At 68.8% G+C, this 230,686-nt stretch carries 194 protein-coding genes, 2 pseudogenes and 1 riboswitch (2 of these 197 cut by a window edge); of the genes and pseudogenes, 124 read left to right on the top strand and 72 right to left on the bottom strand.

Translation table 11 applies throughout. From position 1 onward, the window contains the following. Together OHS16_RS08980 and OHS16_RS08975 are read right to left on the bottom strand one after the other, a co-directional pair. Positions 1-276, bottom strand: partial view of an AIM24 family protein gene (locus OHS16_RS08980; RefSeq protein ID WP_328536642.1) — the 5' portion only. Its footprint begins 375 nt before the window's first position; only the first 276 of its 651 coding nucleotides appear in the window; the start codon lies at positions 274-276; its stop codon lies beyond the left edge, outside the window. Further along, complete coding sequence (locus OHS16_RS08975) at positions 276-914, bottom strand: AIM24 family protein (protein WP_328536641.1); 639 nt, start codon at positions 912-914, stop codon at positions 276-278. Before OHS16_RS08975 ends, OHS16_RS08980 begins: the two co-directional genes overlap by 1 nt. A 174-nt stretch (positions 915-1,088) precedes the next feature. Here OHS16_RS08975 and OHS16_RS08970 point away from each other — a divergent pair, with 174 nt between their 5' ends. From OHS16_RS08970 to OHS16_RS08940, 6 genes are all read left to right on the top strand, one after another. Next, positions 1,089-1,433: a DUF3817 domain-containing protein gene (locus OHS16_RS08970; protein WP_328536640.1), complete on the top strand. Its 345-nt coding sequence runs from the start codon at positions 1,089-1,091 to the stop codon at positions 1,431-1,433. Next, positions 1,430-1,723 (top strand): MTH1187 family thiamine-binding protein, encoded by a 294-nt coding sequence (locus OHS16_RS08965; RefSeq protein ID WP_328536639.1) that lies wholly within the window; start codon positions 1,430-1,432, stop codon positions 1,721-1,723. Before OHS16_RS08970 ends, OHS16_RS08965 begins: the two co-directional genes overlap by 4 nt. Positions 1,724-1,820: 97 nt before the next feature. Beyond that, the gene (locus OHS16_RS08960) at positions 1,821-2,330 is read left to right on the top strand and encodes a MarR family winged helix-turn-helix transcriptional regulator (protein WP_328536638.1); all 510 of its coding nucleotides are present in this window, start codon (positions 1,821-1,823) and stop codon (positions 2,328-2,330) included. Positions 2,331-2,462: 132 nt separating this feature from the next. Further along, entirely contained in the window at positions 2,463-2,822 is a 360-nt protein-coding gene (locus OHS16_RS08955) for a DUF3817 domain-containing protein (protein ID WP_328536637.1), read from the top strand. Positions 2,823-2,895: 73 nt separating this feature from the next. Beyond that, a complete protein-coding gene (locus OHS16_RS08950) occupies positions 2,896-4,596 on the top strand; it encodes an acyl-CoA mutase large subunit family protein (RefSeq protein ID WP_328536636.1) in 1,701 nt (566 codons plus the stop codon). 465 nt (positions 4,597-5,061) lie between these two features. Continuing rightward, entirely contained in the window at positions 5,062-5,811 is a 750-nt protein-coding gene (locus OHS16_RS08940; RefSeq protein WP_328536635.1) for a ferritin-like domain-containing protein, read from the top strand. Here the strand turns inward: OHS16_RS08940 and OHS16_RS08935 are convergent. Further along, entirely contained in the window at positions 5,753-6,385 is a 633-nt protein-coding gene (locus tag OHS16_RS08935) for a TetR/AcrR family transcriptional regulator (protein ID WP_328536634.1), read from the bottom strand. The two genes, OHS16_RS08940 and OHS16_RS08935, sit on opposite strands and share 59 nt — an antisense overlap. 329 nt (positions 6,386-6,714) lie before the next feature. On the opposite strand from OHS16_RS08935, the gene OHS16_RS08930 reads away from it, so the two are divergent. The 4 genes from OHS16_RS08930 (at position 6,715) to OHS16_RS08915 (ending at position 10,908) form a co-directional block, all read left to right on the top strand. Then, positions 6,715-7,695 carry a tetratricopeptide repeat protein gene (locus tag OHS16_RS08930; protein WP_328536633.1) on the top strand — a complete coding sequence of 327 codons (981 nt, stop codon included), beginning with the start codon at positions 6,715-6,717 and terminating at the stop codon, positions 7,693-7,695. A 595-nt stretch (positions 7,696-8,290) separates the two neighbouring features. Next, a complete protein-coding gene (locus OHS16_RS08925) occupies positions 8,291-8,923 on the top strand; it encodes a DUF6230 family protein (protein ID WP_328536632.1) in 633 nt (210 codons plus the stop codon). A gap of 94 nt (positions 8,924-9,017) precedes the next feature. Then, on the top strand, positions 9,018-9,602 hold the full coding sequence (locus OHS16_RS08920; RefSeq protein WP_328536631.1) for a DUF6114 domain-containing protein: 585 nt from the start codon (positions 9,018-9,020) through the stop codon (positions 9,600-9,602). After that, the gene (locus OHS16_RS08915) at positions 9,592-10,908 is read left to right on the top strand and encodes a hypothetical protein (protein ID WP_328540774.1); all 1,317 of its coding nucleotides are present in this window, start codon (positions 9,592-9,594) and stop codon (positions 10,906-10,908) included. Before OHS16_RS08920 ends, OHS16_RS08915 begins: the two co-directional genes overlap by 11 nt. A gap of 251 nt (positions 10,909-11,159) precedes the next feature. On the opposite strand, the gene pyk is transcribed toward OHS16_RS08915, so the two are convergent. The 3 genes from pyk to pta all read right to left on the bottom strand — a co-directional run bounded on the left by pyk (position 11,160) and on the right by pta (position 15,955). After that, a complete protein-coding gene (pyk, locus tag OHS16_RS08910; protein ID WP_328536630.1) occupies positions 11,160-12,587 on the bottom strand; it encodes a pyruvate kinase in 1,428 nt (475 codons plus the stop codon). A gap of 81 nt (positions 12,588-12,668) precedes the next feature. Further along, positions 12,669-13,877 (bottom strand): acetate kinase, encoded by a 1,209-nt coding sequence (locus tag OHS16_RS08905; RefSeq protein ID WP_328536629.1) that lies wholly within the window; start codon positions 13,875-13,877, stop codon positions 12,669-12,671. After that, the gene (gene pta / locus OHS16_RS08900; RefSeq protein WP_328536628.1) at positions 13,874-15,955 is read right to left on the bottom strand and encodes a phosphate acetyltransferase; all 2,082 of its coding nucleotides are present in this window, start codon (positions 15,953-15,955) and stop codon (positions 13,874-13,876) included. The genes OHS16_RS08905 and pta overlap by 4 nt, the downstream gene beginning before the upstream one ends. Before the next feature lie 217 nt (positions 15,956-16,172). On the opposite strand from pta, the gene OHS16_RS08895 reads away from it, so the two are divergent. Further along, positions 16,173-17,198 (top strand): ATP-dependent 6-phosphofructokinase, encoded by a 1,026-nt coding sequence (locus tag OHS16_RS08895; protein ID WP_328536627.1) that lies wholly within the window; start codon positions 16,173-16,175, stop codon positions 17,196-17,198. Positions 17,199-17,264: 66 nt separating this feature from the next. On the opposite strand, the gene OHS16_RS08890 is transcribed toward OHS16_RS08895, so the two are convergent. The 6 genes from OHS16_RS08890 to OHS16_RS08865 all read right to left on the bottom strand — a co-directional run bounded on the left by OHS16_RS08890 (position 17,265) and on the right by OHS16_RS08865 (position 23,443). Next, positions 17,265-17,933, bottom strand: coding sequence for a helix-turn-helix domain-containing protein (locus OHS16_RS08890; RefSeq protein ID WP_328536626.1), 669 nt, complete (start codon positions 17,931-17,933; stop codon positions 17,265-17,267). Between the two features lie 78 nt (positions 17,934-18,011). After that, positions 18,012-18,839: a carbohydrate ABC transporter permease gene (locus OHS16_RS08885; protein WP_328536625.1), complete on the bottom strand. Its 828-nt coding sequence runs from the start codon at positions 18,837-18,839 to the stop codon at positions 18,012-18,014. Positions 18,840-18,846: 7 nt separating this feature from the next. Then, positions 18,847-19,719 (bottom strand): carbohydrate ABC transporter permease, encoded by an 873-nt coding sequence (locus OHS16_RS08880; RefSeq protein ID WP_328536624.1) that lies wholly within the window; start codon positions 19,717-19,719, stop codon positions 18,847-18,849. Next, the gene (locus OHS16_RS08875) at positions 19,716-21,080 is read right to left on the bottom strand and encodes an extracellular solute-binding protein (protein WP_328536623.1); all 1,365 of its coding nucleotides are present in this window, start codon (positions 21,078-21,080) and stop codon (positions 19,716-19,718) included. The genes OHS16_RS08880 and OHS16_RS08875 overlap by 4 nt, the downstream gene beginning before the upstream one ends. Before the next feature lie 123 nt (positions 21,081-21,203). Beyond that, entirely contained in the window at positions 21,204-21,878 is a 675-nt protein-coding gene (locus OHS16_RS08870) for a response regulator (RefSeq protein ID WP_328536622.1), read from the bottom strand. Next, the gene (locus OHS16_RS08865) at positions 21,875-23,443 is read right to left on the bottom strand and encodes an ATP-binding protein (RefSeq protein ID WP_328536621.1); all 1,569 of its coding nucleotides are present in this window, start codon (positions 23,441-23,443) and stop codon (positions 21,875-21,877) included. Before OHS16_RS08865 ends, OHS16_RS08870 begins: the two co-directional genes overlap by 4 nt. A gap of 150 nt (positions 23,444-23,593) precedes the next feature. Between OHS16_RS08865 and OHS16_RS08860 the strand changes: the two genes are divergently transcribed. Beyond that, the gene (locus OHS16_RS08860; protein ID WP_328540773.1) at positions 23,594-24,949 is read left to right on the top strand and encodes a cation:dicarboxylate symporter family transporter; all 1,356 of its coding nucleotides are present in this window, start codon (positions 23,594-23,596) and stop codon (positions 24,947-24,949) included. 38 nt (positions 24,950-24,987) lie between these two features. Here the strand turns inward: OHS16_RS08860 and OHS16_RS08855 are convergent, their stop codons facing one another. Beyond that, positions 24,988-25,560, bottom strand: coding sequence for a DNA-3-methyladenine glycosylase I (locus OHS16_RS08855; protein WP_328536620.1), 573 nt, complete (start codon positions 25,558-25,560; stop codon positions 24,988-24,990). Positions 25,561-25,795: 235 nt separating this feature from the next. Between OHS16_RS08855 and OHS16_RS08850 the strand changes: the two genes are divergently transcribed. Beyond that, positions 25,796-26,833, top strand: coding sequence for an alcohol dehydrogenase catalytic domain-containing protein (locus OHS16_RS08850; RefSeq protein WP_328536619.1), 1,038 nt, complete (start codon positions 25,796-25,798; stop codon positions 26,831-26,833). Positions 26,834-26,871: 38 nt separating this feature from the next. Continuing rightward, a complete protein-coding gene (locus OHS16_RS08845) occupies positions 26,872-27,000 on the top strand; it encodes a hypothetical protein (protein ID WP_328541061.1) in 129 nt (42 codons plus the stop codon). 324 nt (positions 27,001-27,324) lie between these two features. Here the strand turns inward: OHS16_RS08845 and OHS16_RS08840 are convergent. Then, positions 27,325-27,552 (bottom strand): annotated as a pseudogene (locus tag OHS16_RS08840) (NUDIX domain-containing protein); the annotation flags it as partial. A gap of 59 nt (positions 27,553-27,611) precedes the next feature. Beyond that, on the bottom strand, positions 27,612-28,232 hold the full coding sequence (locus OHS16_RS08835) for a TetR/AcrR family transcriptional regulator (RefSeq protein ID WP_328536618.1): 621 nt from the start codon (positions 28,230-28,232) through the stop codon (positions 27,612-27,614). Between the two features lie 85 nt (positions 28,233-28,317). On the opposite strand from OHS16_RS08835, the gene OHS16_RS08830 reads away from it, so the two are divergent. Genes OHS16_RS08830 through trxA form a run of 3 tightly spaced genes read left to right on the top strand, consistent with a single transcriptional unit; the run spans position 28,318 to position 30,705 of the window. Beyond that, the gene (locus tag OHS16_RS08830; RefSeq protein ID WP_328536617.1) at positions 28,318-29,910 is read left to right on the top strand and encodes an MFS transporter; all 1,593 of its coding nucleotides are present in this window, start codon (positions 28,318-28,320) and stop codon (positions 29,908-29,910) included. 55 nt (positions 29,911-29,965) lie between these two features. Next, complete coding sequence (locus OHS16_RS08825; protein ID WP_328536616.1) at positions 29,966-30,376, top strand: MerR family transcriptional regulator; 411 nt, start codon at positions 29,966-29,968, stop codon at positions 30,374-30,376. Beyond that, the gene (trxA, locus tag OHS16_RS08820) at positions 30,373-30,705 is read left to right on the top strand and encodes a thioredoxin (RefSeq protein ID WP_328536615.1); all 333 of its coding nucleotides are present in this window, start codon (positions 30,373-30,375) and stop codon (positions 30,703-30,705) included. Before OHS16_RS08825 ends, trxA begins: the two co-directional genes overlap by 4 nt. Positions 30,706-30,870: 165 nt before the next feature. Here trxA and OHS16_RS08815 read toward each other — a convergent pair whose 3' ends face one another. The 6 genes from OHS16_RS08815 to OHS16_RS08790 all read right to left on the bottom strand — a co-directional run bounded on the left by OHS16_RS08815 (position 30,871) and on the right by OHS16_RS08790 (position 40,274). Continuing rightward, the gene (locus OHS16_RS08815) at positions 30,871-32,157 is read right to left on the bottom strand and encodes an MFS transporter (RefSeq protein WP_328536614.1); all 1,287 of its coding nucleotides are present in this window, start codon (positions 32,155-32,157) and stop codon (positions 30,871-30,873) included. Positions 32,158-32,163: 6 nt separating this feature from the next. After that, entirely contained in the window at positions 32,164-33,348 is a 1,185-nt protein-coding gene (locus OHS16_RS08810; RefSeq protein ID WP_328536613.1) for a cupin domain-containing protein, read from the bottom strand. 62 nt (positions 33,349-33,410) lie between these two features. Then, positions 33,411-34,619 carry a cupin domain-containing protein gene (locus OHS16_RS08805; RefSeq protein WP_328536612.1) on the bottom strand — a complete coding sequence of 403 codons (1,209 nt, stop codon included), beginning with the start codon at positions 34,617-34,619 and terminating at the stop codon, positions 33,411-33,413. 863 nt (positions 34,620-35,482) lie between these two features. Continuing rightward, on the bottom strand, positions 35,483-35,989 hold the full coding sequence (locus OHS16_RS08800; RefSeq protein WP_328536611.1) for a DinB family protein: 507 nt from the start codon (positions 35,987-35,989) through the stop codon (positions 35,483-35,485). A gap of 217 nt (positions 35,990-36,206) precedes the next feature. After that, positions 36,207-38,168, bottom strand: a complete 1,962-nt coding sequence (locus tag OHS16_RS08795) for a carbamoyltransferase C-terminal domain-containing protein (protein WP_328536610.1) — start codon at positions 38,166-38,168, stop codon at positions 36,207-36,209. Between the two features lie 165 nt (positions 38,169-38,333). Then, the gene (locus OHS16_RS08790) at positions 38,334-40,274 is read right to left on the bottom strand and encodes a S9 family peptidase (RefSeq protein ID WP_328536609.1); all 1,941 of its coding nucleotides are present in this window, start codon (positions 40,272-40,274) and stop codon (positions 38,334-38,336) included. A gap of 354 nt (positions 40,275-40,628) precedes the next feature. On the opposite strand from OHS16_RS08790, the gene OHS16_RS08785 reads away from it, so the two are divergent. Next, positions 40,629-41,912, top strand: a complete 1,284-nt coding sequence (locus tag OHS16_RS08785) for a Zn-dependent hydrolase (protein ID WP_328536608.1) — start codon at positions 40,629-40,631, stop codon at positions 41,910-41,912. A gap of 64 nt (positions 41,913-41,976) precedes the next feature. Then, on the top strand, positions 41,977-42,555 hold the full coding sequence (locus tag OHS16_RS08780; RefSeq protein WP_328536607.1) for a TIGR00730 family Rossman fold protein: 579 nt from the start codon (positions 41,977-41,979) through the stop codon (positions 42,553-42,555). A 57-nt stretch (positions 42,556-42,612) separates the two neighbouring features. On the opposite strand, the gene OHS16_RS08775 is transcribed toward OHS16_RS08780, so the two are convergent. Beyond that, complete coding sequence (locus OHS16_RS08775; protein ID WP_328536606.1) at positions 42,613-43,605, bottom strand: helix-turn-helix transcriptional regulator; 993 nt, start codon at positions 43,603-43,605, stop codon at positions 42,613-42,615. 207 nt (positions 43,606-43,812) lie between these two features. Between OHS16_RS08775 and OHS16_RS08770 the strand changes: the two genes are divergently transcribed. The 7 genes from OHS16_RS08770 to OHS16_RS08740 all read left to right on the top strand — a co-directional run bounded on the left by OHS16_RS08770 (position 43,813) and on the right by OHS16_RS08740 (position 51,663). After that, positions 43,813-44,109 carry a hypothetical protein gene (locus tag OHS16_RS08770; protein ID WP_328536605.1) on the top strand — a complete coding sequence of 99 codons (297 nt, stop codon included), beginning with the start codon at positions 43,813-43,815 and terminating at the stop codon, positions 44,107-44,109. Positions 44,110-44,596: 487 nt separating this feature from the next. Beyond that, positions 44,597-45,574 carry a ParB/RepB/Spo0J family partition protein gene (locus OHS16_RS08765; RefSeq protein WP_328536604.1) on the top strand — a complete coding sequence of 326 codons (978 nt, stop codon included), beginning with the start codon at positions 44,597-44,599 and terminating at the stop codon, positions 45,572-45,574. Positions 45,575-45,610: 36 nt separating this feature from the next. After that, a complete protein-coding gene (gene yczR, locus OHS16_RS08760; RefSeq protein WP_328536603.1) occupies positions 45,611-47,056 on the top strand; it encodes a MocR-like transcription factor YczR in 1,446 nt (481 codons plus the stop codon). 60 nt (positions 47,057-47,116) lie between these two features. Further along, entirely contained in the window at positions 47,117-47,413 is a 297-nt protein-coding gene (gene gatC / locus OHS16_RS08755) for an Asp-tRNA(Asn)/Glu-tRNA(Gln) amidotransferase subunit GatC (protein ID WP_266852761.1), read from the top strand. A gap of 6 nt (positions 47,414-47,419) precedes the next feature. Continuing rightward, on the top strand, positions 47,420-48,925 hold the full coding sequence (gatA, locus tag OHS16_RS08750) for an Asp-tRNA(Asn)/Glu-tRNA(Gln) amidotransferase subunit GatA (RefSeq protein WP_328536602.1): 1,506 nt from the start codon (positions 47,420-47,422) through the stop codon (positions 48,923-48,925). Positions 48,926-48,990: 65 nt separating this feature from the next. Then, positions 48,991-49,278, top strand: a complete 288-nt coding sequence (locus OHS16_RS08745) for a hypothetical protein (protein WP_328536601.1) — start codon at positions 48,991-48,993, stop codon at positions 49,276-49,278. 147 nt (positions 49,279-49,425) lie between these two features. Continuing rightward, positions 49,426-51,663 (top strand): HelD family protein, encoded by a 2,238-nt coding sequence (locus OHS16_RS08740; protein ID WP_328536600.1) that lies wholly within the window; start codon positions 49,426-49,428, stop codon positions 51,661-51,663. Positions 51,664-51,725: 62 nt separating this feature from the next. On the opposite strand, the gene glgB is transcribed toward OHS16_RS08740, so the two are convergent. The 5 genes from glgB to OHS16_RS08715 all read right to left on the bottom strand — a co-directional run bounded on the left by glgB (position 51,726) and on the right by OHS16_RS08715 (position 60,871). Continuing rightward, positions 51,726-53,945: a 1,4-alpha-glucan branching enzyme gene (glgB, locus tag OHS16_RS08735; RefSeq protein ID WP_328540772.1), complete on the bottom strand. Its 2,220-nt coding sequence runs from the start codon at positions 53,943-53,945 to the stop codon at positions 51,726-51,728. Positions 53,946-54,007: 62 nt separating this feature from the next. Then, positions 54,008-55,462 (bottom strand): maltokinase N-terminal cap-like domain-containing protein, encoded by a 1,455-nt coding sequence (locus OHS16_RS08730; RefSeq protein WP_328536599.1) that lies wholly within the window; start codon positions 55,460-55,462, stop codon positions 54,008-54,010. A 228-nt stretch (positions 55,463-55,690) separates the two neighbouring features. Next, complete coding sequence (treS, locus tag OHS16_RS08725) at positions 55,691-57,400, bottom strand: maltose alpha-D-glucosyltransferase (RefSeq protein WP_328536598.1); 1,710 nt, start codon at positions 57,398-57,400, stop codon at positions 55,691-55,693. Beyond that, on the bottom strand, positions 57,397-59,397 hold the full coding sequence (locus OHS16_RS08720) for an alpha-1,4-glucan--maltose-1-phosphate maltosyltransferase (protein WP_328540771.1): 2,001 nt from the start codon (positions 59,395-59,397) through the stop codon (positions 57,397-57,399). The genes treS and OHS16_RS08720 overlap by 4 nt, the downstream gene beginning before the upstream one ends. A 553-nt stretch (positions 59,398-59,950) precedes the next feature. Beyond that, positions 59,951-60,871, bottom strand: a complete 921-nt coding sequence (locus OHS16_RS08715; RefSeq protein WP_328536597.1) for an SDR family oxidoreductase — start codon at positions 60,869-60,871, stop codon at positions 59,951-59,953. A gap of 116 nt (positions 60,872-60,987) precedes the next feature. Here OHS16_RS08715 and OHS16_RS08710 point away from each other — a divergent pair, with 116 nt between their 5' ends. From OHS16_RS08710 to OHS16_RS08680, 7 genes are all read left to right on the top strand, one after another. Then, complete coding sequence (locus OHS16_RS08710; protein WP_328536596.1) at positions 60,988-61,944, top strand: AraC family transcriptional regulator; 957 nt, start codon at positions 60,988-60,990, stop codon at positions 61,942-61,944. An 87-nt stretch (positions 61,945-62,031) separates the two neighbouring features. Further along, a complete protein-coding gene (locus OHS16_RS08705; protein ID WP_328536595.1) occupies positions 62,032-63,489 on the top strand; it encodes a 4-hydroxyphenylacetate 3-hydroxylase family protein in 1,458 nt (485 codons plus the stop codon). Beyond that, complete coding sequence (locus OHS16_RS08700; RefSeq protein WP_328536594.1) at positions 63,486-64,901, top strand: MFS transporter; 1,416 nt, start codon at positions 63,486-63,488, stop codon at positions 64,899-64,901. The genes OHS16_RS08705 and OHS16_RS08700 overlap by 4 nt, the downstream gene beginning before the upstream one ends. Positions 64,902-64,960: 59 nt before the next feature. After that, entirely contained in the window at positions 64,961-66,073 is a 1,113-nt protein-coding gene (locus tag OHS16_RS08695; RefSeq protein ID WP_328536593.1) for a monodechloroaminopyrrolnitrin synthase PrnB family protein, read from the top strand. Positions 66,074-66,091: 18 nt separating this feature from the next. Beyond that, on the top strand, positions 66,092-67,381 hold the full coding sequence (locus OHS16_RS08690; protein ID WP_328540770.1) for an FAD-dependent monooxygenase: 1,290 nt from the start codon (positions 66,092-66,094) through the stop codon (positions 67,379-67,381). Positions 67,382-67,528: 147 nt separating this feature from the next. After that, positions 67,529-70,156 (top strand): alpha-glucan family phosphorylase, encoded by a 2,628-nt coding sequence (gene glgP / locus OHS16_RS08685; protein WP_328536592.1) that lies wholly within the window; start codon positions 67,529-67,531, stop codon positions 70,154-70,156. 248 nt (positions 70,157-70,404) lie between these two features. Next, positions 70,405-71,652, top strand: coding sequence for an alginate lyase family protein (locus OHS16_RS08680; protein WP_443042580.1), 1,248 nt, complete (start codon positions 70,405-70,407; stop codon positions 71,650-71,652). Here OHS16_RS08680 and OHS16_RS08675 read toward each other — a convergent pair. Beyond that, the gene (locus OHS16_RS08675; protein WP_328540768.1) at positions 71,570-72,373 is read right to left on the bottom strand and encodes an ATP-binding protein; all 804 of its coding nucleotides are present in this window, start codon (positions 72,371-72,373) and stop codon (positions 71,570-71,572) included. The genes OHS16_RS08680 and OHS16_RS08675 overlap by 83 nt on opposite strands. Positions 72,374-72,400: 27 nt before the next feature. Between OHS16_RS08675 and murJ the strand changes: the two genes are divergently transcribed. Beyond that, positions 72,401-73,936 (top strand): murein biosynthesis integral membrane protein MurJ, encoded by a 1,536-nt coding sequence (murJ, locus tag OHS16_RS08670; protein ID WP_328536591.1) that lies wholly within the window; start codon positions 72,401-72,403, stop codon positions 73,934-73,936. Between the two features lie 21 nt (positions 73,937-73,957). Here murJ and OHS16_RS08665 read toward each other — a convergent pair whose 3' ends face one another. From OHS16_RS08665 to OHS16_RS08650, 4 genes are all read right to left on the bottom strand, one after another. After that, a complete protein-coding gene (locus tag OHS16_RS08665; RefSeq protein WP_328536590.1) occupies positions 73,958-74,629 on the bottom strand; it encodes a response regulator transcription factor in 672 nt (223 codons plus the stop codon). 73 nt (positions 74,630-74,702) lie between these two features. Continuing rightward, positions 74,703-76,337 carry a M4 family metallopeptidase gene (locus tag OHS16_RS08660; protein ID WP_328536589.1) on the bottom strand — a complete coding sequence of 545 codons (1,635 nt, stop codon included), beginning with the start codon at positions 76,335-76,337 and terminating at the stop codon, positions 74,703-74,705. Between the two features lie 189 nt (positions 76,338-76,526). After that, a complete protein-coding gene (locus OHS16_RS08655; RefSeq protein ID WP_328536588.1) occupies positions 76,527-78,554 on the bottom strand; it encodes a M4 family metallopeptidase in 2,028 nt (675 codons plus the stop codon). A 154-nt stretch (positions 78,555-78,708) separates the two neighbouring features. Next, positions 78,709-79,623, bottom strand: a complete 915-nt coding sequence (locus OHS16_RS08650; RefSeq protein ID WP_328536587.1) for a TetR/AcrR family transcriptional regulator C-terminal domain-containing protein — start codon at positions 79,621-79,623, stop codon at positions 78,709-78,711. Between the two features lie 125 nt (positions 79,624-79,748). On the opposite strand from OHS16_RS08650, the gene OHS16_RS08645 reads away from it, so the two are divergent. Next, positions 79,749-81,269 (top strand): MFS transporter, encoded by a 1,521-nt coding sequence (locus OHS16_RS08645; RefSeq protein ID WP_328536586.1) that lies wholly within the window; start codon positions 79,749-79,751, stop codon positions 81,267-81,269. Positions 81,270-81,296: 27 nt separating this feature from the next. Here OHS16_RS08645 and OHS16_RS08640 read toward each other — a convergent pair whose 3' ends face one another. Together OHS16_RS08640 and OHS16_RS08635 are read right to left on the bottom strand one after the other, a co-directional pair. Then, on the bottom strand, positions 81,297-83,216 hold the full coding sequence (locus OHS16_RS08640; protein WP_328536585.1) for an ABC transporter ATP-binding protein: 1,920 nt from the start codon (positions 83,214-83,216) through the stop codon (positions 81,297-81,299). Beyond that, on the bottom strand, positions 83,213-84,991 hold the full coding sequence (locus tag OHS16_RS08635) for an ABC transporter ATP-binding protein (RefSeq protein WP_328536584.1): 1,779 nt from the start codon (positions 84,989-84,991) through the stop codon (positions 83,213-83,215). Before OHS16_RS08635 ends, OHS16_RS08640 begins: the two co-directional genes overlap by 4 nt. 171 nt (positions 84,992-85,162) lie before the next feature. Here OHS16_RS08635 and OHS16_RS08630 point away from each other — a divergent pair, with 171 nt between their 5' ends. Genes OHS16_RS08630 through OHS16_RS08615 form a run of 4 tightly spaced genes read left to right on the top strand, consistent with a single transcriptional unit; the run spans position 85,163 to position 88,821 of the window. Further along, the gene (locus OHS16_RS08630; protein WP_328536583.1) at positions 85,163-86,065 is read left to right on the top strand and encodes an ABC transporter ATP-binding protein; all 903 of its coding nucleotides are present in this window, start codon (positions 85,163-85,165) and stop codon (positions 86,063-86,065) included. Continuing rightward, positions 86,062-86,841 carry an ABC transporter permease gene (locus tag OHS16_RS08625; protein WP_328536582.1) on the top strand — a complete coding sequence of 260 codons (780 nt, stop codon included), beginning with the start codon at positions 86,062-86,064 and terminating at the stop codon, positions 86,839-86,841. Before OHS16_RS08630 ends, OHS16_RS08625 begins: the two co-directional genes overlap by 4 nt. 35 nt (positions 86,842-86,876) lie before the next feature. Next, positions 86,877-88,190 (top strand): sensor histidine kinase, encoded by a 1,314-nt coding sequence (locus OHS16_RS08620; RefSeq protein WP_328536581.1) that lies wholly within the window; start codon positions 86,877-86,879, stop codon positions 88,188-88,190. Further along, positions 88,180-88,821: a response regulator transcription factor gene (locus OHS16_RS08615; protein ID WP_328536580.1), complete on the top strand. Its 642-nt coding sequence runs from the start codon at positions 88,180-88,182 to the stop codon at positions 88,819-88,821. The genes OHS16_RS08620 and OHS16_RS08615 overlap by 11 nt, the downstream gene beginning before the upstream one ends. A 48-nt stretch (positions 88,822-88,869) precedes the next feature. On the opposite strand, the gene glgX is transcribed toward OHS16_RS08615, so the two are convergent. Next, positions 88,870-91,005: a glycogen debranching protein GlgX gene (gene glgX, locus OHS16_RS08610; protein WP_328540767.1), complete on the bottom strand. Its 2,136-nt coding sequence runs from the start codon at positions 91,003-91,005 to the stop codon at positions 88,870-88,872. Positions 91,006-91,323: 318 nt separating this feature from the next. Here glgX and OHS16_RS08605 point away from each other — a divergent pair, with 318 nt between their 5' ends. The 6 genes from OHS16_RS08605 (at position 91,324) to OHS16_RS08580 (ending at position 97,978) form a co-directional block, all read left to right on the top strand. After that, on the top strand, positions 91,324-92,541 hold the full coding sequence (locus OHS16_RS08605; protein WP_328536579.1) for a L,D-transpeptidase: 1,218 nt from the start codon (positions 91,324-91,326) through the stop codon (positions 92,539-92,541). 183 nt (positions 92,542-92,724) lie between these two features. Continuing rightward, a complete protein-coding gene (locus tag OHS16_RS08600) occupies positions 92,725-93,993 on the top strand; it encodes a L,D-transpeptidase (RefSeq protein WP_328536578.1) in 1,269 nt (422 codons plus the stop codon). 83 nt (positions 93,994-94,076) lie between these two features. Beyond that, positions 94,077-94,844 carry an enoyl-CoA hydratase/isomerase family protein gene (locus tag OHS16_RS08595; protein ID WP_328536577.1) on the top strand — a complete coding sequence of 256 codons (768 nt, stop codon included), beginning with the start codon at positions 94,077-94,079 and terminating at the stop codon, positions 94,842-94,844. Positions 94,845-95,077: 233 nt separating this feature from the next. Next, positions 95,078-95,590 (top strand): ATP-binding protein, encoded by a 513-nt coding sequence (locus OHS16_RS08590; protein WP_328536576.1) that lies wholly within the window; start codon positions 95,078-95,080, stop codon positions 95,588-95,590. A gap of 358 nt (positions 95,591-95,948) precedes the next feature. After that, positions 95,949-96,785, top strand: coding sequence for a polysaccharide deacetylase family protein (locus OHS16_RS08585; RefSeq protein ID WP_443042579.1), 837 nt, complete (start codon positions 95,949-95,951; stop codon positions 96,783-96,785). Next, positions 96,782-97,978: a YVTN family beta-propeller repeat protein gene (locus OHS16_RS08580; RefSeq protein ID WP_328536574.1), complete on the top strand. Its 1,197-nt coding sequence runs from the start codon at positions 96,782-96,784 to the stop codon at positions 97,976-97,978. Before OHS16_RS08585 ends, OHS16_RS08580 begins: the two co-directional genes overlap by 4 nt. Positions 97,979-98,061: 83 nt before the next feature. On the opposite strand, the gene OHS16_RS08575 is transcribed toward OHS16_RS08580, so the two are convergent. Continuing rightward, positions 98,062-98,700, bottom strand: coding sequence for a GNAT family N-acetyltransferase (locus OHS16_RS08575; RefSeq protein WP_328536573.1), 639 nt, complete (start codon positions 98,698-98,700; stop codon positions 98,062-98,064). 306 nt (positions 98,701-99,006) lie between these two features. On the opposite strand from OHS16_RS08575, the gene OHS16_RS08570 reads away from it, so the two are divergent. Both OHS16_RS08570 and OHS16_RS08565 read left to right on the top strand, forming a co-directional pair. Beyond that, complete coding sequence (locus OHS16_RS08570) at positions 99,007-99,219, top strand: EF-hand domain-containing protein (RefSeq protein WP_328536572.1); 213 nt, start codon at positions 99,007-99,009, stop codon at positions 99,217-99,219. Between the two features lie 114 nt (positions 99,220-99,333). After that, positions 99,334-99,996: an ANTAR domain-containing protein gene (locus OHS16_RS08565; protein WP_328536571.1), complete on the top strand. Its 663-nt coding sequence runs from the start codon at positions 99,334-99,336 to the stop codon at positions 99,994-99,996. A 75-nt stretch (positions 99,997-100,071) separates the two neighbouring features. Here the strand turns inward: OHS16_RS08565 and OHS16_RS08560 are convergent, their stop codons facing one another. Further along, positions 100,072-101,298, bottom strand: a complete 1,227-nt coding sequence (locus OHS16_RS08560) for a glycoside hydrolase family 64 protein (RefSeq protein WP_328536570.1) — start codon at positions 101,296-101,298, stop codon at positions 100,072-100,074. Between the two features lie 344 nt (positions 101,299-101,642). On the opposite strand from OHS16_RS08560, the gene OHS16_RS08555 reads away from it, so the two are divergent. Beyond that, entirely contained in the window at positions 101,643-102,302 is a 660-nt protein-coding gene (locus tag OHS16_RS08555; RefSeq protein ID WP_328536569.1) for an NADPH-dependent F420 reductase, read from the top strand. Between the two features lie 113 nt (positions 102,303-102,415). Here the strand turns inward: OHS16_RS08555 and OHS16_RS08550 are convergent, their stop codons facing one another. Continuing rightward, positions 102,416-102,970: a glycoside hydrolase family 25 protein gene (locus tag OHS16_RS08550; RefSeq protein WP_328536568.1), complete on the bottom strand. Its 555-nt coding sequence runs from the start codon at positions 102,968-102,970 to the stop codon at positions 102,416-102,418. A 94-nt stretch (positions 102,971-103,064) separates the two neighbouring features. Beyond that, entirely contained in the window at positions 103,065-104,300 is a 1,236-nt protein-coding gene (locus OHS16_RS08545) for a beta-ketoacyl-[acyl-carrier-protein] synthase family protein (RefSeq protein ID WP_328536567.1), read from the bottom strand. 53 nt (positions 104,301-104,353) lie between these two features. Here OHS16_RS08545 and OHS16_RS08540 point away from each other — a divergent pair, with 53 nt between their 5' ends. Then, entirely contained in the window at positions 104,354-104,950 is a 597-nt protein-coding gene (locus OHS16_RS08540) for a TetR/AcrR family transcriptional regulator (protein ID WP_328536566.1), read from the top strand. Between the two features lie 80 nt (positions 104,951-105,030). Here the strand turns inward: OHS16_RS08540 and OHS16_RS08535 are convergent, their stop codons facing one another. Then, the gene (locus tag OHS16_RS08535; RefSeq protein WP_328536565.1) at positions 105,031-106,185 is read right to left on the bottom strand and encodes a ricin-type beta-trefoil lectin domain protein; all 1,155 of its coding nucleotides are present in this window, start codon (positions 106,183-106,185) and stop codon (positions 105,031-105,033) included. A gap of 465 nt (positions 106,186-106,650) precedes the next feature. Then, positions 106,651-107,370 carry a 4'-phosphopantetheinyl transferase family protein gene (locus OHS16_RS08530; RefSeq protein WP_328536564.1) on the bottom strand — a complete coding sequence of 240 codons (720 nt, stop codon included), beginning with the start codon at positions 107,368-107,370 and terminating at the stop codon, positions 106,651-106,653. Between the two features lie 106 nt (positions 107,371-107,476). On the opposite strand from OHS16_RS08530, the pseudogene OHS16_RS32105 reads away from it, so the two are divergent. Beyond that, a pseudogene (locus OHS16_RS32105) lies at positions 107,477-108,570 on the top strand (winged helix DNA-binding domain-containing protein). A gap of 86 nt (positions 108,571-108,656) precedes the next feature. Here OHS16_RS32105 and OHS16_RS08520 read toward each other — a convergent pair. The 4 genes from OHS16_RS08520 to gcvT form a co-directional block, all read right to left on the bottom strand. Further along, positions 108,657-110,024, bottom strand: a complete 1,368-nt coding sequence (locus tag OHS16_RS08520; RefSeq protein ID WP_328536563.1) for an L-serine ammonia-lyase — start codon at positions 110,022-110,024, stop codon at positions 108,657-108,659. A gap of 153 nt (positions 110,025-110,177) precedes the next feature. After that, positions 110,178-111,437, bottom strand: a complete 1,260-nt coding sequence (gene glyA, locus OHS16_RS08515) for a serine hydroxymethyltransferase (protein WP_328536562.1) — start codon at positions 111,435-111,437, stop codon at positions 110,178-110,180. 10 nt (positions 111,438-111,447) lie between these two features. Beyond that, positions 111,448-111,828, bottom strand: coding sequence for a glycine cleavage system protein GcvH (gene gcvH, locus OHS16_RS08510; protein ID WP_328536561.1), 381 nt, complete (start codon positions 111,826-111,828; stop codon positions 111,448-111,450). Between the two features lie 88 nt (positions 111,829-111,916). Then, on the bottom strand, positions 111,917-113,032 hold the full coding sequence (gene gcvT / locus OHS16_RS08505; RefSeq protein WP_328536560.1) for a glycine cleavage system aminomethyltransferase GcvT: 1,116 nt from the start codon (positions 113,030-113,032) through the stop codon (positions 111,917-111,919). Between the two features lie 145 nt (positions 113,033-113,177). Then, positions 113,178-113,273, bottom strand: a riboswitch (glycine riboswitch). A gap of 152 nt (positions 113,274-113,425) precedes the next feature. Between gcvT and OHS16_RS08500 the strand changes: the two genes are divergently transcribed. The 11 genes from OHS16_RS08500 (at position 113,426) to OHS16_RS08450 (ending at position 125,601) form a co-directional block, all read left to right on the top strand. Next, the gene (locus OHS16_RS08500; protein WP_328536559.1) at positions 113,426-114,148 is read left to right on the top strand and encodes an AAA family ATPase; all 723 of its coding nucleotides are present in this window, start codon (positions 113,426-113,428) and stop codon (positions 114,146-114,148) included. A gap of 46 nt (positions 114,149-114,194) precedes the next feature. Further along, positions 114,195-114,938: an enhanced serine sensitivity protein SseB gene (locus OHS16_RS08495; protein WP_328540765.1), complete on the top strand. Its 744-nt coding sequence runs from the start codon at positions 114,195-114,197 to the stop codon at positions 114,936-114,938. Positions 114,939-115,226: 288 nt separating this feature from the next. Next, entirely contained in the window at positions 115,227-116,000 is a 774-nt protein-coding gene (locus OHS16_RS08490; protein WP_328536558.1) for an enhanced serine sensitivity protein SseB C-terminal domain-containing protein, read from the top strand. A gap of 339 nt (positions 116,001-116,339) precedes the next feature. Next, positions 116,340-117,338 (top strand): ABC transporter permease, encoded by a 999-nt coding sequence (locus OHS16_RS08485; protein WP_328536557.1) that lies wholly within the window; start codon positions 116,340-116,342, stop codon positions 117,336-117,338. Positions 117,339-117,363: 25 nt separating this feature from the next. Next, a complete protein-coding gene (locus tag OHS16_RS08480) occupies positions 117,364-119,121 on the top strand; it encodes an ABC transporter substrate-binding protein (RefSeq protein ID WP_443042578.1) in 1,758 nt (585 codons plus the stop codon). A 109-nt stretch (positions 119,122-119,230) separates the two neighbouring features. After that, positions 119,231-120,241, top strand: coding sequence for an ABC transporter permease (locus OHS16_RS08475; protein ID WP_328536556.1), 1,011 nt, complete (start codon positions 119,231-119,233; stop codon positions 120,239-120,241). Next, positions 120,238-121,329 (top strand): ABC transporter ATP-binding protein, encoded by a 1,092-nt coding sequence (locus tag OHS16_RS08470; RefSeq protein ID WP_443042577.1) that lies wholly within the window; start codon positions 120,238-120,240, stop codon positions 121,327-121,329. The genes OHS16_RS08475 and OHS16_RS08470 overlap by 4 nt, the downstream gene beginning before the upstream one ends. Before the next feature lie 68 nt (positions 121,330-121,397). Further along, positions 121,398-122,567 (top strand): ABC transporter ATP-binding protein, encoded by a 1,170-nt coding sequence (locus OHS16_RS08465; protein ID WP_328540762.1) that lies wholly within the window; start codon positions 121,398-121,400, stop codon positions 122,565-122,567. A gap of 95 nt (positions 122,568-122,662) precedes the next feature. Next, a complete protein-coding gene (locus tag OHS16_RS08460; RefSeq protein ID WP_328536555.1) occupies positions 122,663-124,054 on the top strand; it encodes a M1 family metallopeptidase in 1,392 nt (463 codons plus the stop codon). A gap of 25 nt (positions 124,055-124,079) precedes the next feature. Next, positions 124,080-124,742 carry a trimeric intracellular cation channel family protein gene (locus OHS16_RS08455; protein ID WP_328536554.1) on the top strand — a complete coding sequence of 221 codons (663 nt, stop codon included), beginning with the start codon at positions 124,080-124,082 and terminating at the stop codon, positions 124,740-124,742. 22 nt (positions 124,743-124,764) lie between these two features. Then, entirely contained in the window at positions 124,765-125,601 is an 837-nt protein-coding gene (locus OHS16_RS08450; RefSeq protein ID WP_328536553.1) for a thioesterase family protein, read from the top strand. Between the two features lie 107 nt (positions 125,602-125,708). Here OHS16_RS08450 and OHS16_RS08445 read toward each other — a convergent pair whose 3' ends face one another. Next, the gene (locus OHS16_RS08445) at positions 125,709-125,891 is read right to left on the bottom strand and encodes a hypothetical protein (protein ID WP_328536552.1); all 183 of its coding nucleotides are present in this window, start codon (positions 125,889-125,891) and stop codon (positions 125,709-125,711) included. Positions 125,892-125,945: 54 nt separating this feature from the next. Then, a complete protein-coding gene (locus tag OHS16_RS08440) occupies positions 125,946-126,527 on the bottom strand; it encodes a TIGR03086 family metal-binding protein (protein ID WP_328536551.1) in 582 nt (193 codons plus the stop codon). 61 nt (positions 126,528-126,588) lie between these two features. On the opposite strand from OHS16_RS08440, the gene OHS16_RS08435 reads away from it, so the two are divergent. Then, positions 126,589-127,584, top strand: a complete 996-nt coding sequence (locus tag OHS16_RS08435) for a helix-turn-helix transcriptional regulator (protein WP_328536550.1) — start codon at positions 126,589-126,591, stop codon at positions 127,582-127,584. Here the strand turns inward: OHS16_RS08435 and OHS16_RS08430 are convergent. After that, positions 127,553-128,179, bottom strand: coding sequence for a TetR family transcriptional regulator (locus OHS16_RS08430; RefSeq protein ID WP_328536549.1), 627 nt, complete (start codon positions 128,177-128,179; stop codon positions 127,553-127,555). The genes OHS16_RS08435 and OHS16_RS08430 overlap by 32 nt on opposite strands. A gap of 86 nt (positions 128,180-128,265) precedes the next feature. Between OHS16_RS08430 and OHS16_RS08425 the strand changes: the two genes are divergently transcribed. The 3 genes from OHS16_RS08425 to OHS16_RS08415 all read left to right on the top strand — a co-directional run bounded on the left by OHS16_RS08425 (position 128,266) and on the right by OHS16_RS08415 (position 130,249). After that, positions 128,266-128,463 (top strand): hypothetical protein, encoded by a 198-nt coding sequence (locus OHS16_RS08425; protein ID WP_328541060.1) that lies wholly within the window; start codon positions 128,266-128,268, stop codon positions 128,461-128,463. A 16-nt stretch (positions 128,464-128,479) separates the two neighbouring features. Beyond that, the gene (locus OHS16_RS08420; RefSeq protein WP_328536548.1) at positions 128,480-128,752 is read left to right on the top strand and encodes a DUF4190 domain-containing protein; all 273 of its coding nucleotides are present in this window, start codon (positions 128,480-128,482) and stop codon (positions 128,750-128,752) included. A gap of 333 nt (positions 128,753-129,085) precedes the next feature. Then, on the top strand, positions 129,086-130,249 hold the full coding sequence (locus tag OHS16_RS08415; protein WP_328536547.1) for a cysteine desulfurase family protein: 1,164 nt from the start codon (positions 129,086-129,088) through the stop codon (positions 130,247-130,249). A gap of 36 nt (positions 130,250-130,285) precedes the next feature. Here OHS16_RS08415 and OHS16_RS08410 read toward each other — a convergent pair whose 3' ends face one another. Next, positions 130,286-130,963: an N-acetylmuramoyl-L-alanine amidase gene (locus OHS16_RS08410; RefSeq protein ID WP_328536546.1), complete on the bottom strand. Its 678-nt coding sequence runs from the start codon at positions 130,961-130,963 to the stop codon at positions 130,286-130,288. A 61-nt stretch (positions 130,964-131,024) separates the two neighbouring features. Between OHS16_RS08410 and mnmA the strand changes: the two genes are divergently transcribed. Continuing rightward, positions 131,025-132,164, top strand: coding sequence for a tRNA 2-thiouridine(34) synthase MnmA (gene mnmA / locus OHS16_RS08405; RefSeq protein ID WP_328536545.1), 1,140 nt, complete (start codon positions 131,025-131,027; stop codon positions 132,162-132,164). Here mnmA and OHS16_RS08400 read toward each other — a convergent pair. Next, positions 132,143-132,466 (bottom strand): DUF427 domain-containing protein, encoded by a 324-nt coding sequence (locus OHS16_RS08400; RefSeq protein WP_328536544.1) that lies wholly within the window; start codon positions 132,464-132,466, stop codon positions 132,143-132,145. The genes mnmA and OHS16_RS08400 overlap by 22 nt on opposite strands. Before the next feature lie 62 nt (positions 132,467-132,528). On the opposite strand from OHS16_RS08400, the gene OHS16_RS08395 reads away from it, so the two are divergent. Together OHS16_RS08395 and OHS16_RS08390 are read left to right on the top strand one after the other, a co-directional pair. Then, positions 132,529-133,068 carry a TIGR00730 family Rossman fold protein gene (locus OHS16_RS08395; protein ID WP_328536543.1) on the top strand — a complete coding sequence of 180 codons (540 nt, stop codon included), beginning with the start codon at positions 132,529-132,531 and terminating at the stop codon, positions 133,066-133,068. Positions 133,069-133,084: 16 nt separating this feature from the next. Further along, positions 133,085-133,774 (top strand): SDR family oxidoreductase, encoded by a 690-nt coding sequence (locus OHS16_RS08390; RefSeq protein ID WP_328536542.1) that lies wholly within the window; start codon positions 133,085-133,087, stop codon positions 133,772-133,774. 8 nt (positions 133,775-133,782) lie between these two features. On the opposite strand, the gene OHS16_RS08385 is transcribed toward OHS16_RS08390, so the two are convergent. Continuing rightward, positions 133,783-135,162 carry an outer membrane protein assembly factor BamB family protein gene (locus tag OHS16_RS08385; RefSeq protein WP_328536541.1) on the bottom strand — a complete coding sequence of 460 codons (1,380 nt, stop codon included), beginning with the start codon at positions 135,160-135,162 and terminating at the stop codon, positions 133,783-133,785. Positions 135,163-135,268: 106 nt separating this feature from the next. On the opposite strand from OHS16_RS08385, the gene OHS16_RS08380 reads away from it, so the two are divergent. From OHS16_RS08380 to OHS16_RS08345, 8 genes are all read left to right on the top strand, one after another. Next, positions 135,269-136,273 carry a methionine synthase gene (locus OHS16_RS08380; protein WP_328536540.1) on the top strand — a complete coding sequence of 335 codons (1,005 nt, stop codon included), beginning with the start codon at positions 135,269-135,271 and terminating at the stop codon, positions 136,271-136,273. Positions 136,274-136,306: 33 nt separating this feature from the next. Continuing rightward, entirely contained in the window at positions 136,307-138,484 is a 2,178-nt protein-coding gene (gene ligA / locus OHS16_RS08375) for an NAD-dependent DNA ligase LigA (RefSeq protein ID WP_328536539.1), read from the top strand. A gap of 230 nt (positions 138,485-138,714) precedes the next feature. Continuing rightward, positions 138,715-140,871 (top strand): putative bifunctional diguanylate cyclase/phosphodiesterase, encoded by a 2,157-nt coding sequence (locus tag OHS16_RS08370; protein ID WP_328536538.1) that lies wholly within the window; start codon positions 138,715-138,717, stop codon positions 140,869-140,871. Between the two features lie 175 nt (positions 140,872-141,046). Continuing rightward, complete coding sequence (gatC, locus tag OHS16_RS08365) at positions 141,047-141,343, top strand: Asp-tRNA(Asn)/Glu-tRNA(Gln) amidotransferase subunit GatC (RefSeq protein ID WP_266852761.1); 297 nt, start codon at positions 141,047-141,049, stop codon at positions 141,341-141,343. Positions 141,344-141,349: 6 nt separating this feature from the next. Beyond that, complete coding sequence (gene gatA / locus OHS16_RS08360; protein WP_328536537.1) at positions 141,350-142,864, top strand: Asp-tRNA(Asn)/Glu-tRNA(Gln) amidotransferase subunit GatA; 1,515 nt, start codon at positions 141,350-141,352, stop codon at positions 142,862-142,864. Positions 142,865-142,869: 5 nt separating this feature from the next. Next, the gene (locus OHS16_RS08355; protein ID WP_328540761.1) at positions 142,870-143,103 is read left to right on the top strand and encodes a hypothetical protein; all 234 of its coding nucleotides are present in this window, start codon (positions 142,870-142,872) and stop codon (positions 143,101-143,103) included. 16 nt (positions 143,104-143,119) lie between these two features. Continuing rightward, positions 143,120-144,628: an Asp-tRNA(Asn)/Glu-tRNA(Gln) amidotransferase subunit GatB gene (gene gatB, locus OHS16_RS08350; protein WP_328536536.1), complete on the top strand. Its 1,509-nt coding sequence runs from the start codon at positions 143,120-143,122 to the stop codon at positions 144,626-144,628. Positions 144,629-144,758: 130 nt separating this feature from the next. Next, the gene (locus tag OHS16_RS08345) at positions 144,759-146,015 is read left to right on the top strand and encodes an SLC13 family permease (protein WP_328540760.1); all 1,257 of its coding nucleotides are present in this window, start codon (positions 144,759-144,761) and stop codon (positions 146,013-146,015) included. Positions 146,016-146,078: 63 nt separating this feature from the next. Here OHS16_RS08345 and OHS16_RS08340 read toward each other — a convergent pair whose 3' ends face one another. Continuing rightward, a complete protein-coding gene (locus OHS16_RS08340) occupies positions 146,079-146,465 on the bottom strand; it encodes an RNA-binding S4 domain-containing protein (protein WP_328536535.1) in 387 nt (128 codons plus the stop codon). Positions 146,466-146,616: 151 nt separating this feature from the next. Here OHS16_RS08340 and OHS16_RS08335 point away from each other — a divergent pair, with 151 nt between their 5' ends. The 5 genes from OHS16_RS08335 (at position 146,617) to OHS16_RS08315 (ending at position 153,504) form a co-directional block, all read left to right on the top strand. Then, a complete protein-coding gene (locus tag OHS16_RS08335) occupies positions 146,617-148,815 on the top strand; it encodes an MMPL family transporter (protein WP_328536534.1) in 2,199 nt (732 codons plus the stop codon). Continuing rightward, positions 148,793-149,347 carry a GNAT family N-acetyltransferase gene (locus OHS16_RS08330; protein ID WP_328536533.1) on the top strand — a complete coding sequence of 185 codons (555 nt, stop codon included), beginning with the start codon at positions 148,793-148,795 and terminating at the stop codon, positions 149,345-149,347. The genes OHS16_RS08335 and OHS16_RS08330 overlap by 23 nt, the downstream gene beginning before the upstream one ends. A gap of 35 nt (positions 149,348-149,382) precedes the next feature. Then, complete coding sequence (locus OHS16_RS08325) at positions 149,383-149,982, top strand: hypothetical protein (RefSeq protein ID WP_328536532.1); 600 nt, start codon at positions 149,383-149,385, stop codon at positions 149,980-149,982. A gap of 187 nt (positions 149,983-150,169) precedes the next feature. Continuing rightward, positions 150,170-150,343, top strand: coding sequence for a hypothetical protein (locus OHS16_RS08320; protein WP_328536531.1), 174 nt, complete (start codon positions 150,170-150,172; stop codon positions 150,341-150,343). A gap of 92 nt (positions 150,344-150,435) precedes the next feature. Further along, positions 150,436-153,504 carry a helix-turn-helix transcriptional regulator gene (locus OHS16_RS08315; protein ID WP_328540759.1) on the top strand — a complete coding sequence of 1,023 codons (3,069 nt, stop codon included), beginning with the start codon at positions 150,436-150,438 and terminating at the stop codon, positions 153,502-153,504. Here OHS16_RS08315 and OHS16_RS08310 read toward each other — a convergent pair. From OHS16_RS08310 to OHS16_RS08300, 3 genes are all read right to left on the bottom strand, one after another. After that, positions 153,470-153,646, bottom strand: a complete 177-nt coding sequence (locus OHS16_RS08310; protein ID WP_328536530.1) for a DUF6191 domain-containing protein — start codon at positions 153,644-153,646, stop codon at positions 153,470-153,472. The genes OHS16_RS08315 and OHS16_RS08310 overlap by 35 nt on opposite strands. 55 nt (positions 153,647-153,701) lie before the next feature. Continuing rightward, a complete protein-coding gene (locus tag OHS16_RS08305) occupies positions 153,702-154,838 on the bottom strand; it encodes a PQQ-dependent sugar dehydrogenase (RefSeq protein ID WP_328536529.1) in 1,137 nt (378 codons plus the stop codon). A gap of 202 nt (positions 154,839-155,040) precedes the next feature. After that, a complete protein-coding gene (locus OHS16_RS08300; protein ID WP_328536528.1) occupies positions 155,041-156,033 on the bottom strand; it encodes an aldo/keto reductase in 993 nt (330 codons plus the stop codon). A 47-nt stretch (positions 156,034-156,080) separates the two neighbouring features. On the opposite strand from OHS16_RS08300, the gene OHS16_RS08295 reads away from it, so the two are divergent. From OHS16_RS08295 to OHS16_RS08265, 7 genes are all read left to right on the top strand, one after another. Next, positions 156,081-157,019 (top strand): 2-hydroxyacid dehydrogenase, encoded by a 939-nt coding sequence (locus OHS16_RS08295; RefSeq protein WP_328536527.1) that lies wholly within the window; start codon positions 156,081-156,083, stop codon positions 157,017-157,019. A 307-nt stretch (positions 157,020-157,326) separates the two neighbouring features. After that, positions 157,327-160,170, top strand: coding sequence for a putative bifunctional diguanylate cyclase/phosphodiesterase (locus OHS16_RS08290; RefSeq protein WP_328540758.1), 2,844 nt, complete (start codon positions 157,327-157,329; stop codon positions 160,168-160,170). Positions 160,171-160,386: 216 nt separating this feature from the next. Then, positions 160,387-162,273: an acetolactate synthase large subunit gene (locus OHS16_RS08285; RefSeq protein WP_328536526.1), complete on the top strand. Its 1,887-nt coding sequence runs from the start codon at positions 160,387-160,389 to the stop codon at positions 162,271-162,273. A 23-nt stretch (positions 162,274-162,296) separates the two neighbouring features. After that, the gene (ilvN, locus tag OHS16_RS08280; protein ID WP_328536525.1) at positions 162,297-162,824 is read left to right on the top strand and encodes an acetolactate synthase small subunit; all 528 of its coding nucleotides are present in this window, start codon (positions 162,297-162,299) and stop codon (positions 162,822-162,824) included. Positions 162,825-162,961: 137 nt separating this feature from the next. Beyond that, positions 162,962-163,963: a ketol-acid reductoisomerase gene (gene ilvC, locus OHS16_RS08275; RefSeq protein ID WP_328536524.1), complete on the top strand. Its 1,002-nt coding sequence runs from the start codon at positions 162,962-162,964 to the stop codon at positions 163,961-163,963. 245 nt (positions 163,964-164,208) lie between these two features. Then, positions 164,209-165,801, top strand: a complete 1,593-nt coding sequence (gene serA, locus OHS16_RS08270) for a phosphoglycerate dehydrogenase (RefSeq protein ID WP_328536523.1) — start codon at positions 164,209-164,211, stop codon at positions 165,799-165,801. A gap of 87 nt (positions 165,802-165,888) precedes the next feature. Further along, entirely contained in the window at positions 165,889-166,467 is a 579-nt protein-coding gene (locus OHS16_RS08265; RefSeq protein ID WP_328536522.1) for a TetR/AcrR family transcriptional regulator, read from the top strand. A 39-nt stretch (positions 166,468-166,506) separates the two neighbouring features. On the opposite strand, the gene OHS16_RS08260 is transcribed toward OHS16_RS08265, so the two are convergent. The 3 genes from OHS16_RS08260 to OHS16_RS08250 form a co-directional block, all read right to left on the bottom strand. Next, positions 166,507-166,779 carry a hypothetical protein gene (locus tag OHS16_RS08260; protein WP_328536521.1) on the bottom strand — a complete coding sequence of 91 codons (273 nt, stop codon included), beginning with the start codon at positions 166,777-166,779 and terminating at the stop codon, positions 166,507-166,509. A gap of 106 nt (positions 166,780-166,885) precedes the next feature. After that, the gene (locus tag OHS16_RS08255; RefSeq protein WP_328536520.1) at positions 166,886-169,639 is read right to left on the bottom strand and encodes a glycoside hydrolase family 97 catalytic domain-containing protein; all 2,754 of its coding nucleotides are present in this window, start codon (positions 169,637-169,639) and stop codon (positions 166,886-166,888) included. Positions 169,640-169,774: 135 nt separating this feature from the next. After that, positions 169,775-170,968: a PucR family transcriptional regulator gene (locus OHS16_RS08250; protein WP_328536519.1), complete on the bottom strand. Its 1,194-nt coding sequence runs from the start codon at positions 170,966-170,968 to the stop codon at positions 169,775-169,777. Between the two features lie 156 nt (positions 170,969-171,124). Here OHS16_RS08250 and OHS16_RS08245 point away from each other — a divergent pair, with 156 nt between their 5' ends. Together OHS16_RS08245 and pruA are read left to right on the top strand one after the other, a co-directional pair. Next, positions 171,125-172,051 (top strand): proline dehydrogenase family protein, encoded by a 927-nt coding sequence (locus OHS16_RS08245; RefSeq protein ID WP_328536518.1) that lies wholly within the window; start codon positions 171,125-171,127, stop codon positions 172,049-172,051. Positions 172,052-172,083: 32 nt separating this feature from the next. Then, the gene (gene pruA / locus OHS16_RS08240; RefSeq protein ID WP_328536517.1) at positions 172,084-173,715 is read left to right on the top strand and encodes an L-glutamate gamma-semialdehyde dehydrogenase; all 1,632 of its coding nucleotides are present in this window, start codon (positions 172,084-172,086) and stop codon (positions 173,713-173,715) included. A 222-nt stretch (positions 173,716-173,937) separates the two neighbouring features. On the opposite strand, the gene OHS16_RS08235 is transcribed toward pruA, so the two are convergent. Further along, positions 173,938-174,879 (bottom strand): helix-turn-helix domain-containing protein, encoded by a 942-nt coding sequence (locus OHS16_RS08235; protein ID WP_328536516.1) that lies wholly within the window; start codon positions 174,877-174,879, stop codon positions 173,938-173,940. A 71-nt stretch (positions 174,880-174,950) separates the two neighbouring features. On the opposite strand from OHS16_RS08235, the gene OHS16_RS08230 reads away from it, so the two are divergent. The 12 genes from OHS16_RS08230 (at position 174,951) to OHS16_RS08175 (ending at position 185,982) form a co-directional block, all read left to right on the top strand. Then, a complete protein-coding gene (locus OHS16_RS08230) occupies positions 174,951-175,319 on the top strand; it encodes a cupin domain-containing protein (protein ID WP_328536515.1) in 369 nt (122 codons plus the stop codon). A gap of 153 nt (positions 175,320-175,472) precedes the next feature. After that, positions 175,473-176,705, top strand: coding sequence for a hypothetical protein (locus OHS16_RS08225; protein WP_328536514.1), 1,233 nt, complete (start codon positions 175,473-175,475; stop codon positions 176,703-176,705). Between the two features lie 249 nt (positions 176,706-176,954). After that, positions 176,955-178,772 carry a hypothetical protein gene (locus OHS16_RS08220; protein ID WP_328536513.1) on the top strand — a complete coding sequence of 606 codons (1,818 nt, stop codon included), beginning with the start codon at positions 176,955-176,957 and terminating at the stop codon, positions 178,770-178,772. A 26-nt stretch (positions 178,773-178,798) separates the two neighbouring features. Continuing rightward, the gene (locus tag OHS16_RS08215; protein ID WP_328536512.1) at positions 178,799-179,350 is read left to right on the top strand and encodes a hypothetical protein; all 552 of its coding nucleotides are present in this window, start codon (positions 178,799-178,801) and stop codon (positions 179,348-179,350) included. 80 nt (positions 179,351-179,430) lie between these two features. After that, positions 179,431-179,757: a hypothetical protein gene (locus OHS16_RS08210; protein WP_328536511.1), complete on the top strand. Its 327-nt coding sequence runs from the start codon at positions 179,431-179,433 to the stop codon at positions 179,755-179,757. A 121-nt stretch (positions 179,758-179,878) separates the two neighbouring features. Next, positions 179,879-180,562, top strand: coding sequence for a hypothetical protein (locus tag OHS16_RS08205; RefSeq protein WP_328536510.1), 684 nt, complete (start codon positions 179,879-179,881; stop codon positions 180,560-180,562). Positions 180,563-180,699: 137 nt separating this feature from the next. Beyond that, positions 180,700-181,575 (top strand): hypothetical protein, encoded by an 876-nt coding sequence (locus OHS16_RS08200; protein ID WP_328536509.1) that lies wholly within the window; start codon positions 180,700-180,702, stop codon positions 181,573-181,575. 218 nt (positions 181,576-181,793) lie between these two features. Next, on the top strand, positions 181,794-182,528 hold the full coding sequence (locus OHS16_RS08195; RefSeq protein ID WP_328536508.1) for a S1 family peptidase: 735 nt from the start codon (positions 181,794-181,796) through the stop codon (positions 182,526-182,528). A 122-nt stretch (positions 182,529-182,650) separates the two neighbouring features. After that, on the top strand, positions 182,651-182,908 hold the full coding sequence (locus OHS16_RS32100; RefSeq protein WP_443042576.1) for a hypothetical protein: 258 nt from the start codon (positions 182,651-182,653) through the stop codon (positions 182,906-182,908). Between the two features lie 205 nt (positions 182,909-183,113). Then, entirely contained in the window at positions 183,114-183,251 is a 138-nt protein-coding gene (locus OHS16_RS08185; RefSeq protein ID WP_328536507.1) for a hypothetical protein, read from the top strand. A gap of 373 nt (positions 183,252-183,624) precedes the next feature. Beyond that, the gene (locus tag OHS16_RS08180; RefSeq protein ID WP_328536506.1) at positions 183,625-184,665 is read left to right on the top strand and encodes a 3-isopropylmalate dehydrogenase; all 1,041 of its coding nucleotides are present in this window, start codon (positions 183,625-183,627) and stop codon (positions 184,663-184,665) included. A gap of 228 nt (positions 184,666-184,893) precedes the next feature. Further along, on the top strand, positions 184,894-185,982 hold the full coding sequence (locus OHS16_RS08175; protein WP_328536505.1) for a branched-chain amino acid aminotransferase: 1,089 nt from the start codon (positions 184,894-184,896) through the stop codon (positions 185,980-185,982). A gap of 105 nt (positions 185,983-186,087) precedes the next feature. Here OHS16_RS08175 and OHS16_RS08170 read toward each other — a convergent pair whose 3' ends face one another. Next, positions 186,088-187,299, bottom strand: a complete 1,212-nt coding sequence (locus OHS16_RS08170) for an amidase (protein ID WP_328536504.1) — start codon at positions 187,297-187,299, stop codon at positions 186,088-186,090. An 11-nt stretch (positions 187,300-187,310) separates the two neighbouring features. Further along, positions 187,311-188,738 (bottom strand): cytosine permease, encoded by a 1,428-nt coding sequence (locus OHS16_RS08165; RefSeq protein WP_328536503.1) that lies wholly within the window; start codon positions 188,736-188,738, stop codon positions 187,311-187,313. 129 nt (positions 188,739-188,867) lie between these two features. On the opposite strand from OHS16_RS08165, the gene ureA reads away from it, so the two are divergent. The 6 genes from ureA (at position 188,868) to cimA (ending at position 196,324) form a co-directional block, all read left to right on the top strand. Then, a complete protein-coding gene (ureA, locus tag OHS16_RS08160; protein ID WP_328536502.1) occupies positions 188,868-189,551 on the top strand; it encodes an urease subunit gamma in 684 nt (227 codons plus the stop codon). Continuing rightward, on the top strand, positions 189,548-191,224 hold the full coding sequence (locus tag OHS16_RS08155; protein ID WP_328536501.1) for an urease subunit alpha: 1,677 nt from the start codon (positions 189,548-189,550) through the stop codon (positions 191,222-191,224). The genes ureA and OHS16_RS08155 overlap by 4 nt, the downstream gene beginning before the upstream one ends. 24 nt (positions 191,225-191,248) lie before the next feature. Further along, positions 191,249-192,259, top strand: a complete 1,011-nt coding sequence (locus OHS16_RS08150; protein WP_328536500.1) for an agmatine deiminase family protein — start codon at positions 191,249-191,251, stop codon at positions 192,257-192,259. A 37-nt stretch (positions 192,260-192,296) separates the two neighbouring features. After that, positions 192,297-192,899 (top strand): TetR/AcrR family transcriptional regulator, encoded by a 603-nt coding sequence (locus tag OHS16_RS08145; RefSeq protein WP_328536499.1) that lies wholly within the window; start codon positions 192,297-192,299, stop codon positions 192,897-192,899. A gap of 96 nt (positions 192,900-192,995) precedes the next feature. Continuing rightward, the gene (locus OHS16_RS08140) at positions 192,996-194,321 is read left to right on the top strand and encodes an MFS transporter (protein WP_328536498.1); all 1,326 of its coding nucleotides are present in this window, start codon (positions 192,996-192,998) and stop codon (positions 194,319-194,321) included. Positions 194,322-194,716: 395 nt separating this feature from the next. Next, the gene (gene cimA, locus OHS16_RS08135; RefSeq protein WP_328536497.1) at positions 194,717-196,324 is read left to right on the top strand and encodes a citramalate synthase; all 1,608 of its coding nucleotides are present in this window, start codon (positions 194,717-194,719) and stop codon (positions 196,322-196,324) included. Positions 196,325-196,430: 106 nt separating this feature from the next. On the opposite strand, the gene OHS16_RS08130 is transcribed toward cimA, so the two are convergent. Further along, entirely contained in the window at positions 196,431-198,314 is a 1,884-nt protein-coding gene (locus tag OHS16_RS08130) for a ricin-type beta-trefoil lectin domain protein (protein ID WP_328536496.1), read from the bottom strand. A gap of 276 nt (positions 198,315-198,590) precedes the next feature. Here OHS16_RS08130 and OHS16_RS08125 point away from each other — a divergent pair, with 276 nt between their 5' ends. The 8 genes from OHS16_RS08125 to OHS16_RS08090 all read left to right on the top strand — a co-directional run bounded on the left by OHS16_RS08125 (position 198,591) and on the right by OHS16_RS08090 (position 210,094). Beyond that, positions 198,591-199,565, top strand: coding sequence for a LacI family DNA-binding transcriptional regulator (locus tag OHS16_RS08125; protein ID WP_328536495.1), 975 nt, complete (start codon positions 198,591-198,593; stop codon positions 199,563-199,565). A gap of 124 nt (positions 199,566-199,689) precedes the next feature. Further along, positions 199,690-201,375 carry an ABC transporter substrate-binding protein gene (locus OHS16_RS08120; RefSeq protein ID WP_328536494.1) on the top strand — a complete coding sequence of 562 codons (1,686 nt, stop codon included), beginning with the start codon at positions 199,690-199,692 and terminating at the stop codon, positions 201,373-201,375. A gap of 14 nt (positions 201,376-201,389) precedes the next feature. Then, positions 201,390-202,448, top strand: coding sequence for an ABC transporter ATP-binding protein (locus tag OHS16_RS08115; RefSeq protein ID WP_328536493.1), 1,059 nt, complete (start codon positions 201,390-201,392; stop codon positions 202,446-202,448). After that, complete coding sequence (locus tag OHS16_RS08110) at positions 202,445-203,425, top strand: ABC transporter permease (RefSeq protein ID WP_328536492.1); 981 nt, start codon at positions 202,445-202,447, stop codon at positions 203,423-203,425. The genes OHS16_RS08115 and OHS16_RS08110 overlap by 4 nt, the downstream gene beginning before the upstream one ends. Before the next feature lie 4 nt (positions 203,426-203,429). Then, on the top strand, positions 203,430-204,506 hold the full coding sequence (locus OHS16_RS08105; RefSeq protein ID WP_328536491.1) for an ABC transporter permease: 1,077 nt from the start codon (positions 203,430-203,432) through the stop codon (positions 204,504-204,506). After that, positions 204,503-205,504, top strand: coding sequence for an ABC transporter ATP-binding protein (locus OHS16_RS08100; RefSeq protein WP_328536490.1), 1,002 nt, complete (start codon positions 204,503-204,505; stop codon positions 205,502-205,504). The genes OHS16_RS08105 and OHS16_RS08100 overlap by 4 nt, the downstream gene beginning before the upstream one ends. A gap of 79 nt (positions 205,505-205,583) precedes the next feature. After that, positions 205,584-206,996, top strand: a complete 1,413-nt coding sequence (locus OHS16_RS08095; protein WP_328536489.1) for a GH1 family beta-glucosidase — start codon at positions 205,584-205,586, stop codon at positions 206,994-206,996. A 32-nt stretch (positions 206,997-207,028) separates the two neighbouring features. Next, complete coding sequence (locus OHS16_RS08090; RefSeq protein WP_328536488.1) at positions 207,029-210,094, top strand: glycoside hydrolase family 3 protein; 3,066 nt, start codon at positions 207,029-207,031, stop codon at positions 210,092-210,094. A gap of 422 nt (positions 210,095-210,516) precedes the next feature. Here OHS16_RS08090 and OHS16_RS08085 read toward each other — a convergent pair whose 3' ends face one another. Continuing rightward, positions 210,517-211,125, bottom strand: coding sequence for a YceI family protein (locus OHS16_RS08085; RefSeq protein WP_328536487.1), 609 nt, complete (start codon positions 211,123-211,125; stop codon positions 210,517-210,519). Positions 211,126-211,356: 231 nt separating this feature from the next. Here OHS16_RS08085 and OHS16_RS08080 point away from each other — a divergent pair, with 231 nt between their 5' ends. From OHS16_RS08080 to OHS16_RS08060, 5 genes are all read left to right on the top strand, one after another. Continuing rightward, on the top strand, positions 211,357-211,866 hold the full coding sequence (locus OHS16_RS08080; RefSeq protein WP_328536486.1) for a hypothetical protein: 510 nt from the start codon (positions 211,357-211,359) through the stop codon (positions 211,864-211,866). 222 nt (positions 211,867-212,088) lie between these two features. Next, positions 212,089-212,871: an SAM-dependent methyltransferase gene (locus tag OHS16_RS08075; RefSeq protein ID WP_328536485.1), complete on the top strand. Its 783-nt coding sequence runs from the start codon at positions 212,089-212,091 to the stop codon at positions 212,869-212,871. A gap of 179 nt (positions 212,872-213,050) precedes the next feature. Beyond that, positions 213,051-215,420, top strand: a complete 2,370-nt coding sequence (locus tag OHS16_RS08070) for a polysaccharide lyase 8 family protein (protein WP_443042753.1) — start codon at positions 213,051-213,053, stop codon at positions 215,418-215,420. Between the two features lie 153 nt (positions 215,421-215,573). After that, positions 215,574-217,157 carry an acyl-CoA carboxylase subunit beta gene (locus OHS16_RS08065; RefSeq protein WP_328536483.1) on the top strand — a complete coding sequence of 528 codons (1,584 nt, stop codon included), beginning with the start codon at positions 215,574-215,576 and terminating at the stop codon, positions 217,155-217,157. A 93-nt stretch (positions 217,158-217,250) separates the two neighbouring features. Further along, a complete protein-coding gene (locus tag OHS16_RS08060) occupies positions 217,251-217,436 on the top strand; it encodes an acyl-CoA carboxylase subunit epsilon (protein ID WP_328540757.1) in 186 nt (61 codons plus the stop codon). Positions 217,437-217,449: 13 nt separating this feature from the next. Here OHS16_RS08060 and OHS16_RS08055 read toward each other — a convergent pair whose 3' ends face one another. The 9 genes from OHS16_RS08055 to OHS16_RS08015 all read right to left on the bottom strand — a co-directional run bounded on the left by OHS16_RS08055 (position 217,450) and on the right by OHS16_RS08015 (position 228,297). Next, positions 217,450-217,899, bottom strand: coding sequence for a VOC family protein (locus tag OHS16_RS08055; protein WP_328536482.1), 450 nt, complete (start codon positions 217,897-217,899; stop codon positions 217,450-217,452). Positions 217,900-218,012: 113 nt separating this feature from the next. Beyond that, complete coding sequence (locus OHS16_RS08050) at positions 218,013-218,594, bottom strand: GTP-binding protein (RefSeq protein ID WP_014048542.1); 582 nt, start codon at positions 218,592-218,594, stop codon at positions 218,013-218,015. Beyond that, positions 218,575-219,126, bottom strand: coding sequence for a DUF742 domain-containing protein (locus OHS16_RS08045; protein ID WP_328536481.1), 552 nt, complete (start codon positions 219,124-219,126; stop codon positions 218,575-218,577). Before OHS16_RS08045 ends, OHS16_RS08050 begins: the two co-directional genes overlap by 20 nt. A gap of 89 nt (positions 219,127-219,215) precedes the next feature. After that, entirely contained in the window at positions 219,216-219,629 is a 414-nt protein-coding gene (locus tag OHS16_RS08040; RefSeq protein ID WP_164260062.1) for a roadblock/LC7 domain-containing protein, read from the bottom strand. Between the two features lie 10 nt (positions 219,630-219,639). After that, positions 219,640-222,846 carry a sensor histidine kinase gene (locus OHS16_RS08035; protein WP_328536480.1) on the bottom strand — a complete coding sequence of 1,069 codons (3,207 nt, stop codon included), beginning with the start codon at positions 222,844-222,846 and terminating at the stop codon, positions 219,640-219,642. A gap of 375 nt (positions 222,847-223,221) precedes the next feature. Continuing rightward, positions 223,222-223,806, bottom strand: coding sequence for a GTP-binding protein (locus tag OHS16_RS08030; protein ID WP_328319834.1), 585 nt, complete (start codon positions 223,804-223,806; stop codon positions 223,222-223,224). Next, positions 223,787-224,194 (bottom strand): DUF742 domain-containing protein, encoded by a 408-nt coding sequence (locus tag OHS16_RS08025; protein ID WP_328536479.1) that lies wholly within the window; start codon positions 224,192-224,194, stop codon positions 223,787-223,789. Before OHS16_RS08025 ends, OHS16_RS08030 begins: the two co-directional genes overlap by 20 nt. 119 nt (positions 224,195-224,313) lie before the next feature. Then, a complete protein-coding gene (locus OHS16_RS08020) occupies positions 224,314-224,727 on the bottom strand; it encodes a roadblock/LC7 domain-containing protein (RefSeq protein ID WP_250297614.1) in 414 nt (137 codons plus the stop codon). 9 nt (positions 224,728-224,736) lie between these two features. Then, positions 224,737-228,297 carry a sensor histidine kinase gene (locus OHS16_RS08015; RefSeq protein WP_328536478.1) on the bottom strand — a complete coding sequence of 1,187 codons (3,561 nt, stop codon included), beginning with the start codon at positions 228,295-228,297 and terminating at the stop codon, positions 224,737-224,739. Positions 228,298-228,884: 587 nt separating this feature from the next. Here OHS16_RS08015 and OHS16_RS08010 point away from each other — a divergent pair. The 3 genes from OHS16_RS08010 to gltX all read left to right on the top strand — a co-directional run. After that, positions 228,885-229,079, top strand: coding sequence for a hypothetical protein (locus OHS16_RS08010; protein WP_328536477.1), 195 nt, complete (start codon positions 228,885-228,887; stop codon positions 229,077-229,079). Positions 229,080-229,169: 90 nt separating this feature from the next. Continuing rightward, the gene (locus OHS16_RS08005; protein ID WP_328536476.1) at positions 229,170-229,949 is read left to right on the top strand and encodes a fumarylacetoacetate hydrolase family protein; all 780 of its coding nucleotides are present in this window, start codon (positions 229,170-229,172) and stop codon (positions 229,947-229,949) included. Then, a protein-coding gene (gltX, locus tag OHS16_RS08000; RefSeq protein WP_328536475.1) for a glutamate--tRNA ligase crosses the window boundary here: on the top strand, positions 229,942-230,686 show its 5' portion. The gene runs 776 nt beyond the window's last position; 745 of the gene's 1,521 nt are visible here — the first part of the coding sequence; it begins with the start codon at positions 229,942-229,944; the stop codon falls past the right edge of the window. Before OHS16_RS08005 ends, gltX begins: the two co-directional genes overlap by 8 nt.

Here is a 230,686-nt window from a genome sequence, read left to right as displayed (position 1 = left end):
GAAAAGGGTGTCCCCGGCCAGCGAGATCACCTGGATGTGGTGGCCGCCGTGCCCGAACATCACGGTGCCGCTGCCCTCGACCGTCATCAGCGGGGTGGCCTCATTGGCCACCCGCCGTCCGATCATGGACATCACGCCGCCCTGACCGCCCTGGATGTTCGGTGTGAAGGTGACCTCGCCCCGGTAGGCGAGCATGGCCCCGCGCTGGCTGAACATCTTCTGCCCCGGCGACACCACCGCCTCGACCATCTTCGAGTTGATCTCGTTGAACGGCATCAGATGTCGCCCCCCATGGTCGTGCGCTCGCTGGGCTGGACGTAGACGAGTCCTTCACCCTCGAAGCGGATCTGGAAGGACTCCCCGGAGCCCTCACCCATGAACGTCCGGAAGCTGACGCCGCTCTGGAAGTGCTGCTGAAGACTGCCGGTGTGCGCGATGTACGCGCCGGGGTCGACCTGCAGCGGGTACTGGGCGCTGACCCGCAGTACCACCGCGGGGCCGTCCGACATGATCGCCGCCTGCCCGGTGCCCTCGACGGTGGTGGTGAACAGGCCGTTGCCCTGGGCGGCGCCGCGCAGACCGGTGAAGGTCGTGCCGGTGCGGAGCCCCGCGTCGGTGCAGAGCAGATTGCTCGCCTCGACGTGGAGCTTCTCGCCGTTCAGGGTGACGAGATTGATCTCGGTCGCCCGGTCGGCGAAGTAGCAGGTGCCCTGGCCCCGCACCTCCATCATCGTCATCTGCTCGCCGGTGAGGCGCCGGGTCACCATGCCGCGGAGCCCCTCGCCTCCGCCGGACATCTTCTTGAACGCCATCTGGCCGTCGTAGGCGACCATCGAGCCGTTCTTCGCTTTGACTGCGTCGCCTGTCATGTCGACGGCGAGGACCTTGCTGCCTTGGAGTCGGAACTGAGCCACGGGATTGAAGGTAACGGGCCGGAAGGGGTACGAACAGTGTCCTTGGGTGCCGTATCCACCCTGAAGGAGCCCTGAGGGGGGCGGCTGACACAATGGCCGGAGCTTGTGCGTTCTTTCACAAGATCACGCACGGGCAGAAACCCACCCCGTCGCCCGCTGCCGAAGGTTTCCTCCGTGGACATCAAGACCGCATCCGCAATCCGCCGCCTCCGTCTGATCTCCGCCCCCGAGGCGGTCTCCTTCCTGCTGCTGCTCGTCTGCTCGGTACTCAAGCGGACGACGGAATTCAACGCGGTGCCGGTCATGGGCATGGTGCACGGAGTGCTCTTCGTGCTCTACGTGCTCTTCTGGGCCGACGCCTGGAACCGCACCAAGTGGCCGCTGAAGAAGGGCGTCCTCTACTTCGTGCTCTCGGTGCTGCCCACCGGTGGCTTCTTCGCCGAGCGCAAGCTGCGCCGTGAGGCCGAGGACGCGATCATCGCCTCCAGGGCCCGGCGCGAAGGTGTGGTCGCTTCGTGATCGTCGCCTTCTCGATCACTCCGCTGGGTGTCGGCGAGGAAGTGGGGGAGTACGTCGCCGACGCGGTCCGCGTCGTACGTGAGTCGGGTCTCGCGAACCGTACGGACGCCATGTTCACCTCGGTCGAAGGTGAATGGGACGAGGTCATGGACGTGGTCAGGCGCGCCGTCGCCGTCGTCGAGGAGCGCGCTCCCCGGGTCTCGCTGGTGCTGAAGGCGGACATCAGGCCGGGAGTGACGGACGGGCTGACCTCCAAGGTCGAGACCGTCGAGGGCTACCTCTCCGGGTGATTCCCGCTCCGTCCGTGCCCTCGTGCGCCGTGATGTCGCGGTACCGAGGGGCGAGACAGGGCTGACCGTCATATGACCGGCCGGTAGGGTCGATGCCGTGCCGAAGCCGCTCAGCCTTGCCTTCGATCCCATCGCCCGCGCCGACGAACTCTGGCAGCAGCGCTGGGGGCCCGTGCCATCGATGGCCGCGATCACCTCCATCATGCGAGCCCACCAGATCCTGCTCGCCGATGTGGACGCGGTCGTCAAGCCGTACGGGCTGACGTTCGCCCGGTACGAGGCGCTGGTGCTGCTCACCTTCTCCAAGGCGGGTGAGCTGCCGATGTCCAAGATCGGCGAGCGGCTGATGGTGCATCCCACGTCGGTGACGAACACCGTTGACCGGCTGGTGAGATCCGGTCTGGTCGACAAGCGCCCCAATCCGAACGACGGCCGAGGCACCCTGGCGTCCATCACCGACAAGGGCCGAGAGGTCGTCGAGTCCGCCACCGAGGACCTGATGGAGATGGACTTCGGGTTGCGCGCCTACGACGCGGAGGAGTGCGGCGAGATCTTCGCGATGCTCAGGCCCCTGCGAGTGGCCGCGGAGGACTTCGAGGAGCGGTAGCGGCCGCGCGGGGCCGCGGGCCCGCGCCTCGGGACGATGCCGGCCCGCACCTGTGTGCGGAGTCGGCCGACGGCTCCGCACGGCACCGACCCGCCCGAAGATCGACCGATGCGTCCGGTTACGCTCGACCGCATGAAACGAAGCGTGCTGACCCGCTATCGCGTGATGGCCTATGTCACCGGTGTGCTGCTGGTCCTGCTGACCCTCGGCGTCATCGCCAAGTACCTCCTCGACATCGACGGGGCGAGCGGTTTCGTCAGCGTCGTCGGCATCGCGCACGGCTGGTTGTACGTCGTATACCTGATCTTCGCCTTCGATCTCGGCTCCAAGGCCAAATGGCCGGTCGCCAAGCAGCTCTGGGTGCTGCTGGCCGGGACCATTCCGACGGCTGCCTTCTTCGTCGAGCGCAAGGTCTCCCGGGAACTCGAGCCCCTGGTCGCCGACGCGGCCCTCAGGCCGCGGCCTGAGGGCCGGCCCGTACAAAAGGCCTGATCACCACCGCCCGTGCCCCGCGCGGGCGGTCCCCCTTCGACATTTACTAGGACGTCCTAGTATCTTCGGTGTCATGGACGCTCACGCCATCGAAGAGGGCCGCCGCCGCTGGCAGGCCAGGTACGACAAGGCCCGTAAGCGGGACGCCGACTTCTCCACGCTCTCCGGCGACCCGGTGGACCCGGTGTACGGGCCCCGTCCGGGCGACACCTACGAGGGGTTCGAGCGGATCGGCTGGCCGGGTGAGTACCCGTACACCCGGGGTCTGCATCCCACCGGCTACCGGGGCCGCACCTGGACGATCCGGCAGTTCGCCGGTTTCGGCAACGCCCAGCAGACCAATGAGCGGTACAAGATGATCCTGGCCAACGGAGGCGGCGGTCTCTCGGTCGCGTTCGACATGCCGACACTGATGGGCCGTGACTCCGACGAGCCGAAGTCGCTCGGCGAGGTCGGACACTGCGGGGTCGCCATCGACTCGGCCGCCGACATGGAGGTCCTCTTCCAGGACATCCCGCTCGGCGACGTCACCACATCGATGACGATCAGCGGTCCGGCCGTCCCGGTGTTCTGCATGTACCTGGTGGCCGCCGAGCGCCAGGGTGTCGATCCCGCCGTCCTGAACGGCACCCTCCAGACGGACATCTTCAAGGAGTACATCGCCCAGAAGGAGTGGCTCTTCCAGCCGGAGCCGCATCTGCGTCTCATCGGTGACCTGATGGAGCACTGCGCGACGTCCATCCCCGCCTACAAGCCGCTCTCGGTCTCCGGCTACCACATCCGCGAGGCGGGCTCGACGGCGGCGCAGGAGCTGGCGTACACCCTCGCCGACGGCTTCGGCTACGTGGAGCTCGGCCTCTCGCGCGGCATGGACGTGGACGTCTTCGCGCCGGGACTGAGCTTCTTCTTCGACGCCCATGTCGACTTCTTCGAGGAGATCGCCAAGTTCCGTGCCGCACGCCGGATCTGGGCCCGCTGGATGAAGGACGTCTACGGCGCACGGAGCGACAAGGCTCAGTGGCTCCGCTTCCACACCCAGACGGCCGGCGTTTCGCTGACCGCCCAGCAGCCCTACAACAACGTGGTCCGCACTGCGGTCGAGGCCCTGGCCGCGGTTCTCGGCGGCACCAACTCCCTGCACACGAACGCCCTGGACGAGACCCTCGCGCTGCCCAGCGAGCAGGCGGCCGAGATCGCCCTGCGGACGCAGCAGGTGCTGATGGAGGAGACCGGCGTCGCCAACGTGGCGGACCCGCTGGGCGGCTCCTGGTACATCGAGCAGCTCACCGACCGTATCGAGGCCGACGCCGAGAAGATCTTCGACCAGATCAAGGAGAGGGGCCTGCGGGCACATCCCGACGGTGTGCACCCGATCGGTCCCATCACCTCGGGCATCCTGCGCGGCATCGAGGACGGCTGGTTCACCGGTGAGATCGCCGAGTCGGCCTTCCAGTACCAGCGTTCGGTGGAGAAGGGCGACAAGCGCGTCGTAGGAGTCAACTGCCATCACGGCTCGGTCACCGGCGATCTGGAGATCCTCCGGGTCAGCCACGAGGTGGAGCGCGAGCAGGTCAAGGAGCTCACGGGCCGCAAGTCGGCGCGGGACGACGCCCGCGTACGGTCCGCGCTCGACGCGATGCTGGCGGCGGCCAGGGACGGATCCAACATGATCGAGCCGATGCTCACCGCGGTGCGGGCCGAGGCGACGCTCGGAGAGATCTGCGGGGTACTGCGGGACGAGTGGGGCGTGTACACGGAGCCGCCCGGGTTCTGACGGGCCGACCGCGCCACCGGGTGGTGAGCCGGGGTTGCTCCCCGCTCACCACCCCGTGATCGCCACCAGTTCCCGTGCGATGTCCGCCACCGTCCCCCCGTCCGTCCCCACCCGTACGGCCCCCGGCGGGGCCTTCGCATCCAGCCGTGCCCGCGGTTGCCGCGCTCCGCGCGACATGCGTTGAGCGACGAGCCCGTCTCGCGCCGCTCCAGTCGCTCCCGGGCGGTCGCGTCGTCCGCGGTGAGCAGCACCCGCACGAGGCGCAGCTGCCCGCCATCTCCCACCGCCCGCCGGAACATCCCGATCTCCTCCCCGCGGAGCAGTCCGGAGACCTCCCAGCCGGCGGCAGTGGACTTGCCGGCGCCCGAGCGTCCGCCGGTCAGCAGTACCTCACGTCCGGTCATGTGACAGAACTGTGGCGGTTCCAGGACCGCCCGGCATCCGGTGTACGACCAGAATCGCCGGATGGATATGAACACGTTCAACGACTGGATACGGGACTTCGAGGCTGAACGGGAGCGCAGAGGTGCGGACGGTGATCCGGACTGGGCGCCGGGCGCGCGGCTGCCGGCCGCCGTATGGCGCAGTGTGCAGCGTTTCCAGGTCGGTGAGGACGGCGACGGTGCCAACCTCATCGGCAAGGCGGACGAGGCGGCCGACACCGCATACGCGGCCGCGGCGCGGCTGTTCGTCGCCGAGGAGCAGAACCACGCACGTCTGCTGGGGCTGTTGCTGGACGCCGGAGGAGTGCCCCTGCTCGGATCGCACTGGAGTGACGTCGTCTTCGTCCGGCTGCGGAGGCTGTTCGGGCTCCGCATCGAACTGCTCGTCCTGCTGATCGCGGAGGTCATCGCCCTCCGCTACTACCGGGCGCTGCGCGACGGCACCACCGATCCGCTGGTGACCGAGGTCGCCGCCCGGATACTCGCCGACGAGGAGCGCCATGTCCCGTTCCACTGCGCCCGGTTGCGGCAGGAGTCGCTCGGGGTGCTGCCGCTGGCCGGGTGGCGGATGCTGCTCTGCGCGGTGACGGTCTTCGTCGCCCTGGACCACGGCCCGGCGCTGCGCCGTCTCGGTGTGCGCAGGACGGCGTTCGTCGCCGATGTGCTGCGCACGCCGGCCGGTGCGGCGTGGTCGACGGCCGGCCGCGGCGGATTCACCCGGCGCCCGGCGGCGAGGCGCCGGCGTTCAGCCCCATACACAGAAGCAAAGTGAAGTCGCGTGCCCAGTCGCCGTCGACCGGTTCGCCACTGATCAGCGCACGGTGGACGACCGCTCCCGCGACCACGTCGAAGATCAGGTCGGTCTGCCGGTCGGAGGCCTCGGGGTCGTTCTCGTAGGGGAGTTCGCCGCGGGCCTGTGCCCGTTCGCGGCCGATCGTCACCAGTCGCTTCTGCCGCTCCACGATCGCCGAGCGGATCCGGCCGCGCAGCCCCTCGTCGGTGGTGGACTCCGCCACCACCGCCATCAGTGCGGTCTTGGTCTCCGGCTGCGCGAGGAGGGCCGCGAACTGCAGCACCACACCCTCGATATCGGCCGTCAGGCTGCCCCGGTCGGGCAGTTCGAGCTCGTCGAAGAGGACCGCGACGGCGTCCACCACGAGCTCGTTCTTGTTCGCCCAGCGCCGGTAGAGGGTGGTCTTCGCCACCCCGGCGCGGGTGGCCACATCCCCCATGGTCAGCCTGGACCAGCCCAGCTCCACCAGCGCGGCCCGCGTCGCCTCGAGGATCGCCGTGTCGGCTTCCGCGCTGCGCGGGCGACCCGTCCGGGTGTGTTTGCTGAAGGACATGACCGCGACCATACCGGTGAGTAAGTCCGGCGCAGTGAGTCAGATCACGGAAATCAGTAACGGGAATCCCGCCCACCGTTCCCGGTCCACCAGTTACGCTACGACTCGTAGCGTAAAGAGCGACGACCACGCATTGACCACGCGACAAAGCCACTGGCGCCAGGGTGGGGACCCAGCGCCGATCCGCGGCCCTTCACCGGGGCCGACGGACCGTGTCTGTCCGTACGCCCCGCAATCCGGCGGGGGGTGTGCGGGCGGGCCGGTCCGCAACACGGCGTATTACGCCGACAGCTTTTCTGAACGAGCGGCGGAGGGGGGAGGATGTACGTATGCAGCCTAGGAACATGTCCATGAGCGGCGTCGTCGACCTCGCCGCAGTGAAGGCCGCCGGCGATGCCCGGCAGAAGGCGGAGCAGGCGCGCGCCGAGGCCGTCAGGCAGGGTGACAGCGGCGCCGTATCGCCCGCCTCCCTGGTGATCGATGCCGACGAGGCCGGCTTCGAGCGCGATGTCATCCAGCGCTCCGCCGAGGTACCTGTCGTCATCGACTTCTGGGCGGAGTGGTGCGAGCCGTGCAAGCAGCTCAGCCCGCTGCTCGAACGCCTCGCCGTCGAGTACAACGGCCGCTTTGTTCTCGCCAAGGTCGATGTCGACGCCAACCAGATGCTGATGCAGCAGTTCGGGATCCAGGGGATCCCCGCGGTCTTCGCCGTTGTCGCGGGGCAGGCGCTGCCGCTCTTCCAGGGCGCGGCGCCCGAGGACCAGATCAGGCAGACGCTTGACCAGCTGATCCAGGTCGGCGAGGAGCGCTTCGGCCTCACCGGGATCGCGGTCGACGCGGAGGCCGCACCCGGCGCCGGCGACGAGGAAGCCGCCGCCGAGGTGCCGGCCGGCCCCTACGACGCACTTCTCGAAGCGGCCGTGGAGGCGCTGGACGCCAATGATTTCGGTGGCGCGATCCAGGCCTACAAGAACGTCCTTTCGGACGATCCGGGCAATGAGGAGGCCAAGCTGGGGCTCGCCCAGGCCGAGTTGCTCGCCAGGGTCCAGAAGCTGGACCCGCAGCAGGTGCGCAAGGACGCGGCCGACAGCCCCGCCGATGTCCCGGCGCAGCTCGCCGCCGCCGATCTCGATCTGGTCGGCGGTCATGTCGAGGACGCCTTCGGGCGGCTCGTGACGACGGTGCAGCGCACAGCGGGTGACGACCGTGAGGCCGCGCGGGTGCATCTGCTGGGTCTCTTCGAGGTGATCGGATCCGACGATCCGAGGGTCACCTCCGCACGCTCCGCACTTGCGCGAGTCCTGTTCTGAACAGTCACTAAACGCGCGCTGCTGACGAGTTGTCGCTGACGATTTGGCGACACAGAGACAACAGACGGCCCTACTTTGCCAAAACTTGGCAATTCGGCCGTCTGTTACTCGCAGTAAACGGAGCGAGGGATTCTGCCCGATTGTGGGCGCCTATCACCCGATGTAGCGACGACGTCGGCCCCACCCTGTGTGCCCGGCCGATATCCGCCGGTCGCGGTTCGGTTATACGGCCGTTACTAGCCGGTAATGAACCCCTTGTGTCACGGCTCCGAATGGACCACGATCAGCCAGGCTCGGTCCAACAACGCACCGGCGCGACATCCGGTCGTGTCCGTGGCCGCTTGGGTCCCCACCGAGCCGGTCGGAGGCAGTAATGCCGACTGGGGACAGGGGGGTTCCTGCTACCCGGCGGGGCCTGTCCAGCGGTTACGCGAAGGCGTGGCCAGTGGTTGTCGCTCGGGGGTGATCGCCGGTGCATCGGACGCGCTTCGCGTTTCCGGTACAGGCGCTCTCCTTCCCGAGGACGTAGCACTTCTCCCATCCCAGGACGGGCTCGACCCGATCCGGAGATGTACGTCCGAGAAGGAGGAAATTAGTGAGTTCCCAGATACGTGGCGGGACCAGATGGAAGCGGTTCGCGCTGGTCATGGTGCCGACCGTGGTCGCCACCGCGGCGGTGGGCGTTGGCCTGGCGCAGGGTGCGCTCGCGGCATCGTTCAGCGTTTCCGGCCAGAGCTTCAAGGTGAGTGCCGACAAGCTGGTCGGTGAGGACTTCGTCCAGTACGGCAGCGTTGCCACTGGCAAGGACCTCAACGGCAAGGACGCCGCTCACGCGGTGGCCGTGTCCGGCTTCAGCAGCGCGACCATCAACAACATGTGCCAGTCGGTGGTCACTCCTGACCTGCCGTTCGGCCTTGGCAACGTCACGCTGCAGCTGCACGCCGGTACGGACGCGAAGAAGCCGGTCGAGGCGACCAACCTCTACCTCGATGTCGAGAGCCTCGACGCCGACGCGTCGTTCAAGAACATCGACATCGGTGTGGCGGCCGGCGACGCCGGTATCCAGAAGGGTACCGAGAAGAAGGTCAACCCCAACGGCTTCGCGCAGCGAGCCGAAGAGGCGACCCTCACCCACGTCAAGCAGACGGCGTGGGCAACCACAGCGGGCACCTTCAAGCTCAGCAACCTGAGCCTGAGGCTGAAGTCCGGCACGCAGGAGTGCTACTAAGCACGCCGGGGCAGCCGGGGGGCGCGTCACGGGCTCCCCGGCTGCCCGAACCTCTACTTCTCATAGCAACACCGGTACCAGGGAGCTGTTTTCCATGAGCGCCGAGTCCACGGGTTCCCGCACCTTCACCTACTGGCGGCTTCGCTTTCACGACTGGCGGGGCGGCCGACCCTTCTGGGCGGGCCTGTTCACCCTGGCGGGAGGCGGGCCGATCGCCTACTTCCCGTACGCCAACATGCACCTCGGCAACATGACGCTTGCCATGTCCACCACGGCCGGCGCCGGGTCGCTGATCATCGGTGTGCTGCTGGTCACGCTCGGCGTGACGATGTGGTTCCACAGCGTAGTCCGGGTGTTCGCGGGCATCGCGGCTATCCTGCTCGCGCTGATTTCCCTCCCGGTGGCCAACATCGGTGGCTTCATCATCGGCTTCCTGCTGTCCATGCTCGGTGGTGCTCTCGCCCTCTCCTGGGCGCCTGCGAAGCCGAACCGGGATCCGGCTGTGCCTGCCGAGGGCGAGCCCGAGGGTGTGGCTCCCCGGGACGGAACATCCGAAGGTGCGGAGGCGGGCGCGTTCGACGCGTTCAGCCACCACGCGGCCGTCCCCGGGCAGAAGCCGGCCGTGCACAACCAGGACACGACAGTGGATGCCAACGGTGGGAGGCACCGTGCGGGGTGACGAAGCGCAGCTGAGTACCACCGAAAGCGACGACCTCTCCGAGCGAAGAGGGGGCCGTCACGCGGCTCCCAGGAAGTCGTTGCTGACGAAGCTGCACATTCCCACGAGCAAGGCGATCGCCCTTGCCGCGATGCCCACCGCGGTGGTCGTCGGGATGGGGCTCACCCCCAAGCTGGCGATGGCCGACGACGGAGGCAGTCCGTTCGCGGCCGGCCCCTGTGTCACGCGTTCGGACGCGCCGAGCGATTCGGCGAAGCCGTCCGACTCGCCGAGCCCTTCCGCGAGTGCGTCGGGTTCGTCCTCCGCCGACAAGGCGAAGAAGACGGACACGGCGAAGGACGAGTCCGCGGACACGAAGGACACGCCGGCTCCGTCGGCCACGCCTTCGGCCGGGAGCACGTCCAAGTCGGCCGCGCCGTCGTCGGACCAGCCGTCCGCTTCGTCCAGCTCGTCGCCGACCGCGACGAAGACGAAGAGTTCGCTGGACCCGCTGGGTGTCGGAGAAGCGCTGGGGAATCTGCTCGGCGGCGGTTCCGACAAGGACACCGCGAGCCCGTCCCCCACCCCCTCGGCCTCCGATTCGGCCAAGGCGTCCCCCGACGCGTCCAAGACCCCTGACGCGTCCAAGACCGCCGACAAGCCCGTCTCGAAGGTCACCGACAAGGTCACGGCCGCGGCGAAGAAGACGGCGGACGACACCGCCGACAAGATTCGCGCAGCGGCGGCCGAGGCAGGCAAGTCGGTCAAGGACCTGCCTGCCGGCGCCAAGAGCCTCGACCCGACGAAGGACACCGCGATACCGGACGGTGCCAAGCCGTCCTATCCGTGCCCCACCGCGGACCCCAAGGCCCTCGCGGCGGCCGACCAGGAGACGGGCATGCCGTCCCTGCCGGACGACCCGTGGACCCTGAAGAGCTCGATGCTCACCCTCAGTGGTCTCGACTACAAGGGAATCGTCGAGGTCAAGACGGGCAGCGGGAAGATCAAGAAGGTACTGAAGTTCACCTCGTCATCGGTGGACATCAAGGACCTGCACCAGCTGACCGTCGGCCCGAACGGAAAGACCGGCAACGTCAAGGCGGCCTCCGGCTCGACGTCCACGATCCGCAACGGCACGGTCACGATGTACACGGAAGAGCTGAAGGGCAACCTCTTCGGTCTCATCCCGATCACGTTCAGCCCGGAGACCCCGCCTCCCATCAACGTGCCGTTCGCGTTCTTCACGAACGTCACGGTGAAGCAGGCGGGCCAGTTCGGTGGCACTCTCACCGTGCCCGGTCTCCAGAACTACTTCACCGGCGCCTGACCCGCCGGCAAAGCACGTCCGGGAGCCGCGGAAACGACGGTGGCCCGCACCCCAGAGCAATGCTCAACAGGGGTGCGGGCCACCGTCGTTTCCGTTTTCCGGCAGCCGGGCTCGGTCCTCCGGGGGCGTGCCGGCCTGCTCCGGCGCCCCGCCAGGGGCCCACCCTCGCGTTCCTGCCCCGTTCAGGCCTGTGGCCCGCACCCCGGGGTTCGGGGACACGGGCCACAGTGGCGCGGCGGGACGGGCGGGAACTACTCGCTCTCGCCGCCCAGGTGGTGCACCCGGACCATGTTCGTGGTCCCGGGGACACCGGGGGGAGAACCGGCCGTGATGACCATCTTGTCGCCGTCGCCGTAACGGTTGAGCTTCAGCAGCTCGGCGTCCACGAGGTCGACCATCGCGTCGGTGTTGTCCACGTGGGGCACGACGTACGACTCGACGCCCCAGCTCAGCGCGAGCTGGCTGCGGGTCGCCTCGTCCGTGGTGAAGGCCAGGATCGGCTGGCAGGTGCGGTAGCGGGACAGGCGCCGGGCCGTGTCTCCGGACTGGGTGAAGGCGACCAGGGCCTTGGCGTTCAGGAAGTCCGCGATCTCGCAGGCCGCGCGGGCGACCGAGCCGCCCTGGGTACGCGGCTTCTTGCCGGGGACCAGGGGCTGGAGGCCCTTGGACAGCAGCTCCTCCTCGGCAGCGACGACGATCTTCGACATCGTCTTCACGGTCTCGACCGGATAGGCACCGACCGATGACTCGGCGGAGAGCATGACCGCGTCGGCCCCGTCGAGAATCGCGTTGGCGACATCGGACGCCTCGGCGCGGGTGGGGCGCGAGTTGGTGATCATCGACTCCATCATCTGAGTCGCGACGATGACCGGCTTGGCGTTGCGCCGGCAGAGCTCGATGAGGCGCTTCTGCACCATCGGGACCTTCTCGAGCGGGTACTCGACGGCCAGGTCACCACGGGCGACCATGACACCGTCGAAGGCCGCGACGACGCCCTCCATGTTGGCGACGGCCTGCGGCTTCTCGACCTTGGCGATGACCGGGACCCGGCGGCCCTCCTCGTCCATGATCTTGTGGACGTCCTTGACGTCGCTCGCGTCGCGCACGAAGGAGAGCGCCACCAGGTCGCAGCCCATCCGCAGCGCGAACCGGAGGTCGTCGATGTCCTTCTCGGACAGGGCGGGCACGTTCACCGCCGCACCGGGCAGGTTGATGCCCTTGTGGTCGGAGATGACACCGCCCTCGATGACGATGGTCCTGACCTGCGGGCCCTCGACCGAGGTGACCTTGAGCTCGACGTTCCCGTCGTTGATCAGGATCGGGTCACCCTTGGCGACATCGCTGGGCAGGCCCTTGTAGGTCGTACCGCAGATGGACTTGTCACCCGGTACGTCCTCGGCGGTGATGGTGAACTCGTCACCGCGCACCAGCTCGACGGGTCCGTCGGCGAAGGTCTCCAGCCGGATCTTGGGGCCCTGGAGGTCGGCGAGCACGCCCACGGCGTGGCCGGTGGCCTCCGAGGCCTTGCGGACGCGGTGGTACCGCTCCTCGTGCTCAGCGTGGGACCCGTGGCTCATATTCAGACGGGCCACATTCATGCCGGCCTCGATGAGCGTTTTCAGCTGCTCATAGGAGTCGACGGCTGGGCCCAGGGTGCAGACGATTTTGGAACGGCGCATGAGGCGGATCCTATCGGTTTGTTTCGCTGCGGAATATTCCGTCTGGTGGAAAGTACAAATGGGCGGGATGGCGCTCAGGTGTCAGCCGTTGACCAGGGCGTAGACCTGTTGTGCAATTTCAAGTTCTTCGTCCGTCGGGACCACGGCCACGGCCACCCGGGAGTGCGCCGGGGAGATCAGCCGGGCCTCGTCGGAACGTACGGCATTGAGCCCGGGATCCACCGCAAGCCCCAGCAGTTCGAGGCCCGCGACGGCCGCTTCGCGCACGGGCGCCGAGTTCTCGCCGACGCCCGCGGTGAACGCCACGGCGTCGACCCGGCCGAGCACCGCCGCGTAGGCGCCGATGTACTTCTTCAGCCGCTGCACATAGATGGCGAAGGCCAGCCCGGCCGATTCGTCACCCTCGTCGATGCGCCGCACGATCTCTCGCATGTCGTTGTCGCCGCACAGCCCCACCAGGCCGCTCTTCTTGTTCAGCAGCACATCGATCTCGTCGACCGACATGCCGGCCACCCGGGACAGATGAAAGATCACGGCCGGGTCGGTGTCCCCGGACCGTGTACCCATCACCAGTCCCTCCAAGGGGGTGAGCCCCATGGAGGTGTCCACACAGACCCCGCCGGCCACCGCCGATGCCGAAGCCCCGTTGCCGAGGTGCAGCACGATGACATTGACGTCCGCGGGTGCCTTCCCGAGCAGGGCCGCGGTCCTGCGGGAGACATAGGCGTGCGAGGTGCCGTGGAAGCCGTAGCGGCGGATGCGGTGCGCGTCCGCGGTCTCCACGTCGATGGCGTAGCGGGCTGCGTATTCCGGCATGGTCGTGTGGAACGCGGTGTCGAATACGGCGACCTGCGGCAGATCGGGGCGCAGTTGCTGCGCGGTCCGGATGCCGGTGATGTTGGCCGGGTTGTGCAGCGGGGCGACCGGCACCAGCCGTTCGATCTCCTTGAGCACCGCGTCGTCCACCACCGTCGGTGCGGTGAACATCAGCCCGCCGTGCACCACCCGGTGGCCGATCGCGGCCAGCTCGGGGGAGTCGAGCCCCAGCCCGTCGGCGGCCAGCTCATCGGCGACCGCCTCCAGGGCCGCCGCGTGGTCGGCCACAGCTCCGGCCCTCACCCGGGTCTCTCCGCCGGTGAAGAGCGGTGTGTGCGTGAACCGGGAAGCCGGCTCACCGATCCGCTCCACCAGGCCGACCGCGAGCCGGGAGGCGTCCGTCATGTCGAGCAGCTGGTACTTCACCGACGAGGAGCCGGAGTTGAGGACGAGGATGCGGGTGGCGGCGGTCATGCGGAGCCCTCCTGGCCCTGGGCCTGGATCGCGGTGATCGCGACCGTGTTGACGATGTCCTCGACGAGGGCGCCGCGTGAGAGGTCGTTGACGGGCTTGCGCAGCCCCTGGAGTACCGGGCCCACGGCGACGGCGCCGGCCGAACGCTGCACTGCCTTGTAGGTGTTGTTGCCCGTGTTGAGGTCGGGGAAGATCAGTACGGTGGCCTGTCCTGCGACATCGGAGCCCGGCAGCTTGGTGGCGGCGACGGACGGCTCGACCGCCGCGTCGTACTGGATCGGTCCCTCGATCTTCAGGTCCGGCCGCGCGGACCTGACCATTTCGGTGGCCTGGCGCACCTTGTCGACGTCCGCCCCCGAGCCCGATGTGCCGGTCGAGTACGAGAGCATCGCGATCCGTGGTTCCACCCCGAACCGGGCCGCGGTGGCGGCCGCCTGGATCGCGATGTCCGCGAGCTGTTCGGCGTCGGGGTCCGGGTTGACGGCGCAGTCCCCGTACACCAGGACCTTGTCGGCCAGGCACATGAAGAACACCGAGGAGACGATCGAGGCGGTGGGCTTGGTCTTGATGATCTCGAAGGCGGGCCTGATGGTCGCCGCCGTGGAGTGCACGGCGCCCGACACCATGCCGTCGGCGAGCCCCTCCTGGACCATGAGCGTGCCGAAGTACGACACATCGGCGACCACGTCGTGGGCGAGTTCGAAGGTGACGCCCTTGTGCTCCCGCAGTTTCGCGTACACCTCGGCGAAGCGTTGCCGCAGTTCGGAGGTCTCAGGATCCACGACGTCGGCCCGGGAGAGATCGATGCCCAGATCGGCGGCCTTCTTGCGGACGGCGTCCACATTGCCCAGCAGCGTCAGATCGCAGACCCGGCGGCGCAGCAGCACATCAGCGGCCCGCAGCACCCGCTCCTCGGTGCCTTCGGGCAGCACCACCCGGCGGCGGACGGCGCGCGCGGTCTCCAGGAGCTCGTGCTCGAACATCATCGGGGTGACCCGGCCGCTGCGGGCCACCGAGAGCCTGTTCAGCAGCTCCCCGGTGTCCACATGGCGCTCGAAGAGACCCAGCGCGGTCTCCGCCTTCCGGGGGGTCTGCGCCGTCATCCGGCCTTCCAGGGCGAAGAGTTCACCGGCGGTGGGGAATGAGCCCCCGGTGACCGCGACCACCGGGGTGCCGGGCGCGAGCCGGTCGGCGAGTGTGAGGATGCCCTGGCCGGGGCGCTCGTTCAGGGTCAGCAGCACCCCGGCTATCGGAGGGGTCCCCGCGCTGTGCGCGGCGAGCGAGCCCACCACCAGGTCGGCACGGTCGCCGGGGGTCACCACCAGGCAGCCCGGCGTCAGCGCGTTGAGGAAGTTGGGCAGCATCGCTCCGCCGAAGACGAAGTCCAGCGCGTCCCGGGCGAGCCCCGCGTCGTCCCCGAGCAGAACCGTTCCGCCCAGCGCGCCGGTGATCTGGGCGACGGTCGGCGCCGCCAGGGCCGGCTCGTCGGGCAGGACCGAGCAGGACACGGACAGCTGCGAGGCCAGCTGCTCGGCGACGGTCCCGCGGTCCCCGGGGGCGACCCGGTTGGCGACCATGGTGATGACATCACAGCCGAGCGCCTGATAGGCGCGGTGGGCGTTGCGGACCTCGGCGCTCACGGAATCGGCCGTCTGACCCTTGCCGCCGACGACCGGGATCACCGATGCGCCGAATTCGTTGGCGAGCCTGGCATTGAGCGCCAGCTCGTCGGGCAGCTGGGTGCCGGAGAAGTCGGTACCCAGCACGAGCACCACCTCGTACCCCCTGGCCGCCTCGTGGAAGCGGCCGACGAGCCGGGAGACGAGTTCGTCGGTGCCCTGCTCCGCCTGGAGGGCGGAGGCCTCGTGATAGTCCATTCCGTAGACCGACGCCGGGTCCTGGCTCAGCCGGTAACGCGACCTCAGCAGCTCGAACATACGGTCGGGTCCGTCGTGCACCAGTGGCCGGAAGACTCCCACCCGGTCCACCTGGCGGGTCAGGAGTTCCATGATCCCCAGCTCGACGACCTGGCGGCCGTCGCCGCGATCGATCCCGGTCACGTACACGCTGCGCGTCACGCGTGTTCTCCGTCCTTCTCTTCTCGGGGTGTGGTCCGACGGGCGCCTTCCCGGCCGGTCCCCGTCAGCCCCTGAGGCCGGGCGCGCCCTCTTGACAGTACCCTCGGGCCCTGTCGGGTCGCCTGTCCGCGGAGTGGCGGTAAAGGCGCCGGCCGGGCGGGCCGTGGAAGAATCGGGCCGGCTCACATGTACCGCTAGGAGCAGGAGACACAGCACGATGCGCATCGGAGTCCTCACCGCAGGCGGCGACTGCCCCGGCCTGAACGCGGTCATCCGCTCGGTTGTGCACCGCGCAGTGACCGGCCACAACGACGAGATCATCGGATTCGAGGACGGCTTCAAGGGCCTGCTCGACGGCCACTACCGGCCGCTCCACCTCAACGAGGTCAGCGGCATCCTCGCCCGTGGTGGCACGATCCTCGGCTCGGCCCGCCTCGAGCGCGACCGGCTGCGCGAGGCGGCGGAGAACTGCGCCGAGCTGACCAGGCGCTACGGCATCGACGCCCTGATCCCCATCGGGGGCGAGGGCACTCTCACCGCCGCCCGGATGCTCTCCGACGCCGGTATGCCGGTGGTGGGTGTCCCGAAGACCATCGACAACGACATCTCGGGTACCGACCGCACCTTCGGTTTCGACACCGCGGTCGGGGTAGCGACCGAGGCCATCGACCGTCTGAAGACCACCGCCGAGTCGCACCAGCGGGTGATGGTCGTCGAGGTGATGGGCCGGCACGCCGGCTGGATCGCCCTGGAGTCCGGAATGGCGGGCGGCGCCCACGGAATCTGTCTCCCCGAGCGGCACTTCGAGGTCGACGACCTGGTCAAGATGGTCGAGGAGCGCTTCGCCCGCGGCAAGCGGTTCGCGGTGATCTGTGTGGCCGAGGGGGCGCACCCGGCCGAGGGCTCCATGCCCTACGAGAAGGGCGTCATCGACCAGTACGGCCATGAACGCTTCGCCGGTATCGGTACCCGCCTGGCCATCGAACTGGAGAGCCGTCTCGGCAAGGAGGCCCGCCCGGTCATCCTCGGCCATGTGCAGCGAGGCGGTACCCCCACCGCGTACGACCGGGTGCTGGCGACCCGCTTCGGCTGGCACGCCGTGGAGGCGGTGCACCGCGGGGACTTCGGCAACATGACGGCGTTGCGCGGCACGGACATCTCGATGGTGCCGCTGGCGGATGCGGTCACCCACCTGAAGACGGTCGACCCGAGTCGTATGTACGAGGCGGAATCGGTCTTCTGACGAGGCCCATCCCGGCCGACCGTCGCGTCGTGCGGCGGCGGCCTGCCGGGGAACAACGGACAGCCCTCAGCTCTGGGTGATCTCCCAGAAGCGCGGAACGATCCCGTCGAGGAAGGTGCGTCCCTCGTCGCCCGAACCGGCGGCGGCGCCCCAGCTGAGTGTGGTCACCATCTGCGCCTGGTAGTCGGAGTGCAGCTGCTCGAGCGCGCCCTCGATCCGCGGTCTGGGCAGCGGCACCAGCTTGGCCGTGGGCCGTACATGGGCCTGCCAGCGCGTGGTCACCGCTCGGCGCAGCACATCGGCCAGCTCGCCGTCACGGCCGGTGGCCGTCAGGAATTCCGCCGGAGTGAGGGAGAGCGCCTCCTTGAGCGCCATCGACTGGCGTTCGTTGCCGCGCCAGCGTCCCGACTCCTCGCTCTTCAGATACCCGGGAACATCCATCCCGACCTGCCGTGCCAGGTCCTCCGGCGCCAGGCCGTGGGCCAGCCGGTGCTCACGCAGGGTGATGGCAGCGACCAGGAGTTCCCCCGGGGAGCACCACAGCACACCTGCCAGTGCTGTCAGTTCACGGGACGTCGGGGACTGCAGGCCGCGTTCCCAGGCGGCCACCAGGTCCGGAGTGGCGGAAAGGCCGTACTGGGCACGCAGCCCGTAGGCGACATGGCCGGGAGCCATGCCGAGGGCTTCACGCAGGCGGCGTGCGGCAGAGGCATCGAAGGGCGGGGTCTGGTGCACGGGCACAAGATAAGGGCATATGCCCTCCGGTGAATACGGTTTGTTCACACCGTCTCACCATGTGTCCACACTGTCAGGTCACCCCTTGACCGCACCGCCCAGGGCGAACCCGCCGCCCAGCCTGCGGGAGATCAGGATGTAGAGCAGCACCACGGGGGTGGAGTAGATGATCGAGAACGCGGCGAGCTCCCCGAACGCCACCTGCCCCGTCCGGTTGCCGAAGAAGTTGTAGATCGAGACCGAAGCGGGCAGCTGTTCCGGCGTGAGCAGCAGCATGAACGGGACGAAGAAGTTCCCCCACATCATGATGAAGCTGAAGATCGTCACCACCATGACGCCCGGACCCATCAGCGGCAGCACCACCCGTCGCAGGGTCTGCATCGCACCGGCGCCGTCGGTCCAGGCCGCCTCCTCGAGAACCATCGGAACGCCGTCCATGAAGTTCTTCATCAGCCAGATGGCAAAGGGGAGTTGAGAGGTGCACATGAAGAGCGCGGTGCCGTACATGGTGTCGATGAGATCGGTCTGCACGAACAGCGCATAGACCGGAACCATGATCGCGGTGATCGGCAGACAGGTGGTGAACAGGATCGTCAGCAGGAACGGACGGTTGAAGCGCGACCTGTAACGCGAGAGGGGATACGCGGCCAGCGCGGCCGCGGCGACGGTCAGCGCGGTCGCGCTGCCGCACAGCAGCAGACTGTTGAGCATCGGCCGGAAGGTGATCTCCTCGTTGAGCACTCCGGTGAAGTTGGACAGTCCGGGGCTGTGCGGGATGCGGACGCGCAGCCCGGCGAGCGGGTCGACCGAGGCCAGGACCAGCCATACGAGTGGTACCGCGAAGGCCGCGGCGAGCACCAGCAGAGCGGCGTCGATGGCCAGACGTTCGGTGGTACGGCGGCGCATGGACACCTCACACCTCCGTCTTGATCAGGCGCAGATAGACGGCCGAGAAGAGCGAGCTGATCAACAGCAGCAGAAGGGCTACGGCGGTGCCGTAGCCGATGAAGCTCTTGAGGAACGCCTGGTCGTACATGAAAACGGGCAGGGTCTCGCTGCGGTTGCCTGGCCCGCCGCGGGTCATCGCCCAGATCAGTCCGAAGACCGACAGGGTCTGCAGGGTGTTGAGCATCAGATTGGTGGCGATGGAGCGGCGGATCATGGGCAGGGTGATGTGCCAGAAGCGCCGCAGCCCCGTCGCGCCGTCCATCTCGGCGGCCTCCGTGACGTCCTGCGGTATCTCGTTGAGAGCAGCCGAGTAGATGAGCATCGAGAACGCGGTGCCGCGCCAGACGTTGGCGAACGAGACGGCCAGGATGGGCAGCGTGTAGAGCCAGTTCTGGGTCGGGAGATGGAGCCATCCGAGGATCGCGTTGAGCGTGCCCTCGCGGCGGAAGAAGGCGTACAGCAGGAACGCGGCGACGATCTCCGGGAGCACCCAGGCGGCGATCACGAAGATCCCGGTGACGGTGCGGACGGGTTTGGATGCCCGGCGCATCAGAGCGGCCAGCGCCATGCCCAGGCTGTTCTGCCCGAGGATCGACGAAATGACGGTGAACACCAGCGTCAGCCAGACCGCGTTGCGGAAGTTCACGTCGCTGAAGGCACGGCGGAAGTTCGCCAGCCCGACGAAGTCGGTCGACGAGGTCCCGGTCAGCTGCATGTTGGTGAACGCGATGTAGACGCAGTAGCCGATGGGCCCCGCGAGGAAGACCAGCAGCAGAAGGACGGCGGGGGTGAGGGGCAGCCAGCCGAGCGGGCCGCCCCTGCGCAGTGTGCTGCTCATCCCTTGCTGACGATGGCGTCGCCGACGGCCGTCTTCAGCTGGTCGTCGTATGTCTTCGCCGCCGCTTCGGGTGAGGCGTCGCCCGTCGTCACTGACTCCATCGCGTCGCCGATGGCCGACGACACCTGCGGGTAGACGGGGAGGGCGGGCCGGTAGTGCGTGTTCTTCACCAGACTCGTGAAGAAGGTCACCCCGGGACTGGACTTCAGATACTCCGGATCCTTGGCGACGTCGTCGCGGACCGCGATCTGGGCACCCTGGACCGTCCACTTCACGGCGTTCTTCTGCGTCTGCAACTGCTGGATCATCTTCCAGGCCAGGTCCGTGTTCCTGGACTTGCTGGGGATCGACCAGGTCCAGCCGCCCGACATGGACACCGTGCCGGGTGCCTGGCCGTTCTGGGTGGGCATCGCCGCCTGGCCCATCACCTTCGACCACGCCGGCCATGGCTTGCCGCCGGTCGGCAGCCACTGGTTGCCGAGCCAGGAACCGTCCAGATCGATGGCCAGCTTGGAGTCGGGCAGCCATTCGGTCTGCACCTGCGTTCCGACGTTCGGGTCCAGCGCGTCGGACTGCTCGGGGCCGAGCCTCTCCTTGAAGACGGTGTGCACGAAGTCCAGCGAGTCCTTGAATCCCTTGCCGCCGGCGACCCACTTGCGCTGCTTCGCGTCGTACAGGGGGTCGGCGCCCGTGCCGTACAGCAGCATCTCGAAGCCCTGCATCACCGCGGCTTCACCGGGGCCCTTGCCGGTGTAGACGTTCAGCGGGATGCTGCCCGGCACCTTCTTCTTGATGGTGCGTGCCGCGTCGAGGATCTCCGCCCAGCTCTTGGGCTGCCAGTTCTCCGGCAGCCCGGCCTTCTTGAAGATCTCCTTGTTGAACCAGAGGCCCCGGGTGTCGGTCCCGTCGGGGACTCCGTACGTCTTGCCGTCCTGGGCCTTGGCCGCGGTCTTGGCCGTCGGTACGAAGTGGTCCCAACCCGGCCACGCGTCGAGGTACTTGTCGATCGGCGCCAGATAGCCGCTCTTGATGTCCGAGTTGATCAGGAAGGTGTCCTCGTAGACCAGGTCGGGGGCGGTCTTCGGGGAGCGCATCATCTGCTGGATCTTGGTGTAGTAGGCGTTCTCGTCGGCCTGGATCGGCAGAAGCTTGACCTTCTTGCCCGGATTGGCCTTCTCGAAGTCCTTCTTCACCGTGGCGAGATAGTTGTCCATGATGCGTACTTTGTTGCTGGTGGATCGCTGATACGCGATCCGCACGGTGTCCGGATCGCTGCCGGAACCACTGCCACAGGCGGTGAGCGAACCCGCCGCGATGACGGTGGCTGCGGCAGCGAGGATCAGCGGGGCGGTGGGGCGCACGGGCACGACCTCCTCAGGCGCGAACCGCGATCAGCGGCTGCCCGGCGAACGTAAGGCGGGGCCGATTCGAAGGTCAATGCCCGTGCATGACAACGTTGTTATCGGCCCCGTTCCCCGGTGGGTTCACGGGCGGCTGAGCCAGCGGTACTGCAGTTCCGGGCGTCCGATCTGCCCGTACTGCGGACTGCGCGCGGCCCGTCCGGTGGTGACCAGATGCTCCAGATACCGGCGGGCGGTGATCCGCGAGATGCCGACCTCGGTACCGGTGCCGGTCGCGGTGGCGCCGCCGGACGCGGCCCGCAGCGTACGGATCACCGCTTCGAGCGTCGGGGCGCTCAGACCCTTGGGGAGCGCGGAGGGCTGCGGTGTCCGGAGGGTGGCCAGCGCCCGGTCCACCTCTTCCTGCCCGCTCGCCTCGCCGGCGGCGGCCGTGCGGAATTCGGCGTAACGCACCAGCCGGTCGCGGAGGGTGGCGAAGGTGAACGGCTTCAGTACGTACTGCACCACGCCGAGCGACACCCCTTCGCGCACCACGGCCAGATCACGCGCCGATGTGACGGCGATGACATCGGCGGTGTGCCCCGCTGTCCGCAGCGAGCGGACCAGTTGGAGGCCGTGTCCGTCCGGGAGGTGCAGATCGAGCAGGAGCAGGTCGACCGGCGTACGGTCCAAGGCGCGTACCGCCTCAGCTCCGGAGTGGACCTTTCCTGCCACGGCGAAGCCCGGGACCCGGCCGACGTAGAGCTCATGGGCGTCCGCCGCCACCCGGTCGTCCTCGACGACCAGCACTCTGATCATGCGGTTGCCTCCTGCCGGACCGGAAGCCTGACGACGAACTCCGCGCCGGACACCGTGACCGTACCGCCACCGCCCAGGACGGTCTGCCTGACCAGGGCGAGACCCAGGCCGCGGCCGGTGCTCTTCGTCGACCAGCCGAGCCGGAAGACGTCGTCGGTGTCGTCGGCGCCGACCCCGGGCCCGGTGTCGTGCACCCGGATCAGCAGTTCGCCGCCGGCCGCCCGTACGGTGACGGTGACCCGCGCGTCCTCGCTGCCCTGGGCCGCGTCGACCGCGTTGTCGATGAGATTGCCGAGGATCGTGACCAGGTCGCGGGCCGGCAGCAGCCCTTCGTCGATGACGCTGTCCTCGGCCAGTACCAGCTCCACGCCCCGCTCGTTCGCCTGAGCGGCCTTCCCCAGGAGCAGCGCGGCCAGCACCGGTTCGTCCACGGCTCCCACCACATGGTCGGTGAGGGTCTGGGCGAGCTCGAGCTCGGCGGTGGCGAACTCCACGGCCTCGGTCACCCGCCCGAGCTCGATCAGGGAGACCACGGTGTGCAGCCGGTTCGCCGCCTCATGGGCCTGGGCCCGCAGCGCGCGGCTGAATCCGCGCTCCGAGTCCAGCTCGCCGGAGAGCGCCTGGAGCTCCGTGTGGTCCCGCAGGGTGACCACGGTGCCGCGGTGCTCGCCGCTGGAGACCCGGCGGCTGTTGAGGACCACGACCCGGTCGGAGGTGAGATGGACCTCGTCCACCCGCGGTCCGTCGGAGAGCAGGGCGCCGGCGAGTGGGGCGGGCAGCCCGAGATCGGCAGCGCTGCGGCCGACCGCGTTCTCGTCCAGCCCCAGCAGCTCCCGGCCGCCGTCGTTGATCAGGGCGATCCGGCGCCCGCTGTCCAGCATCAGCAGCCCCTCCCGCACCGCGTGCAGGGTGGCCTGGTGATAGTCGTGCATCCGGCTCAGCTCGGCCGGGTTCATCCCGTGGGTGTGCCGGCGCAGCCGGGCGTTGATGACGTACGTGCCGATACCACCGAGCGCGAGGGCCGCGGCGGCGAACGACAGCAGCACACTCACCTGCCGCCGGAGCTGTGCGTCGATCCGTTCCACGGTGATTCCCGCGCTGACCAGGCCGGTGATCCGGTGGCCGGCCCGGACGGGCGTGACGACCCGTGCGGACGGGCCGAGGGTGCCCGTGTAGGTCTCGTCGTGCGTCGCACCGTGCAGCGCCGCCCCGATGTGCCCGAGATAGTGCTCCCCGATGCGGGCCGGATCGGGGTGGGTCCAGCGGACGCCGTGGGTGTCCATGATCGTCACGAAGGCCACCCCGGTGGACTGCCGTACCCCTTCGGCGTAGGGCTGCAGAACAGCCGTCGGATCGGCGCTCAGCGTCGCCTGCTGCACCGAGGGCGAGAGCGCCACGGCCTGCGCGGCAGCCGTCGCCTGACGCAGCGCGGCGGCCTGCGCCTGGCGCTGCTCGGACAGATAGCTGAAGACCGCACATCCGGCCACGATGACCGCCACCAGCACGACCTGCATCGCGAAGAGCTGGCCGGCGAGGCTGCGGGGCCGGGGGCGGGGTATCTGCATGGCTGAAAGTGTGCCCTGCGGTTCTCGGGAGAACGAAATGAACTCAAGGGTGACCGGGGTCACAGGGGTGGTGGATAGTCGCGGGGATCCGCCGGGATGGTCAGGGACGCGGATCGGAACATCGTGTGACGAGGAGGCAGCGTGTCCGCAATGAAGCGGGACCGTACGCACTATCTGTATTTCGCCGTGGTCGGTGCGGTGGTACTCGGTATCGTGGTGGGCTTCGCGGCTCCTGGGGTGGCGGTCGAACTCAAGCCACTGGGAACCGGGTTCGTCAATCTGATCAAGATGATGATCTCGCCGATCATCTTCTGTTCGATCGTGCTCGGCGTCGGCTCGGTCCGTAAGGCCGCCAAGGTGGGCGCGGTCGGCGGTCTGGCGCTCGGCTACTTCCTGGTCATGTCGACCGTGGCGCTCGCCATCGGCCTGGTGGTGGGAAATCTGCTGGAACCGGGCGCCGGTCTGCATCTGACCGAGGCGGTACGGCACACGGGGGCGGCGCAGGCCCAGGGCGCCGGCGAGTCGACCGTGGACTTCCTGGTCGGGATCATCCCGACGACGATGATCTCCGCGTTCACCTCGGGCGAGGTGCTGCAGACGCTGCTCATCGCACTGCTCACCGGTTTCGCGCTGCAGGCGATCGGCCCGGCGGGTGCGCCGGTGCTGCGCGGTATCGAGCACATCCAGCGGCTGGTCTTCCGGATCCTCGCGATGATCATGTGGGTGGCACCGGTCGGTGCCTTCGGTGCCATGGCGGCGGTGGTCGGCGAGACGGGTGTGGACGCGCTGAAGTCCCTCGCCGTCATCATGATCGGCTTCTATGTGACCTGTGCGCTCTTCGTCTTCGTGGTCCTCGGTACGCTGCTGCGGCTGATCGGCGGCATGAACATCTTCATGCTGTTCAAGTACCTGGGCCGGGAATTCCTGCTGATCCTCTCCACATCCTCGTCCGAGTCGGCCCTGGCCAGGCTGATCGCGAAGATGGAGCACCTGGGTGTCAGCCGCCCGGTCGCCGGTATCACGGTCCCGACGGGCTACTCCTTCAACCTCGACGGCACCGCGATCTATCTGACGATGGCCTCGCTCTTCGTCGCCAACGCGATGGACAAGCCGCTCAGCGGTGGCGAGCAGATCTCCCTGCTGCTGTTCATGATCGTCGCGTCGAAGGGCGCGGCGGGGGTGACGGGCGCGGGCCTCGCCACCCTGGCCGGCGGACTCCAGTCGCACCGTCCGGAGCTGGTCGACGGTGTGGGTCTGATCGTCGGCATCGACCGCTTCATGAGCGAGGCTCGGGCTCTGACGAACTTCGCGGGCAACGCGGTGGCGACCGTGCTGGTCGGCACCTGGACGAAGGAGATCGACAGGGAACGGGCTGCGGCCGTGCTGGCCGGACGGATCCCGTTCGACGAGGCGACGCTCATCGACGACGGTCAGACCGCCGGGCAGCCGCAGGAAGACGTACCGCTGCCGCGCGAAGGCGAAAAGGAGCCCGCCCCGCAGGCCTGAACCCGGCCGGTGGGCGGCCCCGGCAGCAGCTCGGCGGCTCAGCTCCGCCGAGCTGCCGCCGCACAGCCGGCGCTGTGATCGTCGACGACTCCGACGGCCTGGAGATAGGCGTAGACGATCGTGGTGCCGACAAAGGTCATACCGCGCCGTTTGAGGTCCTTGCTGAGCCGGTCGGACAGTTCGGTGCTCACCGGCAGCGGGTCGCCGGGGCCCGGTCTGCTGACGACCGGCGCTCCGCCGGCCCACTGCCAGAGATAGGCGTCGAAGGAGCCGAACTCCTCCTGGACGGCGAGAAAGGCGCGAGCGTTCTTCACCAGCGAGCGGACCTTGAGCCGGTTGCGCACGATGCCCGCGTCGCCGAGCAGTTCGTCCAGCTTGGCCTCGTCGTACGCGGCGATTCTCACCGGGTCGAAGCCGTCGAGCAACCGCCGGTAGTTCTCCCGTTTGCCGAGCACGGTCGACCAGGAGAGCCCGGCCTGGGCGCCCTCGAGTACCAGGAATTCGAAGAGATACCGGTCGTCGTGCGAGGGGCGGCCCCACTCCTCGTCGTGATAGGCGGCCATCAGGTCGGAACCGTTCGCCCAGGCGCAGCGCTGCTCTGCGTTCTTCATTCGGTTTCCTCGCAGTGGTGAGGGCGGGCCGACCACTATGACAGCAGCGGCGCTTTGCACCGGACCGCCGCCACCGGGCGCGCGGCGCGGCACACCGGGCCGCTGCCACCGGGCACGGAGTACCGGAACGCCGGGTGCGCATGGCACGGGGAGCGGGTGGCCCTCACACTTGACGGAGCGGGCACCTCGCTGTGTCGCGTTCTTCCGCCCCCACCCGAAGGCGAGGACAATCCACATGACTGCCACTTCCGCCTCTCAGCCCACTCGCGCCATGCAGGTCGCCGAGCCCGGCGGCACTTTCTCCCTGATCCGCACGGAAATGCCCACTCCTGGGCCCGGCCAGGTCCGGATCACCGTGGAGGCGTGCGGCGTCTGTCACTCGGACGCCATGATCCTCTCGGGACAGCTGCCCGGCACGTCCTTCCCGGTGACCGCCGGGCACGAGATCGCCGGACGCATCGACACCCTCGGCGACGGTGTGACCGGCTGGGCTGCCGGGGACCGTGTCGCCGTCGGCTGGTACGGCGGCAGCTGCGGCCACTGCGAGGCATGCCGTGTGGGCGACGGCGTCAACTGCCCGGAGCTGCAGATCCCGGGCGTCGCCTACCCCGGCGGTTACGCCGACGCGGTGGTCGTTCCCGCGGTCGCACTGGCCCGGATCCCCGACGGGCTGAGTGCTGTGGAAGCCGCCCCGCTGGCCTGTGCCGGTGTCACCGTCTTCAACCCGCTGCGCCGCAGTGCGGCACGGGCCGGTGATCTGGTGGCGATCCTGGGCGTGGGCGGACTCGGGCACCTCGGCGTGCAGTTCGCCGCCGCGATGGGCCTCGAGACGGTGGCCATCGCAAGGGGCGCCGAGAAGGGGAAGCTCGCTTCTGAGCTGGGCGCCCGCCACTACATCGACAGCACCGCCCAGAACGTCGCCGAAGAGCTGCAGAAGCTGGGCGGCGCGAAGGTTGTCCTGGCGACGGTCACGAACGGCGAGGCGATGGCCGCGACCCTCGACGGTCTCGGCAGGCGCGGTGAGCTGATCGTGGTCGGCGCGACCCCCGACGAGCTGAAGGTCAGCGGCCTTCAGCTCATCGCCGGTACGAAGAAGATCTACGGCCATGCGTCGGGCATCGCCGTCGACACCGAGCACACCCTGCGCTTCGCCGCGCAGAGCGGTGTCCGCTCCTGGACCGAGGAGGCGCCGCTGGAGGAAGCGGGGGAGGCGTTCGACAGGATGATGTCCGGCGCGGCCCGCTTCCGGATGGTGCTGACCACCGGCAACTGAGCCGTACACCCCCGGAATTCTCCCGCCAACTTCCGCTTGTGGCACGACAGTTGGCCGAGCCGCTGCGTGGCTTCGCCTTTGCGTCCGCACTGGATCCGCAGACCGGGTACGACGACACGGCAGCGCTCCTGCGCTACCTCGGGCGGCGCCCCGACTGGACGGCCTGACCGGCGCCGCCGCGGGCTGACCGCGGGCAAGCGGGTACGCCGGCCGTGGACCGTCCGCCGGGCGATCCGGTCGGCGTGCCGCCGCATCCGGGGACGGTCCTCGGGGAGGCAGCTCTCCCAGGGCCGGTCCAGCGCCGCCCAGCCGGCGGGCCGGCCGCTCTCCGGGCCGAGGGGACTTCCGGCGTCGACCACCGCGGCGTACGACAGGCTGAGTGTCGCGGTCCAGTCGGCGCGGAACGAACGCACCGCCACGGCGGCGGGCTCGTCGAGCAGAACCGCACGCACGCCGGTCTCCTCGAAAAGCTCCCGGGCAGCGCCCTGCCGGGGCGTCTCACCGGGCTCGGCCTTCCCGCCGGGCGGCACCCAACCCCGCCACCGGTGCTCCACCAGCAGCACCCGCTCCGGGGACTCGTCGAACACCCAGACCTCGGCAGCGAGCGGTCCCGGCAGGCAATCACCGGCCTCCGTGAGCCAGTTGCATGCGTCGTCGAACTCGGCAACCGCTCGTCGCGCGTCGGCCGGCGCGGCATCGAACGGCCGCGGGCCTGCCATGTCCCGGGTCACCCGTACGCGGTACGGGCAGGGTGCGACAGCGGCGCCGGGCGTGCGGATCAAGGAGTGCGGTCCGCCTGCGCTGACGCCACCACGGCACGCGCTCTGACGGCCGGGACCCCGGCCGTCATGAGCAGCGTGTTGGCCGCTGCCGCGCCGCCGTCGGCCGCCGGCAGCGCGCCCTCGTTCACCGCCTCCATCAGCCCGAACAGGGTCTGCTCATGCACGAAGGCGAGTGCGGACGACGGCAGCGGCGAGAGGAAGACACCTTCGTCCAGGCCCTGTTGGAGCAGATCGGCGCAGGCTCGCCGGACGGGGGCCAGGCGCTCCCTGATGCCCTCCAGGGTGACGCTGCGCTGGGCCAGTGCCACCAGGAGCCGGTGCCGGTCGGCGATCTCCCAGACCGCGAGGGTGGCGCGCGCCAGCGCTTCGGCCGGGTCGGTGACGCCCTCGCGACCGGAGGCGTGGGCGTCGGTGACGGCGGCAGCCGCGTTGTCGACGAGCGCCGCGACAAGGGCCTCTCGGCTGGGGAAATGGCCGTACACCGTGCGGCGCACCACGCCCGCCGCGCGCGCGATCTGGTCCATCGACGCATCCGGGTCGCGCAGCAGCTCGGTGAGTGCCACATCGAGGATGCGGCGGCGGTTGGCGTCTGCTCGTCCGGAGGTCACGGGTCCCATTTTGCACAGCGCCCGGAAGCGAGCTAAATTGCACAGCAGTGTGTAATTGCACAGCGATGTGCAAGTCGGGGAGAGGTGGAGCAGCATGAGTCCGATCGTGAAACAGCCGGTCGCCGAAATGGACGGGCCCTACCGGCGCCGCTGGTGGGCGCTGCTGGTTCTGTGCCTGAGTCTGCTGATCATCGTGATGGCGAACACCGCGCTGACGGTCGCCGCACCGGACATGACCCAGGACCTGGGACTCGGCGACGCGGACCTGCAGTGGGTCATCGACGGCTACACCGTCCCGTACGCCGCGCTGATGCTGCTGCTCGGCGCCATCGGCGACAAGTACAGCAGGCGCGGGGCACTCGTCATCGGGCTGACGGTCTTCGGCGGCGGGGCCGTCGCCGGATCCATGGCGGGCAGCGGGGCCGGAGTCATCGCGGCCCGGGCCGTCATGGGCGTCGGTGCGGCGATGATCATGCCTGCCACCCTCTCGCTGCTCGCCGCGACCTTCCCGCGCGCCGAACGGGCCAGGGCGATCGTCCTGTGGACGGCCACCGCCGGGCTCGCCATCGCCGCCGGGCCGCTGGTGGCGGGGGCGCTGCTGCGGGACCACGGCTGGTCCGCGACGTTCCTGATCAATGTCCCGATCACGGCGCTGGCCATCGTCGGAGCCCTGGTTCTGGTGCCGCCGTCCAGGGCCGGGCAGCACGGCAGGATCGATGTCGTGGGCGGCGCTCTGTCGGTCGTCTCCGTCGGCTCACTCGTCTACATGATCATCGAAGGCCCGCACTTCGGGTGGGGTGTCAAGGCCGTGACCGCCGCCGTGATCGCGGGCGCCGGCCTGATCCTCTTCGTGGTGTGGGAGCTGCGTCATCCGCGCCCGGTGCTGGACGTGCGGCGCTATCTCGACCGCGGTTTCGCCGGGTCCAACATCGCCGTCGCACTCTTCTTCCTGGCTGTCTTCGGCGCCTTCTACTACCTGACCCAGCACCTCCAGTTCGTCCTCGGCTACGACGCCTTCGAGACCGGTGTACGGATGCTCCCGCTGGCCGGAGCGGTCTTCGTCGGCTCGGCCCTGACCGGACTGCTCACGCCCCGCCTCGGGATGAAGGTGACGGTCACCGCGGGGATGGCCGGCGGTACCGCGGCGCTCGCCCTGCTCACCCGTATCGATGCGGGCTCGGGGTACGGGGACTTCGTCGCGCCGCTCGTCCTGCTCGGCCTGGCCATCGGTCTGGCCCTGTCACCCTGCACGGAGGCGATCATGGGCGCGTTCCCCGAGTCGGAACTCGGAGTCGGAGGAGCGGTCAACGACACCTCGATCGAGCTCGGCGGTTCCCTGGGCATCGCGATTCTCGGCTCGGTGCTGTCCGGTGCCTACTCATCGCACCTCGCCCACGCGGCCGGCGGCAGGCTTCCCGCGGGCGCGCTGAGTGCCGCGCAGGACTCGGTGGGGGCCGGGCTCGCAGTGGCGCGGAAGGCCGGCGCCCAGGCAGGGCCGCAGCAGGCACAGGCACTGGTGAACGCGGTGCACAGCGCCTTCGCCGACGCGGTCGCGCACACCAGCCTGGTCGGCGCGGTGGTCCTCGGGGTGGGCACCGTGATCGTGGGGGTACTCGTACCGGGCCGCGGGCGGCGAGAGGAGTCCGGAGCGCGGACGTCCGACGAGCGGATCACGGCTCCGGTCTGATGTGCCGGCCCCCGGTGCTTGCCTTGACGTCGGCGTCAAGGATTACCTTCGGGGCATGCGAATCGGCGAGCTGGCGGAGCGAGCGGGGACGACCACCCGCACCCTGCGCTACTACGAGTCCCGCGAGCTGCTGCCCGCCCGGCGGGCGGTGAACGGCTACCGCACCTACGACGAGGACGATCTGCGGCTGCTCCAGCAGATCAGAACCCTCCAGGACTTCGGGTTCGAGCTGGAGGACACCCGGCCCTTCGTGGAGTGCCTGCGTGCCGGGCACCCGGCGGGCGATCTGTGTCCTGCCTCGCTGGCCGTCTACCGGCGCAAACTCTCCGAGCTCGATTCGCTGATCGGACAGCTGCAGGGGGTCCGTGACCAGGTCGGGGCGCAACTGGCCCGCGCCGAGTCGGAGTTGCCTCAGGGTCCACAACCGCGCTGTGAACTGGTCCACCGGGAGGACGAGCAGAGATGATCCACGCAGATGGCATAGACGCCGTGACGGATGCCGACTTCGCAGTCGAGGTGCTGGAGGCGGACCGGCCGGTCCTGGTCGAGTTCACCGCCGACTGGTGCGGGCCCTGCCGTCAGCTCGCCCCGGTGCTGAGCGCGGTCGCCGCCGAAACGGCCGATCGCCTCAAGGTCGTTCAGCTCGATGTGGACAGCAACCCCGAGGTGATGATCCGGTACGGCGTGCTGTCGATGCCGACACTGATGGTGTTCCGTGACGGGGAACCGGTGAAGTCGATGGTCGGCGCGAGGCCGAAGCGACGCCTGCTCGAAGAGCTCGAGGACGTGATCTGAGCGCGGGTCCCGCGGGAAGCCGGCTGCGGGGCGGAGAACACCGCCTCCCCGTGGAGGCACCGCAGTCGGAGCGCGCAAATACCCCGGACGTGGAGACGTCCGGGGTATTTCCGGTGGGGATCCGGCCGGCCGGGCGGCCGGGCTCCTCGGCGGTGCCGGCCGCGACTAGGAAGCCGCGGCCGCGGCCGCATCCGCCGGCGTCGTGCTCAGCGGTGCCTCCACGGCCGGCTCGGACGCCGACTTGAGGACGTTCTTGGCGAACCCGAGCAGAGCGAGCAGGACGAACACACCGGCGGCGAAGAAGGCGTACCTCGGTTGTGTGAAGCTCAGCACGACTCCGCCCAGGAGGTATCCGGTGACCGGGCCGGTGTTGGAGACGGCACCCAGTGCGGCGAACGCCCTGCCCCGGTAGGCCTGCGGAACCCGCAGGTTGAGCAGGATGTGCGTCACCGTGGCCTGGGCCCCGTTGCCGAATCCGCCGAGCATGTAGAACGGGGCGATCCACCAGACGCTGGGGGCCAGCCCCGCACCCAGAATCCCCACGCCGATGCAGAGGAAGGAGCCGATGAGGATGAACTCGTGGCTCAGCCTCTTGATCCGTCGGACCAGCAGTGCTCCCGGTACGAGCCCCACCATCCAGGAGGACATGATCAGCCCGTAGACCTGGTCGGACGCGCCGAAGGTGTCGCGGACGTAGAAGACGATCAGGACGTTGATGATGCACGCGCATGCCATCACGGCGCCGCTCAGTACCAGCACGGCCCGCAGGAAGCGGTCGGAGGAGATCCGGTAGACGGCCTCCGCCGGCTGTGTGCCGTCGCCGGGCTGCGCAGCGCCACCGCGGTTGGGGTGCAGCCGGGTGGTGATGAGCAGGCCGCCGAGTGCCACGACCAGGAAGCTCACGGAGTCCAGGGCCAGCGGGATGGTCACCCCGAAATGCCCGGTCATGAAGCCGGCGACGGCCGGGGCGGCCACCATGCCGCCCATGGCGGTGGTCTGTGAGATCGAGGAGGCCCTCGGTACGTTCTCCTTGCCGACCATGGCCCCGGGCAGTCCGCCGAACACCGGGTGGGTGAAGGCCAGTCCGGTGGACAGCAGCACCGACAGAGCGATGAGCAGGGCAGGCGAGGACAACATGGTCATCGCCGCACAGACCAGGGCCTGCAGAGTGCCCACCGTCACGATCAGACGGCGGCTGTCGAACCGGTCGGCGAAGCGGCCCGTGAGGGGCGACAGCAGCACCGGCGGAACCGTCGCGGCCAGCAGCAGGGCCATGACCGCGTAGGCGCCCGCCCCGTTCTTCTGCAGCATCAGGGTGAGTGCCGTCGCTGCCATGATGTCGCCCGCGACCGACAGCCCGCGGATGCTCGCGAGAATGTACACGTCGCGCCACGCCGGGACCTGTGAGGGGCCGGGGTGGTGCTCCGTCGGCCGGGTTGCACTGTCAGCCATGGGGGTTCAGCTCCTCGTCTCTTCGGCGGCCTCGAGCACGCCGAGCCGGGCAAGTCCCTGTGCGGCGCGCAGGGAGCGGTCTTCGGGAACACCTGGGAAGAACCCGGCCGCGGTCACCGAGCCGCCGGCCTCCAGATCCCGCAGCACGGCTGCCACGGCGTCGGGCACTGCCAGCCGGTGGCCGCCGGTCCTGAGCACCGTCCTGCCTCCGTCGCTCTCCCCGATGTCCAGCGGCACCGTGCTGCGGCGGATACGGGTTCCGGTGCCGAACACGTCCACCGCGGAAAGCCGTTCGAACTCCCGCGGCCTGCTGGTGCTGCCGCGGCCACTCACCGTCAGACGCTTGATCTCGGACACGGGATCGATGTGGTGCAGCCTGTCCTGCAGCGTGCGCAGTTTGGCTGCCAGATCGAGAGCCACCGCGGACTCGTCGCCCAGGTACGGGAAGTCGTGGAAGTCGTCGTCGGCCAGGGCCTCCACCACCGTCTCGCGCACCAGGTCACGCCATCTGCGCGGCTCGACGATGACGGAGAGGTGGAGGGAGATCTCCTCCTGGGCGGCAGCGGCGTGCGGTGTGTTGTGCGGGATGTAGAGCACATCGCCGGGATGAAGCGTGATCTCGATACTCGGGTCGCCGAGCTCTTCCATGCTGTACGTCGCTTCATCGCCCCGGCGGACCGCCGGAGCGTCCCAGAGCTTCCAGCTCTTCGTGCCCTCGACCTGGAAGATGAACACATCCACCGGGTCGTGGTGCGGTGCGTACCCGTTCTTCAGAGCGGGAGTCAGGAACGCGACCGCCTCACTGCGTGCCGAAAAGGTGTCGGTGAGGACATCGAGCAGTCCCCGGACCGAAGGCAGAAAATGCTGCAGTGAATTCCAGGTGATGGTGCCGCCGGAGCGGAAGAGCTCGTACACCTTCTCGGGTATCACGGTCTCTGCCAGGGCGGCGCCCTGCGGGGTCACGGTGCGCGTATACGCCTTGGGCGATACCCCTTTGCCGTCCTTCGCTATCCGAAGGTACGAGGGGAGAACGGTCTCCATGGTGACGATGTCGTCCAGCTGGCGGACGGACAGGATGTCCTGGAGACGGCCCACAAGAGCGCCCTGCCGCAGGAGCGGCTTTTTGTTGAAGTACTCCGAGAAGAAGGCCGGTACATCACCGACCACATCCTCGAAAGTGTGGATACCCATCGTGTGTCGCCTCCTAGGGACCGTAACGGTTCCGGTTGATCCCGGCCGTCCATCCGGCTCACTCAGGCGTGAGCCGCGACCACTTCGAGGACTCCCAGCCTGGCGAGCCCCTGTGCGGTCTTCGCGGAGCGTTCCGCCGGCATGTCGGGGAAGACATCCGCCGCCCTCACCAGACCGCCTTCGACCAGACCGGCAAGAACCTCGGCGACCGGCGAAGGCACCGCGATCTTGTGTCCCTTGAACGACATCTGGGTGCGCCCGTTGTCGTTCGCGCCGAATTCGACGGGCACCTTGGTGCGCCGCAGCTGCGCATCCGGATTCACGACGTCGAGCTCCGCCGACGCTTTGAACGTGTCTCCCACCGGAATGCGCGCAGGCCGCCCGGGGTCGGTGTAGCGTCCGGTGTCCAGCAGCCGGTCGAGCTCCGATTCGGAATCGACGGTCTGCATCCTCTCCGCAAGAGAGGCGATCTTCCTGGCGAACTCGGACTCGACATCGGCGTCACGGGATTCCCCGATGTAGGGGAAGGTGTTGAACTCCGGCTCCTGCATCAGCGTTTCGACCGTCTGCTGCAACAGCTCTTTCCACATCCGCGGCCTGACCATGATGGACAGGTGGACCGAGACCTTCTCCTCGGCAGCGGCCGCGTGCGGGGTGTCGTAGGGGAGGTAGAGAACGTCACCCGGCTCCATCAGCACCTCGATCGACGGCTCACCGAGCTCCTCCTGGGTGTACGAGGCGGTCTCGGCAAGGCGCTCCGACGGGGAGTTCCAGATCCTCCACCGCTTGGTTCCCTCGGTCTGCACGATGAAGAGGTCGACCGGGTCGTGGTGGGCCGAGAACCCCTGCTTACCGGCCGGCGTCAGGAAGGCGACACAGTCGGTGCGGGCCCCGAACTTGTCGCTGATGACCCGGCAGAAGGAACGGAGCGACGGCTCGATGTGGTTGAGCGAACTCCAGACCAGAGTCGCGCCCGCGCGGTACAGCTCGTACACGCGCTCGGGCACGATGGAATCCGTGATGTCGGTTCCCTGGACGGTGACGGTCCTGGTGTAGCCCTTCTCGGGAACGCCGGTGCCCTTCAGGTTGATCCTGAGGTAGGGCGGCCGGATGATCTCCGAGTTGACCAGCTCGTCAAGCCTGCCGATGGAGAGAATGTCGCTCGGGTTGCCCTTCAGTGCGCCCTTGCGCAGCAGCGGCTTCTTGTTGAAGTATTCGGAGAAAAAGAGCTTCTCGTCCCCGACGAGGTCGCCGAACGTATAACTCTCCATGGTCACTCCATTCTGGTCCGTCAGCTTTTTGCAGATCACCAACGATTTTTGTCGATGTGGGCCCGGTCGTGGCCGGGCAGTGCCCGCGGTAGAGGGGGGCCAAGGTCGGCCCCCCTCCACCGCGGCGGCAATTACTGAATGTTGACGTAGTACGACGCGGCGAGGGTCTCGGCGGCGGTCTCGATGAACTCGATGTCGCTCATGATGTTCTCCATTCAGGTTTGGTTAGTTCGTGGAATGACACGTCATGCAGTTCGCTGCCCGCAGTGGCCGGCTGCCCGTTGGGTGGCCCGCACTGCGGTAGCAATTACTGAATGTTGACGTAGTACGACGCGGCGAGGGTCTCGGCGGCGGTCTCGATGAACTCGATGTCGCTCATGATGTTCTCCATTCAGGTTTGGTTAGTTCGTGGAATGACACGTCATGCAGTTCGCTGCCCGCAGTGGCCGGCTGCCCGTTGGGTGCCCCGCACTGCGGTAGCAATTACTGAATGTTGACGTAGTACGACGCGGCGAGGGTCTCAGCGGCGGTCTCGATGAACTCGATGTCGCTCATGATGTTCTCCTTTGTCTTCTGCATTCCCCCGAGCTGTTGTGCTCGGTTCGATATTCATATTGGGGTGCCCGTGACCGGGTGTCAATCAATGCGATTACGGAGCGGCTTCGGGGCCGTTCATTCACCGGCTCCGAACTGCCGGCGGGCGTGCAGGGGCGGGAATTACGCGGCAAACCCGGCGTTCAACTGAGGAAAATCGGCACTTGGACAATTCATCCGCCACGTACCCGGGCATGACTGATCCGCCGCCCGGGCGTGCTGGTTGCCCCGCCCGGACGGCGGATCGGATGACGATGCGGTGGTGCGGCTCAGGCGCCTACGGTGCCGTCGATCCCTTCGCGGATGAGGTCGGCGTGACCGTTGTGCCGGGCGTACTCGTGAATCAGATGGAACATCACCAGGCGCAGGGACACGTCCTCCCCGCCCTTCGGCTCATAGACGGTCACATCGAGGGACTCGGCCTTCTCCTCGATACGGCGGGCGTGCTCCACCTCCGTCTCCCAGGCGCTGAACGCCTCGGCCCTGGTGGACGTGCTCGCGTCGTAGGCCACCTGGAAGTCCCTGCTGTCCGACCAGACGAGAGGGATGTCCTCCCCGTCGAAGATCCGGCGGAACCACGCCCGTTCCACCTCGGCCATGTGCCGTACCAGACCGAGCAGGGAGAGTGTCGAGGGTGGCATCGACTGCCGGCGCAGCTGCTCGTCGGAGAGGCCGTCGCACTTCATGGCCAGCGTCGAGCGGTGGTAGTCGAGGAAAGCGCGGATCATCTCCCGCTCACCCGCGACCGCGGGCGGCGGGATGCGTTCGGTTGTCACTGCTTGTTCCTTTCGGCCGGCGAGGCCGGCGTTGAACGTCCGACGTGATGCGTCTACGTATACGGGGCCACCGGTCCCCGCGGGGCCCGGAGCAGGAAGAAAGCGGGCTGATGGCGATGCCCGATGGTGCCCCCGCGCGGCCGGACGCCCGTGCCGGCGTCGGAAGCGGGCACGGGCGTCCGCGAATCCCGCGGATCCGCGGATCGGGACGGGGAGCTCAGCCGCCGGACGGCTTCGGGCCGTTGTCCCGGCGGAACTCGTCGAGGTTCTTCTTGAACCCCGGGTCGGCGGCGGCTATCCGCTCCGCGAGCAGATTGACCCGGTTCGGGGTGTACGTCGCGGGATCGCTGAGCAGTTGGGGGGTACCTGTGAGGAGCATCAGGCTCTCCTCCGTGTAGCCGCGCTCCAGCCAGGAGGCCCAGATCGCCGTGTGCTCCTCCTCCTGGCCCGTGAACCAGTGATCCTGGCGCGGCCGTGGGCCGGCCGGAACCTCGGCGGGCGGCACGGACTCGTCCGTACGCAGGACCACCCGCCGGCCCCCCAGGTACGCGATCCTGATGCCCTTGCGGACACAGAAGGTGAGAGCCTCGGCGGCGGTGTCGACGATCGGCTCGCCCCGGTCGTTCAGGGACGTGTTGCACACGATCGGCACGCCGGTGGCGGTGCGGAACTCGTCAATGGCCCGGTACAGCAAGGGGTTCGCCTGCGCGGTGAGGGTCTGATGGCGGGCCGACCCGTCCAGATGCAGAATGGCCGGGACCTTGTCCTGGACCTCCTCGCGGACCTGCACGGCCTCCAGCATGAAGGGCGAGGGCCGGCTCTGGTCGAACCACTCACCGACATGTTCGAGCAGCACGATGGGGGCGACCGGCCGCCACCACTGACGGTGCTTGTACTCGTTGAGGAGATCCTTCACCTTCTCCGAGCGGGGGTCGCCCAGCAGGCTGCGGTGGCCGAGTGCGCGCGGCCCCATCTCGGCGGCGCCGTCCACCCACGCCACCACGTCGTCGGTCAGGTCCTCGACGAACTGCTCGGGTGAGAAGTCGTCCACCTCGGCGATCCAGGGCGCGAACTCGGCCAGCGCGGCGTCGGTGTCCCGCAGTTCACTGCCGTAGTAGGCCGTCTCGATGACCAGGTCCGCGTCGTCGAAGGCCCCGGTTCCGTAGAGCCCCAGCAGGCCGAGACCGAGGGCCTCCCCCGAGTCGTTGGCGCACGGCGGGGCCAGCAGACCGCGGAAGCCGAAGCGGTTCAGCGACAGCGTGTTGGTGGGGCAGTTCAGCGCGAACCCGCCGCTCATCGAGAGATGGCAGTCCTCGGTGCGCACGCCGCCCAGATGGCTCAGCTGCTCGATGTTGCGGGCGATGATGAGGTCGCAGCAGCTCTGCACCACCTTCATGACCGCGCTCTGCAGGTTCTCATCCGCCGTGAAGCGGTTGTCGGGGGACTGCCCTTCCAACTGCCGCTCCGCCTCGGCGATGACCGCGTTGAGCAGACCGAACGCCGCCGGCCAGGGCGGAACCCGGCCGCCGGTGAGCTTCAGGTCGGCGATCGCGGCGGCCGCGTCGAAGGTGATCTCGGCACGGGACGCGGACGCGAGTGCCATCAGGGTGCCCGGTTCCTTGCCGAACAGCCGGTCCGCCGCGTGGTACAGCGGCGCGGGGGAGTCCACCGGCGCGAAGGTCAGGCGGCCTCCGACGGAGATGCAGCCCGCGTAGTCGTGCGCGGGACGCTGGTCCTCGAGGACCAGGTCCGGCGCCGCGTCCACCGCCATGGCGATGATGTTCTGCTCCTTGAAGATCCTGGTGTCCAGCAGTAGTCCGCTGAACAGGTGCGCCAGGGTGTGCAGGGCGAAGTCCTCGGCGCCGGCCGGAATCGGGAGCGGGCTGTGGGCGGGGAGCCCCGGGGTGCCCCAGGTGGTGCGGATGTCGGCGAGGGTCAGTCCCTCGGTCTCGAGGAGTCCGTTCAGGAACGCTTCGGCACGGGCCGGTGTGTACAGCGGAGCGGAGTGGTGCTTGCGTCCGCTGATGCGCTCGAACTCCCAGTGCCGGACCAGCTGAACGGCATTCGCCGTCCGCCGCCACAGGGACACGTTGTGATCATGACGCGGGGACACCACCGAGCGTTCGCCGGGCGGAGTCATGTAAGCGGAGAGAAAATAGTCCTCGACGCGGGAATTCACGGTGGCTTGCCTCATTTCTGATCGACTCGACGTTCTGGGTTCATGGCTCGTCATGGCCGGGATCACGACATCAGGAATTGATGGCATGCCAGTCGTGCTGCGTCGGCGTGATCTCCACGGTCTGCCGGAGGCGGTTCGCCCCGGCTCCGGCAGACCGCTCTGCCGTCACAGGTGGCGCGCCCACCACTCCAGAATTGCCTCGTAGCGCGCGAGCCGGTGACTGGGAAGTCCGGTGCGTGACATGTCGTGGCCCTCGCCGGGAAACAGCAGCAGCTCGACGGGCACGCCCCGCATCTTGAGCGCCACGAACATGCGCTGGGACTGTTCCATCGGGGTGTGCCGGTCCTCCTCCGACTGGATCAGCAGCATGGGCGTACTGATCTGGTCGACATAGGTGAGCGGGCTCGCGTCCGCCCAGCGCTCGGTGTCGGGACCGTAGAGCGCGATCGAGTTGTTGACGCCGTCGTCCGCCGATGCGAAGTGGCTGTCGATCGCGTAGCAGCCGCGTTCACCGATCGTGGCCCGGAACCTGTCGCCGTGATGGGCCGCCATCCACGCGGACATGTAGCCGCCGAACGAACCGCCCTGGGTGCCGACGCGGTCGCTGTCCAGGTCCGGGGCCTCCAGCGCCGCGTCCAGCAGCGTCAGGAGATCCTTCGCTGTCCTGCGGGGGAGGTCGGCGAGTGCGTACATGCCGTGCGCCTGGCCGTAGCCGGACGTACCGCGCGGGTTGCCCAGGACGACCGCGTAACCGGCGCTCGCGTAGACCTGCGCCTCCTCGAAGGAGGCCGGCCCGTTGAGGGTGTATCCCCACTGGGTGAAGGGTCCGCCCTTGAGCTGCAGGATGACGGGGTGCGGGCCCTCGCCTGCCGGACGCACCACCCAGCCGTGCAGTTCGTAGCCGTCGTCCCCGGTCGCGGTGAACTCCTCCACCGGCAGGAGCGAGGCCCGGGAGCGGAGCTCGCTGCCGAACGAGGTCACTTCGCGCTCGACCCCGTTGCGTACCAGTACGAGGTCGCCCGCGCTTCCGGCGCTGGAGACCACGGCCGCCACCGTCACACCGTTCGGCCCTTCGGCGACGGCGTACCCGTTCACCTGCCGGTGCCCGGTGAGTACGGGCTTGGGCTCGGCGCCGTCGTAGGGCACCAGCACCAGGTTGACCTCGCCCTGGTGGTCGTTGGCGAAGTAGACGCCCTCGTTGCCGGGAACGATCATCTGGCTGGCGAAGCTCAGGTGGTACGGCTCGGGGTCGGTGAGCCGTAGCGGCGGGGCGGATCCGTCGACGAGTACGGTCCAGAGCCCGAAGCTGCTGGTCGCGAACGCGCGGTTCTCCGCGTTGAGCGGCTCGGCCGCGAAGACGACGTTCCGGCCGTCGGGGGTGAACCGTGGGCAGCCGAGGACCAGTCCGCCACTGGTCAGGGCGCGCAGGCCGGTGCCGTCGGGAGCGCTCAGCCAGATGTCGTTCCTGAGGTCGTCGGCGTGCGTCTCGTGCCGGCCGGCGACGAACGTCAGCAGTTCCCCGTCCGGGCTCCAGGCCACGTCCGAGTGGTCGTACTCGCCGCTGGTGACCTGAGTGGTGGTCAGTTCTTCGCTGAACGGGTCAGTGACGAAGACCTGACGCGGCCGGTCGAAGGTGTAGCCGAATCCGTCCGCCATGAAGCGCAGGGTGGTGATCCTCCGCGGTGCCTCGTTGGCCGCCGGCACGCCCTTCTGGTAGCGGCCCGGCTGGGGGACGCGCGAGGTGTAGGCGATACGGCGGGAGTCCGGGCTCCAGACCGGCTGGCCGGCGCCCATCGGCAGCGAGGTGACCGGGAAGGCGTCGCCGCCGCCCATCGGCATCAGATGCACCTGGCCCGAGCCGTCCGGCCCCGGCCGCTGGAACGCGAGCCAGCGCCCGTCGGGGGAGAAGGCGGGTGCACCGTCGTACGGACCCCGGGTGAGCCGGCGGGCCGGGGCGGTCCCGTCGGTCTCCGCCAGCCAGAGTTCGTTGACGTTCTCGTCGAGGTTCAGGTCGGGGCGGGTGACGCCGACGACCGCGTACCGTCCGTCGGCCGAGAGCGTCGGCCGGCCCAGCACGGGAAGCAGGCTGATATCCGTAGGTAGCATGCACCGAAGTTATTGGCGGCCCATTCGGGGCGTCAATCAAAGGGGTTGGACAATTCAATTCCGTTGATCTCGTACGAGCTTTTGCGGCGTGCCGCACGTACCTGCTCGAACTGCCTGTTCAACTGCGGAAAATGAGCAGTTGAACAACGATCAGGGGTGCGGATGTGTTGCCTTGACATAAATCTCGGTGCGCATGAAGTCTCTAACGACCCTCCGGAAAACCGGGGCGGCAATCAGAAGAGGCACGGGGGTAATCCCCGGGATACCGCTGGTCCCCGGCGGGCCACACGGGTCCGCTTCGGTCCGGAGCTGATCCTCGCGGATTTCGGACCGTGGACGGGATGGGGAACGGGTATGGCCAACACACTTGTCCAGCAGGCCCTGTTGTCGCTGGACATCGACGCGGCCCGGCTGCTGCGGCGGATCGAGGAACTGGGCAGGATCGGCAGGGACCCCGCCACCGGGGGAATCAGCCGGGAGGGCTTCTCCCCGGCCGACCGGGAGGCCAGGACCTACCTCATGAACGAGGCGAGAGCGGCCGGTCTGGTCCCCGCCGTGGATGCCGCGGGGAACGTCGTCATCCGCCCGCGACCCGTCGCGCACGGCGAGGAGCGACAGGCTCTGATGATGGGATCGCATCTCGACACCGTGGTCAACGGCGGTCGGCTGGACGGTGCCTACGGCGTGCTGGCCGCGCTGGAGGTACTGCAGACCTTCGAGGAGTCCGGCATCGAGCCGCGGTACGAGCCGGTCGCCGTGGCCTTCGCCAACGAGGAGGGCGCGCTGTTCCCCCAGCCGTTCTGGGGCTCCATGGCGATTGCCGGGCGTCTGGCCGGGCTGCCCCGTGAACCCGCGGACCACCACGGGCGGCCGCTGCGCGAAGCGCTGCGGCTGGCCGGCGGAGACCTGGACGCGCTCGGCAGCGCCGGCTGGCCCCGCGGCTCGGTGGCCGCGTACCTCGAACTCCATGTGGAGCAGGGCCCGGTGCTGGAGCGCAGCGGCAACCGGATCGGCGTGGTGGATGCCATCACCGGGCGGATCGTTCTCACCCTGGAGGTCACCGGCTCCGCCGGGCACTCCGGGACCACCCCCATGGAGGGGCGCCGGGACGCGCTCACCGCGGCGGCCCGGGTGGTGCTGGCCACGGAGAACCTCTCCCGGGACCGCGGCCTGTGCAGGGTCGCCACGGTGGGCCGGCTCGAAGCCCACCCGAACACACCCAACACCATCGCGGGCGCGGTCCGGATGACGGTGGACCTGCGGGACACGGATGTCTGGCGGGCGGCGGCCGCCGAGGAGGCTCTGCGGTACGCACTGCGGGTGATCGCCGAATCGACCGGCACCCGTATCGAGGTGGTGGCCGAAACGCGCTCCGACCCGGTGTCCACGAGCCGCACACTGCAGAGGGCCATCGAGAACAGCGCCGACGAGCTCGGGCTGCCGAGCGAGGTGCTCTCGAGCGGAGCGGGACACGACGCCCAGATGGTGGCCGACATCGCCCCCATCGGCATGATCTTCGTCCCCAGTATCGGCGGGATCAGCCATGTTCCGGAAGAGGACACCGCGGCCGTGGATCTCGTCGACGGCGCCCGCGTGCTGCTGCGCACCGTGCTCCGGACGGTCGACCATGCCGAGTGATCCGCAGGTCCGCCGACCAGCCACCCCACGAACCACGTCCACGAGGCACGGAGGAGTCAAGAAGATGTCTGAACGAGAAGGCAGGAGTATCGCGGTGTTCTGCGGTGCCCGGCCAGGTGTCCGTGACGAGGACCTGCTGTTCGCGCGGGACTTCGGTACGGCGCTCGCCCGGCACGGACTCGGTCTGGTCTACGGCGCGGGCGGGGCAGGCGTCATGGGCGCCGTCGCGGCCGGCGCGGTGGCCGCCGGCGGGGGAGTCACCGGAGTGATCCCGCTGCACCTCCGTGATCGGGAGCGCGCCGTCGAGGCTCCCGGCGCGACCTTCGTCGTCCGTTCCATGCATGAGCGCAAGGCCCTGATGTACCGGCTGGCCTCCGGGTTCGCCGTGCTGCCCGGTGGCATCGGCACGCTCGACGAGCTGATGGAGGTGGCGACCTGGAACCAGCTCGGTCTGATCGAGAAACCCGTCGTGGTCGTCAACCACCGCGGGTTCTTCGACCCCATGCTGGCCATGCTGGACCACCTGGTCTCCGAGGGATTCCTCTCTCTGAAGGAACGGTTGCTGCTCCAGGTCGCCGACACCTGTGAAGAGGCTCTGCAGCGGCTGGGCCTCACCGAGCCGGCTCTCGCCGGAACGGCGTGACGCAGCGGGTGTCCGGCAGCTGCCCCCGGCGTTCCGGGGGTGCGCGCCGGAGTCCTTCTAGTCGGGGCAGGACGGCAGATAGCCCTTCTGCACCGCGTAGACACCGGCCTGAAATCGGCTGCGTGCACCGAGATAGGTCATCAGCCCGGCCGCGATCCGACGTGATGTACGAGTGGAGACGCCGAGCCGCTTCGCGATAGCCTCGTCCGTGCACCCCTGGGCCAGCAACCGCAGAGCTTCGGCCTGCTGACGAGTGAGGGAGCCGGGATCCGGCTGCACCCGAACTTCCAGAGGGTCTGCGGACTGCCACACGCTCTCGAACAGTGCGTGCAGTGGGGCGATCATGCCCTGGGAGGTCAGCTCCACGGCGCCGGCCGCGGTGTTGTCCGTGTCGGACGCGATGATCACTGACTTCCGGTCGTAAATGATCATCCGGTTCGGCAGCGACGGCACCGTGCGCACCTGGCAGCCGCGCTGGGTGAGCCAGTGTGCGTGCTCAAGAGTGTCCGGGTCGCTGCGGATGCTTTCGAGGTAGACGGTCCGCATTTCCACTCCGCGCTCCAGCAACTGCTGGTTGAGCGGTTTGGAGGCTTCCATGTTGGCGACGGTCTGCGGTCCTCCCGGTGCGAACGTCAGGAGCTCCTGGGCGACATGGTTGTGCAGGGACGCCAGATGGTCGCGGATGGACTCCAGGCTCTCGAGATAGCGCACCCCCGAGCCGCCCGGCTGCTGCTGGCCGTCGTACTCGAGGATCAGTCTCGCCGCGGCCGCACGGCTCGCCTCGAGCCGCTGCTGCTGGGCGGCGACCTGCGCCTGCTGCTCGGAGAGAAGGAGTTCCATCCCCACGTGCGGGCTGACCGCATGAAGCTCATCGGGGTCGTTGACGGAGGCGCGTACCAGGGCCATCGCGCTCAGCCGGTCCAGCGCATCCCGTACGTCACGCTCGGAGAGGTCCAGCAGCGAACAGAGTTCGGCCACCCCCTGGGGGCGCCCGAGCATCCCCCGATAGACGGATTCTGCGACAGCGTCAAGTCCGAGGAGATCAAGCATCCGTCACGTAGCTCCGGTCCAGTGTCCAGAATCCAAGACAGCCAAAACAGTCGGCGAGATCAAGCGCCGCGAGGGTGAGTTGACGGTACGGGACAGGAATTTGCTAGGCAAGAGAGCAGGCTGGAATATGCCGGTTCAGACCTGATGCGGCATGTGCCGGTAAGGAACGACCGTCATGACAGTGCTGTGCGAACCTGAGGGCACATCATGTATCTCGTCCATGTTCATCTGCGCTCCCGCTCGAGCGGTGATCTTCTACCGGAGTGGACAGCGACGGCCATCGCCGACTGCGCGGCCGGCCTGGAAGGCTTCGAGCATGTCAGCGTGCACGCGGAAGCGTTCCCGCAGCCCGTCCTCGGGATCTATCTGCGGGCACCTACGCTGGAAGCGGCGGAAGCGGGCGCCGAGGCGCTGTGCAGGCGGGTCTGGTCGTGCCACCAGGCGCTGACCGCCTGGGAGGTCGTCCGGGCCGAGGTTCCCCTGCTGCCGGACGCCAATCTGTAAACCACGAGAGGCGCTTCACGTCCAGCGACTTTGCCCTTCCTTTGCTCGGATGGTGGTATTCCGCCGGAGAACCTGGACTGTGTATGCCAAGGCCGCTTTGACCAGGCCGACGCCTCTTTCCCTGCCCCAGGGCTGCCGCAAGACTCATGTCTGTCAGCGAAACCCGGCAGAATCGAGGGGCTGAAAATGTCTCACAAGACTTCGCGTAGATTCATTCAGGGAGCCGTCGCGGTGGGGGTTCTCACGATCTCGGGCGTACTTGGTGCGACTTCCGCGCATGCTGCGACACAGACGCGGAATTCCTCCCGAGTGGCCGTCGCCGCCACTCTGTCGAGCCACGTGACCAGGGCGGACGATCTCGGCTGGCAGTAAGGATTCCGCCTGTGCCCCGACCCGTCTGCTTAAAGGGGGAGACGTTGTGGACCGAGGTAATGCGGACTATCTGATAAGTTTGCGCGACAGGGGATACCTGAATCAACCTGTCGAGATGATTCCGCTCGAACAGATCGTCATTGACTTCTCGCCGCGTATCGACGGCGAGGACGAGAACTACACGCGGACGCTGGCCGAAACGGAAGCGGATCTGCCGCCCATTCTCGTACACCGCGACACCATGACTGTTGTGGACGGAGTCCACCGGCTGCGTGCGGCCGCTCTCCGGGGAGACGACCGCATCGCGGTGCGGTTCTTCGAAGGGGACCGTGCCGACGCGCTGATCCTTGCGGTGGCAACCAACGTCGCCCATGGGCGGCCGCTGTCCACTGCCGACCGGACGGCTGCGGCGAAACGTATCTTCGACTCTCGTCCGCAGTGGTCCGACCGTGCGGTTGCCGCCGTAGCGGGGCTCTCCGCGAAGACGGTTTCCCAACTGCGCAAGGGGACGGAAGCGGCACAGAGCGGCCGCAGGATCGGCCGCGACGGCCGGGCCCGCCCCGTCGACTCGTCCCACGGCCGAGAACTGGCCGGCGAACTCATCAGGAACAACCCGGGCGCCTCGCTGCGGCAGATCGCCGCACAGGCCGGACTCGCCCCGGCGACCGTGGCCGACGTCCGCGAGCGCATCCGCCGTGGCGAGAGTCCCGTACCGTCCAGGGCGGCCAGAGAGCCGGAGCCCGCCGAAGCGCCGATCCAGCTGCCCGCACGACGGGGTGCTCCGCGGAAACCCGCGCCGGCCGTCAATCCCGCCGAACTCCTCAAAATATTCGACTCGTTGAGGCGGGACCCGTCGCTGCGGTTCAGCGAGGCGGGGCGGGGCGTGCTGCGTATGCTGGACGCCTGCGTGCTCATCGCCCGGGACCGGCACAAGATCGCGGCCAGCGTCCCGCCGCACTGCAAGGAGACCATGGCCCAGCTCGCCCACGGCTATTCGGACATCTGGGATCTGCTCGCCGGTGAGCTGGAACAGGCGGGGGCCCAGTCGCCCTTTGCGGCAGAGGGCGGAGAGGTCGCTTCCCTGGGGGCGTGAGCCACAGGGGGCACCGGGGTAGCGAAGGGGAAGGACATGGCCGCCGTGGAGAAGGCGATCGGCGCGCACGGGCTGCGCGAGTTGCTCGGCAATTGGCGGCAGGGCGGTGGTAGCGCGTACCGCATGCTCGCCATGTCCGTGCGGGCTCTGGTGCTGGACGGCCGGGTCGCGGCGGAGAGCCGGCTGCCCGCCGAACGCGAACTGGCCACCGCACTGACGGTGAGCCGGACAACGGTCGCGGCCTCCTATGAACTGCTGCGTACGCAGGGGTTCCTGACGAGCCGTCGTGGTGCGGGCAGCTTCGTCGTCCGGCCGAAGGGCGGCCTGGAGCCGGGCGGGGGCAGGGTGATCGATCTGACCGCCGCCGCGATGTCGGCTCCCGAACCCTGGTTGTCCCGGGCGATGGACGCGGCTGTGGCGGAGCTCCCCCGCTATGCCCGCACGCACGGTGACTTCCCGGCGGGACTCCAGGTGCTCCGGGCGGCGATCGCCGCCCGGTACGAACAGCGCGGCCTGCCGACCACCGCGGAACAGATCATCGTCACCAGCGGCGCGACCGGCGCGTTCACCCTGCTTCTGCGGGAGCTCACCGTCCCGGCGGACCGGGTGGCCGTGGAGTCGCCGGGGCATCCCAACCTCCTCCGCGCGCTGAGCCTCACAGGCGCCGGCCCGGTGCCGGTGCGGATGCCGGACGATGGCTGGGACACCGGGGACTGGGCGGGTGTCTTCCGGACGGCAGCCCCCCGGCTCGCCTTTGTTTCGCCCGACTTCCACAGCCCGACCGGGCTGCTGATGTCCGGGGAGCAGCGCCGCGAACTCGTCTCGCTGTCCCGGTCGACCGGAGTGACGCTGCTCGTCGACGAGACCATGGCGGAGCTTTCACTCGATCCAGGGACGGCGATGCCGCTGCCGCTCGCCGCCCACGGCGCATCCGGCATGGGCGGCACAGTGATCACGGTCGGCTCTGCGGGCAAGACGTTCTGGGGCGGGCTGCGGATCGGCTGGATCAGGGCCACACCGGAACTCGTCCGTCGGCTGGCGGCCCGCCGGGCGGGCCTGGACATCGGTTCGCCGGTGGTCGAGCAGCTTGCCGTCGCCCAACTGCTTTCCGGTGAAGCTGTGTTGACTCAGGTGCTGTCGCATCAACGGGACCGGGTGCGCAGTCGGCGTGAGGCTCTTGTCGCGGCCTTGCGCCGGGAACTCCCCGACTGGACCTTCCGGGTTCCGGGCGGCGGACTCGCGCTGTGGGTGCGTACCGGAGGTGAGTCCGCGTCCGTCCTCGCCGCCGCGGCGGCGCGCATGGGTGTGCGGCTGGCCGCCGGCCCGTGTCACGGCACCGACGGTTTCCTGGAAGAATTCGTACGGCTTCCCTTCACCCAGCCTCCCGAGGTCATCACGGAGGCGGTACGACGTATCGGTGCGGCCCGGAAGACGGGCCGCTCGGACACGGTGGCGCATCACGCCGCTCCTGCCGTCCTGTGAGGACCGGTGCGGAAACCCGGGTGTGAAGGCCCTGATGGACCGCGAAATGAAAGGTGTCCGATGCCCGGCATTACGCGCGAGGAGGTTGCTCACCTCGCACGGCTGGCACGTCTGGAGCTGAAGGACGAAGAGCTTGATCACTTCGCCGGACAGCTCGATGACATTCTCGGCGCGGTAGCCCGCGTTTCCGAGGTTGCCGACCAAGATGTTCCGCCGACGTCTCATCCGCTGCCGTTGACGAATGTCATGCGGGCGGACGAGGTTCGCCCTTCGCTCACCCCGGAGCAGGCGCTCTCCGGTGCTCCGGCTCAGGAGCAGCGGCGTTTCAAGGTGCCGCAGATTCTGGGGGAGGACTAAGCCGTCATGAAGGACAGTACAGACAGCATTATCAGGCTCACTGCGGCTGGGACGGCTGCGAGGATTGCCTCGGGTGAGTTGTCGGCGGTCGAGGTGGCCGAGGCTCATCTGGCGCGGATCGAGGCGGTGGACGAGAAGGTTCACGCGTTTTTGCATGTGGACCGTGAGGGTGCGCTGGCGCAGGCGCGTGCGGTGGATGCGAAGCGGGAGCGGGGTGAGAAGCTCGGTCCGCTGGCCGGGGTTCCGCTCGCTCTCAAGGACGCCTTCACGACGAAGGGTGTGCCGACCACGGTCGGTTCGAAGATCCTCGAGGGGTGGCTTCCGCCGTACGACGCGACGCTGACGCAGCGGTTGAAGGCCGCTGATGTGGTGATCCTCGGCAAGACCAACATGGACGAGTTCGCGATGGGCTCGTCCACCGAGAACAGCGCCTACGGCCCGACCCGCAACCCCTGGGACATGTCCCGTGTGCCCGGCGGTTCGGGCGGTGGTTCGGCCGCCGCGCTCGCTTCGTACGAGGCGCCGCTGGCGATCGGTACGGACACCGGCGGCTCGATCCGCCAGCCGGGTGCGCTCACCGGCACCGTCGGCGTCAAGCCGACCTACGGCGCCGTCTCCCGCTACGGCCTCATCGCCTACTCCTCCTCCCTGGACCAGGGCGGGCCGTGCGCGCGTACGGTGCTGGACACAGCTCTGCTGCACGAGGTCATCGCCGGCCATGACCCGCTCGACTCGACGTCCATCGACGCACCGGTCCCGCCGGTCGTCGAGGCCGCACGCAATGCCTCGGTCGTGGGGATGCGCATCGGTGTGGTGCGGGAGTTCGCCGGCGAGGGGTACCAGTCGGGCGTGATGCTCCGGTTCCGTGAGTCCGTGGAACTGCTCCGGGAACTGGGCGCCGAGATCGTCGAGGTCTCCTGCCCGTCGTTCGATCTGGCGCTTTCGGCCTATTACCTGATCGCTCCGTCGGAGTGCAGTTCGAACCTGGCCCGTTTCGATGCCATGCGGTACGGGCTGCGGGTGGGTGACGACGGGACGAAGTCGGCCGAGGACGTCACCGCGCTGTCCCGTGAGGCGGGCTTCGGTGACGAGGTCAAGCGCCGCATCATCCTGGGTACCTACGCGCTCAGCTCCGGGTACTACGACGCGTACTACGGCAGCGCCCAGAAGGTCCGCACGCTCATCATCAGGGACTTCGAGCGGGCGTTCGCGGACGTGGACGTGCTGATCTCGCCGACCATGCCCACCACGGCCTTCCCGATCGGTGAGCGGGTCGACGACCCGATGGCGATGTATCTCGCGGACCTGTGCACCATCCCGACCAACCTGGCCGGCAACGCCGCCATGTCGTTGCCGTGCGGTCTGGCCCCCGAGGACGGACTCCCGGTCGGGCTGCAGATCATCGCCCCCGCCATGAAGGACGACCGGCTGTACAAGGTCGGAGCCGCCGTGGAGGCGGCGCTCACGCGGAAGTGGGGGCATGGGCTGCTGGAGGAGGCGCCCGCGCTCTGAGCAGGTGCACGCGAGGACACACGGCAGGCCCGGATGATTCAGCAGGCACAGGGAGGAACCCCGTCATGAGCGTTCAGTTCGAGGATCTGTTCACGCAGGAGATCTCCGGCGTCGTCGACGCTGTGGTGACCACCAACCGCAGCCCCGACGGGAGCCTGACGTTTCATCTCGTCATGGGTCCTGCCGACCGGCCTGAAGAGTGCGACCGCATAGAGTTCGCCCTCGATCCGGAGCACGCCGCCTCGCTGTTCGGCGCAACGGGCGGCCGCCAGGGGCCGTCCCTCAGCACGGCCTCCCCGGTGCCCTGCCGGGTCGGAGTCGAGTTGAACTGCGGCTCACCGGCACGCTGGTAAAGCCCATCGGGCGCTCGGCAAAAGAAATACCCCGGACGCATTGGCGTCCGGGGTATTTCTTCGCGTATATTGAACACTTCATGTCTTCGGGCACAACAAAGACACGAAGAAGCCTTATGGACACACCGTATCCCGTCAGGAGCTGAATTGTCAACCGAGGAATTGCAGAACGAACAGCAATTCGTCTCACGGCTCTACGAGCGTCTGGACGCGCTCCGTGAGCGTGCCGAGGCCGCCGTCCAGGGCTCATTCGCCCAGGTGGGCAAGGGACTCCAGGCGAGACTGGAGCGCGATGTCCTCGTGGCCGAGCGGACCGGGCTGCTGGAAGCGCTGAATTCCGTGGAGTCAGGGCTCTGCTTCGGGCGTATCGATTTCACCGACGGGACCCGGCACCACATCGGCCGCATCGGAATCCGCGCGGACGACGAGGAACGCACCCCACTGGTGATCGACTGGCGGGCCGATGTGGCGCGCCCGTTCTATCTGGCCACCGGCCATTCCCCGATGGGACTGCGCCGGCGCAGACACCTCACCACCCACGGCCGGACCGTCACGGCGCTGCACGACGAGATCCTCGACCTCTCCGACACCGAGCGCACCGGGCACGAGGGGGCCGATGCCGACGCCGTACTGCTCGCCGCGCTGGACTCCGCGCGCACCGGCCGGATGCACGACATCGTGCAGACCATCCAGGCCGAACAGGACGAGATCATCCGCGCGCCGTACCACGGTGTCCTGGTCGTCGAGGGCGGGCCCGGCACCGGGAAGACCGCGGTGGCGCTGCACCGCGCCGCGTATCTCCTCTACGCGCACCGGGAGCAGCTGGCCCGCCGTGCCGTGCTCGTCGTCGGACCCAACCCGGCCTTCCTCGGCTACATCGGTGAGGTACTGCCCTCGCTCGGGGAGACCGGCGTACTGCTCGCGACCCCCGGTGAGCTGTTCCCCGGTGTCACCGCCACCGGTACGGACACGGCCGAGGCCGCAGAGGTCAAGGGAAGCCCCGACATGGCCGGCGTGCTGGCCGGTTTCGTACGCGACCTCCAGCTGACGCCGGAACCAGGTGCCGCGCTGGTGATACCTCACGACGACGGAGACCTGCTGCTCGACTGGACCATCGCGGACGCGGCGCGCGCGGCGGCCCGCGCCACCGGGCTCCCGCACAATCTCGCCCGTCCGCACTTCGCGTTCCGGATCATCGACGATCTCACGGCGCAGCTGGCCGACCGGCTCGGCGCCGACCCCTACGGCGGCCCCAACTTCCTGGGTCCTGACGACATCGCCCAGCTCGGCAAGGCGATCGCCGCCAGCCCGGAAGTCCACTCCGCCATCGAGGAGCTGTGGCCACAGCTCACCCCGCAGCAGCTGCTGGCCGACTATCTCCGCGATCCGGTCCGGTTGCCGGATGCCGAAGCGGACGCGATCCGCCGCGAGGGCGGCGCCTGGACGCCCGCGGATGTGCCCCTGCTCGACGAGGCGGCAGAACTGCTCGGTGACGACGACTCCGCCGCGCGCGCGGCGGCGGAGGCCGCCCGGCAGGAGCAAGTCGCCTTCGCTCAGGGGGTACTCGACCTCTCGCAGGGCTCCGAGTCGTACGAATTCGAGGACGAGGAGTCCGAGCTGCTGGCCGCGCACGACATCATCGATGCCGAGCGGATGGCCGAACGCCATGAGGAGACCGACCGCCGCAGCGCCGCCGAGCGTGCCGCGGCGGACCGCACCTGGGCCTTCGGGCACATCATCGTGGACGAGGCGCAGGAGCTGTCCCCGATGGCATGGCGGCTGTTGATGCGCCGCTCCCCGACCCGCTCGATGACCCTGGTCGGCGACCCGGCCCAGACCGCCGAACCGGGCGGATGCGGGACGTGGGACGCGATCCTGGCACCGTATGTCGAAGACCGCTACGAACATGTGCGGCTCGGCATCAACTACCGGACGCCGGTGGAGATCATGGACAGGGCCGCGGCGTTCGTGAAAGCCGGTTCCCCTTCCTTCGAGCCTCCCCGCTCGATCAGGTCCACCGGAGTGGAACCCTGGACGCTCCGCACCGACGATCTGCCCGGCGCGGTCGCGTCAGCCGTCGAGGCCGGACAGCGCGAGCAGGGACGGCTCGCGGTCATCGCTCCGCAGGAACTCCACGCAGCCCTGCTGCCGCTTCTTCCGGACGCCGCGCACGGCCGCACCCCCGACCTGGCGAGGCCGGTCGTCCTGATCACGCCGCGTCAGGCGAAGGGGCTCGAGTTCGACTCGGTGATCGTGGCGGAGCCCCAGCTGATCGTCTCGGGTTCGGCGCGCGGCACCAGCGATCTCTATGTGGCGCTGACCCGGGCCACCCAGACGCTGGGGATGGTGCACACGGGGGACCTGCCCGCAGGATTGCGGCGATAGGACGACGGCGGGGCCGTCCCGGGCCTGCGGGGCGCGGGACGGCCCGGACGTCGCGGTGTGGTTCAGGCCGGCCTGAACCACACCGTCGCCAGCGGCGGCAGTGTCAGCTGCACGCTCGAAGGCCGTCCGTGGGCCTGCACCGACTCCGGCTTCAGCGGGTCCGTGTTCCGCACGTCCCCGCCGCCGTAGAGACCGGTGTCGGTGTTGAGTACCTCGTGCCAGGCGGGAACCGTCCCAGGGACCCCGAGACGGTACTCGTGCCGTACCACGGGGGAGAAGTTGGACACCGCGAGCAGGGGGGTGCCGTCGCCGTCGTAGCGCAGGAAGGCGAAGACGTTGTCCTCGGCCGCGCCGCCCTCCACCCAGGCGAACCCCTCCGGGGCGGTGTCGCGCTGCCACAGCGCCGGAGCGGCGCTGTATACGGTGTTGAGATCACGGACCAGGTCCCGCACCCCCCGGTGGTCGTGCGCCGCCTCATAGGTGGGGTCGAGCAGCCACCAGTCGGGGCCGTGCGCCTCCGACCACTCCGCACCCTGGGCGAACTCCTGCCCCATGAAGAGGAGTTTCTTTCCGGGATGGGCCCACATGAAGGCCAGATAGGCGCGGTGCGTGGCGCGCTGCTGCCACCAGTCGCCGGGGATCTTCGACACCAGCGCGCGCTTGCCGTGCACCACCTCGTCGTGGGAGATGGGCAGGACGTAGTTCTCGCTGTACGCGTACACCATCGAGAACGTCATCTCGTTGTGGTGGTACTTGCGGTGCACCGGCTCCTTGGTGACGTATTCCAGCGAGTCGTGCATCCACCCCATGTTCCACTTGAGACCGAAGCCGAGCCCTCCGAAGCCGCCGGCGCCGACCTGGTCGGTGGCCCGGGTGACGCCCTCCCAGGCGGTCGACTCCTCGGCGATGGTGACCACGCCCGGGCTGCGCCGGTAGACCGTGGCGTTCATCTCCTGGAGGAAGCGGACTGCGTCCAGGTTCTCCCGGCCGCCGTACTCGTTCGGCGACCATTCCCCTTCGTTGCGGGAGTAGTCGAGGTAGAGCATCGAGGCGACGGCGTCGACCCGCAACCCGTCGATGTGGAACTCCTCGCACCAGTACGTGGCGTTGGCGACCAAGAAGTTCCGGACCTCGGTGCGTCCGTAGTCGAATTCCAGGGTGCCCCAGTCCGGGTGTTCGGCGCGCTGGGGGTCCGCGTGCTCGTACTGCGGGCAGCCGTCGAACCGGGCCAGCGCCCAGTCGTCCTTGGGGAAGTGCGCGGGGACCCAGTCCATCAGGACACCGATGCCCGCACGGTGCAGCGCGTCCACCAGGAAGCGGAAGTCGTCGGGTGTGCCCATTCTGGCCGTCGGGGCGTAGAAACCGGTGACCTGGTAGCCCCAGGAACCGCCGAAGGGGTGTTCGGCCACCGGCATCAGTTCCACATGGGTGAAGCCGAGGTCCTGGACGTAGGCCGGCAGCTGGGTGGCAAGCTGACGATAGGTCAGACCTGGGCGCCAGGAGGGGAGATGAACCTCGTACACCGAGAAGGGGGCCTGATGGACGGGCCGGTCGGCGCGGTGCGCCATCCACTCGTCGTCCTGCCAGTGATGGTGTGCCTCGGTGACGATCGACGCGGTGGCCGGTGGTACTTCGGTACGGCGGGCCATCGGGTCGGCGCGGAGGGTGTGGCTGCCGTCCGGGCGCATCAGGTCGAACTTGTAGAGCGCGCCCTCCCCGACGCCGGGCACGAACAGTTCCCAGACGCCGGACGAGCCGAGGGAGCGCATCGGATGGGCGGTGCCGTCCCAGTAGTTGAAGTCCCCGCTGACGCGGACCCCGCGAGCGTTCGGCGCCCATACGGTGAAGCGGGTGCCGATCGCGCCCTGGACGACCATCGGCTGGGCGCCGAGCGCCTTCCACAGTTCCTCGTGGCGGCCCTCACCGATGAGATGCAGATCGAGCTCACCGAGCGCGGGCAGGAAGCGGTACGGGTCCTGGACCTCCATCTCGTTGTCGTCGTAGGTGACCAGCAGGGAGTACTCGGGAACGGTGCGCAGCGGAAGCAGAGCGGAGAAGAGTCCGTCACCGTCGTCATGGAGCTCGGCCCGCAGTCCCTGCGCCACCACGGTCACCGCCCGCGCATACGGACGGAGCACCCGGAGGGCGACACCGCCGGTCACCGGATGGGCGCCGAGCAGTGCGTGCGGGTCGTGATGGCCGCCGCTGAGCAGCCGCTCCCGGTCCCCGGCGGCCGGCTCGGGGGCGGGCCGCACACCCCCGCTCGGCTGGGTGGGCAGCACGGTGGCGGGGGACACCGGCTCGGGATCGGCGGGCGAGGGCGTACGGGACGGGCGGCGGGCGGTCACTGGGGCGGCCTCCTCGGCAGCTTCGGCGCGGGGGTGGTGAAGGTGGGGGCGGGGAAGGGCAGCGAGAGCCGCTGGATCGCGGCCATCGGGACGGGCAGCCAGTCCGGGCGGTTCCTGGCTTCATAGAGGACTTCGTACACGGCCTTGTCGGTCTCGTAGGCGCGCAGCAGTTCCGGTTCGCCGCGCGGATCGGCGCCGGACACCGACGCGTACCCCTCGCAGTACGCGTCGCGGCAGTGCGTCGCCCACTGGGGGGCCCAGGGGCGGTGCGAGCGGGCGGCGTAGTCGAAGGAGCGCAGCATGCCCGCCACATCGCGGACCACCGGCTGCGGCCGGGTGCGTTCGGCGAGCGGGCGGGCCGGCTCACCCTCGAAGTCGATGACCGACCACTCGCCGTCCTTGGCGCGCAGGCTCTGCCCGAGATGGAGATCCCCGTGGATGCGCTGGGCAGCCCAGGTGCGGCCCGCGTGCCCGAGTTCGGCGAGGGCGTCGAAGGCGGTGCGCAGGCCCGCCGCGTAGGGGGCGAGGGCGGGTACCGCCTGGGCCGTCGCCTCGAGGCGCTCGGTCATCCCGGCGGCCAGGTGCTGTATCTGCTGCTTGCGCAGCACGGCCGTGGGGAGCGCGGAGGCCAGTGTGCCGTGCACCTCGGCGGTCGCCCGGCCGAGCGCACGCGCCCCCGCGGTGAAGTCGTGGCCATCGGCAAGGGCGTGCAGGGCCAGCTGCCAGCCGTCCTCCGAGCCGTACAGAAACGGCTGCAGGACACCCAGCGTCGCGGGCTCGGGCTCGGTGGCCTCGTACCAGGCGACCGGTGCCGGCACCCGGGCGCAGCCTGCCTGGGCCAGTGCGAGTGGCAGCTCCAGGTCCGGGTTCGATCCCGGGTGGACGCGGCGGAAGACCTTCAGAATAAACGTATCGCCATAGACCAGGGAGGTGTTGGACTGTTCGGCGCCGAGTGGGCGCGCGGGGAGCCCGGTGGGGATCACCGTGGCGGGATTGCGGTCGAAGCGCAGCGCGCCGAGCTGCCCCGGGGTCCGCAGGCGTTCGAAGAGCACCCCGGCGAGGCGCGGGTCGAGCAGCGCGTCGTAGATGTCGAGCCCGGCCAGCGGTCCTTCGTGCGCCCGGCCGATCCGTGCGGCGGCGAGCCGTGGCGGCAGCGCCGTCCTTACGCCGAGCAGCAGTTGGTAGCAGTCACCGGTGGGCCTGGCAGCGGCGGGGGAGTCCTGTTGTGCCTGGACGAGCAGATGCAGCAGTCCGGGGGCCGCGCCCAGCGGCAGCAGTTCGGTCGCCGCCCTCAGGGTGAAGGCGGTGACCGGACGCCCTTTGCCGGCGAACCAGCGCTGGCGGGGCAGCCACTCGTGCAGCAGCGGGGCGAGGGAGTCGAGCAGGCCGGCGGGGCCGAGAGGCCCGGCGGCGGGGCGCGGAGTGTTCCGGGTGGATGCAGCCTTGGACATGGCATCGCGTCCTTTCCCGGGCACACCACATGATGCGCAGAGTGTCCCGGATTGCGTGGGGTCGGCTCCCATGCTGAACGTAATGGGGGCGGGAATCCGGCTGTGCGGGACGGTGCGGGTGAGGATGGTCCATTTGGACGATGGCCCATTTGGACCTGGATCTCACTGATATGAAAGGGAGAGTGCCCAGGGTGGGGCGGAGGAAACCGCCCCACACCCGATGCGCCGTCAGCCGGCGGCGGCGGTGTCCTTCCGCAAACGGAACCAGTAGAAGCCGTGTCCGGCGAGTGTGAGCAGGTAGGGCAGCTCACCGATCGCGGGGAAGCGCACTCCGCCGATCAGTTCCACCGGATGGCGTCCGCTGAAAGTGGTGAGCTCGAGTTCCGTCGGCTGTGCGAACCGGGAGAAGTTGTGCACGCACAGCACCAGGTCGTCCTTGTACTCGCGCAGGAAGGCGAGCACCGCGGGGTTGGACGAAGGCAACTCGGTGTACGAGCCGAGGCCGAAGGCCTGGTTCTGCTTACGGATCTCGATCATCCGACGGGTCCAGTGCAGCAGCGAGGCCGGAGAGGCCATCGACGCCTCGACGTTCGTCACCTGGTACCCGTAGACCGGGTCCATGATCGTCGGGAGGTAGAGCCGCCCGGGGTCGCAGGACGAGAATCCGGCGTTTCGGTCCGGTGTCCACTGCATCGGCGTGCGTACGGCGTCCCGGTCGCCGAGCCAGATGTTGTCACCCATGCCGATCTCGTCCCCGTAGTAGAGGATCGGGGAGCCGGGCAGTGACAGCAGCAGCGCGGTGAACAGTTCGATCTGGTTGCGGTCGTTGTCGAGGAGCGGCGCGAGACGCCTGCGGATGCCGATATTGGCGCGCATCCGCGGGTCCTTGGCGTACTCCGCGTACATGTAGTCGCGCTCTTCGTCGGTGACCATCTCGAGGGTCAGCTCGTCATGGTTGCGGAGGAAGATGCCCCACTGCGCGTTCTTCGGAATGGCCGGGGTCTTGGCCAGGATCTCCGACACGGGATAGCGGGATTCCCGTCTGACCGCCATGAAGATGCGCGGCATCACCGGGAAGTGGAACGCCATGTGGCATTCGTCGCCCCCCTTCTTGAAGTCGCCGAAGTAGTCGACGACATCCTCGGGCCACTGATTGGCCTCGGCGAGCAGCACCGTGTCCGGATAGCCTGCGTCGATCTCGGCCCGTACCCGCTTCATGAATGCATGGGTCTGCGGCAGGTTCTCGCAGTTGGTTCCCTCGACCTGGTACAGATACGGGACGGCATCCAGCCGGAAGCCGTCGATACCCAGGTCGAGCCAGAAGCGCAGCGCCGAGATGATCTCCTCCTGCACCGCCGGGTTCTCGTAGTTGAGGTCCGGCTGGTGGGAGAAGAAACGGTGCCAGTAGTACTGCTTGCGCACCGGGTCGAAGGTCCAGTTCGACGTCTCCGTGTCGACGAAGATGATCCGCGCGTCCGGGAACTGCTTGTCGTCGTCGGCCCATACGTAGTAGTCGCCGTACGGCCCTTCTGGATCCTTGCGCGACTCCTGGAACCACTCGTGCTGATCGCTCGTGTGGTTCATGACGAAGTCGATGATCACGCGCATTCCGCGCTGATGGGTGGCGTCCACGAATTCCACGAAGTCGGCGAGATCGCCGAATTCCGGCAGCACGGACGTGTAGTCCGCCACGTCGTAACCACCGTCGCGCAGCGGTGATTTGAAGAAGGGCGGCAGCCAGAGACAGTCGACACCCAGCCACTGGAGGTAGTCCAGTTTGGCGGTGATTCCCTTGAGGTCGCCTACTCCGTCTCCATTGCTGTCCTGGAATGAGCGGACCAGGACCTCGTAGAACACCGCGCGTTTGAACCAGTCGGGGTCACGGTCCTTCGCTGGGGTGTCTTCGAACTTGTCGTGGACGGGTTCATTGACGATCATGGTGTGGGTGACCCTCCGATCGGCGGGGACGGTCGCAGGACCAGAATGTGCGCAGGCGTACTGCCCGGCTCCAGACGCACATAGTTGGCCCTGCCCCAGTGGTAGGTCTCACCGGTGAGCTCGTCGCGCACCGGGAAGGACTCGTGCCATGGCAGGCCGAGATCCGGCATGTCCAACGAGACCGTTGCCTCCTGGGTGTGGTGCGGGTCGAGGTTGACGACCACCAGAACAGTGTTCGAACCAGCGTCGTCCTCGGCCGACTTGGAGTAGGCGAGCACCGCGTCGTTGTCGGTGTGATGGAAGTGGACCGAACGGAGTCTGCGCAGCGCGGGATGGCGGCGGCGCAGCTCGTTGAGTGTGGTGATCAGGGGGGCGATGGTCCGGCCCTCGCGTTCGGCGGACTCCCAGTCCCGGGGCCGCAGTTGATACTTTTCGGAGTCCAGATAGTCCTCGCTGCCCGTCCGTGCTGTGGTGTTTTCGCACAACTCGTATCCCGCGTACACCCCCCAGGCCGGCGCCATGGTCGCTGCGAGCACCGCGCGCACCTCGAAGGCCGGCCGGCCTCCGTGCTGAAGGTATCCGTGCAGGATGTCGGGGGTGTTCACGAAGAAGTTCGGCCGCATGAACGGCGCGGATTCCTGGCTGAGTTCGGTGACGTACTCGGTGAGTTCCTGCTTGGTGTTGCGCCAGGTGAAGTACGTGTAGGACTGCTGGAAACCGACGGCGCCGAGGGTGCGCATCATCGCGGGCCTGGTGAACGCCTCGGCCAGGAAGATCACATCGGGGTCGGTGCCGTTGACGGCGGCGATGACCCGCTCCCAGAAGACCACCGGCTTCGTGTGCGGGTTGTCCACCCGGAAGATACGTACACCGTGCTCCATCCAGAAGCGCAGGATGCGTACGGTCTCTGCGACCAGGCCGTCCATGTCCCGGTCGAAGGCGATCGGATAGATGTCCTGGTATTTCTTGGGCGGGTTCTCCGCGTAGGCGATGGAACCGTCGGGACGGTGGTGGAACCACTCGGGGTGCTGTTCCACCCAGGGATGGTCGGGCGAACACTGCAGTGCGAAGTCCAGGGCGATCTCCATGCCCAGCTCTCCGGCCCGGCCGACGAAGTCGTCGAAGTCCTCCAGGGTGCCCAGTTCGGGGTGGACTGCGTCGTGCCCACCGTGCCGGGATCCGATGGCCCAGGGCACACCCACGTCATCGGGGCCGGCGCTGAGCGTGTTGTTGGGCCCCTTGCGATGGGTGGTGCCGATGGGATGGATGGGCGGGAGATAGACCACGTCGAAGCCCATGGCCGCCACCGCGGACAGCCGCTTTGCCGCCGTCCGGAAGGTCCCGCTGACCGGGGGCTTCCCCGCTTCGACGATCGCTCCTTCGGAGCGCGGGAACAGCTCGTACCAGGAACCGTAGAGCGCCCGCTCGCGCTCCACCAGCAGCGGAAGCCGCTCCGATTCGCTCACCAGCTCGCGCAGCGGGTAGCGGCCCAGGGCCTCTGTCACCTCGGGCCCCCGCGCGGCCGAGAGGCGCGCACCGGGGGGCAGACCGGTGTCGCGCAGCGCTTCCACCACCGCGAGGACCGCGGCGCGTCCCCTGGTCCTGGGTACGCCCGCCGCCGCGCGCTCGTAGAGATCCGCTCCCTCGGCGAGCACTGGTTCGGTGTCGATGCCGGCGGGAATCTTGATGCCGGCGGTGTGCAGCCAGGTGGCGACGGGATCACTCCAGGCCTCCACCGTGTATGTCCACCGGCCCTCACCGTCCGGCGTGACATCGGCGCCCCACCGGTCGGTGCCGGGCGCGAGTTCACGCATCGGAGTCCAGGGGCCGGGGCGGCCGCGCGGACTGCGCAGCACCACATTGGCCGCGACCGCGTCATGACCCTCGCGGAAGACGGTGGCGGTGACCTGGAAGGTCTCACCTGTCACCGCTTTGGCGGGCCGGCGCCCGCCGTCGACGAGCGGCTGCACATCGAGGACCGGGATGCGCCCGATCAGCCGGTCGGCGCGCGGCCGCTGGGGCGGTTTCGGGGACGTGGTGTGTTTTTTTGTCTGCTTGTCCGATGAAGACTGGCGGGCTGCGGGCATGACCGCTCCTGTCCGCGTTCACTCAATTGGCGGGGGGTGCACTCAGACAAGTACCGGGGGAGCCTTCCCTCACACCTCGGGTGGGCAATCCGGCTCCTGGGTTAAGTACTCGTGCGTAATGTGCAAGGCAAGCACCGTCCGCGCCGTGCACCGGGTGCGACCCCCGGTCCGGCCCGGGCTGCGCCACGGGGTTCACACCTTTGGCGGGATGTCAGCTGTCCACATGGAGCAGCGGTTTCGGTGGCCCGGCGTCCTCGCCGGACCGGACCGTACGGCAGGGACGGGCGATGCCTCCGTGTTGTGCACCAGACTTCCCCCTCTCGGCTGTGCGTCGCTTGTGGGCGTCACTGGGCAGCTTTGTCCGCCGGGCGAAGTATCACAAGGGTGCGTGAGGGGATGGAATTCGGCCATATCGGTGCTGGGACGGGTGGGGAGGGGCCGTCCGGACGTCTCCCCGCCGGACTCACGCCGCATCCGGTCCTGTCCACACCTGCCACGGCTGGTGGGTGACCCACAGGTCGACGGCGGAGGGGTGCACGCCCAGTGCCTGCGCCGATGTGCCGCCGTCACCCGCCAGCAGCCCGGGGTCATCGCCGGCCGCCATGTAGTGGTAGATGCCGGCCACACCCGCCGCCGCCACGGCGCCGATCTGTGCAGCCAGCCCCTTCTCGAAGACATCGGCGGGCAGCGCCTCGTACCGCACGCCACGCCCCAGTCCCATGGCGAACTCCTGCGCGAGACGGTCGCCGGTCAGGGACTGCGAGCCGCCGATGTCGAAGGTCCGGCCGTCTATGCCGTCGGCGAACATCGCGGCTGCCGTCGCTTCGGCCAGGTCCGCATGGGAGATCCAAGCCGTCTCGGTGCCGGCCGGCAGCGGATAGGCGAGGATCCCGTCCCGTGCCAGGGACGGGCCGTTCCACGGGCTGAAGAGATTGTCGAGATAGACCGGCGGCCGCAGCACCACCACGTCCACACCGCTCCGCCTGAGCACCGACTCGGCGAGCCGCCGGGTCTCGAAGGCGGCCACCCCGGTGGTCCGCCCGGGAATCCGGGTGTTGGCGTTGTAGACGATCCGCTGCACCCCGTTCTCACGGGCGGCTTCCCCGAGATGGCGGGCCCAGGTCTCTATCCGGTCCGGGTCGTACATCAGCGGCATCACCACCGATACATGGGTGGCGCCCTCCAGGAACCGCAGCACCTCGTCACGGTCGTCCAGGTCACCTGGGTGGCAGAAGACACCGGGGAGCTCGGGGCGCTCCGAGGCTGCCTTGCGGGTCAGAGTGCGGACCCGGTGACCTCGCGAGGTCAGCAGACGGGCCACCGCGCCGCCCTGGAATCCGGTCGCTCCCACGACCGCGCAACGCTGCAGCATGTGCTCGGACATGTGTATGAAAGCCCTTCGATAGGGTGGGGAGGCTGTTGTTGTCCCGGCTTCCAGGCTGGCGGCGGCGGCTTCGGCCGATCAATTAACAAACCGGGGCGGGAGTTGAGGGATCGTCCATGGAAATCCCCGGCGGCGACGACCTCATCGGAGAACTGCTCAGGCCGCTGCGCCTGACCGGGGTGTTCGACAGCCGCTGGCATGTCAACGCCCCCTGGGCCATCGAGGGTGACGCCGAGAGCAGCTGCGCCGTGCTCCACTACATCGTCGAAGGCGGCTGCTGGATCACCGGTGAGGGACATCAGCCGCTTCAACTGCGCGCGGGCGACCTCGCGTTCTTTCCCACCGGTATCGCGCACCGGCTGTCCGACCGGCCGGACCGGCAGGGGCTGCCGCTGCGTGCGGTGCTTCCCCGGCGCACCCCGGGCACCTCAGGGGAGATCCGGATCGAGGGCACCGGAGCGCGCAGCCGGCTGCTCTGCGCCGGTCTCCACTACGACGCCAGCGCGGCCACCGGGCTCTACAGAGCGCTGCCCTGGGTGCTGGTTCTCGACGGCTCCCAGGTCAGCAGGGAGCCCCTCCTCGGCGACACCCTCGCACTGCTCGCCGCTACCGACCGCCCCACCGCGCCGGGCGACCGGCTCATCACGCTACGGGCCTTCGAGATGGCACTGGTGCTCGCGATGCGTCCGTTGCTGCGCGAGCTGTCGTCGTCTCCCGCGGCGCTGCCGGTGCTGGGCCACCCGGGGATCAGCAAGGCCATGGTGATCATCGCCACCCGGTTCGCCGAGCCGTGGACGGTGGAGAGCCTGGCCCGGGAGGCGGGGATGTCACGTTCGGCGTTCACCGCTGCCTTCCGGTCCCTGGTGGGAGAGGCCCCCGCCCGGCATCTGACCGGCCGGCGGATGCAGGAGGCGGTACGGCTGCTGGGTGAGACGTCGCTGCCGCAGTCGTCCGTGCCCGAACGGGTCGGCTACCGCAGTGCGGTGGGCTTCCATCTCGCCTTCCGTAAATGGTTCGGAAAGACCCCGGGGGAGTACCGCACCACCTGCACTGCGGGGCTGGCCGGTTCTTAAGGACCGCTGGACGGTCGTTCATTGCCCCGGGTCGCCGCCGGGGGACAGGCTCGGCGAAGCGGGGTGCCCGTCTCTTGAGGAGAAAAGTTGACCAGGTCCGGCCAGGAGTACATCGAGTCACTGCGGGACGGGCGGGAGGTGTGGATCGACGGGGAGCGCGTCAAGGACGTGACAGCGCACCCGGCCTTCCGTAACACCGCCGCGTCCATCGCAGGCCTGTACGACCTGGCCCACGACTCGGCTCACTCGGCGGAACTCACCCACGAAGGGGTCCACCGGGCCTATCTGATCCCCCGCAGCCACCAGGACCTGGTGGCCAGGCGCACCGCGTACAAGGTGTGGGCCGAGGCGAGTTACGGATTCCTGGGCCGCACCCCGGACTACATGGCGGGTGGCGCCGCCGGATTCGCCGCGGCACCGCAGCTCTTCACCACGGACACCTTCGACGGCGCAGCCAATGTCCTGGCCTACCACCGCAGGCTCGCCCAGGGCGATCTCTATCCGGCGTTCACCATCACCAATCCGCAGACCGACCGCACCAGATCCGCCTCGGAGCAGGAGGAGGACGATCTGGTGGTGCGGGTCGTGGCGGAGAAGGACGGCGGAATCGTCGTACGCGGTGCCAAGATGATCGGCACCGCCGCGGTGTTCGGCAACGAGGTGATCGTCGGGACCATCGAGCCGCTCGCTCCGCAGGACATCGACCACGCGCTCACCTTCTCGCTCCCCATCGACACCCCTGGCCTGAAGTTCATCTCACGCACCTCCTACGAGGCCGGTGCGCGCAGTGTCTTCGACAACCCGCTCTCCTCACGCTTCGACGAGAACGACGCACTGCTGATCTGCGAGGACGTCTTCGTGCCCTGGGAGAACGTGCTCACCTACCGGAACGTGGACGCCGGCTTCGGCATGTGGTGGAAGACCCCGGCCTACGTCAACTTCGTGCACCAGGCGGCCACCAGGTTCTGGACCAAGCTCGAATTCCTCACCGGCATCGCCATCCTGATCACCAGGGCGAACAACACGTTCGACCTGCCGCCCGTGACCCAGGCGATCGGCCGTCTGATGGGCAAGGTCGCCCAGGCGAAGGCATTCGTGCTCGCCGCCGAGGTCTGCTGCGAAGAGGTCGACGGGGGACGCGGCGGTGTGATGCCCGGCAAGGACATCTCCTATGCGCAGCGCATCATGGCGGGCGAGCTGTACCCGCAGGCACTCCAGGAGATCAGGACGCTGGCAGGCGGCGGACTCATCCAGCTGCCCGCGTCGGCGCAGGATCTGCTGCATCCCGAGATCGGACCGCTGGTCGCCAAGTACATCCGCTCCCCGGGGCACTCTGCCGAGGAGCGCATCAAACTACTCAAGCTCGCCTGGGACGCCCTCGGTTCGGAGTTCGCCGGCCGCCATGAGCAGTACGAGCGCTTCTACCACGGCGCGCCGCACGTCTATCTGACCCAGCAGGCATGGGAGGGCGACACGGACGCCTGCGTACGGCTGGCCAGGCACTGTCTCGACGGCTACAGCCTGGGGCGGGCCGCCCGCGCATGACCCGCAGACCAGGGGCCGCCCTCGCGCTGCTCGCCGCCACCCAACTGCTGCTCGTCCTGGACACCGCGATCATCAACGTCGCACTGCCCTCGATCGGCGGCGATCTGGGTTCCGGCTCGGCAGGTCTGTCCTGGGTGGCCAACGCTTATCTGATCACCTTCGGCGGACTGCTGCTGCTCGGCGGGCGCACCGCCGATCTGCTGGGCCACCGGCGGCTGTTCATCAGTGGTCTCGGCCTGCTTGCCTCCGCGTCGGCGGCGGGCGGCCTCGCGGGCAGCCCGGAACTCCTCATCGCCGCACGGGCCGTCCAGGGAGCGGGTGCGGCCCTGGCGGCGGCAGCAGCTTTCGCCCTGCTGCTCGTCCTTTTCCCCGAAGGACCCGCGAGGCACCGGGCGCTGGGGGCGTTCGCCGCCATGGGAGGGCTGGGCGGGGTGCTCGGTACGGTGCTCGGCGGAGTGCTCACATCGGCCTTCGGCTGGCGTTCCACCTTCTGGCTGAATGTGGTCGCGGCCCTGGTGCTCGCCGCGCTCGCACCGCGCATCGCCGGGGACGGCAAACCCGGCACCGACCGAGGTATCGACCTGGCGGGCGCGCTGAGCGCCACCGGCGGCCTGGGGCTGATCGCCTACGCGCTGGTGGGCGTCGGCACGTACGGCTGGACATCACCGCGTACCCTCCTCGCGGCCGTGGCCGGCGCCGGACTCCTCGCCGTCTTCGCGGCGGTCGAGCCCCGTGCGGCCAGGCCGCTGCTGCCGCCCGCCGTACTGCGCCGTCCCGCGCTCCGCCGCGCCAACGTCCTCAGCGCACTGGCCCAGATGGCACTCTTCCCGATGTTCTTCCTGGTGAGCCTCTTCCTGCAGTCGGTGATCGGCGAGTCGCCGCTCACCGGCGGTCTGGGGCTGCTGCCACTGTCGCTGGTGGTCGTGGCGGTGGCACCGCAGACCGGACGGATCGTCCAGCGGTTCGGACTTCGCACCACCATGACGGCCGGCTTCACCCTGCTGCTCGCCGGCATGCTCTGGCTCGGCCTGGCACTCTCCGCCGACGGGACCTTCGCGAGCACGGTGCTGGCACCCAGCCTGGTGCTCGGCGCCGCGCTGCCGCTCGTCATGGTCACGACCAATGTGGCGGCCACCGCGGAGGCGGCGCCCGAGGAGACCGGACTGGCCTCCGGACTCATCAACACCAGCCAGCAGTTCGGTGCGGTGCTCGGTCTCGCGGTGCTGGTCGCCGTCGCGTCCTCACACACCGACGCCACCGCGGGCTTCCGCGCGGCGCTGCTCACCGGCGCCGCGTTCGCGGCCGTTGCCGTACCGCTCACCCTGCGGCTGCGCCTTCCGGAGCCCGTCGGCACACAGCCCGCCCGGCGCCCGGACCCGGACACGGCATCCGAGCGCCGCGGCGTGCGCTGACCGGTCGACCGCACGTTCCGCTCCTCTCTCATCCCCGCCTCATCCCCGAAGGAACTCCCTTGTCCGTCTCGTCCGTTCATGACCTGGTCACCCGCCGCCGGGAACCGCTGTACCGGATAGCCGAGATCTGTGAGGCCGATCCGCTCGCAGCCGACGCGCTCTGCCGGATGCTGCCCGCGATGAACCGGGCGGCCGACGTACCGGCCCTCACCGCGGCGCTGCGTGAGCTGACGCCGGATGCCGAACGGATCGCCACCCTGAACACCGTCGGATCCCTGGCCGCGATGCGGGACCTCGGTATGTTCCTCGGATCCCTGAAGCGGCACGGCACCGAGCCCTGCGCGGCCGTACCCGGCGTGCTGCCCGTGCTCGGCGAACTCGGCCGGCGCACCGCAATGGTCCCGCGGGACACCGTGCACCACTACACGACCTGGAACCCGGCGGGCCGGCGGCAGCGGATGTACACCGGCGACCCCATGGAGGGCTGTCTGCAGGACGCCGTCCGGATGGTCTTCCCCGACCTGGTGGCCACTCTGGACACCTGCGAGGAGCTCACCGGACTCGAACCCTACGACCCGGCCTTCGCCCACGCGCTCGACCGCACGGACGAGCACGTCCGGGCCATGGTGGACTCCATCGACCACACCGTCGCCCATGTCTCGCCGGTCTACTTCGCGCAGGTGCTGCGCCCGTACTTCGAGGAGATCGACGTCGGCGGATGCGGCCTGCTCGGCCCCGCCGCCGCGCAGGTGCCCCTCTGGCTCGTCGATATGACGCTCTGGCAGTCGGACAGGCCGGGAGCGCGGTACGCCTCCTTCATCGACGAGTCGGTGCCCTACAGCCTGCCGTCCTGGCGGGCCTTCCACGCCAGGCACGCGGGCAGCCCGTCGGCTGTCAGCAAGCTGTCCGCCGCGGTCAGCTGGGAAGGCATGGAGCGGCTGCCCCCGCAGCTCACGGCGTCGGCGGTGTCGCTCGCCAGGGTGCTGCGGACCCTCAAGACCTTCCGGGCCCGTCACTTCACGATTGCCCGTAAGGCGTACAGCGACGAGGTGCGGCTCTACGAGAAGGGGAGCGGCGGGGCCCCGGTCGAGCTGCTGCGCTCGGTGCTCGATCTGACCAGGGACAACGAAACCCTGGTGCGCCGTTCCACCCGTCCACGCACCTCCGCCTGAGGCCAGAGGAGACTGATGATGACCCAGATCGTGATCGCCGGCGGCGGGATAGCCGGGCTCACCGCGGCCCTGAGTCTGCACGCGGCCGGGTTCACCGAGGTGACCGTGGTGGAGGCGGCCCTGGAGAGCAGGCCGGTCGGCGCCGGGCTGAACATCATGCCCAACGCGGTCCGGGAGCTGGACGCGCTCGGTCTGCTGGAGCGCCTCGAGGGGACCGCGGTACGCACCCGTGAGCTGCGCTACTACCACCGCAGCGGCGGCCTGATCTCCCGCGAGCCGCGTGGCCGGACCGCGGGCTACCGCTGGCCGCAGCTCTCGATGCCCCGCGGTGACCTCCGGGCGGTGCTCGCCGAAGCGGTACGGGAGCGGCTGGGCGCACGTGCCCTCATTCCCGGCGCCCGGGTGACAGCCGTGGAGCACTTGCCGGACGGCCGGGCCAGGATCGAACTGGAGTGCCGGTCGAAGGGGCCGGGGGGCCGTGCCTCTCTGGCCCCCGGTGTACTGGTCGGCGCGGACGGCATCCGTTCGGTGGTCAGGGCCGCGCTCAACCCGTTCGAGGGCGATCCGCCGTGGAACGGGATGCTGGTCTGGCGCGGTGTCTCCCGGATGCCCGCGGAACGGGCTGCCGCATTCATGCTGATCGCAGGCGACGACCGCCAGAAAGCCGTGGTCTACCCGATGTCGGAGCCCGACGGTGAGGGCCGGGTCCTGGTCAACTGGGCCCTGGCACGGCCCGGCGATGCCACGGCCGGCCGGTTCAGGGGTGACTGGAACCGGCCGGTCCCGGTCAGCCGGTTCGTCCATCACTACGAGGGCTGGACCTTCGACGGGGTCGATGTGGCCGAGGTCGTCCGTGCTGCCGATGAGGCATTCGAGTATCCGATGGTGGACCGGGAGCCGCTGGAGCGCTGGACCCGCGGCCGTATCACCCTGATCGGTGACGCCGCCCACGCCATGTACCCGATCGGCTCCAACGGGGCGACCCAGTCCGTCATCGACGCCCGCGCGCTGGCGCACGCCCTCGCCGCCCACCACTCCCCCGCCGACGCGCTGGCCGACTACGAGGCAGAACGCAGGCCGGTGATGACGGAACTGCAGCGCGCCAACCGGCAGCTGGGGCCGGAGGTCGTCATCAAGCTGGCTCATGAGCGGGCACCGGGCGGGTTCACCGACATCCGGGACGTCATTCCGGCCGCCGAGCTCGACGCCATCGCGAAGCGGTACGCAGCGGCCGGGGCGTTCGACCCGCGTACGGTCAACCAGGGCTCGCCCTACACAGTTGAGTCCCTCGGTGCGCCTGTGATCTGAGCGCGACCGGCGCGCGGGCGGGACCTGCCGGTGCGCGCTTGCGCCGTGGTTGCGGAGGACGGCTACCGCTACCGTCGGGGGTGAAGTGCGGGCGCACACCGTTGTGCGTCCCCTTGGATGTGCATATCCCCTGCGAAGGTGGAACACGTGAAGGCCATTCGTCGATTCACCGTCCGCCCCGTCCTCCCCGAGCCGCTGCTCCCACTGGGCGAGCTCGCCCGCAACCTCCGCTGGTCCTGGCACGCCGGGACCCGTGATCTCTTCAAGGCAGTCGACCCCGAAGGCTGGCAGGCCGCAGGCGGCGACCCCGTACGGCTGCTCGGCGCGGTGCGCGCCGAGCGGCTGGCCGCGCTGGCCGCCGACCGGGCGTTCCTGCGGCGGCTCGGCTCCGCGGCCGCCGACCTGGACGCCTACCTGCATGACGAGCGGTGGTATCAGCAGCAGTCCGCCGGGCTGCCCGCGGCCATCGGATACTTCTCGCCCGAATTCGGTGTCACCGCGGCGCTCCCGCAGTACTCCGGAGGCCTCGGCATCCTCGCCGGTGACCATCTGAAGGCAGCCAGCGATCTCGGGGTACCGCTCATCGGTGTCGGTCTGCTCTACCGGCACGGTTACTTCCGGCAGTCCCTCTCGAGGGACGGCTGGCAGCAGGAGCACTATCCGGTGCTCGACCCCGACGAGCTGCCGGTGAGCCTGCTGCGCGAGGAGGACGGCTCGCCGAGCCTGATCTCTCTCGCGCTGCCCGGCGGCCGCTCGCTGCGCGCCCATATCTGGCGGGCCCGGGTGGGCCGGGTGCCGCTGCTGATGCTGGACTCCGACGTCGAGGAGAACGAACCGCGTGAGCGTGATGTCACCGACCGGCTCTACGGCGGCGGCAGCGAACACCGGCTCCTCCAGGAGATGCTGCTCGGCATCGGCGGAGTACGGGCCCTGCGCTCCTACTGCCGCCTCACCGGGCATCCCGCCCCCGAGGTGTTCCACACGAACGAGGGCCACGCCGGATTCCTCGGTCTCGAGCGGATCCGTGAACTCACGGCAGAGGGACTGGATTTCGACTCCGGACTCGAAACGGTGCGGGCCGGTACGGTCTTCACGACCCACACCCCCGTACCGGCCGGCATCGACCGATTCGACCGCGAGCTGGTCGCCCACCACTTCGGGGACGACGGAGAGCTGCCGGGTGTCGATGTCGGGCGGGTGCTCCAGCTGGGCATGGAGTCCTATCAGGGCGGCGAGCCGAACCTCTTCAACATGGCGGTGATGGGGCTGCGGCTCGCGCAGCGCGCCAACGGCGTCTCCACGCTGCACGGCGCGGTGAGCCGGGAGATGTTCGCCGGACTGTGGCCGGGATTCGACCCCGAAGAGGTGCCCATCACCTCCATCACCAACGGCGTGCACGCCCCTACCTGGGTGGCGCCCGAGGTCTTCCGGCTGGGCGCAGGGCAGATCGGGGCCGAACGCGCCGAGCAGGCCCTGGCGGTCGGTGGCTCGGAACGCTGGGACGGCCTCGCGGAGATTCCCGACGCGGAGATCTGGCAGCTCCGGCGGACCCTCCGGGAACAGCTCGTCGCCGAGGTCCGCACCCGGCTGCACGCGTCCTGGCGGGGGCGCGGCGCGTCCGAAGCCGAACTCGGCTGGATCGAGGGAGTCCTGGATCCCGATGTCCTGACCATCGGCTTTGCCCGGCGGGTCCCCTCGTACAAGCGCCTCACTCTGATGCTGCGCGACCGCGACCGGCTGATGGAGCTGCTGCTCCATCCGACCAGGCCGATCCAGATCGTCGTCGCCGGCAAGGCCCATCCGGCCGACGACGGCGGCAAACGGCTGGTCCAGGAACTCGTGCGGTTCGCGGACGATCCCCGGGTGCGCCACCGCATCGTCTTCCTGCCGGACTACGGCATGGCGATGGCCGAAAGGCTCTATCCGGGCTGCGACGTCTGGCTGAACAACCCACTGCGCCCGCTGGAGGCCTGCGGTACCTCCGGCATGAAGGCCGCGCTCAACGGCTGTCTGAATCTCTCGGTTCTCGACGGCTGGTGGGACGAGTGGTTCGAGCCGGACTTCGGCTGGGCCATCCCGACGGCCGACGGCTCGGGAATGGACGAGGACCGGCGCGACGAGCTGGAATCCGCCGCGCTGTACGAACTGATCGAGGACCGGGTCGCACCGCGCTTCTACGAACGGACGGACGGCGGGCTTCCCGGACGGTGGGTCGAGATGGTCCGCAGCACCCTGGTCACCCTGGGTCCGAAGGTCCTGGCGGGGCGGATGGTGCGCGAATACGTGGAGCGGCTCTATGCACCCGCGGCTCTCGCGCACCGGGAACTGGGCCCCGCCACCGCACGGGATCTCGCCGGCTGGAAGGCCCGCGTGCGCGCCGCCTGGCCCTACGTCCATGTCGACCATGTGGAGGCCCTCGCACCGAACGCGGTCAACGGCACCGCGGAGCTCGGCTCCACGCTCTCCCTGCGGGTGCGGGTAGTCCTGGGTGACCTGCGGCCGGACGATGTGGAGGTGCAGGCGGTGTCCGGGCGGGTCGATGCGCAGGACCGGATCACGGAGTCCATCGGATTCCCGCTGAAGCCGTCCGGCGGTCCCGACCTGGAGGGGAACTGGCTCTACGAAGGCCCCCTCGCCCTCGACCGTACGGGCCCCTACGGCTACACGGTGCGCGTACTGCCCGCGCACCGCTTGCTCGCCACCGGAGCCGAGCTGGGTCTGGTCGCACTGCCGACCGAGGCCACCGGGGAGGGCGCGGGGGTACTGCTGCGCTGAGGCACCGTCAGGTCAACGAGGCCCGGCACCACTTCGGTGCCGGGCCTCCTGCTGTCCCGTCGTCGTCCCCGCCGTCGTGGTCCGGGTCTTCGTGTTCTGAACGTTTCTCTTGACGTGCCCATGGAATCCCTTTAGGTTCCACACGCACAACAGCGTTCACTATCACAACAGTTGTTCATGTGTGTGAACCGCATGAGGGCCCAGGTGATCTCACCGATGGTTCTCCCCGACCGGAAGGCACTCCCCACATGCGTACCGGAACCACCTCGCACCGATCGAAGCGCCACGTCAGAGCCTGGGCCGTCGGCCTCGCTGCCACGCTGGCCGGTGTACTCGGCCTGACCCTGATACCCCAGGCCATGGCGGCCAGAACGCCGACGGCCCCCTCCGGACCGGCAGCGGCCGCAGCCCCCGCCGCCTTCACCCATCCGGGCGTTCTCGTCAGCCGCCCGCAGCTCGACTTCGTACGCGGCAGGGTCCAGGCGAACGCCGAACCCTGGTCGAGCGCCAACGCCCAGATGATGGCCAGCAGTTACGCGTCGCTGTCCCGCACCCCCAAGCCCCGGGCCAATGTCGAGTGCGGTTCGTACTCCAACCCCAACAACGGTTGTACGGACGAGCGCGAGGACGCCATCGCCGCGTACACGGACGCCCTCGCCTGGTACATCACCCGGGACGACCGCTACGCCCAGAAGTCCATCGCGCTGATGGACGCCTGGTCCGCCGTGATCAAGGAGCACACCAACAGCAACGCACCGCTCCAGACCGGCTGGGCCGGCTCGGTCTGGCCGCGCGCCGCCGAGATCATCAAGTACACCTACGACAGCTGGCCCAACTCCGGCCGCTTCGCGACCATGCTCCGCACCGTCTATCTGCCCGAGGTCATCAACGGCTCGCACAGCAATGGCAACTGGGAGCTGTCCATGACGGAGGCCGCCATCGGGATCTCCGTCTTCCTCGAGGACCACACCTCCTACGACAAGGCGGTCGCCACGTTCCGGGGCCGTGTCCCCGCCTACATCTACCTCAGCTCGGACGGCGCCCTGCCCAAGGTCGCACCGGGCAGCGGCCTCAGCGGCAGGGACGCGATCGTCTCGTACTGGCAGGGCCAGTCCACCTTCATGACCGGGCTCACCCAGGAGACCTGCCGCGACCTGACCCACACCGGCTACGGCATCTCCGCGATCGCCCATATCGCCGAGACCAGCCGCATCCAGGGCCAGGACCTCTATCCGGAGATCCAGGAGCGGCTGCGCCAGGCACTGGGATTCCAGGCCAAGTACATGATGGGTGCCGCGGTGCCGTCCAACCTGTGCGGCGGCAGCCTCAAGGACAGCCTCGGGCCGGTCACCGAGGTGGGCTACAACGCGCTGCACAACCGTCTGGGGATCGCGATGACCCAGACCCAGGCACTCACCGAGAAGCAGCGCCCCGCGGGCACGAACAACCTGTTCGTGGCCTGGGAGACGCTGACCCACGGGGACAACCCGGCCTGACCCGTGTCTGTTCGGAGGCGGCCGGTGCGGCGTGCCACGGGCACGCCGCACCGGCCGCCGTCCGTTCCGGCCCCGCGGCGTCCACCACCGCCTTGGATGCCAGGACCTCACCGGTGAAACACAGCCGGTAGGCGGGCAGCGAGACGAAGGGCCCGGTCCGGTAGTACACGCAGTCCTGGCCCGTCGGCTGCGGCGGCGCACCGTCCGGGGCGCCGTCCATGGCGTACGACGGAAGCCGGGACCCCAGATCGGCCCTGCTGTCGCCCACCCGGACGAGGTCGTACCGCGAGCGGTCGAGCACCGACCCGTAGCGGTTGTTGAGCGCGGCGGCGCCGATCAGTACCCCGAGGGCCGCGGTCACCGCCAGCGGAACCCAGATCGCCTGCTTCAGACGCCGCCGCACCTGCCGGCGTTCACGGGCCAGCTCCCGTGCGGAGGTGCTGGTCTCCCGCGCGCGGGCAGCGAGGACCGGGCCGGGTACCAGCGGCAGGGATGCCGTCACCTCGAAACCGCCGTCCGGCAGCGGCCCATGGGTGAGTACGCCGCCGGCCAGGCGGATGCGTTCGTCGAGTCCGACCAGGCCGGTACCGCTGCCCGTCGCGTGCGGCGCCGGGCCCGCCGGACACGGCCCGCAGGTGACAGTGACGGTGACCGCGGCGCCGGACCGCACCACCCGCACCATCACCTGTGCCCCCGGCGCGTGCTTCGCCGCGTTGGTCAGCGACTCCTGAACGGTCCGGTGGACGGCGTGCTCATCCGGCAGGTCCTTCAGGCGGGTGCGCTCGGCACCGGGCTCCTGGCCACCACCTACAACCAGGCCAACGTGGTGCCCGCCGGGCTGTACTTCCTGCTCATCGGCGGCGCGCTGAACTCCGTACTGGTACCGCAGCTGGTCCGCGCACGGCTGGAGCATCCGGACGGCGGACTCGCCTTCGAGCAGCGTCTGGTCACCCTCACGGTGTGCTTGCTGACCGCGGGCACGATCGCGGCCGTGGCGGGCGCGCCGCAGATCATCGGCCTCTACCAGAGGGACACCGCGGGCAACCACGCGGCATTCGAGCTGACAGTGGCGTTCGCCCGGTTCCTGCTGCCGCAGATCCTCTTCTACGGGCTGTTCGGCATCCTGGGTCAAGTGCTCAACGCCCGGGGGAGGTTCGGCGCGATGATGTGGGCCCCGGTGCTCAACAACGCTGTCTTGATCACGGTGTTCGGCGGCTGTCTCGCTCTCACGACCGCTCCTGACCGGGTGCAGGACATCACCGGTACGCAGGTGGCCCTCCTCGGAACGGGGACCACACTGGCACTCGCCGTCCAGGCGCTGGCGCTGATCCCCTCTGTCCGGGCCACCGGATTCCGCTTCCGTCCCCGCTTCGACTGGCGCGGCGCCGGGCTGCGCAAGAGTGCCGGCGCGGCCCGCTGGACCCTCCTCTTCGTCCTGGCCAACCTGGCGGCCGCCACAGTGGTGACCCGCTATGCCTCGGCGGCCGACGCGAGCCTGCCCGACGACGGGGTGGGTTTCTCCTCCTACACCTACGCCCAGACGATCTGGATGCTGCCGCAGTCGGTCGTCACGGTCTCGCTGGTCACAGCGCTGCTGCCGCGGATGAGCCGGGCGATCGCCGAACACCGCACCGGCGACATGCGCGAGGACCTCTCCCGCGCCCTGCGCGTCAGCGGCGCCTTCATCGTGCCCGCTGCCGTCTTCTTCGTCTTCTTCGGCCCGGAGACAGCCCGGTTGCTCTTCGCCCACGGCGCGGCAGACGCCGCGTCCACCCGGCCCTTGGGACACATGCTGCAGGTGTTGGGCCCCGGTCTGATCCCCTTCTCGGCGCAGTACCTGCTGCTGCGCGGCTTCTATGCCATCGAGGACACCAGGACCCCGTTCCTGATGGCCGTGTGCATCGGCGGCACCGACGCCGGACTGGCCGCCCTCTGCCATCTGCTGCTTCCGCCCCGCTGGGCGGTCACCGGCATGGCGGCGGCCTACACCGCCTCGTACGCGGTGGGTCTGTGCGTCACCGCCGTACTGCTGCGGCGGCGACTGGGGGGCCGGCTGGACGGCAGTCGGCTGTGTCACACCTACGGCAGGCTGGGCGCAGCCGCGCTCGCGGCCGGAACCCTGGGCCGGACGGCGGCGGACTTCTGCCCGGCCCTTTCCGCAGTGCCCGGCCTGGCCGCCGCACCGGCGGTGGCCGCCGGCGGTGCGACCATGCTGCTGTTCTTCGTGGTGTTCGCCCGGGCGCTGAGGGTCGGTGCGTTCCGGAAACCGCCGGAACCGATGTGAACCCGGCTCTCCGGCGGAACCTCACACAGGGCCGTCCACCAGCCCGGCCTCATAGGCCAGAATCGCCAGCTGTACGCGGTTCCTGAGCTCCAGCCTGCTGAGTACGGCGCTGACATGGGCCTTCACCGTCCCTTCGACCACGTGGAGCCGGGCCGCGATCTCCGCGTTGGAAAGCCCGGCACCGAGCAGGGCCACCACCTCGCGTTCCCGACCGGTCAGCGGTTCGAGCCGGGTACGCGCCCCGGCGGCCCGGGAGAGCCGGCCGGTACCGAGATGGGCGATGACGCGCCGCGCCACCTGGGGAGAGAGGAAGGCCGCACCGCCGGCGACAGCCTGGATGCCCGCGACCAGTTCGCGGGGGTCCCCGGACTTCAGGAGGAAGCCGCTCGCACCGGAGCCGAGCGCCCGCACGATGTACTCGTCCTCCGAGAAGGTGGTGAGCATGACCAGTGAGGTGCCGGGTGACGTCCTGCGCAGTTCCTCCGCTGCCTGCAGACCGTCGAGGCGCGGCATACGGATGTCGAGCAGCGCCACGTCCGGGCGGTGTTTCAGGGTCAGTTCGACCGCCTCGCGCCCGTCTCCCGCTTCCGCGACGACCTCGAAGGACGGGTCGGCGCCGAGGATCGCCCGGATCCCGGCGCGGATCATCGTTTCGTCGTCGGCGAGGAGAACACGTACCCGTGCGTCGGTCATCCGGCAAGCCTAAGGGCCCCGTCCCGCGCCGGGGTGCGGCGCGGAACGGGGCCCATCGGGACCTCTGGTGCTGCTACTTCACGTTGAGACCGGTCCAGGCCGCACCGACGGCCTTGTACTCGGCGCTGTCCGCGCCGTACAGGTCACCGGCCGCCTTCAGGGTCGCCGTACGGGCGGCCGCGTAGTTGGTCGTGGACGTCATGTACGTCGTCAGGGCCTTGTACCAGATCTGGACGGCCTTGTCCCGGCCGATGCCGGTGACCGTCGAGCCGTCCGATGTGGGCGAGTCGTAGTTGACGCCGTTGATGGTCTTCTTGCCGCTGCCCTCGCTCAGCAGGTAGAAGAAGTGGTTGGCGACGCCCGACGAGTAGTGCACGTCGAGGTTGCCGACGCCCGCCGACCAGTAGTCGGCCGAGCCGCCGTCCTTGCTGGGCTTGTCCATGTAGCGCAGCGGCGATCCGTCGCCGTTGATGTCGATCTTCTCGCCGATGAGGTAGTCGCCGGGGTCGGTGGCGTTGTCGGCGTAGAACTCGACTGCGGTGCCGAAGATGTCCGATGTCGCCTCGTTGAGACCGCCTGACTCGCCGGTGTAGTCGAGCTTGGCGGTGGCTGCCGTCAGGCCGTGCGACATCTCGTGTCCGGCCACGTCGATGGCGGTCAGCGGGTCGGCGTTGCCCGCGCCGTCGCCGTACGTCATGCAGAAGCAGCTGTCGTCCCAGAAGGCGTTGACGTAGCTGTCGCCGTAGTGGACCCGGCTGTAGGAGGCGACGCCGTCACCCGCGATGCCGTTCCGCTTGAGGACGTTCTTGTAGAAGTCCCAGGTCTCGGCCGCGCCGTAGTGCGCGTCCACGGCCGCGGTCTGGTCGTTGGACGCCTTGCCGTCGCCCCACGTGTCGTCGGCGTCGGTGTAGAGGGTGCCCTTGCCGGACGTGCCGTGGTTGAGGTTGTACGTCTTGTGGCCGCCCCGGTCCCCGTCACTCAGCTGGAACTGGGATCCCGACTTCGTCGTGGTCAGAGTGACCTTGCCGCTGTACTCGCTGTTGCCGGTACCGGTCTTGATGGCCTGCCACTGCGAGAGCTTCTTGCCGGTGGCGGCGTCGGTGACGACATGCAGCTCGTTCGGGGTGCCGTCGTCCTGGAAACCGCCGATGACGGTCTCGTAGGCGAGTGTCGGCTTCCCGGCGGCCGCCCAGACGACCTTGCGGGGCGTCTTGCCGGCGGAGGCCTTGTCCGCGCCGGCCGACTTGGCCGCGGAGAGCGCCTTCTGCTGCGCGGCGGCCGGCTTCACGGCCGCGGTCGTGGTCGCCACCTTGATGGCGGCCTTGGTGGCCTTGGTGACACCGCTGACCGTGCCGGACTTGGCGGTGTGCACGACCAGGTCACCGCCGAGGACGGGCAGTCCTTCGTAGGTGCGCTCGTACCGGGTGTGCGTGGTGCCGTCGGCGTCCTTGATGACGTCCCGGACGACCAGCTTCTCCTTGCTGCCGAGACCGAGCGTGTTCGCGGTGGCCGCGACCGTGGTGCTCGCCGCACGGAGCAGACTCGCGTGCTGGCCGGAGGAGAGGGTGAGGGCCTGGGCTCCGATCGTGGCCTTCGTGGGGGTGGCACCTGCGGAGCCGGAGGTGAGGGTGGTGAGACCGGTGGCCAGCAGTGCTGCGACCGCTATGGAACCGGCGATGCGCTGGGAACGCGATATACGTGAAGTCACTCGTTTTTCCCTTTCAAAGGTGGGGGGTTGGGATATGCGGGTGACGTGCTGTCGTGCTGCCCGGGGGAGATTGGGGTCGCCCCGGGCAGCACGTTCATGTTGCGGTGGAAATGGAACAGATGGAACAGGTGTTGTGTGGCGAACTCGTGAAACGAGTGGGACACATGGTGCGGATCGGACCAGCTGGGGTCAGAAGGTCAGCTTCCAGCTGTTGATCTTCCCGGTGTCCTGAGCCGCCACGTCCTGAACCTTCAGCTTCCAGGTTCCGTTGGCCACCTCGGACGAGGCGTTGACGGTGTACGTCGCCACCACGTTGTCCGCGGAGTCCGAGGAACTGGAGTTCTTGAGGCGGTAGGTGCTGCCGTCCGGGGCGACCAGGTCGATGACCAGGTCACCGCGCCAGGTGTGCGTGATGTTCACGTCCACCTTCAGCGTGGAGGGAGCGTTGCCCGTCACACCGGTGACCGGGATGGGCGAGGTGACCGCCGCGCCGGCGTCCGGGATGGACACGGGCGTGGTGGACTGGAAGACGGTGCCGCCGGAGCCGCCGCCGCCGGACCGAGCGCCGACGTTGATGCCCGCCCAGGCATCCTGGACGGCCTTGTACTCGGCGCTGGTCGCGCCGTACAGGGCGCTGGCCGCGGCGAGCGTGCCGGTGCGTGCCGACGCGTAGTTGGTCGTCGACGTGAACTGCTCGGTGAGCGCCTTGTACCAGATCAGCTGCGCCTTGTCGCGGCCGATGCCGGTGACCGGAAGGCCGTCGGAGGTCGGCGAGTTGTAGCTGACGCCGTTGATGACCTTGGCGCCGCTGCCCTCGCTGAGCAGGTAGAACCAGTGGTTGGCGGGGCCCGACGAGTAGTGGACGTCGAGGTTGCCGACGCCGGAGTACCAGGAGTCGGCCGAGCCGCCGTCCTTGCTGGGCTTGTCCATGTAGCGCAGCGGAGTGCCGTCGCCGTTGATGTTGATCTTCTCACCGATGAGGTAGTCGCCCTTGTCGGTGGCGTTGTTGGCGTAGAACTCCACGGAGGTGCCGAAGATGTCCGACGTCGCCTCGTTGAGACCGCCCGACTCACCGCTGTAGTTGAGCCCCGCGGTCGCGGCGGTGACGCCGTGCGACATCTCGTGGCCCGCCACGTCGAGCGCGGTCAGCGGGTCCGCGTTGCCGGAACCGTCCCCGTAGGTCATGCAGAAGCAGCTGTCGTCCCAGAAGGCGTTGACGTAGCTGTTGCCGTAGTGGACGCGGGAGTACGCGGCGACACCGTCGCCGGCTATACCGGTCCTGCCGAAGACGTTCTTGTAGAAGTCCCAGGTCTCGGCCGCGCCGTAGTGGGCGTCGGCGGCGGCGGTCTCGGTGTTGGAGGCGAGGCCGTTGCCCCACACGTCGTCACTGCCCGAGTAGAGCGTGCCCGTGCCGGACGTACCGTGGTTCAGGTTGTACGTCTTGTGGCCGCCCCGGGCGGCGTCGTTCAGGGTGTAGGTCGACCCGGACTGGGTGGTGCCGAGGGTGACCTGGCCGCTGTACTCGGTGTTCCCGACGCCGGTCTCGATGGCCTGTCGCTCGTAGAGCTTCTTGCCGGTGGCCGCGTCCGTGATGACATGCAGCTCGCTCGGGGTGCCGTCGTCCTGGAAGCCGCCGATGACGGTCTCGTAGGCGAGTGTCGGCTTGCCCTGCGCCAGCCACACCACCTTGCGGGGGGCGCGGTCGGCCGAGGTCTTCTTCGACCCCTGGACCGCGGCGGCCTTCAGGGCCGTCTTCTCAGCGGCGGCCGGTGCCACCGACGCACTGGTGCTGATGTTCTTGAGCTCTGCGCGGGACGCCTTGGTGACGCCCTCGCTCTGCCCCGCCTTCGACTCGGTGACGACCAGGTCGCCGCCGAGCACGGGCAGTCCTTCGTAGGTGCGCTCGTACCGGGTGTGCGTGGTGCCGTTGCGGTCCTTGACGACGTCACGGACCTGGAGCTGCTCCTGGGCCCCGAGGCCGAGGTCCTTCGCGGTGGCCGCCTTGGTGGCATTGGCCTGGCGTATCAACTCAGCCCGTTGTGCGGGCGAGAGCTTGGCCGGGAGGGCGCCGGTACCGGCCTTGCCGGTCACCGCGGATGCGCTGCCGGTGTTCTCGGGTGTTGCGGAGGCAGTGCCGGCCTGGACGCCTACGGCGAGCAGGGCCGCTGCGGCGATGAGGGCGCCGGTGGCGGTGGCACGACGATGCGTGGGTCTCACGCGGACTCCTTCTGCAAGGGGGGACGGGGCGGCCCCGGTGAGCCGTCCCGGCAGAGCAAGCAGTGCGCAGAACGGGGAGAGCGTGACATCTACCACCCGGTACTGTCAGGACCGCGTCAACAAGTTGGCTGGAAATCGTCCGTTGTCCGTATGGTCATGTTCGGTATACGGAATCTTTGCCGGTGAGCACCGCGGTGCCGTCCAGAATGCGGGACAGCCCGAATTCGAAGACGGTGCCGAGATCGAGCCGGAAACCTTCCTGTTCCGCCAGCGAGTTCAGGTGCGGGTAGGCGCCGGTCGCCTCAAGAGCGTGGAACTGTGTCTCGTTCCGGGCCATCCACTCGTCCTCCGACATCCCGGTGTCCTGTCGCGCCTGTGCCTCCAGATCGCCCGCCAGGGCCAGCCCCTGGACGTAGCCGAACAAGGCGAGGTGAAGGTGCATCACCTGCACCTTGGTGAGACCGGTGTCCGCACCCGCGCGCAGCATCCACTCGGTGTAGGCCATCGCGTTCGGCGCCGGCGCGGGCCGGGTGATGGAGGCCATGGCGTGGGCCATCCACGGGTGGCGGTTGTATGCGTCCCACAGCCAGCGGGCGCCCAGCTCGAAGCGCTCGCGCCACGCCGCGGGCTGCACGGCGGGCAGCGGACGCTCGCCGCAGACCGCGTCCGACATCAGGCGTACGAGCTCAGCCCTGCCCTGGACGTGGCGGTACAACGCCATGGTGGAGAGCCCGAGTTCGGTGGCGGCCCGCCGCATGGACAGCGCGGACAGTCCCTCGGCATCGGCGATGGTGACCGCGGTGCGGACGATGCGGTCACGGTTCAGGGCCGGTCCCGGCCGGACCGCCGTCGGAGGCGCCGCGACCACCGTGCCGACGCCGGGAACCGCGCGCACCAGGCCCTCCTGGCGCAGGACGGCCAGCGCCTTGGTCGCAGTGGCCATGGCCACGCCCCACTCCCGGGTGATGGCGCGGGTCGAGGGGACGGGCTCACCCGGCAGGAGCGTGCCGTCCTCGATGGCACGGCGGATGCCGTCGGCGATGCGCAGATAGGGCGGCTGGTTGCTCATGGCCGCACTGTACTAGTGCACTCATACCCACATCTTCCCTTGGAACAGGGGGATTTGGCGGTCAGCACAGCAGCGCACTAGGAGGGTGTTTGTGGTGTACGCACCCGAGCTGCTTCTCTCCCGGCATGACCTCAACACCACCCACAGCGGGCCGCCGCGAATGGATCGCCCTGGCGGTTCTGATCCTGCCGCTGCTGCTTGTATCGATGGATGTCTCCATCCTCTACTTCGCGATTCCGTACATCAGCCGCGACCTCGGGCCCAGCGCCACGCAGCAGTTGTGGATCCTCGACATGTACGGCTTCGTGCTGGCCGGACTGCTGATCACCATGGGTGCTCTGGGCGACCGCATCGGCCGGCGGAGGCTGGTTCTCGCCGGTGCCGTGGTCTTCGGCGCCGCATCGGTGGCCGCCGCCTACGCGCACAGTGCCGAGGAGCTCATCGCGGTGCGGGCGCTGCTCGGTGTGGGTGGCGCCGCACTGATGCCGTCGACACTGGCTCTCATCCGCAACCTCTTCCGCGACGAGAAGGAGCGCGGGAAGGCGGTCGCCCTGTGGACCGCGGTGATGACCGCCGGTATCTCGCTGGGCCCGGTGGTCAGCGGGCTGCTCCTGCAGCACTTCTGGTGGGGCTCGGTCTTCCTGATCAATCTGCCGGCGATGGCCCTGCTGCTGATTCTCGGCCCGCTGCTGCTCCCGGAGTTCACCGTGGCCGCCGGTGGCCGGTTCGATGTGCTGAGCGCGGTGCTCTCGCTCGCCACCCTGCTGCCCGTCATCCACGGCATCAAAGAACTGGCTGCGAACGGCTACGCGCAGCTGCCCGCCCTCTTCATCACCGCGGGGCTCGCGATCGGCGTTGTCTTCGTCCGCCGGCAGCAGACCCTCGACCAGCCGATGATCGATCTCTCCCTGCTGCGGCAACGGGCCTTCGGCGGCTCGCTGCTTGCCAACCTGCTCGCGATGTTCGCGACGATCGGCTTCGCCGTCTTCATCAGCCAGTACCTCCAGTCCGTACGGGGCATGAGCGCGCTCGAAGCGGCGCTCTGGTCCCTGGTCCCGATCGGTGGCGTCGCGGTGCTCGCCCCGGCCGGCGCACTGCTCGCCCGGCGCTTCGACCGCGCGTATGTGATGGCCGGTGGCTTCGCCGTGTCGGCCTGCGGTTTTCTCCGGCTCAGCCAGGTGCACCCGGGCTCGCCGCTCCATGTCACCCTGATCGGCGCCGCGGTCTACGCGGGCGGACTGGTCGCTGCCACGACGCTCGCCAACGAGCTCGCCATCGGCGCGGCCCCGCCCGAGCGCGCCGGGTCGGCCGCCGCCGTCCTCGAGGCGGGGCAGGAACTGGGCGGGGCGCTGGGCATGGCCGTGCTGGGATCCGTCGGCGCCGCCGTCTACCGCTCGGACATGGCCGGAGCCCCGGACGCGGTGCGCCGGACGCTGGGCGGCGCCACAGCGGTCGCGCACGGCGACGTACTGACTGCCGCGCACGACGCGTTCGTCCACGCCCTGGACTTCGCCGCTGTCGGGGCGGCTGCTGCGATGACGGGCGCCGCGGTGCTCTCGGTGGTCCTGCTGCGGGGCGCCCGGACGGCTGGACAGTCGGCCGCGGACCCCGGCGCCGTCACCGCCGTATCCACCACGACGGGCTGAACCCGCGGCCCCGCCGGCGCCGTCCGGTCAGCTCACCACGCTCTCCTGCCAGGCCCGGTGCAGACCGGCGAAGTGCCCGGACCCGGAGATCAACGTGTCGGGCGTCCCGTCCTCGACGATCCTGCCGTGCTCCATCACCAGCACCCGGTCCGCGATCTCCACGGTGGAGAGCCGGTGCGCGATGACAACCGCGGTGCGGCCGCGCAGCACGGTGTCCATGGCACGCTGGACGGCCCGCTCGCCCGGGATGTCGAGCGAGCTGGTCGCCTCGTCGAGGATCAGTACGGCGGGGTCGGCGAGCAGCGCGCGGGCGAAGGCCACCAACTGACGCTGTCCCGCGGAGATCCGGCCGCCCCGCTTGCGTACGTCCGTGTCGTATCCCTCGGGCAGCGTGCTGATGAAGTCGTGCGCGCCGATCGCCTTCGCGGCCTCCTTGATATCCTCGCGGGTCGCTTCGGGGCGGCCGATGGCGATGTTCTCGGCGATCGTGCCGGAGAAGAGGAACGCCTCCTGCGTCACCATCACCACCCCGCGCCGCAGTTCGGACACCTCGAGACGGCGAAGCGGAACGCCGTCGAGGAGCACCAGGCCCTCCGTCGGATCGTAGAAACGGGCGAGCAGCTTCGCGAGCGTCGACTTGCCGGCGCCCGTGGAACCGACGACCGCGACCGTCTGTCCGGCGGGAATCCTGAGATCGAAGCGCGGCAGTACCTCTCCGCCGGTGCGGTAGGCGAAGCGCACCCCCTCGAAGACCACCTCGCGGCCCGGGTGCTCGGAGGCCAGGGCGGGCAGCGGCACGGGGGCGCCCGGCGGGGGCACGGTCGGCTTCTGGGCGAGCAGGCCCGCGATCTTGTCCAGCGAGGCAGCCGCCGACTGATACGAGTTGAGGAACATGCCGAGTCGGTCTATAGGGTCGTAGAGACGGCGCAGATAGAGCACCGATGCGGCCAGCACCCCGAGGGCGAGATGCCCTTGAGCCACCCGGTAGGAGCCCCACAGGACGATGGCGGCGACCGAGGTGTTGGCGACGAGACGGGAGCCGGTCACATAGCGGGCCATCTCCAGTATCCCGTCACCGTTCACCCGCTCGTGGCGCTTGTTGAGCCGGTCGAACTCCGCGTCGTTGGCGCGCTCGCGGCGGAAGGCCTGCACCGGCCTGATGCCGTTCATCGTCTCCGCGAACTTCACGATCACCGCGGCCACCGCGGTGGAACGCTGGGCGAAGACCACGGTGACGCGGCGCCGGTAGCGTCGGATGAGAACGTACAGCGGCGCGAACGAGAGCACCGCCACCGCGCCGAGACCCAGGTCGAGCCAGAGCAGCATCGCGCAGATGTAGACGACCGAGAGCACCACGTTGATGAGCTCCTGCAGACCGTCGGCGAGCAGTTCGCGCAGGGACTCCACATCGGTGGTGGAGCGGGCGATGAGGCGGCCCGAGGTGTAGCGCTCGTGGAAGTCCACACTCAGCGCCTGGGCATGGCGGAAGATCCGCCCCCGGAGGTCGAGCAGCGCGCCCTGGTTGACCCGTGCCGAGATCTGGACGAAGGAGAACTGCAGCGCTCCGGAGAGCAGCGCGGAGCCGAGATAACCGACGCCGATGGCGATCAGCGGACCGTTGTCGTGGTCCCGGAAGGCGGGGACGCCCCGGTCGATGGCGTAGGCGACGAGCAGCGGTCCGGCCTGTACCGCGGCCTGCTGGACCAGCATGAGTACGGCGGCGACGATCGCCAGGGTCCGGTGCGGGGCGATCAGTGAGCGCAGCAGCGCTCCGGTCGCGCCGGGCGGCGCGGGCAGTCGGTCCTGGTCGAAGAACGCGTCGGATTCTCCGGGCGGGATTTCGGCGCCGGGCTGCGCGGGTTCCTCGCCGGGCGGCCGCCCGGGGGCCGTCACATCGCCCGGCCCGGGCTCGGCGGCCGGCTGCCCGCCGTCGACGGTGGTGGTCATCGGTTCTCGTCCCCCTCGGCGCCGGACATCAGCCAGGCGTACTCGGCGTTGCTGCGCAGCAGTTCGTGGTGGGTACCGACGGCCGCGATGCGTCCCCCGGAAAGAAGCGCGACCCGGTCGGCGAGCATCACGGTGGACGGGCGGTGCGCGATGACCAGTGCCGTCGTGTCGGCGAGCACCTGGCGCAGGGCCGCTTCGACCAGCGCCTCGGTGTGCACGTCGAGCGCGGACAGCGGATCGTCGAGTACCAGGAAGCGGGGCTGCCCGACCACGGCACGGGCCAGCGCGAGCCTCTGCCGCTGGCCTCCCGACAGACTCAGCCCCTGCTCGCCGACCTGCGTGGCCGTGCCGAGCGGCAGATCGTGCACGAAGTCGGCCTGGGAGGTGGACAGGGCGCGCAGCAGCGCACCCTCGTCCGCCGCCGCGTGGCCCATCCGTACGTTCTCCCCCACGCTGGCCGAGAACAGGGTCGGCTCTTCGAAGGCCACCGACACCAGCTCACGCAGCCGTTCGCGCGGCATGGCGGTGATGTCCTCGCCGTCCAGGGTGATCCGGCCACCGGTGATCTCGTGCAGCCGCGGCACCAGAGCCGTGAGCGTGGTCTTGCCCGAGCCGGTCGAGCCGACCACGGCCAGCGTTTCGCCGGAGCGGATGTGCAGATCGATACCGCCGAGGACCGGCGGGGTGTGCGGTGCGGCATCGGGATACCGGAACTCGACTCCCTCGAAGCGCAGTCCGGTGCCGGCGGCGGACGGATCGGGTCCGTTCTGCCTCGGGTCCGACTCCTCGGGCACGTCCAGCACTTCGAAGTAGCGCTGGGTCGCGGTGGCGGCATCCTGGCTGATGGCCAGCAGGAAGCCGATCGACTCCACCGGCCAGCGCAGTGCAAGTGCCGTCGACAGGAAGGCGACCAGGGTGCCCGCGGACAGATCGCCGTCGGCGACCTGGACGGTGCCCAGTACCAGAGCCGCGCCGATCGCCAGCTCGGGGATCGTGGTGATCACGGCCCAGATTCCCGCCAGCAGGCGGGCCTTGAGCAGTTCCGTCGAGCGCAGTTCCGCCGACAGTTCACGGAACGCCAGGGCCTGGCTGCGGTGGCGGCCGAAGCCCTTGATGATGCGGATGCCGAGCACGCTCTCCTCGACGACCGTGGTCAGATCCCCGACCTGGTCCTGGGAATGCCGTGCGATCAGGGAGTACTTCGTCTCGAAGATCTTGCACAGGATCACCAGCGGGACGACCGGCCCCAGCAGTACCAGCCCGAGTGTCCACTGCTGGACCAGCAGAATGACGAACCCGACGATAATCGTCACCGCGTTGACCAGGAGGAACGTCAGCGGGAAGGCAAGGAACATCCGCAGCAGCATCAGATCGGTCGTGCCGCGCGAGAGCAGCTGCCCGGATGCCCACCGGTCGTGGAAGGCCACTGGGAGCCGTTGCAGGTGCCGGTAGAGGTCGGCCCGCATGGATGCCTCGACCCCGGCGAGCGGCCGGGCGACCAGCCAGCGGCGCAGTCCGAAGAGCAGGGCTTCCGCGACCCCGAGCCCGAACAGCATCAGGGCCCCGAACCAGACACCCGCGGTGTCCCTTTCGGTGACAGGACCGTCCACGATCCACTTCAGTACCAGCGGAATGACCAGGCCGAGACAGGAGGCGACGATCGCGACCAGAGCGGCACCGGCCAGCCGTCTTCGTACCGGGCGCACGTAGGGCCACAGCCGCAGCAGGGAACGTGTTCCGGTCAGGTGCTTGGTCGGTGCATGTGTTTCGGGCATCGATGGGGAGCCTACGGTTCGGCACTGACAGTGCCCACTGAGTTTTGCGGCAGTTCTGCCGTGCGACGTTATGCGACCCGAGGTCGTACGCCGCCATCAACCGATCGGTTGATGGCAGGTCGAGCGGGATGGCCGATGCCGCTGAACACCGGTCCGGCGAATCCTGTGAGCATGGCAATCATCGAAGTGAACGGGCTGCGCAAGGCCTACGGCGGCAAGCACGCGGTGGACGGGGTGTCCTTCGCCGTCGAGGTGGGGGAGATCTTCGGGATTCTCGGACCGAACGGCGCGGGGAAGACCACCACCGTCGAGTGCGTCGGCGGACTGCGGACCCCTGACGACGGCACGGTGCGGGTGGCCGGATTCGATCCGGTCGCCGACCACGAACGGGTGACGAAGATTCTCGGCATCCAGCTCCAGGAGAGCGAGCTGCAGCCGAAGATCACCGTTCGTGAGGCGCTCGAGCTGTACTCCTCCTTCTACCCGGCCCCCGCCGACTGGCGGCCGCTGGCCCGGCGGCTGGGCCTCGAGGACACACTCGGCTCCCGGTTCGCCAGGCTCTCCGGCGGTCAGAAGCAGCGGCTGTCCATCGCACTCGCTCTGCTCGGCAGCCCCGAGGTCGTCGTACTCGACGAGTTGACCACCGGTCTCGACCCGCGGGCCCGGCGCGACACCTGGCAGTTGATCGAGGACGTACGCGACAGCGGGGTGACCATCCTGCTGGTCACCCACTTCATGGAGGAGGCGCAGCGCCTCTGCGACCGGATCGCCGTGATCGACAAGGGCCGGGTCGCCGCTCTCGACACCCCGTCCGGCCTCATCCGCCGCTCTTCGGGCTCCACGGTGATCTCCTTCACCCCCTCCCAGCCGCTGGATGTGCGACGGCTCGAGGAGCTGCCCGGCGCCGCGGCCGTGGAGGAGCGGGACGGCGGGCTCGTCATCAACGGCACCGACGAGACCGTCAACGCCGTGCTCACCCTGCTGGCGAGGCACCACATCACCGCCCACCAGCTCCGCGTCACCGACGCCACGTTGGACGACGCGTTCCTCGACCTGACGGGAGCCGCATCATGACCACAGTGACCGCGCCGACCAGTGCGCAGCCGGCGGCGGGCGCATTCGCCGCCGTACTGAGGACCGAGATCCGGCTGTTCCGCCGGGAGCCCGCCACACTCTTCTGGGTCCTGGTGTTTCCCACACTGCTGCTGGTGATCCTCGGGTCCATCCCGTCCTTCCGTCACCCCGACCCCGATCTCGGTGGCGAACGGCTGGTCAACGCCTATGTCCCGGTCGCCGTGCTGCTTGCCATGATCATGGCCGGCCTGCAGGCGATGCCTCCGGTGATCACCGGCTACCGGGAACGGGGCATCCTGCGCCGGATGTCCACCACACCGGTCCGTCCGCATGCGCTGCTCGGCGCTCAGATGGGGCTGCACGGCGTGGCCGCGCTGCTCTCGGCGCTGCTCTCGCTGGCCGTCGGACGGATCGTCTTCGCGGTGCCGCTGCCGCGGCAGATCCTCGGGTATCTGGCGGCGCTGCTCCTGGCCGTCCTTGCCGCGCTGGCGCTCGGATCCCTGGTCTCCGCGGTGTCGCGGACCCCGAAGGTGGCCAATGCGGTCGGCTCGGCGGTCTTCTTCCCGATGATGTTCTCGGCCGGCGTCTGGCTGCCGGTCGGGGCCATGCCTGACTCCCTCGCCCGCATCGTGGAACTCACCCCGTTCGGTGCGGCGGCCCAGGCTCTCGATCAGGCTGCTCTGGGACACTGGCCCGCCTGGTCCCGGTTGGGTGTGCTCGCGCTGTGGGCCGTGGTGCTGTCGGCCGGCGCCAACCGCTGGTTCCGCTGGGAGTGAGGACGTGCATGAGTCGGTCAGGGCAGACTGAGGTGATGACACCGGAGCCGTCCGGGACCGGCGGTCCAGCGGACGTGACGGCCGCCGGCCGTGCGGCGGCCGCGGCACTGGGGGTCGAACAGCGGTGGGCCGTCTTCTTCCGCTGGGGGCCCTACGCGCTCCTCGCGATCGCCACCCTGGTCTCGGTCGCTACCGCCGGTCTGGTCGGTATGACCACCGGCGGGCGGGCGGCGGCAGGCGGCCTCGTCCTCGGCGCGGCCGCCCTCCAGCTCTGGTGGGGCCGGGCGACCGTCAGCCGTCCCGGCCCCTCCGTCGCGGGCACGCTCTACTACTTTCTCCGCTGGGCCTTCGCCTTCGCGCTGACCTGGCTCAACCCCTTCTTCGCTTTCTACGCGGCCGCCGGCTACTTCGGCGCCGAGCGGCTGCTGCCCAGGCGGCTGGTACGGGTCGGTCTGCTGGCCAGTGCTGTCACGATGGCCGGTTCGCAGTCCGGCGGGCTTCCGCCGCACGGACCCATCGGCTGGGTGGTGTTCGGGGCGGTGTTCGCCGTCAACGTCACGCTGCTCATCGTCTTCAGCCACCTGGCCGCCCAGGAGGACGAGCGGGCCCACGTCCAGGCCGACACCATCGCCGAACTGGCGCACACCAACGAACGGCTGCAGGCGGCACTCGACGAGAACGCGGCGCTGCATGCGCAGCTTCTCGTCCAGGCGAGAGAAGCGGGTGTCGCCGACGAACGCCGCAGGCTCGCCGCCGAGATCCACGACACCATCGCGCAGGGTCTGGCGGGCATCATCACCCAGCTTCAGGTGGTCTCACTGACCAAGGGACAGGACACCGCGGGGGAGCACCTCGCCCGGGCCCAGGAGCTCGCCCGGCACAGTCTGGGGGAGGCCCGCCGGTCGGTGCAGAACCTCAGCCCGGTGGCGCTGGCCGATGACGCGCTGCCCGAGGCGCTCAAGAAGCTCGTCGGGCAGTGGTCGGTCTCGGCGGGCGTGCGGGCCGAGTTCACCGTCACGGGTACGGTCGAACCGCTGCACGACGAGGTCGAGGCCACCCTGCTGCGCATCGCCCAGGAAGCCCTGGCCAACACCGCGCGGCACGCCGGTGCGGGCCGGGTCGGCGTGACCCTCTCCTACATGGAGGACGAGATGGCACTGGATGTCCGCGACGACGGCCGCGGCTTCGACCCGCTCGCGGTGGCTCCGAGAAACAGCAGCGGGGGCTTCGGTCTTGGCGGGATGTGTGCGCGTGCCGAACGGATCGCGGGCACGGTGGCCGTCGAGTCCGAGCCGGGCTACGGCACCGCGGTGTCCGCTCGCGTACCTTTGGTCCGCCATGAACTCTGACGTGATCACCCTGCTGATCGTCGACGACCATCCCGTCGTCCGGGACGGACTGCGCGGCATGTTCCTGGACGCTCCCGGCTTCGGGGTGCTCGGCGAGGCCGCCGACGGCGTCCAGGCGGTCGAGCTGGCCGAACGCCTCGACCCGGACGTGGTCCTGATGGATCTGCGCATGCCCGGCGGCGGCGGGGTGGCGGCCATCGCCGAACTGACCCGCAGGGGCGCCCGTGCCAAGGTGCTGGTGCTGACGACCTACGACACGGACTCCGACACCCTGCCGGCCATCGAGGCCGGCGCCACCGGATATCTCCTGAAGGACGCGCCTCGCGACGAGCTCTTCGCCGCGGTACGGGCCGCAGCCGCCGGCCGTACGGTGCTCTCGCCCGCGATCGCCTCCCGGCTGGTCTCCCGGGTGCGTGCCCCCGCGCCGTCCGGCCGGGATGCGCTGAGTGCCCGGGAGCGCGAGGTCCTGCTGCTGGTGTCCAAGGGCACGTCCAACCGGGACATCGCCCGCGAGCTGTTCATCAGTGAGGCGACGGTGAAGACCCATCTCACGCACATCTACGGGAAGCTGGGCGTCAAGGACCGCGCGGCGGCGGTGGCCGTGGCGTACGACCGCGGGATCCTCGGCTGAGACCCGTCCCTCCGGCGTCCCCCGGTAGCCGTCCTCCGGCCGGGCCCCTCACGGCCGGTTCCTGACCTTCAGCAGCAGCACCGACCGCGCCGGGACCGTGATCTCCGTGCCGCCGCGGTGCAGCGTGCCCGGTTCCGCGCTCTGTTCCTCCAGCGACGTGTCGACGAGCAGTTCGTATGCCTGTGCCCAGGGCGCGCCCGGCAGCAGGAAACTCACCGGTCGCCCGGCCGAGTGCAGAATCGTCAGAAAGCTGTCGTCGGTCACCTCGTCCCCGCGGGCGTCGCGCCCCGGGATGTCACGCCCGGACAGGTAGACCCCGAGGGTGGCCGCAGGCGCGTACCAGTCCCGCTCGGTCATCTCATCGCCGTACGGCGTGAACCAGGCCAGATCCCGCAGTCCGTCAGAGGCCTGCGCGCGCCCGGAGAAGAACGCGCGGCGGCGCAGCACCGGATGGGCGTGGCGCAGCGCGAGCAACCGGGTGGTGAGATCGAGCAGCATCCGCGGGCCCGGCTCGTCGATGAGTGACCAGTCGATCCAGCTGATCTCGTTGTCCTGGCAGTAGGCGTTGTTGTTGCCGCCCTGCGTCCGCCCCATCTCGTCACCGGCGACCAGCATCGGCACCCCGGTCGACACCAGCAGAGTGGTCAGCAGAGAGCGCAGCTGTCTGCGGCGCAGCGCCGCGATGTCCGGATCGTCCGTGTCGCCCTCCGCGCCGCAGTTCCAGGACCGGTTGTCGTCGGTGCCGTCCCTGTTGCCCTCCCCGTTGGCCCCGTTGTGCTTGTACCCGTAACTGACCAGGTCGCGCAGGGTGAAGCCGTCGTGCGCCGTGATGAAGTTGACCGACGCCTGCGGACGGCGCCCGCCCCAGGCGTAGAGGTCGCTCGACCCCGAGAGCCGGTACCCGAGATCGCGTACATCGGGCAGCGCGCCACGCCAGAAGTCCCGCACCGCGTCCCGGTAGCGGTCGTTCCACTCGGTCCACAGCGGAGGGAAGGAGCCGACCTGGTATCCGCCGTTTCCCACGTCCCACGGCTCCGCGATCAGCTTCACCCGACGCAGCACCGGGTCCTGCGCGATCACGGCCAGAAAGGGCGAGAGCATGTCGACGTCGTGGAAGGACCTGGCCAGCGCGGCAGCCAGGTCGAAGCGGAAGCCGTCGACACCCATCTCGGTGACCCAGTAGCGCAGTGAGTCGGTGATGAGCCGCAGTACGTGCGGCTGCACCACGTGCAGGGTGTTGCCGCAGCCGGTGTAGTCGGCGTAACGGCGTGCGTCGTCCTGCAGCCGGTAGTAGCCGCGGTTGTCGATGCCGCGCAGCGACAGCGTCGGTCCCCGCTCGCCTGCTTCCGCCGTGTGGTTGTAGACGACGTCCAGGATCACCTCGATACCGGCCGCGTGCAGTGCTTGCACCATCCGCTTGAACTCGTCGACCTGCTGCCCGGCGGTGCCGGAAGCGGCGTAGCCGGCGTGCGGGGCGAAATAGCCGACCGAGTTGTAGCCCCAGTAGTTCCGCAGCCCTCGTTGCAGCAGATGGTCCTCGTGGGCGAACTGGTGCACCGGCAGGAGTTCCACGGCGGTCACCCCCAGACGCACGAGGTGGCCGATCGCGGCGGGGTGCGCCAGTCCGGCGTAGGTGCCCCGCAGTTCCTCGGGGATTCCCGGGTGGAGTTTGGTGAAGCCCCGCACGTGAAGTTCGTAGATGACGGTGTCGGCCCAGGGCGTCTTGGGCCGGTGGTCGTCCTCCCAGGGGTCGCCGGGCGCTTCGTCGTGCACCACCACCCCCTTGGGCACCCAGGGAGCGGAGTCCCGTTCGTCGCGCACGGTGTCGGCGACCTCCTGCTGGGGCCAGTCGCGCACATGCGCGTACACCTCGGGCGGCAGGGAGAACTCTCCGTCCACGGCCCGGGCATACGGATCGAGCAGCAGTTTCGCCGCGTTCCAGCGGGCCCCGGTCCAGGGGTCCCACCGCCCGCCGACCCGGTAGCCGTACCGCTGTCCGGGCTGGACACCCGGCAGGAACCCGTGCCATATCTCATGGGTCAGTTCGGTCAGTTCGCAGCGTGTCTCCTGCCCCTCGTCGTCGAAAAGGCAGAGCTCCACGGATTCGGCCCCGCCCGCCCAGAGCGCGAAGTTGGTGCCCGCGACGCCGTCGGGCCCCACCCGGTAGCGCGCCCCGAGCGGCATGGGCGTACCGGGCCAGACGGTCCTGGGCGGCGGGGCGTCCTTCCGGTGACCGTTCAACCGGTGCCCGTTCAGCTGATCGCGCGGCACCTGACGGTGCAGCGTCCGATCGTTCCCTGCCATCGGTTGGGCAGGCCGTACGGACTCCTGCTCGGCTGCGCTCGACACCTGTCGGCCTCCTGCGGCTCATCGGGACCGGCGCCGCGAGGGCGCACGGCGTCCCGGCCGCGGCTCCCCTCGCAAGGTCCGTCCCCTCTGTTCTGCCCGCAACGGCAGCCGATCTCACGTTTCCCCCGGAGGGGGGTGGTCGTTGAGCGGTGCGTGAGACAACTGGCAAAAAGGACAGGTGCGGGCATTGCGGCCGCTGTGGCATGGGTGGCACTGGCGGCGGGCGCGGCCGGATGCGACGCCGTACCCCTGGGGGACGGCGCCAAGGCGCGGTCCCCCGAATCCGCCATCAAGGTCGTTCCCGAGGACGGTGCGAAGAACGTCGGGGCGGACCGGAAGGTGGCGGTCTCGGTGCGCGAAGGCAGGATCGAGCGGGTCAGGGTCGTCAGGATCGCGGACGGGCGGGCGCAGTCCGTGCCGGGCGGCATCTCGGGCGACGGCCGCAACTGGAGCTCGGGAGCCGGACGGCTGACGGGCGCCGCCACGTACACCGTGGACGCGGTGACCACGGACGGCAACGGTCATCGCCGGGCCCGCCACACCACCTTCACCACCGTTGTTCCGCAGCGCCGCTTCATCGGATACTTCACGCCGGAGAACCGATCGGTCGTCGGCACCGGCATGATCGTGTCCTTCCACTTCAACCGGCCCGTCGTGAACCACCGGAACCGCGCGGCCGTCGAACATGCCATCACCGTCACCGCGGACCCGCCCGTGCCGGTCGCCGGCCACTGGTTCGGCAGCGACCGGCTCGACTTCCGCCCGCGCGAGTACTGGCGGCCCGGCACTGCGGTCACCGTCGCCATGCGGCTGCGGCATGTCCTGGTGGCGCCGGGGGTCCGCGGAATCCAGCACAAGACCATCGGATTCCGGGTGGGGCGCTCCCAGGTGTCCCTGGTGGACGCGGCGACCCACACGATGACAGTGCAGCGCGACGGGGCGCTGCTGACCACGCTGCCGGTCACGGCGGGCGCCCCCGACCACACCACCTACAACGGGAAGATGGTGGTCTCGGACAAGTACGAGGTGACCCGGATGAACGGCGACACGGTCGGCTTCGGCGGTGAGTACGACATCCCCGATGTGCCGCACGCACTGCGCCTGACCAGGTCGGGGACGTTTCTGCACGGCAACTACTGGGCTGCACCGAGTGTCTTCGGTGCCACCAACACAAGCCATGGCTGTGTAGGTCTGCGCGATGTACGGGGCGGCAGCCCGCTGTCACCTGCGGGGTGGTTCTTCGACCGCACGCTGATCGGTGACGTGATCGAAGTGATCAACTCCCATGACACACAGGTCGCCCCCGACAACGGGCTCGGCGGCTGGAACCTCGGCTGGCAGCAGTGGACAGCGGGCTCCGCGACCGGCTGAGTCCTTCCCGCGCCCACCGCTATGACCTGCGCAGGCACCGGTGAGTTGGGACTGAACGGTGACATCTCGGGGGGAGTCGAGCGAGCCCGCGATGTGATTGTCTGGCCCAAGGCGCGCGGAACGAGCGCGCGGGGGGTACGTGCCTCGGCGGGGCCGGGCCGTGCGCGAGGGGAGACCACCATTGTGAACGGGCGACCGATATCGGGGACATCGGCCGGCGGGCGTCGGGAGGGGACCGGAAGGCTCCTGGGTTCCGGACTGCCGGCGCTGGCAGTGGGAGCGATGCTGCTGCTGGTCACCGCATGCGGCGGAAGCAGCAGCGCGGACAGCCGTAACGGCGGGGGCGAGGAGAAGCAGGGTTCCGGAAGCACGGCCGACGCCAACGCGGCCTCGCAGGCCGTGGTGACGGTCGCGCCGAAGGACGGAGCGGCATCCGCCGCCACCAGCGGCGCGCTGAAGGTCACCGCGGACAGGGGCAGACTGACCGCGGTCACCGTGCAGGACACCAAGGGCAACCGGGTCGACGGCCGGATCGCCCCGGGCGGTCTCAGCTGGAAGCCGCTCCAGCATCTGCCCGCGGCAACGAAGTTCAGGGTGCACGCGGTCGCCAAGGACACCAAGGGGCGGGAGTCCGCGAAGGACACCACCTTCACCACGCTGGTGCCCAAGAACACCTTCATCGGCCAGTACACACCGGAGGACGGCTCGACCGTCGGTGTCGGCATGCCGGTCTCGATCCGCTTCTCCCGTGGCATCACCCACCCGGACGACGTGGAGAAGGCCGTCAAGGTGACCGCGGACCCGGCGGTGCCGGTCGAGGGTCACTGGTTCGGCAACGACCGCCTGGACTTCCGCCCCGAGAAGTACTGGGCCGCGGGGACCAAGGTGACCGTGAAGCTGACCCTCGACGGGGTCGAGGGCCGGCCGGGCGTCTACGGCAAGCAGACCAGGACCGTGAAGTTCACCATCGGCCGCTCGATGGTCTCCACGGTGGACGCCCACGCGCACACCATGAAGGTCGTCAAGGACGGCAAGCAGATCAGGAAGGTCCTGATCAGCGCGGGCGCCTCCGCCACCACGACCTACAACGGCCAGATGGTCATCAGTGAGAAGCACCCGGTCACCCGGATGAACGGTGACACGGTCGGTTTCGGCGGCGAGTACGACATCAAGGACGTGCCGCACGCGATGCGCCTGTCCGACTCCGGGACCTTCGTGCACGGCAACTACTGGGCGGCGAACAGTATTTTCGGCGCCGCCAACACCAGCCACGGCTGTGTCGGCCTGCACGACGTACGCGGCGGCTGGAGCAAGAAGACCCCGGCCGCCTGGTTCTACAACCAGTCGATCATCGGCGACGTGCTGATCGTGAAGAACTCGCACGACGAGACGATCCAGCCGGACAACGGCCTCAACGGCTGGAACATGTCCTGGGCCGACTGGACGAAGTAATCACGTCCCGCGTGACGGCGGCCCGGCGCACTGTGACCAAGTGCACCGGGCCGCCGCACGTTAACCGCAGTTAACCTGCTGGCATGACAGTCACTCTCGAAGTCTCCGAAGGCGTGGGCACCATCCGCCTCGACCGCCCGCCGATGAACGCGCTGGACGTCGCCGTCCAGGACCGGCTGCGCGAGCTCGCCGAAGAGGCGGGCCGCCGTGACGATGTACGCGCCGTGGTGCTCTACGGCGGCGAGAAGGTGTTCGCGGCAGGTGCGGACATCAAGGAGATGCAGGCCATGGATCACGCGGCGATGGTCGTGCGCTCCCGCGGACTGCAGGACTCCTTCACCGCCGTGGCCCGCATCCCCAAGCCGGTCGTCGCCGCGGTCACCGGTTACGCCCTGGGTGGCGGATGCGAGCTGGCGCTCTGTGCGGACTTCCGTATCGCGGGGGAGAACGCCAAGCTCGGCCAGCCCGAGATCCTGCTCGGGCTCATCCCGGGAGCAGGCGGTACCCAGCGGCTCTCCCGGCTCATCGGTCCCTCCAGGGCCAAGGACCTCATTTTCACCGGACGTCAGGTGAAGGCCCCGGAGGCGCTGGCCATGGGTCTCGTCGACCGGGTCGTCCCCGCGGATGAGGTGTACGAGGCGGCGCACGCCTGGGCCGCCCGTCTCGCCCAGGGCCCGGCCATCGCCCTGCGCGCCGCGAAGGAGTCCATCGACGCGGGTCTGGAGACCGACCTCGACACCGGGCTCGCGATCGAACGCACATGGTTCGCGGGGCTGTTCGCGACCGAGGACCGTGAACGGGGCATGCGCAGCTTCGTCGACGAGGGGCCGGGCAAGGCCAAGTTCCTCTGAGGGCTCACCGGTTGGGTGGATTAGCTACGCCTTAAGCCAACCTTAAGGCGTAGCCGATCACCACCCTTGGTGATCACTCGTAAGCCTGAAGTCATCGCAGCTCAAGAGGGGTGCGGAGACGGCTGCGCTGCCAATGGCATATGTCAAAACGGTCTGCCGGGACGATGGGATCGCGCTTGCGGATTACCCGGGAACGGCCCCGGAAGCCGTTTCGGGCGGCCATGATGGGGGGCATGGCGGGCCTGGAGGGTGTGGAGCAACCGCGGCAGCGCGCTGACGCGAGTGCCGCGCGTTGGTTACCTGCCGTTGACGACGAACAGGCTCTGAAGGTGCTGGAGTTGTTCGGAAATCCAACGGAGGGTGAAGTCCGCCTGCCGTCCCGCCCGGAGTCCGCGGCGACCGCGCGAAGGCTCGCCCAGAGTGTGGTGCTCCGCCAGTGGGGGCTGTCCCCGCAGACCGCCGAACACGCGGTGTTACTGGTCTCGGAACTCGTCGGCAACGCGGTACGGCACACCGGGGCCCGCGTTTTCGGGCTGCGGATGCTGCGCCGCCGCGGCTGGATCCGGATCGAGGTGCGCGATCCGTCCCGTGGGCTGCCCTGCCTGATGCCGGTCCAGGAGATGGACACCAGCGGCCGGGGCCTGTTTCTCGTGGACAAGCTCTCCGATCGCTGGGGCGTGGATCTGCTGCCGCGAGGAAAGAACACCTGGTTCGAGATGCGGGTCGCCGACCGTCAGCCTTCCTGAGCGCCGCCGGCGCCCGGCGCCTCCGCAATTGCAGAAGCCCCCGGTGGGCCGGGTTGCGGCGCTGCGGGGGCTTCTGTGGAGCGCCGTGGATCAGGGGGGGGTGAAATCCACGGCGGCTGATGACGATCGGGCCCGGGTCAGTGGGGATCGTTTCTCCGACTATGAGGGACCGGGGGTCACGCCGTCAAAACCCCTATTCGGGCGATCTGCCGCAAAACGGGATAATAGAAGTATGAATCGCAGGTGAGATGAGCCACTTACCTGGTAATAGGTGAGTGAAAGGGCAATCTGCTGCGCGATTGCTTGATCGATAGGTCCCTGTGCCATCACCGATGGCGTTCTGTGAACCTGTCGAACCATGTCAATCAGGATATTCGGCGCGATCCGCCCCTTAAATGGACGCGTGACTGAGATCGACCGCCGCAGAGCGCTGCGCACCGGAGCGGGGGCGGCTGTCGCCGGGGCTCTTGCCGCAGGCTGTTCCGGCGGCAGGCCTGCCGCCGGAACGCCCTCCGCCCCCGCGCCCCCCGCCCCGGCCAGACCCGATACGCCCCCCACCCGCCGGGCCCCGGCCCCCCGCGCCTTCCCCGGGCAGCCCGTGCAGGTCGACCACGGTCCGCGCGATCGTGCCCGGGTCGCGCTGACCTTCCACGGCCAGGGCGACCCCGCCATCGCCCGGTCCGTACTCGACGAGGCCGAGCGGGCCGGTGCCCGGATCACCGTGCTGGCCGTCGGCACCTGGCTGGACGAATATCCCCGGATGGCCCGCCGGATCCTCGACGGCGGCCACGACCTCGGAAACCACACCCTCCACCACACGTCCATCTCCTCGATGGGGGAGCAGGAGGCGTACGCGGAGATCACCGGCTGCGCCGACCGGCTCCGCAGGCTCACCGGCTCCATCGGCACCTGGTTCCGCCCCTCGCGCGCCCGGGACGCGACACCGCTCGTCCGCAGACTCGCGGTACGGGCCGGGTATCCGCACGTGCTCTCGTACGACACGGACTCCCTCGACTACACCTCTCCCGGAGCCACCGCGGTCACCCGCACCGTCATCGCCGGGGTCCGCAAGGGCTCGGTGGTCTCGATGCACTTCGGCTATCCCGGCACGGTGGCCGCCCTGCCCGTCCTGCTCGACGCACTCGACCGCCGCGGGCTGCACGCGGTGACCACCACGGAGCTGCTGACCCCATGACCTCCCCCATCGCCACGGCCGCGAGGCGCGCCACGGCGCTCCTGGCCGCCGCCCTGCTCGCCGCGCTCGCAGGCTGCGGGTCGCCGCCGGCCAAGAGCCACCCGACGGCCCGCGCACCCGAGGGCGCGGCACTGTCCACCACCAGGAAGAAGGCGGACCCGCCGGGACTGCCCGGGATGCCACCGGTGCTCGACGCGAAGGACCTGTACGCAGCCGACCGCCCGAACCGGCTCTCGCCCGTCGTCAGGAACTATCCGTCACGGGTGTATGTGCCGAACACCAACTCCGACACGGTCACCGTCATCGACCCGAAGACCTACCGGATCATCCGCACCATTCCGGTCGGCAATCAGCCGCAGCACGTCGTCCCCTCGTGGGACCTGAAAACGCTCTGGGTCAACGACGACCGGGGCAATTCGCTCACCCCGATCGATCCGGCCACCGGCCGGGCGGGGAAACCGGTCGACGTCCACGACCCGTACAACCTCTACTTCACCCCCAACGGCAAGTACGCCATCGTCATGGCATCCCTCGACCGTCAGCTGGTCTTCCGGGATCCGCACACGATGAAGATCGCCAAGACCGTTCCGGTCTCCTGCTACGGCGTCAATCACGCGGACTTCTCCGCCGACGGCAGGTACTTCATCGTCTCCTGCGAGTTCTCCGGCGAACTGCTCAAGGTCGACACCGAGAAGATGAAGGTCATCGGCCAGGAGAAGCTGCCGTTCAACGGCGCGATGCCGCAGGACGTGAAGATCTCGCCCGACGGCAAGACGTTCTACATCGCCGACATGATGGCCGACGGCATCTGGGTGCTGAACGGGGACAAGTTCACCACTCCGAAACTGCTGCCCACGGGCAAGGGCTGCCACGGGCTCTACATCAGCCGCGACTCCAAGGAGATGTACATCTCCAACCGGGGCGAGGGCACGATCTCGATCTTCGACTTTCCGCAGAACAGACTCACCAGGAAATGGGTTCTGCCGCACGGCGGCAGCCCGGACATGGGCGGAGTCTCGGCCGACGGCAAGGTGCTCTGGCTCTCCGGCCGCTACAACGCCGAGGTGTACGCCATCGACACCGCCACCGGGAAGCAGCTCGCCCGCATCCCCGTGGGCAGCGGCCCGCACGGACTCGCGGTCTATCCGCAGCCCGGCCGCTACTCGCTTGGCCACACCGGGATCTTCCGCTAGTCCGTGAGGGAGAAGGAGCGGCGTCCGCCCGCGGGGCAGGCAGGGCTTCTCACACCTGGTGCCATGACAGGGGCACCCCTGGCTCAGTCCGCCACCAGCAGTGCCTCGGATCCCACCGGCCGGTAGCCCGCCTTCTGGAACGCCCGCACACTGCGGGCGTTCCCCGGCGACTGCTGGGCCCACACGAAGCCGTCTCCGACCAGATGCCGGGCCGCCACCGCGAGCCGGGGGCCGAGGCCCCGGCCGCGCGCCGCGTCGTCGACCTCGATCGCCGCTTCCCAGCGCCCGGCGACACCCCGCCCCAGCACCAGCAGACCGCCGTCCGCCGCCCATACCCGTACGCCGTCCCGGAAGGTCACCGCCCGGGCGACCCGCGGATGCTCCGGGTCATCGATCTCCCGCAGGGCGAGGGATGGCTCGCCGGGCAGTGCGGGGGCGGCGGTCAGCAGATCGATGGTGTTCATGCGCCGGCCGGTGCGGGCCATCAGCGCGGCCAGGAACCCCGGATTCATCGGTGCGGCGAGCGGGTCCGAATCCGTCCCGGCGAGAGCGGCCCGCAGCCATTCAGGGTCCTCGTCGAGGAAGATCACCGAGTGGGCCGTGAAGGCCAGCACTCCCGCGTCCCGGCCATTCGGCTGAGCGACCAGCGTTGTGGAGCCGTCCGGCGGAGGGAAAACCCCTCGCGCCGCCGCTGCCAGAATGCCGGACAGTGAGGTGCCCATACCCGTCGCTCCCGTCGTTTCGCGTCTCCACCCGCCGGAGGGAGGACACTCACAGACATGATCGACGACGCCCCCAGGACGTGACCATCGGTGAACTCTCCCGCCGTTCGGGCCTGTCCGTGCGGACCATCCGCTACGGGTCGGCCGCCGGGAGGCTACCGGCCGGCGGCTGACGGCCGTCATCAACGGCCGGGAATCCTGGCCGGCCCCCGACGAGGGCTTCGCATGGCTGGCTGCCGTACTGCGCGCTCACCGCGCCGGTTAATCTGACCTTCGTCAGACAAGCACCAAGAAGGGGTGGACCCAGTGGCGGACATCGAAGAGGCGCGCAAGGCGTTCGATCGTCTTGACGTGGACGGCGACGGCCGGGTCACGGCGAGCGAGTACAAGAGCGTCATGGCGCAGCTCGGCGACTTCCATGTGACCGAGACGGTGGCCCAGTCCATCATCAAGGCCAAGGACGGCAACGGCGACGGCAAGCTCTCCTTCGACGAGTTCTGGGCCGCGCTCAACAAGTAGCGGTGTGCGATGCGACCGGCGGCGTGCGCACAGCGCCCGCCGCCGGCGCCGTGCCCGGCCCGGGAGTGGCGGTACGGCACCCAGGATGCCGCCGGCTGGGTAACCTGGCCCGACATGGAGCGGGAACAGCAGTGGATGCGCAGCGCCGTGGGACTCGCGGTCGCCTCGGCCGACGAGGCGAGAGCCCCCCATCTGATGCGCCAACTGTGCCAGGACTGCGCAGAGTTGCTGCGGTTGACGGAGACCGGTGTAATGCTCGCCGATCTCGCGGATGCCGGTGCGGCCGGGCCCGGCCCCGAGTGCCTCTGCGGCGACAGGGCACTGATCAACATCGACCTCAGACAGCAGCAACGGCGCTGGCCCGACTTCACCGCGCGGGCTCTGGCCGACGGCCACACGGTGGTGACCCTGCTGCCGCTGCACGGAAGTGACGACCACCCGCGAGCCGTACTCCAGCTGCTCAGTCACGAGCGGCAGCTGTCCGCACCGGAGATCGAATCGGCTCAGCGGCTTGGTGATCTGGCCGTGGCGCTGCAGACCCAGTGCGACGAGCTCCAGCGGCAGCGCGCCACCGCCGGCCAGCTGAGTCAGGCGCTGGACAGCAGAGTTGTCATCGAGCAGGCGAAAGGGATGCTCGCCGAGCAGCTGAGGACCGACACCGAAGAGGCGTTCGCGGTACTGCGCGGGCATGCCAGAGCCACCCGGACGAAACTCGCGGATGTCGCCCGCGCGGTGGTGGACCGCCGGCTGAGTCTCGGCGAGCGGCCGGCCCCCTGAGGCGGCCGGCCTGCGGCGTTCGGGCGGGAGTGCGTGGGGGCGGGGCCGGGTGAGCCTCCCGGCCCCGCCCCCGGTTCAGGACCCGACGGAGACCGTGAAGGTGACCGGGTTTCCGTCGTTCGCGGCGCCCGAGACATCGGGCTGTCCGTCCGGGACCACGTCGTCGTACGGGAAGGCGTAGCCGATGGGTGAGTTGGCGTGGACCACCCGTGCCCAGTGGTTGGTGACGTCACCCTGGTAGTAGTCGGCGGCGGTCGTGCCGTTCGGCTGGCTCGGGTGGGTCAGCATGATCGACCGGTTGAACCCTGCGGCGAGCCGCGAAAGTATCCCCTTCTTGTCGTCGGGGTCGCCGGGGTTGTTGGCGAAGGGGCCGTGGTTGCAGGTGAACACGGACTTCGAGTCGGGCTTCGCGAAGGTGTGGCCCCCGTTGAACGTGAGCGTGTCACCACTGACCCGGCCGGTGAAGGTGCCCCGTCCGCCCTGGAGATCGATGGTGAGATCCGTGGCGCTGTACTTCTCCCAGACCCGGTCGATGTAGTCGGTCCACAGATCGCGGAACGGCATCTGGTCCGGCCTGTCGAAGTAGGGCGCCATCAGATTCTGGGGTGAGATCACCCGCAGCACCTTGCCGTCGGATCCACGGGTGACCAGCTGGTCCCAGGGCTGCCCGTCCTTCGCCGCCTGGGCGGTCAGATCCGCGGCGATCCTGTCGACGGCGTCATTGGGGAGCGCCGCCACGGTGTGGTCGGCGTCGCCGGACAGGTGCAGCCCGATGGGAAGCGCCGTCACCAGGTCGACGTACGAGATGTTGGCGTACAGCTGGTCCGGGTTGAAGGTGAACTCGCAGAACGACCAGGTGCGTCCGTAGTTCGGGTCGGTGGGCGTGGAGAACGCCGGCTCGACCAGCGAGGGGCCCGGGTTCAGGAAGAAGTCGAGCGTGTCGTCGCGCACGAAGTAGACGCGTGCGCCGTACATCTGAGGCAACGTCAGGGTGACCGGGCCGGCGCCCGCGGGCTTCAGCGGGATCGCACAGTCGACGGGCAGTGGGGTCTGTGGAGCGGACGGGGAGTCCGGGCGGTAGACACTGCCGTCGGCCCGCAGCAGAACCCAGGCGTCGGTGCCCTGCTCGTGGCCGGTGACATAGGCGTTGACGTTGCCGGGCAGTGACGTGTTCTCCAGTGCCAGCCGGCAGGTCGCCGCGGAGGCGGAGGCGCGAGGGCTGAGGACGTCGCCCCAGGCGGGGTAGGTGAGCGCGGTGGCAGTGGCGGCGGCGCCGGTCAGGAACAGTCTGCGGGATATCACGCAAGGTCTCCTGTGCTGTGTGGGGGTGCGGAAGGCGGTGCTGACGCGGGGGGTTGCCTCCTGCGGTGCCCACACTGTTGCGACGAGCCGGGGATAGGTCAAGACCTATGACTGAGAGCGCTCTCACGGACGCTTTTCCTTCACAACCTGACGGCTGGAAAGGGCACTTGACGGACATGCGGCCCCTGGGTGCCCGACTGCCAGGCCGGACGGTGAAGCGAGTCCGGCCACGGCCCCGCGCACGGTGGGACGGAGGAGGAACCGGCTGTGTCCGGAATAGCCGGTCGGGTGCCGGGGTTGGTGCCCCATGCGAGAGCACGCACGAACACCCGGAGGGGCGAGTCATGAAGATCGGCATCATCGGCGCCGGCCAGATCGGCGGCAATCTCACCAGGCGGCTCACCACGCTGGGGCATGAGGTGTCCGTGGCCAACTCGCGCGGCCCGCAGACGCTGACGGCACTGGCCGACGAGACCGGCGCCACGCCGGTGACGGTTGCCGAAGCGGCGCGCGGCGCGCAGGTCGTGGTGATCACTATCCCGGTGAAGGCGGTGGCCGGTCTTCCGTCCGCGCTGCTCGACGAGGCGGCCGAGGATGTCGCCGTGATCGACACCGGCAACTACTACCCGCAGCAGCGGGACGGCCGTATCGCCGCCATCGAGGACGGGCAGACGGAGAGCAGCTGGACCGCCGAGCGGATCGGCCACCCGGTCGTCAAGGCGTTCAACGGCATCTACGCCCACAACATCATCGACCAGCACCTCCCCAAGGGCGCACCCGGCCGGTACGCCCTGCCGGTGGCCGGTGACGACGAGGCGGCCAAGCAGGTCGTACGGGACCTGATCGACGAGATCGGCTTCGACACGGTCGACGCCGGAGGCCTCGACGAGTCATGGCGCCAGCAGCCCGGCACCCCCGTCTACGGCCTTTCGGGAGGGGCCGACGAGGTACGCAAGGCCCTGGACGCGGCGTCGCCGGACCGTACGGCCGCCTGGCGTGCGTGAGGCAGGGATGCCTGCGGCAGGGATGTGAAGGCAGCAAGGGGGGCGCTGCGGGGGCGAACCGTTCCGCAGCGCTGTCCGGCCGGCGGAGGGCCGGCCGGGCCGGGCCGGGGGCGTTACCCCTGCGATGCCCACGTGTCGAAGGCCGCTCTGCTCGAGAAGTCGGCGACACTCTTGTCGAGTGGGTGGTCGGTGTACTGGTGCAACCGCCACTTCGCCTTGATGCGGGGCTTTCCGGCGGTCACGTAGTCGGCGATCCACAGCCCGTCGCCGGCGTAGGACGTGGTGTCGATGTTCAGCCAGAAGCTGCGGTTGCAGTAGAGCAGGACCCGATGGCTCGGGCGCAGCCGTTTGACCTCCCGGATGAAGCGATCCTTCTCGGCGTTGCTCGCGTGCGTGCCGTCTCCCGTGGTCTCCCAGTCCACCGCGAGAAGGTCGGAGCCCTTCTCCGGCGCCTTGCTGACGAAGTACTCCGCCTGCGTCGTGATGTTTCCCGGCCACAGGAAGTGGTAGAAACCGACGGCGCAGCCGCCGTCCCTGGCCAGCTTGGTCTGTGCGGTCAGTCGCGGGTTGACGTAGGTGTGGCCCTCCGTGGCCTTGATGAACACAAAGCTGACGCCGTCCGTTCCGAACGACGACTGGTACGCACTCACATCGATGCCGTGCAGCATGCGCATCGCCTCCTGGGGGTTAGAGGGGACCTCGCTGTTCCACTTACCCCTTCGGGAGGGGGAAATCAGCACTCGATCGGGTTACCTGCGCGGGTTATCTGCATGGGTTATCGGCACGGGTGACGACCAGGGACACGTTGTGGCCCCCGAAGCCAAAGGAGTTCGCCAGCGCGGCGCCCCAACGCCCCCTGCGGGGAGCCCCGGTGACCACATCGAGCGGAATGCGCTCATCGACCTCACGGACGTTCCGGGTCGGCGGAACCACCCCGTCCCGGAGTGCCAGAACCGCCGCCATCGCACCCAACGCACCCGATGCGCCCAGGAGGTGGCCGGTCATGGACTTCGTCGCCGTGATCACCGGATGCACTCCGACCGCGGTGCCGATCGCCTCGGCCTCCGCCAGATCGCCCTGCGGGGTGGATGTGGCATGGGCGTGCACATGGCCGATGTCATCGGGGCCGAGGTCCGCGTCCCGCAGGGCCGCTCGGATGGCGCGTGCCTGGCCGCCGGGGTCGGACGCGGTGATGTGCCTGGCGCTGGACGTGGTTCCCGCTCCGGCCACCGCCCCGTACGGCAGGGCACCCCGGCCCCGGGCGTGGCCGGCGCTCTCCAGGACCAGCACGGCGGCCCCCTCCCCGAGCACGAAACCGTTACGGGTGGCGTCGAACGGCCTGGAGGCTCCCGCCGGGTCCCCGTTGGACGTCGAGAGCGCCATCATCTGCGCGAACCCGCTCAACGGCAGCGGGTGCAGGCTCGCTTCAGCCCCGCCGGCCACCACCATGTCGGCCCGCCCCGAGCGGATCAGGTCCAGCGCGAGAGCGATGGCCTCGGCGCCCGACGCGCAGGCGCTCACGGGAGTGTGCGCGCCGGCCTGCGCGCCCAGGTCGATGCTCACCCAGGCCGCGGGTCCGTTCGCCATCAGCATCGGCACGGTGTGCGGGGACACCTTCCGCGGGCCTGACTCGTCGAGCACCCGGTTCTGCCCCAGCAGTGACAGCACTCCGCCCGTTCCCGTCCCGATCGCCACCGCGAGCCGTTGCGGATCGACACCGGGAGCGCCCGCGTCGGCCCACGCCTCGCGCGCGGCGACCAGGGCGGCCTGCTCGCACCGGTCCATCCGGCGCGCTTCGGTGCGCTTCAGCGATCCCGCCGGGTCCTGACGCATCCTCGCCCCGAGCCGCACCGGCAGCCGCCGGGCCCACTCCTCGTCGTCGAGGCTGCCGATTCCGTTCTCGCCCGCCACCATCGCGGCCCAGGTACTGGGCGCGTCGGCGCCGAGCGGTGTGGTCGCGCCCAGCCCGGTGATCCAGACATCCGTTCTTGTCGCCATGGACCGGACGGTAATCAACCAACCAGTTGGTTGGCAAGCGCTAGGATGACCCCATGAGACCGAGCAGCCCCAAGGACGCCAAGGAAGGGACGCGCGCCCGCCTGCTGGCGGCGGCCCGTACCGAATTCGCCGAGCACGGGATGGGCGGCGCCCGCGTCGACCGCATCGCGCACCGCGCGGGCGCCAACAAGGAGCGCATTTACGGGTACTTCGGCAGCAAGGAGAAGCTGTTCACCGCCGTGGTCGCGGACGCCCTCGACGATCACGCGGTCAGGGTCGGTCTGCCGGTGGACGACCCCGGCGAGTACGCCGGGCGCATCTACGACTTCCACCGGCAGAACCCCGAACTGACCCGGCTGATGATGTGGGAGGCGCTCCACTACGGCGACCGGCCGATGCCCGACGACGAGTTGCGCATCACTCACTACCGGGCGAAGGTCGCCGCCCTGGTGCGGTCCACCGGCGGCGAAGTGGACGAACAGGCCGCTGCGACCTTCCTCGCCCTCGTCGGCGTCGCCGTCTGGCCCCTTGCGTTTCCGCAGATGGCCCGGCTCGTCCTGGGCACGGCGGAGGCCGGACCGTCCGCCGGTGTGCGGGCCTACGTCGTGACCACGGCCAGGGCTCTGGCATCGTCGAGTCCGCCGGTGTGAGGCGTCAGCCCCCGAGTGACTGGTGAGGCCGGCCGGCTCGGGCAGCCGAAGCCCTCGTCCGGGGGGTCACGGGAATGTCCTTACAGCGGCTGCAGGGCCGTCCACTTCTGTGCGCCGGTCCCGTTGCAGTCGTAGAGCTGCAGCTGTGTTCCGTCCGCGGTCGAGCCTGCCGGGTCGTCGAGGCACCGTCCGGACACCGGGTTCCGGTAGCCGCCGTTGTACGCCTGCCACACCTGGTTCGCTCCGCCGTTGCAGTCCCAGAGCTCCACCTTGGTCCCGTTCGCCGTGCCGAGGCCGGTGGCGTCCAGACACTTGCCCACGGCGCGCAGAGTGCCGTCCGTGCGGGCCGTCCACCACTGGGCGTCGGAGTTGTTGCAGCCCCAGATCTGTACGGGCGTGCCGTTGGCGCTGCTTCCGGCGTTGACGTCCAGGCACTTGCCCGCGATGCCGGACCGCACAGCGCCACCGTTCGGCACCGGGTTCCTGATCCATCCGTCGTTGTCGGCCGACTGGACGGCGCCGTTGAATGCGTCCGCCATCTTCTGGTACCCGCGGTCATTGGGGTGCAGCGCGTCGGCGAGGTCGGACGCCGTCACCGAGCTCAGGTCGACGAGCCGGACGTGCTTGCCCGCCGCCTGCTCGGCCGCGACGATCTGCGGAATCCGCCGGTCGTACTCGCCCCGGTTGGCCTGCTCCTGATCACTCGTCGAGATGATCAGAGTGCCGACCAGCACGGTCGCGTCCGGGGCGTCGGCCACGATCCTGTCGATCAGGGAGTTGAGCCGGTCCGCCATGGCCGGCACCTGGTAGTTCTGGCCAAGGTCATTGGTGCCGATCTCCAGCGTCACGACATTGGGCCTGTACGTTGCCAGCGACGCGTCCGCGATGGCGGCGATCTGGTCGATCCGCCAGCCGGAGTGCCCCTCGTTGTCCGGATCGGCCATGGTGCCCGCCCGGGATGTGCCGACGAAGTCCAGGGAATGCCCCGCTGCGGACAACTCGTCCCAGAGCGGCCCCCGGTACCCGTTGCCCGTCGAGCTCTGGTAGCCGTCGGTGATCGAGTCGCCCAACGGCATCAGCCGCAGCGGGGTGGCCGCCGCCGCGGCTCCGGTACGCCCGCCGGACGCTTCCGGTAACACCTCGGGGCTGCCGGCCAGGGCCGGTAGCGCGGAGCTCCAGGCCGCGCCCAGCGCGGTCGTCAGTACCAGGGAGAGGGACACCACGAATCTCTTCATCAACAGTCCTCACTGTGTGGTGCGGCGAATCGCCGGCGACGATCAGGACCGACGAACAGCCGTGCTCGTTACAGGTCTTGCGCGGCGGGATGCGCTGGCTGACGCCGTGGAACGCGCACGTCCTGTCCTCGAACCGGGGATCGGGCGACGTCCTGGCCCATCGGCGGGCCGAGCCACGGGCGAACCCTCCACTTCAGGTGGATGACAGACTGACAACGTTGTCACATGTGCCTGAGCTTTTCCGGACAGTTCATGCTTCCGTCGCCGGCGTCGCCGGAGAAGGTGGTTCGAGGCCGTACCTCCGAGCCCCACCCTCCGGGGCCTGCGGGATCCCGCAGGACGCCGAATGTGTGCGGCCGTCCGCAGGAGAGCGCTCTCAGAAATTATCCGGAGGTCATGGCCGCGTCAATGGCTCGGACAGGGAAGCCGGTTCGCGGGGCGGCGGCTGAGCCCGACGGGCTGCGATCACGGGGCCGTCCGAACAGCCGTCGCGGCCGCGTATCCGTCGGGCACCGCTACATCCTCGACCCGCCATCCGTCCGGGGAGGAGGGCGACGCAGGGTCGGTGCCCACGTAGTCGAGTGACGGGCTGCGGCCGAGACCGGTCCCCAGGCCCTTGAGGCAGGCCTCCTTACGCGCCCACACCCGAGCGAACGCGGTCGGCCGGTCGCCCTCGGGCAACGCCGCCAACTCCCTCGCCTCCAGCGGATGGAGCTCCCTGCTCACCTCTCTCGCCACCGCGATGTCCGGCGTCTCCTCCACATCCACGCCCACGGGCGCGGAGGAGAAGCCGATCAGCACAAGGCCGCCGCTGTGCGACAGCGAGAAGTGGACCGGTCCGTCGCTCGTCACCGGCCGGCCGTGCGGGCCGCCACAGCAGGGGCAGGATTCGCGCGCCAGCCGTACGCGGGACGGCGCCAGGCCCAGCTGGGCACCGAGCAGCAACCGCAGGGCCACATGCGCCGTGGCGTAACGCGCGCGGTCCTCCTCGCGGTGGAAGGACGCCAGGCGTGACCGCTCGCTCCCGTCCAGAATCCCGGGAGCGAGCCTGGCCGCCGTGTTCCCCTGCCCGGCGACATCCACCAGCCACACGACGGGTGTCCGGTCTTCGGGCAGCGGGGTGCTCACCGGCGCCGCTTCTTCCAGAACGAGGCCGGCCGGTATGCGGGCGGAGGATTCGATCACGCGTCGAGGATAGTCCGCGGCTCCACGCACGCCGGGTACGGTCCGTGCGCCGGTTACGGGAGACGGCCATCGGCTACGGTTCGGGAACCGGCAGCATCGAGGGCGCATGGTGAGGAGAAGGAACGTGCGGGAGCTCGGCCCGTCCCAGGCCAGACTGCTCCGCGCGTGGTCGCAGGGCGTAGGCGGCGATCGGCGCGCGACGTCCGTGTCCGCCGTGCTGGAGCGGTGCCTGGCTGTGCAGGCGCAGGATCTGAGGGCGGCCACACTCGGGGTCAGGGCACGCGGCTCCGGGCTGACCGAGGGGGATGTGTACCTGGCCCTCGGCGCCGAACGCAGTGTGGTCCGCGGCTGGTTCATGCGCGGCACGCTGTACATGGTCCCGGCCAAAGACGCGGGCTGGCTCCGCGAACTGCTCGCTCCGCGACTGCTGCGTCGCAGCGAGCGCCGATATCGGGAGCTGGGGCTAGGGCCGGCCGAACTGGCACTGGGGGAGCGGGTGATCACCGAGTCTCTGGCCGGCGGCCCCCTGACCCGCGGTGAGCTCGCGGTGCGGATGGCCGAAGCGGGTCTCGACGCCTCCGGGCAGGTGCCGTTCCACCTCGTCCGCCGATCCGCTCTGCTCGGTACCGCCTGTTTCGGTCCGGTCCAGGAGGACGGCTCCGCCACCTATGTGCTCGCGGACACTGGCTGCCCGCCTCTGCCGGACCCTCCGGTGCGGGTGCGGTCGGAGAGCTGCTGCACCGGTACCTGGCGGCGCACGGGCCGGCGACAGTGGCCGACTTCGCCACCTGGTCGGGGCTCGGGCTGCCCGCGGTCCGCACCGCATGGAAGGAACTGCTCAGGGCCGGTCGGATCGAACCGTGCCGCGTCGGAGACCTGGATGAGTACGCGCTGCCCGCCGGTTCATCGCGCTGCCCGGAGCCGGTGGGTGACGTCCGATTGCTGCCGGCCTACGACAACTATCTGGTGGGGTACGCGGACCGCCGGCTGTCCGTCGAGCCGGAGCACGAGCACGTGGTCCGGCCGGGCGGCGGTCAGATCAGCCCCACCGTCGTGGTGGACGGACTGGTCCGCGGGGTCTGGCGCCGGGACCGGACACGCGCCGTCGCCCTGGAACCGTTCGACGGCGATCTGGGCGGCGCCGGCGCAGAGGCCCTCGACGCGGAACTCCGCGACATCTCCCGATTTCTCGCTGCATGACCTCAGGTGAGAGACACCCCACCAGTGGGCTCAGCGGGCCGAGGTGAGGCATCCAGCGGGCGGGGCGGAGTTCCCGTGCGATTCCCTCAGCACTCGATGATGTTCACCGCGAGCCCGCCACGCGCGGTCTCCTTGTACTTCACCGACATATCGGCGCCGGTCTCCTTCATGGTCTTGATGACCTTGTCCAGCGACACCTTGTGGCTGCCGTCGCCGCGCATCGCCATCTTGGCCGCGGTGACCGCCTTGACCGCCGCCATGCCGTTGCGCTCGATGCACGGGATCTGGACGAGACCACCGACCGGGTCGCAGGTGAGGCCCAGATTGTGTTCCATGCCGATTTCGGCGGCGTTCTCCACCTGCTCGGGGGAGCCGCCGAGTACCTCGGCCAGCGCGCCGGCCGCCATGGAGCAGGCGGAGCCGACCTCGCCCTGGCAGCCGACCTCGGCGCCGGAGATGGAGGCGTTCTCCTTGAAGAGCATGCCGATGGCGCCGGCCGCGAGCAGGAAGCGGACGACACCGTCCTCGTCGGCGCCGGGGATGAAGTTGATGTAGTAGTGCAGGACCGCCGGGATGATGCCGGCCGCGCCGTTCGTCGGCGCGGTGACGACGCGGCCGCCCGCGGCGTTCTCCTCGTTCACCGCCATCGCGTAGAGGGTGATCCACTCCATGGCGTGGGCCAGCGGATCGCCCTCGGCGCGCAGCTGGCGGGCCGAGTGGGCGGCGCGGCGGCGGACCTTGAGGCCGCCGGGGAGTATGCCCTCACGGGAGATACCGCGGGAGACGCAGGACTGCATGACCCCCCAGATGTCGAGGAGCCCCGCGCGGATCTCGGCCTCGCTGCGCCAGGCCTTCTCGTTGTCGAGCATCAGGGCGGAGATCGACAGGCCGGTCTCGCGGGTCTGCCGGAGCAGCTCGTCGCCGGTGCGGAAGGGGTGCTTCAGCACGGTGTCGTCGAGCACGATGCGGTCTTCGCCGACGGCGTCCTCGTCGACGACGAAGCCACCGCCCACCGAGTAGTACGTCTTCTCCAGCAGCAGGACGCCCTCGTGATCGCGGGCGGACACCGTCATACCGTTGGCGTGGTACGGCAGTGCCTTGCGGCGGTGCAGCTTCAGGTCCCGGTCGTAGTCGAAGGCGATTTCGTGCGCGCCCAGGAGGTTGATGCGGCCGGTGTCGCGGATGTGGTCGATCCGCTGGTCGGCGTGCTCGACATCGACCGTGCGGGGGGATTCGCCCTCCAGGCCGAGGAGCACCGCCTTGGGGGTGCCGTGTCCGTGGCCGGTCGCACCCAGGGAACCGAAGAGCTCGGCGCGTACCGACGCGGTGTGGGCCAGCAGGCCCTCGTTCTTCAGGCGCCGGGCGAACATCCGGGCCGCGCGCATGGGGCCGACCGTATGGGAGCTGGACGGGCCGATGCCGATCGAGAACAGGTCGAAGACCGAGATGGCCACGGGTGACTCCTCAATGGTTGGTAGACGCCGTTGTCTGCCGGGGTGGTGCAGAAAGCCTGAGCGAATACGCGGTGCGGGGCACCACGCGCACTGTCCAGTGTGCGCGGTGCCCCGGTGTTCGTACAAAAGGGTACGGAATGCCGTACGGAACTACTACAGACCGGGGTACAGCGGGTGCTTCCCGGCCAGTGCGCTGACCCGGGCGGCCAGTGCCTCCCGGTCGTACGCCGGCTTCAGCGCGGCCGCGATGATGTCCGCCACCTCGGTGAAGTCCTCGGTCCGGAAACCGCGGGTCGCCAGCGCCGGTGTACCGATGCGCAGGCCCGACGTCACCATCGGGGGCCGCGGGTCGTTCGGGACCGCGTTGCGGTTGACCGTGATACCGACCTCGTGGAGACGGTCCTCGGCCTGCTGGCCGTCCAGCTCGGAGTTGCGCAGGTCGACGAGGACCAGGTGCACATCCGTGCCGCCGGAGAGTACCGAGACACCGTGCTCGGTGACATCGTCCTGCACCAGGCGCTCGGCCAGGATGCGGGCGCCCTCCAGGGTGCGCTGCTGACGGTCCTTGAAGTCGTCGGTCGCCGCGACCTTGAAGGAGACCGCCTTGGCCGCGATCACGTGCTCCAGCGGGCCGCCCTGCTGGCCGGGGAAGACCGCGGAGTTGATCTTCTTGGCGAGCTCGGCTGTGGAAAGAATCACGCCACCGCGCGGGCCGCCGAGGGTCTTGTGCGTGGTGGTGGTGACGACGTGCGCGTGCGGCACGGGGGAGGGGTGAAGACCCGCCGCCACCAGGCCGGCGAAGTGCGCCATGTCGACCATCAGATACGCGCCGACCTCGTCGGCGATCTTCCGGAACGCGGCGAAGTCCAGCTGGCGCGGATACGCCGACCAGCCGGCCACGATCAGCTTCGGCTGGGACTCCTTGGCGAGGCGTGCGACCTCGGCCATGTCGACCTGGCCGGTCTGCTCGTCGACGTGGTACGCGACCACGTTGTAGAGCTTGCCGGAGAAGTTGATCTTCATGCCGTGGGTCAGGTGCCCGCCGTGGGCGAGGTTCAGGCCCATGATCGTGTCACCGGGCTTGAGCAGCGCGAACATCGCGGCCGCGTTGGCCTGGGCGCCCGAGTGCGGCTGCACGTTGGCGTGCTCGGCGCCGAACAGCGCCTTCACCCGGTCGATCGCGATCTGTTCGATGACGTCGACGTGCTCGCAGCCGCCGTAGTAGCGGCGGCCGGGGTAGCCCTCGGCGTACTTGTTGGTCAGGACCGAGCCCTGCGCCTCCATGACGGCGACCGGAGCGAAGTTCTCCGAGGCGATCATTTCGAGGGTGGACTGCTGACGGTCGAGCTCGGCGTCGACGGCGGCGGCGACGTCCGGGTCGAGCTCGTGGAGGGAGGAGTTCAGAAGCGACATCAAAGAATCCCTAGTTGCCGGCGGAGAGAGCGTCGTACTCGTCGGCGGTGAGCAGATCGTCCGGCTCGCCGGTGACGCGCACCTTGAACAGCCAACCGCCCTCGAAGGGAGCGGTGTTCACCAGCGACGGGTCGTCGATGACGTCCTGGTTGATCTCGGTGATCTCACCGGACACCGGGGCGTACAGATCGCTGACCGACTTGGTCGACTCCAGCTCACCGCAGGTCTCTCCCGCGGTCACCGTGGAGCCGGCCTCAGGGAGCTGGGCGTAGACGACGTCACCGAGCGCGTTGGCCGCGAACTCCGTGATGCCGACCGTCGAGACGCCGTCCTCGGCGACCGACAGCCACTCGTGCTCCTTGCTGTAACGCAGCTGCTGGGGGTTGCTCATGACCTGATTCTCCTGGATGCGGTGGAGTGCTGGTGAACGGGTGTCTTGAGGATTGAGACGAGGCGGGGGCCGGAGAGCGTGGAGTGGGTCACTTCCGGCGCTTGTAGAAGGGGAGTGCCACGACCTCGTACGGCTCATGCGTACCGCGGATGTCCACGCCCACGCCGGAGGTGCCGGGCTCGGCGTGGGCCGCGTCGACGTAGGCGATGGCGAGGGGCTTGCCGAGAGTGGGCGACGGGGCACCGGATGTGACCTCGCCGATCACCTGGCCGCCGGCCACGACCGGGTAGCCCGCCCGGGGGACGCGGCGGCCCTCGGCGATCAGACCGACGAGCTTGCGCGGAGGGCTGGAGACAGCCCGCTCGGCGGCGGCCTCCAGGGAGGAACGCCCGACGAAGTCGCCCTCCTTCTCGAACTTGACGACCCGGCCGAGCCCGGCGTCGAAGGGGGTCAGAGCGGTGGTCAGCTCGTGCCCGTACAGCGGCATGCCGGCCTCCAGACGCAGGGTGTCGCGGCAGGAGAGGCCGCAGGGCACCAGACCGGCGGGGGCGCCTGCCTCGGTCAGTGCCTGCCACAGCCGGACGGCGTCGGACGGGGCGACGAACAGCTCGAAGCCGTCCTCGCCGGTGTAGCCGGTGCGGGCGATCAGCGCCGGAACGCCGGCCACCGTGCCGGGCAGGCCCGCGTAGTACTTCAGCCCGTCCAGGTCCGCGTCGGTCAGCGACTTCAGGATGCCGGGGGACTCGGGGCCCTGCACGGCGATCAGCGCGTACGCGTCGCGGTCGTCGCGCACCTCGGCATCGAAGCCCGCCGAGCGCTCGGCCAGCGCGTCCAGCACGGTCTGCGCGTTGCCCGCATTGGCCACGACCATGTATTCGGTGTCGTCCAGCCGGTAGACGATCAGGTCGTCGAGGATGCCGCCGTCCTCCCGGCAGATCATCGTGTACCGGGCGCGGCCCGCGCCGACCGTGCCGATGTTGCCGACCAGGGCGTAGTTCAGCAGATCCACGGCGCCCGGTCCGGTGACGGTGATCTCGCCCATGTGGGAGAGGTCGAAGAGTCCGGCGCGGGTCCGTACGGCGTTGTGCTCGTCGCGCTCGCTGGCGTAGCGCAGCGGCATGTCCCAGCCGGCGAAGTCGGTCATCGTCGCGCCGAGCGAACGGTGGGTCGCGTCGAGGGCGGTGAGACGGGGGGCGGTGCTCATATGTGGGGCTCCCAGGGCATGACAGGCGAGGACGATTCCTCCCCATCTGTCATCGGAACCTGAGAGGTTCGCCGGCGCCTCCTGACGGGGCTCGGCTTGCACCTTGGGTGGGGCCGCACGGCGGCGGCCCGCTTTTCAGATCTGCCTCGTCCGCGCGGTACGGGGCCTGAGAGATTACAAGGGAGGGACTTGCTCCTTCGGCGCCCCGGCCGAAGGCCGAGGACTCTCCCGCGCGGATTCGAACGGCCTGTATGGAGTTTGGCGCGCACATCATCGCACGGGAGGGGGAACCGTCGTCGCGCGGCGGGCGGAACCGGCAAATCACCTTGTGCCGCATTACCGTTTCTTTACACTTCTTGGGCAGGGGTTCAACGCCCGACGGGGGGAGCGGTCATGACGGGACAGGGACGGAGCGCGGCCACGGCGACCGGCGGTCCGGGTGCGGTACCGGCCAGGTCCGGGGCCGTGCGGCGGGAGGCCGACGGGCCGCCGCGGCCCACGGTCCGCGATCTGCGCGCGAGGGCCGGGCACAGTCCGCACCGGCTCCGGTTCTCCCCGGGGGACGTGGTCGTGGTGTCCGGTCTGCCGGGCAGCGGAAAGTCCACCCTGTTACGACGCGCGGCCGGCGCGCATCGCATCGACTCGCAGGACGTGCGGGACCGCTGGGAGCGCCGGATGCCCCGGTTCCTGCCCTACTGGAGCTACCGCCCGCTGGTGCGCGCGGCCCACTACGCAGGTCTGTGGCGGGCGTTGAGATCCGGCCGGGACGTGGTGGTGCACGACTGCGGGACCCAGGCCTGGGTACGCGCCCGGCTCGCCGGAGCGGCGCGGCGCCGCGGGGGAGCCCTGCATCTGCTGCTGCTCGACGTCCCTCCAGAGGTGGCGCGGGCGGGCCAGGACGAGCGCGGCCGGGGCGTCTCCGCGTACGCGTTCGCCAGGCACCGGCACGCGGTCGGCCGGCTGGTGCGCGAAGCGGAGCGCGAGCGGCTGCCTGCGGGCTGTGGTTCGGCGGTGCTGCTCGACCGGGAGGCTGCGGGAACCCTGCGCCGGATCGGCTTCGGGGACGGGCCGTGGTCCGGGGAAGGGCAGAGTCACGACCGTCCACAGGGTCGTTAGGGTTCGTTCAGTACACGACAGGTGAGAAGGGGATATCTCGGTGGACATGGCATGGCCGGGCAACGAGCTCGAAGAGGTACTGACGGCCTCGGTCGGTAACCCCGCCGCGGGCGGCCGGCTGATCGAGGTGCTGGGACGCAGCAATCTCTGGGTGCCGCTGCCCAACGGCGGCAGCAACGACAGCCGTGCGCTCGACCTGCCCACGCTCGACATCGAGGGCGGGGCGTACGTCCCCGTCTTCAGCTCCGAGGCACAGTTCCTGCAGTGCGTCGGATCCCATCTCTCCTTCACGGTGGCGCCCGCCGTCGCATTCGCCCGGGGTCTTCCCCCGCAGCTGGGCATAGCCGTGAACCCGGGCGGCGCGATCGGTGTGCCGCTGCCGCCGCCCGCCGTGGCGGAGCTCTGCCGGGCCGGGCGCACGTCCCTGGACGGACCTGCGAGCGGTGGCCGGGTGCGGCTGTTCGAACCGGACTGGCAGGACGACCCGGTCGACTTCCTCTCGGCGGCGGCAGGCGAGTTCGAGCAGATCGGGGCGGTCAGCTCGGCGCGCAGGGCGCTGGCCTCGATCGAGGGCGGGGATCCGGTGCTCTTCGTCGGAGTCGAGTTCTCGGCCTGGGAAGGCGAGGGCCGGGACGCCCCGATGGATGCTCTCGGCCGGGTACTGGGCCGGGTCGAGGTGCGCTGGCCGGTCAATCTGGTCCTGCTGGACGTGGCGCAGGATCCGGTGGCCGACTGGATGCTGGAAAGGGTGCGGCCCTTCTATGTCAGGGACGCGCTGACGCCCTCCTGAGAACTGCCGGGTGCTCCCTGGCGAATCAGCGTGCCGAGCCGGCGGCGCCGCATCGCACGGCGCAGGGGCGCGCATACTGGATGGATTCGGGCGTACACCCCGCGCGGCGAGGTGCCGTGGCTGTCGTCGTGCGCCCGCGGGGATTACGGGTCGGTCCTCAGTGGGTGGTCAAGAGGCCCGCCCGCCTAAGCTGGTGGGATGCGCGGCACGGTCGGCGGAAGAGTCGGCCGGAGGGGACGTCCCCCAGCGACAGCTGAGGGACGGCGGATCGAAGAGGGGCGGTACCCAGTGAGTGCGTCGGGCACGGCGGCGGCCGGGCAGGTGGAGCACATGCTGCGCCAGGTGACCCCCGGGCGGTACGACGCCTACGAGGCGCTGCTGCACGCCCTCGCCGACGGCCACCTCTGGATGCTGCTCTGGCACGGCCAGGCCGGTGCGCCCGACGCGCAGTACGGGAACATGGAGGTCGAAGGGCTCGGTTACGCCCCGTGCGTGACGTCGGCCCAGGAGCTGGCGGTCAGTGGCTGGAACCGATCGCACGAGGTGATCACCGGTCGCGATCTGGCCCGTTCGCTCTATCCGGACCGCTGGGGTATCTGGCTCAACCCGCACACCTCCGGCGGAGGTGTGGGAATCCCCTGGACCGATCTGCGGCGGGTCGCCACCGGCCTCGACCGGATGCCCGCCGGTCCGCTGCGACTGTCCGAACCCGCCATCGACATCCCGCAGTTCTACGCCCTGCTCAGCCAGAACGCCCACCGCACCCCTGCGGTCCGCTCGCTGCGCCGGGTCTGGGTGCAGCCCGCCATCGGCACCCCGTATCTGGCCATCGGTCTGGATCTCTACGACACCGGACAGCAGTCGGTCGACTCCGTGCGGGCGATGATGCAGCAGTCGATCGCCGCGGTGCCCGACGGGCTGCCCGTATCGACCGTCGCGATGTCCGACGAGTACGACCCGGTCGGGATGTGGCTGCGGACGCACACCCGTCCGTTCTACGACCGTGAGGCCCACGGGGCCCCGTCGCCGGCCGCCGGATACGGCTACCCGCCAGTAGGCTGAGCGTCCCGATTCAGGGGCTCATAAGGCCTGTTGGGCGTCATGTCCGCTCTGGCGGGTTGATGTCGAATTTTTCCGCTCAGAGGTTCTTCTCGTCCGGATAACGGAACGCTGTTGCCCGCATCACGGTTGCGCAAACATTCACCGTCAGGTCTGGCGGGTGATCACAACCGCAATGAAGACTCCCCGCTAAAGAGCATCGTCGTGCCCTTGCGCGACGCGTCTACACGCAACTTCCGTCACTTCAGCTCAGTGGCATCACCCGATGCGCTTGATGCACAGCAGCCGCCACCGCGGCAGGTACGGGCCGGCCACCGCCGGCCGGGAGGGGTCAAAGGCACTGTGACCGCACCGATCGAGACCACCGGAGCGACTGCCGAAGCGCAGCCGGAGGCAATACTCACGGGGGCCAAGCAGAGCCAGATCGAGGGCCGTTCGCTCAGCCGGATCGCCTGGACGCGCTTCAAGCGCGACAAGGTGGCCGTCGCGGGCGGCGTCATCGTGATCATGCTGGTCCTGCTTGCCATCCTCTCCAAGCCCATTCAGTGGATATTCGGCCTCGACCCGAACAAGTTCCACCAGGATCTGATCGACCCGGCTCTCCTCAGGCCCAAGGGTGCTTGGGGCGGCATGAGTTGGTCCCATCCGCTCGGCGTCGACCCGCAGTACGGGCGCGATCTGCTGACCCGCATCATCGAGGGGTCCTGGGTCTCGCTGCTCGTCGCGGGAGGTGCGACGCTGCTCGCGGTGCTCATCGGCGTGTTCTTCGGCGTCGTGGCCGGCTACTACGGCGGTTTCGTGGACACCCTCATCAGCAGGACCATGGACACCTTCCTGGCCTTCCCGCTTCTGCTCTTCGCCATCTCGATCTCGGCCTCGCTGCAGGACGGCGCGTTCGGGCTCAGCGGACTGCCCTTGCGGATCAGTGTGCTGATCTTCGTGATCGGATTCTTCAGCTGGCCGTACATGGGCCGGATCGTGCGGGCCCAGACGCTGACTCTGCGCAACAGGGAGTTCGTCGAAGCGGCCAAGAGCCTCGGTGCGCGCGGCCCGTTCATTCTCTTCCGCGAACTGCTGCCCAACCTCGTCGCGCCGATTCTGGTCTACGCGACCCTGATGATCCCGACGAACATCCTGTTCGAGGCGGGCCTCAGCTTCCTCGGCGTCGGTATCGCTCCGCCGCAGGCCTCCTGGGGCCAGATGCTCAGTAACGCGAGCGACATCTACGAGGCGGATCCGCAGTACATGATCGTGCCGGGCCTGGCGATCTTCATTACGGTCCTGGCGTTCAACCTGCTCGGCGACGGTTTGCGCGATGCGCTCGACCCTCGCAGCAAGTAACCAACGATTGAGGGGGTTTCCTCAGGTGAAGACCAATAAAGCGACAGTTGTGGTCGCCACAGCTGTGGCGCTTGCACTGGGGGCAACCGCATGCGGCGGCTCCAAGGACAACGACGGCGGTGGCAAGGGGGGCTCCGGAGCCACCGACGCCGCACTGACCTCGGTCGTCAACAAGAGCGACAAGAAGGGCGGCACCCTGTCCCTGGCGCTGTCCGACGAGGCCGACTCGCTCGACCCGGGCAACACGTACTACGGCTGGGTGCAGAACTTCTCCCGCCTGTACGGCCGCACGCTCACGACGTTCAAGCCGGCAGCGGGCAAGGACGGCCTCACCGTCGTCCCCGACCTCGCCGACGGCCTGGGCAAGCCGAGTGACGGTGCCAAGACCTGGACGTACCACCTCCGCAAGGGTCTGAAGTACGACGACGGCACGCCGATCACCTCGAAGGACGTCAAGTACGCCGTCGAGCGGTCGAACTTCGCCCCCGAGGCGCTGTCCAACGGCCCGACGTACTTCAAGGCGCACCTCATCGGCGGCGACAAGTACAAGGGTCCGTACAAGGACAAGAACCCCGACGGCATCTCCTCCATCGAGACGCCGGACGACAGCACGATCGTCTTCAAGCTGAAGGACGCGTTCGCGGACTTCGACTACCTGGCGACGTTCTCGCAGACCGCGCCGGTGCCCGCCGCGAAGGACAAGGGCGCCGACTACGTCAAGAAGATGGTCTCGTCGGGCCCGTACAAGTTCCAGTCCTACGAGGAGGGCAAGGGCGCGACCCTCGTCCGCAACCCGAACTGGGACGCCAAGACCGACCCCAACCGCAAGGCCCTTCCGGACAAGATCAGCATCCGGTTCAAGGTCAAGCAGGAGACGGTCGACAACGACCTGATGGCGGACAACCTCTCGGTTGACGCCTCGGGTACCGGTGTCGCCCCGGCCAACCAGCCGAAGGTGCTCACCGAGTCGAAGTACAAGAAGCAGACCGACGACTCGTACGCGGGTGCCACCTCGTACATCGGTCTCAACCTGCACGTCGCCCCGTTCGACAACGTCCACTGCCGCAAGGCCGTGCAGTGGGGTATCGACAAGGCGTCCGTCCAGGCCGCGCAGGGCGGTGACCCCAAGGGTGACGTCGCCACGACGCTGCTGCCTCCGACGGTCAACGGGTACACCAAGTTCGACCAGTACCCGTCCGCCGGAAACAAGGGCGATGTCGCCAAGGCCAAGGCGGAGCTGAAGGCGTGTGGCAAGCCCAAGGGCTTCTCCACCAACATCTCGGCCCGCTCGGACCGTCCCGCCGAGATGTCCATGGTGACCGCGGTTCAGGCCTCGCTGAAGAAGATCGGCGTCAACGCCGAGATCAAGTCCTTCCCGGCCGGCAAGTACTTCCAGAACTTCGCGGGTAACCCGAGCTACGTGCACTCGCACAAGCTCGGCATGATCATGACTGCGTGGGGCGCCGACTGGCCCACCGGCTTCGGCTTCCTGGACCAGATCGCCAACGGCTCGGCCATCAAGCCGTCCGGTGGCAACAACGTCCAGGAGCTGAACGACCCGAAGGTCAACAAGCTCCTCAACCAGGGCATCGGCAACACCGACGACGCCGCGCGTGCCAAGACCTGGGGCGACGTCGACAAGGCCATCGCCGACGAGGCCTCGGCCGTGCCGCTGATCTACCGCAAGAACCTGCTGTTCCGGCCCACGTCCGCGACCAACGTCACGGTCACCCAGGCCTACCTCGGCATGTACGACTACCTGCTGATGGGCTCCAACAAGTAATCCCGGGCCCCCGCTAAGTTCGAAAGGCAGGTGAAGGCTTCGGTGTCCGCCGGGCCGGGCGCTCCCCACGAGGGAGCCGCCCGCCCGGCGGGCCCGGGGCCGGAATGCTGTGGCTGCGTACATCATCCGACGCGTCTTCGGCGCGGTGCTGCTGCTGCTGATCGTGAGCGCAGTCACCTTCGCGATCTTCTTCCTCGTACCCCGGCTCGCCGGACAGTCGATGGATTCCCTGGCCGCCCAGTACGTGGGCAAGGACGCCAACAAGGACTCCATCGCCGCTGTCAAGGAGAACCTGGGCTTCAACCACCCGCTGTACGTCCAGTACTGGAACTTCATCAAGCAGATCGTCGTCGGAGCCGACTACAAGTTCGGCCCCGAGGTCTCGCACTGCTCGGCGCCGTGCTTCGGCTTCTCCTTCAAGCAGCACGCCGAGGTGTGGCCGCAGATCACCTCGCGTATCCCGGTCACCTTCTCGCTGGCCATCGGTGCCGCGGTGATCTGGCTGGTCACCGGTGTCGCGACCGGCGTGGCCTCCGCGCTGAAGCGGGGCACCATCATCGACCGCTTCTTCATGGGTGTCGCCCTCGCCGGCGTCTCCCTCCCGATCTTCTTCACCGGCATGCTGGCACTGGGCATCTTCACCGTTCAGTGGCCGATCTGGGACGGCGTCAACTACGTCGCCTTCTCCGACAACCCGGCCGAATGGGCCTGGAACCTGCTGATCCCCTGGTGCTCACTCGCCTTCCTGTACTCGGCGCTCTACGCCCGGCTCACCAGGGCCGGGATGCTGGAGACCATGGGCGAGGACTACATCCGTACGGCCCGGGCCAAGGGCCTCAAGGAGAGCAAGGTCGTCGGCAAGCACGGTCTGCGGGCCGCGCTCACCCCGATCGTCACCATCTTCGGCATGGACTTCGGTCTGCTGATCGGTGGCGCTCTCATCACCGAGCAGGTGTTCTCGTTCCCGGGACTCGGCGCCTACGCGGTCAAGGGTGTCCAGGAGAACGACCTGCCGATCGTCATGGGCGTGACCCTGGTCGCCGCATTCTTCATCGTCGTCTGCAATCTGCTGGTCGACCTGGTGTACGCCGCCATCGACCCCAGGGTGAGGTACTCGTGAGCGAGGTTTCCAAGGAAAAGTCCGCGGCGCCGGGTGAGCCCGTGGCCGCCCGGACCACCGGCACCGATGAGGCCTTCCTCTCCGTACGCGACCTGCGCGTCCACTTCAACACCGATGACGGCCTGGTGAAGTCGGTCGACGGCGTCAGCTTCGACGTCAAGGCCGGACAGACCCTCGGTATCGTGGGCGAGTCGGGTTCCGGCAAGTCGGTGACCTCGCTCGGCGTGATGGGCCTGCACCGCTCGGCGAACGCCCGTGTCTCCGGGGAGGTCTGGCTGGACGGCGAAGAGCTGATCGGCGCCGACCCCGACCATGTGCGCCGGTTGCGTGGCCGGAAGATGGCCATGATCTTCCAGGACCCGCTCTCCGCCATGCACCCCTACTACTCGGTCGGTGCGCAGATCGTGGAGGCCTACCGGGTCCACCACAAGGTCACCAAGAAGGTCGCCCGCGCACGTGCCGTGGAGATGCTCGACCGGGTCGGGATCCCCGAGCCAGGCAAGCGGGTGGACTCGTACCCGCACGAGTTCTCCGGTGGTATGCGGCAGCGCGCGATGATCGCGATGTCCCTGGTGAACAACCCCGAGCTGCTGATCGCGGACGAGCCGACGACTGCGCTGGACGTCACCGTCCAGGCACAGATCCTCGACCTGATCAGGGATCTGCAGAAGGAGTTCGGCTCGGCGGTCATCATGATCACGCACGACCTGGGTGTCGTCGCCGAGATGGCCGACGAGCTGCTGGTGATGTACGGCGGCCGCTGCATCGAACGCGGTACGGCCGAGCAGGTCTTCTACGAGCCGCAGCACCCCTACACCTGGGGTCTGCTGACGTCGATGCCGCGCATCGACAAGGAGGAGACCGACCGGCTCATCCCGGTCAAGGGTTCGCCGCCGAGCCTCATCAACATCCCGGGCGGCTGCGCCTTCAACCCGCGCTGTCCCTACGCGGACATACCCAAGGACAACATCACCCGCACCACACGCCCGGAGCTGCAGCAAGTCAGCAGCGGCCACTTCTCGGCCTGCCACATGCCGCAGGATGAGCGGACCCGCATCTGGACCGAAGAGATTGCGCCGAAGCTGTGAGCGACAAGAGCGAGAACACCGAGAAGGCCGCGAGCGCCCCGAAGGCCGGCAAGGCCGCGGAGAAGGCGATTCCGGGGCAGGCGGCCGGTTCGCCGGAGCCGCTGCTGAAGGTCGAAGGGCTGGTCAAGCACTTCCCCATCCGCAAGGGGCTGCTCGGGCGCCAGTCGGGGGCGGTCAAGGCGGTCGACGGGATCTCCTTCGACGTCCGTCCCGGCGAGACGCTGGGCGTGGTCGGTGAGTCGGGCTGCGGCAAGTCGACCATGGGCCGGCTGATCACCCGGCTGATCGAACCGACCGGCGGCAAGGTCGAGTTCGAGGGCCGGGACATCACGCACGTCACTGCGGGACAGATGCGCCCGATGCGGCGTGACGTCCAGATGATCTTCCAGGACCCGTACTCCTCGCTGAACCCCCGTCACACGATCGGCACGATCGTCTCGGCGCCGTTCAAGCTGCAGGGTGTCGAGCCGGACGGTGGCGTCAAGAAGGAGGTCCAGGGCCTCCTCGAGCTCGTGGGCCTCAGCCCCGAGCACTACAACCGCTACCCGCACGAGTTCTCCGGCGGCCAGCGTCAGCGCATCGGCATCGCCCGGGCGCTCGCCCTGCGGCCCAAGCTGGTCGTGGCCGACGAGCCGGTCTCGGCGCTGGACGTGTCGATCCAGGCGCAGGTGGTCAACCTTCTGGACGACCTGCAGAGCGAGCTCGGACTGACGTACGTGATCATCGCGCACGACCTGTCGGTCATCCGCCATGTGTCGGACCGTATCGCGGTGATGTACCTCGGCAAGATCGTCGAGCTCGCGGACCGCAAGGCGCTCTACGAGTCGCCGATGCACCCGTACACCAAGGCGCTGCTCTCCGCCGTACCGGTGCCCGACCCCCGGCGCAAAGGTGACAAGAGCGAGCGGATCCTGCTCAAGGGCGATGTACCGTCGCCGATCTCACCGCCGAGCGGCTGCCGGTTCCATACCCGGTGCTGGAAGGCGACGGAGATCTGCAAGGTGCAGGAGCCGCCGCTGGTCGCGCTGAAGACCGGGCACCAGGTGGCCTGCCACCACCCGGAGAACGCGCCGGACCAGGTACCGGGCGAGGAGAGGCTGCCGGAGGCACGTGAGTCCGCCGAGCTGATCTCGATCACCAAGGACACGGCCGAGGCGGAGCCCGCCGAAGGGGCTGCCGACCAGGCGGCGCCGCAGGAGGCCACCGACGGTGCGGCCGAGGAGCCGACCGAGCAGTAGGTCATGCCAACTTGGCAAAGTCATGCACATGCCTATACGGGGGAGTGCAGAGTCTGTGTGTCCGTACCAATGGTGCATGCACGAAGGGCAGACTCTTGTCACTCTCCCGTTCGGCGCGTCTGGCGGCCCTCGCCACGGCCACAGCCTCCTTCTGTCTGATCGCAGCCGCTCCGGCCCCCTCGTCCGGGTCGGCCGGAATCGGTGATCCCTACTTCCCCGAGCTGGGCAACGGCGGTTTCGACGCACTGCATTACGGCCTCGATATCGCCTACAACCCCGGTACCGACCGGCTCGACGGCCACACCACCATTACCGCGCGCGCCACTCAGAATCTCTCTTCGTTCGACCTCGACCTGCAGAAGCTCGACGTCGCGTCGGTCGAGGTGAACGGCAGGGCCGCCCGTTTCACCCGCTCCGCAGACGAGATACGCATCAATCCCCGTGATGCCCTGCGCAAGGGCCGTACCTTCACCGTCGAGGTCGTGTACGGCGGCGTGCCGGAGTCGCTCAGCGGGCCGATCGTCTTCGGATCCGACTACGGCTGGATGAAGACCGACGACGGCGTGTTCGTCGCCTGTGAACCCAATGCCGCGTCCACCTGGTTCCCCTCCAGTGACCACCCGTCCGACAAGGCTGCCTTCGACATCACCATCACGGCGCCCAAGGGACTGACGGGGGTGTCCAACGGGCGCCTGATATCGAACCGTTCGTCGCACGGTTCGACGGTTGCCCACTGGCGTGAGTCCAAGCAGATGGCGACCTACCTCGCCACCGCCTCCATAGGGAAGTTCGACGTCAAAACCGGCCGCACCCCGGCCGGCACCCCCATATACGTGGCCATCGACCCGGTACTGTCCCACAGCAACGCAGTCGATGTGTACGCGGTCACCGCCGAGGCCACCGACTACTGGTCCAAGCTCTTCGGCCCCTATCCCTTCGAGGAAACCGGCGCCGTGGTCGACGACATGCCGCAGGCCGGTTTCTCGCTCGAGACCCAGTCCAAGCCCAGTTACTCGGCCGTACGCGACGAGTCGACGATCGTGCATGAACTCGCCCACCAGTGGTTCGGCGACTCGGTCTCGGTGAAGCAGTGGAAGAACATCTGGCTCAACGAGGGTTTCGCCACCTACGCCCAGTGGCTGTGGGACGAGCACCGGGGCACCCGCTCGGCGCACGACGCCTTCCTCGCCGGCTACACCTCACGTCCCGCCACGTCGTCCTTCTGGCAGACCCAGGTCGACGACCCGCAGCGGGACACGATGTTCGCGTCCGCGGTGTACCAACGCGGTGCGATGACGCTCCAGGTGCTCCGCGAGCGGATCGGGGACAAGGCGTTCTTCAAGCTGCTGCCCGCCTGGACCAAGGCGCACCGCTACGGCAACGTCGACACACAGGAGTTCGAGGCACTCGCCGAGAAGATCTCCGGACAACAGCTCGACGACCTCTTCGACAAGTGGGTCCACACAACGGGCAAGCCCGCGCTGTAAGGCGCTGAACAGGTACAACTGTCGGGTGCTCCATGAACTCTTCAAGGCCTCCGTCCAGCATTCGCTCGACCTCGCCGGGATCTTCGTCTTCGCGATCTCCGGGGCGCTGCTCGCCGTGCGCAAGAACTTCGATGTCTTCGGCATCGCGGTGTTCGCAGAGGTCACATCGCTGGGCGGAGGCCTGTTCAGGGACATCGTGATCGGTGCCGTCCCGCCTGCCGCGTTCACCGACCTGGGATATTTCGTCACCCCGCTGATCGCCGCCGCACTGGTCTTCTTCCTGCATCCCGAGGTGGAGCGGATCCAGGTCGGGGTGAACGTCTTCGACGCGGCCGGGCTCGGGCTCTTCTGTGTGACCGGCACCACCAAGGCCTACGACTACGGACTCGGGCTCACCGCATCCGCCGTGCTGGGGCTGGCCACCGCCGTAGGCGGCGGTGTGCTCCGCGACGTACTCGCCAACGAGACGCCCTCGCTGGTGCGCTGGGACCGCGATCTCTACGCGGTTCCGGCGATGGTGGGCGCGGGCATGGTGGCCCTGTTCATCCGCTTCGACCTGCTGACCGGCGCCACCGGGGGCCTCGCCGCACTCACCTGCTTCATCCTGCGGCTGCTCGCGATGCGCTTCCACTGGCGGGCCCCACGCGCCTGGAACCGTCGCTCGTCCGCCCTATCTACCGACGAGTAACATTGCGGTGTACGGTGCTTCCATGGCACAGGCATCCATCGCGAACAGCGAGTTCGACCGCGACACCGCGGTCACCCTCCGTGAAGAGGGCGTGTACGACGCCGAACTCTCGGCAGGCTGGACGATCTTCGGCGCGGTCAACGGCGGTTACCTGCTGGCCGTGGTCGGGCGGGCACTCGGTGACGCACTGCCGCACCCGGACCCCTTCTCGGTCTCCGCGCACTACCTCTCGGCGTCCGGCCCGGGCCGGGCGGTCATCCGGGTCCAGACCGTGCGCAGCGGACGGACCCTCTCGACAGGCCAGGCATCGCTCTTCCAGTACACCGAGGACGGCACCGAGGTCGAACGGATCAGGGTGCTCGCCTCGTACGGTGACCTGGACGCGCTCTCCGACGACGTCCGCACCACGGCGAAGCCGCCCGCCATCCCGCCCATCGAGCACTGCCTTGGTTCCGAGGACGGCCCCGCGCCGATCCCCGGCTCCGCCGCCATCACCGAGCGGCTGCGGCTCAAGCTCGACCCCGCCACCTGTGGCTGGGCCGTCGGCGCACCCTCGGGCAAGGGCGAGATGCGCGCCTGGTTCGAGCTGGCGGACGGCCGCGACGCGGACCCGGTCTCCCTGCTGCTCGCGGTGGACGCGCTGCCGCCGACCGCGTTCGAGCTCGGCATCAAGGGCTGGGTGCCGACAGTGGAACTCACCACCCATGTCCGGTGCCGGCCGGCGCCCGGGCCGCTCCGGGTGTCCATAGTGACGCGGAATCTCGCGGGCGGTTTCCTCGAGGAGGACGCGGAGATCTGGGACAGCGCGGACCGTCTGGTCGCCCAGTCCCGGCAACTGGCCCTGGTCCCGCGGGGCTGACCCTGTGCACCGCGCACATCACCCCGGAGGCCGGTGCAGGCCTCCGGGGTGATGTGCGCTCCCTGCCCGGGATGTCAGGGCCCCGCGCAGGGACTACGGGACAGCCCTCAGCGGCGGCGTCCCCGTCCGGGTCCCGACCACCCCGCCCCCACTCCGGCCATCTGCAGGGCCAGCAGAGCCAGTCCGATGAGCATCACATTCGTCGACGTGAACACATCGTTGGTGGATATGTCACCCGCGTTGATGAGGAACGCGATCACGAAGAGCACAGCGGCCGCGATGGCGAGCATGAGGTCCCCTCCTGTCAGTTCTGGATGAGGACCGTGTGCCCCGGCGCGCCGAGTTCAGACCTCGCGGCCCAGCCACGCCGCCAACCGGTCGTACACATCGGCGTCCTCGGGTACGGAGACCACCGGGCCGAACGGCACGTCGCCGCCCCGCCGGGCGGCCGGCAGGACCTGGCGGGCGAGTGGCAGTACCGCATCCGCGAGCTCCGGATCCAGCGGAAGCGGATGGGCGAGCGCACGGGTGAGGTCCCAGGTGTGCGTCACCGTTTCCATGAGATAGCCGCCCACGGCCGCGCGCCCCGGTATGTCGCCCCAGGGCACGGAAACCGTCGCGTCGAGCCGCTCGTCGACGGCCCATGCGGCGGACGCCCGCCGCATCGCCGACCCGTACGCGGTGCCCCATCCGTCGTCGGGGACACCGTCCATCCGGGCGGGCACCTCGGCGAAGTGACCGCCCTCGCCGATATGCGCGAAGCGATGGGTGGCACCGACGACATGGGAGATCAGGGCGCGCACGTCGTAGTCGCCGCAGGGCGTCGGGTCGTCGAGCCGGGCGACGGGCACGGTCTTCAGCAGTGCGGCGAACTGCTCCGCCGCACGCTCGAACAGGACACGGAGATCGGTGGTCGTGGTGGTCATGGCGTGAGCCTCCCAGCAAAACCTGACAGTGCTCGTCAGGTTTTGAGGGATTCTTGGAGACATGAAGTCCGAACGCCTGCTGTCCATTCTGCTGTTGCTCCAGACCCGGGGACTGGTGCCCGCCACCGAGCTGGCCGAACGTCTTGAGGTTTCGGTACGCACCATCTACCGGGACGTCGAAGCCCTGTCGGCCTCGGGTGTGCCGGTGTACACCGAGCGGGGCAGGCATGGCGGGATCGCGCTGCTTCCCGGTTTCCGCACCGACGTCACGGGGATGACCGCCGACGAGGCCCGCGCGCTGTTCGTGCTGGCCACCCAGGGAGCGCACACCGCGCTCGGGCTCGACCGGGCGCTCGGGTCCGCGCTGCGCAAGGTGATGGCGGCGCTGCCGGAGCCGCATCGCCCCGCCGCGGAACTGACCAGCAGGCGGATCCTCGTCGACCCGGTCCGCTGGATGAGCGGGCCGCAGCCCGCCGTCGACCTCAACGAACTGCAGAGCGCGGTCTTCGCCGACCGCCGGCTGCGGCTTCGCTACCGCCACAGCGGAAGCGGCGGATCGCACACCTACACGGTCGATCCCTACGGGCTCGTGGTGAAGGCCGGTGTCTGGTACCTGGTCGCCGACCACCGGGGAACCCCCAGGCTGTACCGCGCCGACCGGGTGGGGTCGGTGACGGAGACCGGTGCCCCGGTGATACGCCGGGCGGGGGTGGAACTCGCGGAGGTGTGGGAGGCGCTGCGCCGTCAGGTGGAGCGCAGGCCCGCAGGCGTCAGGGTGAGGGCGCGGGTCCGGATGCAGCGGCTCGACATGTTCGCCAGGATCAATGCGGTGCAGCTCACGGGAGAGCCGGTACCGCAGCCCGACGGCGAATGGGCCGAGGTGCAGCTGGTGTTCGAAGTCCTCCGCGCGGTGCGGCAGCTGCTGTCCTTCGCGGATTCCGTGGAGGTGCTGTCGCCCCCGGAGGCGCGGGCCGAACTGGCCGCCGCAGCCGAAGCGGTGGCCGCCGTCTACTCCGGCGGGACCTTCAGTCCAGCCAGTGCTGACGCCCCAGGCTGACCAGCCGAAGCTGCCGCCGGGCGGTTTCGCGTGCCCGCTCCGCCTCGGCCGGCCCGGTCTCCTCCGCCTCGAGCAGCACGGACGCGGTCATCACCATATGGTCCACATACACGCTCGCCAGCATCAGCAGATCGTCCTCGCTCCAGCCCGCGGACTGCGGCTCGTGGGCGAACGCCGCGGCCACCTCCTGTGCGAACCGGCGAAGTTGGGCGCCTATCGCATCCCTGACGGGCTGTACGCCGCCGTGCCGCTCACGGGCGATGAAGCGGACATGACCGGGCTGGGTACGCACCAGATCGCTGATCAGGTCGACGCTGGTCCCGATCCGTACCGTGCTGTCGCCGGTGTCCGCGAGGGTCGAGGCGATCAGTCCGTGCAGTGAACCCAGCGCCTCCTCGACAAGGGCGACACCCAGGTCGGCGGTGTCTCTGAAGTGCCGGTAGAAGGCCGTCGGTGCCACACCCACGGCGCGGGTGACCTCGCGCAGGCCGAGGCTGGAGAGGCTCTGTTCCTCCAGCAGCCGCAGGGCTGCGTCCAGCAGGGCCTGGCGGGTCTTCTGCTTCTGGGCCTGACGTATGCCGACGGTGTGACTCATGACATTCAGTAAACAGCCGTTCTCTGTCGAAGGGAAGCGTAGACTCAGTAGTCAGTGAACAGTCGTACCGACAATTGTTCACTCAAATGAAACGTACGCACATCAACGTGTTCGTCGAAAGGACTGTGATGATCGCCCTCGTCGCGCTTCTCCTGGTGTTCGGAGTCGTGCTGGGTGCCGTGGCACACTTCCCGGTCTCCGTCTCTCTCGTCGCCGCAGCCGTCATCGGCGGCTGGCTCGCGGTGTTCGCCGTCCGTGAGCGTCTCAGCAGGACCAGTAAGTAAGGGAGCCGAAAAAATCATGGAACTCACCGCATCCGCTCGTACGCGTACCGGCGTCCGTGACGCCGACGGCATGTCCGTCGCCGCCTTCGTGCTCGGCCTGCTCGGCCTGCTCGTCCTGAACGTCGTCCTCGGTCCGACCGCGATCGTGCTGGCGTCCATCGCTCTCTGGCGCGGCACGGCCCGCCGTGGCCGCGCCCTGCTCGGTATGGCCCTCGGTGTGGCCGACCTGGTGGTCCTGGCCGTGCTGATGACCTCCGGCGGCGGCGTGATCTGGAACTTCGGCAGCTGATACCGTCCGGAATCCGCGCATCACGCCCGACACGTCTTACGGATCCGGAGCGCCTTCATCCGGCCGCTCCGGCCATGCACCGGCTCGGCGAATGCCTCGCTCCGGATTTCGCTCCGTGAGCTCGAGGCTTCGCCGCAGGCGGCTTTCCGGCCTCCGGACGGTTCGCTTTCATGTGACCTACCGTGAATTTGGTCATGGGGTCAGGTGGAAGAGCCCGTACCGCGGACCCGCCCCGGTGAACGGCGGATTGGCCGGAAGTGGCTACGGCCGCCACCGGCCCGGCAGAACGGGTGTCGGACCCGTCTTCCGCGGGCTCGTAGAATCGGCGTCACCATGGCATACCTCGACCACGCTGCGACCACTCCCATGCTCCCGGAGGCGGTCGAGGCGATGACCGCCCAGCTCACCGTCACCGGCAATGCCTCCTCGCTGCACGCGGCCGGACGACGGGCCCGGCGCACCGTCGAGGAGTCCCGTGAGGCTCTTGCCGAATCGCTCGGCGCGCGCCCCAGTGAAGTCGTCTTCACCGGAGGCGGCACCGAGGCGGACAACCTCGCCGTCAAGGGCCTGTACTGGTCCCGCAGAGCCGCGGACCCCCGCAGGACCCGTGTGCTGGTCAGCCCGGTGGAGCACCACGCGGTGCTCGACGCCGTCGACTGGCTGGGCGTGCACGAGCGGGCGGAGATCGAGTACCTCCCGGTCGACGGCTACGGCCGGGTGCACGCCGCGGCGCTCCGTGAGGCGATCGAACGGAACCCGTCCGATGTGGCCCTGGCCACCGTGATGTGGGCCAACAACGAGATCGGCACCATCATGCCGATACGGGAACTCGCCGACGTGGCAGCGGAGTTCGACGTGCCGCTGCATGCCGACGCGGTGCAGGCCTACGGCCAGGTCCCGGTGGACTTCGCCGCCTCGGGCCTGGCCGCGATGACCGTGTCCGGCCACAAGGTCGGCGGCCCCTACGGCACAGGCGCCCTGCTGCTCGGCCGTGAGTACACCCCCGTACCCGTTCTGCACGGCGGTGGCCAGGAACGCCATGTGCGCTCGGGAACGCTCGATGTGCCCGCTGTCGCCTCGTTCGCGGTCGCCGGAGTACTGGCCGCCGAACGGCGCGAGCAGTTCGCCCGTGATGTCGGCGCACTGCGCGACGCTCTGATCGCCGCCGTGCGGACAGCGGTCCCGGAGGCGATCCTCGGCGGCGACCCGGCCGACCGTCTCCCCGCCAACGCCCACTTCACCTTCCCCGGCTGCGAAGGCGACTCCCTGCTGCTGCTCCTGGACGCCCAGGGCATCGAGTGCTCGACCGGGTCGGCCTGCACGGCGGGGGTGGCTCAGCCCAGCCACGTGCTCATCGCCACCGGGACCGAACCGGACCTGGCACGCGGCACGCTGCGCTTCTCCCTGGGACACACGTCCACCGAAGCGGATGTCGCGGCCGTGACCGAGGCGATCGGTCCGGTCGTGGAGCGGGCCAGGTCGGCAGGGCTCAGCTGACCGGACGGGCGGCGGCGACGCCCGTCGCCCGGGTGCTCAGGTCCTCATCGCCCGCACCAGCCGCAGGTAGTGGCTCCAGTCCCAGTGGCGCCCCGGATCGGTGTGGTCGGCGCCCGGTACCTCCGAATGCGCGATGATGTGCCGGCGGTCCACCGGAATCCCGTACCGCGCACAGATCGCGGCCGTCAGCCGCGCCGAAGACCGGTACATCGCCTCGGTGAACGAGGCGGGCACATCCACGTACCCCTCGTGCTCGATGCCGACGCTGCGCTCGTTGTAGGCACGGTTGCCCGCGTGGAAGGCCACGTCCAGCTCCCGGACCATCTGCGTCACCTGCCCGTGCTTGCCCACGACGTAGTGTGCGGAAGCCCGGTGCGCGGGATCCCTGAACACCTTCAGCGCCATCGCGTCGCTGCCCTGCACGACATGGATCACGACCCGGTCGATGCGGTAGTCGGATGGCCGGTCCGCCCGCCGGTAGTTCGCGGGGGAGGCCGCGGCCCACCGTGCGCCCGGGTAATCGACCACACCCGGCGTGCGCGGCTTGTCGACGCCCGGCAGCCGCCACCACAGGTGCCCCAGCTCGCCCCTGGCCAGCACCGCGGCCCCGACCGCGGTACCCACCCCGCCCAGGAGCAGCGCCCGCCGTCCCACCCGCCGGTCGGTGTCCTTGCCGGGACCCCCGGTGCTCCGTGTACCTGCCGTGCTGCCCATGTGGTCGTCAACGCATACTCACGAGCTTCCGGTTCCCCGGTGCCCTTACCCTGGTACGGCTATGACTCAGACACCCCAGCGCCCCCTCCGTGTACTTGCCGCCATGTCCGGCGGGGTGGACTCCGCCGTCGCCGCCGCCCGGGCCGCCGAGGCCGGGCACGATGTGACCGGTGTGCACCTGGCACTCTCCGCCAACCCGCAGTCCTTCCGTACCGGGGCGCGCGGCTGCTGCACCATCGAGGACTCCCGTGATGCCCGCAGGGCGGCTGACGTCATCGGAATCCCCTTCTACGTCTGGGACCTGGCCGAGCGGTTCCGTGAGGACGTGGTGGACGACTTCGTCGCGGAGTACGAGGCCGGCCGCACTCCCAACCCGTGTCTGCGCTGCAACGAGAAGATCAAGTTCGCGGCGCTGCTCGACAAGGCGCTGGCGCTCGGGTTCGACGCCGTCTGCACCGGTCACTACGCCACTGTCGTGGTGAACGAGGACGGCACCCGCGAGATGCACCGCGCATCCGACATGGCCAAGGACCAGTCGTACGTGCTCGGCGTGCTCGACGAGCGTCAGCTGGCGCACGCTATGTTCCCGCTCGGTGACACCCTCACCACCAAGGACGAGATCAGGGCCGAGGCCGAGCGCAGGGGCCTGGCCGTCGCCAAGAAGCCCGACAGCCATGACATCTGCTTCATCGCGGACGGCGACACCCAGGGCTTCCTCGCCTCCCGCCTCGGCGGCAGGGCGGAGGGCGACATCGTCGACGAGTCCGGTACGAAGGTGGGCAGCCACGACGGCGCCTTCGGTTTCACCATCGGCCAGCGCAAGGGTCTGCGCATCGGCCACCCCGCGGCCGACGGCAAGCCCCGCTACGTCCTCGACATCTCCCCGGTGAACAACACCGTGACGGTAGGACCCGTCGAGGCGCTGGACGTCACCGCGCTCACCGCCGTCAAGCCCCGCTGGTGCGGCGATGCCCCGGCCGGCCCGGGTGCCTACACCGCCCAGCTGCGCGCCCACGGCGGCGAGACCGAGGTGGGCGCGGAGCTGGTCGGCGACGAGCTCAGGGTCTCCTTCGCCGAGCCGGTCAGGGGCGTCGCCCCCGGGCAGGCGATCGTGCTCTACGACGGCACACGGGTCGTAGGCTCGGCCACGATCGCCACCACCGAACGGGCGGCCGCCTCTCAGACCACCTCGGTGTCGTAGAAGCAGAAGTGGTCCTTGATCTCGGCGACCCCGGACTTCGGTTCGGAGTACGCCCAGACCAGGTCGGCGGCGCCCGCCAGCGACCAGTACGAGGCGTCCCCCTTGAACGGACAGTGCGTCCGTGTGTCCGACGGGGTCAGCAGGTCGGTGCGCACGTCCGCCGGCGGGAGGTAGTAGCGAACCGGCAGCCCGGTCTCATGCAGCAGCAGCGGACGACGGCTTTCCGCGAGGACCTGCCCGTCGCGGACAGCCCTGACGTGTGCCGTGCCCTGCTCGATGGTGATGCGGTGTCCAGTGGTCATGTCTGGTTCAGCACGTACAGGCCGGAACTTCTTCCCCGGGGCGGCCCTCTACCGTGGACCGCATGAACATCTGTGTTTTCCTCTCCGCAGCCGACCTGGACGAGCGCTACACCCGCCCGGCCCGTGAATTCGCCGAACTGATCGGCAAGGGCGGGCACACCCTGGTGTGGGGCGGGTCCGAGAGCGGGCTGATGAAGGTCGTCGCCGACGGAGTGCAGCAGGCGGGCGGACGGCTCGTCGGCGTGTCCGTCGACTTCCTGGCGGCCAAGGCGCGCACCGACGCCGACGAGATGGTGATCGCGGCCGATCTCGCGGAACGCAAGGCGCTCCTGCTCGCCAGGGCCGACGCAGTAGTGATCATGGTGGGCGGGACGGGGACGCTCGACGAGGCCACCGAGATCCTGGAGCTGAAGAAGCACGGGAGGACCACCAAGCCGGTGGTGCTGCTGAACACGGCGGGCTTCTACGACGGCCTCAAGCAGCAGTTCCAGCGGATGGAGGACGAGGGCTTCCTGCCGGTACCCCTGACTGACCTGGTCTTCTTCGCCGAGGACGGGGTGGCGGCGCTGGCCTACCTGGAGGAGTCGCAGGGCGTGCAGTGATGCGACCATGGGGCACATGGCTACTCATGTGATCACCGGTGCGGGTTCCGGCATCGGCGCGGCTGTCGCGCGCCGTCTCCACGAGCGCGGCGACGACCTCGTCATCGTGGCGCGCGACGCGGGCCGGGCCAGGGAGATCGCCGGCCGGTATCCGGGCGCCGGCACCCTCGTCGCCGACCTCGCGAACCCCGATCGCATCTCCTGGGCTCTCGGCAAGCAGGCCCTGCCCGAGCGGGTTGACTCACTGCTGCACATCGCGGGTGTCGTGGACCTCTCGCCGGTCGCCGAACTCCGGCCTCCGACCTGGCACGCGCAGCTCAACACCAACCTGATCGCGCCCGCCGAACTGACCCGGCTGATGCTGCCCCAGCTCCGTACCGTCCACGGGCAGGTGATCTTCGTGAACTCCGGCGCGGGGCTCAGCGCCCATGCCGACTGGGCCGCCTACGCCGCCTCGAAGCACGGACTGAAGGCTCTGGCCGACGCACTGCGCCAGGAGGAACACGGCAATGGCGTGCGCGTGACGTCCGTCTACCCGGGGCGCACAGCCAGTCCCATGCAGGCCAAGGTGCACTCGCAGGAGGGCAAGGAGTACCGGCCGGAGGGTCTGATCGACCCGGAGTCGGTGGCCACGACGATCCTGATGGCGCTGGATCTGCCGCGCGACGCGGAGGTCAATGACCTGACGGTGCGGCCGGGGCGCTGAGGGCTCTTCTATTCGGCCAGCACGGCCTGCGCCGCGGAATTGACCAGGTCGCCGATCCAGCCGACCGTGACAATCCCGTACTTGGCCTCGACGATCGACATCTGATCGAGGGCGAGGTCGTCCACGTGATCGTAGAGCGATGCGGGGAGGGCGGTCCGGTGCAGTTCATGACCGGTTCGTGCGTCCAGTACGAGTAGGTGGGCAGTGCCCGATCCTCCGTTCCGTCGTATGGCCATGGGGGTGCGGTACTGCGCCACGTACACCCGGCCGTCGGTGGTCCGCGGAATGCCGAACTCGAGGCCCTTGGACGCTTTGCGGGTCCAGAGCGCCTTGCTGCTGCTGTCGGCGCTCACCTGTCGTCCGGTGAGCGACCGGTTCTCGTCGGAGCCCAGCAGAAGCAGGCCGTCACTGCGGCCGGCGCCGCGCGGGGTCACATCGTGCGAAAGCGGCGTCTCACGGGTCCGGGGCTCAGCACCTGAGACGTCGGTGGTGATCAGCGCCCCTCCCAATGTCAGCGTGGCCAACGTGTGGGCCCCGAGGCGCCGGTAGCCGATCGCCTCCTCGTCGACATGCCACCGGGTGCTGCCGGTGGCCGGGTCCACCCCGAACAGCACCTCCGCATGCTCGCTGTCCCGGGAGCAGTCGTTGGCGTCGATCGCTTCCACACCGTCCAGGCCTACGAGGGTGCGTTGGTCCCACGCCTTGCATCCCTTGGGTGGGGCGACCGACCAGAGCCGCTTTCCCCCGCGCGTCGAGAGAGCGGTCAGCTGATCCGTCCGACTGACGAACAGGGTGTCACCGCTGACCCAGACACGATTGCCGGAATCCCGCGTGCTGCCCGGGACCTCGGCATGCCAGCGCGGCTTCCCGCTGTGAAGATTCACCGCAACGGCGAGCCCGTCCTCGTACCAGAGGAAGGCGGTGTCATTGGAGACCCACTCGGTTATCAGAGCGGTGTCCTCGCGCCCGTAGTGCCAGTACTCCTTGCCGGTACGGACGTTGTCCGCTGTGATGCCGTCGTTCCGTTCCTTGAGGAGCAGGCCGCCGACGATTCCGACCGGCGGGCTGCCGAGGCGAGCCTGCACACGGTCGGGTCGCAGCGGCGCACCGCTGCCGAGCGCCGCCGGGAAGTCGCCGTGCGGCCCGCTCGTCTGCTCGTGATAGCGGGTGAGGTAGGTATACGTCTGCCAGCCGCCGATGGCGAGGGCGATGACGACCAGGACGGTGGTCAGTTTGATCCACTCGGCCCGGAACCAGGCCGCCGCGGCGCGCGCGGACTCGGCCGGAGAGCGCCGGGGGACGACCCATTGCCGGTTCGTGGGGGGCGGGGCTTCGGCCTCTTCGGCGTCGGCGGACTTCCATGTCCAGCCGTCCATCTTGTCGTTCATCGGTCTCCCCCGAGAATGTGAAGTTCTGCGTGATGCTAGACCCGCTCACTGACAGTGACCGGGGCGCCCCCGCCCGCGTCGGCGGGCACTCTCGTACCCTTCGTGGGTGAGCGAGAAGAGCAAGTTCAGCTGGGGTCAGGCCACCGGAATCGGTTCGATGCCGGGCGGTGACGCAAGGGAGACCGCCAAAACGGTGGCGGGGTCGTTCGAGGGCTTTCCGTATCTGGCCGAGCTGCCCGCCCGCGGGCCGGGCGCCGACATGACGGGCCGGACCATCGGACTGCTCGTCGAGATGTACGCCCATGTGGAGCCCAGCGGCTGGCGGGTCAGCGACCGGCCGGGCCGGGACACCCGGCGCGGCCGATCCTGGCTGGGCGAGGACCTCGACGCGCTCGAGGAGTTCACCCAGGGGTACGAAGGACCGCTCAAGGTGCAGGCCGTAGGGCCGTGGACGCTTGCCGCGAACCTCGAACTGCGGGGCGGCGAGGCCGCGCTCGGGGACCCGGGCGCCTGCCGGGACCTGGCCGGATCGCTCGCCGAGGGGCTGCGCGGGCATCTCGCCGATGTGCGCCGCCGGGTGCCGGGCGCTCAGGTGGTGCTGCAGCTCGATGAGCCGTCACTCGTCGCGGTACTGCGCGGACACATCAGGACGGCGAGCGGTTACCGTACCCACCGGGCCGTCGACCGTCAGATCATCGAGGACACCCTGCGCGAGGTGATCGCGGTCAACGACGGTCCGGTGATCGTGCATTCCTGCGCGACCGACGTGCCGTTCGCGCTGCTGCGACGGGCCGGCGCCGCCGGTGTCTCGTTCGATTCCGGCCTGCTCACCGAGCGTGATGACGACGTCATCGGTGAGGCGGTGGAAGGCGGACTTCAGCTCTTCGCCGGAATCGTGCCCGGCACTGACACCGCATTGTCAGACCCTGCCGGTAGCGTCATGGGTATCAGGACGCTGTGGCGCAGGCTGGGGCTGAATCCTGGGACTCTCGCGGAGTCCCTCGTACTCACCCCTTCGTGCGGGCTGGCGGGCGCTTCACCCGCGTATGCCCGTGCGGCCCTCGCTCATTGCGCCCGCGCGGCAAGGTCGCTCGCGGACAACCCTGAGTGACGGGCTGAGTTTCATCAACGGGAGGACGAGACGGTGGCTGTCGAACAGCAAGGTGTGCCCGCGGAGGCACGGGAGAACCACGCCCAGCTGGCCGAGCAGATCGAGGAGCACCGCTTCCGGTACTACGTGAAGGACCAGCCGGTCGTCAGTGACGCCGAGTTCGACACGCTGCTGCGGTCGCTGGAGGCCATCGAGGAGGAGCACCCGGAGCTGCGGACCCCGGACTCGCCGACCCAGAAGGTCGCGGGGGCGTACGAGACGGAGTTCACCTCCGTGCAGCACCGCGAAAGGATGCTGTCGCTGGACAACGCCTTCGACGACGAGGGACTCGCCACCTGGGCCGACCGGCTCGCGAGGGACGTCGGCTCCGCCCGGTACCACTTCCTCTGCGAGCTCAAGGTGGACGGCCTCGCGGTCAACCTCACCTATGAGAACGGCAGGCTGACCCGCGCAGCCACCCGCGGTGACGGCCGCACCGGCGAGGACATCACACCCAACGTCCAGACCATCGCGGACATCCCGCACCGGCTGAAGGGCGAGCGCATCCCGGCCCTCGTCGAGGTCAGGGGCGAGGTGTACTTCCCGATGGAGGCCTTCGAGGGGCTCAACGCCCGGCTGGTCGAAGCGGGTGACAAACCCTTCGCCAACCCGCGCAACGCGGCGGCCGGTTCGCTGCGGCAGAAGGACCCCAAGGTCACCGCGAGCCGCCCGCTGCACATGGTGGTGCACGGCATCGGCGCCCGCGAGGGCTTCGACATCGACTGTCTCTCGCATGCCTATGAGCTGCTCCACGAGTGGGGACTGCCGACAGCCAAGCACAACAAGGTCGTCGGTGACCTCGCGGGCGCCAGGGACTTCATCGCGTACTTCGGCGACAACCGTCACTCCGTCGAGCACGAGATCGACGGAGTCGTCATCAAGCTGGACGAGATCCCCCTCCAGGGGCGGCTCGGATCCACCTCCCGCGCGCCGCGCTGGGCGATCGCCTGGAAGTACGCGCCCGAGGAGGTCAACACCAAGCTGGTGAACATCCGGGTCGGCGTGGGGCGCACGGGCAGGGTCACGCCCTATGCCCAGGTCGAACCGGTCACCGTGGCCGGTTCCGAGGTCGAATTCGCCACCCTGCACAACCAGGACGTGGTCAAGGCCAAGGGAGTGCTCATCGGCGACACGGTGGTGCTGCGCAAGGCCGGCGATGTCATCCCGGAGATCCTTGGCCCGGTCGCCGACCTGCGCGACGGCAGCGAACGGGAGTTCGTGATGCCGGCCGAGTGCCCCGAGTGCGGGACGGCGCTGCGCGCCATGAAGGAGGGTGACATCGATCTCCGTTGCCCCAATTCACGTTCCTGCCCGGCTCAGTTGCGTGAGCGGCTGTTCTATCTGGCCGGGCGTAAGTCCCTGGACATCGAGAACTTCGGCTATGTGGCAGCGGCCGCGCTCACCCAGCCACTGGAGCCTGCCGAGCCACCGCTGAGGGACGAGAGCGATCTCTTCGATCTCACCATCGAGCAGTTGCTTCCGATCCGGGCATACGTCCTCGACCAGGACAGCGGGCTGCCCAAGCGGGACCCGAAGACAGGTGAGGAGAAGATCGCCACGGTCTTCGCCAACCAGCAGGGTGAGCCGAGGAAGAACGCCCTCGCGATGCTGGACAACATCGCCGCGGCCAAGGAGCGGCCACTCGCCCGGATCATCACCGGCCTTTCGATCCGTCATGTCGGCCCGGTCGCAGCCGAGGCGCTGGCCCGCGAGTTCCGCTCGATCGAACGCATCGAACAAGCGGACGAGGGGGAGCTGGCCGCCGTCGAGGGGGTCGGACCGACCATCGCCGCCTCGCTGAAGCAGTGGTTCGAGGAGGAATGGCACCGCGAGATCCTTCGCAAGTGGCGGGCGGCAGGGGTCCGGATGGAGGACGAGGGCGGTGAGGACCAGGGGCCCCGGCCGCTGGACGGGCTGACTGTGGTCGTCACCGGAACGCTGGAGCACCACACCCGGGATGGCGCGAAAGAAGCGCTCCAGGGCCTCGGAGCGAAGGTCACCGGCTCCGTTTCCAAGAAAACCGCCTTTGTGGTGGTGGGGGACAGCCCGGGTTCGAAGTACGACAAAGCGATGCAGTTGAAGGTTCCGGTACTCAACGAGGAAGGGTTCGCTGTGCTGCTCGAACAGGGGCCCGACGCGGCCCGTGAGGCTGCTGTGCCGCCTGCGGAGTAGCCGGGCAGGCGATCAGGCTCAAGCTCACCCGTACGGCGCATAGCAGATGGTTACGGATGCCCGGGTCGCATTCGGGCAAGACCTGTAGAGCGCTGCCCGTCGGGGCCATCCGCGGCCTACTGTTGAGGGGTGCGCCTGCCGTGCACGGCTGCGTGATGGTTTCCAGTCGTGGTGGCATGGCAAAGGGCCATCGCGTGGCATGGGCACTGCCGGCTGTGAGAGGGACGGGCATGAATCCGACCGAGAGGGCCGACGCGGACTCGCGAATGCGCGGCTTCGGGCACCTGGCATCGCAACTGCCCGCCTTCCCCGGGGTGGTGGGCGCGGCCGCCCTCGTCCTGGCGGGCGGCCTCTGTCACGCCGTGCGGGCCGACCGAGCGCTGTTCCCCGATGGCGGCACCGGCTGGGCGCTGGCCGTGCTCACCGGCATCATCGTCGGGCATCTGGTCGCGCTCGGCCGCGACCGCTGGTGGGGCGGCACCGGTTCGGGTGCCTCGCTGACCCTGGCCGTGCTGCTGCTCTACGGCTGGATGCCGGCCGTGCTGGTCAGCCTTGCCGTGGTCGTGCTGGTCGGGGCGGCTCGCAGCCATCGCTGGCGACAGGGGCTGCTGCACGGATCGTCGGACATCCTGGGCATCGGCGCCGCCGCGCTCGTGCTCGCCGCATTCGGCGAGACGCCGACCGTGCAGAACCCCTGGCGGCCACTCGACTGGGGTATCGGTTCCGCGCTGGAAGTCGCACTTGCCGCCGCGGCCTATCTGACCGTCACCCGGGTGCTGCTCTGGTCCGCGCTCGTGCCCCAGGGCGGCGGACTTCCGACGGCTGCCCGTACGGCTCTGACCAGACAGGGCCTCGTCGGCGTCGCGCTCCTGGGGATCGCCCCGCTGATCTGTGTGGTCGCGATGTCGGTTCCGGTGCTGCTGCCGCTCTTCGCGGTACCGCTGATCGCGCTGGACTCCACGCTCTGGATCGCCAGAGCCAGGGCGGAGGAGCAACTGCGTGACCCGCTGACAGGACTGCCCAACCGTCAGTGGCTGCTCGAGAGGACCTGGGCAGCGCTCGAGGACGCGGAGCGGGGCGGCTTACGCTCCGCACTGGTGCTGATCGATCTCGACCGGTTCCGTTCGGTCAATGACACCCTCGGTCACCTCGCAGGTGACCGGTTGCTCCTGCAGATCGCGGACCGGCTGCAGTTGGCGCTGCCGCGTGGAGCGGAGGCCGCGCGGCTGGGCGGTGACGAATTCGCGGTGCTGCTGCCCACGGCCGACTCGGCGACCAGCGTGATGCGGATCGCCCGTCATCTGGTGGCCGAACTGGGGTCGCCGCTCGACCTCGACGGACTGACGCTGGTGCTCGAGGCGAGCGCCGGCGTCGCTGTCTTCCCAGACCATGCGCTGGACGCCGAAGGCCTGCTGCGGCGGGCGGATGTGGCGATGTACCAGGCGAAGCGCGACCGCACCGGTGTCGAGGTGTACGAGTCCAAGCGCGACTCCAACACCCCTGACCGTCTCGGCCTGCTGGGCGATCTCCGGCGCGCGCTGGACGCGGGTGACGTGGAGCTGCACTACCAGCCGAAGGTCCAGTTCGACGGTCAGGTGGCGGGACTCGAGGCGCTGGTGCGCTGGGTGCACCCCGAGCGCGGCACGGTACCGCCGGACGAGTTCATCGCGATCGCCGAGTCGTCCGGGCTGATGCCGCATCTGACGGAGTACGTGCTGGAGACCGCGCTCGCCCAGGTCGCGGTGTGGCGGGAGCAGGGGCTGAAGGTCCCGGTGGCCGTCAACGTCTCGCCGCGCGATGTCCACACGCCGGGTTTCGCCGGCGCGGTAGCGGCGCGGCTGGCCCGGCACGGAGTGCCCCCGGGAGCGCTCCAACTGGAGATAACCGAACATGTCCTCCTCGAGGATCCGCAGCGGGCCGCCGACACACTGGCCGGTCTCACCGCCCACGGCGTGAAGATGTCACTGGACGACTTCGGGACCGGTTATTCCTCGCTGGTCCACCTGCGCCGGCTACCGGTGAGCGAACTGAAGATCGACCGTTCTTTCGTGGCCCGTCTCGCCGTGGACAACGAAGACGCCGAGATCGTCCGCTGCACCATCGACCTGGCCCACTCGCTGGGGCTGGTCGTCGTGGCCGAGGGCGTGGAGGACGACGTGACCTGGGAGCGTCTGCGCGATCTGCGCTGCGATGCGGTCCAGGGCTGGCTGGTGGCGGCCGCGATGCCTCCGGAGGAGGCCACCGCCTGGCTGCTGGCGCGTGGGTCGCGCGGGTGGCAGCGGCCGGCGGAGCTCGCCGCAGCGGCCGCGGCGGCGGAGAAGGAGAAGCGGCCGTCCGCCCAGATAGTTCTGCACAGCAGGCCGGGCGGACCCCCGCAACCACGTTAGTAGTAGCTCTCCGGGCACTGCCCTCCGGCACGGGCCTGCCGTGCAGTGGCAGGCCGGTGATGAGCGAGGCGGACAGCGGAAATGGCCCCGCGCGGTGAATCCGTTTAGTGGACTGCGCACTGCGCCCCATAGGATTGGGCCAAAACCCGCACACTCACCCCCAGAGGATCGCTGCATGCCTGGCATTACGCGCGAGGAGGTTGCTCACCTCGCACGGCTGGCACGTCTGGAGCTGAAGGACGAAGAGCTTGATCACTTCGCCGGACAGCTCGATGACATTCTCGGCGCGGTAGCCCGCGTTTCCGAGGTTGCCGACCAAGATGTTCCGCCGACGTCTCATCCGCTGCCGTTGACGAATGTCATGCGGGCGGACGAGGTTCGTCCTTCGCTCACTCCGGAGCAGGCGCTCTCCGGTGCTCCGGCTCAGGAGCAGCGGCGTTTCAAGGTGCCGCAGATTCTGGGGGAGGACTAAGCCGTCATGAAGGACAGTACAGACAGCACGGACAGCATTATCAGGCTCACTGCGGCTGGGACGGCTGCGAGGATTGCCTCGGGTGAGTTGTCGGCGGTCGAGGTGGCCGAGGCTCATCTGGCGCGGATCGAGGCGGTGGACGAGAAGGTTCACGCGTTTTTGCATGTGGACCGTGAGGGTGCGCTGGCGCAGGCGCGTGCGGTGGATGCGAAGCGGGAGCGGGGTGAGAAGCTCGGTCCGCTGGCCGGGGTTCCGCTCGCTCTCAAGGACATCTTCACGACGAAGGGTGTGCCGACCACGGTCGGTTCGAAGATCCTCGAGGGGTGGCTTCCGCCGTACGACGCGACGCTGACGCAGCGGTTGAAGGCCGCTGATGTGGTGATCCTCGGCAAGACCAACATGGACGAGTTCGCGATGGGCTCGTCCACCGAGAACAGCGCCTACGGCCCCACTGGCAACCCCTGGGACCTCACCCGTATCCCCGGCGGTTCGGGCGGCGGCTCCAGCGCCGCGCTCGCTTCATACCAGGCGCCGCTGGCGATCGGTACGGACACCGGCGGCTCGATCCGCCAGCCCGCAGCCGTCACCGGCACCGTCGGCGTCAAGCCGACCTACGGCGCCGTCTCCCGCTACGGCATGGTGGCGTTCTCGTCCTCCCTCGACCAGGGCGGGCCGTGCGCGCGTACGGTGCTGGACACAGCTCTGCTGCACGAGGTCATCGCCGGCCATGACCCGCTCGACTCGACGTCCATCGACGCACCGGTCCCGCCGGTCGTCGAGGCCGCACGCAACGGCTCGGTGACCGGAATGCGGGTCGGCGTCGTCAAGCAGTTCCGCGGTGAGGGCTATCAGGCCGGTGTCATCCAGCGCTTCGACGAGTCCGTCGAGCTCCTCAAGGCGCTGGGCGCCGAGATCGTGGAGCTGGACTGCCCGTCGTTCGACCTGGCGCTTTCGGCCTATTACCTGATCGCTCCGTCGGAGTGCAGTTCGAACCTGGCCCGTTTCGATGCCATGCGGTACGGGCTGCGGGTGGGTGACGACGGGACGAAGTCGGCCGAGGACGTCACCGCGCTGTCCCGTGAGGCGGGCTTCGGTGACGAGGTCAAGCGCCGCATCATCCTGGGTACCTACGCGCTCAGCTCCGGGTACTACGACGCGTACTACGGCAGCGCCCAGAAGGTCCGCACCCTCATCACGCAGGACTTCGAGAAGGCATTCGAGCAGGTCGACGTCATCGTCTCGCCGACCACGCCCACCACCGCCTTCCCGATCGGTGAGCGTGCCGACGACCCGATGGCGATGTACCTTGCGGACCTGTGCACCATCCCGACCAACCTGGCCGGCAACGCCGCCATGTCGTTGCCGTGCGGTCTGGCCCCCGAGGACGGACTCCCGGTCGGGCTGCAGATCATCGCCCCCGCCATGAAGGACGACCGGCTGTACAAGGTCGGAGCCGCCGTAGAGGCGGCCTTCGTGGAAAAGTGGGGGCACCCGCTGCTCGAGGAGGCTCCGTCGTTGTGAGTGCCATGACCAAGAAGGCCAAGAACTTCAAGAAGTCCAAGTCCGGCGTCTACCTGTCCCTCGGTACCACCGCCATGGGTGCACTCAGCGTCGCCAAGCAGGCCAAACTGGCCCGCAAGGAGAATGACACGCTGCGGCTGGTGGACGCCGCCGTCTCGGCTGCCGCGATCGTCACCGGGCTGGCGATTCTCTACCGCGAACTGAAGCGCCTGGGCGACGACGACGTCCTGCTGGGCTGAGAGGGAAAACTTCATCGTGACCGTCACTGAACTCGCGCCGTACGAGGAAGCCCTCGCGACGTACGACCCCGTCATGGGCCTCGAAGTCCATGTCGAGCTCGGCACCAGGACCAAGATGTTCTGCGGCTGTTCGACCGAGCTGGGTGCCGAGCCCAACTCGCAGACCTGCCCCACCTGCCTCGGCCTGCCCGGCTCGCTACCGGTCGTCAATGCGATCGGCGTGGAGTCCGCAGTCAAGATCGGCCTCGCGCTGAACTGCGAGATCGCCGAGTGGTGCCGTTTCGCCCGGAAGAACTACTTCTATCCGGACATGCCGAAGAACTTCCAGACCTCCCAGTACGACGAGCCGATCGCCTTCAACGGTTATCTGGACGTCCAGCTGGAGGACGGCGAGGTCTTCCGGGTGCAGATCGAGCGCGCCCACATGGAGGAGGACACCGGCAAGTCGTTGCACGTCGGCGGCGCCACCGGCCGTATCCACGGTGCGTCCCATTCGCTGCTCGACTACAACCGTGCCGGTATCCCGCTCATCGAGATCGTCACCAAGCCGATCGAGGGCGCCGGCGAGCGGGCCCCCGAGGTGGCGAAGGCGTACGTCGCGGAGCTGCGCGAACTCATCAAGGCGCTCGGCGTCTCCGAGGCGCGGATGGAGCAGGGCCAGATGCGCTGCGACGTGAACCTGTCGCTGCGTCTGCACGGTGTCGAGAAGCTGGGCACCCGCTCGGAGACGAAGAACGTCAACTCGCTCCGTTCGGTGGAGCGTGCCGCCCGTTTCGAGATCCAGCGGCACGCGGCGGTGCTGAACTCCGGCGGCTCGATCGTGCAGGAGACCCGGCACTTCCACGAGGAGGACGGCTCGACCACGGCCGGCCGCATCAAGGACAACGCCGAGGACTACCGGTACTTCCCGGAGCCCGACCTGGTCCCCGTCGCGCCGGCGCGCGACTGGGTCGAGGAGCTGCGGGCCGGACTGCCCGAGATGCCGCGGGCTCGCCGGAACCGGCTGCGCGAGGAGTGGGGCGTTTCCGAGTTCGACATGCAGTCGATCCTCAACGCCGGCGCCATCGCTCCGATTGTCGCCACGATCGAGGCAGGCGCCCCCGCGGACCAGGCCCGCAAGTGGTGGATGGGCGAGCTGGCCCGTAACGCCAACGAGTCCGGTCGTGAGCTCACCGCGCTGCCGATCACGCCCGAGCAGGTCGCCCGGGTTTCCGCGCTCGTCGCGTCCGGTGACCTCAACGACAAGCTGGCGCGCCAGGTCATCGATGGAGTGCTCGCCGGTGAAGGCGGTCCGGACGAGGTCGTGGACAAGCGCGGCCTGAAGGTCGTATCGGACGACAGCGCGCTGGGGGCCGCGGTCGACGAGGCGATCGCCTCGAACGCGGCGATCGCCGACAAGATCCGCAGCGGCAAGGTGGCGGCTGCGGGCGCACTGGTCGGAGCGGTCATGAAGGCCACCCGGGGACAGGCCGACGCGGCACGGGTGCGCGAGCTGATCCTGGAGAAGCTCGGGGCCGAGGGCTGACCGAAGCCCGTCCCGGCACACCCCTGGGGCGGCGTACCAGCTGGTACGCCGCCCCAGGGCGTTTTCTTTGAATCAGCCGGAGCAGCACCGCGAAGGCGGCAGCCACCGGCCCACCTCCACGGAGCACCCCCTGAACACCCTCTCCGCGGAGATCGTCTCCGCAGCCCTGCTGCTCGCCGTACTCGCCTTCGCCGTCGCCCGCCCGCAGGGCCGCCCCGAGGCAGCCGCAGCTGTCCCAGCGGCCGCGCTCGTCGTCGGCCTCGGAGCCGTCTCGCCGTCCGAGGCCTGGGAGCAGACACGCACCCTGCTGCCGGTGGTGGGCTTCCTCGCGGCGGTGCTCGTGCTTTCCCAGCTCTGCGCCGACGACGGGCTGTTCGCGGCAGCCGGCGACTTCGTGGCGCGGCTCTGCGTGGGGCGGCCGGTGCGGCTGCTCGGCGGGGTGTTCGGCGTCGCGGCGGTCGTGACCGCCGTACTGAGCCTGGACGCCACCGTGGTGCTGCTCACCCCGGTGATCTTCGCGACGGCCGCGCGGGTCGGCGCCCGTCCGCGCCCGCATGTCTATGCCTGTGCCCATCTCGCCAACTCGGCCTCCCTGCTGCTGCCGGTCTCCAACCTCACCAACCTGCTGGCGTTCACCGCGAGCGGCCTGAGCTTCAGCCGGTTCGCCGGGCTGATGGCGCTGCCCTGGCTGGCCGCCATCGCCGTCGAGTACCTGGTCTTCCGTCGCTTCTTCGCCACTGATCTGGCGGCGGGCGCCCATGCGCCCGATGCGGCTGAACGGACCAGGACGCCGGTTTTCACCCTGGTGGTGGTCGGGCTGACGCTGGCCGGTTTCGTGCTGACCTCGTTCGCGGGCGCTGAACCGGTGTGGGCCGCCCTCGCCGGCACCCTGGTGCTCGCGGTCCGCGCCCTGCTGCGGAAACGGACCACCGCAACGGCGCTGGTGCGCGACGCCAACCCGTTCTTCTGCCTCTTCGTCCTGGCACTGGGCGTCGTGGTTAAAGCGGTCGTCGACAACGGGCTCGGCGACGGCATCGGACGGCTGCTGCCGGACGGCGCCTCGCTGCCGGCGCTGCTCGCGGTGGCCGGGGTGGCGGCCGTGCTGGCCAATGTCATCAACAACCTGCCGGCGATCCTGGCGCTGCTGCCGGTGGTGGGCCCCGCCGGCCCCGGGCCCGTCCTTGCCGCGCTGATCGGGGTGAACATCGGCCCCAATCTGACCTATGTCGGATCGCTCGCCACGCTGCTGTGGCGCCGGATCATGAACGAACACGGGAGCGAACCGGAGCTCGGAACCTTCTCGCGGCTCGGTCTGCTGACCGTGCCGGCGACCCTGGCCGTCTCGGCGGCGGCGCTCTGGGGGGCGCTGTCCGTGATCGGGGTGTGACAAAGGCAGGGCCCGGGTGCGCCGGGGCCGCGGTGGTGCACCGGGCCCTGCCGGGCCCCCGCACTAACGCGCCCTGAGATCGCCCCTCAGCTGCTCCATCTCGCGCCTGTCCCGCTTGGTGGGCCGTCCGGCACCCCGATCACGCACCGGGACGTCGACCGTGGCCTCGCGCGGCGGTGGCGGCGGGCTGTTGTCGACGTAGCATTCCGCGGCGACCGGCGGGCCGACCCGCTTGCGCACCAGGCGTACTACCTTGACGATCCGCTCGCGGCCGGCATGGAACAGCCGGACCTCGTCGCCCACCTGCACTCCGTGGGCCGGTTTGACGCGCTCGCCGTTCAGCCGGGCATGTCCGGCGCGGCAGGCCGCGGCGGCCTGCGAACGAGTCTTGGTGAGGCGCACCGACCAGATCCAGGTGTCCAGCCGTACGGTCCCCTCTTCTGCAGCCATGCCCCGACCCTACGGCTGCGGACGCCTCTGTGACTAACCTCATGAACTGGTCAATTGATCATTTTTTGATGACACAGTGACCCATCACAGGTCATGTGCTCCTTACGGGCTGTTCCCGGTCAAGGTCCACGAATCCCCAGGGAGCAGTCCGTTGGCAGCCATCGCCCGGTGGTGCATCAGGCACCGACTTCTCGCCGTTGTGCTCTGGCTCCTCGCTCTGGGGGGCACGGCGGCCGCCGCCGCGTTCGCCGGATCCGCCTACTCCAACGACTACGAGGCGCCGGGTACCGAGTCCGGCCGGGCCACCGCCCTGCTCGACAAGGGCTTCCACGGCCGGGGCGGCGACAGTGACACCGTCGTCTGGCACACGGACCACGGCAGCGTCCGGGCGTCCGGCGTCGTCCAGCGGATGACGCAGACCCTGAACCGGATCGACGGCCTCCCCGGGGTCGCGTCCGTCGGTGCGGCGCACATCAGCGGGGACGGCCGCACCGCGTACGCCACGGTCACCTTCACGGCGCAGGCCGACGAGGTCCCGGTGGACCGGGTCGAGGCCGTCGTCGACACCGCGAAGGCGGCGCAGGCACACGGACTGCGGGTCGAACTCGGGGGCAGCGCGATCGCGCTCACCCAGACGACCAGTGCGCACACCAGTGAGATCGCGGGCGTCGCGGTCGCCGCCGCGGTCCTCTTTCTGGCGTTCGGTTCGTTCGCCGCCAGTCTGCTGCCCATCGCCACCGCGCTCGTGGGGGTGGGCACCGCGTACGCCGGGATCGGACTGCTCGGTCACGCCATGACCGTCGCCGACTTCGCCCCGATGCTCGGGATGCTGATCGGGCTCGGGGTCGGTATCGACTACGCCCTGTTCATCGTGACCAGACACCGCAAGGGACTGCGCAGCGGGCTCTCCGTCACCGAGGCCGCCACTCGGGCGGTGAGCACCACAGGGCGCGCGGTCGTCTTCGCCGGCGCGACGGTGTGCATCGCGCTGCTCGGGATGCTGATCCTGAACCTGAGCTTCCTCGACGGTGTCGCGGTCGCCGCCTGCCTCACCGTGCTGCTTACCGTGGCCGCCTCGGTGACCCTGCTGCCCGCCCTGCTGTCGTTCATCGGCACCCGTGCGCTGAGCCGCCGGGAGCGGCGCACACTCGCCGAACACGGCCCGCGGCCGGAACTGCCCACCGGGCTCGCCGCCCGGTGGTCGGCGTTCGTGGAGCGGCACCCCAAGCTGCTGGGTGCGCTGGCGGCCGCGATGATGCTGGTCCTCGCGCTGCCGACGTTCGGTCTCCACCTGGGCACATCAGATCAGGGCAACAGCCCGCAGGGCACCACCACTCGGCAGGCCTACGATCTGCTCGGTGAGGGGTTCGGGCCGGGCGCCAACGGGCCGCTCACCCTGGTGGCCCGGCTCGAAGGCCCGGGGGACCGGATCGCACTTGGCCGGCTGCCCGTGCTGCTCCGCGGTACCGCGGATATCGCATCGGTCAGCCGCATCACCTACAACGGCAGCGGCGACACCGCCGTACTCACCGTCGTCCCGGACTCGGCTCCGCAGTCGAGCAGGACCAGCGATCTCGTCGACCGGCTCCGTGAGGATGTCCTGCCGGGGGTGGAGAGCGGCACGTCGCTCGATGTCCATGTCGGTGGCGTCACCGCGAGCTACGACGACTTCGCTCAGGTCATCGTGGGCAAGCTGCCGCTCTTCATCGGTGTGGTCACCGGGCTCGGCTGTCTGCTGCTGCTCTTCGCCTTCCGGTCGGTAGGCATTCCGGTCAAGGCCGCGGTCATGAACGTGGCGGCCGTGGCCTCGGCCTTCGGTGTGGTGACCGCGGTCTTCCAGTGGGGATGGGGGAGCGAACTGCTCGGGCTCGGCAGAGCGGGCCCGATAGAACCGTTCCTGCCCGTGATCATGGTTTCGGTCCTCTTCGGGCTCTCCATGGACTACCAGGTCTTCCTGGTGAGCCGGATGTACGAGGAGTGGCTGGAGACCGGTGACAACCGGCGCGCTGTGCGGGTCGGCCTCGCCGAGACCAGCCGAGTGATCAACTCGGCGGCCGTGATCATGATCTCGGTCTTCCTGGCCTTCGTCCTCAGCGGCGACCGGGTGATCGCCATGTTCGGCATCGCGCTCGCCGCGGCTGTCGCACTCGACGCCTTCGTCCTCCGCACTCTTCTGGTGCCGGCCCTGATGCATCTGCTGGGCGGTGCCAACTGGTGGCTGCCCGGCTGGCTGGACCGGCGTCTGCCGCGCCTCAGTATCGAGCCCCCCGGACGCAGGTCCCGTGGGAAGATTCCCGGACAGCCGACGACGGTGGCCGAGGAGATGCATGTACGCGATATCGCTGGGTGAGGGCGCGGAGCTGGGTCCTCTGGAACCCTGGCAGGCCGAGGAGTACCTCGCACACCTGGACCGGGGGCGGGAGTACATCGGCGAGTACATCGCCCTCGCCGAGATCGCACCCGACCTGGAATCGGCCCGTGCCTTCCTCCGGTCGTACGCGGAGAAGCAGGCCGCCGACACGGGCAGGATCTACGGCATCCGGCTCGACGGCGTCCTGGTCGGCGGAGTGCTCTTCCCGAACTTCGACGCGGCGACGGGGGTCTGTGAGGTGGGCTGCTGGCTCGAGCCCGCCGGGACCGGCCGCGGCCTGGTCACACGTGCGGCCCGGGTCATCATCGACTGGGCGGTGGAGGCCCGGGGAATGCACCGCGTCGAATGGCGGGCCTCCTCGACCAACAAGGCCAGCACCAGCGTCGCCGAGCGGCTGGGCATGGTGCACGAGGGGACGCTGCGGGAGAACTATCCGTATCGGGGGATACGGCATGACACGGAGGTCTGGGCGGTCCTGGCACCCGGATGGAGGGCTCACAGGGAGCGTTAAGGCGGCTCTCAGAAAGGCCCCCTAGCGTGCGGCGCATGAACGCCACCACCAAGCCCGACACGACCGACGACTCCGCCGCCGCCCAGGTGCAGGCCGCCGAGGCCGAGGGGGCCGCGGCTGAGGCGGCCGCGGAGGACGCCGACATCACAGATGACGCCGCCGCCGAAGAGGAAGCAGAAGGCACGCCGCAGGAGACCGATGTTCCCGGTGCACGCAGGTCCGGGATCGGCGCGGGCGCGGCTGCGGTCGTCGCCGCAGCACTCGGGTTCGTAGCCATCAGCGGCAGCTGGATGGGCAAGGTGCTCTCCGAGCGCGAGACCTTGTCCGGCCAGATGAAACTCTCCCAGGGCGCCTCCGCCTCGCAGCAGATCCACGAGGTCTACGGCGACTCATGGCACACCACCGCCCTGGTCAACGGTGTGTTCGCGCTGCTGGCACTCCTCGTCGGCCTGGCCGTGCTGGCCGTGCCGTCCTTCACGGCGCCCGGCCGGACGCAGGCAGTCTGGGTACGCGCCGTCGCATGGGGCGCCGTCGCCCTCGCCGTCATCGGCGTGGTGATCTCCCTGGGCATGTACTTCGACCTGTTCGCCGCCCTGCCGAGCGCTCCCGCCTCGGCTCCTGCGCCGACTCAGTAACACCAGCCGCACCACTAAGGCACCCCGAGGGGGCCCTGGGCCGTACGTAAGCACCCGCCTACGCCGCCTAAGGCCCCCTTCGCCATGAGGATGCGGCAGTCGCCCGATGTGGCGCACCCCCCTGGGAGACCAGAGTTGAGGCATCGAGAGAAAGCCGCAACCGGCCTTCACCACAGGGGAGAACACGATGTTCGAGTACGAGTTGCACAAGACGCAGGCCGCCGACCTCATCCGTGAGGCCGAGGCCCAGCGGCTCGTCGCTGAGGCGCGCAAGGCCCGGCGGGCGGCCCGCCGGTCCAGGAAACTCGAATCGCAAGGGCCGGTGAGTTCACTGCGGGCCCGGTTCGTGCGCGCCGCCTGATGAAGAGCGCGCAGGCGGCCGGCCCGCTGACGAACGGACTCCCGGCGAGCGGCATCCGGATATCGGGTGCCGCTCCGCCGGTGGGCTGTGCGATGCTCGGGCCTGTGGAGTTCAAGTCCGTCAGCCCGGTATTCGTCGGTCGCGCAGCTGAGCTGACCGTTCTCCGCGATGCGCTCACCCGCGCCGCTGCGGGAGACCCTCAGGCGCTGGTGATCGGCGGTGAGGCCGGGGTCGGCAAGACCCGGCTGGTCGAGGAGTTCCTCGGCGAGGCGTGCCGCCGTCAGTCCGTCGTGGCGGTGGGCGGCTGCGTGGAGATCGGCGCCGACGGTCTGCCCTACGCTCCCTTCTCCACCGCCCTGCGCGAGCTGCGCCGGCACCTTCCCGACGAGATGGCCGAGGCCATCGAGGGCCAGGAGGGCGAACTGGCCCGGCTGCTGCCGGAGCTGGGCGACACCACCCGCCAGGCGCACCACGAGGACAGCACTGCCAGGCTCTTCGAGCTGACCGTCCGGCTTCTGGAGCGGATAACCGCCGACCGCACCGTCGTGCTGATCCTGGAGGACCTGCACTGGGCGGACGCGTCCACACGGCATCTGCTCTCCTACCTCTTCCGTACGCTCAGCAGAGGGCGGCTCGTCCTGGTCGCCACCTACCGCGCCGATGACATACACCGCCGCCACCCACTGCGCCCGCTGCTCGCAGAGCTGGACCGGCTGCGCACGGTACGGCGCGTTGAACTGGCCCGCTTCACACGCGGCGAGGTACACCGCCAGCTGACCGGCATCCTGGCTGCCGAGCCCGCTCCCTCTCTGTCCGAGGAGATCTTCACCCGGTCCGACGGCAACGCCTTCTTCGTCGAAGAGCTGGCCGTCTGCAGCGGAAGCTGCGCGGTATCCGGCATCAGCGACTCACTGCGCGATCTGCTGCTCGTCAGGGTCGAGGCGCTGCCCGAGGACGCGCAGCGCGTGGTGCGTTTTGTCGCCGAAGGCGGCTCGACCGTCGAATACCCGCTGCTCGCGGCGGTCACCCGGCTGGCCGAGGACGATCTCATCGAGGCGTTGCGGGCCGCCGTCGGCGCCAACATCCTGATCGCCACCCCGGACGGCGACGGCTACCGGTTCCGCCACTCGCTGGTACGCGAGGCGGTCAGCGACGATCTGCTGCCGGGCGAACGCTCACGGATCAACCGGCGCTGCGCCGAGACCCTGGAGGCCGACCCCACGCTCGTCAGGCCCGACGCGCGCACCACCAGGCTCGCCGGTTACTGGTACTACGCCCATGACGCCGCGAAGGCCCTGCCCGCCGTTCTCCTGGCCTCGGCCGAGGCGCGGCAGCGACATGCCTACTCCGAACAACTGCGCCTGCTGGAAAGGGCGATGGAGGTCTGGGACACCGCACCGTCCGGGGTGCGGGAAGCGCTGCGGCCGATGGACTACGCGGACGCCTATCCCGCCTGCGGCTGCGAACCGGAAACCGCGCTGCGCTATCTCGACCTGCTCGCCGAAGCCGCGGTGGCTGCGCGCTTCTGCGGTGAGCGCGAGCGCGCGCTGAAGATCACCAAGAAGGGGCTGCGCATCATCGAATCCGGTGCGGACGACCCTCTTCGCGCCGCCTGGTTCTGGACCGAGCGCGCCAAACTGGTGCAGACGCTGGCCCGTGGCGACGGCTGGACCGAGATAGCCACCGCTCAGGAGCTGGTACGTGGGCTGCCGCCATCGGCCGTGCACGCCCAGGTGCTCGCCACCGCCGCCGGCTGGGGGATGCTCCACGAACCGGGCCCGGACAGCCTGGCGGCCGGCGAACGTGCGGTGGACTACGCCCGCCTGGTCAAGGCGGAGGACATCGAGCTCAACGCCCGGCTCACCCTCGGCAGCCTGATGGTCGACTCCGGTGACGTTGAGGACGGCCTCGCCACGATGTACGCGATCAGGCAGAGAACCGCGGAGCTCGGCCTGGTCAGCGAGAACTGCCGCGCCCATACCAACCTGGCGTCGAACCTGGAGTCCGTCGGCCGCTCCAGCGAAGCGGTAGTGGTCGCCACGGAGGGCGCCGAAGTCACCCGCAGGTACGGGCTGCGCGACCAGGAGGCCTGGGTCGTCGCCAATCTGGGGGAGTCCCTTTTCGCACTGGGCCGCTGGGACGATGTCATTGTCTGTGTGGAGCAGGTGCTTCGCGCGGCGCTGAGTGCCAAACCGCGCGGCAATGCCACCCTGCGGCTGGCCGAACTCGCACTGGCCCGCGGCGAGACGGACACGGCCATCAGGCATCTGGAGGCCGCCAAGGAGCATTTCGGCACCCATGACCCGATGCCCCAGCACTCCATCCCCCTCGCCCGCTGCGCCCTGGGTGTCGCGGCCGCGCACGGGCGCATCGACAACGCCAGGGCCGAACTCGTCCGCGCGGTGGAGACCGGTTTTCCACCGGGCACCCAGCGGTACGCCTGGCCCCTGCTGCTCGCAGCCGCCACCTATGAGGCGAACACCCGGGGGCTGCCCTCGGCGGAACCCGGTCGTGACGAGGCCGTGGCCCTGATCCGGTCGACGGCCAAGCGCCTCGCCACCCCGGTACCGCTCTGGCATGCCTATGCACTGCATGTCGCCGCCGAACTGGAACGTGCCGCGGGCCAGGACCGGCCGGACAGCTGGGCCGAGGCCGCCACTGCGCTGGAGCCCCTGGAGCGGCCGTACGAACTCGCCAAGACCCGACTGCACTGGGCCGGTGCGCTTCTCGGCCGGGGCTCCGACCGGGAAAAGGCAGCCGGCCTCCTTCGCCTCTGCCATGCCACGGCCGACCGGCTCGGTGCCCGGCCGCTCCGTGAGGAGACCGAGCTGCTCGCCCAGCGCGCCCGGATCTCTCTCACCGATGCTCCGGCCCCGTCCGGTCCGGCCTCGGCGGCAGACACCGGCGCCGCACCTGCTGACGACGGCTTCGGTCTCACCAGCCGTGAGCGGGACGTGCTGAGCCTGGTCGCGGCAGGACGCACCAATCGTCAGATCGCTGAAGAACTGTTCATCTCACCGAAGACGGCCAGCGTCCACGTGTCCAACATCCTCGCGAAACTCGGCGTCACCGGCCGCGGTGAGGCGGCGGCGATCGCACACCGGTTGCACCTCTTCACCGGTGCCGTCAGGGAAGCCGAGGCCGCGTCTCCGGCCGGATGACCACTTTCCCGGAGGCGAGATCTATCGGTCCACGGCCCGGGTCGTTGTCATTGATGTCGACCCGGGACAGCTCCAGTCGCTTGTTCTCGTCCTCGGTGTGCTTGCGTCCCGGTGTGAACAGTTCCTCGATCAGGTTGAACATCCAGACCCCCTGTCCAGGCCCCGACGGTGAGATACCGCTTTCAGCGTAAGCCCGGTCACTTCACCTCCAGCTCGAGAATCCGGTCGTCGCCGGGGCCGGGTGTCCCGCGTGAATCCGTCTCGCTGGTGACCAGCCACAGCTTGTTCCCGCCGGCGGACACAACCGTGCGCAGCCGCCCGTACGTGCCCTGAAGGAACGCCTGTGGTGCGGCCGCGGGCCGGTCGCCGTTCAACGGGATCCGCCAGAGCCGCTCGCCACGGAGACCGGCCATCCAGATGGACCCCTCGGCGTAGGCGATGCCGCTCGGTGAGGCCTCTGAGGTCCTCCACTCCTCCACCGGATCGACGAAGCCCGCCTGCCCCTTCTTGCCCTCCACGACGGGCCAGCCGTAGTTCTTGCCGGGCTTGATGAGATTCAGCTCGTCCCAGGTGTCCTGGCCGAATTCGTCAGCCCACAGCCGGTTGTCCTTGTCCCAGGCCAGGCCCTGCACATTGCGGTGGCCCCAGGAGTAGACGACGGAGTCCGCCGAAGGATTCCCGTGCACCGGCCGCCCGTCGGGTGTCATCCGGAGGATCTTCCCGCCCAGTGCCTTCCTGTCCTGGGCCATGCCACGATCGCCTGTCTCGCCGGTCCCTGCGTAGAGCATTTTGTCCGGACCGAAGGCGATCCGCCCGCCGTTGTGGATCGTGCCCTTGGGGATGCCCTTGAAAATGGTGTCGGGCGCACCCAGCTGCCGCCCCGGCGGCTGCTTCTCGTCGTAGAACATCCGCGCTATCCGGTTGTCGGATGCGGTGGTGAAATAGGCGTAGACCAGATGATCTGTCGCATAGGACGGAGAGAGGGCGATCCCGAGCAGCCCACCCTCGCCCGCCGGTGCCACACCCGCCACCGATCCCAGCAGCGTCTTTTTGCCGCTTCGGGCGTCTACACGGGTGATGGTCCCCTTGTCCCGGGAGGAAACCAGCAGATCCCCCTCCGGAAGCAGGGCGACCCCCCAGGGCGAGTTGAGGCCCGTGGTGAGGGTCGACACCACCTTCACAGACCCCTTGGCGGGGGGAACATCGGATGCCGGTGAGGCCGCGGAGGAATGAGCACCGGGGCCACGACTCGCGGCCGGTGGCCCTCCGGTTTCCGGGGATGAGGAGCACCCGGCCACGGACAGGAGCACGGCGGCGGCCAAAGCGGCTGTCACAGCTGGACGTTGCACGGTTCTGGTCCCTTCGACGACGGCACAGCTACCTCTCTTACACCGCAGCAACGGCGGAGGTTCCCATTCGGTCCGGCCGGTCGCCCGGTCCTTCCGGTCGTTCCGCCCGGCCTTCCGCCGGCCCCCGCGGCCGGCCGTCCCGGTAGGCCGGCCTCGACCCGGCGGTCCCATTGCTCGCCCCCGGGTATCAGTCCCAGGAACCCTGGGCGGCCGGCAGCCCGGCGATCTCCCTGAGATCATCCGCCGTCGGCACGAGTTCCGCAGCCCGGGCGTTCTCCACCGCCCACTTCTCCCGCTTGGCCCCCGCCACCGGTACCACCTCGGGCCCCCTCCCCAGCACCCAGGCCAGGGCCACCTGTGCAGGCGTCGCCCCGTGCCGCTCGGCGACCCGGCGAAGCCCCGCCACGATCGGCTGGTTGGCGGCCATCATCTCGGCCGTGAACCGAGGGTGTCTGGCCCGTATGTCATCGGGCTCGAAGCCCTGCCCGGGGGTGAGCGTCCCGGAGAGGAACCCGTTTCCCAGAGGCATCGCGGCGAGGAAACCGACCCCACGCGCCCGGCACCAGGGCAGCAGCCTGTCCAGTGCCTCGGGCGACCACACCGAGAGCTCGGCCTCCACCGCGCTGACCGGGAAGACCTGCTGGACCCGCTCGAGCTGGCGGACGGTCACGTCGTAGAGCCGCGCCCCGGGGTGCCGCGAAGCCCGCGCACCCACCGCACAGAACCCGAGGGCCCGTACCTTTCCGGCGGTCACCAGATCGGCCATGGCGCCCCAGGTCTCCTCGACCGGCACCTCCGGGTCGGCCCTGTGCAGCTGATAGACATCGATCACATCGGTCTGCAGCCGCCGCAGAGAAGCGTCGCACGCTCTGCGTACATAGCCCGGGCGGCCGTTCGCGACGATGTGCTGATCGCCCACCAGCAGACCGCACTTGGTGGAGACGAACGCGTCCGCCCGACGCTCCTTCAGGATCCGCCCGAGCAGCAGTTCATTGGTGAAAGGGCCGTACATGTCGGCGGTGTCGAGCAGGGTGCAGCCGGCGTCGAGTGCAGCGTGCACCGTGCGCAGTGATCGGTCCCCCCGCTGCTGGGAGCCGGTGTAAGCCCAGCTCATCGGCATGCAGCCGAGCCCGATCGCACCCACTTCGAGCGCCGTCGCCCCGATTGTCCTGCGCTCCACGTGGCCGCATCCTCCCTCGTCGCGTCCCTCAAACTAACCTCCAGCCCATGACTGCTGATGTGTGGCTCCCGATCCCGCCCGATGAGATCGACGGACTCCCCGAGGGGCCGCGATATCTCTTCTGGGACGGTGGCCCCGAGTACCCCGCCGACCCGGCGGACTGCGCGTACTACGTGGTGCCGTACATGAGGGGCATGGAGATCGCCCTGCGACCGCTCTCCGCGATGAGTTCACTGCGCGTGGTGCAGACGCTCTCCGCCGGAATCGACCATGTGCAGCCGGGACTCGGCGGCCTCCCCCCGGGTGTGCGGCTCTGCAACGCCCGCGGCGTCCATGAGGCGTCCACCGCCGAACTGGCACTCACCCTGATTCTTGCCTCGCTGCGCGGTATCCCCGACTTCGTGCAGGGCCAGCAACAGGAGGAGTGGCGCTCCGGGTTCCGTCCCGCACTCGCCGACAGGAACGTACTGATCGTCGGCTACGGGTCGATCGGCTCCGCCATCGAGGACCGGCTCGCGCCCTTCGAGTGTGCGCGGGTGATGCGCGTCGCGCGCTCGGCGCGTGCTGTGGAGCGCGGTCCGGTGCGCGCATTCACCGATCTGCACAAAATCCTGCCGGACGCCGACGTGGTCGTGCTCTCCACGCCACTCACGGGCGACACGAAGGGCCTGGTGAGCAAGGACTTCCTGGCCGCGATGAAGGACGGCGCGCTCCTGGTGAACGTCGCCAGGGGAGCGGTGGTCGACACCGCGGCTCTCCTGGTCGAACTCGAGTCGGGACGGCTGCGTGCGGCACTCGATGTCACCGACCCCGAACCGCTGCCGGCCGGCCACCCGTTGTGGCATGCCCCCGGGTGTCTCATCAGCCCGCATGTGGGTGGACCGACATCGGCGTTCCTGCCGCGTGCCAAGCGTTTGCTGGCCGCCCAACTCAGCAGGTTCGCCGCCGGAGAGCCGCTGGAGAACCTCGTCATGACGACCGAATAGGCCGTATTGGCACGTCTTTCGGCTTTCGGTGGTACGAGGCGCAGGTAACCCTTCTGTCCGTCACGGAGAGTAGAGATGGTATGTCCCTGAGTGACGGTACTGGTGTATCGTCCGGAAGGGGGCTGCGCCGCAACAGGGTCACGGTGCGGGGGAGCGTACAGATCTCGAGGGGGCGACGGGCGATGCACGGCCAATGGACGAACCGACCGACGCGGTGGGACCACCGGCGACGCCATCGGCCGATGCCGGTGGACCGCCCGGATCCGCGCTCGACGCAGTTGCAGGCGGCGACACCGGGGAAGGACCGGTGAGCGCGCCGGGAGCGCTTCTCGCCAGGCAGTCGGTCTCCGGCGGCTCATCGGGTCTGCTCTCCCAACTCCTCCTCGCCGTGGTGTGCGGAGGCTATGCCGTCGGTGCGGCCTTCGACTGGGGCTCCGACGAACTCGCACTTGTCATGGGAGACTTCGGCCTCAGCCTCGCCGCGGCACTCGCCGCTGTTTCCTGCTTCTTCTACGCACGCACCCGGGAAAGCCTGTTCAGGCCCGCCTGGCTGCTGTTCTCGCTCTCCTCGGCAATGGCCGCCTGTGGAAACGCGGTCTGGGGATGGTACGAGGTGGTGCTGCAGGTCCCCGTTCCGAGCCCTTCCCTCGCCGACCTCTTCTTCCTCTGCTTCGCGCCCCCCGCCATCGTCGGGCTGCTGGTCCTCGCCAAGCGACCGGTCACCCGGGCCGGCTGGGTCTGTCTCGCGCTGGATTCCTGGCTCATCGGCGGCTCCCTGCTCACCCTCTCCTGGAGCCTGGCCCTCGCGCACACCGCGCATCTGGAAGGCAGCACGGAGAGCGTGGCCCATGCCGCTCTGTCCCTCGCCTATCCGCTGCTGGACATCGTGCTGGTGTCCATGGTCCTCGCCCTGCACTTCCGCCGCTCCAACACCAACCGCTCGGCCATCAACACCGCGATCGCCGGACTCGCCCTCACCGTGCTCTCCGACGCCTTGTTCACCTCACCGCTGCTGAGGGCGAACTACCAGTCCGGGCAGCTGCTGGACGCGGGCTGGTTCGCCGGTTCACTGCTCCTCGCCTACGCCCCCTGGGGGGCCCGCTTCGGTGCTGCGGGTTTCACCGGCACCGACCGGGCGCCGGAGCCGCGCGAGTTCAGGCTCCCGAGCCGCCCCATCGCCGGATCACTGGCCGCTCTCACGCCGTATCTCGCCGCGGCGGTCTGCACCCTCGGAATCCTCTACAACGTGATCGACGGCCGCCGGGTGGACCGGGTGGTCGTGCTGACGGGTTGTACGGTCGTGCTCGCGCTGGTCGTCCGGCAGGGCATCATGCTCCTGGACAACATCGCCCTCACTCATGAACTCGCGCAGAAGGAGAACCATTTCCGCTCGCTGGTTCAGGGGTCGAGCGACGTCATCATGATCGCGGCGCCCACCGGGATACTGCGTTACGTCAGCCCGGCCGCCGCCGGTGTCTACGGCAGGGACGCCGAGGATCTCGTCGGCTCCGAGCTCGCCTCCCTCATCCACCCCGCGGACCTGGGGCGAGTGGTCCATGAGGTACGCAGGTTCCTGGCGGCCGCGCCTGCGGTGGAGCCCACGACCCGTATCGAATGCCGATTCCGCTCGGGCGCGGGGGACTGGCTCAATGTCGAGTCCACCGTCAACCGGCACCAGGGCGGGCTGATCTTCAACAGTCGCGATGTGACCGAACGAGTCCGCCTTCAGGCACAGTTGCAGCACAACGCCGAACATGATCCGCTCACCGATCTGCCCAACCGTGCGCTGTTCACCACCCGTGTCCGCAAGGCTCTGGGCGGCCGCAGAGCCACCGACCACGGCACCGCCGTCCTCTTCATCGACCTCGACGGATTCAAGGCGGTGAACGACACCATCGGCCATCAGGCGGGAGACGAACTGCTGATTCAGGCGGCCCACCGCCTCCAGGACTCGGTCAGAGGCGGCGATACCGCGGCACGTCTGGGGGGCGACGAATTCGCTGCCCTCATCGTGGGCAACGGCAGTCACGACCAGAGTGTCCGGGAGGAACAGGTCCACGAGATCGCCGACCGGCTCAGGCTGCGGCTCTCCCAGCCGTACCGCATCGAGGGCAGCGAGGTGCGGGTGGCGGCCTCCATCGGGGTGGCCTTCGCCGGTCCGGGCATCAGCCCGACCGACCTGATGCGCAATGCCGACCTCGCCATGTACCGGGCGAAGGCCGGCGGCAAGAACCGTGTCGAGCTGTACGCACCCCAGATGCAGGCCGAGGTGGTCCGCCGCTCCGAACTGACCGCCAGGCTGCGAACAGCCCTGCACGATGGGGAATTCGCCCTGCTGCACCAGCCGGTGGTGAGTCTCACCACCGGAAGGATCGCCGCCGTCGCCGCCCAGGCCCGATGGCGTTCATCCCAGGGCATTCTCTTCACTCCGGCGGAGTTCCTGCGGGTCCAGCAGCAAGGTGATGTCGAGGATCACGCCCGCACCACCGAGCTGGGCCGCTGGCTCCTGGAGGAAGCCGTGGAACAGGCGGCGGAGCGGAGCAGCGCCGGACACCACGTGCCGGTGGCGATCCGGCTCTCGGCCCGCAGGCTGCTCGACAAGTCCCTGCCGCTGGGATCCATCGAATCGCTCCTCACCCGGTATGCGCTTCCCTCCGGGGCCCTTGTCATCGAGATCGCCGACAGCGACCCCAGGATCGCCTTCGAGGAGCTGGAACGCCGTCTTCTCGCTCTGCGCCGGCTCGGCGTGCGGATCGCACTGGACGGCTTCGGCCGCGGCTATGCCGCGATAAGCGCCCTGCGCCGGCTCCCGGTCGATGTCCTCAGACTGGACCGGGGTCTGGTCGAGGGTGTGGTGGAGTCGGCAAGACTGCACAAGATCACCAGTGGTCTGCTCCGGATCGCGTGCGACCTCGGCATGCAGTCGGTGGCAGACGGGGTGGACGTACCCGAACAGGTGATAGCCCTGCGTGCCATGGGATGCACCCATGGACAGGGAATGGCGTTCTCCGGACCACTGGACGAGTACCGGCTGCGCCGCTCCCTGACCCGTTCGCAGTTCCCGCTTCCGGGTGGTCTGGCCCGGCCCGCACTGATTGGCCCGAGATCCTTTGTCCGCTCACATAATGAGACGCCAGTCCCACCCACTTGACAGTCACTACGCGCCGGGGGGAGGGTCAATGCCATGCACACCCGAATTCTCGTACTTGGAAAGCGCGTCGGCTGAAGCAGAGCTCCACACCAGCTCCGCTCCAACACACCGACGCGCTCCCCTCGCTTGCCTCACGGCACGGGGGGTTTTTTGTTGCACCGGCGCCACCCGAACACCGAAAAAATCCACACAAAAACCCTCAGCTTCGAGAAGAGAATGCCGATGACCGAGCAGGCCACCGGGGCCCACCACCCGCAGCCGCGGGCCCGAAACGGCGGACCGTCGTCCGCAACCGTCGAGCACGTCACGGGCGCGCAGTCCCTCATCCGTTCTCTCGAGGAGGTCGGCGCCGACACGGTATTCGGTATTCCTGGTGGTGCGATCCTTCCGGCGTACGACCCGATGATGGACTCGAGCCGGGTCCGTCACATTCTGGTCCGGCATGAGCAGGGCGCGGGCCACGCGGCCACCGGCTACGCCCAGGCGACCGGCAAGGTCGGGGTCTGCATGGCCACTTCGGGGCCCGGTGCCACGAACTTGGTCACTCCGATCGCCGACGCCCACATGGACTCGGTGCCGCTGGTTGCCATCACCGGCCAGGTGGCGGCGGCCTCGATCGGCACGGACGCCTTCCAGGAGGCGGACATCTGCGGCATCACGATGCCGATCACCAAGCACAACTTCCTGGTGACCAAGGCCGATGACATCCCGCGGACCATCGCCGAGGCCTTCCACATCGCCTCGACGGGCAGGCCGGGTCCTGTGCTGGTCGACATCGCGAAGGACGCGCTCCAGGCGCGGACGACGTTCTCCTGGCCGCCGCACCAGGAACTGCCCGGATACCGGCCGGTCACCAAGCCGCACGCCAAGCAGATCCGAGAGGCCGCCCGGCTCATCACCCAGGCCAAGCGCCCGGTGCTGTACGTCGGGGGCGGTGTCATCAAGGCGGGGGCGACCGCGGAGCTCAAGGTTCTCGCGGAGCTCACGGGGGCACCGGTCACCACCACGCTGATGGCGCTCGGCGCGTTCCCGGACAGCCACCGCCAGCACGTGGGCATGCCGGGCATGCACGGGGCGGTCACCGCGGTGACCGCACTGCAGAAGTCCGATCTGCTGATCGCGCTCGGCACCCGCTTCGACGACCGGGTGACCGGCAAGCTCGACAGCTTCGCGCCGTTCGCGAAGGTCATCCACGCGGATGTCGACCCTGCTGAGATCGGCAAGAACCGCCAGGTCGACGTCCCCATCGTCGGGGACGCCCGCGAGGTCATCGCCGATCTGGTGCAGGCGGTCCAGGCCGAACACACCGCCGGCACGGTCGGCGCCGCGGCGCAGGGCCGGTACGCGGCGTGGTGGAAGGACCTCGATCGCTGGCGCGACACCTATCCGCTGGGCTACGACCTCCCCGAGGACGGCAGTCTCTCCCCCCAGCAGGTGATCGAACGCATCGGACAGGCGGCCGACCCGGATTCGATCTTCGCCGCGGGTGTCGGGCAGCACCAGATGTGGGCCTCCCACTTCATCCAGTACGAACAGCCCGCAACCTGGCTGAACTCCGGCGGCGCCGGCACGATGGGCTACGCGGTCCCGGCCGCGATGGGCGCCAAGGCCGGAATGCCCGACCGTATGGTCTGGGCGATCGACGGCGACGGCTGTTTCCAGATGACCAACCAGGAACTCACCACCTGCGCCCTGAACAACATCCCGATCAAGGTCGCGATCATCAACAACGGCGCACTCGGGATGGTCCGCCAGTGGCAGACCCTCTTCTACAACCAGCGCTACTCCAACACGGTGCTGCACTCCGGCCCCGGCGCCGACGGCATCGCGGTCGGCGGCAAGGGCAGCGGCGGCACCCGGATCCCGGACTTCGTGAAGCTGTCCGAGGCGATGGGCTGTGTCGCCCTGCGATGTGAGCGCCCGGAGGACCTGGACAAGGTCATCGCCGAGGCCAACGCGATCAATGACCGCCCGGTCGTCGTGGACTTCATCGTCCACGAGGATGCGATGGTGTGGCCGATGGTGGCCGCCGGTACCTCCAACGACGAGGTCATGGCCGCCCGCGGTATCCGTCCCGACTTCGGCGACAACGAAGACGACTGAGAGAGCAGAGAGAGACCGACGACATGTCCACCAAACACACGCTCTCCGTCCTGGTCGAGAACACGCCGGGTATCCTCGCCCGGATCGCCGCCCTGTTCTCCCGCCGCGGCTTCAACATCGACTCACTCGCCGTCGGCGTCACCGAACACCCCGACATCTCCCGCATCACCATCGTGGTGAGTGTCGAGGACCTGCCGCTCGAGCAGGTGACCAAACAGCTCAACAAGCTGGTCAACGTCCTGAAGATCGTCGAACTCGAGCCCGGCGCTGCGATCCAGCGTGAGCTCGTCCTGGTGAAGGTCCGCGCCGACAACGAGACCCGATCCCAGATCGTCGAGATCGTCCAGCTGTTCCGTGCCAAGACCGTGGACGTTTCCCCGGAGGCCGTGACCATCGAAGCCACCGGGGGCTCCGACAAGCTGGACGCGATGCTCAAGATGCTGGAGCAGTACGGCATCAAGGAGCTTGTCCAGTCCGGGTCGATCGCCATAGGGCGAGGCGCGCGTTCGATCACGGACCGCAGTCTGCGGGCCCTCGACCGCAGCGCCTGAGCCAGTCCTCGCACAGCGCGGCGCCGTCTGCTCGCGCAGCGCTGTGCCGACTGCTCGTATGGCGAGACCGAGCAACCTTCCCCTCCCCGCCCGCCGTACGGTGGGCCGTAACACCTGCACACCAAGGAGATATCCCAGTGGCCGAGCTTTTCTACGACGACGATGCCGACCTGTCGATCATCCAGGGCCGCAAGGTCGCCGTCATCGGATACGGCAGTCAGGGCCACGCCCACGCGCTGTCGCTGCGTGACTCGGGTGTGGACGTCCGCGTCGGTCTTCACGAGGGCTCCAAGTCCAAGGCGAAGGCCGAGGAGCAGGGCCTGCGTGTGGTGACCCCCGCCCAGGCGTCCGCCGAGGCCGACGTCATCATGATCCTCGTCCCGGACCCGATCCAGGCTCAGGTCTACGAGGAGTCCGTCAAGGACAACCTCAAGGACGGCGACGCGCTGTTCTTCGGCCACGGCCTGAACATCCGCTTCGATTTCATCAAGCCGCCGGCCAACGTCGACGTCTGCATGGTCGCCCCCAAGGGCCCCGGTCACCTGGTCCGCCGCCAGTACGAGGAGGGTCGCGGTGTGCCCTGCATCGTGGCCGTCGAGCAGGACCCGTCGGGCAAGGGCCTGGAGCTGGCTCTCTCGTACGCCAAGGGCATCGGCGGCACGCGTGCCGGCGTCATCAAGACGACCTTCACGGAGGAGACCGAGACCGACCTCTTCGGTGAGCAGGCCGTTCTCTGCGGTGGCACCGCCGCGCTGGTCAAGGCGGGCTTCGAGACCCTGACCGAGGCCGGCTACCAGCCCGAGATCGCGTACTTCGAGTGCCTGCACGAGCTGAAGCTCATCGTGGACCTCATGTACGAGGGCGGCCTGGAGAAGATGCGCTGGTCGATCTCCGAGACCGCCGAGTGGGGCGACTACGTCAGCGGTCCGCGCATCATCACGGACCAGACCAAGGCCGAGATGAAGAAGATCCTCGGCGAGATCCAGGACGGCACCTTCGCCAAGAACTGGATGGACGAGTACCACGGCGGTCTGAAGAAGTACAACGAGTACAAGACGGCCGACGAGAACCACCTGCTCGAGACCACGGGCAAGGAGCTCCGCAAGCTCATGAGCTGGGTCGCCAACGACGACGCCTGAGGCATCCGGGTCAGGGGGCTGCTCGAACGGAGGAGCCCCCTGACACCTCCTTGCCCCGCCTTGTCCACCTCGTCCTCCCACGGACGAGTGATCCTTCCGCTTTGGCGGATGGAGCATCGTGCAACGCCACTACACTGCTCAGAACATACGCGTCAGGCCCACAGCGTCGTGCGTCTTCCACGCGGCTAGCCCCTCCGCCTGCGGCCGTCGGGACGGCCGTCCGCAACGGACTTGTGAGGACCCACGTGAGCTCGAAACCTGTCGTACTCATCGCTGAAGAGCTGTCGCCCGCCACCGTGGACGCACTGGGCCCGGACTTCGAGGTCCGGCACTGCAACGGCGCGGACCGTGCCGAGCTGCTGCCCGCCATCGCCGACGTGGACGCGATCCTGGTGCGCTCGGCGACCAAGGTCGACGCCGAGGCCGTAGCGGCGGCCAAGAAGCTGAAGATCGTCGCTCGTGCCGGTGTCGGCCTGGACAACGTCGACGTCTCCGCCGCCACCAAGGCCGGCGTCATGGTCGTGAACGCTCCGACCTCCAACATCATCACCGCTGCCGAGCTCGCCTGCGGCCTGCTGATCGCCACCGCGCGCAACATCCCGCAGGCCAACACCGCCCTCAAGAACGGCGAGTGGAAGCGTTCCAAGTACACCGGTGTCGAGCTGAGCGAGAAGACCCTCGGTGTCGTCGGCCTCGGCCGCATCGGTGTCCTGGTCGCCCAGCGCATGTCGGCCTTCGGCATGAAGATCGTCGCGTACGACCCCTATGTACAGCCCGCGCGCGCCGCCCAGATGGGGGTGAAGCTGCTGACCCTCGATGAGCTGCTCGAGGTCTCCGACTTCATCACCGTGCACCTTCCCAAGACCCCCGAGACGCTGGGTCTGATCGGCGACGAGGCGCTGCACAAGGTGCAGCCGCACGTCCGGATCGTCAACGCCGCCCGCGGCGGGATCGTCGACGAGGAGGCGCTCGCCTCCGCCCTCAAGGAGGGCCGGGTCGCCGGAGCGGGACTGGACGTGTACTCGAAGGAGCCCTGCACGGACTCGCCGCTCTTCCAGTTCGACCAGGTCGTCTGCACCCCGCACCTCGGTGCGTCGACGGACGAGGCGCAGGAGAAGGCCGGTATCGCGGTCGCCAAGTCCGTGCGTCTGGCGCTCGCCGGTGAGCTGGTGCCGGATGCGGTCAACGTCCAGGGCGGGGTCATCGCCGAGGACGTGCGCCCGGGACTGCCGCTCGCCGAGAAGCTCGGCCGGATCTTCACCGCGCTCGCGGGCGAGGTCGCCGTCCGCCTGGATGTCGAGGTGTACGGCGAGATCACCCAGCACGACGTCAAGGTGCTCGAACTCTCCGCCCTCAAGGGGGTGTTCGAGGATGTCGTCGACGACACCGTCTCGTACGTCAACGCCCCGCTGTTCGCGCAGGAGCGCGGCGTCGAGGTCCGGCTGACCACCAGCTCGGAGTCCCCGGACCACCGCAATGTCGTCACTGTGCGCGGCACCCTCTCGGGCGGTGAGGAGGTTTCGGTCTCCGGCACGCTTGCCGGTCCCAAGAACCTCCAGAAGATCGTCGCGGTCGGCGGGTACGACGTGGACGTGGCACTCTCCGACCACATGATCGTGCTCCGCTACGCGGACCGTCCCGGCGTGGTCGGTGCGGTCGGCAAGATCCTCGGCGAAGCCGGTCTCAACATCGCGGGCATGCAGGTGTCGCGCGCCGCTGTCGGCGGCGAGGCGCTGGTCGTACTCACCGTCGACGACACCGTGCCGCCGGCCGTGCTCGCCGAGATCTCCGACGAGATCGGTGCGGTATCGGCCCGTTCGGTCGATCTGACCGACTGACGTCCGGGACCCCCTGTATCGAAGCCCGTACCCGGTGGGTAGACGTTCGTCTTACACGATCGTCTACCCACCGGGTACGCTGCTGTCATGGGACATCGTGAGGATCTGCTCGAAGGCGCCAAGCGCTGCCTGCTGGAAAAGGGGTACGCACGGACGACGGCCCGCGACATCGTCGCCGCATCCGGCACCAACCTGGCCTCCATCGGTTACCACTACGGCTCCAAGGAGGCCCTGCTCAACCAGGCCTTCCTGAAGGTGACCGAGGAGTGGGGCGACACGGTCAGCACGCCCTCGGGCGATGACCCGTCGGAGAGCACCGATCCGTTCGAGCGCTTCGAGGCCGCGTGGGGGAAAGTCATCGGTTCGTACGAGACGAGCCGATCGCTCTGGAAGCTTCAGCTCGAGGTCATGTCACGGATCGATGAGGACCCGGAGCTGCGCAGGGCCATCGCGGGGCCCCAGCAGGAAGGCCGCCAGGGTCTCGCGGAGAACTTCCAGGGACTCGACCCGGAGAGCGATCCGGAGAGGGTCCGCACGGCCGGGCTCGTCTACCAGGCGCTGGTGGCGGGGGTGATGATGCAGTGGCTGGTCGATCCCGAGACCGCGCCGTCGGCCAAGGACCTCACCGATGGGCTGCGAGTGATCGTGGAGAACGAGAAACCCTGAGACCCGAGGGCCCGGGTGCGGGCGATGTCCCGGGAACGGTCAGAACGTGCCCGCCTGTTCCTCTGTCCTGTGCCCCAACTGGTTGCCGAACTCCCCGCAGAAGCTGACGTCCAGCGGCGGCCACCTCCAGAAGCCGAACGCCGGCGCGCCGAGGTCGAAGCCGAACTGCCAGTCGCCGACCGGGGCAACGGCCCCGCAGGTGGCACAGGCGACGCCGCCCTCGCCCGTCTCCACCCAGCGCGAGGTCGCGTCCCTGAACGGTTTCCAGGCCTGTTCGTCCGGGTCGAAACTCAGCGGGTGGTCGGTGATCACGGTGATCGCTCCGCAGCCAGGGCAGGTCACGGGCTCCGTCGCCACCGGGCAGCCGTGGGAGACGGGGATTCCCCGCGGCTGACGGCTGCCCGGCCGGCCGGCTCGGTCAGTGCTGGGCGGGGCCGGGGGCGATGTGCAGGTATGCGTCACCCCAGTCCGCGTGGTCCGAGTCGTTGCCGTCGCCGCCGTCGGTGACGCGCAGGGTCAGCTGCCGCACACCCGTCACATCGATATCGAAGGCGTGGGCGGCGTCGTCCGGCCCCAGCACGGCGCTCCGGCCCAGCAGCCGCCCGTCACCGATGACTTCGAAGACGACCGAGCCCTTGTCCGCCTTCTCCTCGTCGATGCCGGCGTCGGCGCTGAAGCGGTCATAGGTGCCATCGAGGTCGAAGGTCACCTCGGAGGGCGCATGCACACCGAGCCCCTTGTCGTAGGTCCGCTCGCCGATGCGCAGGGGGCCGCCGTCGCCCTTGGCCGACTCGCCGTTGGAGGTGTCCCGTTCGACCGGGCCCCAGCCGTTGCTCTCGGCGACGAAGGGAAGGTCGCTGACGTAGTCGATGCCGGGAGGTGACACGAAGACCCGGACCGACCTCTCGACGTGGAGTTTCGGAGCCCGGGCGCTCGCGGCCGGATCCCGGTAGCTGACGCTGACGGGGATCTCGGTCCAGCCGTAGACCGGCTGTCCGGGTACGGTGATCGTCCAGTCGGCGGTCAGTGGCCGGCCCGCGGGGAGTTCGGCTGCGGTCGCGCTGTCCCCTTCGACGTCCCAGCCGTCCGGCGCGTCGGCGCTGAGCGTGACATCGCGGACCGGGCCGAACTCGTCGAGTGTGAAACGCCCGTCGAGCTTCACCTCGGACCCCGGATCCGCCGCGGTCTGCCGCGGATCCACGGTCAGCGTGCCGGAAGGGACGTGCCGCACGGGCTCGTCACAGCTGCTGCGACCGGGCTCGGCACGACAGGCGATCGCGGCGAACCCACCGTTCTGCACCCCAGGGACAGCCAAGGTGTCATGGCGTGTGAGCAAGTGGCTCTCGCGGACGAGGCCGTTCGCACCGTCGCGGACCACGTCGACCCGCCATGTCCCGCCGCCGAGGAAGTCCAGGGGGGCTCGATGGACGTGGGCAGCACCCGCGGCCGTCTCACCGAGGAACCACCGGGCTCCGCTGCGCCGCGCGAAGCCCGCGCTGCTGCCGGGGGCGCTGCCCTCCAGCAGCCTGCTCTCGTCCCATACCGTCGGTACTTGTTCCAGGAAGCGGGCCAGTTCGGGTCGCTTGCGGTACTCGTCGATGCTGCCCGCGAAGTTCTGCAGCCCCGATTCGAAGACGACGGACAGAGCCAGTTCGGCGGCGTCGGAGGTGTTGCGCTGTCCGAACTGGAAACCCATCGGGGTGAAGTCCATCGACCCCACGACGTTACGGGTGAACGGAAGGGTCGCGATGTCGTCGGCCTGGACATCGCCCTGCTCGGCTCCGTGCACGGCCTCCATCGACATCACCTGAGGCCAGGTGCGCTGGATGCCGTTCGGGATGGTCGAGCCGTGGAAGTCGACAAGAAGCCTGCGTTCGGCGGTGGCCTTGAGGATCTCGTCGTACCACTGGAACCGCTCGCGGGAGTCGGAGTCCATGAAGTCGATCTTGAGTCCTGCGGCACCCCAGTTCTTGACCTTCGTCAGCTGCGCGTCACGCTTGGCAGGGGTGTCGAGGTCCGTCCAGGCCATCCAGAGCAGGATCCCCACTCCGCGCTGTCTCGCGTAGTCCATGAGCTGCGGCATCCAGTCCGTGGTCTTCCAGCCGTCGTCCACGAGGGCGTACTGCCACCCGTGCGCGGCGGCGTAGTCCACGAACTTCTCCTGGGTCTCCAGACTGCGCTGGGCCTCGTTGAAGCCGGCGAGCCACGACCAGGCGACCTTTCCGGGTTTGATCCAGGAGGTGTCGCGGATACGGGACGGCGGGGCGAGGTCGTCGACAAGGGTCGATTCGGTGACGGTCGCCGGATCGCCGATGACGGCGGTGCGCCACGGAGTGGCGAGCGGTCCGTCCGACCGGACCTCCTGGTCGGCCAGTGTCACCTGATAGCGGCCCGTGCCCTGCTCGTGCACCAGCCGGCTGCCGGAGTACCGGCCGTCGAGATCCGATTCGGCCAGCACGACGTACTGGTCGCCGGCCTCGAAGAGAGCTGGATAGCCGTACTCGCCACCCGCCGCCGACGCCGCGGTGACCGCGTCGTAGGGCTGTTCGTGGCTGGCCGAGTAGGCGCTGAGCCAGGCCGGGGACGAGGCGGGGGGCTGGAAGGCGGAGGACTCGCGCGTGATGGTCACGCCGTTCCTGCCGGGCAGGACGTAACGGTAGGCGACCCCGTCATCGGCGGCCCGGACCACGACATCCATCCGGGCGCCGTTCTTCCCGGCGAAGGCGAAGCGCGACTCGTCCATGTGTACCGACCGCCGGCGCTGCTTGCCCACTGTCGTTGTGTAGGTCTCGTCGACCGGCCGGTTCTCCCTGTGGAGCAGTCGCAGGCCCGAGGTCAGGTCCGCCTGCGCGGTGACGACCCCGACGGGTGCCGGCTCCAGAACCGTCCGCCCGTTCTGCAGGGCCGAGAAGGTGAGTGAGCCGTCGGCCGGGTCGAGCGAGAGGACGGCGGTGGGCCCGCCCCGGCGCACGGACCATGAGGTGGCCCCGGACCCGGACCCGGATGCGGACCGGCCGGCGCCCGGGTGGACGACCGCATCGGACAACTGCGCCGAAGTCCGACCGACAACGTTGTCAGCGTGCGCCGCTGGGGCCGTGCCCCATGTCAGTACCGCGCTGACCGCCGCTGCGGTCAGCGCGGTCAGGCCGCCGTGCAGGGATCGCCGTCTCATCCAGAGTCCTCCGTCTCGGAAACCGATCAACTACCAACAACACCGCACGACTTCGAACGGCGCTGGTGCTTGCTTACCGGTTGTGCGGGGCAGGTAAACCCGGTGCGGCGGATTCGTTTCGTCTCCGTGCGCGACCTACAGCCGCGTCCCCTTCAGCGCCATGTGCAGCAGCAGCCGGTCCTCGCCCTCGTCCAGGTCCAGCCCGGTCAGCTGCTCGATGCGGGAGAGCCGGTAGTACAGCGTCTGGCGGTGGATGCCCAGGCTGGCCGCCGTACGGCCCGCCTGGCCCGCGCAGTCCAGGAACACCTCTGCGGTGCGGGCCAGTTCGGTGTGGGTGGCGGCCAGGAGGTCCTGCACCACCGAGTCGTGCGCCACGGACCGGGGCAGTGCGGTGAGCATCCGGTACGGGCCGATCGCCGACCATTCGGCGACCGGGCCGAGCCGGGGCTGGGCTGCCGCGGCTCGGGCTGCCGCGGATGCCTCGTGCCAGGAGGCGGGCAGCTCGGCCAGTCCGCGCCGGGGGCTCGCGATCCCCGCCGTCGCTCGCCCGCCTGCCATGTCCCGGAGCCGGGACGCCGCGGTGAGCGCGGGGTCGAGGGCGTGCGCCGAACGCAGCCGGATCAGCGCGGCCAGCGGGTGCGCCCCGGTGTCAACCGCGCCGGGCGAGGGCCCCGGACCGCGATCCACCGCGTTGTCGTCGGTCGTGCTGCCGGGCACGGTGCACAGAGCCGCGGTGGCGGGCACCGGGCGGGCCGGCGGGTCGTCGTCCGGCCAAGGTGTCACGCACACCAGAGCGTGCAGACCGTCCGCACTCGGGCCCAGCGCCGTACGCAGTGCGGTCAGGCTCATATCGCGCCGCCAGCCCCGTTCGGCGGTGAGGGCCGCGCGGAATTCACGGGCCAGCCCCGCTCCCGCCTCGGCCTCCTCGGAGAGCAGGTCGCCGATGCGTGCGGTCACCTCCATGGCCGAGGCGAGTTGGCGTTCGCTGGGGCCCGGGTCGGTGTCGAGGAGCCAGACATAGCCGTACACGGTGCCCCGGTGGCGTACCGGCAGGCAGATCCTGCCGCGGTTCACCCCCGCGTCGGGGGTCGCGGGAATCCGGACGGGCCCGGTCGCCCGGGTGATGCCGAATTCCTCGAACCAGGCGCGGACAGCCGGGGTGGAGCGTCTCGTGAGGATCGACCGGGTGCGCACAGGGTCCATCGCCGTGTCGTCGTCGCTGTCGTGCGCGCCGAAGGCGATCAGCCCGAAATCCCGGTTCTCCAGGGTTGCGGGGGCGCCCAGCAGCGCCGAGATTTCATCGACCAGTTCCTGATAATCACCCTTCACCCCGGCATTCTCGCACCATCTCAGACATATGTCTGAGATCCAGGGCACGGATGCGTGACAGCTGTCGATGGCCGACGATCGGAGCAATCCTTAGGTTTCACGGTGGTTCTCCGTGCCGCTCAGGCGGCCTGTCCTTACTTCCCGTGGAGGTGCCCCGTGCTGGGTCCCGTGCTTCTCGCCGCCGCGCGCAGCGACAGCATCCGCCGTATCGTCTCGGCCGCCCCGGTCACCAAGCCGGTGGTCACCCGCTTCATCGCGGGAGAGTCCGTCGACGAGACGATGCCCGTCGTGCAGGACATGGCCGACCGCGGCCTCGAGGTCACCCTCGACGTGCTCGGTGAGGACATCACCGACCGGGCCGAAGCGCTGCGTGCTCGCGACGCGTACCTTCAGCTGGTCGACGCGCTGAAGCCCCTCGGGCTCGGTGCGGGCGCCGAGATGTCCGTGAAGCTCTCCTCCTTCGGTCAGGCACTGCCCGGCGGTCACGAGCTGGCGCTCGCGAACGTCCGGACGGTCGTCGAGGCCGCTGCCGAGATCGGCACCACGGTCACCCTCGACATGGAGGACCACACCACGGTCGACTCCACCCTGGCGATCCACGCGGAGCTGCGTGAGACGTTCCCGCAGACCGGGGCCGTCGTGCAGTCGTATCTCTTCCGCACGGAGGACGACTGCCGCACCCTCGCAGCGGCGGGTTCGCGCGTACGGTTGGTGAAGGGCGCCTACAAGGAGCCCGCGACCGTCGCCCACCAGGACAAGGCCGAGGTCGACAAGGCGTACATCCGCTGCCTGAAGATTCTGATGGCCGGCGAGGGATATCCGATGATCGGATCGCACGATCCGCGGATCATCGCCATCGGCCAGGAGCTCGCCCGCCTCGCGGGCCGAAAGCTCGACGACTACGAGTTCCAGATGCTCTACGGCATCCGCGCCGAGGAGCACGACAGGCTGGCAGCCGAAGGACACCGGATGCGTGTCTACATCGCGTACGGCACCGACTGGTACGGATACTTCATGCGCCGCCTCGCCGAGCGCCCCGCCAACCTCGCCTTCTTCCTCCGTTCGCTCGCCACGCGCGGCTGAACCACCCCTCAGATTAAGGAGATTCGGCACCCATGGATGCTGTAACCCAGGTCCCCGCGCCGGTCAACGAGCCGGTTCACTCCTACGCTCCCGGCAGCCCGGAGCGCGCGCGTCTCGAGGCCAAGCTCAAGGAGCTGGCCGAGAACCCGATCGACCTCACGATGACCATCAACGGTGAGAAGCGGATGGGCGGCGGCGAGACGTTCACCGTGGTGCAGCCGCACAACCACAAGTCCGTGATCGGTACCGGCGCCCAGGCCACCCAGGCCGATGCCCAGGACGCGATCGACGCCGCACTGGCCGCGGCGCCCGCCTGGCGCGCGATGTCCTTCGACGACCGTGCCGCGATCATCCTGCGCGCAGCCGAGCTGCTGTCAGGACCGTGGCGCGAGACGCTCGCCGCCTCCACCATGCTGGGCCAGGGCAAGACCGCCCAGCAGGCGGAGATCGACTGCCCGTGCGAGCTCGTCGACTTCTGGCGCTTCAACGTGAAGTACGCCCGCGACCTGCTCGCCGAGCAGCCCGTGGCGAACTCCACGGGTGTCTGGAACCGGCTGGACCACCGGCCGCTCGAAGGCTTCGTCTACGCGATCACGCCGTTCAACTTCTCGGCCATCGCGGGCAACCTGCCGACCGCCCCCGCCCTGATGGGCAATGTGGTCGTCTGGAAGCCGTCACCGACGCAGACCCATGCGGCGGTCCTGCTGATGAAGCTTCTGGAGGAGGCCGGCCTCCCCAAGGGCGTCATCAACCTGGTGACCGGCGACGGTGTCGCGGTCTCCGAGGTCGCGCTCGGCCACCGTGACCTTGCGGCCATCCACTTCACCGGATCCACGCCCACCTTCCAGTACCTGTGGAAGACGGTCGGCGAGAACATCGCCAAGTACCGCACCTACCCGCGGCTGGTGGGCGAGACCGGCGGCAAGGACTTCGTCGTCGCGCACCCGAGCGCCGACCGCGCCGTGCTGAAGACCGCGCTGACCCGCGGCTCCTTCGAGTACCAGGGCCAGAAGTGTTCCGCCTCATCGCGCGCGTACATCCCCGCGTCGATCTGGAACAGCGGCTTCCGCGAGGAGTTCGCCGCCGAGGTCGACTGGATCACCATGGGCGATGTCACCGACCTGTCGAACTTCATGGGCGCCGTCATCGACGAGCGCGCGTTCGCCAAGAACAAGGCGGCGATCGACCGGGCGAAGGCCGACCCGAGCTGCACCATCGTCGCGGGCGGTACGTACGACGACTCGGTGGGCTACTTCGTCCGTCCCACCGTCATCGAGTGCAGCGACCCGGCGAACGAGGTCTTCACCACCGAGTACTTCGGCCCGATCCTGGCCGTCCACGTCTATGAGGACGCGGAGTACGACGCCATGCTGGCCCAGATGGAGTCGGTGTCGGACTACGCCCTGACCGGCTCGGTCGTCGCATCGGACCGCGCGGCGGCCGCGTACACCATGGACAAGCTCCGCTACGCGGCGGGCAACTTCTACATCAATGACAAGTCGACCGGCGCCGTGGTGGGCCAGCAGCCCTTCGGCGGCGGGCGCGGCTCGGGCACCAACGACAAGGCCGGCGCCCCCCAGAACCTCCAGCGCTGGACCCTGACCCGGGCCATCAAGGAGACCCTGGTCCCGCCGACCGAGTACACCTACCCGCACCAGGGCTGATCCCGGCCCGTACCGCGGAGTCCCGCCTCCGCCCGGTTTTCTCCGGGCGGGGGCGGCTTCGGCATGTCCAGTTCCCGCGCGGATGCCGCTGCCGCGCACGCGACCAGCGCTCCTGTGCTCCGCTCACCACCTGACGTGACCGGAGCACACACGGTCGGTCTGCCGGGCTACGAACGCGCCGAACGGCTGCGGCAGCCCGTAACCCGGCAGACCTCTGCCGCTTCACCGGGGCCGGCGGAACGTACGCCGGTATGCCGCAGGTGTCGTCCCCAGTGCCTGGTGAAAGCGGCGCCGCAGGTTGGTCGCGGAGGAGAGCCCCACCCGCGCCGCCACGGTCTCCACCGGCACGTCCGTCTCCTCCAGCAGAGCCTGAGCTGCCGCGATCCGCCGGGCGAGCAGCCACTGGCCGGGGCCCGTGCCGAGCTGTTCGGCGAAACGGCGCGCCAGAGTACGCGAGGAGACCCCGGCACGGGCGGCGAGGACCGCGACCGGGAGCGGCTCGGCGAGACGGCCGGCGGCCCAGTCCAGCAGCGGAGCCAGCGAATCCGGTGTACGGGCCGGTGTGGCCGCGTACTGGAGCTGGCCGCCCTCACGGTGCGGCGGCATCACCATGTGCCGTGCGATCCGGTCCGCGTGTGCGGCGCCGAAGTCCTTCCTGACCAGGTGCAGACAGAGATCGATCGCGGCGCCGCTGCCCGCGCTGGTGGCGACGTCCCCGTGGTCGACGTACAGCACGTCCCGGTCGAGCAGCACCGCAGGAAACAATGCGGCGAAGTCGTCGGCCATCCGCCAGTGGGTGGCGGCCCTGCGCCCGTCCAGCAGGCCGGCGGCCGCCAGCAGGAAGGCACCCGAGCAGAGTGAGACGATCCTGGCGCCCCTGCGGTGAGCGCGGCGCACGGCGTCGAGCACCGCGGGGGATCCGGTTCCGGCAGGCGGGTACGCACCGGGCAGCACGATCGTGTCGGCCTCTTCCATCGCGCCGAGCCCGTCGTCGATGTGCATGGCGTATCCCGCGGATGTCGCCACCTGGCCGGGGTGTTCCGTGCACACCAGGAAGGCGTAGTGGGACGGCATCCCGGGCCGCGGCTGGCCGAACACCTCTGCCGCACAGGCGAGTTCGAAGGTCGACTGAGGAGGGTGGACGAGGGCGGCGATACGGTGCATGGCAGGAAAGTACCTGACCGTGTCAATCAGGACACTGGGTTCGACGGCGCCGGCCCACCAGGATCGATGGCATGACCGAACAGCGGCAGCAGCAGCGGATATCCCTCCACATCGACGACATCGAAGCCCAGGAGGTCGCCCCCGGGATCACCGTCCGGAGATTCCTCCCGACGGCCGCTGCCCGCGGCTGGCTGATCGACTTCGCACCCGGGAGCGAGTGGCCCACGCTCGATGTGCACGAGGACGAGGAGCGGTACTACGTCATCAGCGGCGAGGTGATCGAGGGGGAGCGGACCTTCGGAGAGGGCAGCTACGTGGTGTTCGCGCCCGGGTCGTCGCACCGGCCGCGCTCCGACCGGGGCGCGCGGATGCTCGGTATCAACATCGCGGGGCCCCCCTCGGGATCGCGACCGGGCGAACGGCTTCGGCAGGACGGCTGACGTGATGGCCGCAGCGATCCCCGGCGGAGATGTGCCGTCAAGGTGACCATTCGGTGTCCGAGTACAACCCTGTACGGCCTTCGGAGGTCAGAGTTCGCGGTACTGCCCATGAATCCAGCGGTACTGCCCATCATTCCAAACGGGAGAATCGCCTTGCGTCACCGCATCAGCTCCTCGTCCGCGGTCGCGGCCGCCCTGCTTGCCGTAGCACTCGCACCGGTCGCCCAGGCACATGCCGACGACGCCGCCCCGGCCCTCGTGGTGTCCGAGCTGTCCAGCGACCCGTGGAAGCCGGGCGAGGTTCGCGAGGACGCCCTGACCTTCACCAACCAGGGCACCGCGGCCGCCCATGGCGTCACCATGCGATTGCGGATAACGCGCGGGATCGAATTCCAGCACGCCGACGGCTGTACGTACTCGACAGATGCCGGCCAGGTCTCTGTGGCCCTGTGCCACTTCGACAAGGTTCTCGAGCCCGGCCAGGCCTTCACCACTCCCGTCAACTTCAACGTGCTGCCCAAGGCCCTGATGGAGAATGTGGAGTACGGCACCGGTTCCGAGGGCGGCGACCCGGACTCCGGAGCCTCCGGCATCAGTTACCGCTCGCTGGCCTTCACCGCCGACAGCAGCGCCGACCTGGCCGCGGTCGGCGACACCGCGACGGGCAAGCCCGGCGACAAGGTGACGGTCAGCGCGGCCCTGCAGAACAAGGGTCCTGGCTGGATCGACAACAACACCAGTGACGACCAGCCCGCGTTGATGGTCAACATCCCCAAGGGCACCACGGCCGTCAAGGTCCCCGAGGACTGCCAGCCCTTCGGGATCGACGGCCCGAGCGGGCCCTCGGCGCCGGGCAAGAAGAAGTACGTCTGCTCCCCGCCGGACCACACCTTCGAGGTGGACTCGGTCCACTCCTACGACTTCGTGCTCAAGATCGAGAGCGGTGCGAAGGACACCACGGGCGAGGTGAAGGCGACCTCCGTGTACGACATCCACCCGGACTTCGACAAGAACGCCGCGAACGACAAGGCACAGCTCGCCATCCATGTGACCGGTACCGGCAGCGGCTCAACCGGTGGGTCCAACGGCGGTTCGCAGAACGGTGGTTCGAGCTCCGGCTCCACTTCCGGTTCGACCTCCGGCTCCACCGGTGGGTCGACCGGCGGCTCCACAGGGGGCACCCAGGCCTCCACCGGCGGGACCGGCACCTCAGGCTCTGCCTCCTCGACCGGTGGCTCCACGAGCGGCGGCGACGCCACCGGCACCATGGCGTCCACCGGCGCGGGCAACACCCCGCTGTTCACCGGCATCGGGGCGGCCGCGGTCGTACTTGGTGGAGGTCTTGTGTTTGCTCTTCGCCGCCGCACCGCGGCGAGCGCGGGCTGATCCCGCGGGGATAGTCCAGAAGATCGCGAATATGCGCCCGGGTCGCCCCGGATTGCCCACAACGCCTGGGACGGCGGGGTTATCCAATGCGGCTCGGGCGCTGTTGTGCGGTTGACGTGAATAACGTTGGCACTGGCGAAACCATGCACACGACAGATAGCGTCCGTAAGTCCGAGAGTGCGGTTACTCATTGCTGTGCGGCACCGCTCGACGACTTCGCGAGCCGGAACACTGACCAGGGGGACGTACATGCGGCCGGACGACGGTGGGGGAGACTTCCGCGGCATCAACCCGGACAGGCTCGGTGATCTGATCAAGGTGATCAACACCAATTCCGGCGACGGCGCTGCGGCGGGCCAGCCGCACGTCAACAGCTGGATGGGTCATGCGCGCAGGCTTCAGATGGACACCTCCCGCCTGACGAAGATGACCAAGCACCTCAGCTGGGCACACGACCAGCTCCCCATGCTGCGCCGCCGTCACAGTCTGGCCATGGACGAGGAGAAGCGGGACAAGGAGATCGGCCTCGGCGGCGGGATGGTCTCGGCCGGCGCCGGAGACATCGGCAAGTACACGACCCAGTCCGAAGCCCAGAAGGCCGCGAAGGCGGACGCGAAGGCCTACAAGGACGGGGACATGGACCTCGACGAGTACATGAAGAAGCTCGAGGCCAACCAGACCGACCCGGACTACTGCAAGGCCGCGATGGACGAGCTGGGCGACACGGCGCTCTACCGGCTGCAGGACGGCCCTGTGATGTACAACCCCGAGAACCCCGAAGCCGGAACACGCATCCTGGCGACGGCGGTCGCCACCGCCATGCGCAACGGCACGACGTTCAAGGACAGTTACGGGAACGAGGACATCCAGCACCTGTCCGGACTGATCGGCTACGCCGACTTCCCCACGGACGTCGTGGCGAACCTCGGTAAGCAGTGTCTGGCTCCTGGCAACTACATGTACGGCGAGAAGGTCTGGGAGGCGATGGGCAACGACCCGGCGGCCTCCACCAAGTTCCTGCACGACAACATGAAGGTCATCCCGGCCTGGATGAAGGACGACTCCGACCATCACGGCGGGCTGCCGGACTTCCAGGCGAAGGCGTTCGCGGGGGTCATCGCGGCGGGGACGCTCAACGGGATGGGCGCGGATGCGAATGTCGCGGCCGACAACACCACGCAGCTGATCAAGTATTACGCAAAGCACAAGGACGAGCACACGCATTCCGAGGTACAGGCGGTCTTCGCTCAAGATATCGCGCACTACTTTCCCGACGTGCAGGCCTCCTTGACTGATCCTGCATTCGATGGCCTCGATTTGGGCAAGGGCCATGTGACTGTCAAATCAGACGAATGGCAGGTATTTACCGGTGAGGCGATGCAGAACGCGAAGGCAGGTGCCAATCTTCTTGCTTACGCCTCACAGCAGGCTGAACAGTATTCTCGGGACAACCCCGGTAACCCAATGGGTGACCGTACCGCCGGCGTGCTAGAGGGATTCTTCAGTCAGGAAGCACATAACGTTTATCAGAAGATGATAGCTGATCACAAGGAGGGTGCAGACTCGTGGAAGGAGTCGTTTACAGAACAGGCCAATACCGCAGCCGACACGGTGATCGATGTCGCCCTGGATCCGCAGGGCGCCGCAAAGACAGTAGCGGTCACCGCCGCCAAGGATGTGATTCACCTTGCCATTGGCGCTTTCTGGAAGGGCGGGGATGCGCCTGAACCAGCAGAGCCCAAGACGATTGGGTGGAACGACGATTGGCAGAAGTCGGCGGGGCGCGAATATAGCGACAAGGGGAAATTCCCACCTGTGACGACCCCGGATGGTCTTACATGGTCGGGTGACCCGAAAGAGTATGCGAAGAACTACAATTGCCCTGATTTTCTGGATTCTGAAGGAAACCTCAGTCTCTCAGGGACGGATGCGCAGCAGGCGGCGCAGAAGACGGCATACAATGCGTGGCTTAAGGATCCAGCGGTTGCCCAAGCAATTTCCGGTGACAAGCCATTCACTGTACGCGATCTCGCTCGACATGACGGCGAAGAGTTGGCGGGTTCTTGATGAAATATCGATGGTGTCCGGCTGTCTTGCTGATGATTGTTATGGTCAGCTCCTGCTCGAGCGGCAGCAATAGGCTGAGCGTAGATGAAGGCAAACGCCTTGCCGACAAGACGAGGCGTCCCGTCGCGCAAACCTATTGGCGCCTCTATAAAGGGATCGGAACTTCGGTTTCTCAGGGGGGCGGGGACGGTAGGTTTGTAGACTGTGAAGACGCGAAGGCCGATTCAATGGTTTACACGACGAGTAACCTCTTGACCTCCAGGAAGAAGGAGAAGGAATCTGGAGAGCGTCTGGCGGAAACTGCGGCGGGAAAATTGGCCAGTATTGGTTGGAGCCTTGAGCCTTCTCATGGGGTGCATCGCTCGGCAACCAAGAATGGTGTGACGGTAGAGCTGCGGCCAACAGAAATTAACGATTGGTCGATTATTCTCCAAGCGCAAAGCGGCTGCGTAAATTTGGGTGCTGCCGCAGACGTGCTCAAGGACGCCTACTCCTCACAATCGGACCTCTATCACGATTCGCGGGCGGCGACATCTCGAGTTCCGACGAAATTCCCTGACCCGGATTCCTCTGGGTGATGTGGTGGGTATGGGTCGGCAATTGATCGCCATGCAGCAAGCTGATGCATCTAGAAACTCGGCACCCTTAGGAGGAAGCAGTGACGGACAAACCGGAAAAGAAAGTGCCGAGCCCTGTATGGCAGGAGCTCGACAAGCTCTACACCGAGGTGTCCAAGGACATCGCTGCCGTGGCCGACGCACTCAAGAGTGCCGACAGGCAGATGGCCGGCGGGAAGGGCAACGTCTGGGTCGGGCCCAACGCCCGGACCTGGGGGAGTGATCTCCACGGGGCCAACAGCGACCTGTCCAAGCAGGCGAACGACTTCCTGGCCGACGTGAGGAGCCAGCGTGCCTCGCACCCGAAGGAAGTCACCGAGGCTGTGGCCAACAGCGAGCGCCGCTTCCTTGCCGGGCGGATGGGCTGACGGCGGTCGGACACGAGGTCGCAGTGCCGTTGACCGGGTGCCGGATCCGGTGGTTCCGCCGCGCGGTGCTAGTACTATCCCTTGACTTGAAGAAAAGCCCTCGCCCCACCGGGAGTTAACCGTGAACCGCAGTCGTGTCCTGCCTGTCGCCGTCTCTCTCACGGCGGCTGCTGCCCTCTTGCTGACCGGATGCGGGGGTGGGGACAAGAAGGACCCGGGTAACGACAAAATCGCGGGGGCGGACACCGGGAGCGCGAAGAAGAGCGCATCGCCGAGCGGTCAGGCGACGAGCCAGGCGCCCGACATCAAGCGCCCGGACATGAAGTTCCCGGCAGACGTCAACCTCCTGTTCGACAAGACCGACCTGACGGACGCGGATCAGGCTGCAGCCTTGGTGGACGCCCAGAACTTCGTACGCGCGGTCATGTTCGGAGTTGTCAAGCAAGATGCAGACAATGCTGCTTATAAGTTCTATTCGGAATTCCAAAGTCCTGCGCAGAGTTACGCCAAGGAGCAGATCCAGAAGAGTATCGATGCCGGCCTCACCGTCACGGGCGACAGTCGGTACACCGGTGCCAAGGTTCAGACGGTGAAGAGCGCGAAGACCGCAGTGGTCACGTTCTGCAGTAACGACTCCAAGTTCTACAGCAGAGAAGTCAAGAGTCGAAAGGTTCACACGACGGAGGAAAGCGTAAGTGACTACGCTTTCTGGCAGATCGGGATGGTCCCTTCGTCCAGCACCGATGGGCTGTGGCGTGCGAAGGAGATCAAGGTGCAGGGGGAGGCCGCGCAATGCAGGGGCTGAACATACGGAAGCCGGTAGTTGTGTCGGCCGTGTGCGTCGTGACGTTACTGCTGACGAGTGAACCGGCGATGGCGGGGCTCGAACCGGGCCGTGCGACCACTGGATCCAAAGGTTCCGATAGGACCATCGCGTCCAAGGTGGCCATTCACTACACCTCGTCCGGCAACAACGGCGGCGGCTCCGGCCATCTGGCGTCCACGGACACCAACTGGACACCGCCCGCGTGCTGGTACGCCCCCGAGTGGTCCGCCACCGACTTCCAGAAGTTCCGTCAGGGTGTCTACTTCTCCGCTGTGCACGACCCTGGCCTCCCCCCTGACGTCCGGGGGGAGATCTCGGACCAGAACCAGAAGTACGCCGGCGACGACTACAACATCGACAAGGAAAAAGAGGGGATGTGGTGGGGCCCCCAGTACAACGAAGACGCCTCACTCGCCGATCAGATGAAGTGCGACAGGGACGCGTTCTGGGTCAAGAACGGTGAGACCCCCGACGTTCCGCAGGCCATCAAGCCCGAAACGCTGGCCGGCCTCGCTTACCAGCAGATGCAGGTTCCGGGAACGAAGGTCACGCTCGCTCCGTCGGGTGCGAGCAAGGTGAACCTGCCGACCTGGGCCTGGCTGGACAAGGGCAACTTCCGCCCGGTGTCCGTCACCGCCTCTCTCGACGTCGGTGGTTTTCACGTCCAGGCGACGACGACGGCGGAGCCCGTAGCCCTCAGTATCGACCCCGGCACGAAGGACGCCGAACTCCTCCCCGGCTCCGGTACCTGTGCGGTGAACGACGACGGGTCCATCGGCGAACCGTACGCACCGGGCAAGGCCGACCGGACCCCGCCCTGCGGGGTGGTCTACCAGCGTTCCTCGGGTCGCGGCACCTTCGACCTCCGGGCGACCGCCACCTGGAAGATCAGCTGGACCGGTACCGGCGGAGCGGGCGGGGCCCTTCCCGATGGGCGGTACGGCAACAACCAGGCTGTCACCGTCCAAGAAATCCAGGCCGTCAACCGCTGACACGTACGGGAAGAAGCTCGAGGCCGATCGGATCGGCTCGGACTGCTTCGCGCGACGCCGGGCGACGCCGGCGGCCCCACCGCGGGACCGGGGCCTGTCCGGCAGACCGGAGTCCGGGCCCTCAGGTTCAGAGGATTCGGGCCATTCGGAACGTTTTGGCGCGGTGCGGTATCTGACCATCTGTACAGCCCATGCCCCGACAAGAGGAGCTGTTCCGGATGGTGCGTCGCGTTCGTGTGCTGCTGTTGACCGCCTTACTGCTGGTGACGGGATCGGTGATGTCGTCGGCCCCGGCCTCCGCCGTCATCGGCGGATCGAAGAGCACGTATGCCCCGTGGGCGGTGCGCATGCTCGTCGACGGCAAACCGGAGTGCACCGGGACGGCGGTGGCCCCCCAGTGGATCATCAGTGCCTCGCACTGCTTCTTCGAGCAGGCGGAGCCGATCGCCGACAAGCGGATCTCGTTCCGGGTCGGCAGCCTCGACATGCGGAAGGGCATCACGGTTCACCCGGTGCTCCGCGGACGTGTGGGAAGTGCGCGGGCCGACATGATGCTCATCAAGGTCCCGCCGATGAAAGTCCGCACGGCACGCCTGGCCACGGCCGGTGTCCACCCCGGCCAGGCTGTGCGGCAGTACGGCTGGGGTGCCACCTGCACCGGGGACGAGAACACCTGCCAGTCCCCCGTGCTCAAGCAGTCGGACCTGCGGGTCCTGCGGCCGGACGCCCCCCGTTGCGACGGCTACACCGTGCCGGGCGGCTCGGACTTCTGCATGGCGAAGGTCTCCGGGGTTCCCGCCGGCGGGGATTCCGGGGGCCCGGTGATGAGCATCGCCCCGCGCGGCACTGAAACCCTTCTCGGCGTCTTCGACAGCTCCGACCGGGAGAAGACCGCCGGGGCCGGCGAGATCTCCCAGCAGCTCGCCTGGATCAGCTCGGTCATCCGGGGATAGCCGCAGCCGGTCGGGCCCTGGGCGAGTGGCTCCGAAGTGCCAGGGCGTGTCCGGTCGAACGCAGTGCCGACGACCTCCAACGGGATCATGGAGGTCCAGCCCTGAAGGAGCGCTGCCCGTCCGTGCGACTGGTTCCCGATCCTGTGTTCGGCGAAGTGGACCTCATCGCTTCAGTGGAGGAACTGGTCGGTTCGGCAAGCGCGGTGGCCGAGGGTGGCGGGTTCATCGGCTGGCTCATGCGTGAAAGCGGATCCGCCCGCCGCGCCGTCCTCGGCCCGGAGCGATCGGACAGGGCCCAGGGCTCTGCCACCACCCCGGAGCAGGCCGGGGCCCTTGCCGCGCGGGCCCTGATCCGGGAGCTCAGGGCCGGTTCCTCATGATCGCGTCTCAGATAGTAGGAAGTCCGAGTAATTGTAGAGACAGGGCGGCCCGCCTCACTTAGCTTGAAAGAAGCCGAACGTCTCGCTCGATCCAGCGATGGGCGGTCGCGAGCTGCGCCCCGAAGCAGGCAACCCCTGCGGCGCACGCTTCCCGCCCCCTCCGGCGCATCGATATTCCCCTTGATCTTCCAAGGAGTCGATCACCATGGCCGAGACGACTGTCCGCCGCGTCCGTCACGCCGCCCGCGCTTCCCGTACGGGTGAGTCCGACCGCAAGAATGCCGCCGCCGCTCTCCAGCGCGCACTCGACCGCCGTGACAACGGCGGCTCCACCGGCCACTGAGCGCTGTCCGGTGGGCGAGTCCCGCCGAGCTGAGCTGCACCGAGACCGCAGCTCAGCCCCGCACCACACGGCGGACGGCTTTTCCACGCAGGCCTCCATCGGGTGTCCGCGGGCAGGTCCCGTCGGCCCAGCCGATGGCCCCGCACAGCCGGAACCCACGGCTCGGGGCGCTGAGGTCCCTGCAACCGGAACCTTGGCTGCTCCGAGCCCAGGGCTCCTGGGTTCCCGCCCGGCCGGAACCCGCTGCTCCGTGTCGCTGGTGATGGTTGTGGCGGTCGTACGGGCTGCCGCACAGGCAGGGCGACGAACGACGCGAGTGTCCGCATCGCGGACGTCGCGTGTCATCCCCTGGGACGCGCAGTAGGGTGCCGGTATGTCTCGCAGCCTCAATCTCGCAGTGATCCCCGGTGACGGTATCGGCCGGGAGGTCGTGGCTCAGGGCCTCAAGGTCCTGAACGCGATCCTTCCCTCCGATGTGAAGCTGGAGAGCAAGGAGTACGACCTCGGCGCCCAGCGCTGGCACCGCACCGGTGAGACCCTCCCGGATGCGGAGCTGGAGGCGCTGAAGCAGCACGACGCGATTCTGCTCGGTGCGATCGGTGACCCCTCCGTGCCGTCGGGCGTCCTGGAGCGCGGTCTGCTGCTGAAGCTCCGCTTCGCGTTCGATCACTTCGTCAACCTGCGCCCGTCGAAGCTCTTTCCGAACACAGCCAGCCCGCTGGCCGGCAGTCCGGAGATCGACTTCATCGTCGTCCGTGAGGGCACCGAGGGCCCGTACACCGGCAACGGTGGGAGCCTCCGCACCGGCACCCCGGCGGAGATCGCCACCGAGGTCAGCGTCAACACCGCGTACGGCGTGGAGCGCGTGGTCCGGGACGCCTTTGCCCGCGCCCAGGCGCGGCCGCGCAAGAAGCTGACGCTGGTCCACAAGAACAACGTCCTGGTGTACGCGGGCCACATGTGGAAGAACATCTTCGACAAGGTCGCCCAGGAGTTCCCGGACGTCAGCACCGACTATCTGCACGTCGACGCCGCGACGATCTTCTTCGTCACCCAGCCCGAGCGCTTCGACGTGATCGTCACCGACAATCTCTTCGGTGACATCCTCACCGACCTCGCCGCTGCCGTGACCGGCGGCATCGGCCTGGCGGCCTCCGGCAACATCAACCCGACGGGTACCTTCCCGTCGATGTTCGAGCCGGTGCACGGTTCGGCGCCCGACATCGCGGGCACCGGCAAGGCCGACCCGACGGCCACGATTCTCTCCGTCGCCCTCCTCCTGCGTCACCTCGGCCACGAGACCGAGGCGGTCCGCATCGAGGAAGCCGTCTCCGCCGACCTGGCCGAGCGTGACGGCACCCCGCGCACCACCGACGAGATCGGCGACGCGCTCGCGGTACGAGTAGCGGGCTGACCCGTCGACTGATCCATCACAGCCGCCGGGTCGCACAGACACCCGGCGGCTGTGTTTTGCGGTCTCCGGGTGCGACCATCGATCCCTGGACCGCATTCACGCATTTCACCCCACGGCACCCCGCGCGCGATAATCGAACGAGGGCCGCGGTATGAGGGGAAGCTCGGACGTCCTAGTAGTGGCGTGAGCGCGGTCCGTCACAAACAACCGGTGAAGGACAAACCACTGATGACGACGCCCACGATCGAGCTGAAGCCCTCCTCTGATCCGCTGTCCGACGCGGAGCGGGAGGCGATTCTGGTCAACCCCGGCTTCGGCCGCCACTTCACCGACAACATGGTGACGATCAAGTGGACGGAGGGGCGCGGCTGGCATGACGCTCAGCTCGGCCCCTATGCCCCCCTGTCCATCGACCCGGCGACCAGCGTCCTGCACTACGCGCAGGAGATCTTCGAGGGGCTCAAGGCATACCGGCAGCCCGACGGATCCGTCGCCACCTTCCGGCCCGAGGCCAACGCCAGGCGTTTCCAGGCGTCCGCGCGCCGGATGGCCATGGCGGAGCTGCCGGTCGAGACCTTCATCGCCGCATGCGACGCGCTGGTCCAGCAGGACAAGGCATGGGTGCCCGCGCATGGCGGCGAGGAGTCGCTCTACCTACGCCCGTTCATGATCGCCACCGAGGTCGGGCTGGGCGTGCGGCCGTCCAACGAGTATCTCTTCGTCGTCATCGCGTCGCCGGCCGGCGCGTACTTCGCCGGTGGGGTCAAGCCGGTCTCGATCTGGCTTTCCGAGGACCGGGTCCGCGCGGTCCCCGGCGGCGTGGGCGACGCGAAGACCGGCGGCAACTACGCCGCGTCCCTGCTGGCCCAGGCCGAGGCCGCGGCGAAGGGCTGCGACCAGGTCGCCTATCTCGATGCCGTCGAGCACAAGTGGGTCGAGGAACTGGGCGGCATGAACCTGTACTTCGTGTACGGGAACAAGATCATCACCCCGGAGCTCACCGGTTCCCTCCTCGCGGGTGTCACCCGTGACTCCCTGCTCGCCGTCGCCCGCGATCTCGGCTATGAGTCAGGGGAGGGCCGCGTCTCCATCGACCAGTGGCGCCGTGACAGCGAGAACGGCACGCTCACCGAGGTCTTCGCCTGCGGGACGGCCGCGGTCATCACCCCCGTCGGTACGGTCAAGTCCAACGGCGGCGAGTGGGAGCAGGGGACCGGCGAACCGGGAGAGGTCACCGTGCGGCTGCGCAAGGCGTTGCTGGACATCCAGCGGGGTGTGAGCGAGGACAAGCACGGCTGGATGCATCCGCTGGGCTGACCGGAGGCCGAGGGGACGGAGCTGGGGGGCCGGGGCTGGGGGGCGTGAACCCCGGCCCCGGCCCTTGCCCGCATCCGGGGCAGAAGGGGCTCCCGGCCCGGCTCGTCATACGCGGGACGGGCCGCCGTCCGTCGTCCGGAGGGCTGCCTCGATCCCGGCGCCCCAGGCCATCAGCTCCTCGTCGCGTCCGCGTGCCGCGACGCACTGCACCCCCAGCGGCAGCCCGTTCCCCGCGAGCCCGGCAGGCACCGTGAGCGACGGCAGTCCCGCATTGCTCCACGGCAGACACATGACGGAGCTGCCGGTAGTGGCCAGGCCCCGTGGCGCCGGGCCGGTCGCGGACGGGGTGATCCACAGGTCGATCGGTGCCATCGCCGCATCCAGACGGTCGCGGAACGCCACCCTCTCGCGCTGGGCGCGGGCGTACTCCAGGTCGGTGATGGTGTGGCCCTCGCCGATCGCCCGCGCGGTCTCCGGGCGGTAGAGCTCCCCGTACTGCTCGAACCACTCGGCGTGCGTGCGCGCCACCTCATAGCGGTTCATCGTGAAGAGCTGGGCCCTGACCCGCTCGAAGTCGGCCATGACCGGCACTCGCAGGATCCGGTGGCCGGCCGCCCGCAGCCGATCCGTGTGGGCGGCGAAGGCCTCCAGTGCTCCGGGCTCGGCGCACTCCAGGTACGGGCCCTCGGGGATGCCGAGCACCGGGAGGCCGGATGGGGGCTCCGCGGGCCGCCAGGTGTCGCAGACCACCGCGGCCGCCGGCGCGAGCCCGGCCACATCCGGTGCGAAGATGCCGAGCGTGTCGAAGCTCGGGGCATTCGCGATCACGCCGTCGACCGGGATGCGGCCGTATGTCGGTTTGAAGGCGGCCACTCCGCAGTACGCGGCAGGCCGGATCATCGAACCGACCGTCTGGGTGCCCACGGCCAGCGGGATCATCCCCGCCGCGACCGCCGCCGCCGAACCGCTGCTCGAGCCGCCGGGGGTGTGCGCGAGATTGCGGGGATTGCGGGTCGGGCCGGGGGCCAGTACGGCGAACTCGGCGGTCACCGTCTTGCCCGCGATCACCGCCCCCGCCGCGTACAGCCGGTCGATGACCGAGGCCTGCGGGCCGGCCAGCGCCTCCGGTGGCAGGGAGGAACCCGCCCTCGTCGGAAGGCCGTTGACATGGATGATGTCCTTGATGCCGACCTGGACGCCGTACAGCGGTGGTCTCTCGGCAGGGTCCGGCCAGTGTGCGGCGATCGCGGATGTCTCGGAGGCCAGCCGCTCGGCGCGGCCGGGTTCGGGAACAAACGCCTGTATCTCACGGTCCATGGGACGAGACGCTACAACTCCGCGAGCGCATCGGAAGGGTTCTCGGCAGGTACTCCTGCGGCGTCAGCGCGCGGCGTCAGCGCCGCGTAGACCAGTCCGCCGGCCACGCCGGAGAAGATGAAACTGCAGTCGACGCCGCCCGTGAGCCGCAACAGAGGACCCTCGTACAGCGGAGTGGAGACCGCGGCCAGGCCGACCGCCGCTCCCGTCGCCCAGGCCGCTGCCGCCGTTAGGTTCCAGCCCGCGCGGTACCAGTAGATCCCGCCCCTGGCACGTCGGTTGAAGACCTGCAGGGCGTCCGGATCGTACGCACCGCGGCAGCGGACGTGACCGATGACGGTGATCACCGCCCACGGGGTGCCGATGGCGGTGAGCAGGAGCACGAAGGACGTCATGGCCGACTGCGCGTCCCAGGCGAAGTGTCCGGCGAAGACGAAGAGCGTGGCGACCGCGGCGACGACGAGTGTGGCGCGGGCACGGGTGGCGCGCGGCAGGATCGCGTCGAGATCCAGACCCATCGAGTAGAGCATCAGACCGGCGTTGCCCACAGATCCGGCCGACGCCGCGAGCAGCAGCGGGATCAGGTACCAGGAGGGCGATGAGGCGACGAGCGGCCCCGCGTAGTCGAGCGAGGAGCGGGCGGCGAGAGCGGTGAAGGTCCCGAAGAGCTGCGGGACGAGCAGCCCGAGGACCAGGCCGGCACAGGTGGCGCGCAGCACCGAGCGGCTGCTGTGCCGGCGGGGCGAGACATAGCGGGTGTAGTCGCCGAGAAGGGTGATGAAGGCGATCGGCCCGCTCAGCCCCGCGGCCACGGCGGACAGCAGCCAGGTGGGCCAGAAGGAGCCGAGCAGATACGGGGTGCCCTGGGCAGGCGCCGTGGTGAAGTCCGGTGCGTAGGCGAGGAGTCCGAGAACCAGCAGGGCGGTCATGGCGACGGCCAGGGCCTTGCTGAGGCGCAGCAGCAGGCGGTAGCCGTACACCGCGCCGGTGACGGTGAGGGCCGCGAGTACCGCGTACACAACGGCGTGGACCCAGCCGTTGTCCGGCAGGCCGGTGATCCGGGCGAGAGTCCCGATCATCACGTCGCCGCCGGTCCACAGCGTCAGTGCGGTGTAGCCGAGAGAGAGCAGCAGTCCGACGACCGATCCGATGAGCCGGCCGCGTACGCCGAACTGAGCCCCGCTGGACGTGGACAGGTTGGTCCCGGTGCGCAGGGAGACCAGCGCGAGCGGGGCGGTCAGCAGGGTGCCGGCCAGTGTGCCGGCGACCACCGATGTGACCGAGGCCCAGAAACCGAGACCGAAGGAGACCGGGAGCCAGCCGAAGACGATCACGCCCAGACACAGATTGGAGCCCAGCAGGATGCTGATGAGATCGCGCGGGCCGCTGGTGCGTTCCGCGTCAGGAATGGTGTCGACTCCGCGCTGTTCGATCGGCATGAGGCATACCCTCCACTCGTTGATTTGAGTGGCGCTCAATGTGGTGTATCCCCAGCCTGTATGTCAATGCTTTCTTTGTCCGTGACCTCTGGTTAGAGTGGCGATCTAAGTAATGGAGGTGGGAGTGGCGTGCGACTGACCCCGACGGAACGTGACCGCCTGCTGCTGTTCGGCGCGGCCGGGCTTGCCCGGGCGCGCAGGGCCCGTGGCCTGCGGCTGAATGTCCCCGAGGCGACCGCGCTGATCGCCGACACGGTCTGCGAGGCGGCCCGCGACGGCCGAAGGCTCGCCGAGGCGATCGAGGCGGCCCGCTCCGTGCTGGGTCCGGGGGACGTACTGCCCGGCGTCGCCGACGTGGTCACCGAGGTGCACGTGGAGGCCGTCTTCGACGACGGCTCCCGGCTGGCTGTCGTGACCGACCCCATCGGCGGCGGATCACTCGGCGGGGGCGCACCGGGGGCCGTACTGGCCGGGCCCGGCTACCCCGAACCCGTACCAGCACTGACGCTGACCGTGCGCAACACCGCATCCGTACCGGTCAGTGTCACCTCGCACTTCCACTTCTTCGAAGCCAACCCCCGGCTGGACTTCGACCGGGCGGCCGGTTACGGGATGCGGCTGTGCGTTCCGGCGGGGTCGTCCATGCGGTTCGGCCCGGGTGAGAGTGCTGAGGCCGGACTGGTGCCGATCGGCGGAGACCGCGTCGCGATCGGTTTCGCGGGCCTCGTCGACGGCCCGCTCGATGCGCCCGGGGCGAAGGAAGAGGCCCTGCGGCGCGCCGTGGCCTGCGGATATCTGGGAGCGGACCGATGAACGACGTGATGAGCGACTACGCCGCAGTGCACGGGCCACGTGCCGGTGACCGGGTCCGGCTCGGTGACTCCGGACTGATCGTGCGGGTCGAGTCCGATTCCCAGCGGCCGGGTGACGAGTTCCTCGCCGGATTCGGCAAGACGGCCCGCGACGGACTGCACCTCAAGGCCGCAGCGGTCCGGGAGACCTGCGACGTCGTGATCAGCAACGTCCTGGTCATCGACGCCGTACAGGGCATCCGCAAGGTGTCCATAGGGATACGCGAGGGCCGTATCGCATCGATCGGCAGGGCCGGGAACCCGGACACCCTCGAAGGGGTCGATGTGGTTGTCGGGACCGGGACGTCGATCGTTTCCGGCGAAGGCCTGATCGCTACGGCCGGAGCCGTGGACACCCATGTGCACCTGCTGTCGCCGCGCATCATGGAAGCCTCGCTCGCCTCCGGCGTGACGACCGTCATCGGCCAGGAGTTCGGCCCCGTCTGGGGCGTCGGCGTCAACTCGCCCTGGGCGCTGCGCCATGCGTTCAACGCGTTCGACGCCTGGCCGGTCAACATCGGCTTCCTGGCGCGCGGCTCCTCGTCCGACGCGGCGCCTCTGGTGGAGGCACTCGCCGAGGGCGGCGCCTCCGGATTCAAGGTGCACGAGGACATGGGCGCGCACACCCGCGCGCTGGACACCGCGCTGCGGGTCGCGGAGGAGTACGACGTCCAGGTCGCCCTGCACAGCGACGGACTGAACGAGTGCCTGTCGGTCGAGGACACCTTGAACGTGCTCGAAGGCCGGACGATCCATGCCTTCCACATCGAGGGCTGCGGGGGCGGCCACGTGCCGAATGTGCTGAGGATGGCCGGCGTCCCGAACGTCATCGGCTCGTCGACCAACCCGACCCTGCCCTTCGGCCGGGACGCCGTCGCCGAGCACTACGGGATGATCGTCTCCGTACACGATCTCAAGACGGACCTGCCGGGGGACGCGGCCATGGCCCGTGACCGGATCCGCGCGGGCACGATGGGCGCCGAGGACGTGCTGCACGACCTGGGCGCCATCGGGATCACCTCGTCGGACGCCCAGGGCATGGGGCGCGCGGGCGAGACCGTGCGCAGGACCTTCGCGATGGCCGGGAAGATGAAGTCCGAGCGGGGCGCCGATGGCGAGGACGACAACGCCCGAGTGCTGCGCTACATGGCCAAGCTGACGATCAACCCCGCCATCGCCCACGGCCTCGCGCACGAGATCGGCTCGATCGAGACAGGCAAGCTCGCCGACATCGTGCTGTGGCGGCCCGACTCCTTCGGTGCGAAGCCGCAGTTGGTGCTGAAATCGGGCTTCCCCGCGTACGGCGTCACCGGCGATCCCAACGCGGCGACGGACACCTGCCAGCCCCTGGTCCTCGGCCCGCAGTTCGGGTCCTACGGAACGACGGCGGCCGATCTGTCGGTGGCGTTCGTCGCGCAGGCCGCCATCGACGGCGGCAGCGACCTGATGCCGACCCGGCGCCGGCGCGTCGCCGTGCGCGGCACCCGCGGGATAGGGCCTGCGGACCTGCGCCTCAACTCCCGTACGGGAACGGTGGACGTCAACCAGCGCACCGGGCTCGTCACCCTCGACGGAGACCCGCTGAGATCGGCGCCCGCCGATTCCGTCTCCCTCAACCGGCTCTACTTCCTGTAAGCACCGCTGCCCCGAGGACTCACCATGTTTCGCATGCCCCCCGAATGGGCCCCGCACGAGCGCACCTGGATGGCCTGGCCCGGCCCCAACCCCACCTTCGACGGTGCCGGTCTGGCCGAGGCGCGTGCGGCATGGGCGGCGGTGGCCCGCACCGTGCGCCGTTTCGAACCGGTCACCATGGTGACAGGCCCCGGCCAGGCCGATGGCGCACGCGCTCAGCTCGGCCCTGACATCGATCTCGTCGAGCGTGAACTGGACGACGCCTGGATGCGGGACATAGGCCCGACATTCCTCACCGACGGCACTGAACTCGCCGCTGTGGACTGGACGTTCAACGGCTGGGGCGCCCAGGAGTGGGCCCGCTGGGAACACGACGCGAAGATCGGCGCCATCGTCTGCGACCTGGCCGGAGCGCGTATCCAGCCCTCCGGGCTGGTCAACGAGGGCGGTGCGATCCATGTGGATGGCGAGGGCACCGTGCTGCTCACCGAAACCGTCCAGCTCGGCCCCGAGCGCAATCCGGGCTGGACCAGGGAACGGGTCGAGCAGGAGATCCACACACAGCTCGGCACAACCCGGGCGATCTGGCTGCCCCGCGGACTCACCGGCGACTACGGGCAGTTCGGGACCCGGGGGCACGTGGATATCGTCGCCGCCTTCGTACGCCCCGGAGTGGTCGTGGCCCACAGCCAGCCCGACCCCGCCCACCCCGACCACGAGCTCTGCCGGCGGATCGTGGATCTCCTCCGCTCGGAGCGGGACGCCGGGGGGCGCCCGCTCGAAGTGGTCGAGGTGCCCGCGCCGACCGTTCTGCGGACGGACGGCGAGTGGGCCGACTACTCCTACATCAACCACTACCTCTGCAATGGCGGTGTGGTGCTCTGCTCGTTCGACGATCCGAGGGACGAGGAGGCGGCCGAGATCTTCCGCGGTCTGTTCCCCGATCGCGAAGTGGTGCAGGTGGACGCGAGGACGATCTTCGCCGGCGGCGGCGGCATCCACTGCATCACCCAGCAGCAGCCCGTGGTGGGCTGATGCCCCGCCGTTCGTACGACCCCATATTCTGGACTCCATGAACGAACCGGCGGCCCGCGCGCGCAAGAACGCCCCGCCCCGCGAGAGCGTGCTGGCCGCCGCTATGGCCAGCATCGCCGAACGCGGCCTCGAGAAGCTCACCATGGCTGGGCTCGGCCGCGAGGTCGGGATGAGCAGCGGGCACCTCCTGTACTACTTCCGCACCAAGGACGAGCTGCTTCTGCAAACCCTCGAGTGGAGCGAGGAGCAGCTCGGCGTGGACCGCCGCTCGGCCCTCGCCCGGCAGGTCCCGGTACGCGAGCGGCTGGACGCGTTCGTCGACCTCTACATCCCCGCAGGGCCGCGCGACCCGCACTGGTCCCTCTGGCTCGAACTGTGGAACCGCGCGCACGGTGTCGACGACGACACGCGCGCCCGGCTCCTCGACATCGAGTTGTCCTGGCACCGTGACCTGGTCGCACTGCTGGTCGAGGGCGCCTCGCGCGGTGAACTGCGCGCGGTCGACGCGGAGCGGTTCGCCACTCGCATCCGCGCATTGCTGGACGGATTCAGTACGCATGTCGCGATGGCACTCCCGGGTTCGGACCGCGGCCAGGTCCTGTCCCACGTGGGCGAGTTCATCGATGAGGCGCTGGGCTGACGCCGCGCGTCGCGAACACAACGCACGCAAGTACGCATGATCGTTGCCGCAGGCCCTCTTGTGGCGTCCGACGGCATTCCGTCACCGTGAACGACCATGGGACGAGAGCAGTGGAAGAAGATCTGGGTCGGTTCGGCCGGCAACATGGTCGAGTGGTTCGACTGGTTTGTGTATGCCACGTTCGCGGTGTACTTCGCTGACGCCTTCTTCCCGAAGGGGAACGAGACCGCGAACCTCATGAACACCATGGGCATCTTCGCCGTCGGCTTCTTCATGCGCCCCGTCGGCGGCTGGCTGCTCGGCCGCATCGGTGACCGCAAGGGGCGCAAGGCGGCACTGACGCTCACGGTCTCACTGATGTCGGCATCCGCGATCCTGATCGCCGTCGCGCCCACCTATGAGGTCGCGGGCTACGGCGGCGTCGCGGTACTGCTGGTCGCCCGGCTCCTCCAGGGGCTGTCGGTCGGCGGCGAATACGCGGCAAGCGCGACCTATCTCACCGAGGCGTCGGCCCCGGAGAAGCGGGGATTCGCCTCGAGCTTCCAGTACGTGTCCATGACCGCGGGCCAGCTCGTGGGCCTGGGGCTGCAGATTCTGCTCCAGCGCAACATGTCGGAGGACGCGCTGCACAGCTGGGGCTGGCGGCTCCCCTTCATCGTCGGCGCCGTCGGGGCGGGCATCGTCTTCTATCTGCGGCGCTCCATGCTGGAGACCGAGGTGTACGAGGAGTCCGGCGCGGCGGCCGACAGTGACCGCGGCACCCTCAGGATGCTGTGGACCCACCGGCGCGAAGCGTTTCTGGTGATGGCGCTGACCATGGGCGGCACGGTCGCGTACTACACGTACACCACCTATCTCACCAAGTTCCTGTCCTCCAGCGCGGGCATGGCCAAGCCGACCGCTTCACTGGTGAGCTTCTGCGCGCTGTTCCTCTTCATGTGCCTGCAGCCGCTGGCCGGGATGCTCTCCGACCGGATCGGCCGCAGGCCGATGCTGATCACCTTCGCCGTGGGATCCACGTTTCTGACTGTTCCGATCATGAAGATGCTCAGGCACGCCGGGACCTTCTGGCCGGCGTTCGGGCTTGCGGTCCTGGCGCTGGTCGTCGTCACCGGGTACACGTCGATCAACGCGTGTGTGAAGGCCGAGCTGTTCCCGACCGGGATCCGGGCGCTGGGCGTCGCTCTGCCGTACGCCCTGGCCAACGCGCTCTTCGGGGGGACCGCGGAGTATGTGGCCCTCTGGTTCAAGAAGGCAGGGGTCGAGTCCGGTTTCTTCTGGTACGTGGCAGGGTGCGCGGCGGTGTCGCTTGTGGTCTACCTCACGATGCGGGAGACCCGGGACATCGATCTGAACCGGGTGGAGGGGGCGGCCGGCCCCAGCCCCGTACCGGTCCCCGGCCCTTCGCGGGCCACGGCCTGAGCGGTGCGCAGGTGAGGGCCGCTCCCTGCCCGCCCCCTCCATGCCCGTGGGTCGCCCGCCCCGGGGTCCGGGGCGGGCCGGGGCCCTGCACGGCACGTCCGGACCGCATCGTGAGACCCCCTCGGTCCGGGGCGTCCCTTATGGCAGACTGCCACTGTGTCCTCGTTCGCCATGATTATCGGCAGCAGGCGCGCCGGTCCGCAGTGACCGCATCCGTACCACCAAGTACGGGGCGGCCACCGTGCCCCAGACCCGCGCGCTAACCTCTCGCACCCGCGAGGGGTTTTTTCGTTTCCAGGCCCCAACCCCGGCCGGGAAGCGAGGTGCGTGCGAAGACGGGGGCAAGTGGAGCCAGACATTCCGGGATCCACCCACCCGACAGGAGTCAGATCAGCATGACCACAGACGACAAGGCCGCGGACGACAGTTTTCATGTCTTCGACACAACGCTGCGCGATGGCGCACAGCGTGAAGGCATTAACCTCACCGTCTCCGACAAGCTGACGATCGCCCGGCATCTCGACGACTTCGGCGTGGGATTCATCGAGGGCGGATGGCCGGGTGCCAACCCCCGGGACACCGAGTTCTTCGCGCGTGCCCAGCAGGAGATCGACTTCAGACACGCTCAGCTGGTCGCCTTCGGAGCCACCCGGCGGGCGAACACCAAGGCGGAGGACGATCCGCAGGTAAAAGCCCTGCTGGACTCCGGAGCCCCGGTGATCACGCTGGTGGCCAAGTCCCACGACCGTCATGTCGAGCTGGCCCTGCGCACCACGCTGGAGGAGAATCTCGCCATGGTGCGGGACTCCGTCTCCTATCTGGTGGGCAGGGGCCGTCGCGTATTCGTCGACTGCGAGCACTTCTTCGACGGCTACAAGGCCAACCCCGAGTACGCGAAAGCAGTGGTGCGCGCGGCTTCCGACTCCGGAGCGGATGTGGTCATCCTCTGCGACACCAACGGCGGGATGCTCCCTGCCCAGGTCCAGGCCGTGGTGGCCACCGTCATCGCCGACACCGGCGCCCGGATCGGTATGCATGCCCAGGACGACACCGGATGCGCCGTGGCCAACACCCTGGCCGCCGTGGACGCGGGCGCGACCCATGTGCAGTGCACGGCGAACGGCTACGGCGAACGGGTCGGCAACGCCAACCTCTTCCCGGTCGTCGCCGCGCTGCAGCTGAAGTACGGCAAGAAGGTCATCCCCGAGGCCGCGCTGGCCGAGATGACCCGCATCTCGCACGCCATCGCCGAGGTCGTCAACCTCACTCCCTCCACGCACCAGCCGTACGTGGGAGTCTCCGCCTTCGCCCACAAGGCCGGTCTGCACGCGTCCGCGATCAAGGTCGACCCCGACCTCTACCAGCACATCGACCCCGAGCGGGTCGGCAACACCATGCGGATGCTGGTTTCCGACATGGCGGGGCGCGCGTCCATCGAGCTCAAGGGCAGAGAACTCGGCATCGAACTCGGCGGAGACCGGGAGCTGGTCGGCCGGGTCGTCGCGCGGGTCAAGGAGCGCGAACTCCGCGGCTACACCTACGAGGCCGCCGACGCCTCCTTCGAACTGCTGCTCCGTGAGGAGGCGGAGGGCCGGGCCCGCCGCTACTTCCGTGTCGAGTCCTGGCGGGCGATCGTCGAGGACCGCCCCGACGGCACCCACGCGAACGAGGCGACCGTGAAGCTGTGGGCGAAGAGCGAGCGCATCGTCGCCACTGCGGAGGGCAACGGCCCTGTCAATGCCCTGGACCGGGCCCTGCGAGTGGGGCTCGAGCGGATCTATCCGCAGCTGGCGAAGCTGCAGCTGACCGACTACAAGGTCCGCATCCTGGAGGGGAAGCACGGTACGGATTCCACGACCCGGGTGCTGATCACCACGAGCGACGGCCAGGGGGAGTGGTCGACCGTGGGGGTGGGGGAGAACGTGATCGCCGCGTCCTGGCAGTCACTGGAGGACGCCTACACCTACGGTCTGCTGCGGGCCGGTGTCGAGCCGGCGGAGTAGGAACGAAGGCGGAGATCCTCGGTGCCGCACCGGCTCGAACGAGCCGGTGCGGCACCGAGGGCCCGCCCGGGACGGGGCGCCGGACAGGTTTCTCGCACGCGTCCGGTCAGGTCGCCAGATGCCACTTCTGGTTGGCCGCACCGGTGCACGTCCAGATCTGCGCCCGCGTGCCGTTCGCCGATGAATTGTCCGTGGCGTCCAGGCACTTGTCCGCGGCCGTGTTCACCACATCACCCGTCGACGCGTTGTAGGACCACTTCTGTGCGTCCGACCCATTGCAGTCGTACAGCTGGGTCTTCGCCCCGTTGGCCGTGGATCCCGATGTCACGTCGAGGCATTTGCCGAGCGCCTTGATCGTGGAGTCGGTGCCGGCCGTCCAGCGCTGCGCTGTCGATCCGTTGCAGTCGTAGAGCTGCACCGCGCTGCCGTTCGCACTGGAACCACCGGCCACGTCCAGGCACTTGCCGCCGAGGCCGGCCAGGGTTCCCGTCGAGCCCGACGGGTCGCCGGCGGACGGGGTGCCGGACCAGGTGAAGGTGGCCGACGTCTTGCCCGGGAGCGAGTAAGAGGCGTGCTGGCCGCCCCAGTTGATGGTGATCTGCTTCGCGGACGAGGCGTCGTTGTACGCGATCAGCGCCTTCGAGCCGTCCGTGTTGCGCCAGGCGACGTTCGGTACCGATGTGCTGGCCGTGGAAGCGATCCGGGAAGCACCCGGGTGGACGAACTTGGTCAGCTGGCCCATCGTGTAGTACTCGATGTTGTAGTCCACCTGGCCGCTCCGGCTGTCACCGTTGTGGACGGTGATGAAGCCGTCGCACGTCCCGCAGCCGCCGTTGTGGGGGCCGCGGTTCTGGTCGACCGCCAGGGACCACTTGATGATCGACTTACCCCAGTTGCGGGTGTAGTCGATGATGTTGAGCATGTCGTCGTGCTGCTGGTTGGTGACCCAGGTGCCGCCGGAGTGCTCGGTGTCGAAGGCGTCGGTCTGCGGGTACTTGTTGTGGACCTCCGTCTGCTTGGCGACGTCACCGCCGTAACCGTGCCAGGCGACTCCGCCGAAGTTCGGGTGGTTGCGGATCGCCGCGTCGTCGACGGTCGGGGCGGCGTACTCGTCGTACTTGTCCCAGTTCCAGTCCAGTGCCAGGACCTTGGTGGACAGCCCGGCGGACTGCAGCTTCGGCAGCAGCTCGCTCTTGGTGAAGTACGCGAGGCCCGAGCCGTTCCAGCTCATCGACGGGTAACCGTCGCAGCAGGTCGGCTCGTTCTGCGGAGTGACGTAGTCGATCGGGACACCCTGGTCCCGGTATGCCTGGATGTACTTCACGAAGTAGTCGGCGTACGTGCCGTAGTCCTCGGCCTTCAGCCAGCCACCGTTCAGCTGACCGCTGTCCTTCATCCAGGCGGGCGCCGTCCAGGGCGAAGCCATCGTGGTCAGGGCCGGGTTGAGCTGCTTCGCCTGTTTGGTCAGCGGGAGCACGTCGTCGAGATCGTGTGCGATCGAGAACTTCGACAGGGACGTGTCGGTCTGTCCGGCCGGTATGTCGTCGTAGGTGTAGCCGTAGCGGGCCAGGTCCGATGCCCCCATCGGGTTGCGTACGAAGGACAGCCCGATCCCGTCCGTGGGGGAGAACAGCTTCTTCATCGTCGCGTCGCGCGTGGCCTGGGACAGCGCACCACTGCTCTTCATCAGATAGCCCGCGGTGTCCGTGAAGTCCGCGCCGCCCCCGGTGAACGTCTGATAGCGGGTGGCCTCGTCCACGGTGATGTTCTCACCGCTCCCGCCGTTGCCCGACTGGAAGTTGAGCGGGGCCTGCTGCTCGAGACCCGTGACATGGCGGCCGCCCGCGTCGTCCGTCGTGGTCAGCCAGATGTTCACCGGTTCGCCCGCAGCCTGTGCGTCGCTCGCCGCCGCCGCGGTCAGCCCGGCGGTCGCGAGCGTACCTGCGAGAAGGATCCGCGTCAGTCCGCGGACGGATTTCGATCTGATCATGGGCAGCTGCCTTTCTGGCAGAAGTGGGGGAAGTGCCGTCGATCGATGCGTGAGTGAACTGCCGTTGGCCTCGGGCGTCAAGGGGTTCGGCGTTCAAAACCTGAACGAATAGCGCTCCCGGCCTGCACCGAAGATCGGTCTGGACCAATCTCGGTGTGAAGTATTGACGACACCTCGGGGGTGGGCTTTACTCACGCCTCAACGCCGGTACCGGTTCCGGGACCGGTTCCGGACATCGCTCCGAACACCCCCTGCAGACCTCATCGTGGAGGCCCGATGCGCGTCACCATTGCCGATGTCGCCCGTGAGGCCGGCGTCAGCAAGACGACCGTCTCGCGGGTCATCAACACCAAGGGTGAGGTTGACGGTTCGACTGCGGCCCGTGTTCGGGAGGTGATAGCCCAGCTGGGCTATGTGCCGAGTTCGGGGGCCGTCGGCCTGGCTCGCGGGAACAGCCGGACGGTGGGCATGTTGGTGCCGTCGCTCGCCTGGCCCTGGATGGGCGAGGTGCTTCAGGGCGTCGTCGACACCGTGGAGGCGGCCGGATACGGGTTGCTGCTCTTCACGATCAGCCGCGGCGCCGAGTCGGTGGAGCACTTCATCGGCCGGGTCTCGGCCCGCGCGTTCGACGGACTCCTTGTCGTCGAACCCGAGAACACCATGGACAAAATAACCGAACTGCACCGGAAAGGCCTGCCGGTCGTGCTGATCGACGACCGCGGCCACCATCCCGAGTTCCCCTCAGTCGTGACCACCAACCGCGAAGGAGGAGCGTCCGCCGCCCGTCACCTGCTGGCTGCCGGGCGCACCAGGCCCCTGGTCATCACGGGCCCGCTGCACTTCGGGTGCACCCGGGAACGGACGGCCGGATTCCGGGATCATCAGCCGGACGCGATCGTCGTCACGGGCGACTTCACCGAAGCGCTCGGCCGCCGTGCGGTCGAGGAGCTCATCGCATCGGGTACCGCCTTCGACTCGGTCTTCGCGCACAACGACATCAGCGCCGCGGGGGCGCTGCGTGCGCTGCGCGCCGCGGGCCGGAGCGTGCCCGACGACGTGGCCGTCGTGGGCTTCGACGACATCCCGATGGCCGAGCACACCGAGCCCCCGCTCACCACCGTCCGCCAGCCCACCCGCCGTATGGGTGAAATGGCGGCGAGGATACTGCTCGGGCATCTGGGCGGAGTGGCCGCACCGGCGGAGCCCGTCGTGCTGCCCACCGAGCTGGTCGTCCGCGCCTCGGCGCCATAGCGCCCCGGAGTCACGAGTCGCCGCGGCGCCACCGCACCGAAGCATCACCGCACCACCGCACCTTCCCGCGTAGCGCGGCTACGCCCTTCCCCTCCGTTCTTCGTAGTCCCTCGATGGAGTCGCCATGTCCGCATTCATGCCGAACCGGAAATTCCGGGTGCTCGCCGCAGCCACAGCCGTGGTCGCCCTCGCCGCAGGCTGCTCAGACGCCAACAGCAAGAACAACTCACAGAGCGGTTCCGGCGCCGCCTCGGGTGTGCTCACCATCGGTATGCCGAACGGGCCGCAGACCGACAACAGCAACCCGTTCCTGGGCACGTCGGCCGGTGCATCGCTGGGCTACCGGTTCCAGATCTACGAGCCGCTGGTGATGACGAACGGCATCCGGCCCAGCGAACAGGGCAAGCCCTGGCTGGCCTCCGCGTGGAAGTGGGAGGCCAACTTCACCAGGGTCACGTTCACCATCGACCCGAAGGCCAAGTGGTCCGACGGAAAGCCGCTGACCGCCGACGACGTCGCCTTCACCTTCGACTTGATCAAGAAGAACAAGGCGCTCAACGGCAACGCGATCCCCTACGACGGCATCCAGGCCCAGGGCGGCAAGGTCGTTCTGACTTTCAAGGAATCGCAGTTCGTCAACCAGAGCAAGATCGTCAACACCTTCATCGTGCCCAAGCACATCTGGTCCGCCGTCAAGGACCCGGCCACGTTCGCCAACCGCAAGCCGATCGGCTCGGGACCCTACGTCCTGAAGACGTTCACTCCGCAGACCACGACGCTCACCGCGGCGCCCACCTACTGGAGGGGCAAGACGCAGGTCAAGGAGCTGCGCTACACGTCCTACAACGACAACAGCGCCCAGACCACCGCGCTGGCCGGAGGCAAGTCCGAGTGGTCCTTCGTCTTCATGCCGGACTACAAGAAGCTGTACGTCGCCAGGGACCCGAAGAACAACAAACTGTGGTTCCCCTCCGGACTCGGTATCCACGGCCTGTGGTTCAACACCACCCGCAAGCCGTTCGACAATCCGGCGCTGCGCAAGGCCATGGCCATGGTGATCGACCGCAAGGCGATCTTCGTCCAGGCCGAATCGACCCTGTACCCGGAGATCACCAACCCGACCGGCATTCCGCTGCCCGCCGGCAACTCCTTCCTGGCCCCCGAGTACAAGAACGCCAGCACCAAGCCCGATGTCGCGGGGGCCAAGAAGGCCCTTTCGGAGGCCGGGTTCAAGCTGAGCGGCGGTGTGCTGAAGGACCCGAGCGGCAAGGCCGTGAAGCTCACGATGACCGACCCGGCGGGCTGGAACGACTACATCACCGGCCTGTCGATCATCAAGTCCGACGTCAAGCAGCTCGGTATCGACGCCACGGTCAAGACCCAGACCGCCGACGCCTGGACGTCCGACGTGTCCAACGGCAACTTCGACGCCGTTCTGCACTGGACCAACAGCGGCCCGACACCGTACGACCTGTACCAGAACGTCATGGACGGAGCGCTGCTGCAGCCCGTCGGCAAGTCCTCGCCGATCGGCAACTTCGGCCGCTTCGACAGCCCTGAAGCGACGAAGGCGCTGAAGGAGTACGCCAACGCGACCACCGGGGCCGCCCGGACGAAGGCCATGAACAGCATTCAGAAGATCATGGTCGACAAGGTGCCGATGATTCCCACGGCGGCCGCGCCGATCGGGGCCGAGTACTCCACCAAGAACTGGGTGGGCTGGCCCACCGAGTCCGACCCGTACGGCCCGCCGCAGCCCACCCAGCCGAACGCGCTGGACGTCGTGCTGCACCTCAAGCCCGCCAAGTAATACGGGGACCGGCCATGACCGAACAGACCGAAACAGTGCCCGAAGCGCGTGACATCGTGCTCGAAGCACGCGGAGTCTCCAAGCACTTCCGGGTGCGGCGCAACACCGGCGATGTCCTCGCCCGCAGGCACCGCGCCGTCCATGCCGTCGACGACGTCTCGCTGAAACTCCGGCGCGGCACCGTCACGGCTCTGGTGGGGGAGTCCGGCTCCGGCAAGTCCACCGTCGCCAGGCTGCTCGCGCAGCTGTATCCGCTCACCGGGGGCGAGATACATCTCGAGGGCAGGGCGGTGAAGGCCGGACGTGGCCGGTCCTTCCGCAGATACGTACGCCAGGTCCAGCTCATCTTCCAGGACCCCTTCGCCTCGCTGAACCCGGTGCACACCGTGCGCTATCACCTCAGCAGGTCGCTGAAGATCCACGGCAGGGCGGGCAGCGGCGAAGCGGACCTCGAAGCAGGGCTTGTGGCTCTGCTCGAACGCGTACAGCTGACCCCGCCCCAGCGGTTCCTGGACAAGTTCCCGCACGAGTTGTCGGGCGGTCAGCGCCAGCGCGTGGCCATCGCCCGCGCACTGGGCGCCGATCCACAGGTGCTGCTCGCCGACGAACCGGTCTCGATGCTCGACGTGTCGATCCGCCTCGGTGTCCTCAATCTGCTGAAGGACCTCAAGGACCGGCTGCATCTCGCCATCCTCTACATCACCCACGACATCGCGTCAGCCCGCTACTTCGCGGACTCCACCCTGGTGATGTACGCGGGCCGGATCGTCGAGGGCGGTGACAGCGAGACCGTCACCCAGCGACCCGCCCACCCCTACACCCAGCTGCTCATCGCGTCGGCGCCCGATCCCGACCGGGTCGTCGCGCCGGAGGAGCAGCAGGAGACCGGGAGCGGCGAGCCGCCCTCGCTCATCGCACCGCCGGCGGGATGCCGGTTCCACCCGCGCTGCCCGAAGGCGATGGAGCGCTGCCGCACCGAGCTGCCCCCGCGCTTCGATCTGGAGGGCGGCCAGTGGGCCGCCTGCTGGCTGTACGACAGCGCGACCGTCACGAAGGAGGCGGCAGCGAAGTGAAGTATCTGCTCCAACGGCTCGCCTTCTACGCCGTCACCGCCTGGGCCGCGATCACCATCAACTTCTTCATCCCGCGCCTGATGCCGGGCGACCCCGTCCAGTCGCTGATCGCACGCTTCCAGGGCCAGCTCGACACCAAGGCCATCGACTCGCTCAGGGCGCTCTTCGGACTCGACAAGCACCAGACGCTCTGGCAGCAGTACACCAGTTACTGGTCGCATCTGCTCGACGGCGATCTCGGGCTGTCCTTCACCTTCTTCCCCACACCGGTGAGCGAGGTCATCTCCCAGTCGCTGCCGTGGACGCTGGCGCTCGTCGGTGTCACCACGCTGATCAGCTTCCTGCTCGGCACCGGCATCGGGGTCTTCTCCGGCTGGCGGCGCGGTTCCTGGATGGACAGCCTGCTGCCCGTCACCACCTTCATCTCCGCCATCCCGTACTTCTGGCTGGGGCTGATCGCCATCGCGCTGTTCGCGGTCAAATGGCCGTGGTTCCCGGCGGCCGGCGGGTACGACAGCTCGCTGATCCCCGCCTTCGACTGGCCTTTCGTCTCCAGCGCGCTCTATCACGCGGCGCTGCCCGGCCTGACGATCGTGCTCAGCGCGGTCGCCGGCTGGATCCTCGGGATGCGCAACATGATGGTGACGGTCTCCTCCGAGGACTACGTCATGGTCGCCCAGGCCAAGGGACTCTCCGAGCGCCGGGTGATGTTCAGCTACGCCGCCCGCAACGCGATCCTCCCCAACATCTCCGGGTTCGCGCTGTCGCTCGGATTCATCGTCGGCGGAACGCTCCTGGTGGAGATGGTCTTCTCCTATCCGGGCATCGGCTTCCAGCTCTTCCAGGCCGTCGGGGCCAAGGACTATCCGCTGATGCAGGGCGTCTTCCTGATCATCACGCTCTCGGTACTCGCGGCCAATCTGCTCGCCGACGTGATCTATATGGTCCTCGACCCCCGCACCCGAAGGGAGGCCTGAGAACATGGCCGTCACCGCTGCCGAGGTCGCCGTACTCGACGCGACCGAGACCCCGGCGTCCAACAAGCGCAGACTGCGATTCCTGCGCGGCCGCAAGACCGTCGTGGGCCTGGCGATCCTGGCCTTCTTCGTGGTGCTCGCCGTCGCCGGTCCGTGGCTCGCTCCGTACGACCCGGACACGATGAGCAATGCGATTCTCCAGCCGCCCTCGGGCGACCACTGGTTCGGCACCACGCAGACCGGACAGGACGTGCTCTCGCAGATCCTGGTCGGGACCCGCGGTGTCCTCATCGTGGGATTTGTCGCCGGGGTCTTCGCGACCGTGTTCTCGGTCCTGATCGGCGTCAGCTCGGGCTTTCTCGGAGGAGTCGCGGACGAGCTCCTCTCGGCGCTCTCCAACGTCTTCCTCGTCATCCCCGGTCTGCCGCTGATCATCATCATCGCGAGCTTCGTCTCCGACGCCGGCGACCTGCTCATCGCCGGTGTCATCGCCCTGACATCCTGGGCCTGGGGCGCACGGGTGCTGCGTGCCCAGACCCTTTCCCTGCGGCGCAGGGACTACGTCGAGGCGGCCCGCGCCACCGGCGAGTCCACCTGGCGGATCATCCTCTTCGAGATCCTCCCCAACCTGACCGCCGTCATCGCATCCGGCTTCGTCGGCACCGTGATCTTCGCCATCCTCTCCGAGATCACACTCGCCTTCATCGGCGTCGCCGACATCTCGAACTGGAACTGGGGGACCGTCCTCTTCTGGGCCCAGTCGAGCCAGGCACTCGCCCAGGGCGCGTGGTGGTGGTTCGTGCCGGCCGGTCTGTGCATCGCCCTGCTCGGTATGTCGCTCGCCCTCATCAACTTCGGCATCGACGAGTTCGTGAACCCGCGGCTGCGTACCGGGACGGGTGCGACGAAGGACGTCAGGATGCGGGTCGGCTTCACCCCTGTGGTGCGGGCCACGCGGAGCGGTCCGTCGCCGGACGGGCCGGAACCCGGACCCGGTCCGTCGCACGACGGCCCGGAACCCGGACCAGATCCCGTGGAGTCCGCGGCAGGCGCCACGCACGACAAGGAGCCCAGCTCATGAGCGAGCCCGTCCTCACCATCAGAGACCTCCACGTCGACTACGGCACCGGAGACGACGCCGTGCACGCGTTGCGCAACATCGACCTCACCCTGCATCGCGGTGAAGTTCTCGGCCTGGCGGGCGAGTCGGGATCGGGGAAGTCCACGCTCGCGTACGCGGTGACCCGGCTGCTCTCGCCGCCCGGTGTCATCACCGGCGGAGACGTCCACTACCACCGGCGCGACGGGGAGAAGGTGGACATTCTCTCGCTGTCCGCGCCGCAACTGAGGGCCTTCCGGTGGGCCGAACTGTCCATCGTTTTCCAGGGCGCGATGAACTCGCTCAACCCCGTCCATACCGTCCACAGCCAGCTCACCGACGTGCTGAAGGCGCACCGCCCGGAGATGAAACGGTCCGAACGCACCGACCGCGCGAAGGAGTTGCTCTCCCTGGTCGGTATCTCGGCGGACCGGCTCGGTGCGTATCCGCATCAGCTCTCCGGCGGGATGCGGCAGCGCGTGATGATCGCGATGGCGCTCGCGCTCGAGCCGGAAATCGTGATCATGGACGAGCCGACGACGGCGCTCGATGTCGTCATGCAGCGCCAGATCCTGCGTCAACTGGTCAAACTCCGCGAGGAGCTGGGCTTCTCGGTCGTCTTCATCACGCATGACATCTCGCTGCTGATCGAGTTCTCGGACCGCATCGCGATCATGTACGGCGGCCGGATCGTGGAGGAGGCCGGCGCAGCCGCCATCTACCGCGACGCCCGCCACCCGTACAGCGACGGTCTGCTCCACTCGTTCCCCGCCCTGCACGGCGCCCGCCGGGAGCTCGCCGGAATCCCCGGCTCGCCGCCGCACCTGGCGGCGATGCCGGCCGGATGCGCGTTCCATCCCCGCTGCCCGAAGGCGTTCGGCCCGTGCGCCACCCGGGTCCCCGTGCTCGCGGAGCCGGACGGAGGAGAGGCCCGGACGGTGGCCTGCTGGCTGCACCACCAGTCGGCGGGGGTGGGGTGACCGTGCCGTCATCACGTCCCCAGGACCGGCCCGCTTCCGTCAGGCGGAACCCCACGCCCGCCCGCATTTCAGGAGACTCATGAACCTCGTCACCCCCCAGGCCTACGCCCGCTCCGTCGCCCCGCAGGCCGTCACAGGTCTGCCCGCCGACTTCCGCTGGGGTGTCGCCACGGCCGCGTACCAGATCGAGGGCGCGGCCGCGGAGGACGGCAGGACCGCCTCGATCTGGGACACCTACTGCCGGGTGCCCGGCGCCGTCGTGCGGGGCGAGAACGGTGATGTGGCCTGCGACCACTACCACCGGATGCCCGAAGACGTACAGCTCATCGCCGATCTGGGCGTGGACACCTACCGGTTCTCGCTCGCCTGGCCACGCATTCAGCCGGGCGGCCGGGGCCCGGCGAACCAGAAGGGGCTGGACTTCTACAAGCGGCTCGTCGACGAACTGGACGCCAAGGGCGTCACCCCGTGGATCACGCTCTACCACTGGGACCTCCCGCAGGAACTGGAGGACGCCGGAGGCTGGCCGGTACGGGACACCGCGTACCGTTTCGCCGAGTACGCCCGGCTCGCCTACGACGCACTCGGGGACCGCGTCGCACACTGGACCACCTTGAACGAACCCTGGTGCTCCGCCATGCTCGGTTACGCATACGGCGTTCAGGCGCCGGGCCGGAAGAACTTCGGCGAGGCGCTGCACGCCGTGCACCACCTGCTGCTCGGTCATGGACTCGCCTCGCAGTACGTGCGGGGCGCCGCGGGCGGCAATCCCCTCGAACTTGGCATCACCCTCAACCTCGGCACGGCCACCCCCGAGACCGGGAGCGAGGCCGACCGTGAGGCATGCCGGCGGGCCGACGGACTGGGCCGGCGGCTCTATCTCGACCCCATCGTCCACGGAAGTTACCCCGAGGACGTGCTCGCCGACCTCGCCGCAGCCGATGTCGAACTGCCGGTCAGGGAAGGCGATCTGGAGATCATCTCCACTCCGCTCGACGTCCTCGGCGTCAACTTCTACCGGGGCACACTCTTCTCCGGCGTCTCCGAGGACGGCTCCACGGTGGACCCTGAGGGCCGTCCCGTCACCCGCGCGGTGCCGCGCGATCTGCCGCGTACCGCCATGGACTGGGAGATCACCCCGGACGAGCTGACCGACCTCCTGCTGGGCCTGGAGGACGACTACCACCTGCCGACCGTGGTCACGGAGAACGGCGCGGCCTTCGACGACACCGTCGCCGAGGACGGTGCGGTCCATGACGAGGACCGGACCACCTATCTCGCGGACCACATCGCAGCCGTGGCTGCCGCCCGCGCCCAGGGGGCCGATGTCCGGGGCTATTTCGCCTGGTCGCTGATGGACAACTTCGAGTGGTCCTACGGCTACGACAAGCGCTTCGGCATCGTCCGGGTCGACTACGACACCCAGGTGCGGACTCTCAAGGACAGCGCCAAGTGGTACCGCGACACGATCAATCTCACCCGTAACAGCTGAACGTTCCGAGGCACCCAACCGAGGGAGCAGCAATGCAACGCGTCCGCACTCGTACAAGACCCGGACCGAGGACAGCCGTGCTCGCTGCGGCCGCCGTACTGGCCGCACTGCTGCCCTTCGCGGGCGCGGGGGCGAGCGCCGCAGCCGATGACCCGGCGCCCGTCCCCGTCGACCGCTTCGAGGGTGAGGTCCCCTTCGCCGGCCAGCCCGCGGACGGCATCTTCACCTGGGGTGGTGACACCGACGACAACCCCACCCTGGCGCTGAAGGACCGCGCCGACGCGCCCGAGGGCGCCAAGGTCCTCGAAGGCTCCTACGACATCAGCGGATACGGCGGCTTCAGCCACGACTTCGCGGCCGCCGGACCCGCACACGACTGGTCGGCGAGCAAGGGCATCCGCTTCTGGTGGTTCGGTGAGAACACCGCACCGCTGCCCCCCGGTTCGGGCAAGAAGATCTCCTTCGAGATCAAGGACGGCGGTGCCAACGGCGAGGCATCCGAGCTGTGGACCACGTCCTTCACCGATGACTGGGAGGGCTGGCACCAGGTCGAGATCCCGTTCTCCGACTTCGTCTACCGCACCGACTACCAGCCGGTCGGCGGCATCGACCAGGTTCTCGGCCTCAACCAGATGTGGGGCTACGCGCTCACCCTGCCCACCGGCGTCAAGGGCGCGTTCGCCATGGACGACGTGGAGCTGTACGGCAAGGCGGACCCGGCTCTCTCGGCCAAGGTGACCACCGACGCGGCGGTCTACCCGGTGAAGGAGGGCGGCAGTGCCGCTGTGAAGATCGGCCTCGCCACCACCGGATCCGCGCCGATCACCGAGCCGGTCACCGTCGACTACACCACCGGAGGCGGTACTGCCGATTCCGGCACCGACTACACGCCGGTCTCCGGCACGGTGACCTTCCCGGCCGGTACCGAGTCCGGCGCGTCGAGGACCCTCTCGGTGACCACCAGGAAGGACAAGGCAGGCGAGCCCGCCGAGACCATCCCGGTCAAGCTCACAGTTACCGGGGCGAAGGCCCCCACGGAGACGCCGCAGGTCGTCATCGACGCCCACGGCCTCCCGTACCTCGATGCCCGGCTGCCGGTGAAGAAGCGCGTCGCCGACCTGCTCTCCCGGATGTCGCCCGAGGAGAAGGCCGGTCAGATGACCCAGGCCGAGCGCAACGCGCTGGGCTCACAGGGCGACATCGCCTCGTACGGTCTCGGCTCGCTGCTCTCCGGCGGCGGTTCGGTGCCCACCCCCAACACCCCGGCGGCCTGGGCCAGGATGGTCGACGGCTATCAGCTGCGCGCGCAGGCGACCCGCTTCCAGATCCCGCTGATCTACGGTGTGGACGCGGTGCACGGCCACAACAACGTCATCGGCTCGACGATCTTCCCGCACAACATCGGTATCGGCGCCACCCGTGACCCCTCGGTCGCCGAGAAGGAGGGCGCGGTCACCGCTTCCGAGGTCCGCGCCACCGGAATCCCCTGGGACTTCGCTCCCTGCCTGTGCGTCTCGCGTGACGAGCGCTGGGGCCGCACCTACGAGTCCTTCGGCGAGGACCCGGCCCTCGTCTCCTCCATGGAGACGGTGATCCAGGGCATGCAGGGCGCCGCGTCCGGCAAGGACCTCGACCGTAACGACAAGGTGCTGGCCACGGCCAAGCACTTCGTCGGCGACGGCGGCACCGAGTACGGCTCGTCGGCCACCGGCTCGTACACCATCGACCAGGGCGTCACCAAGGTCACCCAGCACGAGCTGGAAGCCGTCCACCTGGCGCCCTTCGGCGACGCGGTCAAGCGGGGCATCGGCACCGTGATGCCGTCCTACTCCTCGCTCGACATCATCGGCGATGACAAGCCGGCGGTGAAGATGCACGCCGACGCGGCGATGATCAACGATGTGCTGAAGCAGAAGATGGGCTTCAAGGGCTTTGTGATCAGCGACTACGCGGCGATCGACCAGATCCCCGGCGACTATGCGAGCGACGTCCGCACGTCGGTCAACGCCGGCCTGGACATGATCATGGTCCCGACCGACTACAAGAACTTCACCTCGACCCTGGAGGGCGAGGTGACGGCGGGCAACATCCCGCAGTCCCGTATCGACGACGCGGTCTCCCGCATCCTGACCCAGAAGTTCCAGCTGGGCCTGTTCGAGAAGCCGTACGCCGACACCTCCAACGCGGCCGGCATCGGCTCCCCGGAACACCGCGCCGTCGCTCGCGACGCGGCCGCCAAGTCCCAGGTGCTGCTGAAGAACTCGGGCGACGTGCTGCCGCTCACCTCCTCCCAGAAGGTCTATGTCGCGGGCTCCAACGCCGATGACATCGGCAACCAGGCCGGCGGCTGGACCGTCAGCTGGCAGGGCTCGTCGGGCAATATCACCACAGGCACCACCATCCTGGACGGCATGAAGAAGGACGCCGCATCGGTGACCTACTCCAAGGACGCGTCGGCCTCGACGGACGGCTACGACGTGGGTGTCGTGGTGGTCGGCGAGACCCCGTACGCGGAGGGTGTCGGCGATGTCGGCAACGGCAACGACCTGGAGCTGACCGCGGCCGACAAGGCGGCCGTCGACAAGGTCTGTGCCGCGATGAAGTGCGCGGTCCTGATCGTCTCGGGCCGTCCGCAGCTCATCGGCGACCGCCTCGGCGGCATCGACGCACTGGTGGCGTCCTGGCTGCCGGGCACCGAGGGCGACGGCGTGGCGGACGTACTGTTCGGGAAGAAGCCCTTCACGGGTCAACTCCCGCTCACCTGGCCCAAGTCCGAGTCCCAGCTGCCCATCAACGTCGGCGACACGACGTATGACCCGCAGTTCCCGTACGGATGGGGACTCACCACGCTCAAGCCGGTACCGGCGGGCGGGCAGCTGTCCCTGTCCGCGCTGGCACTGGCGGCGCACTTTGTCACGGCGGATTCGGTGGCCGGCCGGGCGGTGGCCACCGCGGCCCGCCAGATCGTCCAGCAGAAGATCGGTGGCACCATCACGGCGGCCACCTCCAAGCCGTTCGCCGATGCGGACCATCTGCTGCTGACCGGGGACCTGAAGGGGGCGATCGCCAAGCTGACGGCGGCCTACCTGGCGGCCTGACGACGCGGGCGGCATGAGCAGGGTGGGGCGGTACTCCGGCGGGAGCGCCGCCCCACCCGTCGTCACGGCGGCCCGTGCGGGCCCGCCCCGTCCGGGCCCGCACCCTTCCGTACGCCATCACCGAACCGGACCGCGCCGGCCGGCGTCTGCAGGGGCACCGGGGCGGCGGGCCGGAGGTCACTTCCACGTCGTACGCCGGCAGCCGGTGCCGCTACGCCCGGGGGAGCAGACCGGTGTCCGGCGCACCCGGACACCCGCCGGGACACCCCGCCGCGCCTGCCCTGCCGAACTGGCCACCTGCGCCGCATGGTTGGGTGCGGCGGGCCGGACGACGAGACGGCGCCCCACGGCCTCGATGGCTGAGGCCGCGGGGCGCCGTGTCGTCACCCGGCCGGGGGCGGCCGGGTCGCTCAGGACGTCGTTCAGACGGACTTGATGGCCGAGATGTCGAAGGCCAGCTTGACCTTGTCGCTGACCATGACACCGCCGGTCTCCAGGGCGGCGTTCCAGGTGAGGCCCCAGTCGGAGCGCAGGATCTCGGCGCTGCCCTCGAAGCCGACCCGCTCGTTGCCGTAGGGGTCGGTGGCCGCTCCGTGGAATTCCAGGTCGATGGCGAGCGCTTTGGTGACGTCCTTGATGGTCAGATCGCCGGTGAGCCGGTACTTGTCGCCGCCGAGCTGCTCGGCCCCCGACGAACGGAACGTCATGTGCGGGTACTGCTCGGCGTCGAAGAAGTCACCGCTGCGCAGATGGCCGTCACGGTCCGGGATACCGGTGTCGATGCTCTCGATCTTCACGTCGATGGTCGCGGTGGAGTTCTCCGGCTTCGCGCCGTCGAGGTGCAGCATTCCCTCGTGCTCGGCGAAGGAGCCGCGGACGTTGGTGACCATGGCGTGCCGCACGGCGAAACCGATGGTGCTGTGTGCCGGGTCGATGGTGTAGTCGCCGGACAGGGCGGCCAGTGCCGGGTCCACGTCGGGAGTCTCGGCAGTGCCCTCGGCGGTCGGGTTCTTACGGTTGAACAGAGCCATGGCTCCTCCTCGGGTGGTGACCGGCAAAGGTTGTTTAACCTTCAATGATGTTTACTCTAAACCCATCTGGTTCAAACTTCAACATCTTCTTCTTCTCTGTCGGTCGCGAGTGTTCCAGCGGAGCGCGACGCCCTCTGGCGGACGCGCGTAGAACTACGGCAATATCTCTCTCTGCTCCACCTGCACAGCCGTCCCACAGACAACACGGTCATCAGCAGGAGGGAATCCCCCATGAAACTCCGCTCGGTCATCAGCGCGCTCGCGCTCGTCCTCGGCGTGCTCTTCGCGCCCGGCGTGGGCATCCTCGGAAGTGCCACCGAGGCCTTCGCCGTCACCAAGATCAGCCATGCCACCGCAACCTCGATGTTCCGTTCGTCCGGCATCACCTGGTCGTCGTCGGGCGGCTGCTCGGACCGGAACAACTCCACCTGCACCTCGTTCGACCAGCTCAATCTGGCCACCGCGCAGGGTGCGCAGACGCTGAAGAGTGCCGACGGCTGCGCTACGAACATCACCGGCGGAACCGAGACAGGACATGCCAGCGGTACCTATTCGCACTGGAACGGCTACAAGCTCGACATCGCCAAGACCACCTGTCTGACGAACTATGTCAAGAACACCTTCACCTATATAGGACTGCGCGGTGACGGCTATCCGCAGTGGAAGTCGGGCGCGGGCAACGTGTACGCGGACGAAGGCAGCCACTGGGATGTGACGTTCTACAACTGCGGCGGCTGCTGACCGGGCGGGCCCTGGCCCATCCGCCGGGCCGGGCGGCACGGCGCGCCTTCGGGCGGCGCCGCCCGGTCCGGATGTCCGAGGGGCGATTTGCAAGCCAAACTGCCGCTCCAGTACGGGTGTTGCTGTGGCAGGATGCCTGGGGGTGGCGATGATCCGCAGGGACGGGTGTGCCGGCTCACGTCCCTCCTTCCGCAGGACGGCCGGACATTTCTTGGAGCCACCATGACGACAGACACCCCACAGCCCCACTCGCGGATCGACACCAGCCGGCCGCACCCCGCTCGCATCTACGACTACCTCCTCGGCGGCAAGGACAATTACCCCGTCGACCAGGCGCTCGCCGAGCGGCTGACGGACGAGGCGAAGGAAGGCGCCAGGGACAACCGGGCCTTCATGCACCGTGCGGTCAGCTGGGTGGCCCGCAGTGGCATCGACCAGTTCCTCGACATCGGGACCGGCATCCCGACCGAGCCGAATCTCCATCAGATAGTCCAGGGCATCAATCCGAAGGCGCGGATCGTCTACACCGACAACGATCCGATCGTGCTGCGCCATGCCGAGGCGCTGCTGGTCAGTACGCCGGACGGTGCCACCGACTACATCCAGGCCGATGTCCGCGAGCCGGGACGGATCCTCGATCACGCCACCACCCTGCTGGACTTCAGCCGGCCCGTCTGTCTGTCGCTCATCGCCCTGTTGCACTTCGTCCCCGACGAGGACGACCCCTACGGCATCGCCCGCACCCTTGTCGACGCACTGGCCCCGGGCAGTTGTCTTGTGCTCTCCCACCTGACCACGGACTTCCTCTCAGACGAACAGAACAAGATCGCCGAGTACCGGTCGAGCGGCATCAACCTGCGCCCGAGGACCCGGGCCGAGGTGGAGCCGTTCTTCGAAGGGCTCGAGCTCGTGGAGCCCGGTCTGGTGACGCGGTGGTACAAGGACACGCCGCCGCCGAGCGGAGGCACGGACCTCGGGTACGCGGGAATCGCGTTCGTCCGCTGAACCGCTGAACCGCTGAACCGCGGGGCCGCCGGGCCGGCCGTTCCGGCGGCCCTTCGCGCCGCAACCGGTGGTAAGCGCTTTCCTTTTCTGTGTCCTGGCCATTGATCGTGCCCGCGAGGCACTGCTAGACCGGCGGTAGCCGATCGAAGAGTCTCTGCCACCGGGAGTCCGCTGTGCTGCTGCCGCCCCCCAGATCCCGTCGCTGGTCCCGCCGCGCCTTCCTCGCCGGCACGGGAGCGGGCGTCATCGCTCTCGCTGCCGCGGCCCGGGCGAACTCCGCACCGAGAACCCTTCAGGCTCCGGACGACGAATACGCGGTGCTGCGCGGCCGCTGGCTCGAACTCGCCCTCGGCGCCGGCTACGACGCCGCGTCCGAGCCGTATGCCTCCCGGCTCGCGGCGACCGGTGCCCTCGCAGCGCAGTTCCGGGCCTCGATGGCCCCGGCGGACAACTCGCTCTGGACGGACTATCCGTTCGACCCGCCCTCCGGCATCACCCAGAGCTACAGCCGCCTGTGGACCATGACCCAGGCGTTCCTCCAGGACGGCACGGGTCTCACCGGTGACACCGCGCTCCTTGCGGACATCATCTCCGGTACCGACCATCTCTCCGCGAGGATCTACCGTCCGGCGACCACGCCCTACGGGAACTGGTGGGAATGGCAGATAGGCAGCCCCCGGCTGCTGATGGACCTGGTCACCGCCCTGCACGACCAGCTTTCCGAAGCCCGGATCCAGGACGCCTGCGCGGCCGTCGACCATTTCATCCCGGACGCGGTCCTCGCCGACTACTCCGGGACCTCGACCGGTGCCAACCGCGTCGACCTCTGCCGCTCGGTCGCCATGCGCGGTGTCAACGGGCGCGCTCCGGAGAAGATTGCGCTCGCGCGTGACGCCCTGTCGCCGGTCTACCCGTATGTCACCGGCGGCGACGGGCTCTACCCCGACGGCTCGTTCATCCAGCACTCGACGATCTCCTACTCCGGCACCTACGGCCAGGTCATGCTGGACGGGCTCGGCAGGCTCTTCACCCTCCTCGACGGTTCGACCTGGGCGGTCACCGACCCCGGCCGGCAGGTCATACTGGACAGCGTCGAGCACGCCTACGCTCCGGTGATCTACAACGGTCTGGCCATGGACAGCGTCAACGGGCGTGCCATCAGCCGGGGTTACCTCAAGGGCGACGACCAGCACGTGATGCGCAGCGACCATTTCCACGGCAAGGCACTGATCGCCGCCATGGCTGTCATCGCGGGCGGGGCTTCGGACGCCGAGCGGCTGCGCTGGCAGGCAATGATCAAGGGGTGGATCGAGCGGGACACGACGACCCCGATCCTGACCTCTCCCCAGTTCGGCGTCGGGGACCTCTCGCGTCTCCAGGCGGTCGCCGAAGCCCCGGCCCCGGCTGCCCCGGAACCGGTGGCGCACCACCTGTTCGCGTCCATGGACCGGGCTGTGCACCGCCGCCGCGACTGGGCCGCCAATATCTCCATGTGCTCCGAGCGGATCTCCTACTACGAGTGCGGCAACGGGGAGAATCCGCACGGCTGGCACACCGGGGCCGGAATGCTCTGCTGGTGGCCGGCGGAGAAGGCCAACGACCAGTACACCGACTGGTTCTGGCCGACCGTCGACCCGTACCGCCTGCCCGGAACGACCGTGTCCACCAAGCGCCTCGCCGACCGTGCGGGCGGTGAGTGGGGCGCGGCCAAGCCCGCGGTGCAATGGGTGGGCGGATCCAGCGACGGCGAGTTCGCGGCTGTCGGCCAGCATGTGAAGGGCCTGACGTCGACCCTGGAAGCCCGCAAGTCGTGGTTCTGCGCGGCGGACACAGTGATCTGTCTCGGCGCGGGCATCACTGCCACCGACGGCGTCCCGGTCGAGACGGTCGTCGACAATCGCAACCTGGGCGCAGACGGTACCGGCGAGTTCACCGTCGATGGACGGCGCCACCCGCACTGGGCACATCTCGAGGGCCACGGCGGCTGGGTCTTCCCCGGAGGCACCGGTGCGCTGCGTACCCTGCGCGAGGCCCGCACGGGGTCCTGGAGCGACATCAACAGCACCAGCACCACCGAGCAGCGGACCCGGATCTACCGGACCCTCTGGCTCGACCACGGAACCGATCCGGCGGACGCGTCCTACGCCTATCTGCTGATGCCCGGGGCCTCGCGGCGCGCCCTGACGGCCCGCGCTGCCGACCGTGGCTGGCTGGAGGTCCTCCGCAACACCGCGGAACAGCAGGCGGTGACCGTCCGCTCACTCGGGCTGACCGCGGTGAACTTCTGGCAGGCCGGTACGGTGGGGCCGGTCTCCGTCACCTCCCCGGCGAGCGTCCTTATGCGCGGCAACGGGCGCCGAGCGACGCTGCACATCAGCGAGCCGCCCCGGACCGGGCAGCCGGTGGAGATCGTCCTGGACCGTCCGGTACACCGGGTGACCAGCGCGGACTCATCGGTTCAGGTGCTGTCCACCGGGCGCACACTGCGGCTGCGGGTTACTCCTGGGACAGCAGGGGCGACTCATGGCTGTGAGGTAATCCTCAGCTGAACCTGTTGTGGGACCTCCACAACGCGGAGTGGTCCTGGCCTGGCACTTGGGCTGCCCGGCCGGGGTCTTCTGTCCATGGCCACCAGGAAACTGGGCCGGAGACTGTGCGAAGTGCACTGCGTGTTTTGTTGGTGGAGTTCGTAGTGTCGATACATGACCGTTTTGGACGAGACCACGGGTGAGCCCTCCGACGCGCGTGGGCGGGTGGCGGAGCTGTTGGCGTTGCGCGAGCAGGCGCGGCTCGGCCCGAGCGAGCGTGCGACCGAGGCTCAGCACGCGAAGGGCAAGCTGACCGCGCGTGAGCGGATCGAGCTGCTGCTCGACGCGGGCTCGTTCAAGGAGGTCGAGCAGCTGCGCCGGCACCGGGCGTCGGGCTTCGGCCTGGAGGCGAAGAAGCCCTTTACCGATGGTGTGATCACCGGGTGGGGAACGGTCGAGGGCCGGACGGTCTTCGTCTATGCGCACGATTTCCGGATCTTCGGCGGGGCGCTGGGCGAGGCACATGCCACGAAGATCCACAAGATCATGGACATGGCGATTTCGGCGGGTGCGCCGCTGGTGTCCCTGAACGACGGCGCGGGCGCCCGTATTCAGGAGGGCGTCTCGGCGCTGGCCGGCTACGGCGGGATCTTCCAGCGCAACACCCGGGCCTCCGGTGTCATCCCGCAGATCAGTGTGATGCTCGGCCCGTGCGCGGGCGGCGCGGCCTACAGCCCCGCCCTCACCGACTTCGTGTTCATGGTGCGGGAGACCTCGCAGATGTTCATCACGGGTCCGGACGTGGTCCGTGCGGTGACCGGTGAGGAGATCACCCAGAACGGGCTCGGTGGCGCGGACGTGCACGCCGAGACGTCCGGCGTCGCGCATTTCGCGTATGACGACGAGGAGACCTGCATCGCCGAGGTGCGGTATCTGATCTCGATGCTGCCTTCGAACAACCGGGAGAACCCGCCGTCGCATCCGAGCGAGGACCCGGTCGACCGGCGTTCGGATGTGCTGCTGGATCTGGTGCCGGCCGACGGGAACCGCCCGTACGACATGCACCAGGTCATCGAGGAGCTGGTGGACGACGGGGACTACCTGGAGGTTCACGAGCGGTGGGCGCGGAACATCATCTGTGCGCTGGCGCGGCTGGACGGCCAGGTGGTGGGGATCGTGGCGAACCAGCCGCAGGCCCTGGCGGGTGTGCTGGACATCGAGGCGTCGGAGAAGGCCGCCCGGTTCGTTCAGATGTGCGATGCGTTCAACATTCCGATCATCACTCTTCTGGACGTACCGGGGTTCCTTCCCGGTGTGGACCAGGAGCACGGCGGGATCATCCGGCACGGGGCGAAGCTGCTGTACGCGTACTGCAATGCCACGGTGCCGCGGATCTCGCTCATCCTGCGCAAGGCGTACGGGGGTGCTTACATCGTGATGGATTCCCAGTCGATCGGTGCGGACCTCACGTATGCGTGGCCGACGAATGAGATCGCCGTGATGGGAGCGGAGGGCGCTGCGAATGTCATCTTCCGCAAGCAGATCGCCGAGGCCGCCGATCCGGACGCGATGCGGGCCCGGATGGTCAAGGAGTACAAGGCCGAGTTGATGCACCCCTACTACGCCGCGGAGCGGGGCCTGGTCGATGACGTGATCGATCCGGCCGAGACCCGTGAGGTGCTGATCGCCTCGCTGGCGATGCTGCGGACCAAACACGCCGATCTGCCGTCCCGCAAGCACGGCAACCCGCCCCAGTAAGACACCAGGAGACACCCCTTGAGCATCCCCACCGAGACCGCCCCTGTTCCCGAGACCGCCCCGGCCCCCGAGACGGCCGCGGCCGTCGCTTCACTGCTGCGGGTCGAGAAGGGCCACGCCGAGCCGGAGGAACTCGCCGCGATCACCGCGATCCTCCTCGCCCGGACCGGAACCCGGTCCCGGACCGGTATCCCCTCTTTCTCCGTCCGCTCCACCGCCGGCTGGCGACGCCTCGAGCGCACCCCCGGCTTCCGCGCACCGCACTCCTGGCAGGGCTGAACCGGCCGCCGGGCTACTGGACGTCGAACTCGTTGCCCTCGGGGTCGGCCATGGTGACGTGGTTGCTGCCGCGATCGTTCACCCTGTGCAGCACCGTCGCTCCGATGCCCTGCAGCCGCTCCACCTCGGCGTCGCGTTGCCCGGGCCCGACATGCAGATCCATGTGCAGCCGGTTCTTGCCCTGTTTGGTCTCGGGGACCGCCTGGAAGAGCACCCGTCTGCCGAGGCCGGTACCGGTGTCCGGGTCCACCGGGTCGTCGGGATGGCGTACCGCGGCGAGCTGCCGGAACGCCCGTCGGCCGTCCACCGTGGTGATGTCGTCCCCGGTGACCGCCCCCATGCCGAGCAGCCGGCCGATGAACGAACTGTGCTCCTCCACCTCGTAGCCGAGCGCCGCAGCCCAGAAGCCCGCGAGCGGGACGGGATCCGCGCAGTCGACGACCAGCTTCCAGTGCACAGCCATGCGATCCTCCGGGGCGTTGTGTGACAGCACGTGGCCCGGCGACCATACGCCGCAACGCGAAGGCCCGCGCTCCGACCGGAGCGCGGGCCTTCGGCGAGTGAGCCGGACGCGGTCTACCGCAGGCGGGCCATCAGTGCGTGTTCGACGAGCGTGATCAGCGCGCTCTTGGCGTCCGCGCGGTGGCGGGCGTCGGTGGTGAGGATCGGGGTGTCGGGGCCGATCTGCAGGGCTTCGCGTACCTCGTCCGGGGTGTACGGCTGGTGTCCGTCGAAGCCGTTGAGGGCGATGACGAAGGGGAGCCCCGAGTTCTCGAAGTAGTCCACCGCCGGGAAGCAGTCGGCAAGACGGCGGGTGTCGACCAGCACGACCGCGCCGATGGCGCCGCGTACCAGGTCGTCCCACATGAACCAGAAGCGGTCCTGTCCGGGGGTGCCGAACAGGTACAGGATCAGATCCTGGTCGAGCGTGATACGGCCGAAGTCCATGGCCACCGTCGTGGTGGTCTTGTCCCCGGTGTGCGTGAGGTCGTCGATGCCCGCCGAAGCAGACGTCATGACGGCCTCGGTACGCAGCGGGTTGATCTCCGAGACGGCGCCGACGAACGTGGTCTTGCCCACGCCGAAGCCCCCTGCCACCACGATTTTCGCGGAGGTAGTGGAGCGGGCTGCACCGCCGCTAGAGCTTGCGAAGTCCACTGAGCACCCTTTCGAGCAGTGTCACGGCTGGCTGGCCGCCGGCGGCCTCGTCGCCGCCTGGCTGATGAATGGCGACGAGACCGGCCTCTGCCAGATCGGCGACGAGGATCCGGGCGACGCCGAGGGGAATCGTAAGAAGTGCGGAGATCTCGGCAATCGACTTGATCTCGACACAGAGCCGGCAGATCCGCTGGTGCTCGGGCAGCTGCCCTTGCAACCGTGACGGGTCGGCCGTGGTGTGCACCAGCGCCTCGATGGCGAGTTGGTAGCGCGGCCGGGTCCGGCCTCCGGTCATCGCGTAAGGGCGCACCAGAGGGTTGTGGGTGGCACGTGCCGGCTCCGGCGCCTTACGCGGCTGCACCGGCTGGATACGGGGCGGCTGGTCGTACGGCGACGGCGGCTCGGGCTGCGGCCGGTAGGGCTGCTGGCCCTGTCTGCCCGGCGTGGAGGGAAAGTTGTAGCGGGTCCGGTCGTAGTCACCCGGAGACTGCTGTCCACCGTGGTACGGGTGACCGCCTGGGGGCGTTGCCACGTTTCCTCCTCCGACTGCCGGTCGTTGTTGCTGTGGAGCCGCGCCACCGCACCATATGGTGCGGTGACGAGAAACGCACTGTCTGTTTGCTAGTTGAGAAGACTTCCCTGGAGCTCGGCACGCAGGTCCGGGGTGAGGACACTGCCTGCACGATCGACCAGAAGTGCCATTTCGTACCCCACAAGACCGATGTCGGCCTCGGGATGCGCGAGCACGGCCAGCGAGGAGCCGTCGGAGACGGACATGATGAAGAGGAAACCTCGCTCCATCTCCACGACGGTCTGGTTCACATGACCGCCCTCGAAGATCCGGGACGCTCCCGCGGTCAGCGAGGTCAGCCCGGAAGCCACTGCTGCCAGCTGGTCGGCGCGGTCACGCGGGAACCCCTCGGACATGGCCAGAAGGAGTCCGTCGGCGGAGACCACCACTGTGTGGGACACCCCGGGGGTGTTGTCCACGAAATTGGTGATCAACCAGTTCAGGTTCTGTGCCGCCTGGCTCATCGGGCTCACACTAACGCTCCTGGTTGTAGGTGCTGTCAGGACCACTGTGGTGATTCCCATTGGCCTGACCGTTCGTGTCACTACCTGCGTTGCGCCCTCGCAGTACGCCGCGGTGCAGGTTGCTCAACCTGCCTCGGACGTCCTCGGGAGCACGGGAGACCTGGGGGCCGCCCTGGGGGGTCTGTTCCGCCTTGCCCTCGACCAGGTTGGCCTTGGGCACCCGCCGCGGGAGACCGGAAGGGGTGACCCCGCCGGCCTTCGGCTCCCGCAGTTTCTCCGCTCGGTGCCAGCGTTCGTCGTTCGACGAACGCCAGTCGTCGGGTCCACTGCCGTTCCCGCTGCCGTCCCCGTTCCCATTCTGCGCCGCGGGCTCCGGATCCGGGGCCTGCGGCTGTCCTCCGCGGCGGGGAAGCCCGGCGTCGGTCATTTCGTGGGAGGTGCTCGGGGACGGTCCCGGTCGGTCGAAGCCTACGCGGTCCGAAGCGCCTGTGGGAGCGCTGGGGGCAGATTCCGCTTCCGGTTGGTAACCCGTCTCGTAGCCGTCCTGGTAGCCGGCCTGACCTGGCCAGTCATCCTGGTGGGGCTGGAGATCGAAGGTGCTCTCATACCGCGGCTGCTCGGGCTCCTGGGCCGGGTAACCAGATTCCGCATAGGCCGGATCCGGGTAGCCGTCAGGGGTCGCATAGCCGTTCTGGTCGTACGCCTCCTGCTGGGGCTGACGGACCTCAGGTGCGTACGGCTCGTACTCCTCGTGCCGAGGCTGCGCGTACTGCTCCTGGCCGTACTGCCCATCCCGGCCGTAGCCCTGCTCCTGCTCGTACTCAACCCGTCCGTACGACTCCTGCGGCTGACCCGCCAACTCGTCGCGGAACAGTGCCGGTTCGCCCCCGGAGGTCTGCGCCTCCAGAGCGGCGCGCCGCTCCTCACGCATCAGCGAGCGGTTGACCGGGTCCAGCTCACGGGGCTCGCCCTCGTTGTACCGGGTGTCGTCGAAGCCGAGTTCGGCCGCTGTCCGCAGCGGGGCGGTCTCGAAGGACGCCTGCTGCGGAATGATCGAGGAGACGGTGAAGTCGTCGCTGGGCAGCGGCTCACCGCCGCCACCATGGGTGATGGCGTCGGGGAGCATGACGAGGGATGTGGTGCCCGCCTGCTCGCCCGACGGGCGGAGCTGGACGCGCACGCCGTGCCGGTCGGCGAGGCGGCCGACCACGAAGAGGCCCATGCGCTGCGAGATCGCCGCGTCCACCGTCGGGGGGTTGGCCAGTTTGTGGTTGATGTCCGCGAAGTCCTCGGCGGTGAGGCCGATGCCCTTGTCGTGGATTTCGACCATCACCCGCCCGTCCGGGAGACGGGTCGCGGTGACCCGCACCTTGGTCTGCGGGGAGGAGAACGTGGTCGCGTTCTCCAGCAGCTCGGCGAGCAGATGCACGAGGTCGGTAACGGCCTGGCCGTGGATCTCCGTCTCGGGGACCCCGGTCAGTTCTATGCGCTCGTACGACTCCACCTCGGACGAGGCGGCCCGGAGTACGTCGACCAGAGGCACCGGCTGGTTCCAGCGGCGTCCCGGCTCCTCGCCCGCGAGAACCAGCAGGTTCTCGCCGTTGCGGCGCATTCGGGTCGCCAGGTGGTCCAGGCGGAAGAGGCTCTCCAGCTGGTCCGGATCGGCCTCGTTGTTCTCCAGGTCGGTGATCAGGGTCAGCTGGCCCTCGATGAGGGACTGGTTGCGACGCGAGAGGTTGGTGAAGATCGCGTTGACGTTGCCCCGCAGCATGGCCTGCTCGGCGGCGAGCCTGACGGCCTCGCGGTGGACCTGGTCGAAGGCCCTGGCGACCTCGCCGATCTCGTCCTGCGTGTTGATCGGGATGGGCTGCACCCGGGTGTCCACCCGGCCCGGCTCGGTCCGCGAGAGCTGGTCGACGAGCATCGGCAGGCGCTGCTCGGCGATCCCGAAGGCGGCGGTCCGCAGCTGGCGCATCGCGCGGCTCATCTGCCGCGCCATCATTCCGGCCAGCACGAAGGCGGCGAGGAGGGCGACGAGGACGATGGCGCCGTTGGTGATGGCGGCGTTCTTGGCGTTGCTCGAGATCGAGCCGGCGTCGGCGACAGCCTTGTTGACCAGGCCGTTCTCGATTTCGGTGTATCCGTCGAACTTGGCGGTCGACGCAGCCATCCAGGTCTGCGGTGTGATGCCCTTGGTCCGCAGATCGTCGGGGCTCTGACCCTTGCCGATCTCCGCGGCCATGCCGTCGTAGACCGAGCCGCCCTTGGACGGCGGAGCCACGAAGGGCACCCCGGCGGCCGCGGCCTTCTTCTTGGCGGCAGCCAGCTGCTTCTGGCCCTCGGTGGCCTTGCTCACCATGACCGTCTTCAGCTTGTCGCTGTCGGCCTGGGTGCCACCGGAAACGTATTCGCCGAGTGCGATCTGCTCCAGGTAGTTGTACGAGTTGAAGGCGACGGCCTGGGCGCGGAACTTCGTGTTGTCCTGGCTGGGGCGCACCAGCAGATGCATGCCGATGGACCGCTGGAGGGACTCCGCGGCCTTGGCCAGCTGGATCGCGTAGACCGTACGGCCGTAGCTGGTGATGTTGCCGGTCCCGAGGCCGAGCTCGTTGGAGAACTCCATCAGCGAGTGCTGGACCGAGACGTAGCCCTCTTCGGTCTTCACCGGGTCCATGGCTTCGGCGTACGCGGTCTTGCGCAGCGCGGCGAGGTTGGGCTCCTCGTCGCGGAAGAGCTTCAAGCGGCGCTGGAGGTGCTTGGTCTTCGGCAGGTTCTGCACGGCCGCGTCGAACTTCTGCGCCGCCGCGTCGGTGGCGGAGTAGGCGCTGGTGACGACCGTGCTGTCGCGCTTGTTGGACAGCAGGGGCTGGGCACTGAGGTCACGCTCGTTGAGCAGCGCCTGGCTGTATCCGGAGGCGGCGCGCACGACGAGAGCGACCCGCTCGGCGTCCTGCGCCTCGTTCCAGGTGTTGATGGAGCTCTTGACCTGGAATCCGCCCATGACCAGGCCGACGACGACAGGGATGAGCAGAATCGCGTTGAGCTTGGTGGGCACACGCCAGTTGCGCGGGGACAGCCGGCTTCCGCTGCCGCTGCCACCACCCTGGGCGGTGGCAGCAGCTCCGGACACGTCCGCAGGAGACGCCGCTGTACGCGACGGCGGGGTGAAGTTGCCCCGCGCCTGCTCCGCCGCGGAGCTGTTTTTGCTTCGCCTCACTCGACCAACAACCTCTCGGCGTCGGCACCTACGGTGTGCCGTTTTATCGTTCAGAGCCGTGCTACTCGGTGGTTCGTCGCCGTACTACCGAGTAGTTCGTCGAATTCCAGCACGTCGCACGGCATCGCTCCAAACAGCGGGAACCGGCCATTTCACGTGGCGTAAGCCTCAGATAAAACGGGCATAAAGAACGATCCACGCCAAAAGCGGAGTCCGACGTGAGCGCAGCGGCACCGGTCGAGTGCAACGGGTATCCGCAGCTGATGAATTCTCTGTCGAAACGTTATGAACACGGGGGCGGATCGTGTCAAACGACACAGCCCGCCCCACTTCACCTGCGTCAGCGGCTCTACGGCAACTGCCGTAGAGCGATACCTACTTGAGGCGGGCCATCAGTGCGTGTTCGACGAGCGTGATCAGTCCGCTCTTGGCGTCCGCGCGGTGGCGGGCGTCGGTGGTGAGGATCGGGGTGTCGGGGCCGATCTGCAGGGCTTCGCGTACCTCGTCCGGGGTGTACGGCTGGTGTCCGTCGAAGCCGTTGAGGGCGATGACGAAGGGGAGCCCCGAGTTCTCGAAGTAGTCCACCGCCGGGAAGCAGTCGGAGAGCCGGCGGGTGTCGACCAGCACGACCGCGCCGATGGCGCCGCGTACCAGGTCGTCCCACATGAACCAGAAGCGGTCCTGTCCGGGGGTGCCGAACAGGTACAGGATCAGATCCTGGTCGAGCGTGATACGGCCGAAGTCCATGGCGACGGTGGTCGTCGTCTTGTCCCCGGTGTGGGTGAGGTCGTCGATGCCCGCCGAAGCAGACGTCATGACGGCCTCGGTGCGCAGCGGGTTGATCTCCGAGACGGCGCCGACGAACGTGGTCTTGCCCACGCCGAAGCCCCCCGCCACCACGATCTTTGCCGAGGTGGTCGATCTGGCCGCGCCGCCGCCGCTAGAGCTTGCGAAGTCCACTGAGCACCCTTTCGAGCAGTGTCACGTCCGGCGTACCGCCGGCCTCTCCATTGCCCGGCTGGTGGATGGCCACCATGCCGGCCTCGGCCAGGTCGGCTACGAGGATCCGGGCAACACCGAGCGGCATCGACAGCAGCGCCGATACCTCGGCCACCGACTTGACCTCACGGCACAGATGGCAGATGCGCTGGTGCTCGGGGAGCAGGCCCGCGAGGTGCACCGGGTCGGCCGTGGTGCTCACCAGCGCCTCGATGGCGAGCTGGTAGCGCGGCCGGGTCCGGCCGCCGGTCATGGCGTACGGACGTACCAGTGGCTGGTCGCCCTCACTGTCGTACGACGCGTCGTGCAGCGCCCCGTACGGATCGTGCGAGGCGGGGGGCGGGGTCATGGATCCTCCGGGCGTGACAGCGGTGAGTCGGAGTGCCGTCTGAACTGGGCCGGTGGGGGGGTCGGGATGCGGCCGGACGGTTGGTTGGAACGTACGGGCAGTACCTGTGGGAGAACTGTCTAGTGGAGCAGACTCCCCTGCAGCTCGGCGCGCAGGTCCGGGGTGAGGACACTGCCCGCACGGTCGACCAGGAGGGCCATCTCGTAACCCACCAGGCCGATGTCGCAGTCCGGGTGGGAAAGGACGGCGAGGGAGGAACCGTCCGAGACCGACATGAGGAAGAGGAAGCCCCGTTCCATCTCGACCACGGTCTGGGCGACGTCGCCGCCCTCGAATATCCGGGAGGCACCCGCGGTGAGCGAGGTCAGCCCGGAAGCCACTGCCGCCAACTGGTCGGCACGGTCCCGCGGAAAGCCTTCGGACATGGCCAGAAGGAGTCCGTCGGCGGAGACCACCACTGTGTGGGACACCCCTGGGGTGTTGTCCACGAAGTTGGTGATCAACCAGTTCAGATTCTGCGCCGCCTGGCTCATCGGACTCAACTAGTGCTCCTGCTGGTGAGAGGGGCCGGTTCCGGCTTGGCGCCCCTGTTGGATACCGCGCCGGAGATTGGTCAGCCGGCCGCGTACGTCATCGGGCGCACGCGAAACCTGCGGACCGGCCTGATGGGCCTGCTGCTGTGCGGTACCGGGCACCAGGTTGGCACGCGGTACGCGTCGGGGCAGACCGGAAGTGGTGACACCACCGGCGGCGGGCTTCTTCGCCCGCTCGGCCTGCCGTACGAGTTCGTCATTGGGCGACGAGCGCCATGCGGGGCTCGGGCCGCCCTGGTTGACGGGCTCGCGACGTGGTGCCTGCGGAGCGGCCGGGGCCTGCTGCTCGGGCGCGGAAGGCGCCTGCGGCTCGGCGGCCCTGGCGCTCTGCGCGCCGTGGAACCAGTTGGTCTCCAGCGTGTCGTACAGCGGTGTACGGCCGTCGCCCGGATCGGACGCCGGCGGCAGCGCCTCGTACTGAGGCTGCTGCGGCAGGCTGTTGGGGACGGGCGGACGCGGCGCGCCGAAGTCGGTGCTGTCGCGTCGCGGTGCGCCGCCGCGGGGAGCGTCCGAAGGCGCGGGCGGACGCGGTGCGTTGAAGTCCGGCCTGGGGAACTGCGCCGTGGACGCGGGGTCCTGCGGCTGCGGGTCCTGCCGCCGGGGCTCCTGGTACTGAGCCTCCTGGTACTGCGGAGGCTGGGGCCGCTGCGGGCCGCGGACATCCGGGCGCTCGAACACATCGGAACGCTCGAACTGTCCGGTGTTCTGCTGGGGCGGCGGTCCGTCGAAGTCCGGGCGCTGGAACTCGGCGGTGGAGCCGGCTCCCTGCCGATCGTTACGGTCGTTCGCGGGGCGCCTGGGCTGGATCGGCTGCCGGTACTGGGGAGTGGATCCGGAATCCGTCTCCTCGTGACCGCGCGGCGCATCCTGCCCGGGCCGCGGCGGCTGCTCGCTGCCCCAGCTCGTGGTCTGCGGGCGCTGCGGCGCCGGCGGCCGGGTGTTGCCGCCGGGCAGTTCGGCCCGGGGGCCGCTGTTGGGTAGCTGCTGCTGCTGACGGCCGGCCGGCGGGGGCGGGAAGCCGCCGTCGCCGTACTGCTGCTGCGGACGCTGCTGGGCGGGGCCGCCCTGACCGCGCCCGGGGCCGTCATTGCCCAGACCGCCCTGACCGCCGCGGCGAGGCATCGGGGCGCCCGCACCGAAGGCGTTCATCGCCGGTGCGGGTGCCGGAGAGCCCTGCGGCAGACCGGGCTGCTGCGGGGCACCGCCCTGCGGCTGGGGGCCGCCGGGCTGGATCGAACGGTCGCCGTCACGGGCGGGCAGCGCGGCACGCGGACCCGAACCGTTGACCTGGCCGCGCTGGGCACCGCCGTTGAGCAGTCCGGCCGAACCGGCGGGCTGCTGCGGCAGCTGCTGCCCGGGACCGCCCGGCTTGGGCGGAGCCTTCTTGCCGCCCTGGGCGACATCGACCGGGAGCATGACCAGCGCGGTCGTACCACCGGAGTCGGAAGGCCTGAGCTGAATACGGATGCCGTGTCGCAGGGACAGCCGGCCGACCACGAACAGACCCATCCGGCGGGAGACCGAGACATCCACGGTGGGCGGCGAGGCCAGACGCTCGTTGATCGCGGCGAGGTCCTCGGGGGAGAGGCCGATACCGGTGTCGTGGATCTCGACCAGGACTCGCCCGTCGGGCAGCGCGTGACCTGTGACCCGCACCTTGGTCTGCGGTGAGGAGAACGACGTCGCGTTCTCGAGCAGCTCGGCGAGCAGGTGGACGAGGTCGTTGACGACGCGGCCCGCGACCTCGGTCGCGGGCACCGCCGCGAGTTCGATGCGCTCGTACTGCTCCACCTCGGAGGCGGCGGCACGGAGCACGTCGACCAGCGGCACAGGGCGGGTCCACCGGCGGCCCGGCTCCTCACCCGCGAGGACGAGGAGGTTTTCACCGTTACGGCGCATACGGGTCGCGAGGTGGTCGAGCTTGAACAGCGACGACAGCTGGTCCGGGTCCGCCTCGCGCGACTCGAGTTCGGAGATCAGCGAGAGCTGACGCTGGATGAGGCCCTGGCTGCGACGCGAGAGGTTGGTGAACATCGCATTGACGTTGCCCCGCAGCATGGCCTGCTCGGAGGCGAGCCGGACCGCCTCGCGGTGCACGTCGTCGAACGCCGCGGCGACCTTGCCGATCTCGTCCCGGCTGTGCACACCGACGGACTCGACAGAGGTGTCGACGTCCTGCGGGTCCGACTCCGAGAGCTGCTTGACCAGCTCGGGCAGCCGCTCACCGGCGACCTTGGTCGCGGTGTCCTGGAGCCTCCGCAGCGAGCGGATCATGGAGCGGGCCACGACGAAGGCGCCGACCAGCGAGACACCCATGATGAGGACGATCAGCGCGGCGTTGATGATCGCCTCGCGCTCGGCGTCGTTGCGCAGCTCGCGGGCCTTCTGCTCCATCTCGCCGAGCAGCGTGGCCTCGATGGTCTTCATGGCCGTGATGCGGTTGCTGTCCGCGTCGTACCAGTCCTTGTAGGAACGCGGCGACTGGTTGGTCAGCCCGTCCTTGTTCTCCAGGACGTGCTTCGCGTACAGCCTGGCGGCCGTGATCTCGGGATTTCCGGTGTCCAGGGGAGCCGTAAGGGCCTCGGCGTTGCCGGAGTACACCTGGTCGAACGAGGAGAGGGCGTCGTTCTCGCTCTGCATCGCGGACTGCGCGAAGAGCCGGTCGCTCTCTTCGAGGTGGCCGTGGTCCTTCTTGTTCGGCGGCAGCGCCGCCGAGATCACCGCACGCTGTTCCGACGCGTACTCCTTGGCCGATGAGAACGCGGCCAGGGCGCGGGTGCGCTTGATCATCTCGGGGTTCGCGGTCGCCTGCGCCATGTCCTGCGAGAGGCCGAGCAACGAGTTGATCAGCTCGCTGTACTCGGTGACCGTCTGCGAGGTGGTGGCGTCGCCCGCGTAGGCACCCTTGCGGATACTCCTGAGACGGCCGAGCTTGGTGGCGATCGAGCGGAGGCTGTTGCGGATGGACTCGATGGAGTCGTCGCGCTTCGCGTTGTCGAAGTTCGCCGTGCCGTCGATGAACGAGGTGTAGGCGAGGTCGGTCTTCTTGCGCGGCTCGTCGACGTTGAAGTCACTGGCGTCGGCACCGTGCGCCAGCGGACCGGCTGACTTGTCCCGCTCCTCCTGGAGCGCGGCGGCCAGCTCGGTCGCCTGCTTGGTCATCTGGGTGAGCAGCTGCATGTGATCCAGCTGCTGCATGTTGTTCAGCGACTCGTTGATCTTCAGACCACCCAGGGTGGTCGCGGCGACCACGGGCAGCGTCAGAAGAGCGACGAGCTTGGTACTGATGTGCCAGTTGCGCAGGGCTATTCGCGAGCCGGTATTGACCGGGCCCTTCGGCTTGGGCGAAGCCGGTGCCGAGGCCGGAGCCTTGGAGTCACCGGCGCCGGCCGAAGCCGGGCCATGGTTCTGCTGGGCCTGGGCGTGCTGGGGCGAGGAGCCGCGGTCGGTCCCGCCGCGCGGCTCTTGTCCCGCCGCAGCGCTGCCATCCCTCTTGAAACGTCCCTGCACTAGCGTCGCAACCTCTGGACCAGGCGTTCCCCCGCGCCAGCGGAAGAACGGTGTCGAGTCGTGGGGCGCGGCGCGCCCCATGGTGGTCGTAGGTGACCGGCGTAAATCCCCCTTCACCGCCGCCACTCGGCGCTGCTTTGCGCCCCTTGTGCACCGGCCTGGCTGTGTTCTCACAACGACTGCGCGGCAGTGCGTGGAATTCCAGCACAGTGGCGGATCTCCAACAAGGCCCGTGTGCCGGGCTGTGACCTTTCTGACACCGTGTGAGCACCTTGTCACGAAGCGTAGAAAGTGTTCTCGCATAAAACGGACGTATCCGCACGGACCGCTTACGGGCGGGGGGTGTCCCGGGCGGCGGCTCCGGGAGCGGAATGCATCGTTCAGGGGTGTAATGTCCGATTTCGAGAACGCGGTTGAGTGGGTGTTAAGTCTGATATGTCTATCACGTGGTGAGGAAACTCACACCTAGATCGTTGTCTTGTCCACGCTTCTCCGGGGAATTGGATGTTTAGCCTGAAGCTTTACAGGGATGGCGAATCCGACAACCGGCGCTCCGGCGCCGCCGACCGACAGGGCCGAAGAAGCAGATGAAGACGACGACGCTGTTCCGCAACATTGCCAACCCGCGCCGCATCACGCTGGCCCATCTCGCGGACGCGGCGCAGCTGCAGCAGCCCGAGCAGCCGGAGCACGCCGCCACCCTGCCCACCGTAACGGCCAATCCCCGTCGCACCATCCTGATGGAAGTACCGGCCCAGACACAGGTCACCGCCGCGAAGTAGCGGGAAGCAGTCGCTCGGCCCCCCTCTCCGCCCGCGCTAGCCTGGAGCGTCAGACTCCAGCCAGCCAGTAAGTGAGGGGCGACAGCACTCGTGCGCATCGCCAGATTCTCCATCGACGGCAATGTCGCCTTCGGCGTGGTCGAGGACGAAGGCGGCTCAGCCGGCCTCGTCCTCGACATCATCAAGGGCATTCCGTACGCCGACTTCGAGCGCTCCGGCACGAAGGTCCCGCTGAGCAAGGTCCGGCTGCTGCCCCCGGTGCTCCCCAACAAGGTGGTGGCCTTCGGCCGCAACTACGCGGAACACGCGGGAGAGCTCGGCAACGCGGTGCCCGACACACCGTTCGCCTTCTTCAAGCCGACCACATCGGTGATCGGTTCCGGCGACGCCATCGAGTACCCCTCCTTCTCCAGCGAGCTGCATCACGAGGCCGAGCTGGCCGTGGTCATCGGCCGGATGTGCCGCGAGGTCCCGAGGGAACGCGTCAAGGACGTCATCTTCGGTTACACCTGCGCCAACGACGTCACCGCCCGCGATGTACAGAAGCGTGAGAAGCAGTGGGCCAGGGCCAAGGGCTTCGACACCTCGTGCCCGCTTGGCCCCTGGGTGGAGACCGAACTCGACGCCTCCGATCTCACCATCCAGGCCACCGTCAACGGTGACCAGCGCCAGCTCGGCCGTACCAGCGAGATGATCCACTCCATCGAGGATCTGATCGTCAACATCACCGAGGCCATGACGCTGCTCCCCGGAGACGTCATCCTGACCGGCACCCCGGCCGGAGTCGGACCGCTCAACATCGGCGACGAGGTCGCCGTCACCATCGAAGGCATCGGCACTCTCACCAACAAGGTGATCAAGCGTGGCTAACGCGACCAACTCCCCCCAGCACCCGGCTCCGCTCGAGCAGGAGGTGCCCCCCCGGGTACGTTTCTGTCCCTCGCCGACCGGTAACCCTCATGTGGGTCTGGTCCGCACCGCCCTGTTCAACTGGGCGTTCGCCCGGCACACCGGCGGCACCATGGTCTTCCGCATCGAGGACACCGACGCGGCCCGGGACTCGGAGGAGTCGTACGAGCAGCTGCTCGACTCGCTGCGCTGGCTCGGTCTCGACTGGGACGAGGGCCCCGACGAGGTCGGCGGCCCGCACGCTCCGTACCGCCAGTCGCTGCGCATGGACATCTACGCCGATGTGGCGAAGAAGCTCCAGGACGCGGGTCACGCCTACGACTGCTACTGCACCACCGCCGAGCTCGAGGAGCGCCGCGACGCCGCCCGCAAGGCCGGCCGGCCCTCGGGCTACGACGGGCACTGCCGTGACCTCTCCGCCGGTCAGGTCGAGGCCTACCGGGCCGAAGGCCGTACGTCCATCGTCCGCTTCCGGATGCCCGACGAGACGATCACCTTCACCGACCTGGTCCGCGGCGAGCTCACCTTCACCCCGGAGAACGTGCCGGACTTCGGGATCGTGCGCGCCAACGGTGCCCCGCTCTACACGCTCGTCAACCCCCTCGACGACGCGCTGATGGAGATCACCCACGTACTGCGCGGCGAGGACCTGCTCTCCTCCACTCCCCGGCAGATCGCGCTCTACAAGGCCCTGATCG

Source organism: Streptomyces sp. NBC_00344 (genome assembly GCF_036088315.1).
GTDB lineage: Bacteria > Actinomycetota > Actinomycetes > Streptomycetales > Streptomycetaceae > Streptomyces.
This window is presented reverse-complemented; position numbering and strand designations above follow the sequence as displayed.

Excerpts from the sequence above, each read along its gene's own strand:
- OHS16_RS08595 (WP_328536577.1), top strand. The coding sequence starts at position 94,077 with ATGACAGTCACTCTCGAAGTCTCCGAAGGCGTGGGCACCATCCGCCTC.
- OHS16_RS08955 (WP_328536637.1), top strand. The coding sequence starts at position 2,463 with ATGAAACGAAGCGTGCTGACCCGCTATCGCGTGATGGCCTATGTCACC.
- mnmA (WP_328536545.1), top strand. The coding sequence starts at position 131,025 with ATGACTCAGACACCCCAGCGCCCCCTCCGTGTACTTGCCGCCATGTCC.
- OHS16_RS08435 (WP_328536550.1), top strand. The coding sequence starts at position 126,589 with ATGAAGTCCGAACGCCTGCTGTCCATTCTGCTGTTGCTCCAGACCCGG.
- OHS16_RS08775 (WP_328536606.1), bottom strand. The coding sequence starts at position 43,605 with ATGCTTGATCTCCTCGGACTTGACGCTGTCGCAGAATCCGTCTATCGG.
- trxA (WP_328536615.1), top strand. The coding sequence starts at position 30,373 with ATGATCCACGCAGATGGCATAGACGCCGTGACGGATGCCGACTTCGCA.
- OHS16_RS08830 (WP_328536617.1), top strand. The coding sequence starts at position 28,318 with ATGAGTCCGATCGTGAAACAGCCGGTCGCCGAAATGGACGGGCCCTAC.
- OHS16_RS08940 (WP_328536635.1), top strand. The coding sequence starts at position 5,062 with ATGGATATGAACACGTTCAACGACTGGATACGGGACTTCGAGGCTGAA.
- OHS16_RS08545 (WP_328536567.1), bottom strand. The coding sequence starts at position 104,300 with ATGGCGACAAGAACGGATGTCTGGATCACCGGGCTGGGCGCGACCACA.
- OHS16_RS08850 (WP_328536619.1), top strand. The coding sequence starts at position 25,796 with ATGACTGCCACTTCCGCCTCTCAGCCCACTCGCGCCATGCAGGTCGCC.
- OHS16_RS08100 (WP_328536490.1), top strand. The coding sequence starts at position 204,503 with ATGAGCGAGCCCGTCCTCACCATCAGAGACCTCCACGTCGACTACGGC.
- OHS16_RS08295 (WP_328536527.1), top strand. The coding sequence starts at position 156,081 with ATGACTGCTGATGTGTGGCTCCCGATCCCGCCCGATGAGATCGACGGA.
- glgX (WP_328540767.1), bottom strand. The coding sequence starts at position 91,005 with ATGCCGCTCGGGGCGCGCTACCGGGTGGGGCCCGACGGCGTCGCGGGC.
- OHS16_RS08220 (WP_328536513.1), top strand. The coding sequence starts at position 176,955 with ATGCGGCCGGACGACGGTGGGGGAGACTTCCGCGGCATCAACCCGGAC.
- OHS16_RS08715 (WP_328536597.1), bottom strand. The coding sequence starts at position 60,871 with ATGTCCGAGCACATGCTGCAGCGTTGCGCGGTCGTGGGAGCGACCGGA.
- OHS16_RS08785 (WP_328536608.1), top strand. The coding sequence starts at position 40,629 with ATGGCCAACACACTTGTCCAGCAGGCCCTGTTGTCGCTGGACATCGAC.
- OHS16_RS08580 (WP_328536574.1), top strand. The coding sequence starts at position 96,782 with ATGACCTCCCCCATCGCCACGGCCGCGAGGCGCGCCACGGCGCTCCTG.
- OHS16_RS08665 (WP_328536590.1), bottom strand. The coding sequence starts at position 74,629 with ATGACCGACGCACGGGTACGTGTTCTCCTCGCCGACGACGAAACGATG.
- OHS16_RS08155 (WP_328536501.1), top strand. The coding sequence starts at position 189,548 with ATGAACGACGTGATGAGCGACTACGCCGCAGTGCACGGGCCACGTGCC.
- OHS16_RS08095 (WP_328536489.1), top strand. The coding sequence starts at position 205,584 with ATGAACCTCGTCACCCCCCAGGCCTACGCCCGCTCCGTCGCCCCGCAG.
- OHS16_RS08025 (WP_328536479.1), bottom strand. The coding sequence starts at position 224,194 with ATGACCCCGCCCCCCGCCTCGCACGATCCGTACGGGGCGCTGCACGAC.
- OHS16_RS08425 (WP_328541060.1), top strand. The coding sequence starts at position 128,266 with ATGAAACGTACGCACATCAACGTGTTCGTCGAAAGGACTGTGATGATC.
- OHS16_RS08355 (WP_328540761.1), top strand. The coding sequence starts at position 142,870 with ATGACCAAGAAGGCCAAGAACTTCAAGAAGTCCAAGTCCGGCGTCTAC.
- OHS16_RS08330 (WP_328536533.1), top strand. The coding sequence starts at position 148,793 with ATGTACGCGATATCGCTGGGTGAGGGCGCGGAGCTGGGTCCTCTGGAA.
- OHS16_RS08065 (WP_328536483.1), top strand. The coding sequence starts at position 215,574 with ATGACCGTTTTGGACGAGACCACGGGTGAGCCCTCCGACGCGCGTGGG.
- OHS16_RS08810 (WP_328536613.1), bottom strand. The coding sequence starts at position 33,348 with ATGGGTATCCACACTTTCGAGGATGTGGTCGGTGATGTACCGGCCTTC.
- OHS16_RS08075 (WP_328536485.1), top strand. The coding sequence starts at position 212,089 with ATGACGACAGACACCCCACAGCCCCACTCGCGGATCGACACCAGCCGG.
- OHS16_RS08770 (WP_328536605.1), top strand. The coding sequence starts at position 43,813 with ATGTATCTCGTCCATGTTCATCTGCGCTCCCGCTCGAGCGGTGATCTT.
- OHS16_RS08585 (WP_443042579.1), top strand. The coding sequence starts at position 95,949 with ATGTCAATCAGGATATTCGGCGCGATCCGCCCCTTAAATGGACGCGTG.
- pyk (WP_328536630.1), bottom strand. The coding sequence starts at position 12,587 with ATGCGCCGTTCCAAAATCGTCTGCACCCTGGGCCCAGCCGTCGACTCC.
- OHS16_RS08700 (WP_328536594.1), top strand. The coding sequence starts at position 63,486 with ATGACCCGCAGACCAGGGGCCGCCCTCGCGCTGCTCGCCGCCACCCAA.
- OHS16_RS08320 (WP_328536531.1), top strand. The coding sequence starts at position 150,170 with ATGTTCGAGTACGAGTTGCACAAGACGCAGGCCGCCGACCTCATCCGT.
- OHS16_RS08040 (WP_164260062.1), bottom strand. The coding sequence starts at position 219,629 with ATGAGCCAGGCGGCACAGAACCTGAACTGGTTGATCACCAATTTCGTG.
- OHS16_RS08880 (WP_328536624.1), bottom strand. The coding sequence starts at position 19,719 with ATGAGCAGCACACTGCGCAGGGGCGGCCCGCTCGGCTGGCTGCCCCTC.
- gatC (WP_266852761.1), top strand. The coding sequence starts at position 141,047 with ATGCCTGGCATTACGCGCGAGGAGGTTGCTCACCTCGCACGGCTGGCA.
- OHS16_RS08650 (WP_328536587.1), bottom strand. The coding sequence starts at position 79,623 with ATGAGCAACCAGCCGCCCTATCTGCGCATCGCCGACGGCATCCGCCGT.
- OHS16_RS08125 (WP_328536495.1), top strand. The coding sequence starts at position 198,591 with ATGCGCGTCACCATTGCCGATGTCGCCCGTGAGGCCGGCGTCAGCAAG.
- cimA (WP_328536497.1), top strand. The coding sequence starts at position 194,717 with ATGACCACAGACGACAAGGCCGCGGACGACAGTTTTCATGTCTTCGAC.
- OHS16_RS08905 (WP_328536629.1), bottom strand. The coding sequence starts at position 13,877 with ATGACCGCCGCCACCCGCATCCTCGTCCTCAACTCCGGCTCCTCGTCG.
- OHS16_RS08410 (WP_328536546.1), bottom strand. The coding sequence starts at position 130,963 with ATGGGCAGCACGGCAGGTACACGGAGCACCGGGGGTCCCGGCAAGGAC.
- OHS16_RS08420 (WP_328536548.1), top strand. The coding sequence starts at position 128,480 with ATGGAACTCACCGCATCCGCTCGTACGCGTACCGGCGTCCGTGACGCC.
- OHS16_RS08730 (WP_328536599.1), bottom strand. The coding sequence starts at position 55,462 with ATGTCCAAGGCTGCATCCACCCGGAACACTCCGCGCCCCGCCGCCGGG.
- OHS16_RS08780 (WP_328536607.1), top strand. The coding sequence starts at position 41,977 with ATGTCTGAACGAGAAGGCAGGAGTATCGCGGTGTTCTGCGGTGCCCGG.
- OHS16_RS08445 (WP_328536552.1), bottom strand. The coding sequence starts at position 125,891 with ATGCTCGCCATCGCGGCCGCTGTGCTCTTCGTGATCGCGTTCCTCATC.
- OHS16_RS08550 (WP_328536568.1), bottom strand. The coding sequence starts at position 102,970 with ATGCTGCACGGCATCGATGTGAGTGCGTACCAGTCGTCGTTCGGAACG.
- OHS16_RS08765 (WP_328536604.1), top strand. The coding sequence starts at position 44,597 with ATGATTCCGCTCGAACAGATCGTCATTGACTTCTCGCCGCGTATCGAC.
- OHS16_RS08255 (WP_328536520.1), bottom strand. The coding sequence starts at position 169,639 with ATGAGACGGCGATCCCTGCACGGCGGCCTGACCGCGCTGACCGCAGCG.
- gcvH (WP_328536561.1), bottom strand. The coding sequence starts at position 111,828 with ATGAGCAACCCCCAGCAGCTGCGTTACAGCAAGGAGCACGAGTGGCTG.
- OHS16_RS08495 (WP_328540765.1), top strand. The coding sequence starts at position 114,195 with ATGGCATGGCCGGGCAACGAGCTCGAAGAGGTACTGACGGCCTCGGTC.
- OHS16_RS08500 (WP_328536559.1), top strand. The coding sequence starts at position 113,426 with ATGACGGGACAGGGACGGAGCGCGGCCACGGCGACCGGCGGTCCGGGT.
- ilvN (WP_328536525.1), top strand. The coding sequence starts at position 162,297 with ATGTCCACCAAACACACGCTCTCCGTCCTGGTCGAGAACACGCCGGGT.
- OHS16_RS08265 (WP_328536522.1), top strand. The coding sequence starts at position 165,889 with ATGGGACATCGTGAGGATCTGCTCGAAGGCGCCAAGCGCTGCCTGCTG.
- OHS16_RS08105 (WP_328536491.1), top strand. The coding sequence starts at position 203,430 with ATGGCCGTCACCGCTGCCGAGGTCGCCGTACTCGACGCGACCGAGACC.
- OHS16_RS08370 (WP_328536538.1), top strand. The coding sequence starts at position 138,715 with ATGAATCCGACCGAGAGGGCCGACGCGGACTCGCGAATGCGCGGCTTC.
- OHS16_RS08115 (WP_328536493.1), top strand. The coding sequence starts at position 201,390 with ATGACCGAACAGACCGAAACAGTGCCCGAAGCGCGTGACATCGTGCTC.
- OHS16_RS08020 (WP_250297614.1), bottom strand. The coding sequence starts at position 224,727 with ATGAGCCAGGCGGCGCAGAATCTGAACTGGTTGATCACCAACTTCGTG.
- OHS16_RS08120 (WP_328536494.1), top strand. The coding sequence starts at position 199,690 with ATGTCCGCATTCATGCCGAACCGGAAATTCCGGGTGCTCGCCGCAGCC.
- OHS16_RS08865 (WP_328536621.1), bottom strand. The coding sequence starts at position 23,443 with ATGCAGATACCCCGCCCCCGGCCCCGCAGCCTCGCCGGCCAGCTCTTC.
- OHS16_RS08340 (WP_328536535.1), bottom strand. The coding sequence starts at position 146,465 with ATGGCTGCAGAAGAGGGGACCGTACGGCTGGACACCTGGATCTGGTCG.
- OHS16_RS08710 (WP_328536596.1), top strand. The coding sequence starts at position 60,988 with ATGGAAATCCCCGGCGGCGACGACCTCATCGGAGAACTGCTCAGGCCG.
- OHS16_RS08430 (WP_328536549.1), bottom strand. The coding sequence starts at position 128,179 with ATGAGTCACACCGTCGGCATACGTCAGGCCCAGAAGCAGAAGACCCGC.
- OHS16_RS08170 (WP_328536504.1), bottom strand. The coding sequence starts at position 187,299 with ATGGACCGTGAGATACAGGCGTTTGTTCCCGAACCCGGCCGCGCCGAG.
- gatC (WP_266852761.1), top strand. The coding sequence starts at position 47,117 with ATGCCCGGCATTACGCGCGAGGAGGTTGCTCACCTCGCACGGCTGGCA.
- OHS16_RS08630 (WP_328536583.1), top strand. The coding sequence starts at position 85,163 with ATGGCAATCATCGAAGTGAACGGGCTGCGCAAGGCCTACGGCGGCAAG.
- OHS16_RS08140 (WP_328536498.1), top strand. The coding sequence starts at position 192,996 with ATGGGACGAGAGCAGTGGAAGAAGATCTGGGTCGGTTCGGCCGGCAAC.
- OHS16_RS08640 (WP_328536585.1), bottom strand. The coding sequence starts at position 83,216 with ATGACCACCACCGTCGACGGCGGGCAGCCGGCCGCCGAGCCCGGGCCG.
- OHS16_RS08950 (WP_328536636.1), top strand. The coding sequence starts at position 2,896 with ATGGACGCTCACGCCATCGAAGAGGGCCGCCGCCGCTGGCAGGCCAGG.
- OHS16_RS08620 (WP_328536581.1), top strand. The coding sequence starts at position 86,877 with ATGACACCGGAGCCGTCCGGGACCGGCGGTCCAGCGGACGTGACGGCC.
- OHS16_RS08625 (WP_328536582.1), top strand. The coding sequence starts at position 86,062 with ATGACCACAGTGACCGCGCCGACCAGTGCGCAGCCGGCGGCGGGCGCA.
- OHS16_RS08195 (WP_328536508.1), top strand. The coding sequence starts at position 181,794 with ATGGTGCGTCGCGTTCGTGTGCTGCTGTTGACCGCCTTACTGCTGGTG.
- OHS16_RS08680 (WP_443042580.1), top strand. The coding sequence starts at position 70,405 with ATGCGTACCGGAACCACCTCGCACCGATCGAAGCGCCACGTCAGAGCC.
- OHS16_RS08440 (WP_328536551.1), bottom strand. The coding sequence starts at position 126,527 with ATGACCACCACGACCACCGATCTCCGTGTCCTGTTCGAGCGTGCGGCG.
- OHS16_RS08145 (WP_328536499.1), top strand. The coding sequence starts at position 192,297 with ATGAACGAACCGGCGGCCCGCGCGCGCAAGAACGCCCCGCCCCGCGAG.
- OHS16_RS08575 (WP_328536573.1), bottom strand. The coding sequence starts at position 98,700 with ATGGGCACCTCACTGTCCGGCATTCTGGCAGCGGCGGCGCGAGGGGTT.
- OHS16_RS08080 (WP_328536486.1), top strand. The coding sequence starts at position 211,357 with ATGAAACTCCGCTCGGTCATCAGCGCGCTCGCGCTCGTCCTCGGCGTG.
- OHS16_RS08635 (WP_328536584.1), bottom strand. The coding sequence starts at position 84,991 with ATGCCCGAAACACATGCACCGACCAAGCACCTGACCGGAACACGTTCC.
- OHS16_RS08175 (WP_328536505.1), top strand. The coding sequence starts at position 184,894 with ATGACGACGCCCACGATCGAGCTGAAGCCCTCCTCTGATCCGCTGTCC.
- gatA (WP_328536602.1), top strand. The coding sequence starts at position 47,420 with ATGAAGGACAGTACAGACAGCATTATCAGGCTCACTGCGGCTGGGACG.
- OHS16_RS08745 (WP_328536601.1), top strand. The coding sequence starts at position 48,991 with ATGAGCGTTCAGTTCGAGGATCTGTTCACGCAGGAGATCTCCGGCGTC.
- OHS16_RS08615 (WP_328536580.1), top strand. The coding sequence starts at position 88,180 with ATGAACTCTGACGTGATCACCCTGCTGATCGTCGACGACCATCCCGTC.
- OHS16_RS08180 (WP_328536506.1), top strand. The coding sequence starts at position 183,625 with ATGTCTCGCAGCCTCAATCTCGCAGTGATCCCCGGTGACGGTATCGGC.
- OHS16_RS08395 (WP_328536543.1), top strand. The coding sequence starts at position 132,529 with ATGAACATCTGTGTTTTCCTCTCCGCAGCCGACCTGGACGAGCGCTAC.
- OHS16_RS08390 (WP_328536542.1), top strand. The coding sequence starts at position 133,085 with ATGGCTACTCATGTGATCACCGGTGCGGGTTCCGGCATCGGCGCGGCT.
- OHS16_RS08930 (WP_328536633.1), top strand. The coding sequence starts at position 6,715 with ATGCAGCCTAGGAACATGTCCATGAGCGGCGTCGTCGACCTCGCCGCA.
- OHS16_RS08855 (WP_328536620.1), bottom strand. The coding sequence starts at position 25,560 with ATGAAGAACGCAGAGCAGCGCTGCGCCTGGGCGAACGGTTCCGACCTG.
- OHS16_RS08645 (WP_328536586.1), top strand. The coding sequence starts at position 79,749 with ATGACCTCAACACCACCCACAGCGGGCCGCCGCGAATGGATCGCCCTG.
- OHS16_RS08535 (WP_328536565.1), bottom strand. The coding sequence starts at position 106,185 with ATGAAGAGATTCGTGGTGTCCCTCTCCCTGGTACTGACGACCGCGCTG.
- OHS16_RS08185 (WP_328536507.1), top strand. The coding sequence starts at position 183,114 with ATGGCCGAGACGACTGTCCGCCGCGTCCGTCACGCCGCCCGCGCTTCC.
- OHS16_RS08385 (WP_328536541.1), bottom strand. The coding sequence starts at position 135,162 with ATGAACGACAAGATGGACGGCTGGACATGGAAGTCCGCCGACGCCGAA.
- OHS16_RS08310 (WP_328536530.1), bottom strand. The coding sequence starts at position 153,646 with ATGTTCAACCTGATCGAGGAACTGTTCACACCGGGACGCAAGCACACC.
- OHS16_RS08055 (WP_328536482.1), bottom strand. The coding sequence starts at position 217,899 with ATGGCTGTGCACTGGAAGCTGGTCGTCGACTGCGCGGATCCCGTCCCG.
- glyA (WP_328536562.1), bottom strand. The coding sequence starts at position 111,437 with ATGTCGCTTCTGAACTCCTCCCTCCACGAGCTCGACCCGGACGTCGCC.
- OHS16_RS08010 (WP_328536477.1), top strand. The coding sequence starts at position 228,885 with ATGAAGACGACGACGCTGTTCCGCAACATTGCCAACCCGCGCCGCATC.
- OHS16_RS08540 (WP_328536566.1), top strand. The coding sequence starts at position 104,354 with ATGAGACCGAGCAGCCCCAAGGACGCCAAGGAAGGGACGCGCGCCCGC.
- OHS16_RS08805 (WP_328536612.1), bottom strand. The coding sequence starts at position 34,619 with ATGGAGAGTTATACGTTCGGCGACCTCGTCGGGGACGAGAAGCTCTTT.
- OHS16_RS08790 (WP_328536609.1), bottom strand. The coding sequence starts at position 40,274 with ATGCTACCTACGGATATCAGCCTGCTTCCCGTGCTGGGCCGGCCGACG.
- treS (WP_328536598.1), bottom strand. The coding sequence starts at position 57,400 with ATGATCGTCAATGAACCCGTCCACGACAAGTTCGAAGACACCCCAGCG.
- OHS16_RS08285 (WP_328536526.1), top strand. The coding sequence starts at position 160,387 with ATGCCGATGACCGAGCAGGCCACCGGGGCCCACCACCCGCAGCCGCGG.
- OHS16_RS08835 (WP_328536618.1), bottom strand. The coding sequence starts at position 28,232 with ATGGGACCCGTGACCTCCGGACGAGCAGACGCCAACCGCCGCCGCATC.
- OHS16_RS08230 (WP_328536515.1), top strand. The coding sequence starts at position 174,951 with ATGACCGAACAGCGGCAGCAGCAGCGGATATCCCTCCACATCGACGAC.
- pruA (WP_328536517.1), top strand. The coding sequence starts at position 172,084 with ATGGATGCTGTAACCCAGGTCCCCGCGCCGGTCAACGAGCCGGTTCAC.
- OHS16_RS08400 (WP_328536544.1), bottom strand. The coding sequence starts at position 132,466 with ATGACCACTGGACACCGCATCACCATCGAGCAGGGCACGGCACACGTC.
- gcvT (WP_328536560.1), bottom strand. The coding sequence starts at position 113,032 with ATGAGCACCGCCCCCCGTCTCACCGCCCTCGACGCGACCCACCGTTCG.
- OHS16_RS08085 (WP_328536487.1), bottom strand. The coding sequence starts at position 211,125 with ATGGCTCTGTTCAACCGTAAGAACCCGACCGCCGAGGGCACTGCCGAG.
- OHS16_RS08825 (WP_328536616.1), top strand. The coding sequence starts at position 29,966 with ATGCGAATCGGCGAGCTGGCGGAGCGAGCGGGGACGACCACCCGCACC.
- yczR (WP_328536603.1), top strand. The coding sequence starts at position 45,611 with ATGGCCGCCGTGGAGAAGGCGATCGGCGCGCACGGGCTGCGCGAGTTG.
- OHS16_RS08565 (WP_328536571.1), top strand. The coding sequence starts at position 99,334 with ATGGAGCGGGAACAGCAGTGGATGCGCAGCGCCGTGGGACTCGCGGTC.
- OHS16_RS08885 (WP_328536625.1), bottom strand. The coding sequence starts at position 18,839 with ATGCGCCGCCGTACCACCGAACGTCTGGCCATCGACGCCGCTCTGCTG.
- OHS16_RS08450 (WP_328536553.1), top strand. The coding sequence starts at position 124,765 with ATGGCACAGGCATCCATCGCGAACAGCGAGTTCGACCGCGACACCGCG.
- OHS16_RS08935 (WP_328536634.1), bottom strand. The coding sequence starts at position 6,385 with ATGTCCTTCAGCAAACACACCCGGACGGGTCGCCCGCGCAGCGCGGAA.
- OHS16_RS08860 (WP_328540773.1), top strand. The coding sequence starts at position 23,594 with ATGAAGCGGGACCGTACGCACTATCTGTATTTCGCCGTGGTCGGTGCG.
- OHS16_RS08690 (WP_328540770.1), top strand. The coding sequence starts at position 66,092 with ATGACCCAGATCGTGATCGCCGGCGGCGGGATAGCCGGGCTCACCGCG.
- OHS16_RS08325 (WP_328536532.1), top strand. The coding sequence starts at position 149,383 with ATGAACGCCACCACCAAGCCCGACACGACCGACGACTCCGCCGCCGCC.
- OHS16_RS08870 (WP_328536622.1), bottom strand. The coding sequence starts at position 21,878 with ATGATCAGAGTGCTGGTCGTCGAGGACGACCGGGTGGCGGCGGACGCC.
- OHS16_RS08415 (WP_328536547.1), top strand. The coding sequence starts at position 129,086 with ATGGCATACCTCGACCACGCTGCGACCACTCCCATGCTCCCGGAGGCG.
- OHS16_RS08235 (WP_328536516.1), bottom strand. The coding sequence starts at position 174,879 with ATGCACCGTATCGCCGCCCTCGTCCACCCTCCTCAGTCGACCTTCGAA.
- OHS16_RS08590 (WP_328536576.1), top strand. The coding sequence starts at position 95,078 with ATGGCGGGCCTGGAGGGTGTGGAGCAACCGCGGCAGCGCGCTGACGCG.
- OHS16_RS08165 (WP_328536503.1), bottom strand. The coding sequence starts at position 188,738 with ATGCCGATCGAACAGCGCGGAGTCGACACCATTCCTGACGCGGAACGC.
- OHS16_RS08895 (WP_328536627.1), top strand. The coding sequence starts at position 16,173 with ATGCGCATCGGAGTCCTCACCGCAGGCGGCGACTGCCCCGGCCTGAAC.
- OHS16_RS08090 (WP_328536488.1), top strand. The coding sequence starts at position 207,029 with ATGCAACGCGTCCGCACTCGTACAAGACCCGGACCGAGGACAGCCGTG.
- OHS16_RS08920 (WP_328536631.1), top strand. The coding sequence starts at position 9,018 with ATGAGCGCCGAGTCCACGGGTTCCCGCACCTTCACCTACTGGCGGCTT.
- OHS16_RS08555 (WP_328536569.1), top strand. The coding sequence starts at position 101,643 with ATGAAGATCGGCATCATCGGCGCCGGCCAGATCGGCGGCAATCTCACC.
- OHS16_RS08815 (WP_328536614.1), bottom strand. The coding sequence starts at position 32,157 with ATGGCTGACAGTGCAACCCGGCCGACGGAGCACCACCCCGGCCCCTCA.
- OHS16_RS08130 (WP_328536496.1), bottom strand. The coding sequence starts at position 198,314 with ATGATCAGATCGAAATCCGTCCGCGGACTGACGCGGATCCTTCTCGCA.
- OHS16_RS08150 (WP_328536500.1), top strand. The coding sequence starts at position 191,249 with ATGTTTCGCATGCCCCCCGAATGGGCCCCGCACGAGCGCACCTGGATG.
- OHS16_RS08315 (WP_328540759.1), top strand. The coding sequence starts at position 150,436 with ATGCTCGGGCCTGTGGAGTTCAAGTCCGTCAGCCCGGTATTCGTCGGT.
- gatA (WP_328536537.1), top strand. The coding sequence starts at position 141,350 with ATGAAGGACAGTACAGACAGCACGGACAGCATTATCAGGCTCACTGCG.